Raw genomic sequence first — 230,686 nt, 5'->3', positions numbered from 1 at the left:
CGGGAGTAGTCAGAAGCGTTAACTACAATAGCCACGTCCTTATGATTTTTCGCGGCACTGCGAACCATCGTAGGGCCACCGATGTCAATATTTTCGACGGCATCAGCCAATGTGCAACCGTCTTTCGCAACGGTTTCTGCAAATGGGTACAGGTTAACGACAACCATATCAATAGGGTCGATACCGTGCAGTGCCATAACCGCATCATCTTGACCACGACGACCAAGTACACCGCCATGAACTTTAGGATGCAGAGTCTTCACACGACCATCCATCATCTCAGGAAAGCCTGTATAGTCAGAAACTTCAGTAACAGAGATGCCTTGTTCTGCAAGCAGGCGAGCAGTACCACCAGTAGATAAAATATCGATACCTCGGTCAGAAAGAGCCTGAGCGAACTCAACAATACCAGTTTTGTCTGATACGCTGATAAGAGCGCGACGGATTGGGCGGGCGTTATTCATTGCTTCCATTTTCCTTGAATTCACAGAAATAATTGTATAAGAGATACGTTTATTGCCAGACGCTACGTTTTAACAAGTAAGCGGGCGGGTATAAATTTGTTAAAAATGATGGCGCGTATTCTACCCAATTTGCACCTGAAATGCTCGCGCAATCGATTGGCTTCACATAAATAATTAAAATTAGCCTATTTTTTAGACAAAAAAGATAAGGAATAAATATGTACTTGATTGGAGAACTGGCAAAAAAAGGTGGCGTGACGACCGATACGCTTCGATTCTATGAAAAAAACGGCCTTATTCAACCCGTCGGGCGCAGTGATTCTGGCTATCGTATTTATTCTGAAAATAGCCTTGAGCAAGTCCAATTCATTTTAAATTCTAAGCGACTTGGATTAAGTCTCGATGAGATTAGAGAGTTGTTAGAGATTCGCCTTGAAGCCACACAACATAGCTGCGCGGAAGTAAAAGGCATTACGTCAACAAAACTACTCCTTATTGATGAGAAAATTCAGGAGTTGACTAAAATTCGAAATGCTCTGAAGAAAATTAACGATGCTTGTTGCGGACACAGTAATGACAACGCAAGCCATTGCTCTATTTTGGAGGCGCTGAAGTAATGGTGAAAGATAACCTGTTATGGAGAACCGGTACTCAGCCTAGAAGGCGCTATAGCCCAAGTGAGTAGAAGTGTTTGGGCTATATCAGCATTATTCTTTGCTACTATATTCGTGAACGGCAGACACTCTAATTAGCATGGCAACCATGCTGCTCCGCGAACACCACTGCTATCACCAAATTTTGCCTGAACAATGGGGGTGTCGCTGTCAGGGCTAAATACATATTGTTTCATCTGTTTCTGTACATCGGAATATAAAGAGGCAACATTAGACATTCCACCGCCGATGACTATCACATTTGGGTCAATAATATTGACGACATAGGCAAAACTTCGAGCAATTTGGTCGATCAGTTGATAGTAAGCCAGCTTCGCTTTTTGATCGCCACGTTGAAGTGCTTCAAATATTTCTGGTGCAGATTTGTATTCAGAAAAACGCTGTAAGTATTGCATCTCAAACCCCGTTCCGGAGATGAACCTTTCAATACAATTTTGTCGGCCGCAGTGACAAGCCTGATTTATGCCGTCTTTTTCGTGGCTAAAATAAGGCAATGGGTTGTGCCCCCATTCCCCACATATCGCATTTGCCCCAACAAGTAATTGTTGGTTTACAATAAAACCACCACCACAACCTGTCCCCAGAATTACGCCAAAAACAACGTGTTTTCCAGCGGCTGCGCCATCAATTGCTTCCGATAATGCAAAACAATTGGCGTCGTTTGCTATGTAGATCTTACGATTTAAAGCGAGGCGCAAATCTTCTTGTAAGTCATGCCCATTTAAAAATAAGCAATTGGCATTCTTAATTGTGTGTGTATTAGGACAAATGGCCCCAGGCAAACCAATACCTATACTTGCTGTTGCCGCGAGGTTTTTCTCTGCTTGAGTAATAAGGCTGACAACGGTGTTTACAAAGTCAGTGTAATTACTAGGTGTTTCCACCCGCATTTTCAGTAACTCATCATTATTGTGATCGTATGCTCGCAATTCAATTTTTGTACCGCCAATATCAAGGCCAAACTTTATCGTATTCATTGTTGTGACTTCTCGTGGGCAAAATAAGAATAGTGTGAATTAGAAATAGAGCAGCGAATTAAAGGCTTGCTACTCTACCTGTTGTTCGAAATGGAATCAGAGTTCGGTGCTACTTGAGTACAGTGCGTAAACGGACGATTTTTTCTTTCAATATAGAGGTTGGACAACCAAGATTTAAACGAATAAATCCTTTTCCTTGCTCGCCAAAACTATAACCCATCGTCGGAATGACTCCGGCGAGATGAAGTTGTTCTTCGAGTTCGTTATCGCTCAGTTCTAGTGCCCTGCAATCCAACCATGCAAGATAGGTAGATTCTTGTGGGAGGTAAGTTACCTTGGTCAGCTCCGTGTTAACGAAGTCAGCGAGCACTCGATTATTGTTTTCTAGATAACCAAGTGTTTCATCAAGCCATTTTCTACCATGGCGATACGCGGCTTGATTTGCCAATAAGCTCAACGAACTGTACACATCCATTCCATAGGCGAGCAATTTCGACTTCAGCGCTCTTGCTTCATGTTCATTTGGAATCATAGTATTAGTTAAGCGCATCGATGGTAAGCCAAATGACTTTGTGCCAGCGATGCATACGGCCATTTTGTTCAGATAATCCGGATTGACTCGTAAACAGCTAAAGAATGTATATCCGTTAAATACGATGTCGGCCCAAATTTCGTCTGAAATAATATATGTGTCGTATTGGTGGCAAAGTGCACAAACCTTAGTCACTTCATCTTCTGTCCAAACGCGTCCACCGGGATTGTGTGGGTTGCAAAACATGAGGATTTTTATGCCAGACTTTAATTGATTTTCTAGGTCATCAAAGTTAATGGTGTAGTAGCCGTTTTTATTTTCAAGTGGAGAAACAGCAAGCTCCCGATTTGTATTTTCAATCGTTCGATAGAACGCGTGGTAGACAGGGCTAAAAACAAGAACTCGTTCGCCAGGATTGCTCCAACGTTCGACCAGCATCGCGATAGCGGGTAGGCTTCCCGGAGTGGTATGGAACCACTCCTTCTTTAGATCAACCTTGTGATTCTCCGACCACCAATCGATGACGGAGTTAAAATACTCATCGCCACGCTCAGAATAGCCAAATATCCCATGTTCAATTCGTTCTTTAAGTGGTGTAGTAATGAAGTCGGGAGCTTTAAAATCCCAGTCAGATACCCAGCTTGGTAATGCCTTTCCTTTTGGAACACCGAGCCACTTTTCCATGTAGTCCCATTTTAGGCAGTCTGTATCGTAGCGATTGATAACGGTATCTAATTCGTGTTGCATAATGTCCTCGTCAAAAACAGGAAGCACTGAATCGTGCTTCCTGAAGGTTCGTCGTGTTTAAACTAAATGGTTGCAGTATTTGCCGCTTTATCTTGTGTTTGTACCTCGTCGGCATTTTTTTCTGTTTTGAGTTTAGCGATTCCGATGCCGCTATACGCCCAGATCATCGCAAAAATCACACCAGAATAGTTTTGAATTGCCCACGGTAGGTAATCAAGGGTTGAAACGCCTAGCGTAGCCGCCATAAATACGCCAGCATTGGTCCAAGGAATCAATGGCTCAATAACTGTCCCTGCATCTTCAATCGTACGAGATAAATTTTTCGCGTCGAGCTGCATACGCTTATACATATCACGGAATATTTCAGAAGGAATTAAAAGTGCAAGCTTCCCATCTGATGTTGTGCATACAACAATGAAAGTGGTAGCAATTGTTGCTCCAATCAAGCTTGCTGTTCCTTTGATTCCTTTTGTAAGCAATCCCACTAATACGTTTAGGCTACCAGTGAGTGCTAGTGTGCCAGCAAATGAGAACGCACAGAAAACAAGAAGGACAACACCCATCATAGAAGTCATGCCACCGCGATTTACTAACGTTAAAACGTCACTAAGAACGGCAACATCACCAAGTCCTGAGCTCGTAAACATGGACGCATTAAAACCACCCAACATTGAAGTAAGTGCTGTGTTTAAGTCGAAACCTTGGAAAATCATGGCATTCGCAATGGCTATAGCAATGGCGGCGACCATGAGTGGAATCGTTGGAAGTTTACGTATGGCACCCCATAAAATAAGAACTGGTGGTAATAACAAGAAAATATTCAGTGAGAATAATTCGTCAAGGTTTGCCAAAATGGCAATTATTTTTTCAGGTGTTTCCGCCGAAACGTCACTGTTTCCAGCAAAGAAAAATACAATTGAAGCCAACAAAAAGGCAGGAATTGTTGTCCACAACATATGCTGTATGTGGGAGTAAAGGTCCGTCCCTGCAACTACAGGAGCGAAGTTTGTGGAATCAGAAAGTGGCGAAATTTTGTCGCCAAAGTAAGCGCCAGAAACCACTGCACCAGCAACGGCAGCAAGATTCGCATCCATACCTGTGGCTACACCCATTAGCGCAACACCAACGGTTCCCGCAGAACCCCAAGAGGTACCGGTACACAAGGAAACAAAGCTAGTGACTAAGAATGCTGTAAAAATTAAATATTCAGGGCTAATGACTTTAAGGCCGTAATAGACAAGCATTGGAATGGTGCCGCCAATCATCCAACTGCCAATCAAACCGCCGACAAGCACCAATATAAATACAGCAGGCAAAGCTTTAGCAAGACGTTCAGTAATTGCGCTTTGGATATCGTCCCAGCCATAGCCTAATTTCCAGGCGACTCCAGAAGCGACAACGGCCGATCCTAATAATAAGCTTTCGATGGGTAAGCCAAATACGCCATAGCCCACAATCAAGAAGGTGAGCATTGTTAGTATCGGCAGTAACGCCAATCCAACAGTTGGGGTAGATATAGTTTTGCTTTTCATGTAAATTACATCCAAGTTATTATATGTATAAAGTACATATTTAGGTTTATAATCGTTTTAATCACAGTATTAGCATATATCTTCTCTTTTGCTGGATCTGTGATGAACGTCAATAATGTAATTATTGTCATTTTTAATGTAAATTACATTCGATTCAAGAGGAAGTTTAATAGTGGCTACAATTAACGATGTTGCACAGGCAGCAGGGGTATCGACTGCAACGGTATCTCGTGTCATTAATCAATCACCGAGTGTGTCACCAGAAACCGTACAACTGGTTGAAAGTGCCATGATTCAGGTTGGATACAAAATAAAAGGGAATCAACGCCTTACCATCAACCAGGGGGTGAATGCGATTGGATTGATCGTTAGCCGTTTTAACTCGCCATTTTATGGATTATTGAGTCAAGGTGTAGAGAAAATTGCGAAGCAATATGAAAAAAAAATGATTGTCGCCAGTGGTAATTATGACTCTGACTGTGAAGAAGATGCGATCAAATTCATGCTAAGTAAAGGGTGTAAAAATATTGTCATCCATAGCAAAACAATGAGTGATCAAACATTGATTCAATATGCGAAGCAAATCCCTGGGTTTGTTGTCATCAATCGACGTGTGCCAACAATCGAAGATCAGTGTGTATGGTTGGATAATAGTGAAGGTACTTATCAAGCAACCAGTTATCTCATTGAACAAGGTCATCGGCGCATAGCGTATTTGTCTTGTGAAATTGAAGTTGATGATAAGTTTCTTCGTTTTGACGGGTACCGTCGTGCACTCGATGATGCAGGCATTGAGTTTAACCCTGACTGGGTTGAAGAGGTTCCATTTGGAGAGCAAGGAGGCGCACTGGCGGCAACCAATTTTTTAAATAAAGGGTTACCCATGACGGCTTTAGTTGCGTTTAATGATTTTTATGCAGCCGCGGCTATTCAAGTATTCAAAGAGCATGGAATATTGGTGCCAGAACAGTTGTCTATCGTCGGGTTCGATGATGTATTACCACAGTGCTATTTCTCACCAAAATTAACCACTATCCGTAGTCCAATCGAAAGCATGGCAATCAATGCGGCACGTATTTCTTTAGAAGGTATAAGCAGTACTGTTTCACGCGCGTTCCATCCTTTATTAATTAAGCGTGAATCAGTCACGGCAATTAAAGCTGATCATCACTGAGTAAGCGTGATCTCTTTGATGCTGTGAATCGTCGTGCCAGAAGCTTTCATATTATTGATGCTAGATTACCCATAATGAATGGTGTTTTAATGTGATGCACGTCACACAAAAATAGTGAATAATTGCCTCATCGAGTGAGAAGGGCTGTAACCCCAACAAGTCGTCACTCATTTTTAATAGACACTTTAAGGGTAAATAAAATGAAAAAATTAACCGTTCTAGCCGCAACGATACTTATGAGCGCAACGGCATTTGCAGGTACTCAATCGGTTTATAGCGAAACAAATTTATCAACTGCTGGTTTCGCGTCTAAAGCGGCTGCGTACGAAGCGGGTTTTGACTATGTTGATGCATTGGAAACTGCGAGCAGTTCTGAACTACAATTCAAACTCGCTCCTATTGGTGAACACTCCGTTTCCAATATTCAGTTAGACAACACGATTGTGACGATAGAAGAGTTCTCTAAAGCCCGCGGTGAAATTTCTTATCGCGCTATCGTGAATGTTGATTATCATTTTGACGCTCGCGTAAACAGCAAAGACTAAATTCACGCTGTTTTAGAATTTAGAAAGCCAACAGATTTCGGTCTGTTGGCTTTTTCTATATTTGAGCTTTGGTTACTATTGTTTTTATTTGATATTAATTACTTATCAACTTTTTCATAGTTGGCTTTCATTTCATCTGGCGCAATACCGTATTCATAGTTCGCTAGGTATCCATCCTTATAGACCACCATTCCATTCGTATCCCAACTGACTTGTATCGTCGCTGTTTCGCCATCTTTACTTTCCAATAGACTCAATATTCTGTCATCTATCTTAATTGCTTTTATGGTTTTGATTCGTTTAAAGGGTTTAAATTCGCTAGATGTGGGTAATGGGCCGTAGGTATCTACCCATTTAGATTTAGGTATCAACCACTGATTATAAATGTTTTCAACAATAGGCTTGGGCATACTGGCAATAACGACATCGTCTGACATGATATTTTTGGTCTCTAGTGTTACTCCTCCCTTTCCATCTGAAACATAGGTAGCGAACTGAGTTCCAATCTCTGCGGCTATTGGTAGCCTTCCCAGTGTTACTGACTTCTTAACGAAGATCTCTGCGTTATCAAATTTCTGCATGATCTCAGGTATTTTTTGAAATTCAATAGGCGCGGAAAATGCGCTTGACGAGGCCATTGCAAGTAGGGTGCTTAACGCGATTTTCTTAAACAAGATCTTTCCTTATTCTGAAGGTGGTACCAGTACCTTAACAAAACAAACACAGTAAAAAATTGACGATCGTCATAAACATTAGTGAGCTAGAGTTCTATTGAACTTAAGCAAGAAATGCAGCAACGGGATTAGAAATTTTCAAATTGGCTATTTGAAATTAATGGCAGGTAATTGCGCCATGAATTGCCCTACACTAAAACGCCCCATAGGTTTATGAGGCGCTCACACTATAAAGGACGGTATTATTACTTCTTATATTTTGTGCGCGATTGCCTCTACCTCGACTAATACACCTAAAGGTAACGATTTAACTGCAAAACAGCTCCTTGCAGGGCTATTGGTACCAAACAGTTTTGCATAGATCGAATTAAATATTTGGAAATCTTCGATATTGGCAAGATAGCAAGTCGTCTTTAGTACTGTATCTGTAGAACCTCCCCCTTCTTCGATAACAGAGGTTAAATTTTTAAGTGATTGAATGCTTTGTTCCGAAATTCCGCCATCAACTACTTGGCCAGTATTTGCATCAATAGGTAATTGACCTGAAGTAAATATTAATTGGCCAAAAGTAGTCCCGTGAGAATACGGGCCAATAGCTTGAGGAGCGTTATTTGAGTTGATTATATGCTTCATTTTTTCTCCGTTATATACGATTATTAATGCAATTAAAATATCATTATAAAATAAACAAACTTACTATATACTTAATTTTTTTGTAAACAAAAGAGTTACTTATTTGCTTTTATGTCAAGTGTCTACCTTGAGGATTTTATTTATAATGTTACACATAGAACTAATGGTGCCTGATTAAAGTCTACTTAATATGTTAAATTTAAATACAATTTCTCATGACAATATTAATTACCCAATATGACTTAAATTAATGTGGTTTTAGTGAGTATTTAAAGCTGGTCTCGAACCAATTTCACCCAAAATTGAACACCCGTCATTAATAAATCATCATTAAAGTCGTACGTGGGAAGGTGTAACGCCACTCCGCCTTTCTCTCCCCTCGCACCGTTCCCAATCAGAATATAGCAACTTGGCACTTCTCTTTGCATAAAAGAAAAATCCTCAGAAGTACAGTATGGCTTACAAGTAATATCTACTTTCTCGTTTCCAACAATGCTTCCTGCTATTCGGGCTGCAATTTTAGCTTTTTCAGGATCATTAACCGTAGACAAAACACAATTAGAAAACTCAAAATTATATTTCAGTCCTGCGGAGGCACACTGACCTGAAATGACGCGTTCCATTTTAACCTTGATTTTCTCCTGTGTTTCATCAGAAAAACAGCGGGTGTCTCCAGATAGAGTCACAACGGTAGGGATAACATTAGCTCCACCGTTAGTCTCTATATTCGTAACCGACAATACGGCAGGTTCGTGTATAGAGTCTAAGTCTCGAGTAATTATCGTTTGTAACGCCGTACCTATATGACATGCTGTAATGAGAGGGTCATTGCCTAAATGTGGTAGTGCCGCATGGCCACCTTCACCCAGAACTTCAATTCTAAAATGATTCTCTGCTGCCATTATTGAATTTGGGCTGATTAGAAAGGTTTCTAATTCAACTCCCGGCATATTGTGCATTGCGTAGACTGAATTTATTGACCAACGTGTGAATAGCCCATCATCAATCATTGCTTTTGCACCGGTACCTTGTTCTTCTGCAGGTTGGAATATAAAGTAAACGGTGCCATCAAAATCACAATTCTGTGATAGTTGAAACGCTGCACCAAGAAGCATCGCTGTGTGCCCATCGTGACCACAACCATGCATCATATTGTCAGTCTTTGAACAGTGTTCAAACGCATTCGCTTCCTGTATTTTTAGCGCATCAAAATCCGCTCTCAACCCAATGGATTTTTTACTGTTTCCTTTCTTCAGTATTCCAACTAAGCCTGTTTTTCCAATATTTCTATGGACTTCAATGCCAAAACTCTCGAGTGTATTTGCAACAAAATCAGAAGTTAATGTTTCTTCAAATCCAAATTCTGGATTCTGATGAAAGAAATGTCGCCACTCAATAACTTTTTTTTCTAAATTCATAGGATAAGCCCAAGTAATGAGGTAAAGGAAAACAATGAACTACTTTTTCCTTTACCTGTGTAATGAATATTAAATATCGCTATTTAACAACTTGCCATAGCCCGGACAAACTGCTTTTTTCCCACAAAGTTGCATTGAATGCCAAAATAGTGCCGAATTACTAGAAATAACGGGTACACCATATTTTTCTTCAAGATACTGAATGTGTTCTACGGCACGAAGGCTTGTACAGGACATAAAAATCACCTCTGCCCCAGTATCTTTGATTAATACTTCAATACCTTCTTCAAAACTACTTAGTGGTGCTTTATGAATCATATTATCATCCATAATACCTAATGAAGTTATAGCAACCAATTCAAACCCAGATCCCTCTAATTGCTCCTTAAGTTGTATATTTACATCGGTTGGATAAGGAGAAAATACGGCAATTTTTTTTGCGTTAAGATGTTTAAATGCCGCTTTAGCAGCACTCCACGGATTTGTCGTTGGGATATCACCTCGGCCTTCTGTTAACAAGGCAGATACCTTTTCTTCACCAATAACAAATGATGCAGAAGTGCAGGCAAACGCCATCACATCCATAGGGAGGCCGTCAGCGACTAAAAGAGCAGATTGACCAATACTCGTAGCAACGTTATCCAATGCTTCCGGAGTCATTCCATTTTCTTTAAAGACGCGATTACTAAACAGTGCCGCCTGTTCACCAAGTAAATGAGACCAGTCGGTTTCGAGAGTATGATCATTTGCTAGTTGTACAAGTCCAATATGAACTTTATTTGGACGAGGAGCTGGTTCAAATTTAAGCTTAACTTCAAATTCATTAAATTGTTCAAAATTCATAGTAATATCCTTTTTATTTCTGTGATAACAATGTTCTTCTTATACGACATTGTTTTCCTTATACGGAAGAGGCTTATGCCAGATATAGAAATATTATCGCCATGTTCATTTTTAGTTTGGTATTATTTGTGTTAATAATCGGTAGGCGTTTAATTAGTGCCTACCGAAAATATTAACTACGAATTGGTAGCAGGTTCAAGAACCGGTTCTTCATTCGAATCAATTACGTTAATTTCCTTGTCCTTTTTAATTGCATAAGCAATACCGACAATAAAGGCTATTGCAGTCACAACGACAATGTATAATTTAATGGAAGTAATTGAGTTATATATAAGTATGCCCTGTACTACACCAGCAAGACCTACCAGTGTATAGAATCCCCATAAAGGAACATTTTTACCAAACTCTCGTGTTGCCCAAGCACTTGGGAATTTTTTAGGTAGCATCGCAATTGCTACCATCATAAAGATACCAATACAAATATCAGTAAGGATGTAAGTATTTGCAATGGTGCTTATGTTCCAACCAAGAAGAATGGGTAACATAGAAGCTAGCCAACAAAGCGTTAATATCTTCCATGGAGTGCCTCGTTTGTTGGTAACCGCAAAGCTTTTCGGGAACCACCCATCATGTGTCGCAGCCTGAATAGGTTGTACGTAAGAGGCGTACACACTATTAATGGTCGTTGATAGCGCCATAAATGGACCACAAATCATAAAGAACACAAATATTGGAGCGGAAAGCACTTCTCTAGCAACAAGTGTCAAAGGTTGATTAGCCACTTCATCAATCGGTAGTACACCAGAAGCAACGACTGAAACCCCAATATAAATAAAGACAATTGTAATGGTCGTGCCTATCATCCCAAATGGAATATCTTTCTTAGGGTTCTTGGCGTATTTACTGAAGTACATCAGATAGTATTGGCAGTATGTTGCAAACGAGAGCAAACAAGCCGCTTTGAAAATACCCATATTGCCTTGTGATGCAAAATCTGGATTAGTACTTGGTGTAAGAAGGGCAAAATCAACTTGGCCGAATCCAATCAAGATAAATGTTGCAATACCAACCATAAGCAACGTTGTCATCATATTTTGGAATCGAGACAAGGTATCTAGCCCGAACAAATTTATAACATAGAACACCGTTAAACCAGCTATCGCACCTGCAGAAGGAGTGACCGTTGGAAGCAAAGAGTTTATATAGAACCCTAGCGCCAAAGCATAAATGGCGACGGTAGGGAAATACAAGAAGAAGCTTACAACATACATACCTGCATATTTTTTCCCGAGTATCCTGCTGATTAGAGCGTAAGGACCACCATCCAAAACAAGTGAACCGCTGGCAAATAACATAGGTATGTTATAAAAAATCCCGAACACAATGGCGATACCAAAAGCTAACCACAAGGCATGTCCAGTAAGGCCTATACCTGCCCCAACGAGTGAAAATAGCCCAGCACCGACAGTGATACCGATGCCCATAGCCAATAATGTCCATTTTCCAAGAACACTATGACCCACATCTCCTGATTTTGACATTTTAGTTTGCTCCCTTATAAGTGCTTTGTGGATATCCCGCTAAACACGTAATTTTCTTATATTGTTGAAAATTCATATTACTATCCTCTGTATAGCCTTAATTTTGATAAACTAAGGCTTATCTCTCGGTGCGATTATTTGATGATGATCAGTTCAGGTTCTGCTCGTCTTGATAGCCATTCAGCACCATCTTCAGTAATGACAATATTCTCTTCATGTAGCATCATTTTATTTGGCGCATATGTCATACCTGGTTCTAGAGTCATGATCATGCCCGGTTTAAGAGGTGTATTATCGGTTGACGTGTTTGACGGTCTTTCTGTTAGTTCCATACCCAATCCATGGCCTACGCGGCCAATATCATTACCAAGAGCACCGTTTTCTTCTAATACTTGCCACATTGCATTGTAGATATCAGTCGTTGTTGCCCCAGCACGGCATGCTGCTTCAAAGCCCTTAGTGGTCGCATCATAAGTTGCGCGATAAGCCGATTTAATCTCTTCGCTAGCACTTCCAAACGCCCAGTTACGGTCAAAGTCAGAAAAGTATCCATCCCATACAGCACCAGTATCTATTAGCAAAACATCGCCTGGCTCTATAATGCGGTCGGTTGGACCCATCAGAATATCGTAGTAACCGTCAGGGCCAGATCCAGCAATAACAAAAGGAGTTTCATCTGCGCCTTCCATTCTGAGATCTAAACTAAACTGCTTACAGATATCTCGCTCACTCATGCCTGTTTGAGCATAGGAAGGCACTTTGTCGAAAGCTTCATTGGTAATACGACAGATCTCACGAGTTTTTGCTATCTCCGCCGGCGATTTAATTTGACGCAGTTCATGAACAGCCAGTGAAACGTCAACAAAATCACTCTTTACTAGTGTCGTTAACTGAAGGTAATTATTTACTGGCATACGAAGGTGGGATTCAATACCAAGAGTGGCTCCGATTCGTCCATGTTTACGAGGGAGCGTATTCAATGTATTGGCCAATAAGCTAATACCATCATCTTCTGGTCTTGGTGATGACCATGTGAAAATATCATCGATCCATGTTTCAGCCATTCCTTTGGCCCCGATTTCTGGAATAACCGCTATAGGCTTTCCTTCCGCAGGAACCACAACAAACCAAGGGCGAGTTGGGCTATGCCAAAACTGGGAAAAGAAACCTGTAAAATAACGGACATTAGGTTCGGTGGTAAAAATCATCGCATCAAGATTTTGTTCATGCATCACTTTTTGCGCTCTAGATGTTCTATCTTCAAACTCTTGTAGAGTAAAACCACGATTAGGTTTATTCATATATACCTCTTCTGTTTCAATTAAATCATTATTATTATTAGTGTTAATATTAGTGTTAATATTAGTGTTAATATTGGTGTTATTATTTGTTAGTAATTTTGGTTATTGCTTGTTGTAAATCTGAAATTAAATCGTCTGTACTTTCTAATCCGATATTTAATCGAACTAAACGACCTTCATAATCTTTATTGGGTCTTTCTATCGCTGGGTAAACTAATGCAAGGCTGGTTACTCCACCCCAACTCATTCCAATTTTAAATAGTTCTAAGGAATCGATAAATGCTTCAACTTGAGAAGCACTTAAGTCATCTTTAAATATGAATGAGAAAACGCTGCTAGAGCCGGTAAAGTCACGTTTCCAGAATTCGTGACCAGGGCAAGAAGGTAAAGCAGGGTGCAATACTTGTTCAACGTTGGGGTGTATTGCTAGCCAATTGGCAACTTCTAACGTTGATTTCTCAAGGTGGGCAAGTCGAACGGCAAGTGTTTGTAACCCGCGAAGCGCTAAGCTACAGTCGTCTGGAGAAACGGCTAAGCCCAATTGCTTATATCTAGAACCCACTTTCATTTTGAGTTCTTCAGAGTTGACAGAAACCGTGCCTAACAATAAGTCACTATGTCCACCAATGTATTTAGTTAGCGCCTGCATGCTGATATCAATACCATGAGCAAATGCATCAAAATGCACACCAGCAGCGTAAGTGTTATCTAATGCAACCATTACGCCTTTCTCGTGAGCAGCGGCACAAATTGCAGGAATGTCCTGTACTTCCATCGTTACTGAACCTGGGCTTTCTACCCAGATTAATGACGTATTTTCTTTTATAAGCCCGGCAATGTCAGCGCCTAACATTGGGTCATATGCTTCAACATCTATCCCTAAATCTTTAAGCATGCCCTGAGCCATTTCTTTATTTGGCCCGTAAGCGCTGTACGGCACTAATGCATGGCTTCCACTATGACATAAGGCAAAGTAAACCAATGCTATTGCTGCTTGGCCTCCTGGGACAGCAAAAGTGTGGTGAGCATTTTCTAGCTGAGCAATACGCTCTGTTAATTCAAGAGTGGTTGGTGTGCCGTATAAACCATAACTGTAGCCATTTTCTTTTTGCTGCCAACCATCAACCACTTTTGATTGTGTTTCAAATAATACTGTCGAACCTCTGTATGTAGGAGTCACTAAAGATTTGAAGCCCGAAGCAGCTAACGTTTGAGGTTGGGCTAACTTAGTTTGCCAATGCATTATTATTTCCTTAATTAATTATTTATTTATCTATCAACACTTGAAATAATATCTCTTTTGGAATAAGAATAGCGCTCTCAATAAACTACGATAATGAGAAAATTTCCCAATGAACGTGCCAAATACACTCGATAATTTCGATAGAGAGATACTAATCACACTACAACAGGATAATAAGACACCCCTTAGAATCCTTTCAGATAAAGTTTGCTTATCGCCAGCGTCAGTACAAAGACGAATTAAAAAGATGGAGGATGATGGTGTTATTTGCGCGAATACCGCTGTCATCGCACCAGAAAAGGTTGGGCAGCTTATTACGATTATTGTTGAGGTGCATATTGAAAGAGCGCATACGTCCGATATTGAGGCATTAAAAGCTAGTTTTTCTGGTCCAGCAATACAGCAGTGTTATTACGTGACGGGAGAGGCTGACTTTATATTGGTGCTTGGAGTACCAACCATGGCAGCGTATGAAAATGTTAGTAAAGAACTATTTTATAATAATAAAAACGTGAAATGGTTTAGAACAATTATTGCAATGGATCGTGTAAAAGCAACGCTACACCAGGCCATATAATAGTTTTCGGATATTAGATTAATTAGAACTCTATTTTTCAACCCGAATGAATTTGAGGTTCACCTGGAAAATAAAAACTTGAGGGCTTTAATGATAATACTCGTAGATATTTAAATTGGGCTCTAGAGAAATTTTCATTTCTTTTTGCGTGTATGTAGTGTGAAATGCAAAAAGAAAAAGCCAAGTAAATTTCTCTACTTGGCTTTTTAAATCAATAGTTTATAAACTAATCTCTAGTTCATGCCGTATTTTTTAAGTTTCTTACGAAGAGTACCACGGTTGATACCCATCATATTTGCTGCGCGTGTTTGGTTGCCACGAGTGTATTGCATGATGGTGTCTAGTAGTGGTTGTTCAACTTCAGCCAATACTAGTTCGTACAGGTCGTCAACGTCCTGGCCATTTAACTGAGCAAGATAATTTTTCAAAGATGCTTTTACAGAGTCACGTAGTGGTTTCTGAGTGATTTGATCTTGTGACGTTACAGTAGATACTGTTAGTGGTTCAGAAGTTAAATTTTGTTCGAACATATTATGTCTAGCTCTTCTAGTAATTTATGAAACAAATTGTACAAAGTAACCTTCGAGTGCATCCAGTTGCTGATTTGCAGCATCTATCGCGTTGAAGGTACGGCGAAACTCACTAGCTTGTTGATGTTCTTTCAGATACCAACCCACATGCTTACGAGCAATGCGGGGGCCAAGAAACTCACCATAAAAGAGATGAAGCTCTTGAACATGTCCAAGTAAAATCTCCTTTACTTCCTTCGTCGGAAGTTCAGGCATAGTGGTGCCGTTTTCCAAATAGTGTAAGATTTCCTGGAAAATCCACGGACGACCTTGGGCAGGCCGACCAATCATTAAAGCGTCGGCTCCAGTGTATTCCAAAACCTGTTTGGCTTTCTCTGCACTGTCGATATCACCATTGGCAATAACGGGTATAGAGATAGCCGCTTTGACGGCTTTAATGCTGTCATATTCTGCCTCGCCTTTGTACATGCAGGCCTTTGTTCTTCCATGAAGAGCAAAAGCTTGTATGCCGCAGCCTTCGGCCATTTTAGCGATTTCGATACAGTTTTTATTGTCTGTATCCCAACCTGTGCGGGTTTTCAGTGTTACTGGTACATCTACTGCATTAACCACTTCAGTTAAGATCTTTTCAATCATTTCTGGGTGCTTTAGCAGAGCTGACCCCGCCAGCTTTGAATTCACTTTTTTAGCTGGGCAACCCATATTGATATCGATGATTTGTGCACCGTTTTCAACACTATACTGAGCTGCTTCTGCCATTAACTTAGGATCAGAACCCGCAATCTGTACTGAGCGAATACCCGACTCGCCTTTATGTACCATGCGTTGCTTAGATTTAGCCGTTTTCCAGAGCTTAGGGTTAGACGACATCATTTCGCTGACGGCCATTCCTGCTCCATATCGAAGGCATAACTCTCGAAAGGGTCGATCGGTGACGCCAGCCATAGGCGCAACAATCAAATTGTTCTTAAGTTGATGATTTCCGATTCTCAAAAGGTCTTCACAGTTCTAATCTAGCAAGGGCGCGCATTTTACGCATTTTTTCGATGCGTGAAAAGACTATTTTTTGAGCATTTACAAATTGTTTTCCAAATTGCCTAAAATTCAATCAATTAGACGTATGCAACTACATTTTTTTTATTCCTGAAATACGACACCACTCTTCAGTTTCAGCAATTGGGTCGATATCAAGCTCATCTCTGTAGTAGTTCGCAACATCTTCTGCTTGTGTGTCTAATACACCCGACATCGCTAGCAGACCTTTCGATTTGATCAAACCTTTGATCACGGGTGACAGTTCGCGTAGCGGTGCTGCAAGAATATTGGCCACAACAACGTCTGCAATTAGACCTTCAGGTTGATCTTGCGGTAAGAATAATTCTAGTTGATCGGCAACCCCATTGCGCCTCGCGTTCTCTTTTGAGGCGGTGATAGCCTGTGGGTCTATATCAATTCCGATAACTTTGTTTGCACCAAGTTTAATTGCGGCAACCGCAAGGATTCCTGAGCCACAACCAAAATCGATGACAGTTTTGCCTTCAAGGTCGAGACCTTCTAACCATTCTAAACAAAGAGACGTGGTTGGATGGGTGCCAGTACCAAAGGCTAAGCCGGGATCTAACATGACATTAATGGCGCTAGGGTCGGGTACATCACGCCAACTCGGGCAGATCCATAGTCGCTCACCAAATTTCATTGGGTGGAAATTATCCATCCACTCCCGTTCCCAGTCCTTATCTTCCAGTTGTTCAACTTTGTATGCAAAGTCGTCAGGAAATAGACCAGAATGGGTAATTTGTTGGATCACCCATGTGGTGTCTATTTCTGCATCGTATAATGCAACGACATCCGTTTCTCCCCATAAACGAGTTTCTCCCGGCAGAGGTTCGAAAATTGGTGTGTCTTTCGCATCTAGAAAAGTGACGGAAAGTGCGCCTGTCTCTTCAGATAACATATCGCCAATTTGCAAAGCATCTTTTGCTGTCGCATTGAGTTTTATTTGAATCCAAGGCATGAAAACGACCTTTTTGATCAGTTTGAATTGTGGGGGAGTCTAGCAGAAAGTCATTGGAATTCGAATGGTTCATCTAGTGGCGTATAGCGTAATGAGGTTCTGTAGATGTACAATTAGTGGATATACTGATTAAATATCTAGAACAGCGAACCATTTCTAAATGGTTCGATTGAATTGAGAGTGCTGTATTGAAAACAAAACTGATCACCCGAGAAGGTTATAACAAGCTTAAGCAAGAGCATGATCACCTTTGGAATGAGAAACGCCCTGAGATTACCAAGATAGTCACTTGGGCAGCAGGGCTAGGTGATCGTTCAGAGAATGCTGATTACACGTTTAACAAGCGCATACTGCGCCAGATAGACCGGCGCGTTCGGTTCTTGAGGAAGTTTTTACCAGAAGTCACTATTGTGGATTATTCACCACAGCAGGAAGGCAAAGTTTTTTTTGGTGCTTGGATTGAAATTGAAAATGAAGCCGGTGAAACGAAGAAATTTCGCATTGTCGGCCCTGAAGAGATCTACGGCGATGCGAAAGGGTACATTTCTATCGACTCACCTATGGCGCGCTCCTTACTCAAAAAAGAAGTCGACGACGAATTTGCAGTGAAGACACCTGAAGGCGACAAAGAGTGGTTTATCAATTCAATTGAGTATGAGAAATAGTGGGCTATTTATGGCTTGCTTAGTTTTAAGATAAATAATCTTATTGTTGATTCTGACATGATTACTAACAATTTTTGACGTGCAATTTACTCTATGGATATGCGATTAGGTTATTATTATCTACGCTTAATACTAAGCCATACATTAATTGGAAGAAGTTGAATGCAAGAGAACCATAAAATCTTAGTCGTTGATGATGATGCCCGTCTGCGATCTTTGCTAGAGCGCTACTTATCTGAACAAGGCTTTCAGGTTCGCGGTGTCGCAAATGGGGAGCAGATGGACAGATTGCTTAAGCGTGAGACCTTTCATTTAGTGGTGTTGGATCTGATGCTTCCGGGTGAAGATGGCCTTTCGATTTGTCGTCGCCTAAGAACGGCAGAAAATATGATCCCAATATTAATGTTGACGGCGAAAGGTGACGAGATAGACAGAATTGTTGGGCTTGAAGTTGGAGCGGACGATTATCTACCTAAGCCTTTCAACCCCCGAGAGTTACTTGCGCGTATTAAAGCGGTATTGCGTCGACAAATTGTTGAAGCCCCCGGCGCACCAAGCTCGGAAGAAACGAATATTGAATTTGGTGAATTTCGCTTGAACCTTGGAACAAGAGAAATGTTCCGAGGTGATGAGTTTATGCCTTTAACCTCTGGTGAGTTTGCCGTGCTTAAAGCGCTGGTTAATAATGCCCGAGAACCTATGTCGAGAGACAAACTGATGAACATGGCAAGAGGTAGAGAATATTCTGCAATGGAACGCTCTATCGATGTACAGATCTCTCGGTTACGAAGAATGCTAGAAGAAGATCCAAGCCATCCACGATATATTCAGACGGTCTGGGGATTAGGTTATGTATTTGTCCCCGATGGTAAAAACGCTTAATTCTCTATTGAAAAGCCCTTAAGATGATCTCTTAAGGGCTTTATTGTTTCGAGGCATTTATGCTCATCCGTAGTTCACGTACTCAAACCGTTTTACTTTTTATTTTGGTGCTGCTTGCGAGTCAGGCTTATTCCTATTTTGCGATATTCAATTACGCACTGTTGCCAAGTTTACAGCAGTTTAATCGTATATTGGCTCACGAGGTAAGCTTAATGCTGGATGATTATGTCGAGGTTGAGAGCGGGGTATATTTAGAAGCGCCATCGAGAAGAAAACTGTTAGAGAAACTGGGGGTAACGGCCCACCATAAAGATGAACCGATAGGTGAAGAGTTCGACACGGCGACCAGTATTGATTTTTTGAGTGAGCATATGAGCCAAGAGCTTGGCAGCGACGCTGAAGTTAGATTAGCTCTGGATAGCGAAAGCTATATTTTGTGGATAAAGATAGATCAATTACCCGATGTTTTACTACGGATCCCGCTTTCGGAGTTGCAAGAAGAAGATTTCATACCGCTGTTTCGAAATAGCCTGTTAATGGCGGTTCTTATTATATTTGCGGGTTGGACTTTTGTAAGAATCCAAAATAGGCCATTGATGGCGTTAGAAGGTGCCGCGAGAATGGTGGGAAGAGGTGAATTTCCACCACCTTTAGCGGAAAGAGGCGCGAATGAAATAAAGGCCGTAACCCATGCCTTTAATCAGATGTCAAAGGACATCCAAGTTCTTGAAGAGGATAGAGCGTTTTTGATGGCAGGAATAAGCCATGATCTCCGTACTCCATTGACTCGAATACGATTAGCGACAGAAATGATGTCGCCAAAAGACAGTTATCTGGCCGAGGGTATTATTCAAGATACCGAAGAGTGCAATGAGATTATTGGCCAGTTTATGGATTACTTGAAACCGGTTAACAAAGAAGGCTTTGATCATGTTGACCTTAATAACCTAGCATTGGCGGTATCTGTCGCTATCAAGGATGAATCCATTGATATAGAAACCGATATTTCGCAGGAAGATTGCTTGCTGTTGGGTAGTGAGATTGAAGTAAAGCGATCGTTAACTAATTTAGTGGTGAATGCGGAAAGATACGGTAACGGTTGGGTGCGAATAGCAACAGGCACAACCGCAGACAAGCACACTATCTGGGTAAGTGTTGAAGACAATGGGCCTGGAATCGATATAGGGCAGTCAGATAAGCTTTTTGAACCTTTTACGCGAGGTGACTCAGCGAGAGGCAGTGAAGGAACGGGTTTAGGCTTAGCTATCGTGAAACGAATTGTCACTCAGCATAGTGGCGCTATTTCAGTGATTAACCGTTCTGAAGGTGGGTTACGAGTGCAGCTCAATTTCCCAGCGGCTTCTCGACAAAATAAGCTTAACAAACGGACAAAAAGAACCTAAATCTTAAATGAGTGCGCGGTCAACATGTTTAGGCGTTTGAGTAGATATTTCGTTCGCCTAACCAGCGCTCGATTATTGATTTTGCATTGCTTGGGTATTGATCATGTATGAATCTGGCCATTCGTTGAATCTCAGGGATAAGCCTCTGATCTCTGATTAAGTCAGCGATCTTCAAATCGGCAATGCCTGTTTGTTTTGTCCCCAAGAGTTCTCCCGGACCTCTAATTTCCAAGTCACGTTGGGCGATAACAAAGCCATCATTGCTTTCACGTAATACACTTAAACGTTTTTGTGCTGTTTTTGAAAGAGGAGAGTGATAAAGCAATACACAATGACTCGCAATCGTTCCACGCCCGACACGTCCGCGAAGCTGGTGAAGTTGAGCAAGCCCTAAACGTTCTGGGTTTTCGATAATCATCAGACTGGAATTGGGAACATCAACGCCGACCTCAATAACGGTTGTCGCAACCAATAAATGCAACTCATTGTTTTTGAACTGCAACATTACGGCTTGTTTTTCTGCTGATTTCATTCGGCCATGCACTAAACCTATTTTTAGGTCTGGTAGTTGCCTTTGTAGCTCTTCTGCCGTATCCGCAGCCGCTTGCGCTTCTAGTACCTCAGATTCATCGATAAGCGTGCAAACCCAATAGGCTTGCTTCCCTTCTTTTAGGCAAGCATTTTGAACCCTATCGATAATCATGCTTCGTTTTGTATCTGGGATCGCCACCGTTTGAATTGGTGTTCTCCCTGGTGGTAATTCGTCAATGATTGACGTTTCTAAATCGGCATAGGCTGTCATTGCCAAGGTTCGAGGAATGGGGGTCGCGGTCATGATGAGTTGATGAGGAAAAGAGCCTTGCGCTTCTCCTTTTTCTCGCAACTTTAACCGTTGATGAACACCAAATCGATGTTGCTCATCAATAATGACTAACGCCAGTTGGTTGAACTCTACGTGGTCTTGGAAGAGGGCGTGGGTTCCTACCACCATTTTAGCGTCGCCAGAGACAATTTTATTTAACTCTGTTTGTCTGGTTTTTCCTTTCAATTTTCCCGCTAACCAAGCAACTTGAATACCTAAAGGCTCTAACCAATTCGTGAAATTTATGGCGTGCTGCTCTGCTAACAATTCGGTTGGCGCCATGAGTGCCACTTGGTACCCATGTGATATTGCTCTTACTGCCGCCAGTGCAGCAACCAATGTTTTACCTGAACCTACATCACCCTGTACTAAACGCATCATTGGGTGAGGTTTAATTAAGTCGGCTTCTATCTCTTCAACCACTCTGTTTTGTGCATTAGTGGGGGAGAAAGGCAACTGAGCCAAAAGTTTTTCTTTAAGACCCCCCGTTTCAGGTAAAGGCAATGCAGTGTCTTGTTGGCCTTTGTTTCGAATCGCGAGCATGGATAAATTTTGGGCTATCAATTCTTCAATAATAAGACGTTGTTGAGCGGGTGTTTTTCCTTCATCAAAATCGTCTATATTAATATTTGGTGGTGGGCGATGGATAGTGTGCAGCGCTTGAGCTAATGTGAGTTGATTGTTATACAGACCATTAGGAAGAAGCTCTTCAACGGCTGATTTGTCTAATAATAATAGGGCTTGCTCACTGAGGTTTCTAAGGGTGTTTTGTCTCAGCCCTTCTGTTGTTGGGTAGACCGGTGTTAGATTTTGCTCGATATCCGGTGTGGTTGCTGGTGCAAAAAATTTATAGTCTGGATGTACAATTTCCAAGCCATAATTACCACGTTTTATTTCCCCATAAGCGTGAACCTGCTTGCCCTCTGAGAAGTTGTTTTTCATCCCAGCAGTGAAATTAAAAAAGCGTAGGGTTAATGTACCATTGCCGTCGCTTATTTTTACGCTGAGCATTTTTTTTCGGCCAAAGATAGTATCGACGCTCATTACTTTTCCCTGAACGGCAGCCCATAGACCGGAATGAACCTTCGCCATTGGGTAAATTCTAGTGCGGTCTTCGTAACGTAAAGGCAGGTGAAACAGAAGGTCTTGAACGGTATGTAAGCCCACTTTCATCAACTTCTCGGCAACCTTTGCTCCAACACCAACTAATGATGTGATTGGAATAGCGGATAAAAGCTGTGACATAAGTAAACTCACTTTTTAGTTCTTAGCCCTGACATTCAAGCATCTTACTGTCTATTTGTACAGGTCTTTAAGTTTGGCAATAGTATGGCGCAGTTAGAACTAAGCTCCAATAAAAAAGCACTCTAAAGAGAGTGCTTTCAAAGTATGGAAGTAATTCTAGCTCACTTACTGTAGACCAAGTTTTTTCTCAAGGTAATGAATGTTAGCACCGCCATGTTGGAAGTTTTCATCATTCATAATTTCTAGTTGCAAGGGTATGTTGGTTTTTATGCCTTCGATGATCATTTCACTTAATGCATTTTTCATACGTGCAATGGCCACATCACGGTTCTCTCCGTAGGTAATAAGTTTGCCTATCATCGAGTCGTAATGAGGTGGAACCGTATAACCAGTATAGATATGTGATTCCCAACGAACCCCCATACCACCTGGTGCGTGGAATCGGTTGATCGTACCCGGGCAAGGTAAGAAGCGCACAGGGTCTTCAGCGTTGATTCGACATTCGATTGAGTGTCCGCTTAGCTTTATATCGTCTTGAGTAAATGACAGTGGCTGACCTGCTGCAACACGAAGCTGTTCTTTAATTAGATCAACACCGGTCACCATTTCAGTGACTGGGTGCTCTACCTGAATACGAGTATTCATTTCGATAAAGTAGAATTCACCATTCTCATACAAGAACTCAAAAGTACCTGCACCACGATAGTTAATTTCAATACATGCACGGGTACAACGTTCGCCTATGAACTTACGCATTTCGGCAGTAATACCTGGAGCAGGGGCTTCTTCCACTACTTTCTGGTGGCGACGTTGCATTGAACAATCACGCTCACCAAGATGAATTGCACCACCTTGACCATCAGCAATAATTTGCACTTCAACGTGACGAGGGTTTTCAAGGTACTTCTCCATGTAAACCACTTCGTTGTTAAATGCCGCTTTTGCTTCTGCACGTGTCATTGCGATGGCTTCAACGAGATCGGCTTCACCACGAACAACACGCATGCCACGGCCACCACCGCCACCAGAGGCTTTGATAATTACCGGATAGCCAATACGCTTTGCGTGGGCTTTGTTAAGGCTTGCATCATCATCCAGAGGGCCGTCAGAACCAGGTACACATGGCACACCTGCTTTCTTCATTGCGCTAATCGCTGATACCTTGTCACCCATTATGCGGATAGTTTCTGCTTTAGGGCCGACAAAAATAAAGCCGCTACGTTCAACTTGCTCTGCAAAATCTGCGTTTTCAGACAAGAAGCCGTAACCCGGGTGAATAGCAACCGCACCGGTCACTTCCGCCGCTGAAATAATGCGAGGAATATTCAGGTAGCTATCAATACCACGAGCAGGACCGATGCAAATAGATTCATCGGCTAACAATACGTGTTTTAGGTCTCGGTCAGCGGTGGAGTGAACCGCCACTGTTTTGATACCTATTTCTTTACAAGCGCGAAGTATACGAAGTGCAATTTCACCTCGGTTCGCGATGACTAATTTATCCAGCATAGTGAATCGCCTCTATTATTCGATAACAACAAGTGGTTGATCGAATTCTACTGTTGCGCCGTCTTCGATTAGAATTGCGGTTACAACACCAGATTTATCAGATTCGATTTGGTTCATCATTTTCATTGCTTCTACGATACCAATCGTATCGCCAGCAGAAACAGATTGGCCCACTTCAACAAATGATTTTGCTTCAGGGCTTGGAGAGCGATAGAAAGTACCGACCATTGGCGAAAGAACTTTATGACCAGCAGGTTCTGCTTTAACGGGGGCTGCTTCTGCTAATACTGGAGCCGCGGCTGCAGGTGCAAGTGCGGTAGCCGGCGCGGCATATTGCATAGGCGCAAATTGTGCTGGGCTGTTACGGCTGATGCGTACTGATTCTTCACCTTCTGAGATCTCAAGTTCGCAAATACCAGATTCTTCTACTAGTTCGATAAGTTTCTTTATTTTACGTATATCCATCTTTTCGTTCTCTTTATCTGTTGGACGCCTTTACTCTATGACAGAGTGAAGCGAAATTAGTTCTTTACGATTTTGACGTCAGTTGTTCTATCGCTGCCGTCAAAGCAAATTGGTAACCTTGAGCACCGAGCCCACATATAACGCCTATCGCCTTATCGGATAGATAAGAGTGATGGCGAAAAGGTTCACGAGCATGAACATTGGACAAATGTACTTCGATAAACGGAATGGCCACACCTAACAGAGCATCACGCAGTGCAACACTGGTATGGGTAAATGCAGCCGGATTGATGATAATGAAATCAACATTATTATGAGCGGCATGAACGGCTTCTAGCAGTTCATATTCTCTGTTTGACTGTAGGTGCTGAAGTTCAACACCAGCACTATTGGCCTGAATTATTAAACTATCCACTATCTGATCTAGGGTCTGTGAACCGTAGTGACCAGGCTCTCTAACCCCTAATAGGTTAAGATTTGGACCGTTTAAAAGTAGAATGCGTAACTTTGCAGTCATCTTGTGCCTATCTTCCTTTAATTAGATCTGATTCAATATATCTATAATATTATAGACAGTTTTAATAATTTTTCAGTCAATTTTCAATCATTCATCATTTTAGACCCCGATTATAGCTAATTCACTGCAAATAGCAGCATTTTACTGGTCTAATCTCTTTGTTCTCAGCTTTGTAATTGTTACAGAGTTAACATTTTTGACAACTTGTCGAACAAAAATTATCCATAAAAGAAGGTGTTTTATCGAAGTTTAGATGCGCCGATTTAAACGGTGGCTGAGTTTAAGACAAAAAAAGCGCTACATAAAGTAGCGCAAATAGTTGAAGTTATCTTACTTATGATTCTTAAGACATATCTGCTTTTTCAGCGATAAGCTTGTCAACAACACTAGGGTCGGCGAGTGTTGATGTGTCGCCTAGGTTGCTTGTATCACCTGTTGCAATTTTTCGCAGTATACGACGCATGATCTTGCCTGAACGAGTTTTTGGTAGAGAATCAGTCCAGTGAAGTACATCTGGTGTTGCAATTGGGCCTATCTCTTTGCGAACCCAGTTTTTTACTTCTTTGTGCAGTTCTGCACTTGGGTATTCACCATCGTTCAATGTGATATATGCGTAAATTGCTTGGCCTTTAATATCATGAGGAACCCCCACAATGGCGGCTTCAGCAATCTTGCTAAAGGCCACAAGTGCAGATTCGATCTCTGCCGTACCCATACGGTGGCCAGATACATTCAATACATCATCAACACGCCCAGTGATCCAGTAGTACCCGTCCTCGTCTCGACGAGCGCCGTCACTGGTAAAATACATGCCTTTAAATGTAGAGAAATAAGTCTGTTCAAAACGGTCATGGTCGCCGTAAATGCTACGCATCTGCCCTGGCCAAGAATCGAGAATAACGAGGTTACCCTCTGCTGCACCCTCAACGATGTTACCCATGTTATCGACAAGCGCGGGTTGAACACCAAAGAATGGCCGTGTAGCGGAGCCCGGTTTTAATTCTGTCGCTCCCGGAAGAGGTGAGATGAGAATACCGCCCGTCTCGGTTTGCCACCATGTATCCACTATGGGTGATTTCTCATTACCAATCGTCTTGTAATACCATTCCCACGCTTCTGGGTTTATCGGCTCACCGACAGAACCCATAATGCGAAGGCTGCTACGGTTGGTACCTTTAATCGCCTCGTCGCCTTTCGCCATAAGGGCGCGGATAGCGGTTGGTGCCGTATATAAAATAGAGACTTGATGCTTGTCTACCACTTCGCTCATTCGGCTGGTATTGGGGTAATTTGGTACACCTTCAAACAAGATAGTTTTAGCGCCGTTTGAAAGAGGACCATAAACGAGGTACGTATGACCAGTTATCCAACCTACGTCTGCCGTACACCAGAAAGTATCGCCTTCATTGTAGTCAAACACATACTTAAAGGTCATGGTGGCATAAACGAGATAACCACCAGTGGTATGCAGCACGCCTTTCGGTTTACCTGTAGAGCCTGAAGTGTAAAGAATAAATAGTGGGTCTTCTGCTTTCATCTCTTCTGGTGGACAGTCATCTGAAGCTTTCGCTGTTGCTTCGTGCCACCATATATCACGATGTTCGTGCCAATCTATATCACCACCAGTACGCTTAAGTACCATCACTTTACTGATGTTTTTTACTTCTGGATTCGTTAATGCTTCATCAACGTTTTTCTTAAGTGGAACGGCTCGTCCTGCGCGAACGCCTTCATCCGCGGTGATCACAACTTTTGCATCAGAGTCAATAATGCGCCCTGAAAGTGCTTCGGGCGAGAAGCCACCAAATACAACAGTATGAACGGCTCCGATACGAGTACATGCCAACATGGCAATCGCGGCTTCTGGTACCATCGGCATGTAAAGACAGACCACATCACCTTTACGAACGCCGGCTTCTTTTAATGCATTAGAGAAACGGCATACTTCTTTATGTAGTTCATTGAAGGTAAGGCTCTTATCTACATTAGGATCGTCACCTTCCCAAATAATCGCGACCTCATCCCCTTTGTCTGCAAGATGGCGGTCAATACAGTTAGCAGAGACATTAAGTGTGCCGTCCTCAAACCAACGAATATCAACATGACCGGTATCAAATGAAGTGCTTTTGACATGGGTGAAAGGTTTTATCCAATCAACAATCTTGCCGTGTTCCCCCCAGAATCCTTCTGGATCGCTGACAGACTGTTGATACATGGATAAATAAGTATCGTTATCTGCATGGGTCAGGGCTTTAATACTATCTTTGACTGGATACACACTCATTGCTTCTCTCCTTGTGATTTAAGCAAACTTCCATTGAGTTCATTTTGATAAGCATTGTGCTAATGATTTTTATAACCCAATTAATAGCTATAACTGTCGGTTAATACGCGTTTTTTCTCAATTAGACTTTAGGATAAATTGAGACGTTGGGTCGTTCAATATTGGTTATTTTTTGAATTTTTTTATTAACTTGTGCTGCGGGTTATAAATATCAGCGGTATAACTAAAAAAGTTACCGCATATAAGCCGAGCTTAGTGTTGGCAAATCACCATAAGTTAATCGAACATAGACTAATGCGGCAGAAATGGCATCTTGCAGTGCGTCATGTTTATTGTCTTGAGGCGGTAGGTTCAGATGCTTGCATATCGCATCTAAACTTAAATCAAAATAGGCATTAGGAAGGTGTTTCTCTAACATTTCATGATAGATATGACTGACCTCTATGAGCTTGTTGGGTAATGGAAACCCAAGCTGTTTTTTACACGCGATATCTAATATCGTCTTATCATAACGGATGTGGTATCCGACTAATGGACGATTGCCTATAAATGTGATTAGTGCTTTTAGCGCTTCTTTTTCGCTTATACCGTCGATGAGATCTTGGTGGCGGATGCGGTGAATTCGTACGGAACCCGAATCTAAAGACTGCGGTGCTCGAAGGCGTACATGGAATGGTTCGCTGGTAATGATCCTATTACCAATGATCTTGGTTGCAGCAATAGTGACCAACTCAGCCCTTTTAGGATCTAAGCTGGTTGTTTCACAATCAAGAGAGACTAACTCTTGATTCATAGGTGCAGCGAAGAGGTCACGGTAAGGTGATTCTTTGAGTTTGTAGTGCCACCAGTTGCGCCTAAGCCAATTCATGCCTAATCCCTAATTTGATAATGATAACCGAGCCACTGCTTGAATTTCTTCACCACGTGTAGGCTGTGTCTAAGTAGGTCACGTTCGGTTCTGTCTAATAGTTTTAGTTCTATCTTGTTGTGGCTATGTTGTTGGGACAATTGTTGTGTCAGACGAAGTTTTAGGAAAAGTTTTAATGCTTCGCTGAGGTTCTCTGCGGTTTCTTTTTCCAACACGCTCTTCTCTTGAAGAGCAATAAGTCTGTCGAAGGTGTTATTCACATCAAGGGCATGCTCTAGGCTCAAAGCCCTAACCCCATGAACGATCGGAAATATACCTCCTCCTTTGATATCGACCCCTTCTTTGGATGATTTAACTTTTCCTAATAGGGTAAGTGGTATCGAAAAATTCAGGGCAGGGCGAGTAAATTCAGCGAGAATCAGTTCTTGATTTGCCATTCGTTTGATTAAGTAGTTTTTAATTGGCGTGAGTAGCGCCTTATTACCCGCAACTGCATGGGCATCTGCGACGATGGCAAGTTTCATTACCTGTTCGGGTCTTGCTGCTGATATCCAACTGCTGAGTGTTTTTTCCCAGTCAGCGCTATGCTTTACCCAATCTGGGTTATTTACCATTACTTTGCCCGGACAGAGTGGATATCCAAGCTGTTGTAGCGTGTGTGTTAAGTTACTCATAATAGAGGATAGGTTTGCTATCTCTATATCATTTTTGATGATTAGGGCGTTATCTTGATCGGTTTTTAGTATCTGCTCTCCACGACCCTCTGAGCCTAAAACAATCAGGCAGATATCATCATGGTTAGCGGGTGGAACGACGAGCTCAAACGCTTTTTCAATTATCTGCTCATTGACCGCAGAGATTAACTCCATGATAAATCGAGTACGAATACCGTTGGTGATTAAGCTCTCAACTAAGTTTCTTTGTTTGTTTGCAGCAAGCGCTAACTCATCAATACTGCTCGCTCGCGCAATGCTTAGCGTCAGAACATGAGAATGGGTAGAGAATGCACTTAATATTTGGGTCATATCTAACATGCCTACGGCGTCATTCCCTTCACATACCATCACCCTTTTCATTTTCTGTTTTGTCATGGTTATCATCGCATTAAACAGGAAATCGCCGTCATCAACATGGAATACAGGGAAGGTGGCTATATCACCAACCGCGGTGTCCATCGGTTGTTCTTCTAACATGACGGCGTGCAGCATATTGGTTCTGGTTACAATGGCATACGGATGTTCGTTGGCGTTTTCTAACACTCTTTTGTCGTTATCACTAAGTCTAACAAGTGCTGCATCTACGCCCTTTTCTTTTAGCATTTTTGTGACGTCTATTAAGGGAAGCTCAGGTTCAAGGACTAAAGGAGGGTGATAAATGGTGCTATCCACCTTGGTCAAAATGAATTCTGCAAGGTTTTGTTGCTGTTGAGCCGCCTCAATTAGCTCTTGGCGCTTTGCTAAGTTGGTGTCAAAGTAGGCGGCAAACTGACCATTTGCATTGTACAGATCGAGAAACTTTTGAGTAGGTAATAGATAGGACAATGTATCCTCTAGCGCGACATATTTATGTTTTGCGAAGTCATCAAATTGAGAGCGAACGTCAAAAATATCGTCGTTTGCGTAATGGGCAAATATCTCCAGATCGTCGGCTGAGCGTTCTTCTACCGCCCCTTTGATTAAAATATGCAAAAAATGATATTTTTCACCCGCCTTCAGTAGTACGTCTTTTTCTCTGTAATAGGCGACATCAAGAGAAGAACGTAAATCTAGCTGCTGTGTTTCAGATAGACGGTTAAAAGGGGGTGATTGCATATTAAATTTGTCAGGCATGGCAAGATTTACTCCTAGTAAAACCTTACTTACTAGTCTGGCAAGTTTCTCCTTAACCTCCAGACGACTTTGGTCTAATGGTGGAATAATAGGGAATGGAAAATTAACAATTGTTCCCTTTTTAAGTTAAGGGATCGTAGGCATAATGACGGCGATTTCTATAACACTCTAAATAGCTAGGTTAATTATGTTTTCCCCATCGCCTTATGGCTGGATTTCGCAGTACTTTATTGGTTTCTTTTTCGCTTACGGCGTATATATCCCATTTTGGGCACTCTGGTTTAAAGAGCAGGGCGTCTCGGCAAGTGATATAGGTTTGTTGATGGGGCTGGCATTCGCGACTCGATTTATTGCGAACCTTTTCATTACACCTAGGCTACATAAAGTAGAGCACCTACTTCCGGCTATACGTTGGCTTAGCTTCTTTTCCGTTATTTTTATCTGGTTTCACTTCTTCACTGGTGGAAACTTCTGGATGATGGCGGGTGCCACCATTCTGTTCAATCTTTGCTGTGGTCCTGCAATCCCTCTTTCTGATGCGATGACAAATTACTATGCGAAGCTTGGCAAACTCGATTACGGAAGAACGCGTTTGTGGGGTTCTATCGCCTTTATATTTGGCTCAACCGTCGTGGGTTACCTAATTTCGTTATATGGCACAGATATGATTGTTCATACTGCGTTAGCGGGTACCGCTGTTGGTCTTTTATTGTCTATGCGAACCCCTAACCCTCCGCCCATCAGTGTGACTGATGAGGATTCGGTTAGACCCAAATTGCTTGCTCTGGTAAAGAGACCGGATGTGTTTCGATTTTTAGTTTTACTCTCCCTTATCCATGGGAGTCATGCTGCGTATTACAGCTTTAGTACCATCTACTGGAAATCGATAGGTCACCCAGAGAATGTGATTGGTTACCTATGGAGTATTGGTGTTATTGCAGAGATTACAGTCTTTGCAACCAGCAGAAGGCTGTTTAGCGGTATGAGCTTGCGAACCATGTTCTTGATTGCGTCTGCGGGTATTGCACTGCGTTGGTCTTTAACCGCTACGGTTACTGATGTTTGGGCATTGGGTGTGATTCAATTATTGCATGGTGTGACGTTTGCAACTGCACATTTAGCGGCCATTCGATATATTCAGCGAGCAAAACAGAACGAAATGGTGCCTTTACAGGCGCTGTACAATGCCATTCCTATGGGCGCTTTTACTGCGGTAATGACGGCACTGAGTGGCGTAGGTTTCGAGTTGTGGAACGCGAACGTATTTTGGGTTATGGCTTCAATGGGTATTTTGGCGCTCTTTGTTAGGGTTGATCCAAAAAAAGGGCTACCTGAGCCACAGATTGAGAGCTAACCACCTGAGAATTAACAGTTGTTTTACTACACTAAAACCGGAATCGAGTATTCCGGTTTTTTTTGTGTCTAAAAACGGTTCAAGGAAGGTTTAATGCAAGGATGGATTGTTGTTCCTGTGACTTTAGCGTATCTCGGGATTCTATTTTTAATCGCATGGTACGGTGACAGGCAAACCAAGTGGTTGTCGCGTTGGCGTCCGTGGATTTATAGCCTATCTATTGCTGTGTACTGTACCTCATGGACATTCTATGGAACCGTTGGACAAGCCAGTAATAACCCATGGTCATTTCTTCCGATTTATATTGCTCCAATTTTAGTCTTTGTATTTGGCTGGCGAGTACTCGCGCGGCTTATATTAATTGCCAAACGAGAACACATTACCTCTATCGCTGACTTTATAGCGGCAAGGTACGGAAAATCACAAGGTTTAGCGGTTACCGTTACCTTGATAGCGGTGGTGGGAATATTGCCTTATATTGCACTGCAATTAAGGGGAATAACGATGGGGTTAGATATCATCGCCCCAGAACTCACCTCTAAGCTAGGTTATGAAGACGGCCATGTATCTTGGTTTGTTGTGGGGGCGTTGGCGGTATTTACCATCCTATTTGGAACGCGTCATATCGACAATACAGAACATCATCGCGGTATGATGATGGCCGTTGCTTTTGAATCCATCGTGAAACTTGCGGCTTTTTTGGTGGTGGGATTATTTATATTTTATCTCGCATTGAGTAGCCCTGAAATAGAATTAGTCGACATAGCGATAGAGACCTACAAACCACCTAACGTTCCAGCATTAGTCATACATACTTTATTGACGATGGCGGCGATAGTCTGCTTGCCAAGGCAGTTCCACACTATGGTTGTTGAAAATGAACGAGCACAGGATCTCCATGTTGCAAGGCGTGTATTTCCTGCTTATCTCGTGCTCATTGGGTTGTTTGTTTTGCCTATTTCGTGGGTAGGGCAAAGCCTTTTAGCGGGAAGTCCTGCTGATGCATATGTGATCAGTTTGCCGCTTTCTGTAGGAGCAAATGACATTGCACTATTGGCATTTTTAGGTGGAACATCGGCCGCGAGCGGTATGGTGATTGTCTCTACCATTGCCCTAGCCATTATGGTCTCTAATGATCTCGTTTTTCCACTGTTACTTCGTAGGATAAAACTTTCCCATCACGCTCATACTCACTTTTCAGGGCTATTGCTTAATGTTCGTCGGGTATTGATTCTGCTTATTTTATTCGGTGCTTGGGGTTTCTACATGGCGCTGGATAACATCCGGTCGTTATCGATTATTGGTTTGCTCTCTTTTGCGGCGATTGCCCAATTTTCTCCTGCACTTATTGGTGGTATGTATTGGCGATTGGGTAACAAAAAAGGTGTCTACGTTGGTTTGTTGGCTGGCTTCACAATCTGGCTCGTCACTCTCATGAGCCAAACCAGTATGTTGGCTGGTGATTCAGAAAGTAATTTTTTGTTGTGGATTATTCGACCCCCACAATTTTTAGTGGATTGGTCACTTACTTCATCGGATTGGGGGATGGCACTGAGTGTCATCGTCAATACTCTCTGTTATGTACTCATTTCACTGGTAACACGCTCTAGCCTAAGTGAGCGCTTACAATCTGCTGCCTTTGTTGGAACACCGTTGCCAGAAAGTGAAAATATAAGTTTGTACCAAAGTCGAGTTACGGTTTTGGAGCTTGAAATGTTGGCTGGCCGATTTGTCGGTCGAACTCGGGCGCGAACGGCCTTTAACCATTATTGGCGACAAGAAGAACATACCTTGCAACCTAATCAGCAGGCTTCATCTGGGTTGATTCGTCATACTGAAAGAGTATTAGCTGGCGTCTTCGGCGCGTCTTCCGCTAAGTTAGTGCTTACTTCTGCTCTTCAAGGCAAAAACATGCAATTGGAAGAGGTAGCGACCATAGTAGATGAGGCATCTGAACTGTATGATTTTAGTCGTGGGTTGTTGCAAGGTGCGATTGAACATATTAGCCAAGGGATTACTGTCGTCGACAAACAGCTTCGGATCGTGGCATGGAACCAGAGATATATAGAGTTGTTTGAGTTTCCGTCGGGGTTAATTCAGATCGGGAGGCCGATAGCAGAGGTCATTCGTCACAATGCTCAAATGGGGTTGTGTGGCCCTGGTGATCCAGAAGATCATGTTCGCAAGCGTGTCTATCACTTAGAGTGTGGCACGCAGCATACTTCCTCGCGTGTCTATCCAGATGGTACGGTTATTGAAGTGCAAGGTAATCCTATGCCCGGTGGTGGGTTTGTGATGAGTTTTTCTGATATCACCGTATTCCGGGAAGCCGAAAAGACGTTAAAAGAGGTGAATGAGAACCTAGAGTCGAGAGTACTAGAGCGAACGCAAGAGCTCGAAGGCCTTAATAAACGGTTAGTGTCCGCAACACGGAGTGCAAATACCGAATCACAATCTAAAACACGGTTCTTAGCGGCAGTAAGCCATGATTTAATGCAGCCACTTAATGCAGCACGGCTTTTTGCGTCGTCACTTTCAGAGGTGGCAAAAGAGAGTGAAACCAAGCAATTGTCTACCCACATAGAAAGTGCATTGGGTGCGGCGGAAGAGTTAATTGGTGACCTATTGGATATATCTAGGCTTGAATCAGGAAAATTGAAAACGGATATAAGAGGATTTAAACTCAACGAAGTCTTGAATAACCTTAATGCAGAGTTTAGTGCGTTAGCCAAGCAACAAGGTATTGATTTCAAAATGATTCCATCCAACCTCATTGTTCAATCCGATCCCAAGTTGTTACGTCGTGTGCTACAGAACTTTTTAACAAACGCCTTTCGGTATAATCCGAAAGGGAAGGTGTTATTGGGTACTCGTAGGATAAAAGGTCAGGTAAGAATAGAAGTTTGGGATAATGGCGTTGGAATTGCCCAAGAGAAACAATCGGAGATCTTTGATGAGTTTACCCGTGGTGATCCAAGCCATGTTTCCCAAGGACTTGGTATTGGTCTCGCTATTTCTCGAGGTATCGCTCGAGTATTAGAACATGATATTGGTCTGCGTTCATGGCCTAGTGAAGGTTCCGTTTTTTCAATTATGTTGGATCGAGGTGAAATCACTGAGGCTGATACCGTGACAGTTCCAACACAAAATAATACAGCATTATTAAATGTTAAGGTGCTTTGCGTGGATAACGAGCGAGATATACTTTCTGGGATGAGAAATTTAATAGAGCGATGGGGGTGTGATGTTCGAACGGCACAAGATCTAGTCGAAAGCCTACAGTTGATACACGATGATTGGATTCCTGATGTAATATTTTCTGATTATCGATTAGATAATGACAGGACAGGACTAGAGGTGCTACAGCAGTGTAGATTGCGTTTAGGTGATAGTTTTGAAGGCATCATCATCAGTGCGGATCGAACGGAAGATATGCTAAGTGCGATAAAATCGAACGGGTTCGGATTCATCGCTAAACCAGTTAAACCACTAAAACTTCGAGCCGTTCTTAACAGAGTTAATGGATAGGTACGTTACCCACCATAAGTGAATTTAAGTTATTGTCGCGATGAATTAGTCTACCTGCACGTCAATAATCGGTCGACTAAAAGCGCGATAACCCGCTTGAATATCATCTTCAAGTACTCGATCGTGTGAGAGGATAGGAAGCTTATCCAGAGCAAAAAATCCAATCTCTGAGATTTCAGTATTCTCAATAAAATCGCCTTTTACGGCTTCAGCAACAAAAAAGAGTTTGTAGATAGTGGTTGGAAATTTGGGTTCATATGCATGACTATCTCTATCGATAACAGCGTACAGGCGGCAATTTTTTATAATGTAACCAGACTCTTCTCTTACTTCACGAATTACGCCCTCCATGGGGGCTTCGTTCTGGTCAGCCCAACCTCCAGGTAGCGTCCATTTTCCGTCTGATTTCTCTTTCACTAATAACACGTTATTGTCTTTAATTACGCAGCAGCGCACATCCACTTTTGGTGTGGCATAACCTTTTTCGGGAAAAAAGAATTTTTCAATGGTCGCGATGTCTACGTCACTATACTTTGCGTAAAGCTCATGGCTTATCTGCTCTAGTCTTTCGTATCGTTCTTTATCAAAAGGGTCTTTAACATAGTGAAGGCCCGTTTGAGCAATCGCGTGGATTTCTTTTATTAGTGAGTGCATGAGTTATTCCAGCATCAAAAGAGATAACTATGATAGTTAATGTATATTATTAAGCCGGAATATGGTTCACAAAAAAAGAAAAGCCGATGCATGAGGCATCGGCTTTTGGTTTAATCAGAGTTTTGATTAATGGTCGTGAGCGGCACCAGAACCTTTAGGGTAACGGATAGACTCAACTAAATCTTGAACGTCTTGCGGTACTTCTGCCGTGAATTTGTTTACAACAATAGACACGATGAAGTTCACACACATACCTAATGTACCGATACCTTCTGGGCTAATACCAAACAACCAGTTATCAGACACGTTTGCTGCTGGGTTGATAAACTTGAAGTAGACGATATAAGCCGTTGTAAATACGATACCAGAAAGCATACCTGCGATAGCACCTTCTTTATTCATCTTCTTATAGAAGATACCCAAGATGATTGCTGGGAAGAAAGAGGATGCTGCTAAGCCGAAGGCAAAGGCCACAACCTGCGCTACAAAGCCTGGTGGATTAATACCTAGATAACCTGCACAGACAATCGCGAAGAAGGCGGCCATCCTAGCGGCAAACAACTCCTGTTTATCCGTCATATTTGGCCTAAACCCTTTCTTCAATAAATCATGGGATATCGAAGTTGAGATGACCAGTAATAAACCTGCTGCTGTAGATAGTGCTGCTGCCAAGCCACCAGCGGCCAGTAAGGCAACGACCCAGTTTGGAAGCTGAGCTAACTCAGGTGACGCCAGTACAATGATATCTCGGTTGATTTTCATCTCGTTGCGTTCATCGCCAGAGTAGAACATCTTACCGTCACCATTCTTATCGTCCCATGCGACTAGACCCGTATTTTCCCAGTTTTTGTACCAAGTTGGTGCATCAGTACCTTGGACTCCTTGCATATCTGGTCCATTGATTGTCTCTATCATGTTCACACGAGCAAACGCAGCCACTGCTGGCGCTGTTGTGTAAAGTATAGAGATGAATATTAATGCATAACCGGCAGAGATACGCGCATCAGATACTTTAGGAACCGTAAAGAAGCGAATAATTACGTGAGGTAATCCCGCGGTACCAACCATTAGAGCCGCACAGATAAAGAATACGTCAACCATACTCTTCGACCCATCGGTATAGGCTGTAAAACCAAGCTCTTGTGTTAGTCCATCAAGTTTGTCTAATAGGTAAACGTCACTGCCTGTCACGGTAGAACCGAACCCAAGTTGCGGAACTGGAGAGCCGGTCATCATAAGAGAGGTAAAGATTGCTGGAACCATGAAAGCAAAGATAAGTACGCAGTACTGAGCGACTTGAGTATAGGTAATACCTTTCATGCCACCTAAAACAGCATAGAAGAAAACCACACCCATTCCGATGATGATACCCATATTGATATCAACTTCTAAGAAGCGAGCAAATACTACCCCTACGCCACGCATCTGACCTGCGACATAAGTGAACGATACGAAGATTGCACAAAATACGGCCACCATTCGAGCGGTTCTTGAGTAATACCGGTCACCGATAAAATCGGGCACGGTAAATTTACCAAACTTACGTAGGTAAGGTGCAAGACAAAGCGCAAGTAGTACGTAACCACCTGTCCAGCCCATTAGGTATACACCACCATCGTAACCGATGAATGAAATGATACCTGCCATTGAAATAAACGATGCAGCTGACATCCAGTCTGCCGCCGTTGCCATACCATTTGCGATTGGGTGAACACCACCGCCCGCAATGTAGAACTCACTTGTTGAGCCAGCGCGAGCCCAAATTGCTATGCCGATATATAGTGCAAATGTAATACCGACAAGAATAAACGTCCAAGTTTGAATATCCATTTCTAAAGCCTCTTAATCTTCCTGTACGTTATATTTCTTATCGAGCGCATTCATGCGCGCAACGTAAACAAAAATCAACACTACGAATGTGTAGATTGAACCTTGTTGAGCGAACCAGAAACCTAATTTGAAGCCACCAATTTTGATAGTATCTAGAGCGTCTACAAATAAAATTCCAGCGCCAAATGACACTAGGAACCATATTGCGAGCAGTGAGCCCATGATTTTTAGGTTTTCCTTCCAGTAGGCTTGAGCGTGATCCGAGGATTCGAATGACATTGCCTTCTCCTTCCGTTTAGTTATTGGGTGTTAACAAACTGTTACGGAATATAGATTAGCAGTACTCTAAAAATATCTCAGTGCAACTTTAGTCGAGCGAGGAAATAAGAAAACGCCCGTATTTAGGGCGTTTATGATAGGTCGGTTATAAAAAACGTATGTTAACAATTTATTAACATAGCCTAAGGTCTAATACTCTACACCTAAGGTCTAACTCTCAAATTCAAGGTGTTGAAGAAGAATGACCGCTTGGGTTCTATTCTGTACACCTAATTTACGGAAGATGGCGGTCATATGGGCTTTGATCGTCGCCTCGGAGACACTTAATTCATATGCAATTTGCTTATTTAGCAGGCCATCCGACAGCATGCCAAGTACTCGATATTGTTGGGGGGTAAGTGACGCGAGTTTTTCTGCAAGATCAGTATTAACATTACTGTTTTTGAGAAGCTCTTCTGGGAAGAAAGGGTCACCGTTTAATACTTGATTTAGAGCGCTAATAAGAGCGCGCATATCGCTTGATTTTGGAATGAATCCAAAGGCACCATGGGTTTTCACCTGGGCGACAACATTTGGTTCCTCGTTTGCTGAAATGACCACAATAGGCAGATCTGGGTACTCAGCTCTTAACTGAATAAGGCCTGACATGCCATTAGTACCTGGCATTTTTAGATCGAGTAAAAGGAGGTCGGGTTCCGCCTCTTTGTTGAGCAAACTTAATAAAGCTTCAAGCGAGTCCGCTTCGAGTAAATTTGCACCACTGATCGCCATGTGCACAGACTGAAATAATGCATTTCGGAACAGTGGGTGGTCATCAGCTATGATGATGGTATAAGTCGATTCCATGACGTTAGGGGCTCTTTATAATTTAGTTTAATAATAGCTTCAAAATCAAGTATTGTATGCTTTGTGGCAATGAACAATATTTGTACGCTAAATTTCTGAACAGTATCGACTTTTAGGCGATAATTAGTGATGGCGATACATGAAATTACGGTTTTTTGCGATGTTGTTTTGCTAGATGAATCAGAAATATGACGAAGTTGAAATGATCGAGAAAGATTCGTAAGGCACATGAACGCAACAGAGGGTGTTGCGGTCATGTTTTTGTCGGCGTATTTACCACATCGTATTCGATGAGTTCTTGCAAGTTGTAGACAGAATTAGTTGCCGATGATTTGGTTTTCTAGATGCGTAAGAAACGGTTCTGCTTCGACAAAACCTGTTAATCTTGCGTTGGTGACATAGTTACCATTTGCGTCCCAAAAATCGACGGTTGGTAAGCCCATTACTTTTAGACGTTTAAACAGTTCGATATCGTCAGGACTATTCTTGGTTACGTCGGCTTGCAATAGTACAAAGTCTTTTAGTTTGTTTTCTACCTCTGGCGTGTGAAAGGTATATTTTTCAAATTCTTTGCAGGCCACACACCAATCGGCATAAAAGTCTAACATGACCGGTTTGTTGGCTTTATTTGCCAATACAAGTTGTTTATCTAGTTCATCGACAGAGCTGATACGAGTAAAGGTTACCTGTGGTTGGTAAGCATTCACAGACCCATCCCCAAACCATTGGTTATATACAGGCATTACCGAAGCTACCAGTCCTAAAACCGCAATAATACCGATAAAACTCTGCTTCCAACCTCCGAATTCCAAACTATTCTTAGCATGGTAAAGCCAACCAAAGGCCGCGACCCCTAGAATACCCCACAAGGTGATCGCCCACTGCTCAGGGATAATTCTTTCGATTAAGAATACGGGAGCAGCCAAAAGAATAAACCCAAATAAAATCTTAACTCTATCCATCCATGCACCAGCTCTAGGCAGTAACTTATTACCAAACACGGCCACAATAATGAGTGGAATACCCATACCCAAACCAAGCGCATAGAGCGCCACGGCACCTGTTATTAGGTCACCACTTTGTGCGACATAAAGTAAAGCGCCAGATAATGGTGCAGTGGTGCAGGGTGAGCAAACCAACCCAGAAATAGCGCCCATGGCGAATACACCAACTAGATTGCCACCTTGCTGCTTATTACTTTGTTGACTTAGCCACGTTTGAATACGGTTTGGTAACTGAATGGTGTACAAACCAAACATGGACATCGCGAGTAAGACAAACAGGATACTCAAACCGATCAGTACAAATGGATGCTGCAGCGCCGCTTGAAATTGAAGTCCTGCCGAGGCGACAACCAGACCAAGTAAGGTGTAGGTTAGTGCCATGCCTTGAACATAAACGAAGGAAAGACCAAATGTTCTTGCTGGGCTGAGTTTTCCGCTGCCCAATACAATGCTAGTAAGGATAGGGTACATAGGGAAGACACATGGTGTAAACGCCAAGCCAACACCGAGCGCTAAAAACATGAGAGGCGTCCACCAACTATCCGCTAGGCTTCCGGCAAGTTCAGATTCTTTACTTAATGATGATGTTTTCTTTGCGAAGCTAGCTTCTAAATTTGCGGTATTGCTCTTTATAGAGTTAGCAATTGCCGCCGGAGTATTTGTTTGTGAAATCGGTTTTAGATCAATTATTTTTGTTTCTGGTGGGTAACAAAAACCTGCTTTTGCACAACCCTGATATTGGACGATAAGTTTCGCCCCGTCATTAACAGAAAGCAAAGGAACCTTAACGCTTAAAGGTTCGGTATAGATATTGACCGACCCAAAGAATTCATCTTTATATGGCGTTCCATCGATGATATTTAATGCATCAATTTGGGCGTTTTCGACACTAATGGAGAGGCGTTGTTGATATAGGTAGTAACCTTCCAGCACATCCCATTCGAGATGAACCGTATCCCCTATTTGACTTGCATAAAAAGGAAAGGCTTGTTGGACCGTAACAAAATCAGAATTGTTATTACTAAAGCCGACACCTGAACTCGATGAGCTATTACTATCAAAAAGTGCGAGAGCTGAGCCAGAAAATGAGAGTAATCCAATAAGTACTAAGGTGAAAAAAACGCGCATATAAGTAACTACTAAGCCAAATAAGATAAAGATAAGACCGAGCAAGGTCTATAAAGGTTTCATCATACTAGAGAATAGTTGAAAAAATAGTGAATAAACTAACATGAACAAAAATAAAGGAGACCGAAGCCGCCTTTATTTTTGGGTTATGTCAGTAAGAATATAGCGTTAATCGTAGCGCTTCGCCTTGTACTGGGGTGTTATTAAGTTTTCTACAGAGAATATTTCGTCTAGCTGCTCGGCGGTTAGTAGGCCTCTTTCAAGTACAACTTCGCGGACATTCTTGCCTGTTTCGGCACAAATTCTCCCTACAATATCGCCCTCATGGTGGCCAATATACGGGTTTAGGTAAGTGACTATACCAATAGAATTGAATACAAAATTTTCACACACTTCTTTGTTGACGGTGATGCCATCAATGCACTTGTCACGTAGGTTAACGCAGGCATTTTTTAATAGGTCTAATGATTCGAACATGCTCTGAGCGATAACCGGTTCCATGACGTTAAGTTGGAGTTGCCCACCTTCTGCGGCAAATGCAATGGTGGTGTCATTACCCATCACTTTAAAGCAGACTTGGTTGACCACTTCAGGCACAACTGGATTGACTTTTGCTGGCATAATCGAAGAGCCCGCTTGGAGTTCAGGCAGGTTTAACTCGTTAAAGCCTGCACGCGGGCCCGATGAGAGCAATCGTAGGTCGTTACAGATCTTCGACAGTTTCACTGCGAGTCGTTTTAGCGCACTGTGCGCCATGACATAAGCACCGCAGTCTGACGTCGCTTCTATCAAGTCTTCAGCAGGGACACAACGGTATCCTGTCACGTCAGCGAGGTGCTTAACGGCGAGTACTTGATATCCGCTTGCGGCGTTCAAACCTGTACCGATGGCCGTTGCTCCAAGGTTCACCTCTAACAATAACTCAGCAATGTATTTTAGATTGCGGATCTCTTCGTTGATGGTTACAGACCAAGCGCGAAATTCCTGACCTACGGTCATCGGCACTGCGTCTTGAAGTTGAGTGCGTCCCATTTTGATAACCGAATTAAACTCTGCATTTTTTAGATCGAATGCACCTTTGAGGTACTCGACGGCTTCAATAAGGTGATAAATACTGGTGTAAACCGCAACGCGGAATCCTGTCGGGTAGGCGCAGTTAGTTGATTGGCTTTTGTTGACATGATCGTTTGGATTGATAAATTCGTATTGACCTTTTTCTTTGCCCATCAACTCCAAAGCAACATTGGCGATCACTTCGTTGGTATTCATATTAACGGAAGTGCCGGCACCACCTTGAAAAACATCGGATGGAAACTGATCCATACACTTGCCCGTTTGCAAAATAAGGTCACAGGCTTTAATGATATGGTTGGCAACATCACTAGGAAGAACACTAAGTTCTTTGTTTGCTAGAGCCGCTGCTTTTTTTGTCATTATCATTCCGCGTACAAATTCAGGCACGTCGGATATCGTATTGTTTGAGATATTAAAGTTTTCTATCGCACGGAGTGTATGAATTCCGTAATAAGCATCAATAGGGACGTGGCGTTCGCCGAGGAGGTCGTGTTCAATTCTTGTGGCGGGCTTTGCTTTTGGCGCTGTTTTATTTAGTTTGTTCATAGTTTACCCTCGGATGATTATTCCAAAAAATAATGAATGACTGGCCATTTCTGCTTTGTAAAATGTTTTTGATAGTCTTATTAGTATAAAACCCTTGTGATCTTTGAGGTAAATCATACTCAAATTGTATTACAAAAATAGCCGTTCGGTCATATTTCTGCTTTGTATTTTGTAAAATAGCCATCATTTGCATTAATACGGTAAAATATCGTAATTGCACTGTTGGCTTTATGGTTTTGCAAGTAAACTAAATAACCAAACTTATTGACCAAATTTATAGTTGGAGAGCGTGTGTTTCCTATTTTATTGTTGCTTTTTATCTGTGTCCCTATTATCGAAATAGGCCTATTTATTCAAGTTGGTGGGTTTCTTGGATTGTGGCCTACCATAGCGTTGGTGCTTGTTACTGCATTTGCTGGTGCATCGCTTGTGCGCAGTCAAGGTATTGCGACACTCATGTCAGTGCAGGGACGCTTGCAACAAGGTGAGATGCCGGCTCAGCAAATTATTGAGGGAGTTATGTTAGCGGTCGCAGGCGTGCTTTTATTGACACCTGGCTTTATGACTGACGCACTTGGAATGCTTGTTTTATTGCCTGCACCTCGAGCAAAAATGGCGAAAGAGCTGATGAAAAGAGTCAAGGTTAATACGATGGCAAGTGGTGGCGGTTTTCACGCACAAAGTGGATTTGGTCAAAGTCCGTTTGGACAAGATCCTTTCCAACCACCCCGTGATGATGGTAATACTTTCGAAGGAGAGTATGAAAAAAAAGATGATGACGAGAATGATGGATCAAATAATCGCCTGAAATAGATTCTTTGGCTTCTAGGTACGGCAACCTAGAAGCTTATTCTTTCTTTATTAAATCGCACCTTCAAATCCTAATTGACGCCATGCTTCAAAGGCAATAATGGCAACGGCATTAGACAGATTCAAGCTTCGGCTATCTGGCATCATAGGGATACGGATTCTCTGCTCTAACGGTAAGCTTTCAATTAGCTCTGCGGGTAACCCACGCGTTTCGGGGCCGAATAGTAACACATCATTCTTTTGGAATTTTGCGTCTACATGATGACCTGTAGTCTTGGTTGTACAAGCAAAAATCCTGAATGGCCCTTCACGTTCATTTTCTAAGTAATCCATAAACGCCGCCAGATCCTTATGCCTCTTTACTCTTGCAAGGTCGTGGTAATCCAAACCTGCTCTGCGCACTTTTTTCTCTTCCAGATCGAAGCCTAATGGTTCAATAAGGTGCAAGTTTGCTCCGCAGTTGGCGCTTAAGCGGATGATATTACCGGTATTTGGGGCGATTTCTGGTTCAAATAGTGCGATGTCTAGCATGATTATCAACGTAATTGGTTGCTGGAAGAGCGAGTATAACTAGGGTCAGTTCGGTTTCAAAGAAGAACTGATCCTATTTAATCTGAACTCGGTATAACAAATATGAATCGTGTTTAGGTTATGCCTCTGTTGGTAGGGTAATGGTGATTTTTAACCCCCCTAGAACGCTTTTTTCTGCGCGAATGGTGCCGTTATGTTGGCGTACTGCACTTTCAGTTATCGCGAGACCTAATCCTGCCCCGCCTGAATGTCTATCTCTCGCTGTGGACACTCGATAAAAAGGTCTAAAGATGTCAGTAAGCTCTGCTTCTGGTACGCCATCACCATCATCTTCAACACAGATAGAAAGTGTATTGTTGACTTGAGTGAAACCGACGCGAATAGAAGTATGGCCGTAATGAATAGCGTTGCGAACAATGTTTTCAATGGCACTCATCAATAGGTTTGGATTGCCAGTAATGGAGCAGTTAGGCATTTGGCTATAGATTAATGATTTCTCTTTTTGTTCCGCTTCAAATTGAGCGTCTGCAATAATTTCTTCCCAAAGGGTCGCTGCTGAATGGGTCTCTCTTACTTGATGACTATTCACTTGCATACGAGACAGTTCTAATAACTCGCTGATCATTTTTTCTAATCGCTCAGCTTCCGTATTGATGCGTGTTAACTCTGCTGATTCACCCTGTTTTCTCGTCGCTAAAGCGTTCGCCATTCTTAAGCGAGTGAGGGGAGAACGGAGCTCGTGAGAAATATCAGAAAGTAACCTTTGGTGACCTGATATCATTTGATTAATGGCCAATACCATCTGATTGAAAGCTGCACCAGCTTCACGAAACTCAGAACTTCCTTTTTCTAGGTTTGGGTCCTCAACAAACTCGCCATTAGCGACTCTTCTCGCCGCATTTTCAAGTAGGCGAGCGGGTTTGCTTAATGCATAAGCTAACCAAAGGAGTAAGGGAGTGCTGATAAACATGACGAGTAGCAGGAGGTGGATGGGTTGATCAAATAATTGAAGCAGAAATGGCGGGGGTTGATCCCACTCTCCAGCGATATATAGAAGCACGTGTTGATTTGCAATTGTCACGGGCATTGGGCCCACTACCATGAAACGACCATATAACCTTTGCTGAGGTTTATCTAGTGACTCTAAACTCGTTATAAAGTTTTGAATTGCACGTCGTTGCATTCGACCATTGATGCCAATAAGGTTACCACTAAGGTCAGAAAAATAGACCATCGCTTTTCCCTCTTTGTTCGGGCCTTTCATTTTTCTATTCACTCTAGACAGTACATCATCAATGGAATGATCATGTCGGTACTTATCTTCAAGGTGTTTGGCAAAGCTTGAAAGTCTTTCAATATTATTTTGTTGGATACGATGCGTTTGCCTTGGGTCTGAGTCCTGCACAAGCAGTACAGCGATTAAGACCAAGAGCATGGTGAACCAAAAAATGGCAAAGATCCGACCATAAAGGTTGGATATTTTTGGGAGTCTCATTACCCCTCCTCAACGAGAAGATAGCCACGTCCTCTTAGGGTTTTTATGCGCGGTTTTCCATCGCTACGCTCTGGTAATTTTTTGCGAAGGTTGGATACATGCATATCGATTGCTCGGTCAAATGGCGCCAAACGTTTACCCAGAACATCTAGGCTCAAAACCTCTTTTGTTAAGGATTCACCGGGGTGTTGGATAAAATGGGTAAGTAGTGCGAATTCGGTTGTCGTTAATTCCAAAAGTGTTTCGCCAACATAAGCTTCCTGTTTTCCGGGGTAAACTTTGATGTTTTGATATTCGATATAGTCAGTAGATTTTGAGGCCGCGTTTGTCTGTGTTCGTCTAAGAATGGCTTTAATTCGAGCGAGCAGTTCTCGGTCACTGAATGGCTTAGAGAGATAGTCATCTGCCCCCAGCTCTAGGCCGATGACCCTATCTATTTCTTCGCCTTTCGCTGTGAGCATAAGAACAGGAATCTGCCAAGATTCACGTAATTTTTTTAGCATATCCATGCCATTCATTCTAGGCATCATGACATCTAACAGTATGAGGTCAATCTTGTCATTTACGGCGGCAAGTCCAGCCTCACCATCGTTAGCTTCGGTAATATTGAAGCCCTCAAATGTAAGTACTTCCTTTAACAGACTTGTAAGTTCTGTGTCGTCATCAACTAATAAGATATTGGCCATTACTGCTACCCCTAATGCATTTGTTACGTTCAGTATGATTGATCTTACCTATAAACTTAACTACTTGTTTTGTCTTTACGCTTTTTTACGCTTTCTAGACGTTACTTTACTGTGCAGCCTCTATTCTATGCTTAACCGCTGTGAAGGCAGCAACCTAAAAAGAATAACGTGAGGAATAACCGATGAAAACAACGAAAAAACTAGTCATTGCGGCAGCTGCCCTTCCTATGCTTTTTGCAACAGCAAGTGCATTTGCATTTGGTGGTAAAGGTGGTTCAGATATGGACGGCCATCACGGCAAATTTAGAAGTTTTGATAAAGGCTTGATTCGCCAGTTAGATTTAACGGAAGAGCAGAAAGATCAATTTCGCGATTTACGCGAAGCGAAACGTGACGAAATGCAAGCTGACCGCGACACAAACAGAGAAGCACGCCAAGCTGAGATGCGAGCACAACACGCAGCAACGCAAGACCTCGTATTAGCTGCAGATTTTGATCAGGCAAAAGCGGAAGAACTTGCTGCGTCTATGGTTGAGAAGCAAACCGAGCGCCGTGTAAAGATGTTAGCTACTCAACATGAAATGATGAGTATTTTAACGGATGAGCAAAAAGAACAGTTAAAAGAATTGCAAGCAGAGCGTATGGATGAAATGTCTGAACGTATGGGAAAGGGTAAAGGCAGAAACAAATAATACTTTGTTCATTTAGTTATCCTACCGCCTAACAAAAAGCAGCATTGTGCTGCTTTTCTTCGTGTTACCTTCTGTAAAAATAAAATGATACCCAAGTCACAAAATCATGGCTATAATCCAAGTAAATCTTCCTAAATTGATCTGATATGAAAGAAGAATACGCTCGCTTGGTCTCAATGGCAGCATGGATGGCGACCGGAGTTGCGACATTACTTCTGATAGTTAAACTGGCCACCTGGTGGGTTACGGGCTCAGTTAGTCTATTAGCATCACTGATTGATTCGTTACTGGATTTAGCAGCATCTGGTGTGAATCTAGTTGTCATTCGATATGCCCTTCAACCCGCGGATGAGCAGCATACATTTGGTCATGGTAAAGCGGAGTCTTTAGCAGCATTGGCTCAAGCGATGTTTATCTCTGGATCCGCCTGTTTTCTTATCCTTAATGGTGTTGACCGATTCTTCCGTCCGCACGAATTGACCTCTCCAGAATACGGTGTCTATGTAAGTCTATTTGCTACCATTGTTACTGCAGGGTTAGTCATGTTTCAAAAGCATGTAGTGAGAAAAACAGGAAGCCAAGCAATATCAGCCGACTCGTTACATTATCAGACAGATATATACATGAATATTGCGATCATGGTTGCGCTCGGTTTGAGTTATTTTGGTGTGAATCAAGCGGATGCAACGTTTGCCGTTGGTATTGGGGTCTTTATATTGATTAGCGCCATTAAGATGGCATTAGAGGCAGTACAATCTTTATTGGATAGGCAGTTACCAGAAGACGAACTCAATACAATCCGTGAAGTGGCGATGTCCGTTGAAGGCGTTTTGGGTGTGCATCAGTTAAGAACACGGATGGCAGGACCGGTAAGATTTATTCAGCTACATTTAGAATTGGAAGACAATATGATATTGATTCGAGCTCATGAGATCTCTGATGAGGTTGAAGAACGACTGACTAATGCTTTTCCAAGGGCGGATGTATTGATTCATCAGGACCCTTATTCTGTTGTATATGGATCTGAAAAAGGGCAAAAAGAACTGGGTTGGTAAATTTCTTTCAGAAATTACATCAACAAGAATGACTATTTTGAGCTATCTTTTGTTTGAATGATGGAAACTGAAACTGATTCTGATGTGAATCAACTAAGTTATCGTACAAAATGTAATACTCTTTCATAATTGAAAAAAACACATCATTTACTGGCTCACTAAGACGCAAGAAAGCGCAATGAGCGGGTATAGAAAATGACTATTAAAAATTCTGCCGATATTGTTATTTAGTACATGAAGTAATGACAATTGGGTAATTAAAATTTGTAAATTTGATTTGAAAATCGAGGGTGAGCATGATTAAGAAGATTGGTGTTTTGACAAGTGGCGGAGACGCCCCTGGGATGAACGCAGCCATTCGTGGCGTAGTCCGTACCGCACTTACTGCGGGTGTCGAAGTCTATGGTATCTACGATGGCTATCAAGGCTTATACGAAGATCGCATTGAAAAGTTAGACCGTTCTAGTGTTTCTGACGTGATTAACCGTGGTGGTACGTTCTTGGGTTCTGCACGTTTTCCAGAATTCAGAGAAGTCGCTACGCGTGAAAAAGCGATTGAGAACTTGAAGAAACATGGCATTGAAGCTCTCGTTGTTATTGGTGGTGATGGTTCTTACATGGGAGCGAAGAAGCTGACTGAGATGGGCTACCCATGTATTGGTTTGCCAGGCACTATCGACAACGATATTGCGGGAACTGACTACACGATTGGCTATTTGACCGCGCTTAATACCGTTATTGATAGCATTGACCGTCTGCGTGATACATCATCGTCGCACCAGCGTATCTCTATTGTTGAGATTATGGGTCGTCACTGTGGTGATTTAACCTTGATGGCTTCGATCGCTGGTGGTTGTGAGTACATCATCACTCCAGAACAACCTTGGAGTAAAGAAGAGCTAATTGAGAGCTTACAGAACGGTATCGCCAAAGGTAAGAAGCACGCAATTATTACGCTTACAGAGCTAATGATGGATGCCAATGAGCTTGCAAGAGATATCGAAAAAGCGACGGGGCGTGAAACTCGAGCCACTGTTTTAGGCCATATTCAACGTGGTGGTCGTCCGACGGCGTTTGACCGTGTGTTAGCTTCTCGTATGGGTAACTATGCCGTTCATCTTCTATTGGAAGGCGAAGGTGGTCGTTGTGTTGGTATTCAGAAAGAGCAACTTATCCACCATGATATTATCGATGCTATCGAGAATATGAAACGTCCAGTTCGTACGGACTTATATAAAGTTGCAGATGAATTATTCTAAGATTTAATTAGAGAATACTTGAAACGGCCATTAGGAGACTAGTGGCCGTTTTTTTTCGTCCTAAGTACCTTCTAAGACATAGATGTAGGAAGGATTATCGACTGTCTGCTTTGCTGGCGGGCTTTGGTGACGTCAAAAAACAAAAAAGCCAGCCGAGGCTGACTTTAATTACCATTAGGCTAGAAAGCCCAGATGATATGCTTAATTAAGCTTTTGCTTTTGCTGCTGCTTTAGCGATTGCTGCAAAGCCTTTTGCATCAAGTGCTGCACCACCAACTAGCGCGCCATCGATGTCAGGCATGCCGAAGAGTTCTGCTGCATTGCTATCTTTAACAGAACCGCCGTATTGGATAACAAGATTTTTAGCGACTTCTTCACTTGACTGAGCGATGTGAGCTCGGATAGCAGCATGAATGTCTTGAGCTTGTTCAGCCGTTGCTGCTTTGCCAGTACCGATTGCCCAGATTGGTTCGTAAGCAACGATAGCGCCGTTTAGTGCTTCAACGCCTTGAGTTTTGATGACTGCGTCGAGTTGACGAGCACATACCGCTAATGTTTCACCAGCTTCGTTTTGTGCATCAGACTCACCAATACAAAGTACAGGTGTTAGGCCATTTTCTTTAAGGAATGCAAATTTCTTAGCAACAAACTCATCAGATTCGTTGTGGTATTCACGACGTTCTGAGTGACCGATAATGATGTGAGTAGCACCAAAGTCTTTAAGCATTTCTGGAGACATATCACCAGTGAATGCGCCACTGTTTTTTAGGTCAGTATTTTGAGCGCCAAGGATGATTTTGCTGCCACCCTCTTTGATTACGCGCTCTGCCAGGTCAACATAAAGTGCTGGTGGAGCCACTGCAACGTCAACACCAGTTACGCCTTCAAGCTCAGCGTTAAGTCCGTTTAGTAGCTCAGTTACCATTGCTTTGCTACCGTTAAGTTTCCAGTTACCCATAACTACAGGATGACGCATAAGAATATCTCCAAAAAGTAATTAATGTAAAAAATAAACAATATTTCGAAAGAATATAACAGATAAAGCCCGTCAGATCATGACACGAATCATTTCTTCATCGAATCTTTGATTTTTGAACGGGACGGTTGTTAATCAAATTTGATCCAGCATACAAAATAATAGCTAAACTTTAGGAATTTGCTTGGATTGCTGTATTTTGAATCAATCTGACTTAAGGATAAATAACTAATGCCAAATATAATATTGGAATACACTAATTCCGTCGAGGACAGAGTGAACATTCAAGGGTTATTGGAAGATCTCCATCAGGTAGCGTTGAGCTGTGGTCTGTTTCAAGCTGATGATGTGAAATCTCGCGCGTTGAGATGCCATCATTGGTTGATTGGCGAGCATGATGATAGCGAAGGTTTTATTCATATTACCTTTGAGATGTTAGCTGGGCGGTCAGATGAACAAAAAAAGAGTCTGTCTCATGAGCTTATTGATGTTCTTACTGCTCAGGCTGGAACGGTAAAAAGTTTATCGGTGAACATACGTGATATGGATAGAGGTACCTTCCAAAAGGTACTTAATTAAATGTAAGGTAAACATTGATGTCAATCTCTGAACTGCTGTTTTCATTTCGAGGAAGAGTAAGTCGTCGAACGTTTTGGTTGTGGAATGCGTTCTATTTTTTGATGATTATAACTGTCGCCACTTTGGTGAAAAAATTGTTTCCTGAATCGGATAGCATGGTGTTGCCTACGATTTTAGTTTTGTTGGTTATTCCCGATTTGGCGATAACGGCAAAGCGTTGGCACGATAGAAATAAGTCGTTGTATTGGTTAGGGTTGCATGTGCCTTTGGTCTTAACTCGATTCATGGTTCCTTTAGCTGGTGTCGAAAACGCATTTCAACCGACTATGTTTCAGTCGGCTATGTCTCTTTCTGCGATGGCATGTGGGGCGTGGATTTTTGCTGAATGTGGGCTGTTTGAAGGCGATAAGAAAGAGAACCAATACGGCTCTTGTCCAACAAGGTAAGCCTATAAACTCAATGGCGCGGAACGAAAGGAATGATTTCTGCGCTACGCTTAGTCGATTGATCGCCTTCTAAAACCTCATGCATTTTAAATACCTGCAAGCTTAGTTCGCGAGCTAATACTATATTGATGTGATAGGGGTTTTTGCAGTGGCTAATTACGCGATCTATATGACTCTGTTGTGCTCGCAATCTGGGTTCCATCTCTTCTGAAGCGCAAGTTATCGCTTGCTCGCAGGCTTTGCGTTTGAGTTGCTCGAACTCTTTCGGGTTGTTTTGAGCCAATTCGACCAGTTCATCAAAGGATGGGAGTGTTTGTTCATATTGAGCTTGATCCATAAGCTCCACCTTTATACTTAACTACAGATTACATTATATAAGTGTAGCCAATAAAATGAGATCTGATAAGTAAACGGTATCCGACTAAATAATCAGCGATCTAACCTTTTGCTTCTTGAATGTGATAAACACACCTTCTATCGTTTTTGATAATGTGTTCGGTACGGATGATCGTACAATTTTCGCCAAGCAATTGTTGAAACACATTGAGCTCAGATTGACATAAGCTAGGGCAGTTTTGTGCGGCTTTACAGATTGGACAATGGTTCTCGATTAAGACGAAGCCATTCTCGTTTTCTGTTAGTTCTGCCATATAGCCATCATCTTCACGCAGTTGTTTCAGTTGTTGTAACTTACTTTTAAGGCCATTACATTCTGATAGCGCTTGACCGTATTTCTCCAACGTCTGTTTTTCTCTTTCTAATGCGATTTTTTTTATGCCATCTTCACCAAAAAGTGTTCCGACAGCTTCGATGACTTGAACCGTTAGCTCACCGTGGCGATCAGAAAATCGCTCATGTCCTTTCGGAGTGAGCTGCCAATGACGGGTAGGGCGTCCTATTTTTACTTTTAGATCAAAATACTCAAGTAAACCGTTCTCTTCTAACGCTTGTAAGTGTTGTCGAGCACCCATGCTCGTCATATCCAGGTCTTCGGACAGTTTTTTTGCCGTCAAAGAACCTTCTCTTTTGAGTTTTTGTAATATTCTATCCGCTGTTTTCACCGAAAGTACCTAAGGTTATGCCCGTAACTTATAACTACAGCTTTCATTATGAATAAAGTAATTAATAAAGCAAATTCTTAACTAACCTATGTTTAGGTTAACTAACCGACAAATGAAAAAGCGCAGCTAAAATAGCTGCGCTTCGTGATGCGTGTGGTCAAATTAGAGAATGAAGTCTTTAATTTCAGGGTCTTTACGATCCAAATAGTGGATAGACTTGATGCGACGAATCGTTCTACAGCGACCTCTAATCACTAGGGTTTCCGTTGTGGCAATATTGCCTTTGCGAGTGATCCCTTCGAGTAAGTCGCCTTTCGTGATCCCCGTTGCTGAGAAAACAACATTGTCACTAGATGCCATGTCTTCCATTTTCAATACAACACGTGCCTCAACGCCCATCTCCTTGCATCTAGCCAGTTCTTGGTTACCATGGATACGATTGTCTTCGGTATCACCTTTTACTTCCTGACGTGGCAGCAGACGGCCTTGCATGTCACCATCAAGTGCGCGAATAACAGCAGCGGATATAACTCCTTCTGGAGCGCCACCAATACAGTACATAACATCGACTTCGCTATCGGGCATACAAGTAAGAATAGACGCCGCGACATCACCATCTGGAACAGCAAATACGCGGACACCCATCTCTTGCATCTCTTTAATTATTTTGTCGTGACGTGGTTTAGCTAAGGTTGTCACCACTAAGGTATTTAGAGGTTTTCCCATTGCTTTGGCGATATTCTCTAAATTTTCTGTTAGTGATTTATCTAAGTCGATAGCGCCTTTTGCTTGTGGGCCAACCACGAGCTTTTCCATGTACATGTCAGGTGCTTTAAGAAAACTGCCTTTTTCACCAGCGGCGAGGACAGTCAACGCGTTTGCTTGACCCATTGCGGTCATGCGAGTGCCTTCAATAGGATCGACTGCAATATCTACAGCATCGCCACCTAACCCAACATGTTCCCCGATGAACAGCATTGGTGCATCATCGATTTCACCTTCACCGATAACAATTTCGCCTTCTATCTCTGTTTTGTTGAGTAGCGTACGCATTACCTCAACAGCGGCCCCATCTGCGGCGTTTTTATCACCACGTCCAAGCCAATGATAACCAGCAAGCGCGGCACCTTCGGTTACACGAGAAAATGCCAATGCTAAATCGCGTTTCATGACTACTCCAAATCAGTAAAAAAGAGGTAAAAAATTTGCGGGGATTCTATCATACAAAATAGTAAACGTTTGCCTTTTTGGCCCTGTTTAATTGGTCACTTGGCTTGATTGCGTAGAAGTATATATTTAGGTAGGTTGAGAGCGATATGAGCATTGACGGAACACGTAAAAACTCAGGATAATGCCGCTTGGTGCTCTAAAAATGAGCATGTAACTCAAAAATCATGATATTAGACGTGTTTATATTGAAAAGCGTGAGTAGAATGAAGCTATTCGTGACTGAATTATCTTTTAGTCAACCAGAACAAAAGTAAAGGTAGAATGTATGTCTTTAGAAGTGCTAGAGCAGTTAGAAACAAAAATCCAAACAGCCGTTGATACCATCACTCTATTACAGATGGAATTAGAAGAAGTTAAGCAAAAAAACCAAGGTTTGGAGCAAGAAACAACGTCACTAAGAGATAACTGTTCAAACCTAGAGCAGCAAAACCAGCAGATGCTCGAAGAGCATGAAGCTTGGCAGCAAAGAATTCGCATTTTACTAGGTAAAATGGAAGACGTAGAGTAACGTTTTCTCGTCTGAACAATAGTAAAGAGATTATCAGAGCGGTGGCGCACTGGTACTCTCTTTTCGATGGTCTATCAGAGTATATAAAATAGCGGCAGTCTATTTTATATACATCAAGTAGTACTTCTAACATTATTTGATGCGGATGATTTGGTCCTTAAGCATTATGGCGTCTTCCTAATACAACAACTATTACTTCTTAATGAGTAAAAATAATAGTGTTGGAGAGGTGGCCCGTGAATAAAATCAATCGTAATTTATATTGGGTGTGTTGCAGTTTATTGCCAACGGTATGTTTGGCTGAAGGCGAACAAAGCCCATCAAACCAATCTCAACAAGAAGAGCCTCAAAAAAGAATCCAAACAGTGGCGGATGTATTTGAGCAGCCCGGCGTATTAACGCCACGGGGTACCTTCGTCTTAGACGCCTCATTTAATTATTCTCAGAACTCATCAAACAAAGTTTCTATCGTAGGATATACAATTTTGCCAACGTTAATCGTTGGGCGAATAGAGGTCAGTGACTCAGATCGGACTACTATCACCGTAGGACTAACGGGGAGATATGGTATTACCAATCGACTTGAAGCTGAAGTACGTATTCCGTGGGTTTATCGAAATGATCAAATTTCTACGCGGCCAATTCAAGACGGCGCCTCTGATGATACAGAAGTATTGACGTTAGATGGCTCTGCCATGGGAGATATAGAAGCGGCATTGCGTTATCAATTAAATATGGACAGCGCGCCATTTTGGGTTGCTGGGTTAAAGGTTAAATCGACAACGGGTAAATCCCCCTATGATTTGGAGCTTGATACAACAACCAATACGTTTACCGATGTCCCAACGGGATCGGGTTTTTGGAGTGTTGAACCAAGTTTGACAATGATTTATCCGACAGACCCTGCGGTTCTGTTTGTGAATCTTGGTTATATATACAATTTTGAGGATACGGTGGATTTTGGTGACAGTGAGGCAGAAATTGCTCTAGGTGATACGATCTCTTTAGGGGCTGGGATGGGTTTTGCTGTTAATCCTAATTTTTCTTTTTCTCTCGGTCTTGCTCACAAAACCATCCTTAAAAGTGAAGTCAATGGGGCTAGTGCTGATAGTGCTCAACTGTTGCAACTGGATACGATAAGCTTTGGTGCCAACTTGGCCATTAATCCGAAATTATCGGTAAACGTAAGTGCTGCAGCAGGACTGACAGAAGATACACCTGATTTTCAACTAACAATCAGGGTACCTTATAGTTTCTAGAGTGGAAGTGTTAACCATCCGGTAATCAAAACAAATCGTGTTGATCGCGGCATTTATGGCAGGCTTAACATGATCGCATCGTCTAACTTCATTCTTAATTGTGAACTCTGTAATATTATTGTTCCAGGTGCATTTATATCAACGACAGTTGATATTCCAAGTACACTATTGTTTACGGTATTTTGAATAATGTTGTTGATGGTGTCGGAACTGTTAATCACTGGTTTCGCAGATTGAGTCGTGTTTGCTAAATGTTGTTTAGTTATTTTATGCTGCTCGTCCTCAAGTTGAGAAATATCCTCAAATTGATTTCCAGAACCATTTTGAATAACATTAGTCATGCCTGTTTCACTCGTCGCTTTTTGAGTATCTAGCTCAACTTGTCCATTTTTAATCAAAAGGTTAGCAATGTGTGAATTGAAAAAAGTTCTACCATTTAAAGATGTAGTGATACTAATACCGATATTTATGAACCGATTAGACGGAAAGCTAAAACCCCCTCGATACTGACTTAATTCGGTGTTGGATAGTGGCACTCCTACATCTTTGATGGACATTGCAGATGCAGGTAAGGTACATAGCAACAGCGAAATGCTAAAGATTCTTAAACCTTGTTTTTTCATAACGCGTTCCTTTTTAGTTTTCACCCGATTCTCGGAGTGTCGTGCTAAAAATACCGAGTGAATCACGAGCTACCGCAGAATTAACAGGTGATGGTGTATAAATTGCAAAGCTGTCATCAAATATAAATGACGCTTTCCCTTTTTCAGCATGGTTCTTTATGAGAAGAATTATCCCTTGATAGTAGCGATTAAAATCTTCTACACGCATCTTTACTGTTCCTCTTGATGGGTCACCAATAATGACATGTTCTGAATTTATGCCCTTAACCAATACAAAGTGCATATAGCCATCAAAATTAACTAAGGTAATACCGGGAACGCCAACCTTCTTTATTTTGGTGGTGCTCAACTGAAATCCATCAGCATCAAAACCAATACCTTCTAAGTACTGTTTCATGTCTAAGAGTGAGAACCCTTCTTGCTTGATACGCTCTTGATCACCTTTATCAAACATTACCGTAAATATAGTTTCTTCGTTTGAAGGCGTTTGATAGTGATAAGAAAGTAATGAAGCTAAGGCAGCAGAACCACAGCTAAAGTCATATTTTTGGCGAAGTACATCGCCAAATAATTGTTCTTGATAACTTTTTACAACAACATTATAAACCCCTCTGTTTGGGAGGTAATCTAATGCAAGGGTTGAGGTGCTTAAAAGCACCGCAACCCAAGTTAATAAGAAATATTTCATATTCATCAATGCAACGTTAAGTTCACGACAGTTGAGTTTTGAATAACAACATTGTTACCCGTATTTTGAATGACATTCGAAATACCAGAACTGTTGCTTAGTGAACCATTAGTAATAACATTATTACCAGAGTAGGTTCCCAATGCATTGTTGCCAACACTAGAGCCATCGAGTTCAGATGTCGCTGAAACATAATCAATATCGACTAGATATTGACCACCTCGAGAGGTTTCCAATTCTTCTTCAGAGATAACTGCGTCATCAGGAAGCAATAATTGGTCTGCAAAAGATGGTGCCGAAAGCATAGTGCCTATTAGCAATAGCGCTGTACGCATGACTTTCTCCAAATCTCTTATGGCATAATTGTCGCGTTGGTAGATACCGATTGTTGAATTGAAGATGCATTACCGGCATTTTGAGCTGCTGTTGTAATACCCGCTGCAGCATTAAATGAACCATTAATGTTATTTTGTTGACTCACTGACATTGCGTTTCTATCTCTGTCACGTCCACCAACTTCGAGACCAAATAAAGCGAAGTCTGCGTCAGTATCGGTAACACCGTAAGAAACGGTGGCTCCAGATACACTCGAATCCATATCGGAATAGTTCACTACAGCAGTAAGATCAATATCGATAGTGCTAGTGGCTGTATTCGTCATAGAGTCGTTATCCCAAGATTGAGATTGGAGGGTATTATGACTTAATACATCGTTATAGCTGTCGTCTGTATTGCCAGAATCTTCCACATTACCAGAATCGTCCACATTACCTACATCATCGACGTTTCCGAAATCTTCGGCATTATAGTCATTATTGCTGTCGTATTGGTCATTGTCAGAGTTACCAACATTTTGAAGATCATTATCACTAAGAAGCTCAGTGTTATTGTCACTTAATAGACTGATATCATCATTATCGATACCAATATCATCAGCATTAATATCATCTATAGCGTAGACCGATCCAGAAGTGAATGTAAAAGCGAGAATAGACATAGCTAGAGTTGTTTTGTTAAATTTCATGATTGTGCTCCATATTTTATTGAGTTACTTCTTTGTATTGTTAACTTATAAAAGTATATTGCTATTTATTGTTGCGCTTACCTATCTGAGGTAGGTAATGTTGAGTATAGGGAAAAAGCAAAACATTAAAGTCTCATAAATGAGAACCTAATTTGCAATGAGGTTTTTTATTTAGGGGATGTAATTTATTTCATTTTAACTGTATGAAAAATATTGATAATTTTGTAATTTTTTATAAAAGTATTAGATGGTTGTGTTTATTGGTTGTTAGAAGTGCTGTTTTTTGAGTACTTGTTTTTTGTGATATAAACTTTTTTATTAGTAGTGTTGAATTGGAGTAAATTCTTATATTTACCCATATGTATCATTAAAATTAACCCACTGTAATTCAAGAGTTAATTTTAATGATATGTTTATTGAAAGATCTATTTTAATTGGACTGAATACTCTTAAGTATTTGTATTTATTGTTGTTATCATTATTCTTTAACGCTGATTGTTTTATGCGATTTCGGTTTTATGATATTAATTCAAATATTCGTGAAATAAATGCAACAAGTCTTGAGATGGAGGTTGATATGTTTCTATTAATGAAATTATATATTAATCATCATGTGATTTTGGATGTTAAGGTCAGCTTGGATTATACTTTGTATCAAATTTAATTAAAAAATAATTAGTGAAATTACATGTGAGTGTTATATGAATAGGTGGTGAGGATAATGTTATGCGTTATAAATTGGTTGTCGTTGGGGATGAAATATTTAAAATAAGTCTAATAAAAAAAGAACTATCAGAAATGCCAGATCTAGAAGTAGAGCATATGACTCTTAATGAACTTAAATTACATAGAGTTCAAGAAGATATTAATTTGGTTATGCTCGATTTTTCAGTACTTGAAGATGGACTTTGTAATGATTTTTTTGTAGACGGACTGGGCTACGATATACTTATATTCAGTGCTCCCAAAGGGAGTTTAGAAGAAAAAATAATGAAGTGGAAGAGCGTTAAAGGGGTGCTTCCGTACACTGCTCCTATAGAGCACCTTAGGAAAAGTGTTCACCACATTTTGAGTGGCGGTATGTGGATGCCTCGTAACTGTTTAGAAAAAATGGTGAGGTATTATAGGCACCCAAGTGTGTTTGCTAATACCTTACAGCTAGACTTTACAAAAAGAGAGAGACAAATCCTGTCTCATATTGCAAATGGCCAATCAAATCAGCAAATTGCTAACGATTTATTTTTAGCAGAAAGTACAGTTAAAACGCATATTTATAAACTCTACAAGAAAATGAACGTACATTGCCGTCATGATGCGTTAGAGCAACTTAAAGGGAATGATTGGGCCAGTTTATGAATGAGATTGTCGTTGTTATAAATTAAAAAAGCCGCCGAGTCGGCCGCTTTTTATATGGATACGATGTAATATCTGAAGAATAGTTTTGACGAATTACTTAGCGCTCAAAATCGTCATCGTCAGTTTCAACGTCAATTTCTTCAATAATCTCTAGATCTGCGTCTAATGGTTCTGGAGAGATAATAATACCGGTATTGTCAGCATAAAGATAATCTTCAGGTAAAAAGGTTACGCCCCCAAAGTTGACAGGAACGTCTATCTCACCAATTTGCTGACTTGCTGCGCCAACAGGGATTGATGCGAGAGCTTGAATGCCAATGCTCATATCTTCTAACTCATCGATTTCTCTAACACAGCCATAAACAACAATGCCTTCCCAGTCATTATCTTCTGCCAAAGTAGCAATTTCCGCGTCAATTAGAGCCCTACGTAATGAACCACCACCATCGATTAATAGAATGCGACCAGCGCCATCTTCTTCTAATATGGAACGTATAATACCGTTATCTTCAAAGCATTTTACGGTAGTAAGTTGACCTGCAAATGAGGCACTTCCACCAAAGTTACTGAACATTGGTTCTACTACATCGACTTGGTCTGAGTAAATATCACAAAGTGCAGAGGTGTTGTATTCCATATGCGTTGTCTTCTATTCGCTACTGAAAGGTTTTTAATTATATCGACTCATTGAGTCAATGCAATGACAAGGCTCAATTATCTAACTATTGTTTGAGCTACAACTACCAATGAAAACAAAATGTTAGTAATTGAAGCGCATTTAACGATGATGGGCATCATTGGCGCAATGGCGACGGGAGAGCTTGATTGGAGTACTTCTCTACCATGTTTTGCCAACGTAATAGCGGATAAAAAGAAAGGAACAATTATCCAAATAGTCGTGCTGTGGCTAAATAGATAGTAAACATAAGAGACAAAGGCTAATCCAATCAATACGATATGATAATACTTCGCTGGTTGTTCTCCCAGTCTTACTGCGATAGTTTTTTTGCCACATGCACGATCATTATCGATATCACGCATGTTATTAATATTAAGTACAGCGACAGCTAATAATCCACATCCTATCGCAGGGATGAAAATATCAAAATCAATAAACCCAGTGTGAAGAAAATAGGTTCCACCAACACCAAGTAATCCAAAAAATACAAATACAGATAAGTCGCCAAGTCCAACATAACCATAAGGTCTATTACCGACGGTATAAGCAACGGAACTTAATATAGCGAGTAGACCCAAGCCTAAAAATGCGAGGATATTGGTAAAGCTTTCTAGTGAATAGAAAATCAGTGCCAAACCGGAGAGAATCGTTAAGAAAATGTTCAGGAGAATAGCGTGTTTCATCTCTGCCTGAGTGACGACACCCGACTGCATTGCGCGGGTTGGCCCTAAGCGGTCATCGTTGTCAGTACCTTGTTGGGTATCACCATAATCGTTGGCTAGATTAGATAATATTTGTAGAAGAATCGCGGTAAGTAGAGCTAGGGCCATAACAGCAAAAGAAAAATTACCATTGGAGTAGGCCAAACTGCTGCCCGTCGTTATAGTGACGAGTGCGAGTGGTAGTGTTTTTGGCCTTGCTGCGTCTAACCAGATTACAAGTGACTGCTTCATTAAGATTGTTTACCTTACATTATTGAGAGCAGTATACCAATTGCACAAATAATAAAAAGCCCATCTAAAGAGGTAGATGGGCTTGATCAAGATTTATTAATTAAAGAATAAATCGACTGAGATCTTCATCTTCAATAAATTCAGCCAAACGTTCGTGTACATAGGCTGAGTTTATTACCATTTTAGAGCCGGGTTTTTCTGTTGCGTCAAAGGATATTTCATCCATCAACCTTTCCATGACAGTGTGCAGTCGACGGGCGCCGATATTTTCAGTGGTCTCATTTACGCGCCACGCAGCTTCAGCTATCTGATGGATACCATCTTCAGAGAACTCGATATCAACATCTTCTGTCTTTAATAAGGCGATATACTGTTCGGTTAGGGAAGCTTTTGGTTCTGTAAGTATGCGTTCAAAGTCATGGCTAGAAAGCGCTTCTAGTTCTACTCGAATAGGTAAACGCCCTTGAAGTTCAGGGATTAAATCGGAAGGCTTCGATACTTGGAATGCACCAGAGGTTATAAATAGAATATGGTCTGTTTTTACCATACCATGTTTGGTGGACACGGTGCTGCCTTCAATTAAAGGCAATAAATCGCGCTGCACACCTTCACGGGACACATCAGGACCTGAGCTTTCACCTCGCCTACAGATTTTATCAATCTCATCTATGAACACGATACCGTTATTTTCAGCATTGTAGATAGCTTGCTCTTTGAGCTCTTCAGGGTTGACGAGTTTGGCGGCCTCTTCTTCGATTAGCGCTTTAAAGGCGTCCTTGATTTTCATCTTACGGCTCTTTTGTGTGTTGCCCGCCAGATTTTGGAACATACCTTGAAGCTGATTGGTCATCTCTTCCATTCCAGGAGGTGCCATTATCTCTACACCCATTTGCGGAGCCGCAACGTCAATATCTATCTCTTTGTCGTCTAGTTTTCCTTCACGCAATTTTTTACGGAAAATCTGACGTGTGTTTGACGAGGTATCTTCTTGTTTCTCATTCTCGCCCCATGCATCGCGGGCCGGTGGGAGTAGTGCGTCTAGAATACGTTCTTCAGCTTGTTCTTCCGCTCTATATTTTACTTTTTCAGTCGCTTGCTGGTGGGTCATTTTAATCGAAACATCGGTAAGGTCTCGAATAATTGTTTCCACCTCTTTACCAACGTAACCGACTTCCGTGAATTTAGTGGCTTCGACCTTGATGAAGGGCGCATTCGCAAGTTTGGCTAAGCGGCGTGCTATTTCAGTTTTACCTACACCAGTGGGGCCAATCATCAGAATATTTTTTGGCGTCACTTCTACGCGTAGACTTTCATCGAGTTGCATTCGACGCCAGCGATTACGCAATGCTATAGCCACCGCGCGTTTTGCCTTTTCTTGACCAATAATGTGGCGGTTTAATTCGTGAACAATTTCACGAGGTGTCATTTCCGACATGTATTTATTCCTTAATTCTGAGCAGAGAATTATAGTTCTTCGATTGTGTGTTGATGGTTAGTAAATACGCAAATATCACCCGCTATGTTTAGTGATTTCTCTGCTATTTCACGTGCATCCAATTCGGTGTTTTCTAAGAGTGCGATAGCCGCAGCTTGAGCAAAGTTGCCGCCAGACCCAATAGCAATTAAATCGTTCTCTGGTTGAACCACATCACCATTACCCGTGATGATGAGTGAAGCTGTCTCGTCTGCGACCGCTAGGATCGCTTCTAGTTTACGAAGAGCACGATCACTGCGCCAGTCTTTGGCCAGTTCAACGGCGGCTTTTGTGAGGTGACCTTGATGCATTTGTAGCTTGCTTTCGAAACGTTCAAATAAAGTAAACGCGTCAGCGGTACCGCCTGCAAACCCTGCAATCACTTTGTCGTTATACAAACGACGAACTTTTTTAGCATTACCTTTCATTACGGTATTGCCTAGAGATACTTGTCCATCACCAGCAATAACAACTTTATTATTACGACGTACAGATACAATGGTAGTCACGAGAATAGCCTCTTTTCATTTTACTAGTGAGATAGCGAATATATGAGGATAATTTAGAAGGATTTCAAGGATGAAAAAAGCGAGATAGTTAACTATCTCGCTTTTGGGGGGATAATATTTTGTTTTTGCGTCGCTTATTGGGTTTCTTTCCAAATAGCACAAGGTTCAATCTTGGCTCTTTGTAATGCGTGCTTGTCTTTTTCAGCGTTTCGTTTGAGCTTATATGGCCCCAAAACCACCTTATACCAACTGCTGCCTTCTTTTTTGCGAATTTTGCTGCTGATGCCCTGAAAGGCAATATTAACTTTACGTTCTTCTGCCTGGCTCAGCGACTTAAAGGCACCGCATTGCATAATATATGGAATGGTTGATACGACTTGTTTTTTTGCTTCCACTTCAATCTCTTTGTTCGGTAGAGATTTCACATAATCCCATTCTTCTTTGGGCAATTCTGGCAAACTGGTTTTCTTTTTGGTTGTCGTCTTAGGTTTAGACGTTTGCTTCGCTTCAGGTGGAATAGGGGGCTCAGGATCATTACTCAGAATATATAGGCCATAACCAAACCCTCCTAATAAAAGGACGGCGAGTAAACCCGCTTTCCACGGTTTTCTTGTAGGTGCCTTTTTGCTTCTTGTGCTTTTACGAGTGCCTTGGCCCCGTTTTACGTAATCTCTATTTGCCATAACATGTCAGCCAAATTTAGGTATCAATATGGTAATCCAAAATGTATCTGGAAGACAATTGTAGTTTAAAAAGCGGGGCCTTAAAGCACCGCTCGAGAGTGAACTAGAGATCTCTAATTCAGATTGAATCACTAGGCTCTAGGGGGAGCCGCGCTATTTCTGATAACGAGTTTTGTCTCAAGTAATCTTGAACCCGCTCTTACATCTCTACCTTTAAGTAGCTCTAGCATCATTAACATTGCTTGACGCCCAATCTCGTAACGAGGTTGAGATACCGTGGTTAATGGAGGATCACAATATTGAGAAAATTGAATATCATCAAAACCAACCACTGACAGATCTTGAGGCACACGCAAGCCCAGTTTTTTCGCTTCCTGTATTGCACCAATCGCCATGGTATCGTTGTGGCAAAATATGGCTGTTGGCGCGTCTGGTAATGAAAGTAGTTTTCTAAGTGCTTTAGCGCCACCTTCAAAGGTGAAATTACTTTGAGTGGTGTAAGTTGAATTGAGTGCTATTCCGGCTCTACGTAAAGCTTGCTGATAACCTTGATGTCGGAATTTACATAACGCTGCCTTTTCTGGACCAGAAATTTGCGCAATTTTTTTGTGACCCATTTGGGTTAGATAATTAACCGCTTCAAATGCCGATGTTAAATTATCAATATGCACGGTTGGTAGTTCTAATTCCGGAGCGTATTCACAAGCCATTACCAGAGGAGGGAGATTTTTTTGTTCAGGTTTACTGACATCGAATGGTAAATCGGTGCCAAGCAGTAACATGCCGTCAGCTTGTTTAGTAAAAACCAGATTAACGAAAGAGCTTTCTCTTTTTTGCTGTTTGCCGCTATCACCAAGTAGAACTAGATAACCATGTTCCATCGCTGCGTCTTCAATACCACGAATGATCTCTGTAAAATATGGGTCACAAATATCCGGAACAATGGTGATAATTGTCTTTGATTCATTCCTACGGAGATTTCGAGCTAAAGAGTTTGGGGAATATCCAGCTTCTAGTACAGCGTCTTCTACACGTTTTCTAGTTGACGCAGAAACTTTTTCTGGGTTCATTAAAGCGCGAGAGACCGTAGCGGTTGAAACACCCGCAAGCTGGGCAACATCCTTCATTGTCGCCATAAATAATTAACCTCTGATATCCTAACGATGATAACTGTTATGTAACTATATGTTTATGCTCTAAGTGTATTGCTTTAGAGAAATGTAATTTACGGGTAGAGTAACAAATTTTGCATAAGTTGTGTGAGCTTTGTCGCATTGGCGAATATAAAAAGCACGATACATTCGACTGATGAATCATCAGCTTAAGTCTTGGGGTTCTATATCTATAGACCAGCGAACTTTCTTGGCTAAAGGTAACAACTGTATGGCTGCCTTTGCACTATGTAAAAGCTTTTGCATAGTGCTTCTGTGTGGCGTTTGCAGTAGGAGTTGCCATCGCGCTTTCCCTGCCCTTTTTGCTAGAGGTGCAGGTGTGGGTCCCATGATCATAGAATAGTTGTCAAATAATGGATTGGACTCAAGTGTATGTCTGACCTGTCTCAAAAAATCTTCTACCAAATCACTGTTATTTGCTTCCGCTCTAAATAGCGTTAGATAGGTGAAAGGTGGGAGCATCGCTCGCTTCCTTTCTAGCAACGCAGTTTGTGCGAAGTGGTGGTAATCTTTGTAGAGAAGTGCTTGTAATAAAGGGTGTTCTGGGTGGTGTGTTTGTAATAACACTTCACCTGGTTTACTTGCTCTACCCGCTCTACCTGCAACCTGAATAAAGAGTTGAGCTAATCGCTCTGAGGCTCGAAAATCGCTGCTGAATAAAGAACCATCCACATCAAGTAAACCGACTAAAGTGACATCAGGGAAGTGGTGGCCTTTGGCGAGCATCTGAGTGCCAATCAGTATTTGAACTTCATTGTTCCGAATGCTCTTTAATGCCGCTTCCAATGAGCCTTTTCGTCTTGTGCTATCGCGATCGATCCGTAATGTTTTAAATTCAGGAAATAGTGATTCGAGTTGTTGCTCCAATTGTTCAGTGCCCACGCCTACCGTGACGAGTTGCGTCGAACCACAGCCTTGGCATTGACTAACTACTGGGCGTTGAGAGCCGCAATGATGGCATCGCATTTCATTTTTATTTTGATGGTAGGTGTAGTATGCATCGCACCTTTTACAGTCCGCTATCCATCCGCACTCATGACACATTAATGCAGGAGAGAACCCTCTACGGTTTAGAAATAGCATTACTTGATTGCCCGACGCTAAGTGCTTTCTCATTTCAGCAATTAGAGGCGCCGATAATCCGCCCTCCAAATAGAGTCCTTTTATATCCAATACTTTATGTGTAGCTGGTAGGGCATTACCTGCTCGTTTACTTAATATAAGATGATGATATTTGCCTGATATGGCATTTTGCAAGGTTTCAAAGCAAGGTGTGGCCGAGCCTAAAACAATAGGGATATTTTCTTTATGAGCTCGCATTATGGCCACATCTCGAGCGTGATACCGAAGGCTATCTTGTTGTTTATAAGACGTGTCGTGCTCTTCATCGACAATAATAATGCCGAGATCTTTAAACGGAGTCAGTAATGCGGAGCGGGTACCGATAACAATGCCGGCTTGTTTTTCTCTTGCTGATAACCAAGCATTGAGCCTTTCTGTGTCATTTAATCCAGAATGAATAACGGCAACAGGAACATTGAACCTTCTTTTGAATCGATTGATGGTCTGAGGTGTGAGTCCTATCTCGGGGACCAGAACTAGGGCCTGCTTGCCAGCGTCTAAAATAGGTTTGATCAGATTCAGATAAACCTCTGTTTTTCCGGATCCTGTTACGCCTTCTAATAGATAACAACCAAAGTTGTTATTGCTGTTCACTGTGGCGATAGCGACCGCTTGTTCTTCGTTTAATTTTGGTTTTTCACCTGCATTTTCTAGTTCCTCTAGCCAACGATCCGTCTTGGGTTTTGTTTCTGTAGAAACAATCCAACCTTTTTCATCTAAGGTTTTTAACACTGAACTGGAGATCGCTTCATCAATCATTTGTTGATGTGTTATCGAACCATTTTCAAGTAAGTGCATTACCTTGGCTTGTTTCACGGCGCGACCAAGCCCACTCATTAATTGATTTCTGCCAGTTTCAGTGATCTGCCATTCTATAAGCGAGGCAAATTCAGCAGCTTTGCCCTTTCTTAGAGCCGTTGGTAGCGCATTACTAAGAGTTTCGCCCAAAGGGTATTGGTAGAACTGACTGCACCAATTAAGAAGTGTGTAAAGATTATCTGGCCAAATAGGTTCGACATCCAATACTTGCTTGATGCTTTTTAGCTGATTTATTGGGAAGTCGGACTGATGAACCATAGCAGTAACTATTCCAACAAGCGTTTGTCTACCAAATGAAACGGATACACGACCACCGATAACCGGAAATTGATGAGCTTGAATGAGATAATCAAACCTCTTGTCTAGCGGCACTGGTAGGGCAATTTGAGCAATGGTTGGACGCATTATTGATGAGTAGTCAGCTTAATGAAACGAGGGGATAGTGTAGTTGATGCGCAATGTAATTACGAGAGATGCTCATTGACTGGAACGAAAGTGTCATATCACTAGGGGGAGGTGGTAGACACAATATGTGCGCAGAGTGAGTCATTTAGGCGCGAAAAGAAGAATTTGTTGAAAAAAGATTCAAATGAGTTGATTCCAATGTCTTGTTTCATTAATATACTGCGCCTTGACGGTATATCAATTTATGCCAATTTGTGTAAATACGTGTGGTGTTCGGCTTAGAATCGAATGGCGACACGGCCTATAATGAGGTTTTCCCATGAAAACAGGTATCCACCCAGAATACAAAGCAGTTAGCGCAACTTGTTCTTGCGGTAATTCTTTTGAGTTTAACTCAACTCTTGCAAAAGAATCTATCCACCTAGACGTATGTGACAAATGTCACCCGTTCTACACTGGTAAGCAACGTAACGTTGATACTGGCGGACGTGTAGATCGCTTCAACAAACGTTTCGGTGCACTATCTAGCAAGTAATTGCTATGTTGTAATTCCGAATAAAAAAGGACGCTTATGCGTCCTTTTTTTGATCTCACAATAAAAATAAACTTTATGACTTAAACCTTTTTCTATGTAGGAAGTTTTGTCGTGATCATTTACTATCTATCTGAATACTAAAAACCTCCCCTGCCAATTACAACTGGAAATAAATCTGATGTCCGAAGACAACCAACAAGATGACTTTCGTCAACAAGCACTTAATTATCACGCTTACCCGACTCCAGGTAAGACGGCGGTAGCACTCACTAAACCTGCAGATTCTGCTGAAGATCTAGCGCTGGCGTATAGCCCCGGCGTTGCCGAGCCAGTGCGGGAGATCGCACAGAATGTTGATAACGTTTACAAGTACACGGCAAAGGGTAATACGGTTGCTGTCATATCTAATGGTACTGCTATCTTAGGTTTAGGTAACTTAGGTCCAATGGCGTCAAAACCAGTGATGGAAGGTAAGGCCCTGCTTTTCAAACGGTTTGCTAATTTAGATGCCATCGATATTGAAGTAAAACATCGGACTACTGAAGAGTTTGTAAATACAGTTGCAGCCATCGCGGATACCTTTGGTGGCATCAATTTGGAAGATATTAAAGCCCCTGATTGCTTTGAGATTGAACGTCAACTTATCGAGCGTTGTGATGTACCTGTGTTCCATGATGATCAACATGGCACAGCAATTGTTACAGCAGCAGGTATGCTTAATGCTATAGAGCTTCAAGGCAAAACGCTTGAGGAATCAACCATCGTCTGTCTTGGTGCTGGTGCGGCCGCTACAGCATGTATGGAACTTTTGATTAAATGTGGTGCTCAGCGTGAGAAAATCTACATGTTGGATCGCAAAGGCGTTATCCATACTCGTCGTGAAGATCTAAATGAATATAAAAAAATGTTCGCTAACAATACAGACAAACGTACGTTGGAGGATGTTATAGAAGGCGCTGATCTGTTCTTAGGTGTATCAGGGCCAGATTTGTTACCAGCTGAAGCATTGAAATTGATGGCTGATAAACCCGTTGTCTTTGCTTGTTCAAATCCAGATCCTGAAATTAAACCCGAGATTGCTCACCAAGTCAGAAATGACTTAATTATGGGTACCGGTCGTTCAGACTATCCAAACCAAGTAAACAATGTTATCTGCTTTCCATTTATTTTCCGTGGTGCGTTAGATGTGCGTGCAAGTGAAATAAACATAGAGATGAAATTGGCCGCCGTTGAAGCGATTCGTCAATTGACTAAAGAGCCGGTACCGGAAGGTGTATTGAAGGCTGCTGGGGTAAGTAAACTTGAGTTCAGTAAAGAGTATATTATACCAAAGCCAATGGACCCACGCTTGCTTCCACGTGTTGCCAAAGCCGTCGCGGTAGCAGCAGTAGAGTCTGGTGTTGCAAGAATTGAACTACCAGAGAACTACATGTGCTAAAAGAGATTCAAAATAGAACATATTGATCGTTTTTAACCCATAAACCCGTCATTCCTGTGATATCAGGAATGACGGGTTTATGGGTATTAAGTAAATAGAAAAATAATCACGCTTGTGTAAATAATTCAATTGGGTGAAGTATTTCCCCCCAACCGATTAATTATTCTTCGTCAAACGCTTCAAATTCAATTCCCATTTCTGTCATTAATTTTTTAACTTCAGTTGGAATATCATCAGGACGATCTTTTCTCAAATCTTCATCTGTTGGTAATGGTTGACCTGTATAAGCGTGCAAGAATGCTTCGCAAAGCAGTTCGCTATTCGTTGCGTGTCGTAGGTTATTAATCTGACGACGAGTTCGTTCATCAGTCAAAATTTTCAAAACTTTCAGAGGGATGGAAACGGTGATCTTCTTAACTTGCTCACTCTTTTTTCCATGTTCTGCGTATGGACTTATGTATTCGCCATTCCAATCAGCCATTGCTCACCTTTGTCAAAATAGTCATAAAACAATTATGGGATAGAATTCTAGCGGGATTTACTGCCATAAGCAAAGACATATAGACGTCTAGAGCTATTGACGTCTTAAAAAACTAACAGTAAAGTGTCTTGTTATTAATTCTAACGTTCAAGATTCAGTTATAGTTAGCGGATAAAGAAAAATGAAAACTGAATTGATCGCAAAGGAAAGCCAGCACATGAAACAAAAGAAACCCGCCACTATCGCCGTTCGAACGGGCATTGAATCTGACTCTCAGTTTCATGCCGTTGTGCCTCCAATTTACTTGTCGACCAATTATAGCTTTCCAAGTTTTGGTGATGTGCCTAAATATGATTATACCCGTTCAGGAAATCCAAATCGGGGCATGTTAGAGCAAACCCTTTCCGATCTAGAGTCGGGAAAGGGTGCGGTAGTCACTAATTGCGGAACGTCAGCGCTAAACCTTTGGGTTTCTACTTTTATTGGGCCTAATGACCTTATTATTGCACCGAATGATTGTTATGGCGGTACCTATCGACTTTTTAATACTCGGGCTCAAAAAGGGGACTTTAACGTTTTATTTATTGATCAGTCCGATCTAAGCGCACTGGATGAAGCATTAGCCAAAAAACCTAAGTTGGTGCTACTAGAAACACCATCTAATCCATTGGTTAGAGTGGTTGATATTCAAGAAACGTGCGAGAAAGCGCACACTGTTGGTGCGCTGGTCGCGGTTGATAATACCTTCATGACACCTATATACCAAAAGCCTATAGATCTGGGTGCGGATTTTGTGATTCACTCTACAACCAAATATATTAATGGTCATTCGGACGTGATTGGTGGGGTTATCGTTACCAAGACAGAAGAGCATGCCGAAGAGCTTGCCTGGTGGGGGAATTGTATTGGGGCGACGGGAACGCCGTTTGATAGTTACATGACGTTACGCGGCATAAGAACCTTAGGCGCTCGAATGAGGATCCATGAAGAGAGTTCTCGTGAGATCTTAGCTTTTCTCTCAAAACAAGATCTTGTTGGCACTATATATCACCCAAGTCTGCCAGATCACCCGGGCCACGAAATTGCGAAAAAGCAGCAATCTGGTTTTGGTTCTATGTTGAGTTTTGATTTTAATGGCCCGATGGATAAGCTTGAAGAGTTTGTTGGCGCTTTATCTCTCTTTTCATTAGCTGAGTCACTTGGTGGCGTAGAAAGCTTAATCTGTCATCCTGCCTCAATGACACATCGAGCAATGGGTGAAGAGGCCTTAAAAGAGGCAGGGATAGCACAAACACTGTTAAGGCTATCGGTTGGGCTAGAAGATAGTGAAGACCTTATCGAAGATCTTGATAATGCATTTAAAAAAGTTCAGGAGACAGCTTAAATGACCGCTACACGTCAACTTCATAAATTTGGTGGAAGCAGCTTAGCCAATCCAGAGTGTTATAAACGAGTAAGAAATATTCTTGCCGAGTACTCTCAAAGTGAAGATTTAATTGTTGTTTCTGCGGCTGGAGACACGACCAATCAACTCATCCATTGGTTGAGTGCTTTAAATAAAGATGGACGAACGGCACATGAAATACTAACGGAATTGCGTCGATTTCAGTCAGATTTGATACAACAGTTAATTGATGAACCCAATAAAATGTTGGACCATCTTCATACCGATTTTACTGCCCTAGCTGATTTACAAAGCCCATTAACAATAGAGCAAGAAGCTCAGGTTCTTGGGCTTGGGGAAGTTTGGTCTTCAAGGTTGCTTTCACAACTCTTGTGTCAAGCAAAAATGGCGGCAGTCGCTATCGATTCACGTGACTTTTTGAGAGCGGACATTGGCACGCAACCAGAGGTTGATCGTTCGAGCTCATGGCCATTATTGAAAGAAGTATTGGCACAGCATTCTCAACACCGATTAGTCATTACCGGTTTTATGGCCAAGAATCGTCAAGGGGATACGGTTTTGCTTGGCCGAAATGGTTCTGATTACTCTGCGACGGTTATTGGTGCATTAGCGGAAGTTCATCGAGTGACCATTTGGAGCGATGTCTGTGGTGTCTATAGTGCCGATCCTCGAAAGGTTAATGATGCTTGTTTATTGCCTCTTCTACGCTTAGATGAGGCCAGTGAGCTAGCTAGGTTGGCAGCACCTGTGTTACATAGTAGAACACTGCAACCCGTGGCTCAAAGTGCGATGGAATTAGAGCTTCGGTGCAGCTATCAACCAGAAGCCGGCTCAACCAGAATCGAAAGAGTGTTGGCTTCAGGTAGAGGGGCGAAGATAGTAACCTCTCTTGATGAAGTTTTGCTTATTGAGCTGATATTTAGCCACGCACATGAATTTGAAAGAGCCAAAGAAGAAGTGCTACAAAGACTCCAACGAGCTCAATTACAACCGTTGGCTTATGAAGTTCAAGCGGATCAAGGCGAGCTGCTTCTTGCCTACACAGCAGAAGTCGCATCCGGTGCCCTTAGTTATCTACATGACTCGGCAACGGAGGCAGATATTCGGCTTAAAGAAGGTTATTCAATGGTCGCCGCTGTTGGTGCTGGTGTAACGAAAAACCCAATTCATAGTCATGGCTTTTATCAGCAGCTAAAAAATGCACCAGTCGAATTTATGTGTGAAGCGGAATCAGGTTTGAGTTTAGCGGCCGTTTTACGTACATCTAATACCTCTGTTTTAGTACAGGGAATCCACACTCAACTCTTTCAGGCACAAAAGCGAGTTGGTTTGGTTTTATGTGGTAAAGGCAATATCGGTTCTAGTTGGCTAGAACTATTCGCTAAGCAGAAAGGCGAAATAGAAAAACGTCGAGGTATGAGTTTTGAATTAATAGGTGTAGTGGGTAGCCAGACATATTGGATGAATATGGCTGGTATTGAGGCCTCGAGTGTACTTAGTCGTTATGAAGATGAAGCAGTAGAAAGTGATGGTAATGAATGGCTAGAGCAACTCAGTCACCAACAAGAGTATGATGAGGTAATCGTACTCGACGTGACGGCGAGTGAGGTGGTATCAATGAAATACCCCACTATTGCTGAAAAAGGCTTACACCTAATTTCTGCCAATAAAGTTGCGGGTTCTGCTTCAAGTGAGTTTTACCATAAAGTACAGGATGCATTTGCAAAAACAGGGCGTCATTGGCTATATAATGCAACCGTGGGTGCAGGGTTACCGATCAATCATACGGTTCGTGATTTGCGCGAAAGTGGCGATGAAATCACAGCATTCTCTGGAATATTTTCAGGTACTTTATCGTGGCTTTTCCAACAATTTGATGGGTCTATTCCATTTAGCGAGTTGGTTGAATTGGCTTGGCAACAAGGGTTAACGGAACCTGATCCTCGTTGCGATTTAGACGGTTCAGATGTAATGCGGAAACTCATTATTTTGGCGCGTGAATCAGGGTTGACGATTGAACCAGAGAGCGTAAAAGTGGCGTCTCTTGTTCCGGACGAGTTGAAAGATTTGTCCATCGATCAGTTTTTCGATCAAGGTCAGTTGCTAAGTGAACAGCTAGCTGAACGTCTAGAAAAAGCACAGCGTGAAGATAGAGTACTGCGTTATGTGGCTCGTTTACAGAAAGGGGGTAAAGCAACCGTAGGCATTGAGGCGCTAAATAAAGAGCATGCTTTGGCTAACTTGCTTCCCTGTGACAATATCTTTGCGATAGAAAGTGCTTGGTATAAGGACAATCCGTTGGTGATTAGAGGACCAGGAGCGGGCAGAGAAGTAACCGCCGGCGCGATCCAATCGGATATTAATCGATTATCAAACCTGTTTTAAATGTAAACGCTAGCCACTGCTTTTAAAGGGGCAGTGGTAGTTTTACTTGTCGTTGCCATGGGTATATCGATCTATCTCCAGAGTCGAATTCATGTTAACTAACCTTAGTCCCTCCTACATTCCCCTTGAATATCTCTCACCAATATCATGAAAAAATTTCATGAACATCATGTTGACATTAATCCCATTTCATTACATTCTACAGACATATAGACGTCTAAACGTCAAAACGGAAATACAAATTCGATCAGCCCGAATGAGAGAGAACTATGAGTTATTCACACGCTAGTCATCTAGATGCCTTAAATCAGAATATCGCGGAGCTTGGTGATATTAATGTCTCTTTTGAATTTTTTCCGCCAAGTAGCGAAAAAATGGAAGAAACGTTGTGGAACTCTGTGCACCGTTTAAAAACACTTCAACCTAAATTTGTGTCGGTTACCTACGGGGCAAACTCTGGTGAACGTGACCGTACCCATTCTATTATCAAAGAAATTAAAGATCAGACAGGCTTGGTGGCTGCGCCACATTTAACCTGCATCGACGCAAGTCGTGATGAGCTTATAGATATTGCGGATGACTATTGGGCAAATGGTATACGCAATATCGTCGCGTTGCGTGGTGATATTCCGGCTGGTGGTGGTGTACCAAATATGTATGCATCGGACTTGGTTACTCTGCTCAAGTCACGACATGATTTTGATATCTCAGTGGCGGCGTTTCCAGAGGTTCACCCAGAAGCAAAAAGTGCCCAGTCCGACTTACTTAATTTAAAAAGAAAGGTGGATGCAGGTGCTAATCGTGCAATAACCCAATTTTTCTTTGATGTTGAAAGCTACCTAAGGTTCAGAGATCGTTGTGTGAGTGCGGGGATTGACGCTGAGATAATACCGGGAATACTGCCCGTTTCTAACTTTACGCAAGCCTCTCGTTTTGCCGCAATGAATAACGTGAAAGTACCGGGATGGATGGCACAGCAATTTAGCGGCTTAGAAGACGATCCAACAACTCGCCAACTGGTTGGTGCGAGTCAAGCTATTGATATGGTGAGAATTTTAAGCAGAGAAGGCGTGAAGGATTTTCATTTCTATACTCTAAATCGTGCTGAGATGACGTTTGCGTTGTGCCATACATTAGGTGTAAGACCAACAAGATAAGCCGTAATAAATAAAAAGGGTCAATGTGTTCACATCAGCCCTTTTTATTTAGAATCAAAGACTAGAACGAAGTCGTTTTAGTCCATGGATTTTAATTCAGCAACCACTTCTTCCGCCCAATCAATCCAAGCTTCACGTATTAAGAGGTTACGTCTTAAAGTAAGGCGTTCTAATTTAGCGTGCTTGTCTAGCTTGGTTGGGTCACCATAATAAGTCGCTTCAATCTCTTTGTAATGACTGACTAGCTGTTTAGACTCACCAATAAGTATAGATACTTGTTCTCTGAAAGGAGCAGTAGGTTGGATTGCGCAAGCCATTAACTTAGCGCTGAACTCATCTCTTATTGTTGCCTGTGCTGTTGGTTGTTCAAACCATTCACCGAGTGCACGGCGCCCAGTTTCGGCAATGGAGTAAATTTTTCTATCTGGCTTCCCATCCTGAGGATGCAAAACACAGGTGACGAGTTCATTTTGAGCCATTTTATTGAGCTCTCGATAAACTTGTTGATGACTCGCTTTCCAAAAATAGCCAATGCTATATGAAAATTCTTTGGTTATATCATATCCGGTAGCATCGCGAGTGCTTAAAACGGTAAGGATTACGTGTGGTAATGACATATCTTAAATCCAATAATTAGTAATACAAATAACTCACAACTTGAACTGCTTCCGTGCTTTTTGTGACACTAATTATTTTGCAGTTCAGAATAACGACAGATCTGCTTATTAGCAGTTCAGAATAACGACAAATCTATGTTTGTTCGTCATTCCCTATCTTCAGCCGAATTCCACCTAGATACTTGCGGAGTTTGATTCCATATTATTATGCCTGTTATGAGTATAGTCGATCTTTGAGGCACAACGGGGCGTAAGCATACCACTAAATTTTGTTGTTAAAATAAAAAAAAAGGGCAAATTGTCTCAAAAGGATGATAAACCTCTCGAATTGAATTGCAAACAGAACAGTGTGCTGAATAATTTAGCCACACTGTCCTGTTTGTGGTTTTTTGTTCTACCCTGTGTTGCGCATGCCAGCAGCAATACCTGCTATTGTCACCATCAATGCTTCTTCTAGTTCTACAGAGGGTTGATCTGATTGGCGAGTTCGGTATAGAAGCTCAGCCTGAAGAATATTCATAGGTAAAACATAGACGTTACGCAATCGGATAGACTCCAATCCCCACGGGTCGCTTTGCATCAAGTTTTCGTTGTTCTCAACATTGAGAACGGCCTTAATATCTTTTTGCAGCTGGTCCCGCAATTGATCGCCTATTCGCCAAAGTGACTTGTCTGCTAGTCTTTGATCGTAATATCGGGAAATTTCAATATTGGTCTTGGTGTACACCATCTCTAACATACCAAGGCGGGTAGAGAAGAAAGGCCATTCACGACACATCTCCTCTAATAGGTTCTGGTGCCCTTTGTCGATTGAGTACTGTATCGATTCACCAGCCCCCAACCAAGCGGGTAAAACCAATCTATTTTGACTCCATGAGAATATCCATGGAATAGCCCTTAGACTTTCCACTCCACCGTTAGGGTTTCTTTTTGATGGTCTCGATCCGAGAGGAAGCTTGCCCAACTCTCGTTCTGGGGTCGCCGCTCTAAAGTAAGGAACGAAATCTGGCTCCCCCTGAACGATGGAGCGGTATGCTTCACAGGATACTTGTGACAAGACTTCCATTAGGTCGCGCCACTCTTGCTTCGGGCTTGGAGGCGGTAAAAGATTGGCCTCAAGAATCGCACTGGCGTAGCGGTTAAAGCTGTTTACTGCGATATCCGGTAACCCAAGCTTAAAGCGGATCATTTCCCCTTGTTCCGTTACACGCAACCCCCCCTTTAAACTTTTCGGCGGTTGAGAAAGTAGCGCAGCATGCGCTGGTGCGCCACCTCGGCCAATGGTGCCGCCGCGGCCATGGAAGAGTGTGAGTTCGATGTTGGCTTCATCACAAACACGTACTAAAGCATCCATGGCACTATATTGGGCCCAACCCGCAGACATAACTCCCGCATCTTTAGCAGAGTCAGAATAGCCAATCATGACCATTTGGTGGTTTTGGATAAAGCCTCTATACCAATCAATTTCGAGCAACTGTTTGATGACGGCTTCTGAATTATTCAAGTCATCGAGTGTTTCAAATAGTGGGCATACGTCCATACGGAACTGACAGCCAGACTCTTGAAGCAGTAAATGAACGGCTAACACATCCGATGCGGTCCGTGCCATTGAAATAACATAAGAACCGAAAGCTTCGCGAGACTGACTCGCAATTATCCTACAGGTGTCTAAAACCTCTTGTACCTGCTCAGAGGGCTGCCAGTTACGAGGTAAAAGTGGACGTTTTGAACTTAATTCATTGACTAAAAAAGAAATTCTATCTTGTTCATTCCAATGGTCATAATCGCCTATACCTAAATAACGGGTAAGTTCAGATAGTACGTCTGAATGACGAGTACTCTCTTGGCGAATATCTAAGCGTACAAGATGGACGCCAAACGCTTTAACTCGACGAAGGGTATCTAACAATGCACCGTCAGCTATGACGCCCATTCCACATTGATGTAATGATTGGTAGCAGGCGTAGAGAGGATCCCATAATTGGCTTACATTCTCTAATATGGCTTTGTTAGGAACTTCCGTTCTATTTACTTTCGCATCCAGTACTTCGAGCGTGCCTGTGAGCAGTGTTCTTATCTGTTTAAGTACAGCACGGTAAGGTTCATGTGCGTCGCCAGCTAATTGCCTTAATTCATTTGTGCATTCGATCATTGAAAGCTCACTGACGAGCTCAATGATGTCCGCTAGATAGAGGTCGGCCGCCTTCCAGCGTGATAGATATAGAACCTCATGAGTAATCTCATGGGTAACGAATGGATTTCCATCTCTATCGCCACCCATCCAAGAAGAAAAATGAACCGGACGAGCATCAATAGGGAGCCCTTCGCCAAGGTAGTCAGTCACTCTGTCATTAAATTCACGCAGAAACTCGGGTACCGCCTGCCATAAGGAGTTTTCAACAACGGCGAAGCCCCACTTAGCTTCGTCAAGCGGTGTTGGGCGTTCTTTACGCATATCATCAGAATGCCAAGATTGAGCGATCAGCTGCTCTAATCGACGTTCTTGCTTAACACGTTCTCTTGGAGAGAGGTCACTAAGTTCGAGCTGTGAAAGGCACTTATTGATCTTCACCAATTTATTTATCATGGTGCGACGAGCTATCTCTGTCGGGTGTGCAGTAAGGACCAGTTCAATATTGAGATCTTTAATAGACTGAGCAGTGTCTAATTTGCTCACACTGTTTTGTGTTAGCTTTGAAAATAGTGTGTGAATGACGTCTGGTTCGCAGATATTCGCATCGCAATGGCGAGAAATCGTATGGTATTGCTCTGCTATATTCGTTAGGTTTAGAAATTGGTTAAATGCCCTTGCAACCGGATTTAACTGGTTATCCGGTAGGTTAGATATTACCTGAATGAGTTCTTCGCGAGCTTCTTGATCGTTTTCTCTTTCGGCAGATTTTGAAAGTTGGCGTATCAGTTCGACTTTTTCTAAAATCTCTTCGCCATGCGCATTCTTAATTGTGTTGCCAAGCAAGTGACCTAGTGTTCTCACGTTACTCTTTAAAGCAGCATATTTCTCGTTCATTTCCTTTCTGCCTCGTAATTTAATTACAGTGTATTTTCTTCCCAGTTATACAATCTAGCTAATATCTGTGCTTTGAGTCAAATAAAGACAAAGACGCAATGATTTTAATGATGTTAATTTGACCGGGATCACGTCTGAAACAGATGGCGTTATAGGGTTGTGAAATAAAATTCCACAACCCTATACATGACATCGAAAACATAAGTTCAACAATGAGATCTTATGATTAAAGATTAGAAGCAATACTGACGAATTGCCTTAGAAAGAATATTAATAGTTGGGTCGATAAATTCGAACGCTAAGAATTCATCGGGCTGATGGGCTTGATCTATCGAACCAGGACCTAAAACCAATGTTGGGCACAACTGCTGTAAAAATGGCGCTTCAGTGCAATAGTTTACGGTCTCTGATTCCATCCCACATATGGCTTCCATCCCTGCAATGAAACTATTTTTTTGAGGAGCGAGTACTTGTGACGCGTGTTCATGTGATGAATGTTGGTGAGAAGAGTGCTCGTTGGAGCATTCATACCCTGGTATAGGTTCGTGTAAAGGGCGGATCTCAATGCGGTTTGGCCATTTAGCTTCCACTTCTTTTAACGCGCCGCGCAACATGTTGTCTAGGCCATCAAGGCTTATTCCAGGTAGAGGTCGCACATCGTAATGGAGTTCGCAACAGCCACAAATTCGGTTTGCACTATCTCCGCCATGGATATGCCCTAAATTTAACGTTGGCGAAGGAATGGCAAATCCCGGATGGTGGTATTCTTTCACCAGTTGGTTTTTTAGCTGCATTAGGGCGTACATAACCTCATGCATTATTTCAATGGCGTTAACGCCCAATGCAGGGTCTGATGAATGGCCAGATTTGCCGGTGACTCTAATCGCATTGGCTACGTGTCCTTTGTGGCCGCGAATGGGTACCAAGCTGGTTGGCTCACCGATAATACAATAATCCGGTTTTATCGGTGCATCATCGGTAAAGTGACGCGCGCCGAGCATGGTCGTTTCTTCATCACATGTCGCGAGTATATACAGAGGCTTTGTTTGCGTTTTCCAATCTACTTTTTTTACCGCTTCAATAATGAAAGCGAAGAACCCTTTCATGTCTGCAGTACCCAGCCCATAAAAACGGTTGTTTGCTTCGGTCAGCGTATGTGGATCAAAACTCCACTGTCCTTGATCAAAAGGGACCGTATCAGTATGTCCTGCTAATAACAGTCCGCCTTCGCCTTGACCTCGTTTAGCAATTAAGTTGCATTTGCCTTTTTCAACCTCAACCACATCCACTTCAAAGTGCATCTGTTTTAACCAATCAGCCAATAATTCGATGACTTGGCTATTCCCTTCATCCCAACTTGGGTCTGTTGAACTGATAGAAGAGGTCGAAATGAGTCCCTTGTATACATCGATAAATTTAGGTAATTGCATATTATCTTCGCTTCTCCTATTGACAGATAACCATTAAGACGTTAAAAAGCATATTAAATCATTATTTATGAATAAAAAACCGAATAATGACGTTTTTTGAGTATGAATAGTCAAGTTTGACTGTCGTCAGTTACCCAAATATTTGGATAAGTTAAGATGTTAAAAACCACAATTATTGGTGCAAGCGGTTATACCGGAGCGGAACTCGCTCTCATGGTCACAAAACATCCAGAGCTAACGCTAACAGGATTGTATGTTTCCGCCAATAGTCTAGACGCGAATAAAAAGATTAGCGCAATACACGGTAAACTTTCTGGTGTTGTTGAAATGCTCGTTCAACCTCTGACCGACGTTCAAGCTGTCGCCGAGGCTTGCGATGTTGTTTTTCTCGCGACGGCTCACGAAGTTAGTCATGACTTGGCTCCAGAGTTTTTGGCTCAGGGTTGTCAGGTTTTTGATTTGTCTGGGGCGTATCGCGTTCAAGCCGATGGCTTTTATTCCCAATATTATGGTTTTGACCATCAGCATTCTGATCTACTTAAAGGCGCGGTATATGGCCTTGCTGAGTGGAATGAGAAAGAGATCAAAAATACAAACCTTATTGCTGTTGCGGGTTGTTACCCCACCGCTTCACAACTCGCGATAAAACCACTGGTTGAAATGAACATGTTAGACCTCAATCAATGGCCAGTTATTAACGCGACAAGTGGCGTAACGGGGGCTGGTCGCAAAGCGAGCATGACCAATAGCTTTTGTGAAGTGAGCCTACAGCCTTACGGGTTGTTCAGTCATCGACACAAACCTGAAATTGCGTCTCATCTCGGCTGCGATGTGATTTTTATTCCGCATTTAGGTAATTTTAAAAGAGGCATATTGGCCACGATTACAATGAAACTTGCTGTTGGTGTAACGGCTGAAGATGTGAGTAACGCTTTCGAGAAAGCTTATCAAAATAAACCTGCAGTTCGTTTAAAGCAGCAAGGCATTCCAAAGATACAAGATGTAGAGTTTACCCCTTTTTGCGATATCGGTTGGAAGGTGGAAGGTGAACACGTCATCGTTGTCTCGGCAATAGATAATCTTTTGAAGGGGGCATCTAGCCACGCGATGCAGTGCTTAAATATTCGTAACGGCTTTGAGCCGCTTACTTCGCTTCTGTGAGAATAAATATGAATCAAAATCTAAAACCATTAGTGATTAAGCTAGGCGGCGCAGCACTTTCAAGTACCGACACTCTAGGCAAGCTTTTTAACGCTATTGATAACTATAAACATCAGGCAAACAGGGAACTCGTTATCGTTCATGGTGGAGGTTACCTCGTTGACGAACTGATGGATAAGCTTCAACTTAAAACAGTAAAGAAAAATGGGCTACGGATTACACCTTATGATCAAATACCGGTTATTGCGGGTGCGTTGGCTGGGACAGCAAACAAATCACTTCAAGGTGAAGCCGTTAAAAACGGACTCAACGCTGTCGGTCTTTGCTTGGCAGACGGTGGTCTTTGCAAGGTGGAAGAGCTGGATCCTGAACTCGGCGCAGTAGGCAAAGCGAGCGCAGGTGACCCTGCGGTGGTAAAAGCGATATTAGCCACAGGTGCATTACCTATTATTAGCTCTATTGGCCTAACGGATAAAGGCCAGATGATGAACGTGAATGCTGATCAAGCTGCAGTGGCGGTGGCAAGCGCTTTAGACGCAGAGTTAGTGCTGCTTTCTGATGTCAGTGGTGTATTGGATGGAAAGGGGCATTTGCTGCCTAATCTAGACAAAAAACAAGCTCAAGCCCTGATTCAAAGCAAGGTTATTACAGACGGTATGATTGTCAAAGTAGAAGCGGCACTTGATGCTGCTAACGAGCTTGGCAGACCAATTGAAGTCGCAACGTGGCGTTATCCAGACAAATTAAGCGAATTATTCGCAGGTAAGAGCATAGGTACGCAGTTCTTGCCGCAGTAAAATTTAGATAAACATAATTTTCAAACACAACAGATTTTATACCCGATGTACTGACCGCCAGAGCAGTCCGGGAGATCAGGAGAAATACAATGAGCAAGATTGAAGTAAAGAAAGTAGTCGTAGCCTATTCCGGCGGTCTAGACACATCAGTGATCATTCCATGGTTGAAAGAGAATTATAACTGTGAAGTGGTCGCTTTTGTGGCAGATGTTGGACAGGGTGCTGAAGAGTTAGAAGGCGTTGAAGAAAAAGCGCTCGCTTCTGGTGCGTCTGAAGTTTATATAGGAGACCTTAAAGAAGAGATGGTTAAAGATTATATCTATCCTTCTTTAAAAACGGGTGCATTGTACGAGGGTAAATATCTTTTAGGTACTTCAATGGCTCGCCCGATAATCGCTAAGGCGCAGGTTGAGTGCGCTCGGAAGGTGGGTGCGGATGCACTTGCTCACGGTTGTACTGGTAAAGGGAATGATCAAGTTCGTTTTGAAGGTGCATTCGCTGCGTTGGCTCCGGATCTACACGTTATCGCCCCTTGGCGTGAATGGGATTTAGTGAGTCGTGAAGAGTGTTTAGATTACCTAGAGGTGCGCAATATCCCATGCTCTGCGTCTTTAACAAAGATTTACTCTCGTGATGCAAACGCATGGCATATTTCAACAGAAGGTGGTGTTCTTGAAAAAACGTGGAATGCACCAAATGATGACTGTTGGGCATGGACAAAAAGCCCTGAAGAGGCACCTAACGAAGCCGAATATGTAACAATTAAAGTGGAAAAATGCGAAGTTGTAGCTGTTGATGGTGTAGATATGAAGCCATACGACGCGCTAATGTACCTGAATGAGAAAGGTGTTGAGCACGGTATTGGTCGTATTGATATCGTTGAAAACCGTTTAGTAGGAATGAAGTCACGTGGTTGTTATGAAACGCCGGGTGGCACTATTATGATGGAAGCACTGCGTTCAGTTGAACAACTTGTACTGGATAAAAGCTCATTTGAGTTCCGTGAAGAATTAGGCGTAAAAGCTGCCCACCTAATCTATGATGGCCGTTGGTTCACTCCGTTATGCGAGTCTATCCTTGCTGCAACAGAGAGCCTTGCTCAAGACGTAAACGGTGAGGTGGTGATTAAACTTTATAAGGGTCAAGCTACGGCGACTCAGAAACGTTCTGAAAACAGTCTATATTGTGAAAAATTTGCGACATTTGGTGAAGATGAAGTCTATGACCAAAGCCATGCTGAAGGATTCATCCGTTTATATTCACTAGCAAGCCGTATTCGTACTATGAATATGCAGAAGTAAAGGTAATTCGCAAAAGTAATATAACAGAAGCTTGATTCTCGGTTGTATATCGCTAGTATCTACAGCCGGGTGTTTAGCACCCATTAGCACACTAACTAACTATAATAATTAGCTTCCGTTTAGATCAGGAGATACACAATGGCATTATGGGGTGGCAGATTTACCCAAGCAGCAGATACTCGGTTCAAAGAGTTCAACGATTCACTTCGCTTTGATTACCGATTAGCTGAGCAAGACATTGTCGGTTCAATAGCCTGGTCAAAAGCATTACGTTCTGTGGGCGTGATAAACGAGATAGAACAGCAAAAATTAGAGCTAGCTTTAAATGAATTGAAGTTAGAAGTAATGGAAGACCCTGAGCAGATTCTTAAATCTGATTCAGAAGATATCCATAGCTGGGTAGAGCAACAGCTCATTAGTAAAGTCGGTGATCTTGGCAAGAAGCTTCACACAGGTCGTTCTCGTAATGACCAAGTAGCAACCGATCTAAAACTATGGTGTCGCCAACAAGGTCAACATCTTCTTATTGTTCTAGACCGTCTGCAAAACCAACTCGTTGATGTCGCATCGCAACATCAAGGTACCGTTTTACCCGGTTATACACACCTACAAAGAGCACAACCAGTAACATTTGCCCATTGGTGCCTCGCTTACGTAGAGATGTTTGAGCGTGACTATTCCCGGTTGGGAGATGCTATAAACCGTCTTGATACATGCCCATTGGGTTCTGGTGCCCTTGCGGGAACGGCTTATCCAATGGATCGTCAAGATCTTGCTCATAATTTGGGTTTTCGTCGAGCCACTCGCAATAGTTTAGATTCAGTATCTGACCGTGATCATGTGATGGAGCTGATGTCTATTGCTTCTATTTCAATGCTGCACCTTTCTCGTCTTGCTGAAGATATGATCTTCTACAATTCAGGTGAGTCCAACTTCATAGAGTTAGCCGATACCGTTACATCTGGTTCATCTTTGATGCCGCAAAAGAAAAACCCGGATGCACTAGAACTTATCCGTGGTAAATGTGGTCGTGTATATGGTTCATTAGCGGCCATGATGATGACGGTTAAAGCACTTCCTCTTGCTTATAATAAAGACATGCAAGAAGACAAAGAAGGGCTATTTGATGCGTTAGATACGTGGAACGATTGCATGGAAATGGCGGCGCTTTGCTTCGATGGTCTGAAAGTGAACAGTGAACGTACATTAGAAGCGGCCAAGCAAGGCTATGCGAATGCGACAGAGTTAGCTGATTATTTAGTTGCGAAAGATATTCCATTCCGTGAAGCGCATCATATCGTCGGTGTTGCGGTAGTGGGAGCGATAGAAAAAGGGTGTGCTTTAGAAGAGCTTTCGATTGAGGAATTGAAGGTGTTCTCTGACGTTATTGAAGATGACGTATACGAGATACTGACGATAGAATCATGCCTAGAGAAACGTTCTGCACTTGGCGGGGTTTCTCCTCAGCAGGTCGCTTATGCCGTCGATCATGCACAGCAACGTTTAGAAAAAAGAAATGTCTCTGCAATTAAGGTACGGGTTGCAAGACTCACCGATATCGATGCACTAGAGGGGATGGTCGCTTATTGGTCTAATATGGGCGAAAACTTACCTCGTAATCGCAGTGAGCTTATTCGAGATATTGGTTCCTTTGCCGTGGTAGAGCATCAAGGTGAGGTTACCGGTTGTGCTTCGCTTTATGTATATGATTCCGGTCTAGCTGAAATACGATCGTTAGGGATTGAAGCTGGGTGGCACAGACAAGGCCAAGGCACGGCAATTGTGCAACATTTAGTGACGAAAGCTAAGCAGATGGCGATACAGAAAGTCTTTGTACTAACTCGTACTCCTGAGTTCTTTATGAAACAGAATTTCTTACCGACGTCGAAAAGCTTGCTTCCTGAAAAAGTACTGAAAGATTGTGAACAGTGTCCGAGAATCCATGCTTGTGATGAAGTTGCGTTAGAGATTGATCTTTGTGAGCAGACAATTATTCGTGTTAGCGTTGCCTAATCTATTGAAATAAAGTGTAAAAGAGACAGGCATTAGCATATTTAATAAATAAATGATCTTTTTTGGGAACATTTTAGGAAAAGCCCGGTCTTATTAAGTACCACTGCTTTTTCTTAGAAGAATCTAAGAAAGCCCCTATCCGGTTTGGATTAGGGGCTTTTTCTTTTTATGGGCAACTAGTGAGTAAAATTGGTAAAACTATGCACTAAATTACTTAGGTTGGCATAATATAACGTATTGTTTTTGTTATGTTATATCATTCTAATTTAACAAAACCTTCAAAAAACCTTCACTTGAGTGTTATCTCCTGTCACATATCGTTCGTTAGCCTATTTAGCTGTTATTCATGTATGCAATAAATCATTTAATTCTAAATCGGAGAAACCTTGTGAAAGGACGTCAATTAACACTCACTATCAGCGGTTTACTAGTAGGTCTAATGGGTTGTAGCAGCAATGCTTCAAGCATCTCAACAGCGGTTGAAGTTCCACAACAAAACGATGTGTGGTACACCGACGCACAAGCCGCTATCGCCAAAGCGAAAACTACGATGCCAATCGACAAGCCAGCAAAAAATGTCATCTTATTCATTGGTGATGGCATGAGCGTTGGTACTATTACGGCAGCCCGTATCTTTGAAGGTCAACGTCGCGGTTTTTTAGGGGAAGAATATAGCTTGGCGATGGAAAGTTTACCTCATGCGGCGTTGGTTAAAACATACAATACAGATATGCAGGTTCCTGATTCGGCAGGTACAGCGTCCGCGATGGTCGCAGGTGTTAAGACCAAAGCGGGTACCATTTCGGTCAATGACAGTGTACAGCGAGGCTTTTGTAGCACGGCGTTAGGTAATGAGACGACAACCGCTTGGGAACTGGCAGCTGAACGAGGTATGTCGGTTGGTGTTGTAAGTACAGCACGGCTTACTCACGCGACACCAGCGGTAACGTATGCGCATAGCGCCGATCGTAATTGGGAGCATGATGTCCCTAATATTGCTAAAAACCAAGGTTGTGTCGATATTGCCACTCAGTTTGTGAACTTTGATAAAGGTGATGGTATTCAGGTCGCTTTTGGTGGCGGTCGTCGTGAGTTTTTACCAGTGGGCGTGACGGATTCAGAAGGTAAGAACGGAAAGCGCAAAGATGGTCGCAACCTTGTAGAAGAATGGCAGGCCAAACATCCTGAAGGTCAATATGTCTATGATCAAACGGGTTTCGACAAGCTTGATGCAAATACAACTCGCGCATTTGGTTTGTTTGAAAGCAGTCACATGAAATATGAAGCGGATCGCCGTCATGATGAACCTTCTCTTGCAGAAATGACCTCTAAAGCGATTGATATACTGTCTAAGAACAAAGAAGGTTATGTATTGATGGTTGAAGCTGGACGTATAGATCATGCTCACCATGATGGTAATGCAAAACGTGCGCTAGAAGATACGATTGCTTATGATGAGGCAATCAAAGCCGCGTTGGAAAAAACGAACTTAGACGACACCTTAGTCATTGTTACTGCGGACCACGCGCATACACTTGTCATGAATGGATACTCTGCTCGGGGTAACAATATTTTGGGTCTATCTAAATCAAAGGGCAAGTTTAGCCAAGATGAGTTTGGTAAAAAGTACACCACACTCACCTATGGAAATGGTCCCGGAGCCGTTAAAGGAGAGCGTTCTGACTTAACAGAGTCGCAAGTAATGGCGTTAGATTATAAACAACAGTCACTCGTTCGTTTAAGTTCAGAAACACACTCAGGGGAAGATGTAGCTGTATTTGCTCGAGGTCCTCAGGCTTACTTGTTCCAAGGAGTGGTTGAGCAGAACTATCTTTATCATGTTATGAATGAAGCATTAACTCTTTCTAAATAGAAAGAGTATCAGCCGATTTTAAGCCGCCTACGGGCGGTTTTTTTTACCTTCGCGATGATTTCTTTTTTGCATTGGGAATATCACAAATTTAAACCAGAGGTGCAAAAAAAGAAGAATATTAAAGGCAAAACCAGAAAATATTAATGCAATGGATTCGACACTTTTAAAGTCATCTTTGTAACCAAACCACCAAACGACCCAACAAAGAACAGAAAGCACGGTTAGTTGGTCCATACATCGTTTGCAACGACCTATTTTTTTCCAAAACCAATTATCGTCACAATCTTTACAAGCCATGATTTTTGTACCAGTTAGACACTTAGTTCGATTCTGACCTAGTCTGAGGTGCAGTGCAATTAGTACGTCGAGTCATATAAAAACGGACTTTTGTCTAAAAAACTCGGTTTAGGCTAAAAAAAAATGACTTCTATCGTAAAAAAATTGGTTTTCCCCTTGGGATTTTGCCTCTTGTCCCCCACTTAACTTTCACGCGCTGATAATTCAGTACTAAATTACATTAATGGAAACAACAATCAGGAGAGACGACCCAATGAATATTCGTCCTTTACACGACCGTGTTATCGTTGAACGCAAAGAAGTTGAATCAAAATCTGCAGGTGGCATTGTTCTAACAGGTTCTGCTGCGGAGAAATCTACTCGCGGCACAGTTCTAGCGGTAGGCAATGGCCGTATTTTAGAAAACGGTACTGTTCAGCCTTTGGACGTTAAAGTTGGTGATACTATCATTTTCGCAGAAGGCTACGGCACTAAAACTGAGAAAATTGACGGTAAAGAAGTGTTGATCATGTCTGAAAATGACATCATGGCTATTGTTGAATAAGCAAGCGTTGAGTAATTCACTCTTAAACGACAAGCAATTAGAAATAGAATTTAGGAAAGGATATTAAAGATGGCTGCTAAAGACGTAAAATTTGGTAACGAAGCACGAATCAAGATGCTAGAAGGTGTTAACGTTCTGGCTGATGCGGTAAAAGTAACACTAGGACCAAAAGGTCGTAACGTGGTACTCGACAAATCTTTTGGTGCACCAACGATTACTAAAGATGGTGTATCTGTAGCGCGTGAGATTGAACTTGAAGACAAGTTCCAAAACATGGGCGCACAAATGGTTAAAGAAGTAGCATCTCAAGCAAATGATGCTGCTGGTGACGGTACAACAACGGCGACAGTACTTGCACAATCTATCATTACTGAAGGTCTTAAGGCCGTTGCTGCGGGTATGAACCCAATGGACCTTAAGCGCGGTATCGACAAAGCGGTTATCGCAGCGGTAGAAGAGTTGAAAGGGCTATCTGTTCCTTGTGCGGACTCTAAGGCTATCGCACAGGTTGCTACTATCTCTGCAAACGCAGATGATACTGTTGGTAACATCATTGCAGAAGCAATGGAAAAAGTTGGCCGTGACGGTGTTATTACCGTTGAAGAAGGTCAAGCGCTTCAAGATGAGCTAGATGTTGTAGAAGGCATGCAATTTGATCGCGGTTATCTATCGCCATATTTCATCACAAACCAAGAAGCGGGTTCGGTTGAACTAGAAAACCCATTCATTCTTCTTATCGACAAGAAAGTGTCTAATATTCGTGAACTACTTACAATATTAGAAGCCGTTGCAAAAGCATCTCGTCCACTGCTTATCATTGCAGAAGATGTAGAGGGTGAAGCATTAGCAACACTCGTTGTAAACAACATGCGTGGTATCGTGAAAGCAGCGGCCGTTAAAGCACCTGGTTTTGGTGATCGCCGTAAATCAATGCTTCAAGATATCGCAGTACTTACTTCTGGTACGGTTATCTCTGAAGAAATTGGTTTAGAACTTGAGAAAGCAACGCTAGAAGACCTTGGTCAAGCTAAGCGCGTTATTATCACTAAAGAGAACACAACGATCATTGACGGCCTTGGTCAAGAAGCAATGATTCAAGGGCGTGTATCTCAAATTCGTCAACAAATCGAAGAAGCAACGTCAGACTACGACAAAGAGAAGCTACAAGAACGTGTCGCGAAACTCGCGGGCGGTGTTGCAGTAATCAAAGTCGGTGCAGCAACTGAAGTTGAAATGAAAGAGAAAAAAGATCGCGTAGAAGATGCACTTCACGCTACTCGCGCAGCCGTTGAAGAAGGCGTTGTTGCTGGTGGTGGTGTTGCACTTATTCGTGCAGCATCGAAAGTCGTTGGCCTTGAAGGTGCTAACGAAGAGCAAAACGTAGGTATTCGCGTTGCACTTCGTGCTATGGAAGCGCCGTTGCGTCAAATCGTTGAAAATGCGGGCGACGAAGATTCTGTTGTTGCTAACAACGTTAAAGCTGGTGAAGGTAGCTACGGCTACAACGCGGCGACAGGCGAATACGGTGATATGATTGCAATGGGTATCCTAGACCCAACTAAAGTAACTCGTAGCGCGCTACAGTTTGCCGCATCGGTTGCTGGTCTTATGATCACAACAGAAGCGATGATTACCGATATGCCAGCTAAAGATTCAGGTGGAATGCCTGATATGGGCGGCATGGGTGGTATGGGTGGCATGCCAGGCATGATGTAAGAAGGATTTGGCTTCTCGTCACTGAATGTCTTGCTCTCAAGTCACACAGTTTAGAGAACCCTAAACCTTGTTATAGTAAAAACCGAAGTTTTATCGCTTCGGTTTTTTTGTGCGTGTAGAAAATGGTTTAATTACTGGTTAGGCTTAATATTAATTATAAATTAGAAGAGAAGTGACGAAGTGCAAAGTATTATCCGAATACGACCATATACCCCAGAGGACGCCTGTACGTTGAGAACGTTGTTTTTTGATACTGTGCGTAGTGTAAATAGAAAGGACTACTCTGAAAGGCAAATAGAAGCTTGGGCATCAGATGAAATTACGCTTGATAGTTGGCAGGCACTTCTGGATAAACTTGTGCCTTTTGTCGCCGAAATTGATAACAGGATAGTGGGTTATGCCGATCTCCAATCTGATGGATTGATTGGCCATTTTTATGTCGATCACAATCATCAAAGTATGGGGATTGCGGGTGCTTTAATGCAACAAATTTTCCAGCAAGGTAATAAAAGCAAAATTCGTCGACTTTATTCGCATGTCAGTATTACTGCGAAACCTTTTTTTGAACACTATGGTTTTAAGGTAGCAGAAGAGCGACAAGTGGATCTCAGAGGGCAAACACTCATTAATTATAGAATGGAACTGCAACTATAAACCAATGCGTATCTTTTCTTATGGCATAAAAAAAGCAGCGTAAACGCTGCTTTTTAATCAATGCTGTTTGTGACGGTATTAACGTGTACCGTAAACGACGATAGTTTTACCGTGAGCAGAAATTAAATTCTGTTCTTCAAGCATCTTAAGAATACGACCAACAGTTTCACGTGAACAACCTACAATCTGACCAATCTCTTGACGAGTGATCTTAATTTGCATGCCGTCTGGATGAGTCATCGCATCTGGTTGTTTTGCTAAGTTCAGAAGTGTTTGAGCAATACGTCCCGTCACATCTAAGAATGCTAAGTCACCAACTTTTTGACTAGTCGTTTGTAGACGGCTTGCCATTTGAGCTGAAAGACGCATTAAAATGTCAGGATTAACTTGAATAAGCTGGCGGAATTTCTTAAACGAAATTTCAGCTACTTCACATGGTGATTTAGCACGAACCCATGCAGTACGCTCTTGATCTTCTTCGAATAGACCTAGCTCACCGATGAAGTCTCCTTGGTTAAGGTAAGAAAGAATCATCTCTTTACCTTCTTCATCCTTGATAAGCACAGCTACAGAGCCTTTCACAATGTAATACAGAGTTTCCGCTTTTTCTCCAGCGTGGATAAGCGTACTTTTGGAAGGATATTTATGAATATGACAATGCGAAAGAAACCACTCTAACGTTGGATCGGTTTGAGGTTTACCAAGAACCATAATTATCTCACTATTATCTGTAGGGCCTGTGCCAGCAGCTTTCCTTTGCTGTGTCCCCGTATTATTGGTGACGTTAGCATAAGATTTTAAATTCATAGCTGCAAGCTACACATGTATATAGGTTAAGAATAGTATCCTTTTTTGCAGTCAATTTCTTGATTTTGATCGCCCTGATTTCCCGTTTCTCTAAGCAAAACTGTGCACATCATCACGGTATCAGAACTAAACTGCATTCAGGCTTAATTTTTAGCCGATTTTCCCAGTTTCTATTAATTGTTGTAGAACCGGTCTGATTATTAATTCCATAGCAAAACTCATTTTTCCTCCTGGAACCACCAGAGTGTTATGGCGAGAAACAAAAGAGCCATCAATCATGGCTAAAAGATAAGGAAAGTCTACATTCTTCATTCCACGTAATCGAATCACGACGAAGCTCTCGTCCAAACTGGGTATCGCTTTCGCATTCAGTGGGTTTGAAGTATCAACAGTCGGAACCCGTTGGAAGTTTATGTGCGTTCGAGAAAACTGAGGGGTAATGTAGTTAAGATAATCATCCATAGAACGAACGATGGAGTCGGTCACGGCTTCTCGTGAATGGCCTCTATCTCGCGTATCTCGTACAAATTTTTGGATCCACTCAAGGTTCACAATGGGGACCATGCCGATTAGCAAGTCAACATGTTGTGAAACATTTATATCACCATCGACAACAGCACCATGCAAGCCTTCATAAAAAAGAACATCGCTATCTTCTGCTAGGTCTTGCCAGGGAGTGAATGTGCCGGGCATCTGATTATAAGGCACGGCCTCATCAAAGGAATGTAAGTATCGTCTTACCTGACCTTGACCTTCATCGCCATACTTTCTAAAAAACTGTTCAAGGGCAGGGAAGTTATTGGCCTCTGCACCAAAGTAACTAATGTGTTTGCCTTGTTCTTTTGCTTTTCGAATTTCAATGTCCATTTCCGGGCGAGTAAATCGGTGAAAACTGTCACCTTCCACCCACGCGGCTTTCACGTCCATCATACTAAACATTTTTCTGAATGCTTCAGATGTCGTCGTTGTTCCTGCGCCAGATGAACCTGTAACTGCGATAATCGGATGTTTTGCTGACATGAGATTCCTTGTCGCTACATTGATGATAATGATGATAATGAAGATATGAAATTAGTGTATGAGATTCTATAAAAAGAATAAACGCTTTACTTTTTGTTATCAGAACTCGCGCTTGAGTTTTATATCGACGGTTTCGTGAAGCTCAGAAAAAACAATCACCGCTTCTCCTGTCTTAAGCTGGGTTCGTACCTGACTGACTTTATCGTCTAAGGTCGTTTCGCTTTGGCCGTAATCTGTCCCTTCTCTTAATACAAACTCTTTGATTAGATTTTCAAGCGTCTCGCTATCTATTTCTTGCCATGGAATGATCATAAAGCCTACTTTTATTCATGATGCGATGTGTTGGTAATATTTGGGTATTGCTTGTTCCAACCAAAAAACGGGTTTAGTCAAGGTTCCGGATAAAAAGCCCACATGACCACCTTGTTTAAAAAGGCGATAGTGTATATTTTTGTTTAATGGAAAGTTTGGTATTACCGCTTGAGTCATAAATGGGTCGTCTTCGGCATGAATGACCTGCAAAGGGATGTTGACCTTATTAATAACATGGATGCCAGAACATTGTTGATAATAATCGTTAGCATTTTTAAACCCATGTAACGGTGCCGTGATCATATCATCGAAGCCATAAAGCGTTTTTAAGGCCTTTAGATCCTGCGTTGAAACGCCAAGTTCCGACACTAGTTGATTCTGTTTCTGTAGCGCATTTTTCTTTAGAGAGGTTAAAAGATAGTTCCGATAAATCTTGGAAAACCCTTGTTCAATTCTTGATGAACATGCTGCTAAGTCAAGAGGTGCAGAGACGACGGTGGCCGCTTCTACTATAGGATCGTCATTGTATTTAGCCAAATAATTAACCAGCATGTTTCCGCCAAGCGATATACCAATGGCGACCTTCGGCTGATCTGGAAACCTGTTTTGTATATGCTCTAAAAAGAAACGAGGGTCCTCGATTTCACCTGAGTGATAGGCTCTCGCTAGCCGATTGGGTCTGCCGCTACAGCCTCGAAAATGCATCATGACAGATAGCCAACCCTGCTGAGAAAAAGCATGCATCAAGCCATTGGCGTATGGACTCTCGAAGCTGCCTTCTAAGCCATGGAAAAGGACAAAAATAGGCTTCTCTTTTGCCGTTGGACTGGTCCAATCTTCACTCCAAGCAAGATCAAGGAAGTCACCGTCTGGTGTTTCTAATGTCTGCCATTTAGCAGAAAAAAGCGGTTGTTTCCGAATCATTCTAGGAATAACAGTCTGTAGGTGAGGATTGGTTAACCCTCTTGCTGCGTTAAACTCGGTCATAAAGTAAAATCACTGATTGGGGTGCTCTCTAATAAGGCCTTCAATTTAATTAGCCCGACTTCTACCTGAGCTTGATCGATTGGTGAACTTAATGCAAGTCGTACGGCAGGAGGCACGTTGGCGGCTGGAGGCGTAAATAGTTCCGCTGACTTTACAATTACACCATTACATGCGGCTTCTTGGACAAAGTCGCTTAAGCGCCAATGGTCTGGCAATGTTAACCAAATGTGGAAGCAGTCGTGTGTGTATTGGAGTTGAAAATCAGATAAATAGATCAGCGCGAGTGTTAGCCTTCCTCTCATTTCAGTCCGGATATAATCTAAGGTATGTTCTAGCTTGTTGGAACGAAGCAGCTCACACGCTAATGCGGTAAGTAATGGGCTAATCATCCAGCTATGGTTTTGCAACGTAATACTAAGGTGTGGGTGCAGTTTAGTGGGGGGTTGAATGTAACCCACGCGTAACCCCGGGGCGAGACATTTGGAGAAAGCACCAATATGAATAACCTGCTCAGGTGCTAAGTTAACCATTGGTGGTGGGGCATCTGCGGGAAGAAGACCATTCACATCGTCTTCTATGACATATAGGTCATGTTGTTTACAGATGTCTAGTATAGCGATACGTCGCTCCAAGGACATGGTTGCTGTTGTAGGATTTTGTAATGTCGGGGTCAGATAGATAAATCGAGCTTGGAATTGCCGGCAAGCCGCCTCAAGCGCATGAGGAATAATTCCCTCTTCATCCATTTCAATACCTTTAACGGTTAGCTGCTTTTGTTTGGCTAAACTAATCAACCCTGGATAGGTAAGTTTTTCCGATAAAATAGTATCTCCCGCACGAGTGAATGCCTCAAATACCATCTGCATCCCATGCTGTGCACCAGAACAAAACAACAATCTGTCTGCGTCAAGTTTAACGCCATGTTCATTTAACCAATCAGCCACAATCTCTCTATGGGAGTCAATGCCCGTTGGTTTTTGATAGATCATAAACTGATTGAGTGCTTGGGGTGATTGAGCAACCTTCTCCATTGCATCTTTCAGCATATCGCTGCGGTCAAACATAGGGGGGATATTGAAGCCGAAATTGCATTCGTTTGAGTCATAGTTATCCCCTTGATCAAATGCCCAGTATGCCTTTTTTTTATCTACTACATAGGTCCCAGCACCGACTCGCGCTTCCACTAAGCCTTTTCGTTCAGCTTCGGAGTAAGCTCGTGTCACTGTACCAACGGTGACGCCTAATTTGTCGGCCAATAGACGATGGGTGGGTAGTTTATCGTTCGCCATTAAATGACCGGATTCAATCTGCTCAGCCAATCGCTCTGCGATTTGTTTGTATTTAGGCATTCTGTTTGTATCGGATAATTGAAAATCTATGATTGTCATGGTGACAATAAATCCTTTGATCTTTAGTTGATGCATTGTTATGGTCATTTTGTACGCAAAAAACGAGAAAATCAACCAATATTTGCAAATTGTACCGATACAATTTGCAAGGGATGAGGAACACTAAATGGAATGGCAATTTTTTATATCAATAGCGATGTTCGCGATTGTAATGACAGGAACTCCGGGACCAAATAACGTTATGTTAACGGCTTCAGGTGCCAACTTTGGATATCGACGATCTTTGCCACATGCCTTTGGTATTGGTGTCGGTTTAATGAGCATGATTCTTTTGTTGGCTTCAGGCCTTGGTCTCATTTTCCAGCAATATCCGGTTATACAAGATGCGATGAAATGGGTAGGTAGCAGTTATTTGTTTTACTTAGCTTGGAAAATAGCCAATGCAAAACCCGTTTCCGAACACGGAGACGAAAGCAGTAAGCCTATGACATTTGTAGAGGCTGCGTTATTTCAATACCTTAACCCGAAAGCATGGATGATGATGGTCACGGCAATAGGGTCGTTTTCTTTGCAGGGTAATGAGTATTGGTGGTCAATATTGGTTATTGCGGTGATTTTTTGGATTACTCAGATACAAACATCATCTATTTGGGTTGGTTTTGGAACATTAATTGGTCGCTGGTTATCAAGCACACTTGCTTGGAGACGATTTAACCTTTGTATGGGATCGTTGACTGCGATTTGTGTTGTGTTTATTTGGTAAAAGTTGGTCCGAAAATAACCTTTTGTTACGTGATTGTATGTGGTTTAGGTTCTCGACGTTCTTCATCCTTATGAGGATGAAGAACGGACAATAAAGAAATGTTTTTACTTTTAATAATCACTCCCCATTTTCTTCATGAGCAGTATTCATAGAATCGAACTAAAACTTCACTAGCATATTTGGTATCAGAAATGGCGGTGTGCTTTTGCTCAAACCCTCTAGTTACCTGTTCTTTCAAACCGGCAAGTGAAAGCCGCATAATGTCCGCTGTAAATTCTGGATGAAACTGAACACCCCAAGTACATTTTCCGATTCTAAAGGCATGGTGAGGCTCAAAATCATTACTAGCCAACAGTGTCGCTGTTTTTGGAAGCGTTATTACTGATTGGAAATGAACGGCATGAGCGGAAAAGTGTGCTGGTAAATGAGCAAAAATAGGATCGTTTTCTGCGGCACTTAGTGTATGTATATCGACAGTGCCTATCTCAAGACCTTTAGGATGGTAACCGACCTCTCCACCCATCGCTTGTGCGATAAGTTGATGACCGAAGCAGATGCCTAGCAAGGGAATCTGGTTGTGAACAAGTTGAGAAATTTCTGTTGAGAGGCGAAGCATCCAGTCTGTTTTTTCTGTCGCCATGGACAAAGAGCCCATAATAATCACACCAGCAATCGTGTCTAAACTGGGGAGTGGGTTCAATATACCGTCGTGAAAAATGATGTCGAGGGTCTGTTTATCTGAAGTAAGTTTTTTTTCTGTAATGGCATTTTTTGCCCAAACTTCAAAATCGCCAAATTTTTTAAATTGTACTTCGGGTGCTGAACCCACATTTACGATGATTATTTTTTTCATTTTTACCCTTTTGACCATCCATGATCTAAAAACTATTTAACCTATAATCAGGCCAATACTTATACAGTAAGTGGCGGTTTATATTGGCCTCATAACGAGTTTTTTTCCATAAGTAATGGATTAATTTATACGGAATTTTGGTGTTTAATGATTTATCCATCTCTTTTTAATGTAGATAAATCAATGAAACGGTTCAATGATTTTTTGACAACCTCTTAGCTAGAGGGCTTGGGGAAATTATTAAAGAGGTGTTCTGCATTGAGTGAGCGGCAGTAGCGTAATGTCAGCGGTTCGGTTTTATTTGTAGAGAACTCAATGGAGTTTATACAGTCGACTAAATCGGACTGTTGTTGCTTCTCTAGTAATAGCTCAAACTCTAAAGACTCTCTGTATAGCGTGGCTGGTAGATGCGATTTTGCTTTTTTTCGTAAAGTTCGAAAGTGTAAAAGTAGTTCTTCAGTGCGATGAAGGCAGTGTTGGATTTTCGTCCAATCGTGTTCATCAAAAATAAGCTCTTGTTCATCTAACCACTTCAATAAAAGCAACAAATTGACATTTCCGTGGTAATTATTTTGTAGAGAAAGACACGCTTCTTTAACACCTCGCACGTTGTAATACTGCAAACTGAATTGCCATAAACGTTCTAAGGTGAGTGAAAAAGAAGCGAGTTTTGTCATTTAAATTCTTGTTCCATCTCTTCTAGCGATTCCTGAATAGTCATCCACTCTAGTTCGATATCTTCTAGAGAAGATTTAGATGTTGCTTGAAGTGCTAATACTTGATTAAGTTTAGCTTTATTTTCAGCCTGGTACAGCGATGTGTCTAATAACTCTTGTTCGGTTTCCGTGAGCGTTACACTAAGCTTATCCATTTTCTTTTCAAGTTTTTCCAGCTCTTTTCTGAGCGGTGCGGTTTGTTTGCGAAATTCGGCTTCTTTGCGCTTTTGCTCTTTTTTCGATGTCGCATTATTAGAACCACTTTTAGCGGGAAGATCTTGTGCGGCCTCTTTTTTATCGGCTTTATTTTGCTCCGTCAACCATTTGTAGTAATCATTTAGGTCGCCATCAAAGGGGGAAACTTGGCGGTCGTGCACAAGATAAAGATCGTCCGTTGTCGCGCGCAGCAAATATCTATCGTGACTAACGATAACCATCGCGCCTTCAAAAGTTTGCAACGCAAACGTCAATGCTTGACGCATATCTAAGTCAAGGTGGTTGGTTGGTTCATCGAGTAGTAATAGGTTTGGCTTTTGCCAAACCACTAACGCTAGAACCAGGCGGGCTTTTTCTCCTCCCGAAAAAGGAGCGACTTTATCTAATGCTTTGTCACCATGGAATCCAAAACTACCTAAATAGTTTCTGAGTTCTTGTTCTGTCTGTTTCGGGGCTATTTGCATCATATGTTGCAATGCCGTTTCTTCAGGATGAAGGGTCTCTAGCTGGTGCTGGGCGAAGTAGCCGATGTTGACTCCCTGTGAATAAGTGAGATCGCCACCTTGTGGTGCAAGTTCGCCGGAAAGCAATTTAATTAGAGTGGATTTACCCGCCCCATTTCGTCCTAATAGGCCGATTCGGCTGCCGGGAACTAAGTTCAGCCGAATTTTTTCTAAGATAAGGTTGTCGTCATACCCTGCCGAGACCTCATCCATCATTAATATTGGGTTTGGTAGAGCAGAAGGAATACGAAACTCAAAGTTGAATGGGTTGTCCAGTTGAGCAGGAAGAACCTTTTCCATCTTTTCTAGCGCTTTGATTCTGCTTTGAGCTTGTTTTGCTTTAGAGGCTTTATAGCGAAAACGATCGATATAGCTCTGCATATGGTTAACTTGCTTCTGCTGCTTTTGGAACATGGCTTGTTGCAGGACCAGTTTTTCAGCACGCTGATTTTCAAACGATGAATAGTTACCTGTGTATTGATTAAGAAGCTGATTTTCTACGTGGATAATTCTATTTATGATTGGATCTAGGAAATCCCGATCGTGAGAGATCAAAATAAGCGTTCCTGGATAGTTTTGCAGCCATTTTTCTAGCCACATAACTGCATCGAGATCTAAGTGGTTGGTTGGCTCATCGAGCAGTAGCAGATCTGAACGGCATAACAAGGCTTGTGCCAAGTTTAATCGCATACGCCAACCTCCAGAGAACTGGGTCAAATTCCAGTTCATCTGCTCTTGACTAAAGCCTAAACCATTGAGTAGCTCGGCCGATCTGGCTCGAATAGTGTAACCACCTATGGTCTCTATTTTTCCATGTAGTTCGGCAACCAACGTGCCGTTATCGACCTCTTCCGCTCTGGCTAATTGGGCTTCTAGATTTCGATATTCTCTGTCACCATCAATAACATATTCCAGAGCAGGACGTTCTAATGCTGGGGTTTCTTGCGCGACCCAAGCGAGTTCCCAGTGTGCGGGTTGAGCAAAGGATCCGGCGTCAATGGAAAGTTCGCCTTTTAGTAGCGCAAATAGTGTGGATTTACCACAACCATTTTTACCCACTAACCCGACCTTATCTCCGGGATGAATGGTCGCAGTGGCTTGTTCTAGGAGAGCTTTACCGCCTCGCAGCAGTTGAATATCTGAAAACGTAATCATAGAAATCTTATTGATAGGAAATGGTTTAAACGCGGGAATAGTAGGCGTTCTGAGAATAAAAGTCGATCATTATGCAATTTGCGATATGATGTTTGATACTAAAAAATGAATAAATCTAGCATATCATTGGTTTGAGTAAACTATCGATGATAACTAAATGCAAAAGGAAGCTCTTCAAGGAATGATAGACGCGACTATGCCTCTACCACGTATTTTGGTGATTTTTGTCCATCCGGAACCGGGTACTTCTGTTGCCAATAATGTGATGTTAAAAAAGATACAAGATCTCGATCACGTGACGATTCATGATCTCTATGCCCAGTATCCAGACTTTTTCATTGATGTTCAAAAAGAACATCAACTCTTGCTGTCTCACGATATCGTCGTATTTCAACACCCTTTGTTTATGTATTCTTGCCCTGCGCTTTTGAAGGAGTGGATGGATAGGGTGTTGGGTAAAGGTTTTGCCTTTGGTGACAACTGCGCTTTAAAGGGAAAGCATTGGCGTAGTGTTATTACAACCGGAGGTGCACGAGAAGCTTTTGCCCCGTCAGGCTATAACAAATACCCAATGGAAGAGATACTACAGCCATTTGAGTTAACGGCGGGCTTGTGTCGAATGAACTGGATGGAGCCGATAGTTTTGCATTGGGCTAGGCATATCTCTGATGTGGAACGATTGCAGCATGCTGAAGCCTACCGTCATTGGTTAATGAATCCATGGGAATCGTACGAAATAGAAAAATCGGAGGACTTAGCTGATGGCAATGACGAATGATTTTTTGCAAAGTAGTGTGATTTTTTTGTCCGCAGCCGTTGTGGCCGTGCCACTTGCTCAACGAATGGGGTTAGGTTCAGTCTTAGGGTATCTACTCGCTGGTGTCGCAATTGGACCTTGGGGTTTTGGGTTAATCAGTGATGTAGACGCTATCCTTCATTTTGCCGAATTTGGTGTGGTGTTATTACTTTTTCTTATCGGCTTAGAACTTAATCCCAAAAAATTATGGCAAATGAGAAACCCTATTTTGGGTTTGGGTGGTGCACAAGTGGTGGTGACCTCTTGTGTACTTGCCAGCATCGCAAGCTTCTTTGGGCTGTCATGGCAAACCAGTTTGGTGGTAGGAATGGGGCTAGCCTTGTCTTCCACTGCGATAGCGCTCAGAGTTATTGAAGAGCAGGGTTTAGCTGGTTCAGAGACAGGTCAATCCGGCTTTGCTGTTCTTTTATTCCAAGATATTGCCGTGATACCAATGTTGGCCATACTACCTGTACTTGCAGGAGGGAATGGCGGAGGTGATTGGCTCGATACTATGACGACTTTTGGTTCTATTATTGTGTTGCTCGTTGGTGGCCATTTTTTATTGCGCCCATTGTTTCGATATGTGGTGACCAGTGGTGTACGAGAGTTGTTTACCGTGGCTGCACTTCTTGTGGTCATTGGTATTGCGTTAATCATGCAAAGCCTAGGTTTGTCTATGGCACTCGGTACTTTTCTTGCTGGTGTTCTGCTTGCCGAAAGTGAGTATCGACATGAACTGGAAGTGGCCATTGAACCGTTTAAAGGTTTGTTGCTTGGGTTGTTTTTTATCGCAGTTGGCATGGCAGTAAACTTAGGCCTCATTATTTTAGAGCCCTTTAAAATTTTGGTGGCGGTGGTTATTCTCGTTGCAATAAAAGGAGGGATTCTCTACATATTGGCTCGCCTTTTTGGCACTCAAGCGAAAGCTCGAAGTCGAATGGCGGCGATTTTGAGCCAAGGTGGTGAGTTTGCTTTTGTTCTGTTCACTGCGGCGCAAGCTGAGAACTTATTAGACCCTGAATTGGTTGCCTTTTTATTAGTTGTGGTGAGTTTGTCTATGGTGACCACACCGTTGTTACTGCTTGTACAGAAGAAATGGTTTTCTGCAACAATTAACAATGATGAAGGACTTGCACAAGAAGATGTGGTTAATCGAAATCCAAGAGTGATTATAGCCGGCTTCGGCCGTTTTGGTCAGGTTGTCGGTCGACTCATGTATGCCAATAAGATCCGTATTACCGTATTAGAAAGTGATGCTAGCCAGATACGATTGCTGAGAAAATATGGCTACAAAGTGTTTTATGGCGACGCGACTCAATTGGATCTGTTACGTGCCGCTGGTGCGGATAAAGCGGAAGCTTTAGTTGCCTGTACCGATAGCCCTGACGAGATCTTACATATTGTGGAAATCTGCCAACAGCATTTTCCTAATCTGAAAATATTTGCTCGTGCTCGAAGCCGTGTAGAGGCATATCAATTATTGAATCATGGCGTACCAAACTATTCCCGTGAAACGTTCTTAGGTGCACTGGATTTAGGTCGACAGTTACTCGTTGAACTAGGAATGCATCCGTATCAGGCAAAAAGATCAGAGGATCACTTTCGTAAGCTGGATAACGCGATGCTGAGAGAGTTGTTACCTAAGCATACCGATGATAAAGACCTTGCCCAGCGCTCAAAAGAGTCTCGAAAAGAGTTAGAAGAAATATTCGGTCAAGAGATGGAAACTGATAACCAATCGACCAACCACTGGAAATAGAATTCGAATAGGTTAAATTACGATGAAAATTAAAAAACGATTTATTGCGGGAGCAAGTTGCCCGAAGTGCTCTACACAAGATTCACTTCGCTGGTGGGTAGAGAATAGTATTGAAATGGTAGAGTGCGTTGAATGCGGCCATATAGATAAACGGTTACCTAAATCTGTTGAGTCATCAGAGCATGCGGATGACGATATGATCGGTTTTTTTAAGCCGTAGGGTTTGAGTTTCTTTTTTTTGCCCCCATAATAGCCCCTATTCGGAACATATATAAATCTTGTTGGTAGATAGTTTAACTACCCCTAATTCTCTTTGGAGCAGAAATGAATATTGAAAAGAACGTTGTTGTAAGCCTTGCATACCAAGTGAAGCTTGAAGAAGGTGTTGTAGTTGATGAAGCAACAGCGGAAAACCCTTTAGATTATTTACATGGTCACAACAACCTCGTTACAGGCCTTGAAGCCGAACTTGAAGGTAAAAAAGCAGGGGACAAATTTACTGCAACCATCACTCCAGAAGATGCGTACGGTGAACATAATGATGCGTTAGTACAGCGTGTTCCTGCGAATGTATTCCAAGGTGTAGAGCAGATTGAAGTCGGTATGCGTTTCTTAGCCGATACTGATCAGGGCCCAATCCCTGTTGAAGTAACAGAAGTGGATGGTGATGAAGTTGTCGTCGATGGTAACCACATGCTTGCTGGTCAAACATTGACATTTGATGTCGAAGTAATGGCAACTCGCGAAGCAACAGCAGAAGAATTGGAACACGGTCACATTCATGATGAAGGTGGTTGTGGTCACGACCACGATCATGGCCATGAAGGCGGTTGTTGTGGTGGCGAAGGGCACGATCACGGCGAAGGCAAAAAAGAAGGCTGTTGCGGTGGCGGTGGTAAAGAAAAAGGTGAAAACGGCGGCGGTTGTGGCTGTTCACACTAAGGTTGATTAACCTTAAACCAACAAACCTTTGTTGTTGGTTTAGATTTGATTAAAATAAAACCCTAAGCACTCTTTATGAGATATTTAGGGTTTTTTTGTTTATAGATTAAGGACGATTTATGTCGATATCTCCATTCGCATTAGCTATTCATGGTGGTGCCGGAACCATCCTAAAAAAAAATCTAACACCAGAATTAGATGGCGAGATAAGAAGGGCCCTTGAAAAATCTGTTCGAGCGGGATACGACATTTTGAGACAAGATGGAGATGCCTTAGACGCAACCGTTGCAGCGGTAAAGGTATTAGAAGATTGCCCTCATTTTAATGCTGGAAAAGGCTCGGTGTTGACCCATACAGAAATGGTTGAGATGGATGCGTCTGTGATGCATGGAAAACAGATGGAGGCGGGCGCAGTTGCCGGGGTTAAACATATTAAAAACCCAATAGAACTTGCTTGCGAAGTCATGAGGAAAAGTGAACATGTTTTTTTAATCGGTGATGGGGCTGAACAGTTTGCCTTTGAAAATGGTTTTGATTACACCGAGCAAGATTATTTCTTCACTGATCGCCGTTATGAGCAGCTGCTCTCAATGAAAGAGGCGGGTATATTCGGTCTTTCTGAATCCAAGTTTCCAGACGATAAGAAATTTGGAACCGTTGGGGCTGTTGCATTGGATCGGCAAGGCAATCTTGCCGCGGCGACAAGTACAGGTGGCTTAACCAATAAAAAATATGGTCGCGTTGGTGATTCTTCCATTATTGGTGCTGGTACCTTTGCTGAAAACCACAATGTTGCTATTTCTACTACGGGTATGGGTGAGTGTTTTATTCGAAAAATGGTGGCAGCCGATGTCGCAGCTCGAATGAGATATCTTAAAGAAGATGTGTATACCGCGAGTGAAATGGTTATACAAGGTGAGCTAAAATTGATGGGAGGTGAAGGTGGATTAATCGCCATTGATCATCAAGGAAACATCCATAATGCAATAAACAGTTCAGGCATGTATCGCGCCAGTATAGATACGTCTGGTGAATTGAAAGTGGCAATATTTGTTGATGAAGTGACAGGCTAGAGACTGAACGACTAGCCTTATCCTATTCAAAATTGACCCTGTTTTTACATCTGTGTAATTGTCTCTTAATCGTACTTTTCAAATCTAATAATGTGGTGGCGGTGTTTCTTCAGAAGCATCTGCCATATTCGAAGGATCTAGATTCTTTACTTTCCCTACGACATATTTCATCTGATCTAGCATCTTAGTGATCAGCAGTTGTTGTTGGCTAAGCGCTTCGTTTAGTTCATCAATCGTCTGCTCTTGGAAAGCCATTTTATATTCTAGATCTTCGATGCGTTGCTGTAATTCTTGAATCGTATTGTTAGTCATCTTCTATATTCCAAGCCTGTGCAATACCAGCAGAACTCGCCGATATTATTCTATTTTGACGGTCAAAGGCGGCATCATACACGACTGCACGTGGAGGGCGAGTATCTTTTAGTGGTTCCACATCCCATCCGTCTAAACGTTTCCCTGTTTGCGTATCCCAAAGCATTACGCGCCCGTTTGGAGAACCGGTGACTAAGTAACTCCCATCATCGGAGAAACGCGCACTAGAGAACACCAATTGCCTTGAAAGAGATTTGAGTGCTGAAATTTTCTTGCCCGTCTTAAGATCCCAGATAAAACTGTCACTTGCTCCATCTGACGTAAATGCGTACTTACCATCTCGCTGCAAAGCAACTCTGTTAATTCTTGCCTTATGTTCAAATTGAAATAACGGTTGGCCAGTGTCGGTACTCCAGAAATAAGCTTTGTAATCATTACCGCCGCTCAAAGCAAACTTACCGTTCGAGGAAATTGCGACGGTATTGACTTTTTCTCTGTGAGCAAGGAACTCTAATCGCCTTCCGGTGACTAAATTGACGTAAATGGCCTTTCTATTAGATAGACCTAATAATACCTGTTCGCCATTGCTTGATATATCTATATCCCGGATTAATCCGTCGGAGACAGACCAAAGCCCTTCAGCTTGGCTCCAGGAAAGATCCCAAACAGCGAAGTTGAGTTGTGTGGATGTAACGGCATAACGACTGTTATCAGAAATACGTATGTGGGAAACCGTGTTTCCATCGAGATCCTGTTTACCTAAAGAGGCTAATTCTTGGTTCTCTTGTAGGTCCCACAATAACAACTGATGCTCTTTTGAGTAAAGTAATGCAAAGCGGGCATCTCTACTAAGGGCAAAACTAGTGGTGCCTTTTGGCTCAATGGTCCACCTTTCTTCATCTTGAGATGAAAAAAAACAACCATTTAACAGAGTGATGACAATACCCAATAGCATATAATGAGAGATTATTCGCATTCTTATCAAGAATCCAGTTTGTGTCGAGAGGCATAACCCTAGTATATTGATACACAAATAATTTTGCACATTTCATTATATTTGATGAGAACTGTGTACTGACGTAAATGGCTATGCCATTAATTTGGAGAATTTAATGAAACCTTTGTTTAAAGTGTCCCTACTCGCTGCAACTGTAATGTTGGCTGTAGGTTGTCAAAAAGAAGAAACACCGAAAGTTGAAGCAGCTCCAGTGGTAGAGCAGGCACAAGCTGAGGCTGAAAAAGCAGTTCACTTTAAAACAGAAGAAGACAAAGCGGCGTACGCTTTCGGTCTTTATTTCGCCAAGAACATTGAATCGAGCATTGACGGCTCAACTGAAATTGGCATTGAGCTAAAGAAAGAACTTGTACTTCAAGGTATTGAAGATGTTTTTGCTGATACAGAAAAAATGACAGACGATGAGCTACGCTTAGCGCTTGAAAGTTTTGAAAAAACCGTTAGCGAAAAGATGCAGGCAAAAGCAGCAGCAGATGCTGAAGCAGCAATGAAGGCAAGCGAAGAATTCCGTGCTGAATTTGAAAAGCAAGAAGGCGTAATGAAAACTGAATCTGGTCTTCTTTACCAAGTAATGACACCAGCAGAGGGTGATAAGCCTGCTGAAACCGATACGGTTGAAGTGCATTATGTTGGGACATTAATCGACGGGACTAAGTTTGACAGTTCATATGATCGCGACGCTACTGCTACGTTCCCTCTTAATCGAGTGATCCCTGGTTGGACTGAAGGCGTGCAACTTATGTCTGTAGGGTCAAAATATAAGTTTGTTATCCCACCAGAGTTAGCATACGGACCACAAGATACGCCGACTATTCCTGGAAACTCAACTCTCGTTTTTGAAGTTGAATTGATCAGCATTGATAACGGTGAAGTTGAAGAAGCACCAGCAGAAACGCCTGCTGCGGAATAATTTCTTTAAAAAAACGAATAAAAAAGGCTCGGATATCCGGAGCCTTTTTTTTTTGACGACAAACCAAACTGATCAAAACGATGCGCAATTCAAATTTTCTGATAAACTTGCACTAATTTGTTGATTTTTAAATCGAGGCTGTAAATAGTGGCTACATCAGAAATCGTTCACGCAGAAGCGTTACTCGAAATGGATTCCGTATTTGTTGAACCATTTAGCGAGCATGATCTGACCATTTTAAAATCCTATGAAGCTGTAGTGGATGGTCTTGCTGGTTTAATCGGTCCATTCTGTGAAATTGTTCTTCATTCATTGGAGAGCTTAGATACATCAGCGATCAAGATCGCCAATGGTGAGAATACGGGTAGACATGTAGGATCGCCAATTACGGATATGGCGCTGAAAATGCTTAAGGATATTGAGGGTTCCGAGCGTAATTTCTCTAGACCTTACTTTACTCGAGCGAAGGGCGGGGTATTGATGAAATCTATCACAATCGCTATTCGCAACGGCAATAATCGTGTCATCGGTTTGCTTTGTATCAATATCAATCTAGATGCGCCATTCTCTCAAGTTCTGGAATCTTTCATGCCAACAGATGAGGCAAAAGAAGCGGCCTCCACAGTAAACTTTGCAAGCGATGTGGTTGAATTGGTTGATCAAACCGTGGAACAGAGTATCGAAGATATCAATGCGGATAAGTCGGTATCGAATAATACTAAAAACCGCCAGATTGTTATGGAGCTTTACGACAAAGGTATTTTTGATATAAAAGATGCGATTAACCGTGTTGCAGACCGCTTGAATATTTCCAAACATACCGTCTATCTTTATATTCGTCAGCGTAAAACTGAGGATGGAGAAAAGTGAGTTTAGGTTACACCCTTGTTGTTAACGGTAGTGTATATGGCTCTCAGTCGGCAAGAAATGCATATGCGTTTGCTAATGCGGTGCTTGAGAAAGGTCATATACTCGTCTCCGTATTTTTCTATCAAGAAGGGGTAACCAATGGTTCTAAACTGGTGGTGCCTGCCAACGATGAGTTTGACTTAACGGTAGCTTGGCAAAAACTGGCTATTAAACATAATGTCCGTTTGGAAACATGTGTCGCAGCTTCGCTGCGCCGTGGGGTATTGAGCCAAGAAGAAGCCACTCAACACAAACGCGAAACGTTTAATCTGACTAATGGTTTTGAACAAGCCGGTTTGGGCAGTTTAGCTGAAGCATTATTGACACAAGACAGAGTGGTGCAATTTTGAAGAAGATTGGATTTGTCTTCCGCTCTCATCCTCATTCTTCGGCAAAAGGGCGTGAAGGATTAGACGCATTATTAGCGGCCTCTGCTTACAGTGAAAATATCGCGGTGTTTTTTATTGGCGATGGCGTCACTCAATTAATGACAAATCAAAATACAGCTTCTATTTATTCTAGAGATTATGTGCCAGCGTTTAAACTTATGGACCTTTATGACATCGAAGAGATATACGTTTGTTCTGACTCTCTGAAAGCGAACGGTATGGCCGAAGCAATGTTGGCTTTAGCTGATGTCGTCCGATTAAACACAGATGACCTTGCGAAGCAGTTACACCGTTGCAATAAGCTGCTTACTTTCTAAGGAACAAATCAATATGTTGCATATTGTTAAGCATTATCGCTCGTTAGCCGAGGCCATCGCTAATACATTGAAAGATGATGACCTGCTTTTGGTTGAAGACGCAGTATATGCCGCGATAAAGGGGCACAAAGCCAATACCTATCTTGTCGCCGCCACTAGCGCGCCTTATTGCCTTATCGCTGACTTAGAAGCTAGAGGTGTAATACTCGATAGCACCCAAAAAACGGTCGATTTCGTTGGGTTTGTGGCGCTGACAGAGAAGCATTCCGCTTCTATTACATGGGAATGATGTCATATTGGTTATGTGGTAATTTTGATATAGTTGAGTACGTTATTTCTAATAAAGGCCATACTTAATAACTTTAGACTAAGAATTAAGCAATAAGACCACCGATTGTTCATTCCCTTACGATCAAAAAGATCCCTAAATACCTTGACAGACCTTCCTTCCGTGCATAAAATCTTGCGTCCCTCATAGTAGGGTTAGATTTTTCATGAAGCATAATTTCAGCAAACCAGGAGCTAGTTAATGGCAACTATTAACCAGTTGGTACGTAAGCCTCGTGCAAAGCAAGTTGTTAAAAGCAACGTGCCAGCACTAGAAGCGTGCCCACAAAAACGTGGTGTATGTACTCGTGTATATACTACTACACCTAAAAAACCTAACTCAGCGCTTCGTAAAGTTTGTCGTGTGCGTTTGACAAATGGTTTCGAAGTAACTTCGTACATCGGTGGTGAAGGTCACAACCTTCAGGAGCACTCAGTTGTTCTAATCCGTGGCGGTCGTGTTAAAGACCTTCCAGGTGTACGTTACCACACAGTACGTGGTGCACTTGACTGTGCAGGCGTAAATGACCGTAAGAAAGGTCGTTCTAAGTACGGTGTGAAACGACCTAAGTCTTAATGAAATCCGTTAAGTAAGGCCAAACACTAAATTATTTTGTATTTTGAAGAAACTGAAAAGTTTTGGATAACCTGAAGAAGACAACGGAGAAATTCCTATGCCACGTCGTCGCGTAATTAGTCAGCGTAAGATCCTTCCAGATCCTAAATTTAAATCTGAAATGCTGGCAAAATTCGTCAATATCCTTATGGTTGACGGAAAAAAATCTACTGCAGAAAAAATTGTTTATACTGCACTAGAAGTTATGGCTGAGAAATCTGGTAAAGATCACTTAGCTGTATTTGATGAAGCTCTTGAAAATGTTCGTCCAACGGTAGAAGTTAAATCTCGCCGTGTGGGTGGTTCAACTTACCAAGTCCCTGTAGAAGTTCGTCCGGTTCGCCGTAACGCACTTGCTATGCGTTGGTTGGTTGAAGCTGCGCGTAAGCGTGGTGAAAAATCTATGGCTTACCGTCTAGCTGCTGAAATGCTAGATGCGTCAGAGAACAAAGGTACTGCTGTTAAGAAACGTGAAGACGTTCACCGTATGGCAGATGCGAACAAAGCGTTCGCTCATTACCGCTGGTAATAAGACCTTTAAGCACTGCGAAGTCCTTCGCAGTGCTTTTCTTTTGGAAAAACCAAGCTTATATTATTGTTTCAAAATAGTTCTTTGTTTCTGTTTTTGCGTAGCGCATTGATTCTAAACAAATAGATATTTTCAAACATTAATAGTCCCTATAGTAAGAGGATAGAATCGTGGCTCGTAAAACTCCGATTGAGCGCTACCGCAATATTGGTATTGTTGCTCACGTTGATGCAGGCAAAACAACGACCAGTGAACGTATTCTGTTCTATACAGGCCTATCTCATAAAATCGGCGAAGTGCACGATGGTGCTGCAACCATGGATTGGATGGAGCAGGAGCAAGAACGAGGTATTACTATTACTTCGGCTGCTACTACGACATTCTGGCGTGGTATGGAAGCACAATTTGACGAACACCGCATTAATATCATCGACACCCCTGGGCACGTAGATTTTACTATCGAAGTAGAACGCTCTTTACGCGTACTTGATGGTGCCGTGGTTGTATTCTGTGGCGCGTCTGGTGTTGAACCACAATCCGAAACAGTTTGGCGTCAAGCTGATAAGTATCATGTGCCTCGCTTGGTATTTGTGAATAAGATGGACCGTACAGGTGCTGACTTCTTACGAGTGATTGATCAGATTAAAGATCGTCTTGGTGCAAACCCAGTTCCAATCCAATTAAACATTGGTGCAGAAGATGAGTTTAAAGGTGTCGTTGACCTTATCAAGATGAAAGCCATTAACTGGAATGAAGCCGATCAAGGCATGACCTTCACTTATGAAGACATTCCAGCTGACATGCAAGAAATGGCGGAAGAATACCGAACAGAACTCGTTGAAGCTGCGGCTGAAGCAAACGAAGAGTTGATGGATAAGTACCTTGAAGAAGGTGAGCTAACAGAAGCGGAAATCAAACAAGGTCTCCGTACTCGTACTCTTAACAATGAAATCGTGCTTGCTACTTGTGGTAGTGCTTTTAAAAACAAAGGTGTGCAAGCCGTTCTTGATGCTGTTGTTGATTTCCTTCCTTCTCCCGTTGATGTGCCTGCAATTAAAGGCATCGATGAAAACGAGAATGAAATAGAACGTCATGCTGATGACAGTGAACCGTTTTCAGCGTTAGCGTTTAAAATTGCAACGGACCCATTTGTGGGTACGTTAACTTTTATTCGTGTTTATTCTGGTGTTGTTGAAAGCGGTAAAATGGCCTATAACTCAGTTAAGCAGCAGCGTGAACGTTTAGGGCGCATTGTTCAAATGCACTCAAATAAGCGTGAAGAAGTAAAAGAAGTGCGAGCAGGTGATATTGCGGCTATTATTGGCTTAAAAGATGTCACTACGGGTGAAACACTGTGTGATCAGAACCATAAAATTGTTCTAGAACGCATGGAATTCCCAGAACCAGTTATTCAGATCGTTGTAGAGCCACGCTCTCAAGCTGATCAAGAAAAAATGACGAACGCGTTAGGAAAGCTAGCGGCAGAAGACCCATCGTTCCGTGTTGACATGGATGACGAAACTGGCCAGACACTGATTTCTGGTATGGGTGAACTACACTTAGATATCATCGTTGATCGTATGAAGCGTGAGTTTAACGTTAATTGCAACGTTGGTAATCCGCAAGTTGCTTACCGTGAAACTATTCGCGGTACAGCGAAAGCGGAAGGTAAATTTATCCGCGAGCATGGTGGTAAAGGGCAGTACGGTCACGTATGGCTGAAACTAGAGCCATCAGAAGTTGGCGAAGGTTTTGTCTTCGTTAACGAAATTGCTAATGATACGGTACCAAAAGAGTTTATTGGCTCTGTCGCGAAAGGCGTTGAAGAGCAGATGAATAATGGTGTACTTGCAGGATATCCAGTGCTGGATATCAAAGCTACATTGTTCAATGGTTCTTATCATGAAGTAGATTCAAGTGAGATGGCGTTTGTAATCGCTGCCTCCATGGCTTTTAGAGCAGGTGCATTAGAAGCGCAACCAGTTCTGCTTGAGCCTATGATGAAAGTTGAAGTAACGACTCCAGAAGACTGGATGGGTGATGTTGTTGGCGATATTAATCGTCGTCGCGGTATCATTGAAGGTATGGACGAGGGAACAGCTGGCCTGAAGATAATTCGTGCACAAGTTCCGTTGTCTGTCATGTTCGGTTACGCAACTGATTTACGTTCTGCGACACAAGGGCGTGCTTCTTACTCTATGGAGTTTAGTGAGTACGCTGAAGTGCCAAAAAATGTTGCAAATGCAATCATTGCAGAGCGTGGTTAAAAAACAGGACACATTTTTCTTCTTTTTTGGAAGATCAATGAGTTCAAATATTGCGCTAACGTGAGTTGACGCATAATATAGCAAATTCTGGCGCGCATCGGAGCTTATTCCGTTGCGAATCATAACTAGGAAGGAACACGATCGTGTCTAAAGAAAAATTTGAACGTACGAAACCGCACGTAAACGTTGGTACTATTGGCCACGTTGACCACGGTAAAACAACTCTAACTGCTGCAATCTGTACTACTCTTTCAAAAGTGTACGGCGGTGAAGCGAAAGACTTCGCATCAATCGATAACGCTCCAGAAGAGCGTGAGCGCGGTATCACTATTGCAACGTCTCACGTTGAGTACGATACACCAGCACGTCACTACGCACACGTAGATTGCCCAGGACACGCCGATTATGTTAAAAACATGATCACTGGTGCTGCGCAAATGGACGGCGGTATCCTAGTAGTAGCTGCGACAGATGGCCCTATGCCACAAACTCGTGAGCACATCCTACTTGGACGTCAGGTTGGTATCCCTTACATCATCGTATTCATGAACAAATGTGACATGGTTGATGATGAAGAACTACTAGAACTAGTAGAGATGGAAGTTCGTGAACTTCTTTCTGAATACGAATACCCAGGTGACGATCTTCCAGTAATCCAAGGTTCAGCTCTAGGCGCACTTAACGGTGAGAAAGAGTGGGAAGATAAGATCATTGAGCTAGCAGAAGCGCTAGACAACTATATCCCAATGCCAGAGCGTGCAGTGGATCTACCGTTCCTACTACCAATTGAAGATGTATTCTCAATTCAAGGTCGTGGTACAGTAGTAACGGGTCGTATCGAACGTGGTATCCTAAAAGTTGGTGACGAAGTTGTTATCGTTGGTATCAAAGAGACAACTACTACGACTTGTACTGGTGTTGAAATGTTCCGTAAACTGCTTGACGAAGGTCGTGCAGGCGAGAACGTTGGTGCTTTACTACGTGGTACAAAACGTGAAGACGTAGAGCGCGGTCAAGTATTGGCGGCTCCAAATTCAATCACTCCTCATACGAAGTTTGAATCAGAAGTTTACGTTCTTTCTAAAGATGAAGGTGGTCGTCATACTCCATTCTTCAAAGGTTACCGCCCACAGTTTTACTTCCGTACAACGGACGTAACAGGCGACATCACTTTGCCGGAAGGTGTAGAGATGGTAATGCCAGGTGACAACATCCAAATGACGGTTGAGCTAATTGCTCCAATCGCAATGGATGACGGTCTACGCTTCGCGATTCGTGAAGGTGGTCGTACTGTTGGTGCTGGTGTTGTTGCTAAAATCTTCGAATAATCTCGATTGATTTTGTAATAATACGTGTTCGAAGAACATGCATTAAAAAAGGGAAGCTTAGGCTTCCTTTTTTAATGCATGACGTTTGTCGTTGAAAAAATAAACCAATGTTGTTTGTGAGCGGATACCGAGCTAAATGAGTTCGTGGTTAAGGTGAATGAAACGGAGTCGCTAATTCGATCTCACACTTAATGTTACTGGTATTGATTTTATTTTATAACAAATAAGCCATACTGTGGTTATGATTTGTTTTAGAAATGAATAGTTTATTATGCGAAGAATCTTCTTTTTGTTGGTGCCGTTCCTAACCGTTGGTTGCGTGCAAAAACAGACGCAATATGCTTACGACCTCTCTAATATGTACGACTACCAACTCACTCGGTCTGGTGTTCCTATTTCCCTTCGCACTTTTGTAGATGACATAGCGACGGCGGATGTGGTTTTAGTTGGAGAGTGGCATTCTCATTCTGGTGTTCATCACTTTCAAGCGGATTTATTACAAGCACTTAATGCTGAAAATACTGCTTTTGTTTTGGCTATGGAACAGTTCTCACGAGATAAACAGTCAATAATTGATGATTACCTAAAAGGGAATATTGGTGAACAAGCTCTTATTAAACAGGGAGATGCTTGGTCTAATTACCCAAGTGATTATCGACCGCTTATAGAGTATGCAAAAAACAATGCAGTACCTGTTATTGCAGCTAATGCACCGAATGATATTGTTCGGTGTATAAATAAAGAAGGGTTAGGCTACCTAAATAAATTACCGGATGAAGAGAGATCATTTGTTGCGCAGGAAATTGAGACGGATGATAGCCCATATAAGAAGAAGTTTATCGCCACCATGCATCATGGAACAGAAGCACAAATAAACACTCTTTTTGCCGCTCAAATAACGCGTGATGAAACCATGGGGGAAAGCATAGTCACAATATTGAATAAATACCCAAACCATAAAGTGATTCTAACGGCGGGAAAATTTCACACCGAAGGCGGTTTAGGTGTTGGTGCATCGGTACATAAACTCGCTCCAGAACGAAAGATTGTGGTGGTTGACCCGGTATCTATAATCGCAACTGATAGTGTTGATAAATATCAACTTAATGTCCTTCCTAATCCGCCTTTATATGTCCCAGGCGAAAAGTACGACCCGAGTTTTCATTTCATAGGGAAGAAAAATGAGCAGTTGAATTGTGATTAAATAGGATATTTCTTGTGTAATTAGACTCTTACCGTTTTATGAAGTTTTTATGCTCAAAAAATGACTGCAAGATGTTGAGTTAGGTGCTAGAATCCATTTTTAAATAGCTATCAGAACTGGAAAGATGGGAAATAATGTAGTCGTTCTAGGCACCCAATGGGGTGACGAAGGTAAAGGAAAAATTGTAGACCTGTTAACAGAAGATGCAAAGTATACCGTTAGATATCAAGGCGGTCACAATGCGGGTCACACTTTAGTCATTGACGGTGAAAAAACCGTTCTCCACCTAATACCATCAGGCATTCTTCGCGATAACGTAAAGTGTGTTATCGGCAATGGTGTCGTATTATCTCCTGATGCACTACTTGAAGAAATGAAACCTCTTGAAGAGCGCGGCATTCCAGTACGTGAACGCCTATTCATTTCTGAAGCTTGTCCACTTATTTTGCCTTATCACATTGCTTTAGACCAAGCGCGCGAACTTGCTCGTGGCAAGAAAGCGATTGGTACTACTGGCCGTGGTATTGGTCCAGCTTATGAAGACAAAGTGGCTCGTCGCGGTCTTCGTGTTGGTGATTTATTCGATAAAGAAACTTTTGCTGAGAAACTAAGAGAAGTGATGGATTTCCATAACTTTCAACTGGTTCATTTTTACAAAGCAGAAGCTGTCAGTTATGAAGACGTACTAGAGCAAGTGATGGGTTATGCTGACTTGCTTACTTCGATGGTTATTGATGTAACGGATGAACTTGACGCCGCTCGTAAACGTGGTGATAAAATCATGTTTGAAGGCGCACAAGGCACGCTTCTAGATATCGATCATGGTACTTATCCTTATGTCACCTCTTCAAATACAACGGCTGGCGGTGTTGCTGCTGGTACTGGTTTTGGTCCTCGTCATATTGGCTACATTCTCGGTATCGCGAAAGCATATTGTACCCGTGTAGGCGCTGGTCCTTTCCCGACAGAACTTGATGATGATGTTGGTTACCACTTAGGGACTAAAGGCCATGAGTTTGGTGCAACGACTGGACGTAAACGTCGTTGTGGTTGGTTTGATGCCGTTGCAATGCGTCGTGCTATCCAAATCAACTCTATCTCTGGTTTCTGCCTGACTAAACTTGATGTTCTTGATGGATTAGAAGAACTTAAGATATGCATTGGCTACGAAATGAAAGATGGTAATGTGCTAAAAGTTTCTCCGATGGCCGCTGAAGCTTTCGAAGAAGCGACGCCTATCTATGAAACAATGCCAGGTTGGAGCGATAATACATTTGGTGCTACGTCATTAGATGAACTGCCTCAAGCTGCTCTTGATTATATTAAACGTATTGAAGAGCTTACAGGCGTTCCTATCGACATCGTTTCAACAGGTCCTGACCGTCACGAAACCATAATTCGAGTTCACCCATTTAGCGTTTAACTGCTAAGGGTAAAGAAGTCTCAGTAAAAGCCGATTACATTACGTAGTCGGCTTTTTTGTGTTAACAGCCAGCTCAAATAGTCGTTCTTGTTTGTTGCGTTATAATACAAAGCCGGGTCATTAACGGATCAGCGATATGGATATCATAGGGTAGGTATCAATGGACAGGGAAACTCGCGAATAAGGGTACAAGGATGTATTGGCCTTCTGAAGAATGGTATTTATATTAATCACCAACTTACTCAACTTGGTATAAGATCTGAACAAAGATCACTTTTAGGATCTATATTTGACTAAAGTGAGGCAGTAAACTGCCGATAAGTAATCACGGTATGATTAAAGAGTGCAGGTATGAAGCTAAAACTTATAGCTGCTTCCCTGTTATTAGTGCTGTCACCCCTCTCGAAGGCGAAAGCTGAGATTGCTAGCGTGGGTGAACCAGTGCCTATATATACAGAAGCTGAGCTAATAAAACTGATTAATAACAACAAACACCTAGAGCGAGTAAAAGCAGATAGATGTCAGTTGGTAGAAGATATCGTTGCCCGTGCAACGAGGATCAGCTTACCTGCTTATGAACTGCTTTATGGAGACATGCTGACTTGGGGTGTTTGTGTCGAAAAAGATGTAGAATTAGGCCTTTATTATATAGAAAACGCTGCTCATCAAGGTTTACCTGCAGCCTTAGAGCAGTTAGGTCGTTATTATTCTAGAGGCACTATCGTTCAACAAGATAAAGAACGGGCGATCCCCTACCTGCGGGAAGCTGCAGCCATGGGTAATTTAAATGCGAGGATTCATTTAGCCGAATTACTCCTCCGTGATTACGGCAGTCCACTGGATTATGAAGACGCTTATCGATGGTTATATAATTCGGTTACTGCAAATAAAAGACAACATAAAAGAATTACTGTTTTAAGAGATGGTTTAGCCTTACGCATGCCGCAAAATATTATTGCGAAAGCAAAAAGGCGAGAGGTTTTTTGGTAGCTTATATAAAACGCGCGAATCTTTAAGAACATACCGTATTAAGAACGCTCTATTTAAATGGGGCGTTTGTCTTTTTAGTTACTCATTTTTCCCACACTTCTATATACTTAAAATAACTCCTATCTTGCTAAAGCAGGTTGCCCATGTCAGACAATACACCCAAAGATGAATTCGCTGATCGCGAAGCAGAAAAATATGAAAATCCAGTGCCAAGTCGAGAATTTATCACTGAATTTTTGAAACAAGCGAATGTTCCAATGAACCGAAACGATCTGTTTGAGGCGTTGAGTTTATCGGGAGAAGAACAATATGAAGGGTTGCGTCGTAGATTGAGGGCAATGGAACGAGATGGGCAGCTCGTATTCACCCGTCGTCAATGCTACGCGTTGCCTGAAAAATTAGAGATGATCAAGGGTTACGTGATTGGGCATCGTGATGGATTTGGTTGGGTTCGCCCTGAAGGAAGTGTCGGAAAAGAGAACGACGTCTTATTACCACACCATCAAATGCGTACGATCATTCATGGAGACTATGTTCTTGTTCAACCAGCAGGAACAGATAAGCGTGGCCGTAAAGAAGGTCGACTCATTCGAGTGCTCGAAGAGCGAAAAACGCAGATCGTAGGGCGCTTTTTTTTAGAGCAAGGTTACTCCTATGTTGTCCCTGATGACTCGCGAATTCATCAAGATATTCTGATCCCTGAAAAAGAAAAAATGCAGGCACGAATGGGTAATGTCGTAGTCATTGAGATTACCGATCGTGGCAGTCGTTCACGAGGCATGGCTGGTCGAGTAATTGAAGTGCTTGGTGAAAATATGGCTCCGGGAATGGAGACGCAAATCGCTATACGCACGCATCAAATTCCTAATGTTTGGCCAGAAGCAGTCGACAAGCAAATTAAAGGCTTGGGTGAAGAGGTTCCTGAAGAAGCAAAAGTAGGAAGAGTTGATCTCACAGAACTTCCTCTAGTGACCATTGATGGAGAAGATGCGCGTGATTTTGATGACGCCGTTTTTTGTCAGAAGAAGCCAAGTGGTGGATGGCGGTTATGGGTCGCAATTGCTGACGTAAGTTATTACGTAAGACCAGGAACAGCATTAGATAAAGAGGCGATAAATCGAGGCAACTCAGTGTATTTCCCCTCTCAGGTGGTACCAATGTTACCTGAAGTTTTGTCAAATGGGCTCTGTTCGTTAAATCCGCAGGTAGACAGGCTTTGTATGGTTTGCGAGATGACCGTTTCTGAAACAGGTAAGTTATCAGGTTACAAGCATTATGAAGCGGTAATGAACTCACACGCTCGTCTTACCTATACCAAGGTCGGTGACATTCTCGCAGGGGATGAAGAACTTCGAGTAAGGTATGGGGAACTTGTCCCTCACCTTGAAGAGCTATACAACATGTACAAGGTGTTGAAAGGTGCGAGAGACCAACGCGGTGCGATAGAGTTTGAAACATTGGAAACCAAATTTGTCTTCAATGCAGAACGTAAGATAGATCGCATTGAACCAGTGGTTCGTAACGACGCGCACAAGCTTATCGAAGAGTGCATGATCTTAGCGAATATCGCATCGGCATCTTTGGTGGAGAAACTTAAAGAACCGGCACTTTATCGCGTCCATGAAACCCCAGGAGAACAAAGGCTAACGGGCTTTAGAGATTTTCTTGGTGAGTTAGGGCTAAACCTAAGCGGTGGACTAACACCTTCGCCAACGGATTACGCTCACCTTATGCAAACCATAGGGGAACGACCAGATAAAGAGCTGATTCAAACCATGCTACTGCGTTCGATGAAGCAGGCTATCTATAGTCCAGATAACGCAGGGCACTTTGGCTTGGCGTTAAAGCGCTATGCACACTTTACTTCGCCAATACGCCGTTACCCGGATCTCCTTTTGCATCGGGCTATAAAATATCTTACAGCCAAGCAAGCAGGTCGTAATACTGACCGTTGGACGCCTACGGGTGGATATCATTATTCCTTTGATGATATGGACGTATATGGTGAACAGTGCTCAATAACGGAACGTAGAGCAGATGATGCAACAAGAGAAGTGTCTGATTGGCTCAAATGTGAATATATGCAAGACCACGTAGGTCAGGAACTCGATGGCGTTATCGCTAACGTAACTGGCTTTGGCTTCTTTGTGCGTTTATCTGATTTACATATTGATGGTTTAGTACATATATCTTCGTTGGCTAACGATTACTACATTTTTGATGCAATAGGCCAACGCCTGAAGGGCGAAAGCTTTGGTAATATCTATCGCTTGGGTGATAGCGTTAAAGTTAAAGTGCGATCTGTTAACCTTGATGATAGGCAAATAGACTTTGAATTAGTTGAAACAAGTCGTCAACCGCGTGGCAAAGGTAAAACAGCTAAGAAACGAGCGACAGAAGCAGATAAAAAAGCCCCTTCAGTTAAAAAACCAGCGTCGAAATCAAAACGACGTGGTGGAAAAGCAAAAGCGATGGTTGAACCAACCAAGCGACCTGATGGAACAACTGAAGAGGTTGGCAAACCTAAGTCAGCTGACAAAAAAAGCAAGGCTCAAAAAGCTCGAAAGAAAAAGCCAAGGTCAAAAAAAGCTAAGGCTAAAAAAACCGAAAATAATCAGTCTGATAGTAAAAGCTAATTATCTAAATAAAGCATTTAAAAAGAGTAAAAAATGAGTAACGAATTTATCTACGGTATCCATGCAGTAAAAGCAGTGTTAGAGAAAGATCCTGCGCGTATTATTGAAGCCTTTGTATTAAAAGGTCGTCACGATGATCGTTTGATGCCGCTAATTAAGCAATTGCAACAGTTTGGTATTTCGGTTCAGCAAATGGGTCGAAAAGCGTTGGACGACAAAGCGCAAGGTGCAAACCACCAAGGTATTATTGGTCGCGTTAAATCGGCAAAAACGCTGAACGAAAATGACTTAGATGAAATCTTAGCGACACAAAAGCAACCCCTGTTTCTTATTCTAGATGGGGTAACCGATCCTCATAACCTGGGGGCCTGCTTACGTAATGCGGACGCTGCGGGTGTTGCCGCTGTGATTGTGCCAAAAGATAAGTCAGCACCATTGACTGCTGCAGTAAGCAAAGTTGCATGTGGCGCTGCAGAAACGATTCCTTTCATCCGTGTGACAAATTTGGCACGTACTATGCGTGCAATTCAAGAGCAGGGAGTGTGGATTGTAGGTACAGCCGGCGAAGCTACACACGACATATATCAAGCCAAATTAACGGGTCCGTTAGCAATCGTTATGGGAGCAGAAGGTGACGGAATGCGTCGTTTAACTCGAGAAACGTGTGATGATTTAATTAAGATCCCAATGGCGGGCAGCGTGTCGAGTTTAAATGTCTCCGTTGCGTCAGGCGTTTGTCTATTCGAAGCAATTAGGCAAAGAAGTTAGGTTCAGTTTTGACTCGTAGGTGTTCGTAAACACTCACTGTTTGAGCTCCCTCTATTCGTTATATAACGTGCTAAATCGTATAATATTTCTAATAGGGTGGAGCCTGTTCGATATTCTAGATTCAATAGCCAAAATACCCCTTGTCATTGACACCTTTTTTCTATAATATTTGCCGTCCTTAATTCTCGGTCATTTTATACTAGTTCCTTGCTTCCCTTGGACGACCGAGCCATTTGTGGAAGCTACTAATCCGTGAGGAGCAAACATGCGAAATTACGAAATCGTATTCATGGTGCACCCTGATCAAAGCGAGCAAGTTGCTGGCATGATCGAGCGTTACACTGGTTCTATCACTGAAGCTGGCGGTACTGTTCACCGTTTAGAAGACTGGGGTCGTCGTCAAATGGCATACCCAATCAACAAGCTTCATAAAGCTCATTACGTTCTTATGAACGTAGAAGCTGGTCAAGATGTGATTGACGAACTAGAAACTGCTTTCCGTTTTAACGATGCAGTTCTACGTAACATGATCATGCGTACTAAAGCTGCAGTTACTGAGCAGTCTATTATGCTTAAACAACGTGAAGAGCGTGCAGAACGTGCTCCACGTCGTGATGATGAACGTGCTCCACGTCGTGATGACCGTGAAGAGCGTACAGAAGCTAAGCCAGAAGCAGCTGAGTAATTATTATTGACCTTAGGTCGTTAATAATTCTCAACATACTTAATCAAAAATTTAAGATCAGGAGATAGCCCATGGCTCGTTTCTTCCGTCGTCGTAAATTCTGCCGTTTTACTGCAGAAGGCGTACAAGAGATTGATTACAAAGACGTAGCAACTCTTAAAAATTACATCACTGAAGCTGGTAAAATTGTACCTAGTCGTATTACTGGTACAAGCGCAAAATATCAGCGTCAATTAGCTCGCGCTATTAAGCGTGCGCGCTACCTAGCACTACTACCTTATACTGATAAGCATCAGTAATCGGTACGTTTTATTAAGAGAGAGGATTAAACAATGCAAGTTATTCTACTTGATAAAATCGGTAACCTAGGTAGCCTTGGCGATACAGTTAATGTTAAATCTGGTTATGCTCGTAACTTCCTTATTCCACAGAATAAAGCAGTTATGGCGACTAAGTCTAACATTGAAATGTTCGAAGCTCGTCGTGCTGAACTTGAAGCTAAAGTAGCTGAGCAGTTATCTGCTTCAGCAGCTCGCGCAGAGACAGTTAATGCTCTAGAAGCGGTTGTTATCGCATCTAAAGCTGGTGACGAAGGCAAACTATTCGGTTCTATCGGTACTCGTGACATCGCTGACGCAATTACTGCGGCAGGCGTTGAAGTCGCTAAAAGTGAAGTTCGTCTTCCTGAAGGCGCTCTTCGCAACATTGGTGAGTTTGACGTTAGCATCCAACTTCATTCAGAAGTATTTGCTACAGTTACTCTACAAGTTGTTGCTGCTGAGTAATCTCAGTACCCGTGACGACGAAAAAACATCAGCCATTGGCTGGTGTTTTTTTATGTCTGTTATTCAGTGTTTAGAAAATAAATAATAAGTTTACCGATAAACTGGACTCTGTGTCACTTAAACCATTAGGCACTTTGCTATGGGATTGCTTTTCATGAACGATTTTTAAAGCAATATCATCAGTAATATTGTTGATCGCACTCAACTCCGTATCCACTTTAGAGTTACTTTCGCCCGTTGTTAATGTCACCTTAGCAGAAAGGGAAAAGCTATCGATTATTTGCCAGTTGGAGCTGAATTGCCCTCTAAAAATAGGCTCTTGGACAATATTTGGGAAGATGATGTCATCATCGTCGAGCTCATCTAAATTCGGTTCCTGATATCGGTAACCCGGTCCGATCTCTATTTCAACCAATAGGTCTTTTGAGTTTGCGACCTGATAACCGAGGCCACCCGATAAGGTGTAATCTTTGTAATAGGCGCTGTGCCTAGAGTCAATGCCTTTGAACCCGCCATACAGATAAATTCCTGTGCCTAATTTGTAGTCACTTTGTGCTTCAAATGTCAGTTGAAATTTATCCTCTTCCCCATTTTTGTCTAGTTTATGCAGTTTAAACTCGCCGGAATGTCGGTGGCGGCCAGAGGTGTATTCTGCATCCACACGTGAATTCAATGCTTGGGAATCAGTATTCCCGGTATGGGACTGATAACCAAATTCAATCTCTGATTTTAATGGCGAGCTTTCGTGATTGTCATCAAGGCTATCTTCTGCCAACGTTGATGTGCTGAAAAACAGTCCGCTCATTATCAATCCGCTAGCAATCCGGATGCATGGTGGGAATAACCTAAAATACACGAAACACGCTCGCTGATAGAATGGGCACAATAGTATAAGTATGTAGCATATCTAATCGTCAAGGCGATGTTAATTCTCGTTTTTTCTATTTGGGGATTACAAATGATGGAATACCGCTATAATGTGGCGCTATAACTAGTTATTGAGTATCACCATGGTCGAAATCCGAAACAAAAATATTGCCGACACCCAAGTAGACGCAATTAAGGTTCCACCTCATTCTCTGGAAGCTGAGCAGTCAGTGATAGGGGGATTGCTTCTGGATAATGAACGTTGGGATACTGTCTCAGAAAGAGTGGTAGCAAAAGATTTTTATAGTCGACCGCATCGTCATATTTTTGAAGGTGTTAAAGCGATATTAGAAGATAGCAACCCATTAGATCTTATTACGCTATCTGAATTCCTAGAGCAAAGAGAACAGCTAGAAGAGGTTGGCGGTTTTGCTTACCTAGCGGATCTTGCCAAAAATACGCCAAGTGCAGCGAACATTAATGCTTATGCAGATATCGTTGCCGAGAGAGCATTAGTTCGTAACCTTATTGGTGTCGCGAATGAAATTGCGGATGCGGGCTATGATCCTCAAGGTAGAACATCTGAAGATTTGCTCGACCTTGCAGAAAGTAAAGTATTTGCTATTGCCGAAGAAAGAACGGGTGAAAATGAAGGCCCTCAAAGTGTGGATTCCATCTTGGAAAAAACGCTTGAACGAATTGAGATACTTTACAAGTCACCTCAAGATGGTGTTACTGGGCTAAATACGGGATTTGCTGACCTCAATAAAAAGACGGCTGGCTTACAAGGCTCCGACTTAATCATCGTCGCAGCTCGTCCATCTATGGGGAAAACCACGTTTGCAATGAACCTGTGTGAGAACGCAGCAATGTCTCAAGATAAACCAGTACTTATATTCTCATTAGAGATGCCCGCAGAACAGCTAATGATGCGTATGCTTGCTTCACTTTCTCGAGTTGATCAAACCAAGATTCGTACGGGTCAGTTAGATGATGAAGACTGGGCTCGTATCTCTTCTTCCATGGGCATTCTAATGGAGAAGAAAAATATGCTGATTGACGATAGTTCAGGTCTAACACCGACCGAACTTCGTTCGCGTGCAAGACGTGTGGCACGTGAACATGGAGGCCTAAGCATGATAATGATAGATTACCTTCAATTAATGCGTGTCCCTTCTATTAGCGAAAACCGTACGTTAGAAATTGCAGAAATTTCACGCTCGCTTAAAGCGTTGGCTAAAGAACTGAATGTCCCAGTTGTTGCGCTCTCGCAGTTAAACCGTTCCCTAGAGCAACGTGCCGATAAACGACCAGTAAACTCCGATTTACGTGAATCGGGTTCTATCGAGCAGGATGCCGACTTGATCATGTTTATCTATAGGGATGAGGTCTACCATCCAGATAGTACGATGAAAGGTATTGCTGAGATTATTCTTGGCAAGCAACGTAACGGCCCAATCGGTTCTGTTCGACTTACTTTTCAAGGTCAATATTCTCGATTTGATAACTATGCAGGCCCTGCATTTGACGACGAATAATAAGGTTATAGTTCATGAGCTATATGAAAGCAGCCACTGCCGTTATTGATTTACGATCACTTAGACACAACCTAGATATTATTCGTCAAAAATCGCCTAACAGTAAGTTATTGGCTGTAGTGAAGGCTAATGGCTATGGTCATGGCTTATTGAAAATTGCTCAAAACTCAGACAGCGCGGACGCGTTCGGTGTCGCCCGCATAGAAGAAGCTCTGCAATTAAGGGCGGGAGGGATAGTAAAACCTATCCTGCTTTTAGAGGGGTTCTACTCTTCACTCGATTTGCCTATTTTAACTACGAATAATATTCAGACCGCGGTTCATAGCATCGAACAACTTGAGGCCTTAGAGAATGCAACACTCGAAACGCCAGTCAAAGTATGGGTTAAGCTTGATAGCGGTATGCACCGACTTGGTGTTAGACCAGAGCATTTTTCTGACTTTGTTGACCGAATTAACCGTTGCGATAATATTGCCAAACCGATTCGTTTTATGAGCCATTTTGCCTGCGCTGATGAACGACAGAGTTCAATCACGTTAGAGCAAACTAAATTATTTCTAGAGCTAACCGAACCGTATGAAGGCGAACGTTCGATCGCGGCGTCCGCTGGTATTCTTGTGTGGCCCGAAAGTCGCTTAGAATGGAACCGCTCCGGGATTATTATGTATGGCGTGTCACCGTTCTCAGACGATGACGCGACAGATTACCACTGCAAGCCTGTTATGACCCTTAAATCATGTTTAATTGCTGTACGAGACGTCAAGGCGGGTGAAAGCGTGGGCTACGGCGCTATCTGGACCAGCAAACGTGATACTAAGATCGGGGTTGTCGCAATCGGTTATGGCGATGGTTACCCAAGAACGGCTCCGTATGGAACACCCGTTTGGGTTAACGGTAGAATAGCGCCTATTGCGGGACGAGTATCAATGGACATGCTTACTGTCGATCTTGGGCCAGAAGCAGTAGATTGCGTCGGCGATGAGGTTATTCTATGGGGAGCACCACTGCCGGTGGAAAACGTCGCGAAACATATTGGTACGATCGCCTATGAATTGGTTACTAAGCTAACCCCTCGAGTTGAGATGCAATATCTCACTGAGCGAAATGAATGAAAGTTTTAACCTTCCTTGTCAGTCTCATCTCATCTTTTATTTTATTGGTATGCAGTACACCCGCATACAGTAATGGCTGGCCAAATTGGGTACCAGATTCTGCTGTTGTTCCTTTCTTTTTCACCTCGGACTCCATGGGTAATACGGTTGGTGTTGCTGGTGTAGCGACGGGTATTTTACAGCCCCAGATGAGCCTATTGGTCATGGGGCTCTATTCTGACAAAGATACCTATGTCACTTACGGCGCACTTGCTAATTATCAGGCACCTGGAAACTGGTTATTAGGTATTGAATTGTATAATGGTAAATTTGTAGATTACGATTATTACCTTGGAGATCAAGGCAACAATAACTCCTCGTCATTGGATGTAACAGAGACAACAGGTATTGAAGAGAAGTATCGTTTTTCTTTTCGATATATTTTGCCGTGGGGAGAAGGTGAAAACCTTGGTGTAGCCGCCGGATATACACCTAATCGAGAGGTCAAAGGATCAAACCCATTTACTAGTGGTGTTAGCTCATTTGAAATTCAACCTTTTTTTGCCTCTAGAGAGTTAAGTACAAACGACCAAAGTGCCGAAGAAACGTGGGGAGTTAAATTAGAATTTGACTGGAATAATCAGAACGATAATAGGAACCCAACAGAGGGGTCTAGAACGCAAATCGAAGTAACCTATTCTCCAGAATACAAAGACGATAGTCAGTGGGCGATAGTGGCCTTACATAATAGTCAGTATTGGGATATCGGCCCCTTAAACGATTTTTTCAATAAGCAAGTTCTAGCATTTAGTGTTTATACAGCAGATACCCCAACATGGAATAATTGTTCAAACAATCAATGCCAACGGCCTCCTGAATATGAAAGTGTAAAGCTAGGTGGATTATTTCGATTGCGAAGTTTTACTGCCGGGCGTTTTCACGGCCGATCTGCTATCAGTTACACGGTTGAATATAGAGTGATGCCTGAATGGCAACCGTTGGGTTCATGGCCAGTATTTAGCTTATATAATGTGCCATGGTGGCAATGGGTCGCGTTTACAGATGTAGGACGAGTAGCAGATGAATATAACTTAAAGACCCTACATGAAGATATGAAATGGAGCGCAGGTGGTGCAATTCGTTTTCAAGTCGAGGGCGTCGTTGTTCGTACTGAGGTTGCATGGGGAAGTGAAGATAGCATTTTTCGTGTAATGGTGAATCAACCATTTTAATGTTATCGGAGGCATCAATAGAGCCTCCGGTACCAATAGGGTTTACGGTTATTCTCCAGAAATTGTGGCGATGATGGTTCTTGAACCACCATATTCTCTGTGCTCTCCTAAATAGATACCTTGCCAAGTACCCAGAGCCAAGTTTCCATTACTGATAGGAATGGTAATGCTGGCACCAAGTAGTGATGCTTTTATGTGTGCAGGCATATCATCATCTCCTTCATATGTGTGCTGATAATAACTCGCTCTTTCTGGCACAAACTTATTAAAGTGACTTTCCATATCGGATCGTACTGTTGGGTCTGCATTTTCATTAAGTGTCAAACTTGCTGAGGTATGTTGAATAAACAGATGAAGAAGACCTATTGAGATGGTCGAAATTTCTTGAACATTTTGCTGGATTTCATCTGAAATGAGATGAAAGCCCCTGCTTTTGGGCTGTAAGAGAATCGTCGCTTGGTGCCACATAGGAAAGTTACTCCACTTTGTAGAAAGTACTTTAAATTATAACGCCGAACAGGTAAAACTAATGATCAAATTGAGAACTGATGTAACTCAATACTAAATCTGTGCAGTTACGTCATAATTACACTCTAATTATAATAAAAGAGCCAATTGAGACTGTCGATCGTTGAAAATACGGCTTTCAAAGCGAGTTTTCATCGAAACAAACGCTCATTTTTCAATAACGAGAAAAATTTATTTTTAATTTGGCTATTCAGTTATCGTAGAAATTCGTCTACGTTTAATTGAATTTAACCTACTGTGGCATCGGGACAGAGACTATGTTGAAAAATATTAATCCAACGCAAACAAAAGCTTGGAAGGCTTTAACAACGCATTTTGAATCAGCACAAGATATGGAGCTTGATACGTTATTTGCATTAGACGAAGATCGTTTTGAAAACTTTTCTACTAAGTTTGGTGACGACATTCTGGTTGATTATTCGAAAAACTTAATCAATCAAGAGACAATGGACAAATTGTTTGCTCTTGCCGATGAGACAGAATTGAAGGCGGCAATCGACGCAATGTTCTCGGGTGAGAAAATCAACCAAACAGAAGGCCGCGCAGTATTACATTGTGCTCTTCGTAACCGCAGTAACAACCCCGTCATGCTAGAAGGCAAAGATATCATGCCTGATGTAAACGCGGTTTTGACAAAGATCGAAGGCTTTACCGATCGTGTTATTTCAGGTGACTGGAAAGGCTATACAGGCAAAGCGATTACTGATGTTGTAAACATTGGTATTGGCGGCTCGGACCTTGGTCCTTACATGGTAACGGAAGCGTTAACACCTTATAAAAACCATTTGAACATGCACTTCGTTTCGAATGTTGATGGCACTCATATTGTAGAAACATTAAAAAAAGTGAACCCTGAGACAACATTGTTCTTGGTTGCATCAAAAACATTTACTACTCAAGAAACGATGACAAACGCGCATTCAGCACGTACTTGGTTCCTTGAAACTGCGGGTGACGAAGCCCACGTAGCGAAACATTTCGCAGCGCTTTCTACAAATGGAAAAGCAGTAGCAGAGTTCGGAATTGATACTGAGAACATGTTCGAGTTTTGGGACTGGGTTGGTGGTCGTTACTCACTTTGGTCAGCCATTGGTATGTCCATTGCACTTTGTGTCGGTTATGATAATTATATTGAGCTGTTGGCAGGCGCTCACGATATGGATAATCATTTTTCTGAAACTGCATTTGAGAAAAACGTACCCGTTATTCTTGCTTTGATAGGCCTTTGGTACAACAATTTCCATGGTGCAGAATCAGAAGCAATCTTACCTTATGACCAATATATGCATCGCTTTGCTGCCTATTTTCAACAAGGTAACATGGAGTCGAATGGTAAATACACGGATCGCAATGGCGAAGCTGTTGATTATCAAACAGGCCCAATTATTTGGGGTGAACCTGGTACAAATGGACAACATGCGTTTTATCAGTTAATTCACCAAGGCACTAAATTGATTCCTTGTGATTTCATTGCGCCTGCAATCAGCCACAATCCAGCAGGTGATCACCATCAGAAACTGATGTCTAATTTCTTTGCTCAAACGGAAGCACTTGCTTTCGGTAAAAGCAAAGAACAAGTAGAAGCTGAATTTATCGCAGCAGGTAAAACAGCTGAAGAAGTCAAAGACCTTGTACCATTTAAAGTGTTCGAAGGTAATAGACCAACTAACTCTATCTTGGTTAAACAAATTACCCCCCGTACACTAGGCAACTTGCTTGCCATGTATGAGCACAAAATCTTTGTTCAAGGTGTTATTTGGAATATCTTCTCATTTGACCAATGGGGCGTGGAGCTTGGTAAGCAGTTAGCGAGCCAAATTCTTCCTGAATTAGCAGATGAATCACCAATCGATTCACATGACAGCTCAACAAATGGTCTAATTAACGCATTTAAAACGTACAAAGCTTAATAGATGAGATGTTAAATAGCTTGTTCCTGTTTATCGAGAGCAAGCTATTTAGGCATTAGGTTTTGGAAAACAAAAAAGAGGTTGATGTATCACATCAACCTCTTTTATTTTTGGCTTTAAAAATCAGTTTTATTCAAAACAGATCTCAATAAACGCGTTACCCCATTCGGAGGTGAAAGGCATTATAATTATTGCCCCGTCGCATTTATGGCGAATAGTATGCCCTTTACCGGATACAACGATAGGGGTCGCCATATCAAATTCAAAGCCACTATCAGATAAAATCCGTTTCGCTCCACCGGTAACCATATTTGTGATTTCACCCACCATATCAGTGACTTCTTCATTAATACCGTTTGGACGTTCACCCAGCATATTTTGCATGATCTCTAGTGCGAGACCTTCATCAAAAGTAATAGACATTGAGCCTTTACTTTTGTCACCTACCATACCAATCAGGCCAGATACATCACCACGAGCGATTTCATCTTTTTTGACTCTCGGTTTTAGCGGTTTCAGCTCTAGGGAGGCCATTGTTTTTAATACGTTCATCAAAGAAGCTAAAAACGGGTTTACAAATTCAGCGCGCATAACACTCTTTCTTATTGTTTCATGATTGAAAGACACGCTTTACAGGTGCCGTGTGTTTCAAGGACATGATTTGTTATTTTGAACCCGTGCTTTTCGGCATTGCCGGCAAGCAAGGTCATCAGATTATCATCTTGTAGTTCAGCAACATTACCACATTGGTCACAAATTAGAAGTTGGGAGTAATGCTCATTTTGACCACATGAGCAACAGGATATAAAGCTATTATTAGATTCAACTTTATGGATGAACCCTTGTTCTAGCAAAAAATCTAGCGCTCTATATATTGTTGGTGGCTTAGCTTGAGGTTCACTCTCTTTTAGTTGTTCCAGTAGATCGTAAGCACTTGATGCACTTTTATTGGTGCAAATCAGTTCAAATACTCTTTTTCTCTGGGGTGTAAATCTAACCCCACGAGCCTCACAAATACCTGATACATGCTCAAGTAACATAATGTCCAAATCAGCCACCTTTAAAACTGGACTTTTATAATAATACACTAATTTTCCAAACATAATACTTGGAAAGCAATTCCTACCCTAAGCGAAAGGTAATGAGGGATCAAGTTAATCGAAAATCATAATTAATATTTAAAGTAAAAATGCTAACTCTCTCTAGATCTCTTACTTTAAAGGGAAAACGAAATTACAGGTGAGAGGAATGATTTAGCGCACGCTTTCTTTTTAGAGTTTTGCCTTCTCTGTGTATAATGCGCGAATTCTTTTTAACGATTACCTTAAACCTTAAACCTTAAACCTTAAACCTTAAGTCGCCGCTCTGTCGACTACGTGTCTTGATGATGCAGTTCGTCATTGTCCTGCTTTCAAAAGGGAGGGCTTTAAGAGTGTCACAGAAAATAACTCAGGTAAATTGTAGGTAGATAGTAGCCTTATTACACAGCATATTTTGAGACTAAATTTTTATGAACATCGATAAACCCAGTAAATACGCTAGTTCCCGTTTCTCCATTGCCCCTATGCTCGACTGGACGGATAGACATTGTCGATACTTCCATCGTTTGTTGACTCAAGAGGCGTTGCTCTATACAGAAATGGTGACAACAGGCGCGATCATTCATGGTAAAGGTGACTTTTTAGCTTATAACGAAGAGGAGCATCCTCTTGCGTTACAGTTGGGTGGTTCTAATTCGGCTGATTTAGCTGCTTGTGCAAAGTTGGCACAGACACGTGGTTATGATGAGATTAATCTGAATGTAGGTTGCCCTTCTGATCGTGTTCAAAACGGACGTTTTGGTGCTTGTTTGATGGCAGAGCCCGATCTCGTTGTTGATTGTATTAAAGCAATGAAAGATGTGGTTGATATACCGGTTACCGTTAAAACTCGTATTGGTATTGACGAATTGGATTCCTATGAGTTCTTAACTACTTTTATTACTAAAGTGCATGAATTTGGTGGTTGTGATGATTTTACTATCCATGCACGTAAGGCGTGGTTAAGTGGCTTAAGCCCAAAAGAAAACAGAGAGATTCCACCTTTAGATTACGAAAGAGCCTATCAGTTGAAGTTAGACTTTCCACATTTGAATATTGGCTTAAATGGTGGAGTGAAAACATTAGAAGAATCCATTGCGCATCTAAAGCATGTTGATGGGGTTATGGTTGGTAGAGAAGCCTATCAGAGCCCTTATATTCTTGCTCAAGTTGATCAACAAATTTTCGGACGAGAAAAGCCAATTAAGAAACGTAGTGAAGTGGTCCATGAAATGTACCCTTATATCGAAAGCCAATTAGAAAACGGGGCTCAGTTGGGGCATATCACACGTCATATGTTGGGGCTTTTTCAAAGTATGCCTGGAGCACGTCAATGGCGTCGTTACATCAGTGAAAATGCGCATAAAAAAGGGGCAGGTATTGAAGTGGTAGAAGCGGCGTTAGCAAAAATACCTAAAGAACTTAATGTGTAAATTTCACCATGTTGGTGGTGAAATTTACCAGTAAAAAGATGATTAACCACCAGATCTTATTTTGATAGTTCTTTATTACTTGATATTTAAGAACTTCTATAAAAATAAAATGTGGCTTGAATCCTGCTTTGTTTTCTATCAACCCCATGTTTAATCGAATCAATCAGGTGTGGGAATCTACGGGAGAGTGTTATGTTCGAGTTACTATTTTTTATCATGTTTATCGGTATCCTATTTTTTACTGGGCTTAGTATGATGACGGTGTTTATTGCACTAGGCGTTTCAATATTTGTCATGTTTTTGATGGGTATGGTCGGTTTTATAATTAAATTGTTGCCTTGGATTATTGTGATCGCAATTGGTGTGTGGGTTTACAAAAATTACATTGTGTCTGCTCGTTAATGGATTGAACCTGTTGAATTTCTATATTATTAACTATGCTAGTATCAAAGAGTTACTGAAGGGTTAATGAAAGGGAGATTGAAATGGTACAAATGGGACAAAAGTTGTTGTTTGGCTGTGCAATGACACTGTTTGCTCAATCGGCAATGGCAGAAGATTTTTACCGTGGTGAGGTTGGTTTAGATTATTGGTGGGGAAGTACCAAGGTCAATGATGTACGTTATGATGAAGACAAAACGCCTTTCTTAACCCTCATATTAGAAACCGATCTCCCATACGTTCCGCATTTCAAGTTTAGATACAGTGAAATTGATTCTCAGCAAACGGCTTTTGATAAATATGATTTTACGTTTTATTACGACGTTATAGAGCACGATACTTTAGCTCTCGATCTTGGTATTAATGCATCAAATTACCAAAATAGTCGATATACCTATTTAGGTACGGATGAAAATTTCAATATGACAACATGGGGCTTATACGCGAATGGAGCAATAGGTATCCCCAAGACCGATATCGATATCATAGGGCAGTTCGATTTCTATAATAGTGGTAATAAAAAAACGGCCGACTTTATTGCAGGCTTCGAATACACCCTTGCTCTACAAACGGTGGATGTTGCTTTGAGAACAGGGTATCGAGTCATGGACTACACTTTCTATGAAGATAAGGAGAATGAGGCGACGGTATTCGTAGATGGTTGGTTTATTGGTGTCAGTGTTATTTTGTAGATAACAACATTGTTTGATTGTTAAAGCATCACGTTATTACGTGGTGTTTTTTTATACCTGTTAGTAATAAAAACTAAAAATTATTTAACATATGTAAGCTTATGAGCCATGCTTAATTTACGTGTTACAGATAATATTCACTCGAATGCGGCATTATTTGGCTAATGGGCGATAAGGAAAGTTGCTATGACGCTGACAGAATTAAGAACGTTATATAGGGAAAATCAGCTTATCGAAGCCATTATCGAACCTTCGGTGCAAGATGGAAGCTGGATAGTTGAATTTAGACATGCTCATGGTGGGCTTGTGTTATTGACCGACTCTGAAGGCGAAGGATGTCAATATCTTGATTTGGATTTGGCTTCTAAATCGGCAATGGCCGTTGGATTTAATCAGGTTAGGGTTGAACAAAAATAATGAAACACCGCTTTTTTAAGTCTCCTTATCTCAAAAAGTTATAAAACATGAACTTCTATTCTTTCTTGTTATTAGCGTGAGTGGTTAATCTATAGTCACGCAACTAATAGGAATGTCGTGACAATGTTATCGAAGGAACTCTCAGCACTAGCAAGTCCGCTAAATGACCAACAAACAGGTCAGTTACAACAAGCCACATCAGAACTGTCTCCCCAGCAGTTAGCTTGGGTTAGCGGTTATTTTTGGGGTCTAAGTCAGACTCAGTATTCTGAAGTAAATGCACCGAATATCCAAACGTTGGCTGCAAATGGCTCTGAGCCAACGGGCAAGCTATCTATTATTTTTGCATCCCAAACAGGTAATGCAAAAGGTGTTGCGGAGTCCATAAAATCGGCAGCAGAAGCTCAAGGTATCGCTGTAAAGTTATTTGATGCAAGTGATTATAAAGGTAAGAACCTAGCCAAAGAAACACATGTGATTTTTGTGGCCTCGACCAATGGTGAAGGTGAACCGCCAGATAATGCCATTGAATTGCATGAATTCTTGCAATCGAAAAAGGCACCAAAATTGGATGGTTTACAATATGGCGTTGTCGCTTTAGGTGATTCAAGCTACGAGTATTATTGTCAAACGGGCAAAGACTTTGATACGTATTTAGCCAAATTGGGAGCAACTGCATTTATCGAGCGACTTGATTGCGATGTTGATTATGATGAATCAGCGGAACAATGGAGTACTGATGCATTAAGTAAAGTTAAAGAAGCGTTATCTAGTTCCATTTCTTTTGGAGCCGTTCAGACGCTGAATTCTACCCAGACGGGTCTTAGTCTTTATACAAAACAGAACCCATACACAGCTTCTCTGCTGACCAATCAAAAAATCACAGGTCGTGATTCTGGTAAAGATGTCCGTCATATCGAAATCGATTTGGATGGTTCAGGTATCACTTATCAGCCAGGTGATGCCCTGGGTGTATGGTATGAAAACGGAACGGATCTTGTTGACGCGGTTCTTAATCAAGTTGGACTCTCAGGTGTTGAGAGTGTGAATGTATCAGGGGAAAGTGTATCACTTCGTGATGCACTTATTTCCAAATTTGAAATTACTGCGAGTAACCCGCAACTTGTCACTAAATATGCAAAGCTTTCAGGTAGCAAAAAGTTACAAAAACTTGTTGAAGATAAAGATAAGTTACGTCAATACGCATCGAATACTCAGGTGATTGATGTACTCGCTGAAAAGAAAACGAAGCTATCAGCTGAAGAATTGGTTGGGCTTTTCCGCAAAATAACACCACGTCTCTATTCTATCGCTTCAGCTCAAACCGAAGTTGAAGATGAAGTCCATTTAACCGTTGGGCTTGTCGAGTATAAAAAAGGTGAAGAACAACGTCATGGTGGAGCATCAGGTTTTCTTTCACAACGCCTTGAAGAAGGGAGCAAAGTGAAGGTATTCGTTGAGAACAATAATAACTTTAAATTACCAGCGAACGATAATGCACCGCTTATCATGATAGGGCCTGGTACTGGTATCGCACCATTCAGAAGTTTCGTGCAGGAACGTGATAATAGAGGTGCAGAGGGTAAGAATTGGTTATTTTTTGGCGATAGAACCTTAACGCAAGATTTTCTTTATCAGGTTGAATGGCAGAAACACCTTAAATCTGGTCTTTTGACAAAGCTAGATGTCGCTTTTAGTCGAGATCAAAAAGAAAAAGTTTATGTTCAAAATCGGCTACTAGAAAATGCAGAACAGGTTTGGCAATGGATTGAACAAGGTGCATATATCTACGTATGCGGAGACGCGACTCAAATGGCTAAAGACGTTAATGATGCACTAATTACTATTGCTAAAGAGCATGGTCAATTAAGCCAAGAAATCGCAGAAGAATTTATCAATAATTTACGCAAGCAGAAGCGTTATCAGAGGGATGTGTACTAATGAGTGAACAAGTAGTAATAGGTGAAGAATTAGGACCTCTTTCTGATAATGAGCGCCTTAAAAGAGAGAGTGACTTCCTTCGCGGAACAATTAAATTAGACTTGAAAAACCAAATTACTGGTGGGTTTACAAATGACAATTTTCAGCTAATTCGTTTCCATGGGATGTATCAACAAGATGATAGAGATATTCGTGCGGAACGTGCAAAGCAGAAGTTAGAGCCATTGCATAATGTCATGCTTAGAGCGCGTATGCCGGGTGGAATTATTTCTCCGCAACAATGGTTAGCCATAGATAAGTTTTCAGATGAGCATACCTCTTATGGAAGCATTCGACTCACAACAAGGCAGACATTCCAGTTTCATGGTGTCTTAAAGCCAAATATTAAGTTAATGCATCAAACACTTAATACCATTGGTATTGACTCTATTGCTACTGCTGGTGATGTCAATCGGAACGTATTGTGTACTAGCAACCCGATTGAATCGGAATTACATCAAGAAGCTTATGAGTGGGCGAAGAAAATAAGTGAGCACTTATTACCAAAATCCCGTGCCTATGCTGAGATTTGGTTAGACGGCGAAAAAGTTGAAACGACAGACGAAGAGCCGATCCTTGGAAGTAACTATCTGCCTCGTAAATTCAAAACTACAGTGGTTATTCCTCCAAACAACGATATTGATGTTCATGCGAATGACCTTAATTTTGTGGCCATAGCAGAAGATGGAAAGCTTATAGGGTTTAACGTACTTGTTGGGGGTGGACTTGCTATGACGCATGGCGATACTTCTACATACCCAAGAAAAGCGGATGACTTTGGTTTTATCTCTTTAGATAAAACGTTAGACGTTGCCGCGGCGGTCATTACGACCCAGCGTGACTGGGGGAATCGTTCTAACCGTAAAAATGCAAAAACTAAATATACCCTAGATAGAGTGGGTATTGACGTGTTTAAGGCGGAGGTAGAGAAAAGAGCTAATGTTCAATTTCTAAATAGTCGTCCGTATGAGTTTAAAACACGCGGAGATCGTATTGGTTGGCTAAAAGGAATTGATGGTAAGTATCACCTATCTCTATTCATCGAAAACGGCCGACTACTTGATTTCCCGAATAAGCCGCTAAAATCAGGTGTGGCACAAATAGCCAAGATTCATAAAGGTGATTTTCGAATGACCGCGAATCAGAACCTAATTGTTGCAGGAGTGACGGCTGACCAAAAAGACAAAATTGATGCCATCGCTCGCGCTCATGGATTAGTTGATGACACAGTTTCACTTCAAAGACAAAACTCAATGGCCTGCGTTGCTTTTCCCACTTGCCCATTAGCGATGGCGGAAGCGGAGCGAATCCTGCCTCAATTTGTTACCGATGTTGAAGGTATTTTGAAGAAGCATAGCCTTCCAGAGCAGGACAACATTATTCTAAGAGTGACGGGGTGTCCAAATGGCTGTGGCCGCGCAATGTTAGCGGAAGTTGGTTTAGTCGGTAAGGCACCAAGTAGATACAATCTACATATAGGCGGGAATAGAGCCGGGACTCGGGTGCCAAAGATGTATAAAGAGAACATCACGGATAAGCAGATTCTAGAAGAGTTAGATACCTTGATTGGTAGATGGGCAACAGAACGTGACGAAAATGAGAGTTTTGGTGACTTCACCATACGAGTCGGGATTATCGAGGAAGTGATTATCTCTAAGAGAGACTTTTATGCGTGATACTTTTAATGCAACGTTTAACTTACGTGAACTGTTAGCACTGAATAAGGTGGAACAAAGCCTGAAATTGGCTGAAATTAATGGTGAGTTAGAGTTGCTATCAGCTCAACAGCGTGTGAGGTGGGCAATAGAAAACCTATCTGGGAACCATGTAGTCTCATCGAGCTTCGGTGTTCAAGCCGCAGTGATGCTGCACCTATCGAATGAGATTAAGCCAGACATTCCCGTAATCTTAACCGATACAGGTTACTTGTTTCCTGAGACGTACCTTTTTATTGACGAGTTGGCAGAAAAGCTGAATCTAAACCTGAAGGTATTTCGTGCGATAGAAAGCTCCGTTTGGCAAGAAACAAGATACGGTAAATTATGGGAACAAGGCGTAAGCGGAATAGAGAAATATAATAAGATAAATAAAGTCGAGCCTATGAGAAGGGCACTCAATGAACTTTCGGCGAAGGTTTGGTTTTCTGGATTAAGAAGAGAGCAATCCAGTTCTCGGGCAAATCTCCCCATCTTGTCTATACAAAATGGTGTGTTCAAATTTTTGCCCATCGCAGACTGGACTAATAAAGACGTGCACTACTATATAGTAGAAAACGGCCTCTCATATCATCCGTTACGAGATCAAGGTTACTTGTCTGTCGGCGATACTCACACGACAAAAAAGTGGGAAGCGGGAATGACGGAAGAAGAAACACGATTTTTCGGACTGAAAAGAGAATGTGGACTTCATGAAGATGACGACTTCCAAGAAGCTGGTTCAGGCATATAAACGGTTATTTTGTAATCAGTTTATAATAAGTCTGTGGATAACTTGTTAGCCACCTATGAGTAAAGTGGTAAAAATGGCACGTAGAATAGGAATTAGATTCAAGTGTCATTTTTTCTTCAAAAAAGGCAAAAAAAGTATTGCCAAAGATAATTCGTTCTCTATAATGCGCCTCACTGACACGGTAGAGCCCACAAGGCTTTGCAGAGAAATCAGTAAGACGAGCAGCTTGAAAAAGCCCTTCGAAATTAAAATGAAAAAGTATTTGACTCTTCACTTTAAATCGCTAGAATGCACGTCCGCTTCAAGGAAAGCTTTACAGCAACCGAGAAGCAACGCTCTTTAACAATTTAAACCTATATCAATCTGTGTGGGCACTCGTTGATGACAATCGAAGATGATTCTCTGCTTTAGGGCACGAAATCAACAACGGTTTCAATGAACTGAGTGACCTAATTTGATGCTTATTTTGTTTTTACTTTTTTAAAAGTGAAAGCGAATTAACTTCGAACACAGTTATTTAAATATCACTCTGTTGGAGTGATAGAACTTTAAAGAACACTTTACTATTTAACCTTCGGTTATCTAAAGTAAAAGGCAATTTAAAGTCAGTATTCATTGAGCCAAAAAGAACTTAAATTGAAGAGTTTGATCATGGCTCAGATTGAACGCTGGCGGCAGGCTTAACACATGCAAGTCGAGCGGAAACGATGTTAACAATCCTTCGGGAGCGTTAATAGGCGTCGAGCGGCGGACGGGTGAGTAATGCTTAGGAATTTGCCCAGTTGAGGGGGATAACTATTGGAAACGATAGCTAATACCGCATACGCCCTACGGGGGAAAGGAGGGGACCTTCGGGCCTTCCGCGATTGGATAAGCCTAAGTGAGATTAGCTAGTTGGTGGGGTAATGGCTCACCAAGGCGACGATCTCTAGCTGGTCTGAGAGGATGATCAGCCACACTGGAACTGAGACACGGTCCAGACTCCTACGGGAGGCAGCAGTGGGGAATATTGCACAATGGGCGAAAGCCTGATGCAGCCATGCCGCGTGTATGAAGAAGGCCTTCGGGTTGTAAAGTACTTTCAGTAGTGAGGAAGGCAGTAAGTTTAATACGCTTATTGTTTGACGTTAGCTACAGAAGAAGCACCGGCTAACTCCGTGCCAGCAGCCGCGGTAATACGGAGGGTGCGAGCGTTAATCGGAATTACTGGGCGTAAAGCGCATGCAGGTGGTTTGTTAAGTCAGATGTGAAAGCCCGGGGCTCAACCCCGGAAGGTCATTTGAAACTGGCAAACTAGAGTACTGTAGAGGGGGGTAGAATTTCAGGTGTAGCGGTGAAATGCGTAGAGATCTGAAGGAATACCAGTGGCGAAGGCGGCCCCCTGGACAGATACTGACACTCAGATGCGAAAGCGTGGGGAGCAAACAGGATTAGATACCCTGGTAGTCCACGCCGTAAACGATGTCTACTTGAAGGTTGTGGCCTTGAGCCGTGGCTTTCGGAGCTAACGCGTTAAGTAGACCGCCTGGGGAGTACGGTCGCAAGATTAAAACTCAAATGAATTGACGGGGGCCCGCACAAGCGGTGGAGCATGTGGTTTAATTCGATGCAACGCGAAGAACCTTACCTACTCTTGACATCCAGAGAAGCCAGTGGAGACACAGGTGTGCCTTCGGGAGCTCTGAGACAGGTGCTGCATGGCTGTCGTCAGCTCGTGTTGTGAAATGTTGGGTTAAGTCCCGCAACGAGCGCAACCCTTATCCTTAATTGCCAGCGAGTTATGTCGGGAACTTTGGGGAGACTGCCGGTGATAAACCGGAGGAAGGTGGGGACGACGTCAAGTCATCATGGCCCTTACGAGTAGGGCTACACACGTGCTACAATGGCGCATACAGAGGGCAGCCAACTAGCAATAGTGAGCGAATCCCAAAAAGTGCGTCGTAGTCCGGATTGGAGTCTGCAACTCGACTCCATGAAGTCGGAATCGCTAGTAATCGTAGATCAGAATGCTACGGTGAATACGTTCCCGGGCCTTGTACACACCGCCCGTCACACCATGGGAGTGGGCTGCAAAAGAAGTAGGTAGTTTAACCTTCGGGGGGACGCTTACCACTTTGTGGTTCATGACTGGGGTGAAGTCGTAACAAGGTAGCCCTAGGGGAACCTGGGGCTGGATCACCTCCTTAAACGATGATTGCTCATGATGAGTGTCCACACAGATTGAAATAGGTTTAGAAAGCAAAGAGATTTTTTTTCACTTTTGTATTAAAAGTGAAGATGAAATTGTGCCTGCTTAATTGCAAGTGCAAATATAAAAGTGCCCAACACTTTTATATGCCTGTGTCCCGTTCGTCTAGAGGCCTAGGACACCGCCCTTTCACGGCGGTAACAGGGGTTCGACTCCCCTACGGGATACCATTGGGTCGTTAGCTCAGCTGGTAGAGCAGTTGACTTTTAATCAATTGGTCGCAGGTTCGAATCCTGCACGACCCACCATTCTTTTCCATGAAAGAATTAAAACTCAAGATGGGGTTATAGCTCAGCTGGGAGAGCGCCTGCCTTGCACGCAGGAGGTCTGCGGTTCGATCCCGCATAGCTCCACCATTCTTGAAAAGAAACACACAGTTTTGTTTTATATTATAAAACAGAAAGCTGTGGGCGATTAGCTCAGTTGGGAGAGCACCTCCCTTACAAGGAGGGGGTCACTGGTTCGAGCCCAGTATCGCCCACCATCTTTAAATATATTCTTTGAGTGTATTTAAAAATGGTTTTGGCTTATTTTTATAAGTATGAAATCTTTGCTCTTTAACAATTTGGAAAGCTGACTGATAAATAATTGATTATTATTTATCAAAATAAAAGTTCTCAAATCCTAAGTCTTTTAGATTTAGGTACTTGTTGTCACTTCGGTGATAACAAACCAACACACATTCAAGTGTTCTTGGAAACAGCTAACTTCGGTTAACTGTTTAATATTTGAGTCCGGCAAAATCGAAAATGTTGTCTCGCTCATTCAAATAATGAGGCAACGATAGAAACCTTGGTTACTAATACAATAACAATTCGTTGTTATTTCGCGTAAGCGAAACCCTTTGGGGTTGTATGGTTAAGTGACTAAGCGTACACGGTGGATGCCTTGGCAGTCAGAGGCGATGAAGGACGTATTAACTTGCGATAAGCGTAGATAAGGCAGTAAAAGCCACTTGAGTCTACGATTTCCGAATGGGGAAACCCACTAGCATAAGCTAGTATTATTAACTGAATACATAGGTTAATAAGGCAAACCCGGGGAACTGAAACATCTAAGTACCCGGAGGAGTAGAAATCAACCGAGATTCCGAAAGTAGCGGCGAGCGAAATTGGATTAGCCCTTAAGCTTTTAATGATGCAGGTGAAGATTCTGGAAAGTATCGCGATACAAGGTGATAGCCCTGTAACCGACACGTCATTTTAAGTGAAAACGAGTAAGGCGGGACACGTGATATCCTGTTTGAATATGGGGGGACCATCCTCCAAGGCTAAATACTACTGACTGACCGATAGTGAACCAGTACCGTGAGGGAAAGGCGAAAAGAACCCCTGTGAGGGGAGTGAAATAGAACCTGAAACCGTGTACGTACAAGCAGTAGGAGCAGGCATTGCGTCCTGTGACTGCGTACCTTTTGTATAATGGGTCAGCGACTTATATTTAGTAGCAAGGTTAACCGTATAGGGGAGCCGTAGGGAAACCGAGTCTTAACTGGGCGTCGAGTTGCTAGGTATAGACCCGAAACCAGGTGATCTAGCCATGGGCAGGTTGAAGGTTGAGTAACATCAACTGGAGGACCGAACCGACTAATGTTGAAAAATTAGCGGATGACTTGTGGCTAGGGGTGAAAGGCCAATCAAACCTGGAGATAGCTGGTTCTCCCCGAAAGCTATTTAGGTAGCGCCTCGGACGAATACTACTGGGGGTAGAGCACTGTTAAGGCTAGGGGGTCATCCCGACTTACCAACCCTTTGCAAACTCCGAATACCAGTAAGTAATATCCGGGAGACACACGGCGGGTGCTAACGTCCGTCGTGGAGAGGGAAACAACCCAGACCGCCAGCTAAGGTCCCAAAGTATAGCTAAGTGGGAAACGATGTGGGAAGGCTCAGACAGCCAGGATGTTGGCTTAGAAGCAGCCATCATTTAAAGAAAGCGTAATAGCTCACTGGTCGAGTCGGCCTGCGCGGAAGATGTAACGGGGCTAAGCTATACACCGAAGCTGCGGCAACATAATTTATTATGTTGGGTAGGGGAGCGTTCTGTAAGCCGTTGAAGGTGGACTGTAAGGTCTGCTGGAGGTATCAGAAGTGCGAATGCTGACATGAGTAACGATAATGGGAGTGAAAAACTCCCACGCCGGAAGACCAAGGGTTCCTGTCCAACGTTAATCGGGGCAGGGTAAGTCGACCCCTAAGGCGAGGCCGAAAGGCGTAGTCGATGGGAAACGGGTTAATATTCCCGTACTTCTTATAATTGCGATGGGGGGACGGAGAAGGCTAGGTGAGCCTGGCGATGGTAGTCCAGGTTCAAGGGTGTAGGCTAATTTCTTAGGTAAATCCGGGAAATTGTTAGGCTGAGACCCGATGTCGAGTCACTACGGTGATGAAGTCATTGATGCCATGCTTCCAGGAAAAGCCTCTAAGCTTCAGATTATAAGAAATCGTACCCCAAACCGACACAGGTGGTCGGGTAGAGAATACCAAGGCGCTTGAGAGAACTCGGGTGAAGGAACTAGGCAAAATGGTACCGTAACTTCGGGAGAAGGTACGCTCTTGACGGTGAAATCCCTTGCGGATGGAGCTATCGGGAGTCGCAGATACCAGGTGGCTGCAACTGTTTATTAAAAACACAGCACTGTGCAAAATCGTAAGATGACGTATACGGTGTGACGCCTGCCCGGTGCCGGAAGGTTAATTGATGGGGTTAGTCTTCGGACGAAGCTCTTGATCGAAGCCCCGGTAAACGGCGGCCGTAACTATAACGGTCCTAAGGTAGCGAAATTCCTTGTCGGGTAAGTTCCGACCTGCACGAATGGCGTAATGATGGCCACGCTGTCTCCACCCGAGACTCAGTGAAATTGAAATCGCTGTGAAGATGCAGTGTACCCGCGGCTAGACGGAAAGACCCCGTGAACCTTTACTACAGCTTGGCACTGAACATTGACCCTACATGTGTAGGATAGGTGGGAGACTTTGAAACTTCGTCGCTAGATGGAGTGGAGTCGACCTTGAAATACCACCCTTGTATGCTTGATGTTCTAACGTAGGCCCCTTATCGGGGTTGCGGACAGTGCCTGGTGGGTAGTTTGACTGGGGCGGTCTCCTCCCAAAGAGTAACGGAGGAGCACGAAGGTGGGCTAAACACGGTTGGACATCGTGTGGTTAGTGCAATGGCATAAGCCCGCTTGACTGCGAGAATGACAATTCGAGCAGGTGCGAAAGCAGGTCATAGTGATCCGGTGGTTCTGAATGGAAGGGCCATCGCTCAACGGATAAAAGGTACTCCGGGGATAACAGGCTGATACCGCCCAAGAGTTCATATCGACGGCGGTGTTTGGCACCTCGATGTCGGCTCATCACATCCTGGGGCTGAAGTCGGTCCCAAGGGTATGGCTGTTCGCCATTTAAAGTGGTACGCGAGCTGGGTTTAGAACGTCGTGAGACAGTTCGGTCCCTATCTGCCGTGGGCGTTGGAAGATTGAAAGGGGCTGCTCCTAGTACGAGAGGACCGGAGTGGACGAACCACTGGTGTTCGGGTTGTCATGCCAATGGCATTGCCCGGTAGCTAAGTTCGGAATCGATAAGCGCTGAAAGCATCTAAGCGCGAAGCGAGCCTTGAGATGAGTCTTCCCTGGCACTTTACGTGTCCTAAAGGGTTGTTCGAGACTAGAACGTTGATAGGCAGGGTGTGTAAGCGTTGTGAGGCGTTGAGCTAACCTGTACTAATTGCCCGTGAGGCTTAACCATACAACACCCAAGGGGTTTTGTGGACTCAATGTAAGAACATTGAATGTGTGTGAACTTTTATTTAGGTCAGTAATCCAGATTATTAAAGTTTTCTAAGTTATTAGGAAGCTTTACCAAATTTGCTTGGCGACCATAGCGTTGTGGACCCACCTGATTCCATGCCGAACTCAGAAGTGAAACGCAATAGCGCCGATGGTAGTGTGGGGTCTCCCCATGTGAGAGTAGGACATCGCCAGGCTTTAATATCGTTTTATCTTTTTTAGGAAAGATAAGGCAAGACTAGATAAAGCGCACAAGTAAGACTTTATGTAGGATGACTATGATTGCCCGTATTACATACGGGCATTTATTTCGCTCAAAGTTGAGTGAAGTCAAGATACCGTTTTTAATGAATAGATTGAAAATTGTATCTTGACTTTACAGTCAGGACGCGTAGAATACGCATCCCTAACTGATTGAAACTGATAAAGATTCAATGGTTAGAACGCTCTTTAACAATTTAAACCTATATCAATCTGTGTGGGCACTCGTTGATGACAATCGAAGATGATTCTCTGCCTTAGGGCACGAAATCAACAACGGTTTCAATGAACTGAGTGACCTAATTTGATGCTTTCGGGTATCGAACACAGTTATTTAAATATCACTCTGTTGGAGTGATAGAACTTTAAAGAACACTTTACTATTTAACCTTCGGTTATCTAAAGTAAAAGGCAATTTAAAGTCAGTATTCATTGAGCCAAAAAGAACTTAAATTGAAGAGTTTGATCATGGCTCAGATTGAACGCTGGCGGCAGGCTTAACACATGCAAGTCGAGCGGAAACGATGTTAACAATCCTTCGGGAGCGTTAATAGGCGTCGAGCGGCGGACGGGTGAGTAATGCTTAGGAATTTGCCCAGTTGAGGGGGATAACTATTGGAAACGATAGCTAATACCGCATACGCCCTACGGGGGAAAGGAGGGGACCTTCGGGCCTTCCGCGATTGGATAAGCCTAAGTGAGATTAGCTAGTTGGTGGGGTAATGGCTCACCAAGGCGACGATCTCTAGCTGGTCTGAGAGGATGATCAGCCACACTGGAACTGAGACACGGTCCAGACTCCTACGGGAGGCAGCAGTGGGGAATATTGCACAATGGGCGAAAGCCTGATGCAGCCATGCCGCGTGTATGAAGAAGGCCTTCGGGTTGTAAAGTACTTTCAGTAGTGAGGAAGGCAGTAAGTTTAATACGCTTATTGTTTGACGTTAGCTACAGAAGAAGCACCGGCTAACTCCGTGCCAGCAGCCGCGGTAATACGGAGGGTGCGAGCGTTAATCGGAATTACTGGGCGTAAAGCGCATGCAGGTGGTTTGTTAAGTCAGATGTGAAAGCCCGGGGCTCAACCCCGGAAGGTCATTTGAAACTGGCAAACTAGAGTACTGTAGAGGGGGGTAGAATTTCAGGTGTAGCGGTGAAATGCGTAGAGATCTGAAGGAATACCAGTGGCGAAGGCGGCCCCCTGGACAGATACTGACACTCAGATGCGAAAGCGTGGGGAGCAAACAGGATTAGATACCCTGGTAGTCCACGCCGTAAACGATGTCTACTTGAAGGTTGTGGCCTTGAGCCGTGGCTTTCGGAGCTAACGCGTTAAGTAGACCGCCTGGGGAGTACGGTCGCAAGATTAAAACTCAAATGAATTGACGGGGGCCCGCACAAGCGGTGGAGCATGTGGTTTAATTCGATGCAACGCGAAGAACCTTACCTACTCTTGACATCCAGAGAAGCCAGTGGAGACACAGGTGTGCCTTCGGGAGCTCTGAGACAGGTGCTGCATGGCTGTCGTCAGCTCGTGTTGTGAAATGTTGGGTTAAGTCCCGCAACGAGCGCAACCCTTATCCTTAATTGCCAGCGAGTTATGTCGGGAACTTTGGGGAGACTGCCGGTGATAAACCGGAGGAAGGTGGGGACGACGTCAAGTCATCATGGCCCTTACGAGTAGGGCTACACACGTGCTACAATGGCGCATACAGAGGGCAGCCAACTAGCAATAGTGAGCGAATCCCAAAAAGTGCGTCGTAGTCCGGATTGGAGTCTGCAACTCGACTCCATGAAGTCGGAATCGCTAGTAATCGTAGATCAGAATGCTACGGTGAATACGTTCCCGGGCCTTGTACACACCGCCCGTCACACCATGGGAGTGGGCTGCAAAAGAAGTAGGTAGTTTAACCTTCGGGGGGACGCTTACCACTTTGTGGTTCATGACTGGGGTGAAGTCGTAACAAGGTAGCCCTAGGGGAACCTGGGGCTGGATCACCTCCTTAAACGATGATTGCTCATGATGAGTGTCCACACAGATTGACATAGGTTTAGAAGTTAAAAGAGAAAGGAATTGTACTTCCTAGTAAATTGGGGCTATAGCTCAGCTGGGAGAGCGCTTCGCTGGCAGCGAAGAGGTCTGCGGTTCGATCCCGCATAGCTCCACCATTTTTAAGTGTTTTTGTCTCAACTGAGATAAGAGTGTTTAAAAATGGTTTTTTTCTTTAAGTAGAATGAAATCTCGCTCTTTAACAATTTGGAAAGCTGACTGATAAATAATTGATTATTATTTATCAAAATAAAAGTTCTCAAATCCTAAGTCTTTTAGATTTAGGTACTTGTTGTCACTTCGGTGATAACAAACCAACACACATTCAAGTGTTCTTGGAAACAGCTAACTTCGGTTAACTGTTTAATATTTGAGTCCGGCAAAATCGAAAATGTTGTCTCGCTCATTCAAATAATGAGGCAACGATAGAAACCTTGGTTACTAATACAATAACAATTCGTTGTTATTTCGCGTAAGCGAAACCCTTTGGGGTTGTATGGTTAAGTGACTAAGCGTACACGGTGGATGCCTTGGCAGTCAGAGGCGATGAAGGACGTATTAACTTGCGATAAGCGTAGATAAGGCAGTAAAAGCCACTTGAGTCTACGATTTCCGAATGGGGAAACCCACTAGCATAAGCTAGTATTATTAACTGAATACATAGGTTAATAAGGCAAACCCGGGGAACTGAAACATCTAAGTACCCGGAGGAGTAGAAATCAACCGAGATTCCGAAAGTAGCGGCGAGCGAAATTGGATTAGCCCTTAAGCTTTTAATGATGCAGGTGAAGATTCTGGAAAGTATCGCGATACAAGGTGATAGCCCTGTAACCGACACGTCATTTTAAGTGAAAACGAGTAAGGCGGGACACGTGATATCCTGTTTGAATATGGGGGGACCATCCTCCAAGGCTAAATACTACTGACTGACCGATAGTGAACCAGTACCGTGAGGGAAAGGCGAAAAGAACCCCTGTGAGGGGAGTGAAATAGAACCTGAAACCGTGTACGTACAAGCAGTAGGAGCAGGCATTGCGTCCTGTGACTGCGTACCTTTTGTATAATGGGTCAGCGACTTATATTTAGTAGCAAGGTTAACCGTATAGGGGAGCCGTAGGGAAACCGAGTCTTAACTGGGCGTCGAGTTGCTAGGTATAGACCCGAAACCAGGTGATCTAGCCATGGGCAGGTTGAAGGTTGAGTAACATCAACTGGAGGACCGAACCGACTAATGTTGAAAAATTAGCGGATGACTTGTGGCTAGGGGTGAAAGGCCAATCAAACCTGGAGATAGCTGGTTCTCCCCGAAAGCTATTTAGGTAGCGCCTCGGACGAATACTACTGGGGGTAGAGCACTGTTAAGGCTAGGGGGTCATCCCGACTTACCAACCCTTTGCAAACTCCGAATACCAGTAAGTAATATCCGGGAGACACACGGCGGGTGCTAACGTCCGTCGTGGAGAGGGAAACAACCCAGACCGCCAGCTAAGGTCCCAAAGTATAGCTAAGTGGGAAACGATGTGGGAAGGCTCAGACAGCCAGGATGTTGGCTTAGAAGCAGCCATCATTTAAAGAAAGCGTAATAGCTCACTGGTCGAGTCGGCCTGCGCGGAAGATGTAACGGGGCTAAGCTATACACCGAAGCTGCGGCAACATAATTTATTATGTTGGGTAGGGGAGCGTTCTGTAAGCCGTTGAAGGTGGACTGTAAGGTCTGCTGGAGGTATCAGAAGTGCGAATGCTGACATGAGTAACGATAATGGGAGTGAAAAACTCCCACGCCGGAAGACCAAGGGTTCCTGTCCAACGTTAATCGGGGCAGGGTAAGTCGACCCCTAAGGCGAGGCCGAAAGGCGTAGTCGATGGGAAACGGGTTAATATTCCCGTACTTCTTATAATTGCGATGGGGGGACGGAGAAGGCTAGGTGAGCCTGGCGATGGTAGTCCAGGTTCAAGGGTGTAGGCTAATTTCTTAGGTAAATCCGGGAAATTGTTAGGCTGAGACCCGATGTCGAGTCACTACGGTGATGAAGTCATTGATGCCATGCTTCCAGGAAAAGCCTCTAAGCTTCAGATTATAAGAAATCGTACCCCAAACCGACACAGGTGGTCGGGTAGAGAATACCAAGGCGCTTGAGAGAACTCGGGTGAAGGAACTAGGCAAAATGGTACCGTAACTTCGGGAGAAGGTACGCTCTTGACGGTGAAATCCCTTGCGGATGGAGCTATCGGGAGTCGCAGATACCAGGTGGCTGCAACTGTTTATTAAAAACACAGCACTGTGCAAAATCGTAAGATGACGTATACGGTGTGACGCCTGCCCGGTGCCGGAAGGTTAATTGATGGGGTTAGTCTTCGGACGAAGCTCTTGATCGAAGCCCCGGTAAACGGCGGCCGTAACTATAACGGTCCTAAGGTAGCGAAATTCCTTGTCGGGTAAGTTCCGACCTGCACGAATGGCGTAATGATGGCCACGCTGTCTCCACCCGAGACTCAGTGAAATTGAAATCGCTGTGAAGATGCAGTGTACCCGCGGCTAGACGGAAAGACCCCGTGAACCTTTACTACAGCTTGGCACTGAACATTGACCCTACATGTGTAGGATAGGTGGGAGACTTTGAAACTTCGTCGCTAGATGGAGTGGAGTCGACCTTGAAATACCACCCTTGTATGCTTGATGTTCTAACGTAGGCCCCTTATCGGGGTTGCGGACAGTGCCTGGTGGGTAGTTTGACTGGGGCGGTCTCCTCCCAAAGAGTAACGGAGGAGCACGAAGGTGGGCTAAACACGGTTGGACATCGTGTGGTTAGTGCAATGGCATAAGCCCGCTTGACTGCGAGAATGACAATTCGAGCAGGTGCGAAAGCAGGTCATAGTGATCCGGTGGTTCTGAATGGAAGGGCCATCGCTCAACGGATAAAAGGTACTCCGGGGATAACAGGCTGATACCGCCCAAGAGTTCATATCGACGGCGGTGTTTGGCACCTCGATGTCGGCTCATCACATCCTGGGGCTGAAGTCGGTCCCAAGGGTATGGCTGTTCGCCATTTAAAGTGGTACGCGAGCTGGGTTTAGAACGTCGTGAGACAGTTCGGTCCCTATCTGCCGTGGGCGTTGGAAGATTGAAAGGGGCTGCTCCTAGTACGAGAGGACCGGAGTGGACGAACCACTGGTGTTCGGGTTGTCATGCCAATGGCATTGCCCGGTAGCTAAGTTCGGAATCGATAAGCGCTGAAAGCATCTAAGCGCGAAGCGAGCCTTGAGATGAGTCTTCCCTGGCACTTTACGTGTCCTAAAGGGTTGTTCGAGACTAGAACGTTGATAGGCAGGGTGTGTAAGCGTTGTGAGGCGTTGAGCTAACCTGTACTAATTGCCCGTGAGGCTTAACCATACAACACCCAAGGGGTTTTGTGGACTCAATGTAAGAACATTGAATGTGTGTGAACTTTTATTTAGGTCAGTAATCCAGATTATTAAAGTTTTCTAAGTTATTAGGAAGCTTTACCAAATTTGCTTGGCGACCATAGCGTTGTGGACCCACCTGATTCCATGCCGAACTCAGAAGTGAAACGCAATAGCGCCGATGGTAGTGTGGGGTCTCCCCATGTGAGAGTAGGACATCGCCAGGCTTTAATATCGTTTTATCTTTTTTAGGAAAGATAAGGCAAAAACAATCAAAGCTAAGTTTTATAAGACTTCGATTGTCGTAAGAATACCATGTGGAGTGGTAGTTCAGTTGGTTAGAATACCGGCCTGTCACGCCGGGGGTCGCGGGTTCGAGTCCCGTCCACTCCGCCAGTTCTTACAAGAAAGTTCAGAAGCCTCAGCAGAAATGCTGAGGCTTTTTTGCGTTTATAGAAGAAAGGAATACCCTTTGGTGTGGCCGCTCAGTTGGTTGCTTTTTGTTAGGGGAAGCCGGCCTGTCACGCCAGGGGGCGCGTGGTTGTAAACGGAAAGGGAGTCCCGTCCACTCCGCCAGTTCTTACAAAAAAAGTTCAGAAGCCTCAGCAGAAATGCTGAGGCTTTTTTGCGTTTATAGAAGAAAGGAATACCCTGTGGTGTGGCCGCTCAGTTGGTTGCTTTTTGTTAGGGGAAGCCGGCCTGTCACGCCAGGGGGTGCGTGGTTGTAAACGGAAAGGGAGTCCCGTCCACTCCGCCAGTTCTTACACAAAAAGTTCAGAAGCCTCAGCAGAAATGCTGAGGCTTTTTTGCGCTTTAAGCTCAATAGGGATAAGGAAAGTTACCTGAACGACAATATGGTTGCCATGGAGCTGACATCAATGGCCAGAAAGGCCCATTGCTAAGCGTATAGCGATGTCTTGAGTGGTCGGTAGAATTGGTTACAAATTAGTAGTACGTCATTAGAGCAATTTGTGGATTGAACGCTCAGTTGAGTAACTTGTAGTATGACTGACAAAAATAATTCTTTCTCGACAAATTTTACATTTTGAATTAGGCTAGCTATATAGACGTCTAGATAGCTTAAGGAAAGAGCCTTGCCGATACGGATCCCAGATAAACTGCCAGCATCAGATGTATTAAAGAAAGAAAATATCTTCGTAATGCCAATGTCTCGCGCCTCAACGCAAGAGATCAGGCCGTTAAAAGTACTTATTCTTAATTTAATGCCAAAAAAAATAGAGACAGAAACACAATTTTTAAGGCTTCTTTCGAATAGCCCATTACAGATAGATGTTGAATTGCTGCGTATTGATGACCGGCCGAGTAAAAATACACCTACAGAACATCTGGATGATTTTTATCGCCAGTTCAATACTGTGAAAGAAAAGAACTATGATGGTCTGATCATAACGGGAGCTCCTCTGGGTCTAGTCCAGTTTGAAGATGTTATTTATTGGGATCATCTAGAAACGATCATGCAATGGGCGCGTAAGCACGTTACATCGACTCTTTTTGTTTGTTGGGCAGCCCAAGCAGGGTTGAAGTTACTTTATGAATTGCCTAAGAAAACGCGCAAGGAAAAACTTTCTGGTGTGTATTTTCATAAGATACAACAGAAGTATCACCCACTTTTAAGAGGCTTCGATGATAGCTTCCTGGCACCACATTCACGTTATGCAGATTTCTCCGCTGAGTACTTAGAGGAACATACTGATCTAGACATACTAGCTGTTTCGGACCTTGCAGGGGTTTACTTAGCGGCGACAAAAGATAAACGTAATGTTTTCGTAACGGGTCACCCAGAGTACGAGTCCCACACATTACATAATGAATATGTCCGTGATTTAGGTGAAGGAATGGAACCGACTGTCCCCCTTAATTACTATCCGAAAGATAATCCGGACAATGATCCTATAGCGAGTTGGCGTAGCCACGGGCACCTATTGTTTTCGAATTGGTTAAACTACTGTGTTTATCAGCAAACACCGTATGATTTGGAGCATTTCTCTGAGGAAAATTTCACGAAGGACGACGAGTAATAGTGGTCTTAATTCATAGTGACCATGTATGGTTATTGAATTTAATTATCCTCTAAGTATGGATATTTGACGTTAAACATATTCTCGTATTAAGGGGAATGATGAAAAATTATGGGTAGTGTTTTATAAGTAATAAACGCTACCCATTATCATCAAATCAATCGCAACAAGTTATTGTTTTTCTTCTGAAGACAACGATTCGGTTTCCGGTTCAACAGATTCTTTTTTTTCCCAAGCTTTTGCGCGATTAATGAGTGGCGTAATAGTAGAACCCTGGATTAAGATCGAAAATACAACTACCGAATACGTCATTACGAGTAATATTTCTCGAACATCAATGTTTTTCTCAGGAACAACCATTATCCCCGCAGGGATTGCCATGGCCATGGCAAGCGCAAGTCCGCCCCGCAATCCGCCCCATGTAAGAATCCTTACTGACCATGGGTTGTATGCTCTGAATCGATTAAATACTTGGTACGAAAAAAGGACACTGATATAGCGAGCTGCTAATACCAATGGTATTGAGATAAGCATGATAATCCAATCTTCGGAATGAAATTCAAAGGTAAGCATAGACAAGCCGATAAGTAGGAAAAGCAATCCATTGAGGAACTCGTCGATCAGTTCCCAAAAGTGGTCTAGGTGTTGCTCGCTCTCTTTTGAGAACCCTGTGTAACGAGTCCAGTTACCAATCATAATACCAGAAACTACCATCGCTAAAGGGCCAGAAACCTCGATTACTTGAGAGAATACATAACCAGCAGTCGGTATGCCCAAGGTTAAAAGAAGCTCCATCGAATGGTCATCTGTTGAGCTTATAAGATAATGGAATAGCAGTCCTAATGCCGCACCATACACGATTCCCCCAACCGCTTCATGTAAGAATAACAACGATACGGAACCGACAGTAGGTGTCTCGGTGCCAAAGGCGATAGTAAAAAGAGTAACAAAGATGACTAAACCGAAGCCATCATTAAATAGCGACTCGCCTTCGATTTGTGTTGATATACGTTTAGGCGCATCGAGCTTCTTCACGATGGCAAGCACGGCGATGGGGTCAGTAGGGGAGATTAAGGCGCCAAATAAAAGACAGTAGACCAAAGCAAACGGCATGCCTAAGGCCCAGTTTACTATCGCAAATAATACGGCACCGATTAAGAAGGTTGAGACGAGAGTCGCGCCTAAGGCAAGTAGGGTTATCTCCCATTTTTGATCTTTCATATTGGTTAGGTTTATACCTAACCCGCCAGCAAAAAGTAGAAACCCCAACACACCTTTTAAGAGGAAATCTTCAAAATTAATCGAGTCTATTGTATTTGCCGCGACTTCATTTAGTGAAAACCAACCATTTTGGCCTGCTATAATCATAATCATAGAAAGAACGAGAGCACCAGCAGTAATAGCTATGGTGGTTTGAAGCTTACCAACTTTGGAATTGACGAAGGCTATCGCCATTGCGGCGGCGGCCAAAAAACAGAGAGTGTTGTATACGTACATCGAATTTCCCAAAAGTTTTATTCTGTGACACCATTTTCGGTTGAAAAGCGAACTTTATCAATACGAATAATCAAAAATTACCGTACGCACATTGGGCGATAAAAATTCCAATTATAAACCGTCTAGACGTCTAGATTTCTCCCTATTGTGTGATAGGATGGATATAAAGTTAAAAAGGATTGAGGCTTAAAGTGTCTGGAAGTAATGTAAAAGAAATGATAGAGAATCAGCTAAAGAAGCGAATTTTGCTAATCGATGGTGGCATGGGCACCATGATTCAAGGATATAAACTTGAAGAAGAAGATTATCGTGGAGAGCGATTCGCTAGCTGGCACTCAGATCTAAAAGGAAATAACGACCTTCTAGTCTTGAGCCAGCCCGACTTGATTAAAGATATCCATTCCGCTTATTTAGAGGCGGGTGCTGATATTCTAGAAACGAACACGTTTAATGCGACTACTATCGCAATGGCTGACTATGACATGGAAGGCCTGAGTGAAGAGATTAATTATCAGGCCGCACAACTGGCTAGAGTGGTTGCGGATGAGTGGACAACGAAAACACCGAATAAGCCTCGCTTTGTTGCCGGAGTATTAGGGCCGACTAACCGTACGTGTTCAATTTCTCCTGATGTGAATGATCCAGGGTTTCGTAATGTCAGCTTCGATGAACTAGTAGAAGCATACTCAGAATCGACGAAAGCCCTTATACGAGGTGGTTCAGATCTAATACTAATCGAAACTATATTTGATACGCTTAATGCAAAAGCGTGTGCGTTTGCTGTCGATACGGTATTTGAAGAACTGGATATCACGTTACCGGTAATGATCTCCGGAACAATCACTGATGCGTCTGGTCGTACGCTTTCAGGTCAAACGACGGAGGCATTTTATAATGCGCTTCGTCATGTAAATCCGATCTCATTTGGCCTTAATTGTGCTCTAGGGCCCGACGAACTTAGGCAGTATGTCGTAGAGATGTCTAGAATTTCTGAAACCTATGTTTCAGTTCACCCTAATGCAGGATTACCTAATGCGTTTGGTGAATATGATCTTTCGCCAGAGGATATGGCGGAACATATTATTGAGTGGGCTGAAAGCGGCTATGTAAACATGGTTGGAGGCTGTTGTGGGACGACGCCTGAACACATTCGTCAGATGGCATTAGCGGTGGAAGGGGTTAAACCTCGACAATTGCCAGACATCCCCAAGGCCTGTCGTCTTTCTGGCTTAGAGCCAGTAACCATTGACAAAGGCACACTGTTTGTCAATGTGGGAGAACGAACCAATGTGACAGGTTCTGCTCGATTCAAGCGCCTTATCAAAGATGAGCTTTACGATGAAGCCTTAGACGTTGCGCGTCAACAAGTTGAAAGTGGTGCGCAGGTCATCGATATTAATATGGATGAGGGGATGCTTGATTCTGAAGCGTGTATGGTGCGTTTTCTTAATCTTTGCGCGACGGAACCAGAAATATCTAAAGTTCCTATCATGGTGGATTCGTCAAAATGGGAGGTAATAGAGGCCGGTCTGAAGTGTATTCAGGGTAAAGGTATTGTTAACTCAATTTCCCTGAAAGAAGGAAAAGAAAAATTTATCCATCAGGCTAAGCTTATCCGTCGTTACGGAGCGGCTGTTATTGTCATGGCTTTTGACGAAATAGGACAAGCTGATACACGTGAACGCAAGTTACAAATCTGTACTGAGGCATATCATGTTCTCGTTGATGAAGTCGGTTTTCCACCAGAAGACATTATTTTTGACCCAAATATTTTTGCAGTTGCGACAGGTATCGATGAACATAATAATTATGCATTAGACTTTATTAATGCAGTAGCGGATATCAAACGCGATCTTCCATACGCAATGATATCTGGTGGTGTTTCTAACGTATCCTTTTCCTTTAGAGGAAACAATTATGTGCGTGAAGCAATACACGCCGTGTTCCTGTACCACTGTTTTAAAAATGGTATGGATATGGGTATTGTTAATGCTGGGCAATTGGAAATATATGACAACGTACCGGAAAAGCTACGTAATGCAGTTGAAGATGTCATTCTAAATAGAACGGATAAGGGAACAGAAAATCTTCTCGACATTGCCAATGAGTATCGTGGTAATGCCGTGGGTAAAGAAGACGATTCGTCTACTCAAGAATGGCGAAGTTGGCCTGTAGAGAAAAGGTTAGAGCATTCTCTCGTTAAGGGTATTACAGAATTTATCGTCGAAGATACAGAACAGGCAAGAGTAAATGCTTCTAAGCCACTGCACGTCATTGAAGGCCCTTTAATGGATGGCATGAATGTAGTTGGTGATTTGTTTGGTGAAGGGAAAATGTTTTTGCCGCAAGTGGTTAAATCTGCGCGGGTAATGAAGCAAGCTGTCGCTCATTTAGAGCCCTTCATTAATGCCTCGAAAGAAGAGAGTCGCGCAAACGGAAAAATCCTGCTTGCGACAGTTAAAGGTGATGTACACGATATCGGTAAGAATATTGTGGGTGTTGTTTTACAGTGTAATAACTACGAGATAATTGACCTTGGTGTAATGGTTTCTTGCGAAAAAATTCTCAAGGTGGCTAAGGAAGAGAAGGTCGATATTATTGGTTTGTCTGGCTTGATTACTCCCTCGCTAGATGAAATGGTGCATGTAGCCAAAGAGATGGAACGACAGGGATTCGATCTTCCACTTCTAATCGGTGGCGCGACGACATCGAAAGCCCATACTGCTGTCAAGATTGAACAGAATTATAGCCATCCAGTTGTTTACGTAAATAATGCTTCGCGTGCTGTTGGTGTTTGCTCATCATTACTTTCGGATGAATTGCGTCCAGCGTTTGTCGAAAAAGTTGAACAAGACTATGTCAAAGTTCGAGATCAACATAATCGTAAAAAACCTCGTACAAAGCCTGTTTCATTGCAAAGAGCAAGAGACAATAAAGTTGTGATTGACTGGCAGAATTATACCCCTCCAGAACCTGAAAAAATAGGCGTGCACGTTTTTGAAAATTTTGATGTAGCCAGCTTGAGACGTTATATAGATTGGACTCCTTTCTTTATGACATGGACGCTTATGGGTAAGTACCCTAAGATTTTTGAACATGAAGAAGTCGGTGAAGAGGCGAAAAGGTTATTTGATGATGCGAATGAATGGTTGGACAAAATAGAACGCGAAGGCTTACTTAAAGCAAGTGGCATTTGTGCTTTACTTCCTGCCGCAAGTATTGGTGACGATATCGAAGTGTATACGGATGAATCACGTACTCAAGTTGCTAAAGTACTACACAATTTACGTCAGCAGACAGAAAAGCCTAAAGGCTTTAACTATTGTTTGAGTGACTATATTGCCCCCAAATCTAGTGGTAAAAAGGATTGGATTGGAGGGTTTGCGGTTACAGGTGGTATTGGTGAGCGCGAACTGGCCGATAAGTTTAAAGCGGATGGTGATGACTACAATGCAATCATGGTTCAGGCTGTGGCCGATCGATTAGCAGAAGCGTTTGCTGAATGTTTGCATGAAAAAGTGCGTAAAGAGGTTTGGGGTTACTCTCCCGAGGAGACATTATCCAACGAAGATCTTATTAGAGAGAAATACCAAGGTATTAGGCCTGCACCTGGTTACCCAGCTTGTCCTGAGCATACAGAAAAAGGTGCTCTATGGGAGCTTCTTAATGTTGAAGAAGCGATTGGTATGTCTTTGACGTCCAGTTATGCAATGTGGCCTGGAGCTTCAGTTTCTGGTTGGTATTTTTCACACCCTGATTCGCGATTTTTTGCTGTTGCTCAGATACAACAAGATCAGGTTGAAGATTATGCAGAGCGTAAAGGTTGGAATATTCTTGATGCTGAAAAGTGGTTAGGCCCTAACATCGGCTAGTAGTGAAAGCTATTGCTAGGCGAAAATAACCGTCTTTGACGGCATGAAAGAAGATAAATAACGGTGAATAAAAAGGCTTGGCTAAAGATACCAAGCCTTTTTTATTCGAAGTCCATTACTCGCGTAGTTCGAATAATTCTCTATGTAGATCCTGAACGGCTCGACGGGAATCGACTGAGCGTACTAAGAAACACAAATTGTGCGGACTAGCACCATAGCAAATCATACGCAGATTGAAGTCTTCTAGCGTACTGAATACTTTTTTTGCGTAACCTTTACATTCACTCATATTGTTGCCAATAAGTGCGACCAAACAGAGGTTTTGTTCAACTTCTACAGTACAAAGTTCTTCAAGTTCTTTTTGAGCGTCACTAGGTAGTTCTGGCGCGCCACCAGAGGTGTTCGTTTGGTCAAGGGTAAGCGATACACTTACTTCTGACGTAGTGATCAGATCAACGGAAATCTTATACTTCGCTAGAATTTTAAACACGTCGGCTAAAAATCCATACGCTTGAAACATATTCGGACTACGCAGCGTTACCATGGTTTGGTTTCCGCGTAATGCTAACGCTCTAAACAGCGGTGAACTTCTAACTTCTTGTCTGATCCACGTTCCTCCTTTTTCTGGTTCTTTAGACGAGCCTACGAACACGGGAATACCATGGCGTAAAGCGGGAACTAATGTTGATGGGTGTAGTATTTTGGCTCCGAAGTTTGCCATTTCGGAGGCTTCGCTGAAACTAATTTCAGGGATGGGTGCAGCCTTCGCTACTATGCGTGGGTCTGTCGTGTAAATACCAGGAACATCGGTCCATATCTCTAGGCCTGAGGCTTCAACAGATTCCGCGATTAATGCGGCACTATAGTCACTGCCACCACGACCAAATGTCGTCGTATTACCATCTATATCAGCGCCAATAAAGCCTTGTGTAACGACAACATAATCGCGACATAAAGGGATGAGTTTTTTTTGTGCTAAGCTGGCAACCGAATCTAATTCAGGTTCTGCTTTTCCGTAAACGCTGTTGGTTCTCATTATATCGCGAATGTTAAAACGTGCAGCATTTAGACCTCGCTCTCTTAGTATTTGAGTAAGCAAGTGGGTTGACATCCGTTCGCCATAAGCAACCATGTGGTCTGTGAGCTTATCGCTACTTTGGAATGATGCGGCTTCAGCAGCCGATGCCACGCTCTTTAATAAAGAGGCGACGGCTTGTTCTGTTTCTAAAGGGTCGGCGAGTTTGTCAATAATGGCATAATGGATATCTTCAAGTTGTTCAATGACAATACGACGACGTTGTTCGTCTTGAACACCATTTGCCAACTCAACCAACAAATTTGTCACACCAGAGCAAGCACTAATGACGATAAGTTTTGTGTTTGGATTATTCTCGATTATCTCAGCACAACGGCTCATGGCTTCAAAGCTGGCAACGCTTGTGCCACCAAATTTTGCTACATTGAATGCGCTCACGGCATTTCTCCCTGTATGTATTCAAATTAACAGTATTTCTATTTTTGTTATATTGAAGAGAGATTACTAGAGCAGAGGAAAAGCATTAGACATGGATGCGGACCTCAGAAGCTCTTCACCAAACAAGGTTGGTGACAATTGGTAGGATTCAGCCTACTCAACCGATGATCATTCACACTCAATGAAGTGTCATCTCGGCACTGCTCCCCCTGAATGCTTTGTCTCGGAGTTAAGGCTCCACAAAACACCTGCCTGGGCAATGCTCCTCTTCTGCTATAAAGCGAATTATCTAAATCAAGTTCAAAAAATCCAGACCTATTCATTGAACGATGTTGACGTCTAAATGTCAATTGTTAAAACGAATATTTGCCCAGTATTTATACAACTTACAAACGGTTCTTTATCAAGTGGTTTGACCTCTATACTAGAGTCGAATTGTTGGATGATGAATTATGAGTTAGTCTTTAATACCCTACACGTCTTATAAAAGGAATAATTATGACGATACAGAGCTTTATACCTCCTCATAGAACATTAATGGGGCCCGGTCCTTCAGATATTTCACCGCAAGTTTTGCAAGCGTTGAGCCGTCCAACGATAGGGCATCTTGACCCATTATTCATCAATATGATGGATGAACTAAAACAGCTTCTTAAATACGCTTTCCAAACAGAGAACACGTTTACTATTGCGGTATCTGCACCGGGCAGTGCTGGTATGGAAGCTTGTTTTGTCAACCTAGTAGAAGCTGGTGATAAAGTGGTTGTATGCCGAAATGGTGTGTTTGGTGAAAGGATGCGTGAGAATGTCATCCGCTGCGGTGGTGAAGCTGTCGTGGTTGATAATGAATGGGGCGAACCTGTTGATGTTAGAAAAGTAAGAGATGCCCTTGACGCTAACCCTGATGCAAAAATTTTAGCCTTCGTACATGCTGAAACCTCTACAGGCGCTCTCAGTGACGCACAAGCTTTGGCTTCTTTAGCGCAAGAGCGAGGGGTCTTGACCATTGTTGATGCGGTGACTTCGCTTGGAGGCGTGCCGTTGAAAGTAGACGAATGGGGATTAGATGCGGTGTATTCTGGTAGTCAAAAATGTCTGTCCTGTGTGCCTGGTCTATCTCCTTTGACTTTTTCTGCAGCGGCTATTCAGCGCATTCAAAATAGAAAGTCACCTGTGCAGAGTTGGTTTTTAGATCAAAGTTTAGTTTTGGGTTACTGGAGTGGTGAAGGTAAACGTAGTTATCATCACACCGCACCTGTAAATAGCCTTTATGCACTACATGAAGCCTTGTTGTTACTAAAAAATGAAGGATTAGAAAATGCATGGAAACGGCATCAGGCCATGCATGAAAAATTGAAGAATGGTTTAGAGTTAATGGGGATTCAATTTGTAGTAGATGAAGATTATCGACTGCCACAACTCAACGCCGTATATATACCTGAAGGGGTAGACGATGGCGCAGTTAGAGCAACGTTACTGAATGAGTATAACTTAGAAATAGGTGCCGGTTTGGGAGCATTAGCTGGAAAGACATGGCGTATCGGATTGATGGGATATGCCTCGAGAAATGAAAACGTGGCTCTATGTCTAAAAGCATTAGACGAGACTTTACACCAATAAACTCGTAAGTAGGGTGGTTTGTACCACTCTACTTTTTAGTCGTCCCCTCTTTTTTTTCGGTATCAAAGTCAACTGAAATGCTCTCCTCTTCAATCACATTCTTCTCAGTATTTTGGTTGAGTTCTTCACCTACAACAATAGGCTCTATGTCTATAGTCGAAAAATCATGATTTGGAAACAAGAAACTGGCTTCTGAACGTATTTGATTTGCTTTGCTTATTTCACCTAAACCTAAATAGGCCATGATCAGATTGCTGTAATATAGTTCTTGAGGTTTTTGTCTAATAGCTTGTAAAGCCCAGACTATGTATTGTTTGATGGCAAGCGCATCATCAGTTAATAATCCCTGCTTAAGAGAGGCACTGTATAGATTCCACTCGTAGCGCAATTGTTGCGATATGGGATAGGCGGTTTGTGTCAGAATTCTTGAGTCTTTTGGAAAAGAGTGTTCAAACCTAAACAATGTCATGTTTGTTTGTAATGCCATCAGCATATAAGCAGATGTGATCGTTGGAACAACAAAGCTAGTGCTTCTTATCAGAACCTTGGTAACCTTAGAAATAGAGTGGATTTTGTATTTTGAGGTTCTTTGATCGATCCAATATAAAAGTATGATGAAAACCAACCAGTGAATAGCGGAATGATAAAAAGGTGCGCCCATCTGGCTATGCAACACTATAGGTATAAATAGGCTAAATATGGCTAATCGAGTTCCTCTACGTGCAGAGTATATTTTGAACAGCACCATTATCATCGCAAGGAAAATACCCACAATTGGAATCAGCCCTCCTTCTATTCCCCAATAAAGAGTTTCATTTAATGGATGCTCGACAGATGAGTATCCTACCGGGTAATCGGCGTTTAATTGATGTTGTCTCGCAGAATACAAAATATATTCGGGCTCAAATCGTCCATACCCGTATCCAGTAAAAGGTTTTTCTATGAGCATATCTATCGCTTGTGGAAATAACGTAGATCTCTCTATTTGTTGTTTTTGAAAGGACTGCGCGTCAACGCTATTGGCGGAAATAAGTATCAAACCAAACCCTATTCCAGCCACTGATGATGATATCCAACCGCTGAATCTTTGTGGTGTTGAGAATCGATACAAATAGGTTGCAATAATAACAAAACCGAATGCCGTACCTATCCATTCTAATTCGCGTGCAAGAATGATAATTAGAGGCGCAGTGATCAGAGGTACCAAGTAAAGAAACAGTGTTCGGCTTACTTTTTGACCATACTTTCTTTGTTGTCTCGCAAGTAAATACCCAGAGATAACGAGACCAGTAGATATGAAACTAACCATGACACTGGGGTCTTGGAAAATACCGAAAGGCATTTGAGTGAACGTGTTAGAACCAAGCAGTTCCTTAGGTAATAAGTTAAAAAACTGAACATAACCAAGTATCACTTCGATTATGGCGGCGATGACAATAAACCAAAGTAAACGTTGTTTATGGAGATTACTGAGATTAAATTGCTGCAATACGACGAAAAATAGCCATCCCGACCAAAGACTGGCGAGCCGAGGTAGTGTAAGGACCCAGAGATTAGCTATTGGATAAAAAACAGGTAATGTCAGTATGAGACAACAGATCAATAGGACAATAGTTAACTTGGTGTAGCGAATCCGTTTTGTGCTAGCAATATGGTAAAAGCCAATGGCAATGATTAATCCAAGGCAAGCCCAAATAAGGATATTGAATGGGAGAGCTAACCCTATACCATCTGAATTTGGGATATAAATGTGCATGGCGATGATAAAGACAAAGCCAATTGTGAACATAAATGTGCGGTTAAGCGGCGCCTTAGCTTTCTGAGGAGCGAGTCTTGTCCCACTAAGGTGAATGATAGCCATTATTGGATCCCTAAATAAAAAGCGAGCTTCGCTCGCTTTTCTACTGTACCTTTTTTTTTTAAGACTACCTAGAGTCTATTGTTTTTAACGCGGGTGATGTTCAAAATCACATATTTGTTCTGGACTATTTTTTAGATTTTAGCATGGGTTTCAAAAACCGTGCTGTATGAGACCCTTTCACCTTAGCGACTTCTTCTGGTGTACCTTCAGCTATAATTTTACCACCACCATTGCCACCTTCAGGCCCAAGATCAATTACCCAATCAGCCGTTTTGACCACATCTAAATTATGCTCAATAACCACAACGGTATTACCATGATCTCTTAACCTATGCAGTACAGTTAATAGTTGTTGAATATCGTGGAAGTGTAGGCCTGTTGTAGGTTCATCCAAGATGTATAGTGTTTGGCCCGTGTCGCGTTTAGAGAGCTCTTTTGCAAGTTTTACACGTTGTGCTTCGCCACCAGAAAGCGTTGTAGCAGCTTGACCTAGTCGTATATAAGATAATCCCACATCCATCAGTGTTTGTAGTTTTCGTGCAATCACTGGCACTGGGGCAAAATATTCTCTGGCATTCTCTACCGTCATTTGCAGCACTTCATCGATAGATTTCCCCTTGTACCTTACTTCCAAGGTTTCACGGTTGTAGCGTTTGCCTTTGCAAACATCACATGGCACATATATATCAGGTAAGAAGTGCATTTCAACCTTAATAACACCATCACCTTGACAGGCTTCACATCGGCCTCCGCGTACGTTAAAACTGAATCGCCCTGGCTTATAACCTCGCGAACGAGATTCTTGTGTACCAGCGAATAGTTCTCGAATTGGAGTGAAAATCCCAGTGTAAGTGGCTGGGTTTGAGCGAGGTGTTCGGCCTATTGGGCTTTGATCAATATCGATGACTTTATCGAAGTGCTCTAGGCCTTTTATTTTCTTATAAGGGGCTGGCACCGCGGTTGTTGCACCGTTTAGCTGGGTCTGAGCAATTTTGTAGAAGGTGTCATTAATTAGAGTTGATTTTCCTGAACCCGATACACCGGTTATACAAGTAAATAACCCGACCGGTAGAGAAAAGGTTATATCTTTTAGGTTATTTCCCGTTGCACCAATTAACTCGACGGTTTTTTTTGCGTTTCTAGGCGTTCTTTTTTTCGGAATACTGATCTCTTTTACACCGCTTAAGTATTGACCAGTGAGGGATTCAGGGCTATCAAGAATTTGTTGCATTGTTCCTTCTGCGACGACTCTACCACCGTGAATTCCAGCCCCAGGACCGATGTCAATAACATGGTCGGCGGCGCGAATAGCTTCTTCATCATGCTCTACGACGAGTACTGTATTACCTAAATCCCGTAGATGGGTGAGTGTTTTTAGTAAGCGTTCATTATCACGCTGGTGTAAGCCAATTGACGGCTCATCAAGTACATACATGACACCTACTAATCCCGCACCAATTTGGCTTGCGAGCCTAATCCTTTGAGCTTCACCACCGGAAAGCGTTTCAGCGCTTCGTGATAGATTAAGGTAGTTGAGACCCACATTGACCAAAAATTGTAATCGGTCATTAATCTCTTTCATTACTTTTTCAGCTATCTGCGCTTTTTGCCCAGATAAAGAAAGACTTTCAAAAAACGTTATTGCATCACCGATGCTCATTTCAACGATATCGGGTAATGGTGTATCCTCAAGAAAAACATTTCTTGCTTCAGTTCTCAAACGAGTGCCATCACAACTAGTACAAGACTTTGTAGAGATATACTTGGTTAAATCTTCTCGAACGGTATTTGATTCGGTTTCTCGATAACGTCTTTCTAATGTATTAAGTATCCCTTCAAATGGGTGTCGCTTAACGCGGATATCTCCACGATCATTGATATATTTAAATTCGACTTCTGTTTTTCCTGACCCCTTTAAAATAGTATCTTGAATTTTTTTAGATAAAGATTTAAATGGAGAAAATAGGTCAAAGTTGTAATGATCGGCCAAGGATGTCAGCATTTGAAAATAATAATAATTCTTTTGATCCCAGCCTTTAATCGCACCTTCTGCAATGCTTAGATTATCATCTAGGATGACTCGACTTGGGTCAAAGTATTGTTGTACACCTAATCCATCACATGTTGCACAAGCACCCGCCGGATTATTGAACGAGAATAATCTCGGTTCCAGTTCCTGCATGCTGTACCCACAATGTGGGCAGGCAAAGTTTGCAGAAAAAATAATGTCGTTTTTCTTTTGGTCATCCATCCAACATACTGCGGCAATACCGCCAGACAGCTCTAATGAGGTTTCGAATGATTCTGCAAGTCTTTGATGGAGATCATCTCTTACTTTAAATCGATCGACAACAACCTCTATAGTGTGTTTTTTATGGAGTTCTAATGTTGGTGGATCGGTTAGATCACAAGTCTCCCCATCAATGCGCGCGCGAATGAAACCTTGAGCTGCTAGGTTTTCTAGCGTTTTGGTATGCTCACCCTTACGTTCTTTAATAATAGGTGAAAGTAGCATCATTTTAGAACCTTCGGGAAGCTCCAAGACTTTATCAACCATTTGACTAACCGTTTGAGCGGTCAGTGGTGCTTTGTGTATGGGGCAGCGAGGTTCTCCAACGCGTGCGTAGAGTAGTCGGAGGTAATCGTATACTTCAGTAATGGTTCCAACAGTAGAACGAGGGTTATGTGAGGTGGATTTTTGTTCTATAGATATTGCAGGGGAAAGTCCTTCAATATGGTCTACATCTGGCTTTTCCATTAAGGATAGAAATTGTCTGGCATAGGCGGATAATGATTCTACATATCGTCGCTGACCTTCTGCGTAGAGGGTGTCAAATGCTAGTGATGATTTACCCGACCCTGACAAACCCGTAATAACGGTCAGTTTATCGCGGGGAATGGTTAAATTAATATTCTTTAGATTGTGGGTTCTAGCGCCTCGAATTTCTATCGTATCCATTTTTCTGCTCACTTTACTTGCTATCGCTCAAGTATCGCACAGTCAAATTTATCTGCAAGAAATACTGTATAAAAAAACAGTTAATGTCTTACGCACAAAAAGTGCTGCGGAATAGCAGCGCTTTTGCAATAAGAAAAGAGTGTTTACATGTTTTTTTCAGTGGTTCGCTTATCCAACTCAACCTTTTGTTCATCTTTTTTGTAAAGGTTTTGATAGCAATAGTTAGTCGCTTCTATGTAGCCTTCAACGCTGCCACAGTCAAAGCGGCGACCTTTGAATTTATAGGCCAATACACAACCTGACTTAGCCTGTTGTAAAAGGGCATCGGTGATCTGAATCTCACCGCCTTTGCCGGGCTCTGTATTTTCAATGATGTCGAAGATGTCAGGGGTCAGAATATAGCGGCCAATAATAGCTAGGTTACTTGGTTCCGTTCCTGGTTCAGGTTTTTCGACCATATCATCAACACGATAAATATCGTCTTTAATCATTTCTCCAGAGATAACACCATATTTGTGAATATCTTCTTTTGGTACTTCTTGTACAGCAACAATGGAGCAACGAAACTGCTTATAAAGCGCAACCATTTGAGTGAGTACACCATTGCCTTCTTCGTTCACACATAAGTCATCGGCTAGTACAACCGCAAAAGGAGCATCGCCAATCAGCTCTTTACCAGTAAGAATAGCATGACCTAAGCCTTTCATTTCTCGCTGTCGTATATAGGTAAAATGAGCAGAATCCATAATTCTACGAATATCATCAAGCAACTCTTCTTTATTGGTACCGTTAATTTGATGTTCCAGCTCATAATTTTTATCGAAGTGATCGATAAGCGTATTCTTTCCACGACCAGTGACAACGCACATACCAGTGAGGCCAGCTTCAATCGCCTCATCGACACCGTATTCGATGAGTGGTTTGTTTACGACAGGCATCATCTCTTTAGGCATGGACTTCGTTGCTGGGAGAAAGCGGGTGCCATAGCCAGCAGCCGGAAATAGACATTTTTTGATCATAGATAAATCCTATACAGAACGATTCTTAATTATTATCGTTGGTAGAATATCACAGCGATATGAAAAATCTGTATATTTGGTTCAAACAACTAAAAACTTTAGATCACGGTAAATATTTGTGAGCCCATGCGATTGCTTGAGTCCTCTTGGATACGCTTATTTTTTTGAAAATTTTATACAGGTGAGACTTAACAGTATGCTCACTGACAAAAAGCTCGTCGGCTAGTTTACTATTTGATAACCCGAGGCGAAGGCGTTCTAATACTTGTACCTCTCTTTGGGTTAAATCAATGCTATAGGGTTCGCTAAAGCGAAGAATCAGCGATTGGTAATACTCGATCAATTGATAGGATATATTTTCGGGAAGTGAACTTTTGCCCTTAAGTAACCCATTTATGCTGTCGAAGACCTCATCGTCAGTAATGTTCACATAGAAATATCCTCTTAATCGACCCAGTTTGACCAGTTCTGAAGTTGCGATCTTCTTAGGGGCATCATAAATCACAGTAAAACAGTATTTGTTGTTTTCGGTCAATGTCTCTAATTGCTTATAAATGTCTATCGCGGTTTTGAAATCAATGAAATATAAAAAAATGCCATCTAGATAAATAGCGCCTTCGATTGCTGATGCTGATATTTCGTTATAGTCGCTGTAGTGGTTGTTTTTTAACAATTTGTTGAGTCGGGTTGAATAGTAAGAATCATTTTCAATGTGTACGACATTTATTTTATCCTTCATCGTACTTCCCTCTGCAATTGGAAATCTTCTTCTACCTTAGCTTGATGGAATTTAAATTGTCATTGAGTATCTCAATGAATTAAATAAATCTGCGTATCATATTGATTTTTAAAGATGAAAGTAACTTGTTTGTTTCATCAACTTGAGTGGGCGCTCGGAAAATAATCAGAAGTTTATATGTGTAGATAGTTCTTTAATTCATACTAAGTTCTGGCTTTGAGAGACAAGAAAGGTTGAGACTATCAAAGTTCATGGTATTCTTGTCGCCTTATATTTTTAATAAAACATGTATACGGAGCAGATCATGGCGAGCCGTGGAATTAATAAGGTTATTTTGGTTGGCAACTTAGGTGGCGATCCAGAAGTTCGATATATGCCAAGCGGCGGTGCAGTGGCGAATATTACTATTGCTACTTCAGAAAGCTGGCGTGACAAGGCGACTGGAGAGCAGCGCGAAAAAACGGAATGGCACAAAGTTGCTTTATTCGGAAAATTGGCAGAAGTTGCAGGCGAGTATCTACGTAAAGGCTCTCAGGTTTATATTGAAGGTCAATTGCAGACTCGTAAATGGCAAGACCAAAGCGGTCAAGATCGTTATACAACAGAAGTGGTAGTCCAAGGCTTCAATGGTGTAATGCAGATGCTTGGTGGTCGCCAAGGTCAAGGTGGTGCTCCAGCATCAGGAGGCCAAGGGCAACAATCTCAACAAGGAGGGTGGGGGCAACCTCAGCAACCTGTTCAGCAAGCACAAGCACCGCAACAACAAGCGGCACCTCAACGTGCGCCTCAGCAAGCACCTCAACAAGCGCCTCAGCAGGCACAACCGCAATATAATGAACCACCTATGGACTTTGATGACGATATTCCGTTCTAACGAATATCAAAATGGATGTTCCAATTTGAGCCCGTTTTAGCGGGCTTTTTAATGCTAAAATCAAAGCGCTATCCCTTTTGGACACCTTAAGTCTTAGGGAAATGGATAAAACTCGTTACTGACTTTTTTATGAATTGAGAGCTAGATTCGAATTATTACGTATTCATGCATTCACATATCGTACAGAAAGGTTCATATTTACAAGAAGTAAGTAGACTTAAAAGTGTAAACTGGATTCTGGGATAAAATAGTTAAAAGGATTTTGCTATTCATGCGTTACACCCCAACTCTTAAATTGAGTACAAGATTGACCGCTTTTGTCACCATTATCGTTATAGGTGCAATGTTTATTTTGTTTGTTGGTGGAACACTCACATTTCGAAGTATCGGCCAAGAATATCTCAATCAACAAGTCGATGGCATCGTATCCGTTATCGATAAATCACTCGTTGAAGATAAAAATATACAGAATATACAAGGTTGGATACCTCTACTTTCCCAAGCAAGTAATATCATAGAATTAGAGCTATTATCTTCTCAAGAACGGGTCTACCACTACGTCAACAATTCTACTCAAATTGATACATCTCGTCTGTACGAAAAAAGTTATTCTTTAGAAAGAAATGACGGATTCTCTATCAATATAAAAGTTCTGTCGCCCTATCTAGAACAGAGCCATTCTTTTAGTGCTTTGTCGTCGGTATCTTTGGCTATTGCTCTTGTTTTATTTTGCCTTTTTCAGGGTGTTAATTGGCTGAAAAAGCAGCTTAGAGGTTCTGAATTATTAGAAGAAAGAGGAAGAATGATCTTGGCTGGCAGGGTTACTCAGTCTGCGAAAGGTGATCAGAAAGAATGGCCGTATACAGCAAGTGAAGCTCTTGATGTGCTCATTGATGAGCTTCAGGATGCACGGCAAGAACGAAGTCGATTCGATACTTTCATCCGAACTCACACCTTTTTGGATCAATTGACGGGTGCCGCAAATAGAGTGTTGTTTGATTCTAAATTGGAATCTGCATTGCAAGAAAGTGGTGCGACAGGGGCGATCGTTCTTTTTAGGATTTACGACTGGGACAGCTTAACTGAAGGGGTGGATAAACAACGATGTGATGAGTTCATCGTTGAAGTTGGTAGCGTAATTTCAAATATTGTTCAGCGTTTTCCTGACGTCGTATTTGCACGATATTTTGAATCAGAGTTTGCCGTTTTAATTCCTCATCAAAATGGTAAAGACATTTCGGTTCTGGCTAACCAATGCGTGCGTCAATTAGAGAAAGTATCACTAATTGATTCGATGGATAGTGATAATTGGTGTCATATTGGGATCACCATGTATTCAGAAGGGGAGCGACGAGGCCATATCCTAAGTGAAGTAGAAACAGCATTGAAGAGCGCTGAACTACAAAGCAGTAACAATTGGAGTCGTTTTCATAAGAAGGAAGTTACTGGCGATTCGCGAGGAACAGTGAGATGGCGTACATTATTTGATAAGTCCTTTTCGAATGAACGAGTGCTTATCTTTGAACAACCTTGTTATTTAATAAACCGTTCTTCATATAAAATTAAGTTGTTGCACAATGAGTTGTTTGCAAGGATAGATGACGAAGGCGTTGGTATATTAAAAGCCTCGAGATTTATGTCCGCTATTGAGCAAGTGGGCTATGAATCTCATATGGATCAATTGGTTGTCAAAACGATTCTCACATTTATTAAAACAACCACTCTTGGGACATGTTATTCTATAAACTTGAACGTTCTACCATTTAAAGATCGAATGAATTTCAGATGGTTAAGGGACGAACTGCTACAATTAACGGCAGAAACAAGAAGTAAATTAAGCTTTGAATTTGTCGAAGGGCAGATAGTCAATAATTTGGATTATATGCGGCCTGTTGTTCGAATGATTTCAGGGTTAGGTTGTGAGGTTATAATAGGGCAGGCTGGGCGAACAATAACCAGTACGCATTACATTAAAGACCTAGATATCGACTATCTAAAACTGCATAGAAGTCTTGTTAAGAAAATAGAACAAAGACAAGAAAATCAACTATTTATTCGTAGCTTAATTGGCGCTTGTGAAGGAACGAAAACACAAGTCATCGCTGTTGGTGTCGAGCGTGGAAAAGAATGGAATTGTTTGGTTGAATTAGGCGTTGATGGTGGCCAAGGAAGGATGTTCCAAGCCGAAAATCAGATTATCCCTAGACCTGAAGCTCCCAAGGTACAGGTTGGCGGTAGAAATCGCTGGCGTAAGAAGTTTTAAGGAAAATGTGTAAACTATATGAATGTTCGTTCACTATTTAGTAAGTTAACTTCTTCATCTAATAATAAAGATCAACTTAGAATCGTCATTCAAGTTGATGCTATTTATATCAGGTCTTCTGATAAGGCGAGTGAAGAGACGTTACTGTTTCCAATTGAGTCTAGTTGGGATGCCGCACTGAAAGTTGCGCTTAGTTCTTTTACCAGTAATAAGTATTCGGCAACGGTCGTTTTTAGCTCTAATTATTATCAACTTTATCAAATAGATAAGCCAGAGCTTCCTAAAGACGAATGGTCGGTTGCATTGCCGTTTCTATTGAAAGATCTGGTAAATGAAAGAGTGACGGATATAGTAGCCGATGCCTATTTGTTGCCGGATGGTCGACGTGCACAGGCTTATGTTCTGAGTAAAAAATACCTAACACCACTTATTGGTATATTGGATAATGCGAATATTGCTTTATCTCGGATTGTTCCAGAAGATGAAGTTTGGGGGCATGTACAAAGTGATATAAATAATTTCATGCTGCTTTATCGCGGAATGAAAGACAGCTATAAAATAAGTGCTTTTGTAGAAACGAAAAATAGATTTCAAAGAGTCATTCGAGGTGTTGTACCACCACTGACTGGTGTGGCTTCAAGCGAATTACAACTCGATAGTATTGCTCTTGAATTGCAAAGATCAATCGATTATTTGTCATCTCAGTTGCGTGATGCGGCTTTCAATCATCTATTGGTACTTTGTGATGAAGACAATACTGAAGAGTTAGTTAGCGCTTTATCTGAACGGTTAAGTACTCAAGTTTCTGCGTTGAATATGACTGACCAATTGTCATGTGGTCAGGTATTATGCAATACACTTCCACTGATTCCTGATGATGGCATAAATCTATACCCTGCTCACCTTAAGCCCAAAAAAGAACGGTTTACTTTAAAGAGCGTTTTTTCGTCATGGCTTCTTCTCTCGTTAGTTATGGGAGGATATTACGGCTATATGAACTATGAAATCGCTGGGATAGATCAAGAGTTGACGGTAAAGACAAGGAACAAAGAACGATTAGCGGATGAGTTTGAAACGCTTAGCTATCAAGCCGCGAATCATAAACCTAACCCAGCGAAGCTTAAAGCGATTGATAGGTTAACCGTCGATATTGATGCGAAAAAAGCGACGCTTAAAGCGATTAATCAATTTGATGACTCTCTGAAAGAAGGGTATTCCGGTGTCATGGCGTCACTGTCTGAATTGGGCCGAGATGATATCTCGATATCTCATATCGAATTGAATGAGAAAATACTTAATCTTAAAGGAGTAGCAAGGACGCCAAGTAGTGTTCCTAAATGGGTTAAGCAATTTAAAACGGAACTTAACTTGGTAGGAAGAACCTTTGAAAGTCTGAATATCGGCCGAAACGAAGAGGACATCGTTACGTTTGAACTGGTGACTCAAGTTGAATCAAAAAATTCTCTTTCTGTAGGAGAAGAATAATGCAGAGATGGAATCAGCTGTCAGAAAAGTTTGCACTATTATCTCAGCGAGAAAAATGGTTAATTTCAGGTGGCGGTTTAGTCGCGCTATTTTTTATCCTACTCACTCTATTAATCGATCCTATTCAAAATCTAAGTACAGCAAAGAAAAAGCAAAGCAAGGCTGAATCAATACAGATTACTAAATTTGAAACAGAAATAGCTGGGCTTAAAGAGCAATTACTCACTGATCCTAATGTCGAATTGGATATACAATTAATACGGTTATCTGATGAAAGTCAGGATCTTTCATTTGAATTGGCTGAATTTGTAGGTGGATTGCTCTCACCGTCTGATATGGCTGAAGTACTCGAAACAGTGCTAGATAATAGTGTGACGCTAAAACTTATCTCGCTTCAGTCTCTTCCCGCAGAGGCGATTTTATCGGACGCCAACGAACATGCTGGCTATTTTATACATCCCGTTAGGTTAGAATTGACTGGAAAGTATTTTGATATTAAAGCCTATCTTGCAACATTAGAGTCGATGAAGGTGAGATATTTTTGGCGCAGTTTTGAGTATGAAGTTGATGCATACCCTAAAGCAAAATTGGTGCTGGTGGTATACACCTTAGGAACAAGACAGGAGTTCATTGGTGGTTAATTGTCGAATGATTTTGGTGGGATTGTGCCTGATTTTTGTTGCATTGAAAACGATGGCAGCTCAAGACCCAACAGCCCCTCTAAATTGGATCGCACCTAAGACGGCTGTTAGCAAAAAAGTAAAAAAAACATATCCGGTGCCTACCCTGCAAAGTATTGTGTGCAGAGAGGAATCGAATTGCTATGCGGTACTGGATGATAAGTTAGCCAATGTGGATGATCTCATTAGTGGTTACAAAGTAAAAAAGATCACACAGAAAGAAGTAACAGTAGTGCGAGGAAATGTTGTGCATCATTTGGCTCTGTTTAAATTAGATATAAAGAATTAAAACTAAGGTTTGATACTTATTATGCGTAAAGTTGTCGTTGGAATTTTAATTGCGTCATTGGTGGGATGTTCAATGGGGCACCGGGATCCTGTTGAAATAAAGCAAGAACTTAATGAAGCTGCAAATAATGCAAATAATCGAAGTCTTGATGAGTTGCCAGCTTCGGTTCAAGCAGATTTGATGCCGGAACTCGATAATAATACAGGCGTCGCTTTCACCTCTTTAAAACGATTCAGAGTTCAGGCTGATGGTGTTGAGGCCAAAACATTTTTTGCCAGCATCATTAATGGTACGGAATATAGCGCTGTGATTCATCCTAATGTTTCTGGTCGAATGACGGTTAATTTATCAGACGTAACCTTAGATGAGGTACTTAATGTTGCAAGAGATATGTACGGTTATGACATCATTAAAACAGGGAAAATCATACAGGTTTACCCTGCCGGGATGCGTACAGAAACCCTACCTGTTGATTATCTGCAACTAAAAAGGAATGGCCGCTCATTAACCAGTATTACGACCAGTACCGTCTCTACAGAAGATGATGACGATAATAGCGATAGTAATTCTAATTCGAACTCGTCAAATTCGAACAGCTCATCGAATTCCAATTCCAATTCCAATTCTAGCTCAAGCAGTAATACCGGCGGAACAACCATTGAAACCACAAGTGAAAGTGACTTTTGGTCTCAGCTTCAAAGCACCGTAGAGAGCCTAATTGGCTCTGAAGACGGAAGAAGTGTGACCGTAAACCCGCAAGCCGGCGTCTTAACAGTTAGAGCTCAACCTAGTGAAATTCGGGATATTAAGCAGTTTTTGAGTATCTCTCACGAGAGATTGCAACGACAAGTCATTTTAGAAGCCAAGATATTAGAAGTGACACTCAGCGATGGTTACCAACAAGGTATCAACTGGTCAAATATTGGTGCGTCTATAGGCAGCGGTTCAGTTGATATTGCCAGAACGGCTGTTTCCACCATATTACCGGGACAAGATACGATAGGCGAACTTCTAGGTGGCCAAACCAATGTCACTATTTCGGATGGAAATTTTGAGGCGGTGTTGAGTTTCATGTCAACGCAGGGCGATCTTAACGTGCTTTCGAGCCCGCGCGTAACAGCAGCTAACAACCAGAAGGCCGTAATCAAAGTTGGAGTAGACGAGTACTTTGTAACTGGGGTCACAATAGATTATATCGAAGTCGGAGATACAAGTACCCCAACAACGGAGTATGAGTTAACGCCATTTTTCTCAGGGATATCTCTAGATGTGACACCTCAGATCGACGGAAAAGGAAACGTTATGTTGCATGTTCATCCTGCCGTCATTGATGTAGAAGAGAAAACCTATGAATTTCTTAACGATGCCCCGATGGCACGCTCATCGATTAGAGAGTCCGACTCAATCATCAGAGCGCGCGACGGTGATGTTGTCGTGATAGGTGGTTTGATGAAATCGAATACCTTCGACAGGGTATCAAAAGTGCCGTTGTTAGGCGATATTCCTGGGTTAGGTCACTTGTTTAGAAATACATCTGAATATACCGAAAAAACAGAGCTAGTTATTTTACTGAAACCAACCGTTGTTGGTGTACATACATGGCAGCAGGAAGTAGAACGTTCTCGTGATCTTTTGCAGGAGTGGTTTCCCGACTCGGAGTAATCATGTACCAAACCTTTTTTGGCTTTGAAAAAACGCCATTTGGATTGACTCCAATGACCGAGCTATTTCAAGGGCTAGCGCCGCACTATGAAGCACTCCAGACCGTTATATCTGCGGTGAAAATGGGTGAAGGTGTGATAAAGGTTACAGGCGAGGTAGGGACTGGAAAAACCATGGTTTGCCGTATGTTAATAAATCAGCTCCCGAATAATGTTGGGCTGGTTTACCTACCCAACCCAGTACTTTCAGGAGATGGTCTACGCTCTGCGATTGCGAAAGAGTTAGGTATTAGTCATGTCGAACCGGGTCAGATGGTTGATGCGATTCAAGACAAGTTGTTGGAACTCTCTTTACATGGAAAGCAGGTAATCACTTTGATCGATGAAGCTCAGGCATTGAGTGATGAAGCTTTAGAGACGCTGCGTTTGTTTGGTAACTTAGAAACGGAAGATAAAAAGCTCTTACAGATCGTTTTGTTTGGTCAGCCAGAATTGGATGAGCGTTTGGAAGCGAATCATATGCGACAGTTCAGACAACGAATTACTTTTAGTGCCAAGTTACGTCCACTGACAATTTCTGAGGCATGTGCTTACATACAGTATCGAATAGAGATGAGTGGTGGAGATAAACTACTCTTCTCTTTAAATCAGAAAAAAGCGATATGGAAAGCAAGCAAAGGTATACCTAGACTGATCAATCAGATTTGCCATAAAAGTTTAATTTTAGCGTTTGGAAATCAAGAAAAAATAATAAAAAACCAATTTATATACGACGCAATTCAAGATACCTATGATGCGCTCAAACCAAAATACAAAACGCCGATATTATGGGGTTGGAGACAGACATGAGTGTGATTAATAACGCCCTAGCCGACATCGCAAACAAAGATGTCGACAAAGTATCAAAGCTAGTGAGAGCAGAAATTACGGCAGTGAAAGGTGCGAGTAATTTGGCTTGGGCGGTCGGTGGGTTTACTTTAAGCCTATGTATTGGTGGTTGGGCCGTTTCGCAACAGATGACAACAATTAGCACACCAATAGCAGAACCATTATCTATACCGACACAAGATGCTCAATTAATCCAGCCAACGATAGTGACCTCGGTGAACTCTTCGCCAACGTCAAAGGTAATAGAGAATGCAAACATCAGTGTCTATGTCGAGTCAACAGCGACAGAAGCAACCTATGTCGCCCCACCAGTCTTAATCGCGCAGGTATCGACGCCGGCAAAGCAAAAAGATACCTCGGTTAAGCAATCCGTGACACCGGTTGAAAAAGAGAGCGCTATGGGCGCAGGTACCATGGCGGTTGAACAAGTAGAACTGACCCCACTGCAGTTGGCTAATTATGCGATTGAAAGAGGAAAAAAAGAGCTTGATAGTAATAATTTAGATGGCGCTATCACCGAATTCGAAACCGCATTGAGGTATCAGTCATCGGATGAAGAGACACGTAAGCGGCTAGCTGCACTCTATTATGGAAAGAAAAATCTACGCAAGTCGGCCGAGTTATTACAACATGGAATTAGACTAAATGAAGACAGCCAGATACTTCGTATTGCTCTATCTAAGATCTTAGTAAAGGAAAACCAACCTGAAGCTGCACTGAGTCCATTAATCTATTTACCGTACAATGTGGATACCGATTACCTTGCAATGCGTGCAGCGCTTGCTCAGCAAATTAAAAATTCAGCTGTCGCATTTGAAACCTATCAAATGTTAGTAGAAAAAGAACCAGATAATGCGAGGTGGTGGTTAGGGTTAGCCATTCAGCAAGAAAGGAAAATGATGTACCCAGAGGCGAAAGAGTCGTATCTAGAAGCAACGGAAAGAGTGGGTGTCTCAAAACAGACTCAGTCATTTATACGAGATCGCCTCAATATTCTCAATAGTCTAGAGGACGCGTCTGGTGCAAATTAAACTCAGAAAAAGACTCGGTGACCTGTTGGTAGAAGAGGGCATTGTCACAGAGCAGGCGGTAGAACAGGCTCTACTTGCTCAAAAGAAGACGGGCAGGAAACTTGGCGATACGCTTATTCAACTGGGTTTCTTAACCGAAACACAGATGCTGGAATTTCTTTCTCAACAACTGCTGTTACCTGTTATCGATCTCAGCCGTGCTGATATCGATATAGATGCGGTTCAATTATTACCAGAGGTACATGCTCGTCGACTTCGTGCTCTCGTTATTGGAAAAAATGGAGATACATTACGAGTTGCAATGAGTGATCCGGCTGATTTGCCTGCGCAAGAGTCACTTTTAACAAGGCTTTCTCAGTATACGTTAGAGTTTGTTATTTCATTGGAACATCAACTCGTTGATGGCTTTGATCGCTATTATCGCCGAACCAAAGAGATCGCCTCATTTGCTGAACAGTTGCAGGCAGAGCATCAAACGACGGATTCGTTTGATTTTGGTCTGACCGAAGGTGCTGATAGTGATGAGGTAACGGTTGTTAAGCTGATCAACTCGCTGTTTGAAGACGCGGTACAGGTAGGAGCCTCTGATATTCATATCGAACCGGATTCGAATGTGTTGCGTTTGAGGCAGCGAATCGACGGTATCTTGCATGAAACGTTATTGAATGAAGTTAATATCGCCTCAGCATTGGTCCTTCGATTAAAACTGATGGCAAACTTAGATATATCGGAAAAAAGGCTGCCCCAAGATGGTCGATTTAATATTCGCTCTAAAGGCCATTCCATTGATATACGTATGTCTACTATGCCCGTTCAACATGGTGAGTCGGTTGTCATGCGTCTTTTGGATCAAACAACAGGGGTTAGGAAGTTAGAAGAATCAGGATTACCAAAAGACCTTCTCGAAAGGTTTAGGCATCAGCTTAAGCGTCCACACGGCATGATATTGGTCACTGGCCCAACAGGATCTGGGAAAACAACGACACTATATGGTGCACTGTCAGAATTAAACGACGCGTCTAAAAAGATAATCACGGCTGAAGACCCCGTTGAATATCGATTGCCAAGGGTGAATCAGGTTCAAGTTAATCCTAAAATCAATCTAGATTTTTCAACCGTTCTGCGGACATTTTTACGCCAAGATCCCGATATTATTCTTGTGGGTGAGATGCGAGATCAAGAGACGGTTGAAATCGGGTTACGTGCTGCATTAACCGGTCACCTAGTTTTGAGTACTTTGCATACGAATGACGCTGTGGATAGCGCTCTTAGGATGATAGATATGGGCGCGCCTGGTTATCTTGTCGCAAGTTCCGTAAGAGCGGTGCTCGCTCAACGATTAATTAGAAAGATCTGCCCTGATTGTAGTACGAAGGCAGAGCTAGATACCGCACAGAAAATCTGGATTGAAAGCCGTTTCCCTAACCAGTCACACGCTTCCTTCTCGAAAGGACGTGGATGTCAAAACTGTAATTTGACGGGCTACAAAGGTCGTATTGGTGTATTTGAGCTGTTAGAGTTTGGAGAAGATATGATGGATGCCCTCCGTGCGGATGACACCGTTGGATTTGCAAAAAAAGCAAGAAAAGCACCCGGGTATAAGCCTTTGCTTGCTTCTGCAATGGAGTTGGCTCTACAAGGTGTGGTGAGTGTGGATGAAGTATTAGGTCTTGGTGAAGGTGACGCTTCCGGCAATAAAGAACCTATCTATTTATAATCACGAAAGGTCAACAGAGCCTAATATGCGGAGTCAGAAATAACCCATGCCAAATTTTCGATATCAGGGACGAAGTACAGATGGCAAGCAAGTGGTTGGGGATGTAGAAGCCCCCACTGAAGAGCTGGCTGCCGACGCCTTGATGAATCGAGGTGTCATTCCTACCTCTATTACTATTGGTAGTTCGTCTGGTGGCGGAATCGCCAATTTTGATCTTGCTAAACTGTTCACACCATCGATTCCGTTAGAAGTGCTGGTTATATTTTGTCGTCAAATGTATAGCCTGACTAAAGCTGGCGTTCCATTGCTACGATCTATCAATGGATTGGCCTCTAATACAGACAATAAACAGCTTAAAAAGGCGTTAGAAGACGTAGTATCCGAACTGACTAACGGGCGAAATCTCTCGGCGTCAATGGGAATGCATAGCAACGTATTTAGCTCTCTGTTTGTTTCTATGATTAGCGTGGGCGAAAATACAGGGCGATTGGATGAGGTATTACTTCAGTTAAGTAATTACTATGAACAAGAATTGGAGACGAGAAAGCGAATAAAAAGTGCAATGCGGTATCCTACTTTCGTCATCGTCTTTGTTACGCTTGCGCTCGGTATCTTGAACTACTTCGTCATCCCTCAGTTTGCCAGTATGTTTAGTCGATTTGGTGTCGACCTGCCATTACCGACACGAATATTAATTGGCACGTCCAATTTTGTCGTCTCATATTGGGGAGCAATTATTGCTGGTATATTTGGCGCCTTATTTGCATTTAAAACATGGACATCAAGCCCTAGCGGCAGAGAGAAGTGGGATGGTTTTAGATTAAAAATGCCCATAGTAGGTAGCATTGTCACTCGAGCTCAAATGGCGAGGTTTTCACGAACATTTGCTCTCATGTTGAAATCAGGCGTGCCACTGAACCAATCTATTGCGCTATCAGCAGAAGCGATGGGAAATCGATTTCTTGAATTACGGCTATTGGCAATGAAAAGTTCGATAGAAGCAGGGGGTACGGTCTCAAATACCGCCATCAAAAGTGGTATTTTTACCCCATTAGTTATTCAAATGATTTCCGTAGGTGAAGAGACGGGACGTATTGATGAGCTATTATTAGAAGTGGCCGATTTTTATGATCGAGAAGTTGATTATGATCTCAAAACATTAACCGCGAGAATTGAACCTATATTGTTAGTGTTTGTCGCTGGTATTGTATTGATCTTAGCGTTGGGGATATTCCTACCAATGTGGGGGATGTTGGATGCGATACAGGGAAAAGGATAGCCATTGTGAATCCGTTGGTGTCACCTCGATTTGCAGTATGGTTATTATTGATATCCATATTGACGCTATCGGTTCTATCTATAGGAAATAAACTACAGGTTACAACGATGGAAACCGCCTATGCGGTCGCTGCAAAAAGAATGCTTAATAAAGCGAATTTCTACAAAGAGAACTGGTTGATTCAAAAACGGCCAGAAACGATGATAGTGGATAAAAAAGAAATTCAATTTAATTCAGAAGGTTGGCCTTTACCGATAAAAGAAGGCGTCATTGATTGTGGTTATTGGCTTTTGTTGTTAAATGAAGGTAAAAAGGTGTTTGGGCATCCTCTAGACAGCATAAAAAGTAATAATATTAAAAATGACTATATTTGTAGTTATAGTTATACAGGACACGATGTTATAATATTGAAAATTATAGATAAAAAATTATCTATTAATATTGATACATCAATTAAATGAATTAGTTGGCGCAAAATTAACCAAGTACATAAATCATGCAGATAGAATGCGCTCCAGAAAAAAAGGTAGAAGACAGTATGAAAAAACAGACTGGTTTTTCTTTAGTTGAATTAGTCATTGTCATTGTTGTGGTCGGATTATTAGCCGTAGCGGCATTGCCAAAGTTTTTGGACATCACTGACGAAGCAAAAAAAGCAAGTATTGAAGGGGTTGCAGGCGGATTTGCAACGGCGGTGCTTTCTGCTCGAGCCCAATGGGAAGCAGAATCTAGGCCGCAGGTTAATAGTGTTAATGTTGTCGATTACGACGGCGTCGACTTTATTCTTACCGACTCATCGAATAACAGTGGCTTTCGCGACGGTTATCCACTTGCTGTTTCAAGTACGGCGAACTCGGGTGCGACAGGTGCAACCAACGCGATTTGTTTAGAGTTGATGGAAAACCTGCTTCAAAACCCACCAACCGTGGTTGAAAATGATACCTCGGATGCGGATGCAAGGTACTCTGCTGCGGCAAGCAACAGTGGCACCTGCACTTATACACAGTTGGAAGGCTCGACTAATCATAATTTTGAGTACGACATCACGACAGGTCGTGTATTGGTGAACCTAACCAACTAACCGTTAACATGGCGATGTTTACTTTAAATGTCGCTATTGATAAGTATTGTTGCTTGGCTATTACCTATAGTGACAGCAATGTAGACATTCATTAGTAAATTCAAGTGTTCAGTTGTTCTGAGCTTGTACATTTCATTTAAAGAGAGTGAGTTATGAAGAGACAAGGTGGTTTTACCCTAATCGAATTGGTTGTGGTCATTGTTATTCTGGGTATTCTGGCTGTTACAGCGGCACCGAGATTTTTGAATTTGCAAGAAGATGCACGTGTTTCAGCTATTCAAGGTCTATCCGGTGCAATTAATGGCGCTGGTGGTATCGTATTTGGTAAGTCCGCGATTGATGGTATCGAGTCGCTAGCAAAAGGTGCTACGGGAGCTTCCATTACAGAGGGGTCAACTACAATTAACACTGTATTTGGTTATCCAACAGCTGCTGATTTACCTGACGCAGTCACTGGGTTGGACAACGAGACAGATTGGGATGGGTTTGTGAAAAAAAATGGCAAAGCTTATAGAGCGACATTTGCTTCTGACGCGATTAAAAAATATGCTGATATTACCAAGTGTTATGTTGAGTATATAGAGCCAACTGAAAGTGGCAATACGCCGACAGTAAATGTCAACGTGGACGACTGTAAGTAGTTTAATGATGTAATTTAGTTACCATTATAATAATAAGGTCAGTAAACGATGCTGGCCTTATTGTTAACAGCATATTTTATACTTAGCATTGACCTTCGAGTGTGGTATCTATGAAGTCGACCTCAGACAGTCACAATGGCTTTACCCTTGTCGAATTAGTCGTTGTTATTCTCCTTCTTAGCATACTTTCCGTTTATGCGGCTAGCCGCTATATCGGCGTCTCCAGTTTTTCTCCTTACGCCGCTCAAGAACAAGCCATATCGATCATACGCCAGATCCAGCTTGGCCGTATGCAATCCAATATTGATGCTTCCGACTCCCTTTCATCAGAATATCGTTTATCCATCACAAGTGATTGTTTAGGTTCCTTAGCCAGTTGCAGTTCGACCGATGATACTCGTAGCAATAATCTAGTATTACCTGAAGAGGTAACCTTTGATCCGGCTATGACGGTAGACTTTGACCTGTTAGGCGAACCGACACCAAGTAATGTAAGAATTAATATAAAAAGCCCTACGGAAGCGGTTGGTGTTTGTATTAGTAGCGTAGGGTATGTTTATGGCTGTTAATCGTTTCTCTAGAAAATCGGCTGGATTTACGTTGATAGAGAGCATTGTCGCTATCGTTATTATTGGTATTGCGATGGTGACGATGACTTCATTTCTATTCCCACAGATACAAGACTCTGCTCGCTCACATTACGAAGTCCGTGCCTCTGCGTTGGCCAACAGCTTAACAACAGAGATTTTGGCCCGAGGGTATGATCATAATAGTGACCCTGACGGTGGTTTTATTCGTTGCGGTGAAAATGATTCGAACGGAGCACTTGTTCTTTGTTCGACGACTTTAGGTCCAGATGCGGGTACGACTGAATTCGATGCCTCTGGCACGGTTCGTAAGCCAGAAAATTTTAACGATGTAGACGATTATATTGGATGTTGGTACACCAATGAGGCCAGTAAAGCGAATTGTACAGAGAGTGAAGTCGGCAGCTTAAGCGATGTTTTAGGTAATTCTATTCTTGCTGAGTACCCAAATTTCGCCGCTAATGTGACCGTTGATAAGGTGAGTGTTGGTGGCTCTAGCCAATTTAAGAAAGTGAGAGTAGAGATTGTGGCGGGCAGTTATGGTTCGTACGATTTTGTTGCTCATAGAGGGAACTATTAATGAGAGTTAACGGTTTTACTCTAATTGAAATGGTGATGACTATCATTATTATGGGCATCATCTTTATTGGTGCCGGTTCAGTAATAGAAATGGGGTCCAGAGGCTATGCGGATAGCATTGATAGGCAGAGAATTCAAAATCAGGCTCGATTTGTAATAGAAAAAATGACGAGGGAAATTCGTCATGCTGTACCCAATAGTTTTAATGTCGTGAACGATTCACAAGGTGATAAGTGTTTAACCTTTTATCCTATCAACAATGCCGGTTTTTATTCACGAAATGAGGTCGATCGAACGCTTCAGTTCGTTGTTGATAATCAAGGAAAACGCATAAGCGGAGCGAGTGGGGATCGGCTTACGATTAACCCGAGTCAACCCGATGATCTTAATGATAATAGTCGTTCACTCTCTTTAGTTGGGTGTCGTGATACCAATGTTACAAGCTGTATTGAGGTCGTCCTAAGCGCAGGGGTCTATGCGTATCAGGTAAATGACAATTTCGATAGCCACTCGATAGCCAATCGTTACTATACCTATTCTAATCAGGTGTCCTATTGTATTGCTAGCACTGGAGTTATTACAAAAAGCGTTGGTTCAGGCAGTAAAAATACGGTGGGTGATGGACTGCGTTTTTCAGATAGCCAGTTTCATTACACGGAGCCGACCCTTCAGAGGGGGGGCTTAGTACACATGGATCTATTATTTGATAACAATGGTGAAAAGAGTTCTTATAAACATGATGTGCAGGTGTTAAATGTTCCTTAAACAGAGGTTCGGTGCTAAGCCGAAAAGGCAGCATGGTAATATGATCATTATGGCGGTGTTTATTGTCGTCGTGATGAGCTTGCTCGCCTCCAATTTAATGCGCATAAAATGGTCGAATCAGGATACGTTAACAAGAGAAAGCCTGGGTACCCAAGCTTGGTTTTTAGCAAATTCGGCTAGTGAATGGGCGCTAACACGGCTATACCCAATTGGGGGGGATGGCAGCCTTTCAGAGCTTGTAACCAATTGTAGTTCCATTAGTGGTAACACGAGTGCAAGGGATGACTTAGCGAAAGGACTGCCTTGTTCCACGCCACAGGTAACCTGTACGGCACCAGAATTATCTCTGCCCGATGATCTTAAGTATTTTCGCGTAACGACCGTGGCTATTTGCAGTTCTGGCTCTATTTTTCAAGTACAGCGTGAGCAAGAAGTTTGGTTAAAGGCATTAGGGGAGTAATGATGAGATTGATATTGTCTTTAGCTAAAGCATTTCTATTCACATTGCTCTTAATCAGTAATGCGTATGCGGCTAAGCCCATTAAAAAAAATTCGCCGCCGCTTGATCAGCAGTGCAATGTGTCTAGCGGGAAAGATTTTTCCCTTGCTTTTACTATCGAAAATGCAAATTTAACGGAAACGGTATGGGTGACAAAAAAAGGAGGCGGAGCAGGATCCAAAATTTTTCTCCCTTTGTGGACAAATGATAGTGATGTTCATAACCATGATCCATTACCTGTAATCATCGATCAACTAACTGAAGTGAATGGTAATTATGATATCCAACTTTTCTATACGGCCGACCCTAATAATAATAAGAAAGGGTTAATAGATTACTACTTATATAGAACCGACCTTTCAGTAGATGGATGGTATTACATAAGTTCAGGAGAAGCCGATTTAACCGACTTTAAAAGTGCGCAAATTACGGTGGGTGGAAGTGACCTTATTGACTATAACTGTTACGAAGACGGCGATGTTCCTGATTTTCCGGCCCCCTCGTTTCCTGAGAGTTGTAATGTGTTTCCTGCTCAGTTGCAAACGTGGGTGGGGAACGCAGGTGCAAACTTATTTGATGCGAATAACTCGAGTAGTGTGAAATTTCCTGAGCCAAGTGGTGCGATCCCACAAGTTGGCTTTAAACAAGAATCTATTGGTTGGAATGCTTCTATTACGGGGTGTAATTCTCAAGGTTGTATTGGGAATGAACGTTACATAGTTCAAGCACTAAATTTGGGTGGTTTAGATGACTACCCCATCCCAACTAAGGCTGCCTATGAAGATCTTTCACTTTGGAATACTACGGCAACATATTCACAGAGAGAGGCATTTGGGAAAGTTGTTATCGGGCAAACTGACATGACGTTAACGACAGGAGAGTATTGGTTTGACAGCCTTGAACTGAATAATCAGAGTCAACTCATTGTTCCAACTGGCGAAAACGTCATATTACATACTAAAACATTAATTATGTCAGGGCTCTCAATAATTGGATCCAGCTCCGGTGGGCGATTGCTCATTTATGTACATGACTCAGAATTTAGCTACCCTAATCCTAGTCGTGATTTTGTTGATATTACGGGAAATGCTGCAGTATATGCCGATATTTATAGCGAGAAATATGTCGCGTTGAATAGGTCTGTTATCTATGGTTCGTTGACTGCAGTAAAGCTTGCAATGACTAGCGGAGCAACTATATATGGCGAATTGGCGGAAGGGTGTGGGATTGAACCACCGAACAACTATACTTTAGTAATGACACCAATAAGTGGCTATTCGCTAATTTGTGAAAACCAGGTTTTAGAATTTCAAGTAAAAGATCTAGCTGGTGATGTAAACGACTATTCAGGGCTAATTCACGTAAAAGCCGAGGCCGGGGTACTTTCTACTACTTCATCCGGTTCGGGTACGTCAGAAGGGACGTTTAATATTGAAAATGGAGAACTGTCCCTTTATTTGAGAAAAAATAGCCTAGGGACAGTTGAAGTTAATGCTTACTTAGTCGACTACCCTAACGATGCAACTGCAAAAGGGGATTTTGAATTCGTTCCATTTAAGTTTGCTGCTGATGACCAAAATGTGGTCGCAGGAAAGGTACAATCTTTAGATATTAGAGTGTTGGCCTGTTCTGGGGAAGGGGCTTCCACAGTCACTAGTTATAATGAAAAAGATGTACCTTATAGTTATTCACTCCTTTCTCCTATCTCCGGTACGTTAGGTAAACTAACACTAATTACACCTACTAACTTAACAAACCAGATAGACTTTGAAGATGGTATTGCTTCTATCGATATTACTTATGATGAATCGGGTATCGCCAAATTAAAATTAACGGATTCAAATTTTGATTGTACTGGTATTGTTGGGTGCCCAATCGAAGGAAGTGGAGTATTAAGCGGTTCATTTGAAATTCGCGCGAGACCTTGGACCTTTGCGATCTGTGATGAAAATAGCTCAGCTATGAATGGAACTTCCAGCAGCGGGATCCCTTACACGGCGGCTGGTGAACTTTTTGCTCTTAGAGTGATCCCTATCATTTATATGGATATACCGGGAACGCCCGATCCAGAATCTAAATGTAACACAGACATTACAACCAATTTTTTTGCCAGTGATGCAGAACCTGCTACTGTTTTTCTTAGAGCAGAAAAACAAACGCCTTCCAGTGGAGTGATAGGTACCGGTTCAGCGATAATCGTTAAAGATGATGCTGGGACCATTATCAGCTCTGGCGAACGTAAAGTTCATTCTGCAAATAGCGGGACTACAGAAAGTCCATTTTATCTCTTCAATAATCTTTATTGGAATGAGGTCGGTAGCTTAATGATGTCGGCCGATATTGATGACATAAGTAATAATAGTTCAAATCAGTATTTAGATATGACCATCGATACAGGAACTAGAGAAATTGGTCGTTTTTACCCTCACCACTTAACCATCATTGAAGACAGCGACACTCTGTGGGATTACGCCGATGAGCATAATGATTTTGCGTATATGGGGCAGAATATAGGACATAGTTTCATTGTCCAAGCTGAAAGCAGCCAAGATGACAGCGATGGGAATGCGTTAATTACCACTAACTACGGTCTATTTACTGACAATAATATTGTTACGGTGATTTATAAAGCCACAGCCAACATCCCAAATGATAATGGAAGTGATAATTGGGAGAACATTGAATCTACTCGTATATTACCAATAGATCTTAAATGGACACCTTCAAGTTGGGGGGATAATACGGGCCAAATAGAGGTTGGGATAAGTGATTTTAATATGGTCAAAAATGGTTCTACTTTGGATGGGCCATTCACTAGTGGTAATGCCAATTTTGGATTAGTTTCTGATCTGATTGATAGCGTAAACTTCGAAACGTTAGATTTTGATGCCTATATTACCAGTGCGCTATCGGGCAAGCGTTTTTCAGAGCAACCAGATTTTAGATATGGACGAATGCTGTTAAGTGATGTCGGTGGTAACCAAGGCACGACGATATCGATACCTTTAAAAGTAGAATATTGGGATGGTGATCAATTTGTCACCAACAGCGATGATAATGGAAGTGCTTTGAATAGCGATGAATATTGCAGTCTGGCTATTTGGTCTGAGATAGGAAGCAACAGCAATGTATCGTTAGAGCTAAACACAACGCCGTCAACAAATGAAAGCGCGGTCTCTGAGGGGCAATATGCTAAATTAATTGCAAAGCAGGGAACCAGTCGTCGTGAGCAGTTTAAAATATGGTTGCGTCAAGGTAGTAAGAAAACCTCGGACAGTGATGCGAGTTGCAGTAGCAACTATGTTGACCAACCTTGGTTACAATATTTCTGGAATGGTCCCGCCGAAGCGGAGGAAGATCCATCAACGATCGTCACATTTGGTATTTATCGAGGAAATGACCGAGTCATCTTCAGAGGCGAAAACCGATTTACAGGCCAATAAAGGGTAGAAAAATCGGGGTTTTGTCAGAAGGTTGTAAGAAAAAGCGATATTAACCCCATGTTTGTGTAGCAATGCCTTGCTGTAATGGCCGCGCATTGGTACATTTAGTGCAATTTTGTCTTCTAATATTATGCAAATGAGCGAAGAATATGTTTAAGAAACTTCGTGGTATGTTTTCAAATGACCTATCAATTGATCTAGGTACCGCAAACACTCTAATTTATGTTAAAGGACAAGGTATTGTTCTTGATGAACCATCAGTAGTTGCTATTAGCCAAAAACGTGCTGGAACAGCGAAAAGCGTTGCGGCAGTAGGACACGAAGCAAAGCAGATGCTTGGCCGTACTCCGGGCTCGATTTCTGCTATTCGTCCTATGAAAGATGGTGTAATTGCTGATTTTTATGTAACCGAGAAAATGTTACAGCACTTTATCAAGCAAGTGCATGATAATAGTTTCTTAAAGCCGAGCCCTCGAGTGCTGGTCTGTGTACCTTGTGGTTCAACGCAAGTCGAGCGTCGTGCTATTAAAGAGTCCGCACATGGTGCAGGTGCTCGTGAAGTGTATCTGATTGATGAACCAATGGCAGCCGCGATTGGTGCTGGGCTCCGGGTATCAGAACCAACAGGTTCTATGGTCATCGATATTGGTGGCGGAACAACGGAAGTTGCTGTTATCTCTTTGAATGATGTTGTTTACTCTTCATCTGTTCGTATTGGTGGTGACCGCTTTGATGAGTCGATCATCAATTACGTGCGTCGTAATTACGGCAGTTTGATTGGTGAAGCAACGGCAGAAAAGATTAAGCACGGTATCGGTTCAGCTTACCCTGGCGATGACGTAGCTGAAATTGAAGTCCGTGGCCGTAACCTCGCTGAAGGTGTACCTCGTAGCTTCACGCTTAATTCAAACGAGATTTTAGAAGCGTTGCAAGAGCCATTAACAGGGATTGTTTCTGCTGTTATGGTTGCTCTTGAGCAGTGTCCACCAGAGTTGGCCGCTGATATCTCTGAAAATGGCATGGTGTTAACAGGTGGTGGTGCGTTATTGAAAGATATCGACCGCCTCTTGATGGAAGAGACAGGCATACCCGTTGTTATTGCTGAAGACCCACTTACTTGTGTTGCTCGTGGTGGAGGTAAAGCATTAGAAATGATTGATATGCATGGAGGCGATCTCTTCAGTGAAGAGTAATTCCATTTATCCAGTACGAGTGGGTGAAATGGAATGAAACCAATTTTCGGCAGAGGACCTTCTCTGCAGTTGCGCCTATTTTTCGCAATATCACTATCAGCTAGCTTAATGCTGGCTGATAGTCGTCTTGACGCTTTTTCAAGTGTTCGTTATATCCTCAATAGTGTTGTTGCACCTATCCAATACGCCGCAAATTTACCTCGAACTATGTTCGATGGGTTATATGAGCGACTAAATTCTCGTCAAGAACTTATCGTAAGTAATTCTTCATTAAAAAGAGAAGTGTTGCTGCTGAAAAGTGATTTGAGTTTATTAAAACAGTACCAAGAAGAAAATAAACGTCTACGTGAGCTATTAGGCTCGCCATTTATTCGTGATGAAAAGAAGGTCGTTACAGAGGTAATGGCTGTTGATTCTTCACCTTATCGGCATCAAGTCGTGATCGATAAAGGTCATACAGATGGTGTATATGTTGGGCAACCAGTTATAAATGAAAATGGTATCGTCGGTCAGGTAACCTTTGTTGCCGCGCATAATTCTAGAGTACTTCTTCTTGTCGATTCAAATAATTCGATTCCTGTTCAAGTCGTTCGCAATGATCTGAGAGTCATCGCTGCTGGTAGTGGTGATATTGAGTCGATTCAACTAGAACATATTTCACTTAGTACCGATATTCAAGTTGGTGACCTATTAGTGACCTCTGGGCTTGGCGGATTATACCCAGAAGGGTACCCGGTTGGATATGTATCTAAGGTCGACAATGACAATAGCCGCCAGTTCGCTCAAATTGAGGCGAACCCGGTTGTAGAGTTTGACCGATTAAGATATTTGTTGCTCATTTGGCCGAATGAAAATAGGCAGCAACAAGCTATTTCGTCCGATGGTGAAATTGAGTCAGAAGAGAGCCAAGAGCCAAGTGGAGACTCGAATGGCGAATAGCATCTTTCGTGGAAGATTAGTCGTTTGGGCGACATTTTTGATCGCTCTAATATTACAAACCATTCCTTGGCCTGGTGGCCTAGATCTTTTCAGACCATCTTGGTTACTTCTCGTTACTTGTTATTGGGTGCTTGCTCTCCCGCATAGAGTCAATGTAGGTACTGGGTTTGTTCTAGGTTTAACTTGGGATCTGTTACTTGGTTCAACCTTAGGTATTCGTGGCATTGTGATGTCATTTACTGTATTTTTGGTCGCCGCAAATTTCTTGGTGATTCGAAATATGGCCCTTTGGCAACAAGCAATATTTATTGGCGCGATAAGTGTTTTAGCAAAGCTATGGGAGTTTGGAGGGGAATTTCTTATCCAAGATGTTGTTTTTAATCCTATGTCACTATGGGCGGGATTAATTAACTGTATCCTTTGGCCTTGGCTATTTATGTTACTAAGAAGAGTCCGTCGCCATTGGCATATTAGATAATGACGACGGATAGTTAAAACAATAAATATTGATAGGCAATTAAGATGGATCTCTATTTGGCATCGGGTTCTCCGCGAAGAAAAGAGCTTTTGCAACAAGCCGGCTATCGTTTTAGCATCGTTAAGCCGGACGTAGTTGAATGCAAGGGAGTAGACGAATCTCCCTCTGACTATGTGTTGAGACTTGCTTATGAGAAATCCGTAAAAGGGTTCGCGATGGCCAACTCAAATGCGACAGTATTGGGTTCGGATACGGTCGTGGTATTACAAGATAAAGTACTGGAAAAACCGGTTGATTTTCAAGACTCCAGAAGAATGTTACAAGCGTTATCTGGACAGCGACATCAAGTTCTAACAGCGATTAGCATAATCAATAAAGATAAATTTTTGTCTAAATTGGTGACAACAGACGTATGGTTTAAGCCTCTGAATGAAGACGAAATAAGCCAGTATTGGCAATCAGGCGAACCGTGCGATAAAGCTGGTAGTTATGGTATACAAGGTTTAGGTGGGCGATTTGTCTCACGTATTGAAGGAAGCTACTACGCAGTAGTAGGTTTGCCTCTATTTGAAACCGATCAGCTCTTGCAAGAATTTTTATAAGCTTAATGAGGTACTCTCATGAGTGCAGAGTTGTTGATAAACGTTACCCCAAGTGAAACAAGGGTAGCAATGATTGAAGGTGGTATCCTTCAAGAAGTCCATATCGAGCGAGAAGCACGCCGTGGAATCGTTGGAAATATCTATAAAGGTCGTGTATCTCGGGTTTTACCGGGAATGCAGGCTGCTTTTGTGGATATCGGTTTAGAAAAAGCCGCTTTTTTACATGCCTCCGATATTGTTCCTCATACGGAATGTGTCGCTGAAAATGAGAAGAAGCAGTTTCAAGTTCGAGATATTTCAGAGTTGGTTCGTCAAGGGCAAGATATTGTGGTTCAGGTTGTCAAGGACCCTCTAGGTACCAAAGGTGCTAGGCTTACGACTGACATTACCCTTCCTTCTCGATATCTTGTCTTTATGCCTGGCGCAAGCCATGTTGGGGTTTCTCAGCGAATTGATAGCGAAGAAGAAAGAGATCGTCTAAAAAGAACCGTTGCAGAATATTGCGATGAAGATGGCGGTTTTATCATTCGAACAGCCGCGGAAGGTGCCGACGAAAAAGAACTTGCTCAGGATGCTATTTTTCTAAAGCGACTTTGGAAGAAAGTGGGTGAAAGAAGAGCAAAATATAAAACTAGATCTACGTTATATGGTGAGTTAGGTTTGGCTCAGCGTATTTTACGTGATTTTGTAGGCACAGAATTAGCTAGAATCCAGGTCGACTCTAGATTGGTATTTGAAACGCTAAAAGAGTTCACTTCTGAGTTTGTTCCCGAACTTACGGTCAAGTTAGAACTTTATGAAGGTGACAAACCCATTTTCGATATGTTCGATGCAGAGAATGAGATTCAACGTTCTTTAGACCGTAAAGTGGAGTTAAAATCTGGTGGCTACCTGATCATTGATCAAACGGAAGCCATGACTACCGTCGACATTAATACCGGTGCATTTGTTGGTCGTAGAAACCTTGAAGAAACCATATTCAATACTAATATTGAAGCAACGCAAGCCATTGCCCGTCAATTAAGGTTAAGAAACTTAGGTGGTATTATCATTATCGATTTTATCGATATGATGGCTGAGGATCACCGAGCTAGAGTTGCGACGTCGCTAGAACAAGCGCTGGCCGTTGATAGAGTGAAAACAAATATTAATGGCTTCACCAGCTTGGGACTGGTTGAAATGACCAGAAAGCGAACCAGAGAAAGCATTGAACATGTCCTTTGTTCCAAATGTCCTACGTGTGAAGGCCGTGGCTCAGTAAAAACCGTAGAGACAGTATGTTATGAAGTATTACGTGAAATAACACGTGTTAACCGCGCATATGAAGCAGATAAGTTCGTGGTTTATGCATCACCGGCAGTGGCGGAAACGCTAGAAGGTGAAGAGTCACATGCTCTAGCTGAACTGGAAGTCTTTATTGGTAAACAGGTCAAAATTCAGGTTGAACATCTTTATATTCAGGAACAGTTCGACGTCGTTATGATGTAATGGAGTATTTGTGACTTCATTTGCTGCCCGAAGCGGGCGATTAGTAATGTGGATAATTGTAACAGTCATGGTTTCTTTGGCCATTGCTGTTACCGCGTTGCGCATTTCCTTACCAAGACTCGATAATTATAAAGCCGAGATTTCTCAATTAGTCAGTGACATTACCGGCATTCCTTTTACTATCGGAGAAGTAAAGGGATATTGGCGTAATACCCACCCCTCAATCTCTCTTAAAGAACTTGCCGTTGAAGGTATCTCTAAAGAAGGGATTACTTTTGATATCAATACAGTGGAGCTGGAGTTCGATCTAATCCAATCCATTATGACACTTGAGCCCCAAGTCGCCTCTTTGAATGTTAAAGATCTTCATCTTGATATCAGCAGTATTAATTTCTTTCAAACGGATGAAGAAAAGCCAGCAGTCAGTGAAATAGAGAGCCAAAGCCTAACGGTGGTGGAACAGATTGAAAGGTTGTTTTTTCGCCAACTGAAAGACTTCAATTTACTTGATTCTAAGATCGTCTACCAAACTTATGATGGTAACCAACGTGCTTTGGATATTGAGCAACTAAAGTGGCGAAATAGAGGCAGTAATCATAAACTTGAAGGTTCTATCAGTGTTGTTGGAAGTCAGATCAATAGCCTAGCCGTAAAAGCGGATTTTAAAGATAATGGCTCCGTAAGAGATCTTTCTGGCGATTTTTATCTTCAAGCTAACAATATTCGTGTGACACCTTGGTTGACCTCTGAATGGATAAAACAGACGGGAATCGAAAGCGGACGAATTAATTTTAATAGCTGGTTTAGTGTTGAAAGTAACCAACCAGTTAATGCCTATGTTGAACTTTTACCGTCAGAGTTAGTTTGGAAAAAGGAAAGTGAGCACCTGCTGCAAATAGAAGAGGGCATATTCAAACTGGTCCCTCTAATCGACAACGATGGGTGGCAAGTCAGTGGTCATTCACTTCGTGTGAGAAGCAATGAATATGACTGGCCTAGCATCGACCTCGCCTTTAAATGGACACCAGATATGTGGACGCTCAATGCTTCTCAAATTGAGATAGCGTCATTGAGGCCACTCGCACATTTAGCACCTGATTCTACTAACATTAGTCAATGGTTGGGCAGACTAGAGCCCCATGGACTGATAGAAGATATTCGTGTGTCTCAATCTAATAATGCGTCTATTTCCTACTCTGCAAAAATCTCTGGTGCAGGCATTAAACAATGGGAGCTATTACCAGAAGTTCATGATCTAAACGCCAAGGTATCGGGTGACGGTACAAAGCTATCAGCCAATGCCACTTTGGTTGATGATGTTCTTCCCTATGGGGATGTTTTTCAGGCTCCACTTCGAATTAAAAATGGTGAAATAGCGCTGGTCTGGGAGTTAGACGACGATGGTTGGCGATTGTGGGCAGACAAAATTACCGTTGCGACACCGGATCTGCAAGCTCAGGGCGCTTTCAGAATTGATTTTCCTAACGAACAACCTGCGTTTCTTTCTCTATACGCTGAAGCCGATGTGTATAACGCGGGTGAAACATGGCGTTATCTGCCAACAAGGGCTCTAGGGCAAGGTTTAACGGATTACCTTTCAACAGCGATACAAGGTGGTAATGCGGAAAACGCTAGGATCATCTGGTATGGCCCACTCAATACGTTTCCATATAAGCAAAACGATGGCGTGTTTCAAGCGGAGGTTGGCTTGAATGACACTAAATTTAGCTTTGATACACGCTGGCCAACTATTACCAATATGCAGCTGAATTTGCTGTTTGAAAATGAATCCATGTATTTGGATTCGCGCTCTGCAACATTAAATGATGTGAAAGCGGAGAGAGTGACTGGTCAGATAGCGTACCTAGGCCCGAATGGCGCAATTGAAATAAAAGCGAAAGCGTCTGGTAAGGGACCAGCGGTGCGTGATTACATGATGGCGACACCATTAGTTAATTCTGTCGGTGCGGCTTTAACTGCCATTCGAGTTAAGGGTGATATTACCTCTGAGTTTCAATTGAATATCCCATTTGATACCAAGCTTGAATCCCGAGCTTGGGGATATGCAGACTTGGTGGGTAATCACATTAATATAGAATCACCACCAATGGAGTTGGAACAGGCGAAAGGTCGTATCAATTTTGATAACGATATAATCCAAACGTCGGGACTATCGGCAAAGTTACTCAAGCAACCAATCTCATTGGATTTTAAAGGGGAGAGCTTAGAGTCGTCATATTCTGTTGGTATTGATATTTTAGGGGACTGGGAGATAGAACCATTAGCGCCTTACATTGGCAATGTTTGGACGGATAAAGTGCGAGGGCATGCACCATGGAATATGGATATAGATATTCAGCTTAATGACGTCGGTTTTACCTATCAAATCGGGACATCTGCCAATTTGGAATATATATCAAGTCAATACCCACTCCCATTAGCTAAAACCCTAGGAAAAAAAAGCAAGTTGCAGATGCAAGCTTCTGGAAATCAGGAAATGATTTCAGCTCGTTTGCAACTCCCCAATGTTAAATACCAGGCTGAAATTGACATCACGGGTTCTAAACCTGTACTAGAAGCAACAAACCTACTTGTCGGTAAAGGTGGGTTTAAAGTCAGCCCAGTTGTGGGTCATGATTTGGTGATAAGGACCTCAGATTTTAACTTAGATGATTGGTTGTCTCTGGCAAATGAACAAGAGACGACGACCCAACAATCGCGTTTAAGTAAGATGAACACCCCAGAAATCCCTATGCCTCTAAGGGTAAACATATCAACAGACAACCTTACGTTTGCGTCTCTTGATTGGCATAAGGTTAATTTTAGTGCGCGGAAAAAGAATCTGTCTTGGATTTTTAACGTGGACAGTTCTGAGGCGAAAGGACAAGCAAACTATTTAGAGCCTTATGATTTGACGGTCGCGCTTGAACGACTGCATATATACGCGCCCTTCTGGGATGATGAGTCCTCTATAAATCCCGTTTATCAGACGGACACTGAACATCCGTTAATCAGTGAGTTTGACCGAAGCTTTCATCGGTTAATGCCGAACCTAACGTTAAATATAAAAGATTTCTGGTTGCAAGGTTATAAAGTTGGAACGGTAAACGTTGATCTTCAGCGGCAGGGAGAGCGTTTAAATTGGAAGAATATTGATATCAACAGTGGGACTAACCACATTAAAGCGAACGGTTGGTGGGAACTGAATAAAACCAATAGCCAGTCCAGTATGGCTCTGGTTATGGAAGGTGAAAATAATACAGAGTTAATGGATAGATTTGGCATTAGCTCAGGCATACAAAAAGCGCCTTTCGAAATGTCATCTCAGCTGTCTTGGCAGGGAGCGCCATGGTCATTGCAAGTCGACACTCTTAATGGAGAGATGAATGCAAAGTTGGGTAAAGGGATCATATCCGATGTAAATGGAGCGGCAAAATTACTAGGAATGTTCAGTTTAGATTCTATTATTAGAAAGATGCAGCTCGATTTTACCGATGTATTCGATAATGGTTTAGCGTTCAATAGTATTACTGGTTCAGGTAGGATGGAAAAAGGAATATTTGTTACCAACAATATTGAAATGGACGCTACCGCAGGTGAAATGACGATACGTGGTATGGCTGACCTGAACGCAAACCGCGTTGATGCAGAAGTTGAATTTACGCCTGATTTGACCTCAGGTATTCCTGTATTGACCGCTTTTGCTGTTGCTCCTCAAACGGCCATTGTTGTATTTGCAATTTCGACGGTGATTTCTCCCGTTGTGGATGTATTTACCAAGATACGTTACCAAGTTGTCGGTTCTCTAGATTCTCCCGAAGTAAAAGAGCTGTCTCGAAGTAAAGGTGCATATACGCTACCGAATACAAAGAGTAAGGAAGGTAAATAGATGAATAGTGTTGGTGTAGTTCAGATGACATCTGGATCGGAACCATTGAAGAATTTAGCGTTTATCGATATCCAACTTAAGCAATTGGCGAAGGAGGGCGTTAAATTAGTTCTTACTCCTGAAAATTGTATTGTATTTGGGTCAAAAGAAGATTATCAACGCCATGCTGAGACACTAGGTTTTGGCGTTATTCAAGATCAGTTATCGGCAATGGCTAAGCGTTATAAATTGTGGATTGTGATTGGCAGTATGCCAATCATTCGAGGTGAAAATATAAGTACAACATGCTTAGTCATCAATAGTACGGGAGAACTTGTCGCTCATTACGATAAGCTGCATATGTTCGATGCCGACGTAGAGGATAAGCATGGGCGCTACCGAGAATCTGAGATCTTTCAGCCAGGCAACCAAGTGGTGGTGGTGGATACGCCCGTTGGAAGGCTTGGGCTTGCCATCTGTTATGATATACGGTTTCCGCATTTATTTTCTGAGCTTGTATTAAATGGAGCACAGATTATTTCTTTACCGGCGGCGTTTACCGCGACAACCGGTGATGCACATTGGGAAGTATTATTAAGAGCAAGGGCGATTGAAAGCCAGTGTTGGTTTATCGCTAGTGCTCAAACCGGTCGACATCCCTGTGGCAGAGAAACATGGGGACATTCCATGATAATTTCCCCTTGGGGTAAGATAACACAACAACTTAGTAGTGAAGTCGGTGCTTTACGCGAGGATATCGATCATCGTGTAACTCAATCAGTAATAGGCAATATGCCTTTACAGAAGCATGCTCGATTTCAATCACTGTTAACATCAGAATAAAGGCAGCAAATGACCATTAATCGTGTAGAAAATGATTTACTCACCTCCTCTGGCTTAACCGAACAAAATATCGCGGATACGCTAGCGAGTATTGCTACGCGTCAGATTGACTATGCCGACATTTACTTTCAATCAAGTTGGCATGAATCCTTAGTCTTGGAAGATCGTATTATTAAGGATGGATCCTTTAATATCGACCGCGGTGTTGGGGTTAGAGCCATCACCGGCGAAAAAACAGGCTTTGCTTATTCTGATCAGATTCAGTTAGATAGCCTGATGCAAAGTGCTGTGGCTGCAAAAGGCATTGCACAACAAGGTCAATCTGGGCAGGTTAAAACCTTTAGTCGTACTTCCAATAGCAATAGCTATTCAGATGTTAATCCGCTAGAAAGTTTAGAAAAGCAGCAAAAAATTGATTTGCTAAAAGAACTTGATGCCTACATTCGAACCAAAGAACCTTTGGTTCAAGAAGTTTCGGTTAGCCTGAGCGGTGTCTATGAGCAAATTCTCGTGGCCGCAACCGATGGTACCTATGCCGCTGACATTCGGCCTTTAGTGAGACTTTCTATTAGCGTACTGGCCATCAAGGGAGACCGCAGAGAGCGTGGTAGTTCCGGTGGTGGTGGTCGTTATGGGTACGACAATTTCATTTCAGATGAAAACGGTAGAAAGGCGGCTTATACCTTTGCAGATGAAGCGATAAGACAGGCTTTAGTCAATTTAGAAGCGGATGCAGCACCTGCTGGTGCGATGCCAGTTGTATTGGGTGGTGGTTGGCCCGGCGTACTACTACATGAAGCGGTAGGGCATGGATTAGAAGGTGATTTTAACCGCAAAGGTTCTTCGGTATTTTCTGGAAAAATCGGGGATAAAGTCACATCAGGGCTCTGTACTATTGTTGATGACGGAACCATGCTAGATCGACGTGGTTCACTAAATATTGATGATGAAGGTGTACAAGGGCAATACAATACACTTATAGAAAACGGTGTACTTAAAGGCTATATCCAAGACAAACACAATGCTCACCTTATGGGTGTAAAGCCTACGGGTAATGGGCGTAGAGAATCTTATGCACATTTACCAATGCCTCGAATGACAAATACGTATATGTTGCCAGGCGAATATACCCCAGAAGAGATTATCTCGACGGTGAAAAAAGGGATATATGCGCCAAACTTTGGTGGCGGTCAGGTAGATATAACCTCAGGGAAATTTGTTTTCTCAACGTCGGAAGCCTATTTGATTGAGAATGGTAAAATTACTCGGCCTGTAAAAGGCGCGACGCTTATTGGTTCGGGTATAGAGGCAATGCAACAAGTCTCTATGGTGGGCAATGATCTGTCCTTAGACAAAGGTGTCGGTGTGTGCGGTAAGGCGGGTCAAAGTGTACCGGTTGGCGTTGGGCAACCAACATTGAAATTAGATTCTATTACTGTTGGTGGAACGGAGTAGCGGTTACCTAGTGGTGTAGATGAAGACTTAATTGGTTAATTTGGACTAGCAGTGATGCTAGTCCAATTAGTGATTGTGAAATTATTCTGACTTTTCCTTCAATTCTTTGAGTATCTGAAAGATCTCTCTGTAGGCTTTTGGCGGCTTATTCGCTTTCTTTTCTCGGTTTGCTTGTAAGTAAAGTTGGCGCATACGCTGCCTATCAGCATTAGGATAAGTTTCCACTATCTCATTGAGGACAACATCACCTTGTTCTATTAGCTTGTCTCTGAGTTGCTCTAGCTTATGCAATTCAAAGGTTGCCTGAGAGTGTTTATTTAGATATTTATCCAAAGCAGCTTGTATCGGTTCAATCTCGATCGTTCGCATTAGCTTACCAATGTACTGTAACTGACGGCGTTTCGCTTCGTTCTTAAAACGTTGCGCGTCAATTATTGCTATTCGTAGCCCGTCTGGAAGTGGAAATTTTTCTAGCACAGAGGGCTTTAAGCCAACGAGTCCTACTCCTAGCTCTTGCAGCGCTTCCATATCATTTTTCATCTCGGTCTTACTTACCCAGATGATTTCCTCTTCTTCTTCCCATGGTGCTTTTTGGTTTTTTCTTGCCATTTTGTTAGATTCTCGCAGTTATCTAGAGAGATATGACACTATTTTAGCAAGAATTATGGGGAGAAAGTGAAAAGCTTGTTACTCTAAGCAAAGATAATCTACAAAGAACGAAAATTATGGATGTTAAACAACAGATTGCCCAGCAAAAAATAGAGCTCGAACTTGCTGTTGAGAAAGCACTTAAGCTTGCTATAGGTACGGCGGATGCCGCTGAAGTTGCTATTACCAAGACAACGGGTATTAGTGTATCGACTCGTATGTGTGAAGTTGAAAATGTTGAATTTAATAGTGATGGTGCATTAGGTATTACCGTTTATCGCGGTCAATGTAAAGGTAGTGCATCCACCTCAGATTTAAGTGAAAGAGCGATTCAACAAACGGTTGAAGCGGCACTTGATATTGCAAGGTATACATCCGAAGACCCATTTTCTGGTCCTGCACCGAAAGAGTTGATGGTCAAAGAAATCCCAGACTTAGATCTTTTTCACCCAGACGAACCTGATCCTGACAGAGCAGCTAAAATTGCGATCGCTGCGGAAACTGCCGCACTAGAGTACAGCGACAAGATCAAGCAAAGTGATGGGGCAAGTTATGACAGTCATTATGGTTTAAAGGTTTACGGTAATAGCCATGGTTTACTCGCCAGCTATGCCTCTAGCCGTCATAGCATCAGTTGTGTCATGATTGGTGAAGGAAAGAATGGTGTGATGGAGCGCGATTACGACTATAGCGTAGCGCGCGCCGTTGGTGACTTATGGACACCAGAAAGGGTGGGAATAAGCTCTTCAGAGAAAACACTGGCTCGCCTAGATGCGCGCAAAATCGGGACCGGTAAATATCCTATCCTATTTGCAGCCGATGCTGCTACAGGGTTAATTGGCCATTTGGTGATGGCGATTAGTGGAGGCAACTTATATCGCAAATCCTCATTCTTACTAGACGCCCTTGGAACGAAGATTCTTCCGGATTGGTTTAGTATCGAAGAGAAGCCACATGTCCTCAAAGGATTGGCCTCTAGCCCATTTGATAGTGAAGGCGTATTTACTCAAGATCGTTCTATTATCACTGATGGAATACTGGCGACCTATCTGTTGACGAGTTATTCTGCTCGCAAGTTAAATATGACGCCTACGGGTCACGCTGGTGGTATACATAACTGGTATGTGAAACCGACAGGGCAAGATTTTCAACAGATGTTACATGAACTCGGAACAGGGCTTCTTGTGACTGAGTTGATGGGGCAGGGTGTGAATGTTGTAACTGGCGATTATTCTCGTGGAGCCGCTGGGTTCTGGGTGGAAAATGGTGAGATTCAATATCCAGTATCTGAGATTACTATCGCGGGAAATCTAAAAGATATGTTTAAACAGATTGTTGCTGTCGGTTCCGACATTGAATTACGTTCCCAGATTCAAACAGGGTCAATCTTGATTGAATCGATGAAGGTAGCTGGAGAATAGGTAGAAGCAAGCGAGTACATAATGCCTAGGGTTCTCACTCTAGGCATTATGTAACCTGAATCAATATGTGACTCTAAATTAATATGTAGTCTTAACCTAAATAAATACAGTCGCTAAGCCCAAAAAGACAGATAAACCAATGACATCAGTGATGGTAGTCAGTGCCATCCCACCCGCTAATGCTGGGTCAATTTTCATTTTCTTAAGCAGTATCGGGATAGTCACACCAGCGATACCAGCAACAATTAAATTTGTCAGCATTGCAGCCGCTATGATCCCACCAAGCAACCAATCACCTTTCCAAACCACGACTATTCCGCCAATAATTAAGGCCCAAAGTAATCCGTTTAAAAAACCAATCGCCGCTTCTTTAAGCAGGAGTTCTTTTTTATTACTGTCACCGATATGACCGAGGGCTAAACCTCTGATAACCAGTGCAACGGTTTGGTTTCCCGCCACCCCGCCCATAGAAGGGACTATCGTCATTAATACCGCGATAGCCGCCATCTGTTCAAGCGTGGCTTCAAACATATTGGAAACCGACGCAGCAGCGAGTGCGGCAAGTACGTTAGCACCTAACCATACGCTTCGTCGTTTCGTCGATTTAAAAACAGGAGCAAAGGTGTCTTCGTCATCATCCATACCCGCTAAGCTCATCATTGAATGTTCAGCGTCTTCACGGATGATATCGACGACGTCATCGATGGTAATACGACCAACAAGGTGTTGATTTTCATCGACAACAGGGGCTGATACCCAGTCACGGCGTTCAAATAAGCTTGCGACATCGGAGTCACTTGTATCTACCGGAATGGCCTCATCAGCATCATCCATCACGTCACTGACTTGTACATCAGGTTGTGTGGTGATCAATGTGGTCAGAGAAAGGTGTCCAATAAGGCGGCTATCTTCATCGATGACATACAATGCATCAGTGACGTCAGGGAGTTCGCCCTTCATGCGCAAATAGCGTAATACTACGTCTAGTTCAACGTCTCCACGAATAGTGGTAACGTCGGTATTCATCATCCCACCAGCGGTATCTTCAGGATAGGCAAGAGCGGTTTCTACTCGAAACCTGTCAGAGATATCCATTTGGTCCAGAATCTCTTTGGACACATTGTCAGGCAGGCTTCGAAGTACATAGGCCAAGTCATCGGTATCCATGCCTTCTGTCGCTTCTGCAAGCTTCTCAGGCGCCATCTGGGACACAAGACCATCTTTCACATCCTCATTTAGCTCATCAAGGATTTCACCATAGTCTTCAGGATCGGTTAATTGCCAAAGTACATCTCGAGATTTTCGTGGAGAGGATTCTAGAAGATGGGCAATATCTTCTGGTTCCATGTCTTGGAGTTGACGACGGACATGGACAAAGCGGCCGCTATCTAGTGCATCGCTGACTTCTTGTAGGGTTTGGTGAGCTTGCTGGGCTTGATCGAGTTCTTGTTGCGGCTCCGCCATTTTCTTTCCCCCCCACATGAGTTAGTGATTACAATTTCTGAATAGTAACCTAATTTTACCCCTTATTTAATAAGATCTTATTACCAAGTAGGATTTTTTAAATAATTGCAATTGATTGAGTATGAAAAGTATAGACTACTCATCTTCTTCAAATTTAGATTCGATTAATTCACATACTGCGTCTAGAGCGATGGGGGCATCGGCACCTCGGGCGGAAACCGTGACGTATTGACCTTGTGAAGACTCCAACATGATTAAACCCATGACGCTGTCGGCCGACATTTCTTTATTTTCTTCATTACTAACTGAGATATCTGCGTCGTAACTTTGGGCAAGTTCAACTAGTTTGACCGCCGCTCTCGCATGTAGGCCTAAACGATTTTGAATCAGTACAGTTTTACTGCATTTTTGAGTCAATAATTTACCCTCTGAGCTTTTCTATACTGGTATGCCTAATCTGTACTTGCTTACCTTGGGCTTTGAAATATTCACCAAGTTGTTGTGTTATAAAGACAGATCGATGCTTCCCACCAGTACAACCTATTGCCACGGTAAGATAACTTCGGTTGTTCTTCTCTAACGATGGAAGCCATTTTTGTATGAACAGTTGTATGTCTTGCTTTAGCTCGGTAACAGAATGTTGAGCTTTAAGGAATTCGATTACAGGTTTATCTAAACCCGTGAACGATCTTAGCGCAGGCTCCCAATGTGGATTGGGCAAAAAACGAACATCGAATATATAGTCAGCATCATGTGGTAAGCCATACTTAAAGCCGAAAGACTCAAATACCATAACCAGTTCTTGCCTCTCGCGGCCTAATATTCTCATTCGAACCAATTCACTTAAATCGTGTAGAGATTGGTCACTGCTATCTATAACTAAATCAGCCTGCTCTTTTACGTACTCTAGCAATACGCTTTCTTTCTCAATGGCTTGATCAAGAGAGAGCTTGTCTTTGCCAAGTGAAAGAGGATGAATACGCCTTGTTTCGCTGTATCGTTTTAATAGAGAGGTAGGGCTTGCACCTAGAAAGAAGAGCGTCAATTCGGTCGACTCTCTCAATTCTGTTAATTTTTGGGTGAAAAAGTCTGGGTTGTTTGGCAGGTTTCTAATATCAATGCTGACAGCAACATTTTGCCTACTGTTTTTCGTCGAATTGATAAATTGGTCGAGTAAATCTATCGGTAGGTTATCGACAGTATAATAACCTAGATCCTCAAGCACTCTTAATGCGACGCTTTTCCCTGCGCCAGATTGACCACTAATAATAACTAAGTGGGCAGTATCATCCGGTTGAATTACACCATTCATGCGTTATTTATCATTACCTCGAAAAGCTCTTTATCGCTTTGCGCTGCTCTGAGCTGTTTTAGAACCTGTTTGTTGCTTAGGCGCTCAGCCATTGAGGAAAGCGTTTTTAGATGCTCTTTACATTGTGCGTCAGGAACAAGAAGGGCAAATAGCAGATCGACGGGTTTATTATCAATAGAGTCGAACTCAATCGGTTCACTGCATTGAACAAGAATAGCAACGGCTTCGTCTGCCGCCATCATTCTAGCGTGTGGAATGGCTATCCCGTTCCCAATTCCAGTACTACCCATTTTTTCTCGGTTGAGCATACATTCAAATAGTTCGTTTGAACTTTTTCCGGTATGTTCCGCTGCTATCTGGCTTATAAGTTCTAAAGCTCGTTTTTTGCTTGTACATTGGACGGCACTTTTAGTGCAGTCCAATGATAGTACTTGGTTAATTTGCATAGTTAATGATTATTTAGTTTTTCTTTATGTTTGTTTAACTGACGTACTAATTTATCGACTAAAGAGTCTATCGCAGCATACATGTTCTCTTCGTCTGCTGTCGCATGGATATCGCCTTGGCTGACATGTAGTGTTGCTTCTGCGATATGGTGCACTTTTTCTACGCGTAATACCACATGAACATTATTTATATGTTCGAAAAAACGCTCTAATTTTTGAAATTTAGAATTTACGTAGTCCTGCATTGAATCGGTAATCTCAACGTGATGTCCTTTAATATTGATTTGCATAGACTTTCCTTATTTTCGATGCCTAGAGTAGGCGTTTACGCTGACTCGATGGGGAAATACCCAAAGATTCTCGGTATTTTGCTATGGTTCGTCTTGCTACCTGTATCCCTTGGTCAGCTAACAGTGCGGCAATCTTGCTATCACTTAGTGGTTTGGCCGCGTTCTCTGCCGCGACTAGCTTCTTAATTAATGCTCGAATTGCCGTTGATGAACATTCTCCACCATTATCGGTACTTACATGGCTTGAGAAAAAATACTTGAGTTCAAAAATACCTCTTGGAGTATGCATAAATTTCTGGGTCGTCACCCTAGATATAGTCGACTCATGCATCTCGACAGCCAAGGCAATATCGTTAAGTACCATTGGCTTCATTGCTTCTTCTCCAAATTCGAAGAAGTCCTGCTGGTGTTCAACAATACAGCGAGAGACCTTTAATAAGGTCTCATTGCGACTCTCTAAACTTTTGATTAACCATTTTGCTTCTTGCAGATTACTGCGAATAAACTGGCTATCGACACTATTGCCTTTTCCCATCGCGGCATACTGTTGATTTACTTTCAGTCTTGGAACGCTGTCTGGATTTATCGTGACTGACCACTTGCCTTTATCTTTAAGTACAGAAACATCAGGAATGACATATTCTGTCTCATCTGGTGTGATCGAGCTGCCAGGACGAGGATCCAGTTGTTGAATTAATTGCATGACTTCGCGAAGTTGGTCTTCTTTTAGCTTACTTTCTTTTAAGATTAGCTTGTAATCGCGATTACCTAACTGGTCGATATGATTGGTTAAGATCAGTTTTGTTTCGGCTAACCAAGGCGTATCCTCTGGATACGTGACGAGCTGAAGCAGCAAACATTCTTGAAGGTTACGAGACGCGACGCCTAATGGATCAAACTGTTGGACTCGTTTTAATACCGCTTCAACTTCATCCAATTCGACTTCTTCATTACTGACGCTTTCTAGGATTTCTTCCACAGAAACGGTGAGGTAGCCATAGTTATCAACAGCGTCGATGATCGCGGTTGCAATCGTTTGGTCAGTTTCTGAAAATGGAGTTAAATCGAGTTGCCATAATAGGTAATCTTGAAGGCTTTGAGTGGTTTCACCTTGGTAAACAGGCATGTCATCATCGAGTGCTATACCTGTACTACCTGTGTTTGCACTATAAACGTCATCCCATGATGCATCCATTTCTAAGTCGTCAGAAATTTCTGATTTTTCAATAACTTCAGAGCTGTCTGGAACGTCAGGTTCGCTTGATACTTCGACCGCTACCTCTGTAGATGAGTCATCTTTGGCTTTTTCATTGTTATCAGGAATCGTCGCTTCTTCAGGACCTTCATCAACATCGAGTAAAGGGTTAGATTCTAAAGCTTCTTGGATCTCTTGCTGCAAGTCTAAAGTCGACAATTGCAACAAGCGAATGGCTTGCTGCAACTGGGGCGTCATAGCAAGTTGTTGGCCAAGCTTGAGTTGTAATGATGGTTTCATCCAGTATTTAGAGCCTTGTTCTTATTTTTGGCGCTTAAAATTAGACACCAAATAAATCCATTTTCTTTATTACTTTAATCATAGACGGAATTGCTCCCCGAGATAAACCTGTTTCACCTGTTCATTGTTGAGAACTTGATCTGGTGTCCCTTCTGCAATGAGATGGCCTTGACTTACTATGTAAGCTTTTTCACATACGTCGAGTGTCTCGCGAACATTGTGATCAGTGATAAGTACACCTAAGCCTCTGTCTCGTAAATGCTCTATGATTTTTTTAATGTCGATGACGGATATCGGGTCAACCCCTGCGAAGGGTTCATCTAATAAGATGAACTCTGGATTGGCGGCTAAGGCTCTGGCTATCTCAACTCGCCGACGTTCGCCTCCCGACAAAGCCATTCCCGCACTTTTTCTGATGTGTTGGATATTAAACTCATCCAACAGATCTTCCATTCTGTCTTGCCTGTCTTCACGGCTCAGCTCTTTTCGAGTTTCTAGAACGGCCATAATATTGTCTTCAACTGACAGTTTTCGAAATATGGATGCTTCTTGAGGAAGATACCCTATCCCCATACGTGATCGACTGTGCATAGGAAGAATACTAATGTCGTTATCGTCAATCATAATTCTTCCCTCATCGCGTGCGACAAGTCCAACAATCATATAAAAGGAGGTGGTTTTACCTGCCCCATTTGGGCCGAGTAGACCAACGATCTGTCCTGACTCTACGGTCAAGCTCACATCGGCAACGACTTTTCGATTCTTATAGCTCTTGGCTAAATGCTCTGCTTTTAATATTGCCATATTATTGCTTAGTCGTTTGTGTTGGTTGAAGGACGGTTTTTACTCGTTCACCTGCACCACTATCTGCGGTGAGTTTTTGCGAGCCAATTTTATAGGTGATTTTGTTTCCCTTTATAATACTTTCATCTTGAGACAATATGGCATCAGTAATCATTGTTAATTTGTCATCATTAACATTGTAGTAGAGCTCTTTAGATTGCCCGTTTAAGGTTTTTCCATCATCAGTCAACTGAGAAAATGTTGCAGGATTTCCATAACCTTCAATCTCTCTTAATGATCCATCCTCTGGATTACGGATGACGATAAGTTTGTCAGCGTTGATGTTTATGCTGCCTTGCTTAAGTTTTACGTCCCCTGTAAAAGTAACGGTATTACTTTTCATATCAAGGTTCTGAGTGTCTGAGTCTATATAAATAGGCTGATCCGAATCAGACTTAAGCGCATAAGCGTTACTTGTCGCAAGCAGACAAGCGATAAGGCTAAGGTGTGAGAGTTTCATATCTACCTTGTACATGGTTGAACAGAGTGGCGATGTTTTTTCCAAAATTACCTTTCATCGCTTGTCCTTTGTTTTCAAATGCTGGGCCGACTAATAACACCGGGTTGTCTGCCCAAAAATCTCTATTATCTAAGTGAATAGAAAGTCTGTCTGTTGCCATGGTATCAAAACCAGCATCAGGTAATAAATTTTTTGCTAGAACGTTATCGTATAAAGTGAGGACGTGGTCCTTATCTAAAATGCCACGGTCAGCGGTGACTTCCCATTCTTGGATTTCACCATCTTTATAAATATAAAGAACTGGGTACTCAAATCTGGTGTCGCCACTTACCGCATAATGGTCGAGATAATTAGAAGTAATTCGATAGCTTCTGGTACCAGAATCGTTGTAATTTGTATTATCGACATTTCGACCGCTAAGCGCTGGCACTTCAATATCAGGGATAACCTGAACTACTTCTACGTTTCTTGCACCAAATAAGTAGTAAGCTGAGTACGCCGCTACTATAAAAACCATGGTGTAAAGAACGCGAGAAATACTCATATACTCAACCCTTTATGCACATCTATCTCGCCTCTTGCTTCCAATATTAGATCGCATACCTCACGTACCGCTCCATGACCACCCTTGATATGAGTGACATAGTTGGCACGTCTTGCAAGTAATGGATGACCATCGGCAACACAAACCTTGAGCGCTACTTTTTCCATTACTGGCCAATCGATAAGGTCATCACCTATGTAGCCAGTAGATTCAGGTAAGACATTAATTTTAGAACAGATATCCTTATAAGCCTTAACTTTGTCGTCTTGTCCTTGATAGATGAGGTTTATACCCAAGGCTCTCATCCTATTTTCGACGATTTGTGATTTTCGACCAGTAATTATCGCGATTTCGATTCCGGCATTCATAAGTGATTTCACACCATACCCATCGTGAGTATGGAAGGTCTTCATCTCTTCTCCTTGATTGCCCATGTAAATCAAGCCGTCAGAAAATACGCCATCAACGTCACAGATGAGTAGCTTAATTCCTTTTGCGATGGCGATAATATCTTTTGGTACCGAGCCATAAATGGTGTTCACAAGATCGTTTTTTGACAAATTTGGCACTACATTACCCCTGCCTTTAATAAATCATGCATGTTAAGTGCCCCTACTAATTTTTCGTCTTCACATAACAACAAACTGGTAATTTGTTTTGCTTGCATCATATTGACACCTTCCACAGCAAGCATATTAGGCGTCGCCATTGTCGGATTTTTGGTCATAACATCGCCAATTTTGGTCGAGTAAACATCAACTTGCTCATCCAATAACCGTCTTAAATCACCATCTGTAAAGATACCCAAGACTTTGTCGGACTGGTCAACAATAGCGGTCATGCCTAATCCCTTTTGAGATATCTCAATCAGCGCATCTCTAATTAGGGCTGATTCGCTTACTTTCGGCATATTTTCGCCAGTACGCATAATATCCTTAAGCTTAAGAAGCAGTTTTCTTCCTAGCGCTCCGCCTGGGTGGGACAATGCAAAGTCTTCAGAGGTAAAGCCTCTCGCTTGAAGTAAGGATACTGCTAAGGCATCGCCCATAACAAGTGTAGCTGTTGTACTGCTTGTTGGCGCTTGACCCAGTGGACACGCTTCTTCTGGCACGGTGATCTGTAGATGAATATCCGACAGTTTTGCCATGGTTGACTGCGGTTTTCCAGTCATACTGATGAGTTTTATGTTCAGTCGTTTCAATACTGGAAAAAGAGACAGTAGTTCGGAAGATTCGCCGGAGTTAGATATGGCGATAACGATATCAGTTGGTTCTATCATTCCCAAGTCGCCATGCGCGGCTTCTCCTGGGTGAACGAAAAACGCAGAGGTGCCCGTACTCGCTAACGTTGCTGCTATTTTGTTTCCTATATGTCCAGATTTTCCCATCCCCATAACAACGACTTTGCCTTTATTGTTAAGGATTAAGTCACATGCTGAGCAGAAATCATCATTGAAGTATTGAACTAATTGTTGAAGGCCTGCAACTTCAGTATCTAGTACCTTTTTAGCGGCACTTTTATAGTCAAACGTGGACATGTATAAAAAAACTCCTGTTCAGTGAATAGCAACGTTTTAGTTATGCGTTCATATTTGTAAATAGATAAACCTGGTAACTAATAAAACAGATAAGCAGTATGCCGGCTTCTATACGGTTGATACTGCGTGACTTGCCTAGTGCAAAAAGTACCAATAAGAGTGAAACAGCTAGCATGACCCAAAAGTCTCTCGCCATAGCATGTTCACTCAATATAGATGGATTTAGGATTCCTGGAATACCCATCACTGCCAATATGTTAAAGACATTAGAACCGATGATATTGCCGACGGCCATATCATCTTCCCCTTTTAATACACCCGCAAGGGAAGCGGCTAATTCTGGTAGGCTAGTACCGATCGCAATGATAGTTAAACCAATAATCAAATCGCTCATGCCGAAAAATTTTGCAATAACGACTGCGTTGTCGACTAAGGTATCAGCAGCAATAGGGAGTATAACTAAGCCGACAACCACCCACATACCTGCTTTGATATTACTCACCCCATCGGGTATTTCGGATTCTTGATCTTCTATAAATGAATCGCCATTGCGCTTCTCTTTATGACTAATTCGGAGCATTGCAATTATAAACGCTCCGAAAAGCACGAATAACAGTACACCTTCGTAAAAACCTAAGTGACTATCCCAAAGAATAACACCGGCTAATAGAGTGACTATAATCATAAGAGGAAGTTCACGGCGAATAACGCCAGAACTGATAGAAAGTGGTTTAACTAATGCTGTAATACCAAGTATTAGAGCAATATTGGCGATATTAGATCCTAAAACATTACCGACAGCAGTGTCGGATTTTCCTGCAAGAGAAGCTGTGGCGGAGACCATCATTTCTGGAGCCGAAGAGCCCATCGCCAATATGGTCATACCGATAACAAGTGGAGATATCCCAATGTTTTTAGCTAATGCTGCCGCACCAAAAACGAGCTTATCGGCACTCCAGACTAAAAAGACTAAACCCACTACGAGAAAAATAACAGCTTCAAGCATGATGATTCCTACAAAATTGCACTATTAAACAAGTGGCCGCTAATTTTACTTTCAGCGATTTAAAAGGGAAGTTTAATTTTGAAGAATTTAATGTGGGAATGTTTTCCCGCTTTTCAGTTACAAAAGTCAAATCAGGGCATTCCTTAGCTCAATTCATGAATTATACGCCTAGAAAGAGTACTAATTCTAGTCGAAATAGGGTTAGAATCTGAATCTTATGTATCTTAACCAAGATTGTCGATATTATATCGTTTAAATTGATAGCTTTAACAGTATCAGCCAATTAGAAAAGTGAGACTATGTCAGTAAAAGATTTTGTGATAATAAAAAATCTTACCTTTAGCCGGGGAGACCGAACTATATTTGATAATGTTAATCTGACTGTGCCTGAGGGGAAGATTACAGCAATTATGGGTCCGTCCGGTATTGGTAAAACGACATTGTTACGACTTATTGGTGGTCAGATTTTACCCGAGTCAGGTGAAATTTGGTTTGATAACCAAAATATTCCTATTCTGAGAAGAAATCAGCTTTACCAAGCACGAAAAAAAATGAGCATGCTATTTCAATCTGGGGCTCTATTTACTGATCTTAACGTATTCGATAACGTCGCCTTCCCTTTACGCGAACACACACAATTGTCTGAAGAGTTAATCAACACGCTTGTTACTCTGAAACTTGAAGCGGTTGGGCTTCGCGGAGCGGAAGAATTAATGCCTAGTGAACTTTCTGGCGGCATGGCTCGTAGGGCTGCATTGGCCAGAGCGATTGCACTTGACCCTGAACTGATCATGTACGATGAACCATTTGTGGGGCAAGACCCAATAACTATGGGTGTATTGGTTCAGTTGATTAGAAGCTTAAATCAAGCGTTAGGATTAACCTCTATCGTGGTATCTCATGATGTACCAGAGGTGATGAGCATTGCTGACCAAGTTTATTTACTTGCCGATGGACGTATAATAGCATCCGGTTCACCGCAAGAACTAAGAGAGAATCCGGATCCTATGGTCCAACAGTTTTTAATGGGGCATGCGGATGGTCCGGTTCCATTTCGATTCCCAGCGAAGCCAATTGAAGAGGATTTAAATTAGAATGCTTAATCCTTTATTGAATTATTTAGAAAATTTGGGTGCCAATGCGATAAGCCGTTGTCAATCTTTTGGGCGAGCGACAATCATGTTGGCTGGTGCTATTTTTAATCGACCGCACCCAATTAAAAATTTGCCACTATTAATCAAACAACTCTACAGTATTGGTGTCCAATCTCTTGCTATTATTGTCGTTTCTGGTCTGTTTATAGGCATGGTACTAAGTCTTCAAGGTTTTGTTGTTTTAATTGATTATGGTGCAGAAGGTAGTTTAGGACAGATGGTGACGCTTTCGCTCTTGAGAGAATTAGGGCCGGTGGTTACAGCATTACTGTTTGCAGGTAGAGCTGGTTCAGCACTTACGGCTGAAATAGGTTTAATGAAGGCAACAGAGCAAATTTCTAGCCTTGAAATGATGGCAGTAGACCCATTAAAACGGGTCATTGCTCCAAGGTTCTGGGCTGGGTTGATCTCTATGCCACTGCTCGCTATGATTTTCATTACAGTCGGTATCTGGGGCGGACAAATTGTAGGTGTGGATTGGAAAGGTGTCGACCATGGTAGTTTTTGGTCAGCAATACAATCATCCGTTCAATTGGGACGAGATGTCGGCAACAGTTTTATAAAGTGTATGGTATTTGCAATTACCATCACTTGGATTGCTTTATTTAACGGCTATGATGCGATACCAACATCTGAGGGTATAAGTAAAGCGACAACACGCACGGTAGTGCACTCTTCTTTAGCCGTTTTAGGACTGGATTTTGTCTTAACAGCGTTGATGTTCGGGAATTGATAATGCAACAAACACGTAAATTGGAATTATGGGTCGGTGCTTTTGTATTGGCTGGTGTCATCGCAGTTTTAATCATGATATTTAAAGTGGCAAATGTCACCGGGTTAAGTTCAGGAAACGCCTATAATCTACAAGCTTATTTCGATAATATCGGCAGCCTTAAAGTACGTTCACCCGTAAAAATTGGTGGGGTCGTGGTGGGTAGAGTAAGTGCTATTGATTTAGACAAGGAGACGTTTACTCCTCTGGTTACTTTATCCATCGAAGATCAATATGGGCAGTTCCCTGAAACATCAAGTGCAGAAATTTTGACCTCTGGTTTGATTGGTGAGCAATATATTGGACTTATACCTGGCTTTGTCGATGATGGTATTGAAATGCTCGGTAATGGTGACTTTATAGAAGACACCAAATCGGCGTTGGTGTTGGAAGATCTCATTGGACAAGTTTTATACAGCGTTAATGGTTCTGACGAGGAGTAATGGGTATGAGTTGGATAAAACAGATTATTCAAGTGGTCATTGTGATGATGGTTATCTCGAGTAATGGTTACGCTCAAGATATCGACAAAACTCAGCCTTACGAGATGATAAAGGAAGTGTCTCAGAATTTATTTGACCGCTTAAAAGTGGAAAATGAAAGTATTAGAGAAAATCCTGAGATACTAAAGGTCGTCGTAGAAGAAGAACTTATGCCTTATATCGACTATCGATACTCAGCGTTAAAGGTATTGGGTAGCCATCTCAAAAAAGAGAAGAATAGAGATAATGTTAAAGAGTTCGTTGTCGCTTTTCGTGAATACCTCGTTACTTCGTATGCGCAGGTCTTAACGTTGTACTCTGATCAAATCGTTCAATTTGAACCAGAAAAAGCGGTCGACGCAAATAAGAGAATTACGAGTGTTAAGGTTGATGTTGTTGACGCTCCAAGACCTGATATACGGCTTGAATTTAAACTGAGAAAAAATAAGAAGACCGGAGAATGGTTAGCTTTCGATATTGTGGCAGAAGGTGTGAGCCTATTATCAAGCAAGCAGTCGGAATGGGGATCAAAAATAAGAAAAGAAGGTATTCCGTCTGTTTCTCAAGAGCTTATGGTTTTGTCCGCTAGGCCTATTCGATTTGAAGGAGAGGCAAAATGAGTGAGTGTCAATGGCAAGCAAGCGCCACTGGCTATGCTCTTTCGGGGGAACTGACTCGAGACACTGTCCCTAGCGTTTGGGTTAATATACAAGGCTGGACACCGACTCAATCTGAATGTGAAGTCTCTCTTGAACAGACTCACCGAATAGATTCAGCTGGAATGGCAATGTTAATTCATTTAATTCAGCATGCAAAAAATTCAAACTGTCATATAATGCTCAGCTTCGTGCCGGAGCAGTTACGAACATTATTCCAATTGAGCAACATAGAAACCATGTTGGTTAATCATATAAAAAAATAGATGGGATCTATCGTGGAAAGTATAGACGTAAAAAAAATTCTAGAAGAAGCTCTTGAAATTCAAGAGATTCATGTAAAAGGTAGCGGAAGTCAATTTGAAGTCATCGCGATTGACGCGTGTTTTGAGACTCTAAGTCGAGTCAAAAAACAACAATTAATTTACTCTCCTCTGATGGAATACATTCAGAGAAATGATATTCATGCAGTTACAATTAAAGCGTTTACTCCAGAAGAGTGGGAACGCGACAAGAAATTGATGTCGTTATAAGGTTTATATGGAAAAGTTTAGAGTTACAGGTTCCCATCAACCACTTAGTGGTGAAGTTGAAATCGGTGGAGCAAAAAACGCGGCCTTACCAATTTTATTTGCAGCAATCTTGGCCGAAGAACCGGTTGAAGTATCCAATGTGCCTAAATTAAAAGACATTGATACGACCATGGAACTGCTTAAGCGCCTTGGTGCAAAAGTCAGTCGCAATGGTTCGGTTCATGTAGATAGCAGCACGATAGATGAATATTGCGCACCATACGATTTAGTGAAAACGATGCGCGCCTCTATTTGGGCTTTAGGTCCTTTAGTTGCCCGTTTTGGCAAAGGACAAGTATCTCTTCCTGGTGGATGTGCAATAGGCGCTCGACCTGTCGATCTACATATCCATGGCCTAGAACAATTAGGTGCCACTATCACCCTTGATGAAGGTTATGTTAAGGCTGAGGTAGATGGACGTCTAAAAGGCGCACATATCGTCATGGACAAGGTGAGTGTTGGTGCAACCATCACTGTTATGTGTGCGGCGGCACTAGCCGAAGGAACGACGGTTCTAGATAATGCGGCACGAGAACCTGAAATCGAAGATACCGCCCAATTTCTTAACACGATCGGCGCGAAAATCTCTGGTGCTGGTGGTGATACAATCACTATTGAAGGCGTAGAGCGTTTAGGTGGTGGTAAGCACTCAGTACTACCTGATCGTATAGAAACAGGAACATTCCTTGTCGCTGCTGCTGTTTCTGGTGGCAAAATAGTGTGTAAAAAAACGCAATCGTCTCTGCTTGAAGCGGTATTAGCTAAGTTAGAAGAAGCAGGAGCAAAAATTGAAACGGGTGAAGATTGGATAAGCCTTGATATGACGGAACGTGAGCTTAAAGCCGTTTCGATCAGAACAGCACCTCATCCCGGTTTTCCAACCGATATGCAAGCCCAATTTACGTTATTGAATATGATGGCCAAAGGTGGTGGTGTTATCACTGAAACCATCTTTGAAAATCGTTTTATGCATGTACCTGAATTGCAACGTATGGGTGCAAAAGCAGAAGTTGAAGGCAATACGGTTATTTGTGGTGATGTTGAAGAACTCAGTGCCGCTCAAGTAATGGCAACAGACCTTCGAGCTTCTGCAAGTTTAGTTATCGCAGGGTGTATTGCGAAAGGCGAAACAATTGTCGACCGAATTTATCATATTGATCGTGGCTACGAAAAAATAGAGAACAAGCTGAACAAACTTGGTGCTCAAATAGAACGGTTTAGTGAATCTAGCTAATAAACTAGATTAATTGAAAGCCGAAATCTAGATGATTTCGGCTTTTTGATTTCTAACTCTTTTGTACAACTAACCATCGCGGAGAAGTTAAATGGTTGCATTATTACGTGTTATTGCAGTGATAATATTTGCAGTATTCATGTTTGTATTTGGTTGTGGGTATAGCTTGCTTACACCACGTAACCCCAAGTTGGTTTATATTATCGGTGGTAAGTTTTGTAAAATGGCCAGTATCTTCGGGTTTAAGTTGGAATTAAGATTTCCAGAAGATGCGTATGAAAGAGGCCAAAACTTGTACGTAGCAAATCATCAAAATAATTGGGATCTATTTACCGTGTCCGCAGCAGTAACACCGAAAGTGGTGACGGTCGGGAAAAAAAGTTTGGTTTGGATTCCGCTGTTCGGCCAACTTTATTGGATCACGGGAAACATTCTTATCGATCGCTTCAATCGTTCGAAAGCGAAAGGTACGATCGATCAAGTGGTGGATAGTATGAAATCGAGTGATGTATCGGTCTGGATGTTTCCAGAAGGTACACGTTCACGGGGGCGTGGGTTACTGCCGTTTAAAACAGGTGCATTTCATGCCGCTATAGGTGCTGGTGTCCCTATTATCCCGATTGTCTGTAGCTCGACTCAAGGTAAAATAAAGTTTAATCGTTGGAACAATGGCCACGTTATTGTAGAGATGTTGCCACCAATAAAAACAGAAGGTTACGCTAAAGAGAATACTCGAGAGCTAGCAAACTTAGTCCGTGAGCAGATGAAAGCAAAGTTGGAAGATCTGGACGCCGAAGTTGACCGTCTTAATACAAAAAAATAGTCATAAACAACAAATAATCAGCGCATATAAAACCTTTCAGATGCGCTGTTTAATTCTCAGCGAGCAACCGTTTTATCTTACTGCGATTGCTTCTATTTCAATCTTTACATCTTTTGGTAATCGAGCCACTTCAACGCAGGAACGTGCCGGGTAGTTTGCAACGTTGTGCTCATCAAAAAACTGACCATAAATTTCGTTCACTGTACCAAAGTCATTGAGATCTTTGACAAAAACGGTCATCTTAACAATATTAGAAACGCTTAACCCTGAAGACTCAACCACGGCTTTGACGTTGTCTAATGACTGACGAGCTTGTTTGGCTATATCATCTGAAACAATTTCCCCAGTCGATGGAATGACAGGAATCTGTCCTGAGGTCATCACCATATTCCCCAAATCTACGCCTTGAACATAGGGGCCAATAGCGGCTGGTGCTTGTTCAGTATGAAGTACTTTAGTCATTTTTAATCCTTAGTGTAGACATGTATTATTTCATTCAATGCAGTTGTCTAGGCGCCACACCCATAGCCATTCAGTTGTGAACGACTATAATCTAGCAGCAAAATATCTATTGATGAGACATTGTTTTATAGAGACATACCTAGGCGCTTACGTACTATTGCTTCGCATTCAGAAATACGCTTTATATCTTTTGGTGCGACCATCACTGTATCATTTCCACCGACCGTTCCCAATATCTCTTCGTGAGGCTGCATATCTATAATGCGCGCAACAAGTTGAGCGCTACCTGGGTGAGTCTTAACTACAACGACAAGCTGATTATGTGTAACGAACTCAACCTGAGACGAAATGGATGAATCGACTCTAATGCCCTCATTTTCCATGGAGAGGCAATAAACCTTCTTCCCATAAGCGTTGGGTATTTTCACCACGTTGAGTTTGGTCAAAATACGTGAAACGGTAGACTGACTTACGTCGTCATAACCAAGGTCGATAAGTTCATTCCTTAAACTTTCTTGTGTGCTAAAGCTTTGCTGTTGCAATAAACGCCTGCATATGTTGGTAATGCTATCTTCGTTTGCTGTTTTTAAATCGTTAGAATAAGTAAGATTGTTCACGAACTGCACCTTAATTATTGGAGAGTGTTTGAAAGCTGGTTCAATGATCCGTTTGTTACCCAGAGCCAATTAATAGGTTTTTCTTATCTATTTGTATTCATTATGATAATTTTCCCCACTGTGATGATTTTAACAGTGCAGAACCATGGTTTTCTTGAACTCGATCACCAAATAAAAACATTGTAAATGGGCCGATTTAAAGTGCAATTGAGTATTTATATTCATTTTTATAAGTCATTTATCCAGAGTAAAAGAGTCATAAAAAGATTAACTGAGCGCTAACAATGAGTTGAAGGAATTGGAAGGAAGAGAGAGATTACTAGTTATTCTTTTTTTTGTATGTCGATCACAAATAGCGCACAAAATTTGTGAGCTATTTGTCAAAATTGAGAATGTTAATTCCGCTCGGTTACAATTTCCCGAGAGAACACTTTTTCACAATATTTGCATTTTAGCTGAATATCATCGACTTTTTTGATGACGCTGAAACTGCTATCAACAGGCTCTCCATGCGAGATGCAATTTGTATTTGGACACGAGAATACCGCTTCAATTTTGTCAGGAAAGTCGAGCGCAAGTTTTTTGGTTACTTCATAATTTTCGATTTGGTTAACGGTCGCGTTGGGAGCATACAAGGCCAATTGATTGGCTTGATCCTCTGTAATGTAGACATTTTCAATTTTGATCAGATCTTTCGCGCCCAATGCTGATGAAGGTAGGTTAAGCCCCATGGTGATGCGTTGTTCACTCTTATGCATCCTAAACAACTTAAGTACCTTTATCCCTACGTGAGCAGGAATATGGTCAATGACAGAGCCGTTCTTAATTGCTTCTACTTGTAGATGTGCCTTGTTTACCATTTGTTATTCCTCACTTAAAGATCTTGATTAAGTACTAGTGCGAGTAGTGCTTCACGTGCGTAAACGCCATTTTCTGCTTGTTGAAAATAATAAGCATGTTTGGTTTTATCTACATCGTTGGCGATTTCATCTACTCGTGGTAGTGGATGGAGTACTTTCATGTTTTCTCGGGCGTCAGAAAGTTGCTCGGCTGAAAGGATAAATGCGGATTTGATATGGGCGTACTCTGATTCATCAAATCGCTCTTTTTGAACTCGAGTCATATAGAGAATATCTAACTCAGGTATCACATCATCCATTTCTGTATGTAGGCTGTAAGGGATACCTGCATTGTCCAGTTCCTCACATATATAATCAGGCATAGCGAGTACATCAGGTGCAATAAAGAAGAAACGGTTATTCTCAAACTTAGCTAAGGCTTGGGTTAATGAGTGAACAGTTCGACCATATTTTAAATCACCCACAAGAGCAACATTGAGGTTGTCCAGTCTGCCCTGAGTTTCATATATTGAGAATAGGTCAAGCAGAGTCTGGGTTGGGTGTTGGTTTGCCCCATCGCCACCGTTAATAACGGGTATGCCGTTTGAAAACTCAGAAGCGAGTCTCGCTGCTCCTTCTTGAGGATGACGCATTACAAAGGCATCCACATACGAGGAGATAACCTGTACAGAGTCTGCAAGTGTTTCCCCTTTTTTAGCCAGAGATGTATTACCACCATTATCAAAACCAATGACGGTTCCGCCTAGGCGCTGGATAGCGGTCTCGAACGAAAGGCGTGTACGAGTCGATGGCTCAAAAAAACAGCTTGCGATGACTTTATTTTTCAAGAGTTCTGGATTGGGTTCAGATTTTAGTTTACCAGCGGTTTCTACGATTAATTCAAGCTCATTGCGTTGAAATTCTGGGATGGAAATGATGTGCTTTTTAAACAGCGAGTTCGCCATGACGCTCTTCCCTTTTTAGTTGGTATAAATCATTTAGACAAAAAAAAGCCCCCTTAAACAAGGAGGCTTTATTTAAAAAAATAACAAAAACAAGAAATGAATAAAGTGCCGATACTGGTCGGCAGCACGCCTGATTTTTTATTACTACAGGGTTCATTTTCTATCTCTGTTTAGACAAATTGCCGGAGATTATACTCGCCTTTTTTGTGAACGCAAGCGATTACATCAACTTTTAATGAAATGGATTACATTACGATTACTGAATAAATGAAAGCATACATTTTAATCTTTAAAACAATCGGTTAAGTGATTTATGTGAAAAATTAATCGTTTTAATAGGTCAATTTTTTCAGTGAATAAAAAACCGAGAAAAACAGAGAATTTGATCTGTAAATCTCGGTTATCTTTATCTGTTATTGACCTAATGTTGCGACCATTATTGCTTTAATCGTGTGTAGTCTATTTTCCGCTTCATCAAATACGATTGAGTGTTCAGATTCAAATACATCCTCTGTCACCTCTAGTCCTGACATGCCATATTTTTCAGCGACTTCTTTGCCAACCGTCGTTTCATCATTATGGAATGCGGGTAGACAGTGCATGAATTTTACATGCGGGTTACCTGTTGCTTTGATCATATCCATGTTCACTTGATAAGGCGTCATCATTTTCACGCGCTCATCCCAAGCTTCTTTAGATTCACCCATAGATACCCAAACATCGGTGTACAAGAAGTCACAACCTTGAACGCCTTCTTGCACGTTTTCTGTCATGGTGATTTTTGCACCAGTCTTTTCTGCAATGTCTTTACATGTTGCAACCAAAGACGCCTCTGGCCAGAATTGTTTAGGGGCAACAAGTCTAATATCCATTCCCATTTTCGCAGCACCAACAAGCAAAGAATTACCCATGTTATTGCGAGCATCACCAAGGTAGGCGAAGGTTATTTCGTGTAGCTGCTTGCCTCGGCCGTGTTCTATCATGGTTAAGAAATCAGCTAGAATCTGAGTTGGGTGAAATTCGTCAGTTAAACCATTCCAAACAGGTACACCAGCGTGAGCACCAAGCTCTTCAACTATTTCCTGACCAAAACCACGATATTGAATACCATCATACATACGACCCAATACGCGAGCTGTATCTTTCATTGATTCTTTTTGGCCGATTTGAGAACCAGAAGGTCCTAAATAAGTAACTTTAGCACCCTGGTCAAAAGCCGCTACTTCGAAGGCACAGCGAGTACGAGTTGAAGCTTTTTCAAAAATAAGCGCAATATTTTTGCCTGTTAGGCGAGGTTGCTCGTAACCATTGTACTTTGCTTTCTTAAGCTCAGCAGACAGTTCTAACATGTGTTGGATTTCACGCGGAGTGAAGTCGAGTAATTTTAAAAAGTTACGATTGCGAATATTAAAAGCCATTGAGATTCCCCTTACAATTTTTTAATTGGAAACCGAGTATCAATGTTTGGTTGATATGAATACTCAGCTTCGATGGTTTATATGTAACTCATTATCGAGTTAAAGTGAATAAATATTCTATATTTTTGCAATAATATTTGTCCCGGCGTCACCTTTCAAGATACGCAGGCCATCTTTCAGAGAGCCTATTCCAACTAATTTGCCACCTTGTTTAATAAATTCACAAGAGGCTTCAACCTTAGGTCCCATGGAGCCAGCATCAAATTTATATTTAGCCAATATCTCAGGTGTTGTTTTAGACACGGCTTCTTGTGTTGGTTTGCCCCAATCTAAGTAAACTGCATCGGTATCCGTTAAAATAAGTAATGCGTCAGCATCCAGTTGTTTAGCTAGGAATGCGGCAGACATATCTTTGTCAATAACGGCTTCTACGCCAACAAGTTTATTGTTTTCGTATTTCACTGGAATACCACCGCCACCAGTACAAATGACTAGGTGCTGACATTCGATTAATGCTGAAATTGCGTTGGCCTCTACGATACCAGTTGGCAACGGGCTTGGTACGACACGACGGAAGTGTTCGCCATCAGGCTTGATAGTCCATTGGTATTTTTCTGCCATTGAACGAGCTTCCGCTTCTTGGTAGATAGGACCAATTGGTTTTGTCGGATCTAAAAATGCAGGGTCTTCTGGATCAACAGTCATTTGAGTAAGCATGCAAGTGACGTCTTTCTCTGGCAAGATGTTTTTCAGCTCTTGCATAAGCATATAACCGATCATGCCTTGAGTCTCTGAACCAAGTACATCGAGAGGATATGGGTTCACTTTTTTATACTCAAGACCTTGTAGCGCTAACAGTCCAACTTGAGGTCCATTACCATGCACAAGTACAACGTTATACTCGTTAGCGATTTCAGCAATGGTTTTTGCTGCTACGGCTATGTTTTGACGTTGAGTTTCCGCTTCTAATGGCTCACCACGACGAAGAAGAGCATTACCACCTAGAGCAACGATTACCGTTTGTTTAGTCATTTTGTATCTCCGTGCAGGCATGAAATGCCTGCAACTTAATGTAATTTAGATGTCATCACGTTCGATTGGGCAGCTCATGCAGCGAGCTCCACCTCGACCACGTCCAAGTTCGTCACCTGGAATTGGAAGGACAGTAATGCCAGCTTTATCATACTTTTCATTGGTATAAACGTTGCGCTCATAACCCACAACCACACCTGGTTTAACGGTTAATACGTTGTTTGCGTCATTCCACTGCTCTCGCTCTGCTTCGAAGCTATCACCACCAGTGGTGATTAAGTTGAGCTTATCTACTTTCAATGCTTTTTCGATAGCGGTAACAAAGTAGCCTTCTTCTTTGACATTGACGGTCCCAGATTCGTCGCCAGTCAAGCTCCAACATTTCACATCTTTCCTAATGACTTCAGGATAGATAGAGAATGTATCTTCTCTCATGTGTGTCATGACAGTATCTAAGTGCATGCAAGAGCGATGCTTCGGAAGCTCCATTGCAATAACTTGTTTTGCTTGGCCGTGCTTAAATAGACCTGAAGCCAGTTGTTCAACACCTTGTGCCGTAGTTCTTTCCGACATACCGATGAGAACCGCGCCTTTACCGATAACAAGTACATCACCACCTTCAATGGTGGAGTAGTCGTAATTTTTCTCTTCATCACCAAAGTATTTAATGAAATCTTGACCAGCGAAAGTTGGATGCCAACGATATATCGCTCTAAGATGGTTAGTTTCTCGTTGGCGAGCACGCTTCGCCATTGGGTTGATAGACACGCCACCATATACCCAGCATGAAGTGTCGCGAGTAAATAGATGGTTTGGTAATGGTTTTATAATGAAGTCATTAACGTCATGCATACCGCGCATCATAGATGTCGATGGTAGTGGCATTTCAGCGTAGCTTAATCCACCTAATAAGATAGAAGCCATTTCTTGGTTGGTTTGATCGCCAAGAAAAGATCTTACGTCATTGGCAAATCGAGCTCCGAATCGATAAGTAGAAACTTGGGTATCTAGTAACCACTCTTTAGCTTCTGGTACCGCTAAAGTCTCTGCTAATAAATCATGCAGCAATAATACTTCAACGCCTTGGTTGCGGAGTGTTTCTGAAAAGATATCGTGTTCTTTTCCTGCTTGCTCAACAGCTAATACGTCATCAAATAACAGGTCGTGACAGTTTGAAGGGGTAAGGTGGGTCAATGCTCGTTCTGGTCTATGCAACAAAACGCGACGTAGTTGACCTACTTCAGAACCAACGTAGAAATTACTCATAACACAATCTCTCTATTGTAATGAAGTAAATCTAATCCTGATTTATTTCATTAGGAATATTTTGAATTTAATATCGATTTCCATTTCTTGTTGGATTCGATAATACGTTTATTACCGTTATTAACTAAGACGGGAATCACATTATTAATGGTGCTTTGTTTTTGCGATGACGAGGTTTTTTATTCTATTTTTGAATAGGATTTGAATGATTTATTATTAGCCTTATTTGTTTATTGATTCGTGTAACTTGTTGTTTTTGTTGGGTTGAATAGTTATTCTTGGGTGTTTATTCACTTTATGATTTGGTGAGGTTTTTATGTCAGTTAAATATTATGCAAATAAATTGTTTGCTTATACCTAATTTGATGGTTAATTATTTTTTTGGTGGTGAATTATTGCGAAATGTTTGATGCGGTTCACACAATTTAAATTGAAATGTTTTGTTTTTAGTTGAGGCTCACTTATAGGTAAAATGAATTTTTTAGTGACTTAATAAGTGATTTAAATGCAGAAATATTCATTTTTAATTAAATTAATATTTATCATAAATAAAAAAGGCCGCTATATAAATAGCGGCCTCTATGTAATACGAATTAAGTTATAACATGGCACCAATACTTAAGGTGATGGTGATGAACACGGTAAGGATACCCAAGAGTGGTGCAACCCATTTTATCCATCTTGCGTAAGGGACGCGTGCAATAGCCAAACCACCCATTACAACTGCAGACGTCGGTGTAATTAGGTTTACAATACCCGATGCAGATTGATAAGCCGTTACAACAAGATCTCTGCTAATGCCAGCAAAGTCAGCTAATGGAGCCATTATTGGCATGGTTAGTACGGCTAATCCTGATGATGATGGAACTAAGAAAGACAACAGCACTTCTAACCAATACATGACGTTGATAAACATAATGGAAGAGAGACCGGTAACCATATGCTCAGCAGAGTTAAGCAATGTATCGGTAATCATACCGCGGTCCATTATCACTACGATACCACGAGCAATACCGATAATTAGCGCAACGCCAAGTAGGTCACGAGCACCATCTATAAAGCTTGAAGTTAATTCCTCTTCACTCATCCTTGCAACTAATCCAATGATTATGGTGGCTGCAAGGAACATAGCGGAAATTTCTGCCATCCACCAACCTGCAATCGCTACCCCATAGATCATGATACCGAAAGAAGCTGCGAATAGGCAAAGTATGACTTTACGAGTGGTTGTAAACTCAAGTACCTCACCTGACTTGTTTCCAAGGAAGTGCGTGATATTTTCTTCATACTTGTCGTAAACAATTGATTTAGTTTTGTCTGCGCGAACCATTTTCGCGTAGCGCATAACGTAACCAACACAGATTACCCAACCGATAAGCAAGATAGCAATACGCAAGAACATACCATCAGTAAATGGGATACCCGCTGCGTTTGCTGCAATTACAGTGGCAAATGGGTTGATTGTTGAACCTAAAGTACCGATACCTGCGCCTAGCAATACAGTAGCAGCTGCAACAACTGGGTCAAATCTAGCAGCAAGCATGACTGGAACTAATAAAGTGTAGAAAGGTAGCGATTCTTCAGCCATGCCGTAAATGGTACCGCCAGCAGCAAATAGAGCCATTAATATCGGGATCATTAACTCTTCCCGACCTTCTAACCTGTGCGTGACACGCTCTATACCAGCGTCGATGGCCCCCGTTTTGGTCACTAATCCTAAGAAACCACCAATGACTAAAATAAATAAAGAGACATCTATGGCAGCGGCAGAATAGGATTCGTGATCGTAGAAACCATCAATAGGGGCAAGAAATATATCAATAATACCTTGAGGATTACTTTCAACCGCTTGGTAGGTTCCTGCAATTGGGACTTCTCTACCCAGTTCTTCGTTCATCGTTCTTTCATATTGACCTGCGGGAACGATCCAAGTCATTAAAGCGACTATCGCGATCAGGGCGAAAAGAATAGTGTATGCAGATGGAAACTTAAAATTAGCAAAGAGTCCTTTTTTATCTTGTTGGTTTACTGCATGAGTTGTCATTATTATCTCCTTATTCATCTAGTTCTAGATGATCATTAGGATGAAAAATAGCGCACCAAATTTAATTATTTAGTGACAAATTTAATTTCAATATTCGATTTAAATGTCGTTAGTCTTTGACTGTAAATTAATACATCGTGTTGCCTTTTTACTGATTATTTAATATTGGATATTAATAGGTTTTGGTTATTTCTAATGATGATCTTAGAGATTTGCATCTGATCAATCTATGCTTGTAGTCACAATTTATCCCGAGAAAATATTTTGGTCTTCTTTGATGATAATGTCAGATGGGTTATTTAGTCGTTAATATAAATTAATATTCTATATTTTTTATGATGTGAATGAGAATAATATGCAAGGCAGAAGGGCGTTTTTGGCTATTAGACAGAGGATTAACAGGTATTACGAAATACAAACCGGCTAATTATGCAGTAATTTTAATGATTATTTCAATTTTGTTATTTTGACTTGGTTGAGTGAAGGAATATTATGCAGATTTTAAAATTTAAAATAGAGACGTTAAAGTTTTTATATATGAGAGCTAGATCGCCTTTTAAAAAAGCGACCTAATTGGCCGCTTAACTCGCTTAGACTTTAAATGTCGTCTCTCTCGATAGGACAACTCATACAGCGAGCTCCCCCGCGTCCTCTTCCTAGTTCATTGCCGGGAATACTCAGTACCTCAATACCGGCTTTATCATATTTTTCGTTGGTATAAACATTACGTTCGTAACCGATAACAACACCAGGTTTTACGGTAAGAACATTGTTGGCATCGTTCCACTGTTCTCGTTCTGCTTCATAGTTATCGCCACCGGTTGTAATGAGCTTAAGTTGGTCAACTTCTAATGCTGATTCGAGAGCAGAAATGTAATTCGGCATTTGCTTCGCGTTCATATCATTTTCACCTTTAGGTGTTAATGACCAAGTTTCTAAGCTTTGATTTATGATTTCAGGGTAGACAGAAAAGGTGTCTATATCTATATGGGTCATAACGGTATCGAGATGCATGCAGGAGCGGTGCTTAGGAAGCTTGAGAGCAATAACTTGCTTCGCCTGACCAGATTTGAATAGATTCGCTGCTAAGTTCTCTACACCTTGTGGCGTTGTTCTCTCTGACATCCCAATTAAGACAGAGCCTTTACCTATGACTAGTACGTCACCACCTTCAATGTTTGCGTTGTCATAATGGAGGTCCTGGTCACCGAAATAGTTGATAAAGTCACTACCAGCGAACGTTGGATGCCAACGATAGATAGCTCTTAGGTGGTTGGTTTCTCTTTGACGCGCCGCTTTCATCATTGGATTAAGTGAAACGCCTCCATAAACCCAACAAGAAGTATCTCGCGTAAATAAGTGGTTAGGTAAGGGCTCAATGACGAAATCGATAGGTTTATGCATTTTTGGAAGCATAGAGGAAGATTGGATTGGCAATTCAGAATAGGCGAGTCCACCAAGTAAAATAGTGGCTAAATGTTCATTGTCCATTTCTGCAAGGTAGTTTCTGAGATCTCTAGCGAAAGTAGGGCCATATCTAAAATCGGAAATCTGATTGACCAATAACCATTCTTTTGCTTCCTTAACTGCTAATGTTTCAACAAGCAGGTCATGCAACAATAGAACTTCAACATCTTGATTTTTTAAGGTTTGAGCAAATATGTCATGCTCTTCCCCTGCGGCTTCAACCGCTAGAACATCATCAAAAAGAAGCTCCTGACAGTTAGATGGTGTTAGGTGGGTTAATGCCCTTTCTGGACGATTTAATAATACCCGACGTAACTGGCCTACTTCCGATCCAACGTACAACTTGCTCATTCTGTATCCTTACAATATTGACTATCCCCCTTTATGACAAGCTTATGGTTAAGTTGCAAGTTACTTGATTGGAATATAATGTTAAATTTTAATTAAATAATTATCGAAAACTTCAATTTATATGTCTTATTCGCAAGTAATCAACATATTTCTCTTTTATCAATGACCGTGAAATTTGATTGATTATGCTAGTCAACAATGATGTACTCTCTGTTTATTAGTCTATTTTTCACTCTTACGCTTTGTTTTTAAAAGATAAGTTGCATTTTTTACTACAGAAAGCTAATTCATCAAGAATCATTTTTTAGTTGATATCCACTCATTATTTGTTCATGAGTATTGAATAGGCTAAACACGATTTTGTTCTGAATATGGTTTTATTTGTTAAGAAAATGTTTTGAACAACATAAGATCGTCTTGAACAATCGATTCTTAGTGGTATTTCGTTCCGATCCGTGCCATATTTCACGGCGACTCAATTACCTCATTTGCTACCTGGAGTACCAGCATGTCTCACGAAGATGAATACCTATCTGTTGAAGCGTTGATCAATATCCAAAAAGAAGAGACTAGACAGATCATCGACGCTCTTTTGGAAGATGGAAGTGATCCTGATGCTCTATACGATATTGAACACCATTTGTTTGCTGAAAATTTTGAAACATTAGAACAAGCGGTTGTTGAAGCGTTCAAAATGGGTTTTGAAGTATTAGAAGCAGAAGAGACGGAAGATGAAGATGGTAATCGTCTATTGTGTTGTGATGCTACCATGGAATCCGTACTCAGTGCTGAAGCCATTGATTTACAAGTTGAGAAGCTCATTAGTCTTGCTGAAAAATATGACATTATTTATGATGGCTGGGGCACTTTTTATGAAGGTGATGATGTCGATTATGAAGAAGATGGCATAGAAGAAGAGTAATAGAATTTAACTAATAGGCTGCATCTTTGAAATGCAGCCTTTCAATTTCTGCTTACCGCGCGACATAGCAACAACCTTCGATTTCATTTATCACTTTCAATTTCCCTCATATTTTAACGCTTTTTAAGTTAATTTCTATTTTGTCTAAACTATCAACTGTACGTGCCGATATAACTATACTAGTCAGTACTGACTAGCTAATTATTGATATCTATCGTGTAGAGGTTTGTAATGCATTTGTCATTGATACAGCGAATTACCTTGGGCTTTATAACGGTAACCCTTTTTGTCCTTGCGATAAGCACCTCTGCTTATCTTTCTCAAGTGAGTATGTCTAAACAGTTAAAACTTACAGCATCTACGTTGACTGGGTTGCTTGACCGATCGAATGTTCTTACTCAGCACCTTCAGGATGTAAACCGTTCCATGTTGGTTCACGCGAATAGCGAACAAGAAGCGCGTAGAACGGAATTGAGGTTAGCTCTAGGAAACGCGAAGCAATCCTATGGTGAAACCGTCGCACTTCTGGAAACTGAATTATCTGACTATCCACAACTTGTTACCAAACTGAATAATCTTGATGGTAACGCGACTGTATTTATCAATGGTGCAAATCAACATCTGGATATTCATGATCAGAGAACCTCTGCTCGTTCAGTTGCGACTAAAGAACTGAATACATTTGATGAAGAGTGGTTGTTTTTCGAACAAGATATCAATGATCTAATTTCCGATGCGAAAGCGGATGAAATGCAACAAGTCGCATGGGATCTTGAATTCTTACTTACCCAAGGGAAGGGGGCGGCTGGATATCTGCAGAAAGTCTTGTCTATAGTAAAAGAACAAGAAGTAAATGCGTTCAAGAGTGAATTGTCAGCCTATTTAGAGCGCTTTAGTGAAAAAGCCGATCGTATCATAAAGGCGATGCCTGAATCTGAAGACATCGTGGCGGTATATCGTGATTTGCTACAACACAATATTGTTAATTCAGAAGGGTTACTGCAACAGCATCTAATATTCATCGAGCTCAATGAACAAAGTACGATGCTGCTCGCACAGATTGCTCAAGAGGTGGATGCCTTGTTATCGGAATCAGTCGTGATTATTTCTGATATCCGTTCTCTATCTGAGTCAGCATTAAAAAATGCTGAAGAGGAGGCGTTCGACTCATTAATGATTAACCTGATTTTGACCGCTATTTCAACGCTACTGGCTGTCATCATTACCTTTACTGTCGTGCGCTCTATTAAGAAGCCTTTATTCTCTATCATGGAAGCGATTGACAAACTCGCCAGTGGTGATTTAACGCATAAAATAAGCGAAAGTTATCAGTCTGAACTAGGACTTATTGCGGACAATATTAATGGCCTAAGTGACAAATTAAGTGGGTTGATCTCGCAAATACAATCATCAGCCGAAACAGTCAGTGGTGTGGCTGATGAAAGTCATGCGATGAGTCAAAAGACAAATCATAAAGTAGAAGAACAGAGCAAGCAGACAGACTCTATCGCGACAGCGGTAACAGAAATGGAACATGCGGTAAAGGAGGTGGCATCACACGCATCAGAAACCAGTAGAGAAGTCGATGAAGTCACGCTGCAAGCGCAATCGAACATGGAGAACATGCAGAAGAACTTACGCTTTGTGAATCGCCTTCAAGATTCATTAGATGAAGCAACGCAGGTTATCAGCCAGCTCTCAATTCAAAGTCAGCAAATAGGTGAAATACTCACGGTTATTCAGTCCATTTCTGAACAGACCAACCTTTTGGCATTGAATGCTGCTATTGAAGCTGCTCGTGCAGGTGAACACGGACGAGGTTTCGCTGTTGTAGCCGACGAAGTTCGTTCTTTGGCAACAAGAACACAACAATCAGCCAATGAGATTGGTGAGATGATAGACAGCTTGCAAGGAAAAGCCGACCAAGCCGTAGGAATAGTAGAAAATAATCTTGTCCACGCTGAGCAATCGGTTAAGCAAACGAATGAAACGAGCGATTCACTGGAAAACATGCTTTCTAGCCTAACGCACATCAATGACATGAGCCGTTCAATTGCGACCGCTTCTGAAGAACAAACGGCTGTTGCCCAGGATGTGGCTAAGAATATTGTTCACATATCGGATATGACAATGAGTATTGCAGAGGATGCGAAAGAAGCGGCTCGTAATAGTGAGTCGTTGAATCAACTTTCTAGTGAGCAAAGCCAACTAATTGCTCAATTTAAGATCTAAATAAGCAAAAGGGCAGTTTGAATCAATTAGGTCAATTTTTGTCTAGCGACAAATGCTATGCCATTTATCAATATTTACGTATACTGGCAAAAATTGATCTAAATCAAAGATAATATGCAACTACCACTTGCTGGACGCTGGCAACTATCACCTTTAACCGACCTTTCTATCCCGCAAGGAGATATCATTTTTCCGGCACCTTTTAGTCAGATATTACCTAAGCAATTGATTGAGTCGCAGATACAAAATCAAGAATGGCATTTAATGCACGATATTGAAGTGGATGAGAAAATGCTTAGTTTTCCTGTGGTCGATTTTATTATCGGCGGTATCGATTTTTATGCCGAAGTTCGAATTAATGGTGAGGCTGTTTTTGATTGTGATGGCTCAGAGCTGACCTACCGAAAGGATATTCAACAACATTTACGTCTAGGTCGGAATCGAATTGAGATTTTGTTTTTAGAGCAAGAAGATGACTGGTTGTTAGATGAGGATAGTCTTTGCAGTTTGGGTGGGGCATTACCGCGTAAACGAGACTCTAGATTAGGGCTCTGGGAAACCCCTTATTTACATTTTATTCGACATGTACGACTCGATTACATTTCCACTGAGCAAATTTGGCATCATGGGGGTGGATGCGAGTTTAAAGTGGATCTCTTTTATCACGTCTATGCAACAGGGTTAGTTTCTGCATCGGTTAAGTTCGATGGTATGACTTATCAGATACCGCTTGATATTAGAACGAATCAAGCGACGGCGTTATTTCAAGTGGAGGCACCAAGGTTGAACAAAGATAACCACTGGTACTTATTGGAAGTAGAACTTGATGAGCAAAAGCAAACTCATCAAGTTGGCCTGAACCCTAACCTGAATGTTGAGCATTATCCAGTTTAAGGAATGAAGGCTGCTGTTTATAGCTTTTTAAGCATGCGCACTTCGCAATCGGTATGACCAGTATTGCCCATGGGTTTATCAACAAGTTCAAAGCCTAGCGATTTATAGAGCGCAATTGCTTCGACAAGGTTATCGGTCGTTTCTAGATACATCTGTGAAAAGCCGATTGCGCGGGCTTGTTTAAAGCATTTCACGGCCAATGCGCGCGCGAGTCCTTTCCCTCGAACCTCAGGTAAAAAGTACATTTTTTGTAATTCACAAACAGATTCGTCCCCTGTTAGTGGCGCAAATCCTGCGCCACCAAATATCTTCCCATTTTTCTCTATTACCCAATATTGGCTGTTTTTTGCATCGTAGACCTTAGATAGGGCGTCGAGAGTGGGATCGGCAACGCTAAATCCTTTGTCTTCAGTTAGACCATATTCAGCAGATACTTCTCTAATGACAGAGGCTAATTTTGAGTCATCAACGGGCTTTATGTCTCTGATAATGAAAGAGGATTGAACTCTAGATAGTGATAATGCTTTGATGTATTTTGCTAAACTTGATTCGATAAGTTCTAGTTCATCATCATCAAACTGGTCAATAACTGTCTGAACCTGTTTGTTTCTTGAGTTTTCAATTTGATTCAGAATCTGTTCGCCTTTTTGTGTTAAGCGATACAAGTGACAGCGTTTATCATCGGGATTAACGATTGATTCTATTAGTAGTTGTTTTGCAAGAGAAGTAAGCGTTCGGCTTGCGTTTGGCTTATCAATACGCAGTTTTAAAGCTATTTGGCTAATAGTCGAGAGCTCCTGCCCTAGCTCAACCAATGTATGAATTTGTACTGGGCTTAAACTAAAGTCGCCATAGTGTGTATCCAGAGCGCCCAGACTACGGACAAGATCTCTAGAAGCCTTTCTGAGTTGCAGTTTTTTCATTATTATTTTTTATTTTGTTATGATATGAAACCAATATGGTTTTATATCATAACAAAGTCAATAGAGAGAAGTATCAGGCTTGAGTAGTATTATCAGTTAAAGCTAATTTAATCCTACTTAAGCGAGTTTGGTCATTGTTGTCGTCGCAATATGATGTCGACGTAACCAAATTTTTTCGTGGAAATAATAGGCAACAGTATTAATGCTTGGTTCAATCAATGCCATGATTCCACCAATTAACGCATCGCCAGTAAGAAGGTAGGTCACAACAAAAGCAACATTAAAATGGATCAGAGCAAAGCTTGCTGTTTTGGTCTGTGTTTTGTTTTCATTGCGTTTTAGGAAAGCAACTTGGTTCCAGGCTTTTTCATGGAAATAGAAGGCAATGGTATTGACTGCTGGCTCTATCAGTGCAATTAAGCTACCTAATAAAATATCGCCAGTTAAGATGTAGGCAACGGTTAATGCAATGCTGAAGTGCAATCCCGCGAATGTCATGGTTTTAAGCATAATGGTGCTCTCTCATTTGAACGAATAACTGAATACACAAACAGTATTGATAATTACTCTCATTTGAGCAAGAGGAAAATAGTTATTTGTTTGATAGGTTATTTCGATGAGAAATTTTGAAGTAGGAACAAAAAAGGCTGGCTTTGAGGGCCAACCTTTTGACTTATATTAATCTGACTTAGAAGCGAACAATAATGTGGTTCTACTAGAGTGCTGCGATTGTTGCTTTTTGTTCTTCAAGTTTTATTAGTGTTTCTTGGTAAGCGTTGAGCTTTTCACGCTCTTTAGCCACTACGGCTTCCGGCGCTTTCGCAACAAAGCCTTGATTGCTAAGTTTGCCGCCTATGCGCTTGATCTCACCTTGAATTCTTTTTACTTCACCTTCTAAGCGAGCCAGTTCCGCATCTTTATCGATTAAACCTGCCATAGGTATCATCAATTCAGACTTCGCCACAAGTGCGGTCGCACATGCCGGTGTCGTTTCGTTCTCTGCGAGAACCTTAACGCTCTCAAGTTTTGCTAAAGATAGAATAACAGTCAAGTTATCGGCTAGACGTTTCACGTCCGTGTCGTCGGCCGCTTTTAGCATGACTTCTAGTGGTTTGCTTGGCGCAATGTCATATTCTGCCCGCAGGTTACGAATACTAGAAATAAAGGTTTTCACCCACTCGATATCTGCAATCGCTTCTTCATCGAACTTGTCTTCTTCGAATTGAGGCAATGCTTGATTCATAATAGTTTCACCTTCTACACCAGCAAGGGGTTTAACGCTCTGCCAGATAGACTCAGTGATATATGGGATGACAGGGTGCGCAAGGCGTAGTGTCTTTTCAAGAACCGTAATCAACGTATAGCGAGTTGCCATCTGCTGTGCTTCGGTACCTTTCCATAAAACGGGTTTCGTTAGCTCTAAGTACCAATCACAAAATTGGTTCCAGATAAACTCATAGAGGGCATTTGCAGCCATATCCAAACGGTAGTTTTCGATATGCGTATTGAATTCTTTTGCGGCAAGCTGGAATTGAGACTCTATCCATTTATCGGCAAGAGAAAACTCTAGGTTTGCAATGTCTTCTTGGGATAGTGTTGTCCCGCAATCTTGGTCTTCTGTATTCATCAATACATAACGACTTGCGTTCCATAATTTATTACAGAAATTACGGTAACCTTCCAGGCGTTTCATGTCCCAATTGATATCACGGCCAGTAGAAGCCATTGCCGCGAGAGTGAAACGCAGGGCATCTGTTCCGTATGGTTCAATACCACCTTCAAATGTTTTCCGCGTATCCTTTTCGATTTTCGCTGCCAATTTAGGTTGCATCATGTTGCCGGTTCGTTTCTCAACCAGCGACTCTAGATCGATGCCATCAATCATGTCGATAGGGTCAAGTACGTTGCCTTTAGACTTAGACATCTTATCGCCGTTTTCATCGCGAATAAGACCAGTCATATATACCGTCTTGAATGGTACCTGTGGCTTGCCGTTTTCATCTTTAATGAAATGCATCGTCATCATGATCATGCGAGCAACCCAGAAGAAGATAATATCGAAACCAGTGACCAACACTTCGGAAGGGTGGAATACTTTCATATCTTCTGTTTCAGCGGGCCAACCTTGAGTACCAAAAGTCCATAACGAAGAAGAGAACCAGGTATCTAATACGTCGTCATCTTGGCGAAGAACAATGACAGGGGCAAGGTTATTTTTACTGCGGACCTCTTCTTCTGTACGACCTACATACACGTTGCCATCATTGTCATACCATGCAGGGATACGATGGCCCCACCACAATTGACGCGAAATACACCAATCTTGGACGTCACGCATCCAGGCGAAGTACATGTTTTCATATTGCTTAGGTACAAACTGGATTTCACCATCTTCTACTGCTTTCGTTGCTGTCTCTGCTAATGGGGCGGCGCGTACATACCATTGGTCAGTCAGCATCGGCTCGATAACTACACCACCACGATCACCATAAGGTACCGTAAGCTGATGGTCTTTGATTTCATCAAGTAGACCGAGTTCTTCAAATTCAGCCACAATCGCTCTACGAGCAGCAAAACGTTCCATGCCTTGATATTTTTCAGGGATCGCATCGCTATATGCGTTGCTTTCTTCACCTTTTGTATCAAAAATCTCGGCGGCATTGCGAATATCGCCATTAAATGTGAGGATATTAATCATCGGCAGACTATGGCGTTTACCTACTTCATAGTCATTAAAGTCATGTGCTGGGGTGATCTTTACGCAGCCAGTGCCTTTTTCCATATCGGCATGCTCGTCACCTAAGATAGGAATACGGCGGCCAACGACAGGGAGAATGATTTCTTTGCCAATGAGATCTTTATAACGAGGATCTTCTGGATTTACGGCGACACCAGTATCGCCCAACATGGTTTCTGGACGAGTCGTTGCGACAATAATGAACGCTTTGCCATCGGCTGTTTTAGCACCATCAGCAAGTGGATATTTGAAATGCCACATGTGGCCATTTTTATCTTTATTTTCGACTTCAAGATCAGAAATTGCTGTGTGTAATTTAGGATCCCAGTTAACCAAACGCTTGCCGCGATAGATTAAGTCTTCTTCATAAAGACGTACAAATACTTCTTTAACCGCATCAGAAAGTCCATCATCCATGGTGAAGCGTTCGCGCTCCCAATCGACGGAGGCACCTAAGCGACGAAG

Annotated in this window: 201 protein-coding genes, 6 tRNA genes, 6 rRNA genes and 1 riboswitch (2 of these 214 running past the window's edge); of the genes, 118 read left to right on the top strand and 95 right to left on the bottom strand. The window is 42.1% G+C overall.

Annotated elements, in window-relative coordinates; translation table 11 throughout:
* Window positions 1-464: the 5' portion of a bifunctional phosphoribosylaminoimidazolecarboxamide formyltransferase/IMP cyclohydrolase gene (gene purH, locus IUZ65_RS15745; RefSeq protein ID WP_195704608.1), read on the bottom strand. 1,129 nt of this gene lie to the left of the window's left edge; only the first 464 of its 1,593 coding nucleotides appear in the window; it begins with the start codon at window positions 462-464; its stop codon lies off the left edge, out of view.
* A gap of 218 nt (window positions 465-682) precedes the next feature.
* Here purH and zntR point away from each other — a divergent pair, with 218 nt between their 5' ends.
* Entirely contained in the window at window positions 683-1,081 is a 399-nt protein-coding gene (zntR, locus tag IUZ65_RS15740; protein WP_195704607.1) for a Zn(2+)-responsive transcriptional regulator, read from the top strand.
* 131 nt (window positions 1,082-1,212) lie between these two features.
* Here zntR and IUZ65_RS15735 read toward each other — a convergent pair whose 3' ends face one another.
* From IUZ65_RS15735 to nhaC, 3 genes are all read right to left on the bottom strand, one after another.
* On the bottom strand, window positions 1,213-2,106 hold the full coding sequence (locus IUZ65_RS15735) for an ROK family protein (protein WP_195705143.1): 894 nt from the start codon (window positions 2,104-2,106) through the stop codon (window positions 1,213-1,215).
* Between the two features lie 118 nt (window positions 2,107-2,224).
* Entirely contained in the window at window positions 2,225-3,394 is a 1,170-nt protein-coding gene (locus IUZ65_RS15730; protein WP_195704606.1) for a MalY/PatB family protein, read from the bottom strand.
* A gap of 62 nt (window positions 3,395-3,456) precedes the next feature.
* Window positions 3,457-4,926, bottom strand: coding sequence for a Na+/H+ antiporter NhaC (gene nhaC / locus IUZ65_RS15725; RefSeq protein WP_195704605.1), 1,470 nt, complete (start codon window positions 4,924-4,926; stop codon window positions 3,457-3,459).
* Between the two features lie 172 nt (window positions 4,927-5,098).
* On the opposite strand from nhaC, the gene IUZ65_RS15720 reads away from it, so the two are divergent.
* Both IUZ65_RS15720 and IUZ65_RS15715 read left to right on the top strand, forming a co-directional pair.
* Window positions 5,099-6,100, top strand: coding sequence for a LacI family DNA-binding transcriptional regulator (locus tag IUZ65_RS15720; RefSeq protein ID WP_195704604.1), 1,002 nt, complete (start codon window positions 5,099-5,101; stop codon window positions 6,098-6,100).
* 200 nt (window positions 6,101-6,300) lie between these two features.
* Window positions 6,301-6,645: a DUF3316 domain-containing protein gene (locus IUZ65_RS15715; protein ID WP_195704603.1), complete on the top strand. Its 345-nt coding sequence runs from the start codon at window positions 6,301-6,303 to the stop codon at window positions 6,643-6,645.
* Window positions 6,646-6,743: 98 nt separating this feature from the next.
* Here IUZ65_RS15715 and IUZ65_RS15710 read toward each other — a convergent pair whose 3' ends face one another.
* The 7 genes from IUZ65_RS15710 to IUZ65_RS15680 form a co-directional block, all read right to left on the bottom strand.
* Window positions 6,744-7,283: a hypothetical protein gene (locus tag IUZ65_RS15710; protein WP_195705142.1), complete on the bottom strand. Its 540-nt coding sequence runs from the start codon at window positions 7,281-7,283 to the stop codon at window positions 6,744-6,746.
* Window positions 7,284-7,571: 288 nt separating this feature from the next.
* Window positions 7,572-7,952 carry a Rid family detoxifying hydrolase gene (locus tag IUZ65_RS15705; RefSeq protein WP_195704602.1) on the bottom strand — a complete coding sequence of 127 codons (381 nt, stop codon included), beginning with the start codon at window positions 7,950-7,952 and terminating at the stop codon, window positions 7,572-7,574.
* A gap of 269 nt (window positions 7,953-8,221) precedes the next feature.
* Complete coding sequence (locus tag IUZ65_RS15700; RefSeq protein WP_195704601.1) at window positions 8,222-9,370, bottom strand: M20 aminoacylase family protein; 1,149 nt, start codon at window positions 9,368-9,370, stop codon at window positions 8,222-8,224.
* Between the two features lie 69 nt (window positions 9,371-9,439).
* The gene (locus tag IUZ65_RS15695) at window positions 9,440-10,213 is read right to left on the bottom strand and encodes a maleate cis-trans isomerase family protein (RefSeq protein WP_195704600.1); all 774 of its coding nucleotides are present in this window, start codon (window positions 10,211-10,213) and stop codon (window positions 9,440-9,442) included.
* Between the two features lie 176 nt (window positions 10,214-10,389).
* Window positions 10,390-11,754, bottom strand: a complete 1,365-nt coding sequence (locus tag IUZ65_RS15690; RefSeq protein ID WP_195704599.1) for an APC family permease — start codon at window positions 11,752-11,754, stop codon at window positions 10,390-10,392.
* A gap of 134 nt (window positions 11,755-11,888) precedes the next feature.
* Complete coding sequence (locus tag IUZ65_RS15685; RefSeq protein ID WP_195704598.1) at window positions 11,889-13,055, bottom strand: M24 family metallopeptidase; 1,167 nt, start codon at window positions 13,053-13,055, stop codon at window positions 11,889-11,891.
* An 82-nt stretch (window positions 13,056-13,137) separates the two neighbouring features.
* Window positions 13,138-14,298, bottom strand: coding sequence for a cystathionine beta-lyase (locus IUZ65_RS15680; RefSeq protein ID WP_195704597.1), 1,161 nt, complete (start codon window positions 14,296-14,298; stop codon window positions 13,138-13,140).
* 109 nt (window positions 14,299-14,407) lie between these two features.
* Between IUZ65_RS15680 and IUZ65_RS15675 the strand changes: the two genes are divergently transcribed.
* The gene (locus IUZ65_RS15675) at window positions 14,408-14,875 is read left to right on the top strand and encodes an Lrp/AsnC family transcriptional regulator (RefSeq protein WP_195704596.1); all 468 of its coding nucleotides are present in this window, start codon (window positions 14,408-14,410) and stop codon (window positions 14,873-14,875) included.
* A 233-nt stretch (window positions 14,876-15,108) separates the two neighbouring features.
* Here the strand turns inward: IUZ65_RS15675 and fis are convergent, their stop codons facing one another.
* From fis to prmA, 3 genes are all read right to left on the bottom strand, one after another.
* The gene (fis, locus tag IUZ65_RS15670) at window positions 15,109-15,405 is read right to left on the bottom strand and encodes a DNA-binding transcriptional regulator Fis (RefSeq protein ID WP_195704595.1); all 297 of its coding nucleotides are present in this window, start codon (window positions 15,403-15,405) and stop codon (window positions 15,109-15,111) included.
* Window positions 15,406-15,429: 24 nt separating this feature from the next.
* Window positions 15,430-16,398, bottom strand: coding sequence for a tRNA dihydrouridine synthase DusB (gene dusB / locus IUZ65_RS15665; protein WP_195704594.1), 969 nt, complete (start codon window positions 16,396-16,398; stop codon window positions 15,430-15,432).
* Window positions 16,399-16,531: 133 nt separating this feature from the next.
* The gene (prmA, locus tag IUZ65_RS15660) at window positions 16,532-17,419 is read right to left on the bottom strand and encodes a 50S ribosomal protein L11 methyltransferase (protein WP_195704593.1); all 888 of its coding nucleotides are present in this window, start codon (window positions 17,417-17,419) and stop codon (window positions 16,532-16,534) included.
* A 188-nt stretch (window positions 17,420-17,607) separates the two neighbouring features.
* Here prmA and greB point away from each other — a divergent pair, with 188 nt between their 5' ends.
* The 3 genes from greB (at window position 17,608) to envZ (ending at window position 20,369) form a co-directional block, all read left to right on the top strand.
* On the top strand, window positions 17,608-18,084 hold the full coding sequence (gene greB, locus IUZ65_RS15655) for a transcription elongation factor GreB (RefSeq protein WP_195704592.1): 477 nt from the start codon (window positions 17,608-17,610) through the stop codon (window positions 18,082-18,084).
* A gap of 162 nt (window positions 18,085-18,246) precedes the next feature.
* Complete coding sequence (gene ompR, locus IUZ65_RS15650) at window positions 18,247-18,966, top strand: osmolarity response regulator transcription factor OmpR (protein WP_195704591.1); 720 nt, start codon at window positions 18,247-18,249, stop codon at window positions 18,964-18,966.
* A 59-nt stretch (window positions 18,967-19,025) separates the two neighbouring features.
* A complete protein-coding gene (gene envZ, locus IUZ65_RS15645; protein WP_195704590.1) occupies window positions 19,026-20,369 on the top strand; it encodes a two-component system sensor histidine kinase EnvZ in 1,344 nt (447 codons plus the stop codon).
* Between the two features lie 28 nt (window positions 20,370-20,397).
* Here envZ and recG read toward each other — a convergent pair whose 3' ends face one another.
* The 7 genes from recG to IUZ65_RS15610 form a co-directional block, all read right to left on the bottom strand.
* Window positions 20,398-22,476, bottom strand: a complete 2,079-nt coding sequence (recG, locus tag IUZ65_RS15640) for an ATP-dependent DNA helicase RecG (protein WP_195704589.1) — start codon at window positions 22,474-22,476, stop codon at window positions 20,398-20,400.
* 165 nt (window positions 22,477-22,641) lie between these two features.
* A complete protein-coding gene (gene accC / locus IUZ65_RS15635) occupies window positions 22,642-23,985 on the bottom strand; it encodes an acetyl-CoA carboxylase biotin carboxylase subunit (protein WP_195704588.1) in 1,344 nt (447 codons plus the stop codon).
* Window positions 23,986-24,000: 15 nt separating this feature from the next.
* Window positions 24,001-24,450, bottom strand: a complete 450-nt coding sequence (accB, locus tag IUZ65_RS15630) for an acetyl-CoA carboxylase biotin carboxyl carrier protein (RefSeq protein ID WP_195704587.1) — start codon at window positions 24,448-24,450, stop codon at window positions 24,001-24,003.
* Between the two features lie 64 nt (window positions 24,451-24,514).
* Window positions 24,515-24,967, bottom strand: a complete 453-nt coding sequence (aroQ, locus tag IUZ65_RS15625; protein WP_195704586.1) for a type II 3-dehydroquinate dehydratase — start codon at window positions 24,965-24,967, stop codon at window positions 24,515-24,517.
* 343 nt (window positions 24,968-25,310) lie between these two features.
* The gene (gene acs / locus IUZ65_RS15620; RefSeq protein ID WP_195704585.1) at window positions 25,311-27,251 is read right to left on the bottom strand and encodes an acetate--CoA ligase; all 1,941 of its coding nucleotides are present in this window, start codon (window positions 27,249-27,251) and stop codon (window positions 25,311-25,313) included.
* Window positions 27,252-27,483: 232 nt separating this feature from the next.
* Window positions 27,484-28,119, bottom strand: a complete 636-nt coding sequence (locus IUZ65_RS15615) for a 3'-5' exonuclease (RefSeq protein ID WP_195704584.1) — start codon at window positions 28,117-28,119, stop codon at window positions 27,484-27,486.
* 2 nt (window positions 28,120-28,121) lie between these two features.
* On the bottom strand, window positions 28,122-29,948 hold the full coding sequence (locus IUZ65_RS15610) for a DUF294 nucleotidyltransferase-like domain-containing protein (protein ID WP_195704583.1): 1,827 nt from the start codon (window positions 29,946-29,948) through the stop codon (window positions 28,122-28,124).
* Between the two features lie 187 nt (window positions 29,949-30,135).
* Here IUZ65_RS15610 and IUZ65_RS15605 point away from each other — a divergent pair, with 187 nt between their 5' ends.
* Together IUZ65_RS15605 and IUZ65_RS15600 are read left to right on the top strand one after the other, a co-directional pair.
* A complete protein-coding gene (locus IUZ65_RS15605) occupies window positions 30,136-31,302 on the top strand; it encodes a 3-phenylpropionate MFS transporter (protein ID WP_195704582.1) in 1,167 nt (388 codons plus the stop codon).
* Window positions 31,303-31,395: 93 nt separating this feature from the next.
* Window positions 31,396-34,830, top strand: a complete 3,435-nt coding sequence (locus IUZ65_RS15600) for a PAS domain-containing hybrid sensor histidine kinase/response regulator (protein ID WP_195704581.1) — start codon at window positions 31,396-31,398, stop codon at window positions 34,828-34,830.
* 45 nt (window positions 34,831-34,875) lie between these two features.
* On the opposite strand, the gene IUZ65_RS15595 is transcribed toward IUZ65_RS15600, so the two are convergent.
* From IUZ65_RS15595 to aspA, 6 genes are all read right to left on the bottom strand, one after another.
* Window positions 34,876-35,484, bottom strand: coding sequence for an NUDIX hydrolase (locus IUZ65_RS15595; protein WP_195704580.1), 609 nt, complete (start codon window positions 35,482-35,484; stop codon window positions 34,876-34,878).
* Between the two features lie 126 nt (window positions 35,485-35,610).
* Window positions 35,611-37,314 (bottom strand): sodium:solute symporter family protein, encoded by a 1,704-nt coding sequence (locus tag IUZ65_RS15590; protein ID WP_195704579.1) that lies wholly within the window; start codon window positions 37,312-37,314, stop codon window positions 35,611-35,613.
* A 12-nt stretch (window positions 37,315-37,326) separates the two neighbouring features.
* Window positions 37,327-37,593, bottom strand: a complete 267-nt coding sequence (locus tag IUZ65_RS15585; RefSeq protein ID WP_195704578.1) for a DUF4212 domain-containing protein — start codon at window positions 37,591-37,593, stop codon at window positions 37,327-37,329.
* A gap of 210 nt (window positions 37,594-37,803) precedes the next feature.
* Entirely contained in the window at window positions 37,804-38,439 is a 636-nt protein-coding gene (locus tag IUZ65_RS15580) for a response regulator (RefSeq protein WP_195704577.1), read from the bottom strand.
* A 317-nt stretch (window positions 38,440-38,756) separates the two neighbouring features.
* Entirely contained in the window at window positions 38,757-40,571 is a 1,815-nt protein-coding gene (locus IUZ65_RS15575; RefSeq protein ID WP_195704576.1) for a protein-disulfide reductase DsbD, read from the bottom strand.
* 168 nt (window positions 40,572-40,739) lie between these two features.
* The gene (aspA, locus tag IUZ65_RS15570) at window positions 40,740-42,191 is read right to left on the bottom strand and encodes an aspartate ammonia-lyase (RefSeq protein ID WP_195704575.1); all 1,452 of its coding nucleotides are present in this window, start codon (window positions 42,189-42,191) and stop codon (window positions 40,740-40,742) included.
* A gap of 291 nt (window positions 42,192-42,482) precedes the next feature.
* Between aspA and IUZ65_RS15565 the strand changes: the two genes are divergently transcribed.
* A complete protein-coding gene (locus IUZ65_RS15565; protein ID WP_195704574.1) occupies window positions 42,483-43,004 on the top strand; it encodes an FxsA family protein in 522 nt (173 codons plus the stop codon).
* Window positions 43,005-43,052: 48 nt separating this feature from the next.
* On the opposite strand, the gene IUZ65_RS15560 is transcribed toward IUZ65_RS15565, so the two are convergent.
* The 3 genes from IUZ65_RS15560 to IUZ65_RS15550 all read right to left on the bottom strand — a co-directional run bounded on the left by IUZ65_RS15560 (window position 43,053) and on the right by IUZ65_RS15550 (window position 45,713).
* A complete protein-coding gene (locus tag IUZ65_RS15560) occupies window positions 43,053-43,532 on the bottom strand; it encodes a tRNA (cytidine(34)-2'-O)-methyltransferase (RefSeq protein WP_195704573.1) in 480 nt (159 codons plus the stop codon).
* 118 nt (window positions 43,533-43,650) lie between these two features.
* Complete coding sequence (gene cpxA, locus IUZ65_RS15555; protein WP_195704572.1) at window positions 43,651-45,027, bottom strand: envelope stress sensor histidine kinase CpxA; 1,377 nt, start codon at window positions 45,025-45,027, stop codon at window positions 43,651-43,653.
* Window positions 45,027-45,713, bottom strand: a complete 687-nt coding sequence (locus IUZ65_RS15550; RefSeq protein ID WP_195704571.1) for a response regulator — start codon at window positions 45,711-45,713, stop codon at window positions 45,027-45,029. Before IUZ65_RS15550 ends, cpxA begins: the two co-directional genes overlap by 1 nt.
* A 182-nt stretch (window positions 45,714-45,895) precedes the next feature.
* Between IUZ65_RS15550 and IUZ65_RS15545 the strand changes: the two genes are divergently transcribed.
* From IUZ65_RS15545 to pfkA, 3 genes are all read left to right on the top strand, one after another.
* On the top strand, window positions 45,896-46,405 hold the full coding sequence (locus IUZ65_RS15545; RefSeq protein ID WP_195704570.1) for a CpxP family protein: 510 nt from the start codon (window positions 45,896-45,898) through the stop codon (window positions 46,403-46,405).
* Between the two features lie 146 nt (window positions 46,406-46,551).
* Entirely contained in the window at window positions 46,552-47,460 is a 909-nt protein-coding gene (gene fieF / locus IUZ65_RS15540) for a CDF family cation-efflux transporter FieF (protein ID WP_195704569.1), read from the top strand.
* Between the two features lie 296 nt (window positions 47,461-47,756).
* Window positions 47,757-48,719, top strand: a complete 963-nt coding sequence (gene pfkA / locus IUZ65_RS15535) for a 6-phosphofructokinase (RefSeq protein ID WP_195704568.1) — start codon at window positions 47,757-47,759, stop codon at window positions 48,717-48,719.
* Window positions 48,720-48,924: 205 nt separating this feature from the next.
* Here pfkA and tpiA read toward each other — a convergent pair whose 3' ends face one another.
* Complete coding sequence (gene tpiA, locus IUZ65_RS15530; protein WP_195704567.1) at window positions 48,925-49,695, bottom strand: triose-phosphate isomerase; 771 nt, start codon at window positions 49,693-49,695, stop codon at window positions 48,925-48,927.
* Between the two features lie 231 nt (window positions 49,696-49,926).
* Between tpiA and IUZ65_RS15525 the strand changes: the two genes are divergently transcribed.
* Together IUZ65_RS15525 and IUZ65_RS15520 are read left to right on the top strand one after the other, a co-directional pair.
* Window positions 49,927-50,274 (top strand): 5-carboxymethyl-2-hydroxymuconate Delta-isomerase, encoded by a 348-nt coding sequence (locus IUZ65_RS15525; RefSeq protein WP_195704566.1) that lies wholly within the window; start codon window positions 49,927-49,929, stop codon window positions 50,272-50,274.
* Between the two features lie 17 nt (window positions 50,275-50,291).
* Entirely contained in the window at window positions 50,292-50,720 is a 429-nt protein-coding gene (locus tag IUZ65_RS15520; RefSeq protein WP_195704565.1) for a DUF805 domain-containing protein, read from the top strand.
* 10 nt (window positions 50,721-50,730) lie between these two features.
* On the opposite strand, the gene IUZ65_RS15515 is transcribed toward IUZ65_RS15520, so the two are convergent.
* The 3 genes from IUZ65_RS15515 to glpX form a co-directional block, all read right to left on the bottom strand.
* The gene (locus tag IUZ65_RS15515) at window positions 50,731-51,057 is read right to left on the bottom strand and encodes a DUF3135 domain-containing protein (protein ID WP_195704564.1); all 327 of its coding nucleotides are present in this window, start codon (window positions 51,055-51,057) and stop codon (window positions 50,731-50,733) included.
* A gap of 100 nt (window positions 51,058-51,157) precedes the next feature.
* Window positions 51,158-51,781 carry a helix-turn-helix transcriptional regulator gene (locus IUZ65_RS15510; RefSeq protein WP_195704563.1) on the bottom strand — a complete coding sequence of 208 codons (624 nt, stop codon included), beginning with the start codon at window positions 51,779-51,781 and terminating at the stop codon, window positions 51,158-51,160.
* Between the two features lie 162 nt (window positions 51,782-51,943).
* On the bottom strand, window positions 51,944-52,951 hold the full coding sequence (gene glpX / locus IUZ65_RS15505; protein WP_195704562.1) for a class II fructose-bisphosphatase: 1,008 nt from the start codon (window positions 52,949-52,951) through the stop codon (window positions 51,944-51,946).
* 325 nt (window positions 52,952-53,276) lie between these two features.
* Between glpX and zapB the strand changes: the two genes are divergently transcribed.
* Together zapB and IUZ65_RS15495 are read left to right on the top strand one after the other, a co-directional pair.
* The gene (zapB, locus tag IUZ65_RS15500) at window positions 53,277-53,519 is read left to right on the top strand and encodes a cell division protein ZapB (protein WP_195704561.1); all 243 of its coding nucleotides are present in this window, start codon (window positions 53,277-53,279) and stop codon (window positions 53,517-53,519) included.
* Between the two features lie 236 nt (window positions 53,520-53,755).
* Entirely contained in the window at window positions 53,756-54,778 is a 1,023-nt protein-coding gene (locus IUZ65_RS15495; protein WP_231363594.1) for a transporter, read from the top strand.
* A 53-nt stretch (window positions 54,779-54,831) separates the two neighbouring features.
* Here IUZ65_RS15495 and IUZ65_RS15490 read toward each other — a convergent pair whose 3' ends face one another.
* Genes IUZ65_RS15490 through IUZ65_RS15475 form a run of 4 tightly spaced genes read right to left on the bottom strand, consistent with a single transcriptional unit; the run spans window position 54,832 to window position 57,113 of the window.
* Window positions 54,832-55,401, bottom strand: coding sequence for a hypothetical protein (locus tag IUZ65_RS15490; protein WP_195704560.1), 570 nt, complete (start codon window positions 55,399-55,401; stop codon window positions 54,832-54,834).
* Between the two features lie 13 nt (window positions 55,402-55,414).
* Complete coding sequence (locus IUZ65_RS15485; protein ID WP_195705140.1) at window positions 55,415-56,089, bottom strand: C39 family peptidase; 675 nt, start codon at window positions 56,087-56,089, stop codon at window positions 55,415-55,417.
* Between the two features lie 5 nt (window positions 56,090-56,094).
* Window positions 56,095-56,424 (bottom strand): carbon storage regulator, encoded by a 330-nt coding sequence (locus IUZ65_RS15480; RefSeq protein ID WP_195704559.1) that lies wholly within the window; start codon window positions 56,422-56,424, stop codon window positions 56,095-56,097.
* A gap of 17 nt (window positions 56,425-56,441) precedes the next feature.
* Window positions 56,442-57,113 (bottom strand): hypothetical protein, encoded by a 672-nt coding sequence (locus tag IUZ65_RS15475; protein ID WP_195704558.1) that lies wholly within the window; start codon window positions 57,111-57,113, stop codon window positions 56,442-56,444.
* A gap of 726 nt (window positions 57,114-57,839) precedes the next feature.
* On the opposite strand from IUZ65_RS15475, the gene IUZ65_RS15470 reads away from it, so the two are divergent.
* A complete protein-coding gene (locus IUZ65_RS15470; RefSeq protein WP_195704557.1) occupies window positions 57,840-58,469 on the top strand; it encodes a helix-turn-helix transcriptional regulator in 630 nt (209 codons plus the stop codon).
* A gap of 97 nt (window positions 58,470-58,566) precedes the next feature.
* Here the strand turns inward: IUZ65_RS15470 and rraA are convergent, their stop codons facing one another.
* From rraA to priA, 7 genes are all read right to left on the bottom strand, one after another.
* Window positions 58,567-59,106 (bottom strand): ribonuclease E activity regulator RraA, encoded by a 540-nt coding sequence (gene rraA, locus IUZ65_RS15465; RefSeq protein WP_195704556.1) that lies wholly within the window; start codon window positions 59,104-59,106, stop codon window positions 58,567-58,569.
* Window positions 59,107-59,183: 77 nt separating this feature from the next.
* Entirely contained in the window at window positions 59,184-60,101 is a 918-nt protein-coding gene (locus IUZ65_RS15460; protein ID WP_195704555.1) for a 1,4-dihydroxy-2-naphthoate polyprenyltransferase, read from the bottom strand.
* Between the two features lie 100 nt (window positions 60,102-60,201).
* Window positions 60,202-61,536, bottom strand: coding sequence for an HslU--HslV peptidase ATPase subunit (gene hslU, locus IUZ65_RS15455; RefSeq protein ID WP_195704554.1), 1,335 nt, complete (start codon window positions 61,534-61,536; stop codon window positions 60,202-60,204).
* 29 nt (window positions 61,537-61,565) lie between these two features.
* The gene (hslV, locus tag IUZ65_RS15450) at window positions 61,566-62,084 is read right to left on the bottom strand and encodes an ATP-dependent protease subunit HslV (protein WP_195704553.1); all 519 of its coding nucleotides are present in this window, start codon (window positions 62,082-62,084) and stop codon (window positions 61,566-61,568) included.
* A gap of 134 nt (window positions 62,085-62,218) precedes the next feature.
* Entirely contained in the window at window positions 62,219-62,767 is a 549-nt protein-coding gene (locus IUZ65_RS15445) for an SPOR domain-containing protein (protein WP_195704552.1), read from the bottom strand.
* Window positions 62,768-62,898: 131 nt separating this feature from the next.
* Window positions 62,899-63,903, bottom strand: coding sequence for a DNA-binding transcriptional regulator CytR (cytR, locus tag IUZ65_RS15440; RefSeq protein ID WP_195704551.1), 1,005 nt, complete (start codon window positions 63,901-63,903; stop codon window positions 62,899-62,901).
* Between the two features lie 180 nt (window positions 63,904-64,083).
* Window positions 64,084-66,285, bottom strand: coding sequence for a primosomal protein N' (gene priA / locus IUZ65_RS15435; protein WP_195704550.1), 2,202 nt, complete (start codon window positions 66,283-66,285; stop codon window positions 64,084-64,086).
* 319 nt (window positions 66,286-66,604) lie between these two features.
* Here priA and rpmE point away from each other — a divergent pair, with 319 nt between their 5' ends.
* Window positions 66,605-66,820: a 50S ribosomal protein L31 gene (gene rpmE / locus IUZ65_RS15430; protein ID WP_195704549.1), complete on the top strand. Its 216-nt coding sequence runs from the start codon at window positions 66,605-66,607 to the stop codon at window positions 66,818-66,820.
* A gap of 178 nt (window positions 66,821-66,998) precedes the next feature.
* Window positions 66,999-68,258 (top strand): malic enzyme-like NAD(P)-binding protein, encoded by a 1,260-nt coding sequence (locus IUZ65_RS15425; RefSeq protein WP_195704548.1) that lies wholly within the window; start codon window positions 66,999-67,001, stop codon window positions 68,256-68,258.
* A 160-nt stretch (window positions 68,259-68,418) separates the two neighbouring features.
* Here the strand turns inward: IUZ65_RS15425 and metJ are convergent, their stop codons facing one another.
* On the bottom strand, window positions 68,419-68,739 hold the full coding sequence (gene metJ, locus IUZ65_RS15420; RefSeq protein ID WP_195704547.1) for a met regulon transcriptional regulator MetJ: 321 nt from the start codon (window positions 68,737-68,739) through the stop codon (window positions 68,419-68,421).
* 217 nt (window positions 68,740-68,956) lie between these two features.
* Between metJ and IUZ65_RS15415 the strand changes: the two genes are divergently transcribed.
* The 3 genes from IUZ65_RS15415 (at window position 68,957) to metF (ending at window position 73,686) form a co-directional block, all read left to right on the top strand.
* On the top strand, window positions 68,957-70,123 hold the full coding sequence (locus IUZ65_RS15415) for an O-succinylhomoserine (thiol)-lyase (RefSeq protein WP_195704546.1): 1,167 nt from the start codon (window positions 68,957-68,959) through the stop codon (window positions 70,121-70,123).
* The gene (locus tag IUZ65_RS15410; protein WP_195704545.1) at window positions 70,124-72,529 is read left to right on the top strand and encodes a bifunctional aspartate kinase/homoserine dehydrogenase II; all 2,406 of its coding nucleotides are present in this window, start codon (window positions 70,124-70,126) and stop codon (window positions 72,527-72,529) included.
* A 269-nt stretch (window positions 72,530-72,798) separates the two neighbouring features.
* Entirely contained in the window at window positions 72,799-73,686 is an 888-nt protein-coding gene (gene metF, locus IUZ65_RS15405) for a methylenetetrahydrofolate reductase (RefSeq protein ID WP_195704544.1), read from the top strand.
* Window positions 73,687-73,763: 77 nt separating this feature from the next.
* On the opposite strand, the gene IUZ65_RS15400 is transcribed toward metF, so the two are convergent.
* The 3 genes from IUZ65_RS15400 to argE form a co-directional block, all read right to left on the bottom strand.
* Window positions 73,764-74,303, bottom strand: a complete 540-nt coding sequence (locus IUZ65_RS15400; RefSeq protein ID WP_195704543.1) for a PadR family transcriptional regulator — start codon at window positions 74,301-74,303, stop codon at window positions 73,764-73,766.
* Between the two features lie 394 nt (window positions 74,304-74,697).
* Window positions 74,698-77,331 carry a phosphoenolpyruvate carboxylase gene (gene ppc / locus IUZ65_RS15395; RefSeq protein ID WP_195704542.1) on the bottom strand — a complete coding sequence of 878 codons (2,634 nt, stop codon included), beginning with the start codon at window positions 77,329-77,331 and terminating at the stop codon, window positions 74,698-74,700.
* A gap of 233 nt (window positions 77,332-77,564) precedes the next feature.
* Window positions 77,565-78,761, bottom strand: coding sequence for an acetylornithine deacetylase (gene argE, locus IUZ65_RS15390; protein ID WP_195704541.1), 1,197 nt, complete (start codon window positions 78,759-78,761; stop codon window positions 77,565-77,567).
* Window positions 78,762-78,917: 156 nt separating this feature from the next.
* Between argE and argC the strand changes: the two genes are divergently transcribed.
* The 5 genes from argC (at window position 78,918) to IUZ65_RS15365 (ending at window position 85,906) form a co-directional block, all read left to right on the top strand.
* Window positions 78,918-79,922, top strand: a complete 1,005-nt coding sequence (argC, locus tag IUZ65_RS15385; protein WP_195704540.1) for an N-acetyl-gamma-glutamyl-phosphate reductase — start codon at window positions 78,918-78,920, stop codon at window positions 79,920-79,922.
* Window positions 79,923-79,930: 8 nt separating this feature from the next.
* The gene (argB, locus tag IUZ65_RS15380) at window positions 79,931-80,719 is read left to right on the top strand and encodes an acetylglutamate kinase (protein ID WP_195704539.1); all 789 of its coding nucleotides are present in this window, start codon (window positions 79,931-79,933) and stop codon (window positions 80,717-80,719) included.
* Between the two features lie 89 nt (window positions 80,720-80,808).
* Complete coding sequence (locus IUZ65_RS15375; RefSeq protein WP_195704538.1) at window positions 80,809-82,020, top strand: argininosuccinate synthase; 1,212 nt, start codon at window positions 80,809-80,811, stop codon at window positions 82,018-82,020.
* Window positions 82,021-82,158: 138 nt separating this feature from the next.
* Window positions 82,159-84,033 carry an argininosuccinate lyase gene (gene argH / locus IUZ65_RS15370; protein WP_195704537.1) on the top strand — a complete coding sequence of 625 codons (1,875 nt, stop codon included), beginning with the start codon at window positions 82,159-82,161 and terminating at the stop codon, window positions 84,031-84,033.
* 388 nt (window positions 84,034-84,421) lie between these two features.
* Window positions 84,422-85,906 carry an alkaline phosphatase gene (locus IUZ65_RS15365; protein WP_231363593.1) on the top strand — a complete coding sequence of 495 codons (1,485 nt, stop codon included), beginning with the start codon at window positions 84,422-84,424 and terminating at the stop codon, window positions 85,904-85,906.
* A gap of 27 nt (window positions 85,907-85,933) precedes the next feature.
* On the opposite strand, the gene IUZ65_RS15360 is transcribed toward IUZ65_RS15365, so the two are convergent.
* Window positions 85,934-86,203, bottom strand: a complete 270-nt coding sequence (locus tag IUZ65_RS15360; protein ID WP_195704536.1) for a DUF3624 domain-containing protein — start codon at window positions 86,201-86,203, stop codon at window positions 85,934-85,936.
* 253 nt (window positions 86,204-86,456) lie between these two features.
* On the opposite strand from IUZ65_RS15360, the gene IUZ65_RS15355 reads away from it, so the two are divergent.
* The 3 genes from IUZ65_RS15355 to IUZ65_RS15345 all read left to right on the top strand — a co-directional run bounded on the left by IUZ65_RS15355 (window position 86,457) and on the right by IUZ65_RS15345 (window position 89,117).
* Window positions 86,457-86,747 carry a co-chaperone GroES gene (locus tag IUZ65_RS15355; RefSeq protein ID WP_195704535.1) on the top strand — a complete coding sequence of 97 codons (291 nt, stop codon included), beginning with the start codon at window positions 86,457-86,459 and terminating at the stop codon, window positions 86,745-86,747.
* 69 nt (window positions 86,748-86,816) lie between these two features.
* Window positions 86,817-88,463, top strand: a complete 1,647-nt coding sequence (gene groL, locus IUZ65_RS15350; RefSeq protein ID WP_195704534.1) for a chaperonin GroEL — start codon at window positions 86,817-86,819, stop codon at window positions 88,461-88,463.
* Window positions 88,464-88,652: 189 nt separating this feature from the next.
* Complete coding sequence (locus IUZ65_RS15345) at window positions 88,653-89,117, top strand: GNAT family N-acetyltransferase (RefSeq protein ID WP_195705138.1); 465 nt, start codon at window positions 88,653-88,655, stop codon at window positions 89,115-89,117.
* A gap of 78 nt (window positions 89,118-89,195) precedes the next feature.
* On the opposite strand, the gene crp is transcribed toward IUZ65_RS15345, so the two are convergent.
* The 5 genes from crp to IUZ65_RS15320 all read right to left on the bottom strand — a co-directional run bounded on the left by crp (window position 89,196) and on the right by IUZ65_RS15320 (window position 93,631).
* Window positions 89,196-89,828 carry a cAMP-activated global transcriptional regulator CRP gene (crp, locus tag IUZ65_RS15340; RefSeq protein ID WP_102523323.1) on the bottom strand — a complete coding sequence of 211 codons (633 nt, stop codon included), beginning with the start codon at window positions 89,826-89,828 and terminating at the stop codon, window positions 89,196-89,198.
* 246 nt (window positions 89,829-90,074) lie between these two features.
* A complete protein-coding gene (locus IUZ65_RS15335) occupies window positions 90,075-90,944 on the bottom strand; it encodes a phosphoribulokinase (RefSeq protein WP_195704533.1) in 870 nt (289 codons plus the stop codon).
* A gap of 99 nt (window positions 90,945-91,043) precedes the next feature.
* Window positions 91,044-91,256, bottom strand: a complete 213-nt coding sequence (locus tag IUZ65_RS15330; RefSeq protein WP_195704532.1) for a YheU family protein — start codon at window positions 91,254-91,256, stop codon at window positions 91,044-91,046.
* Window positions 91,257-91,271: 15 nt separating this feature from the next.
* On the bottom strand, window positions 91,272-92,243 hold the full coding sequence (locus IUZ65_RS15325) for a hydrolase (RefSeq protein ID WP_195704531.1): 972 nt from the start codon (window positions 92,241-92,243) through the stop codon (window positions 91,272-91,274).
* Entirely contained in the window at window positions 92,240-93,631 is a 1,392-nt protein-coding gene (locus IUZ65_RS15320; RefSeq protein ID WP_195704530.1) for an aminotransferase-like domain-containing protein, read from the bottom strand. Before IUZ65_RS15320 ends, IUZ65_RS15325 begins: the two co-directional genes overlap by 4 nt.
* A gap of 127 nt (window positions 93,632-93,758) precedes the next feature.
* On the opposite strand from IUZ65_RS15320, the gene IUZ65_RS15315 reads away from it, so the two are divergent.
* On the top strand, window positions 93,759-94,355 hold the full coding sequence (locus IUZ65_RS15315; protein WP_195704529.1) for a LysE family translocator: 597 nt from the start codon (window positions 93,759-93,761) through the stop codon (window positions 94,353-94,355).
* 133 nt (window positions 94,356-94,488) lie between these two features.
* Here the strand turns inward: IUZ65_RS15315 and IUZ65_RS15310 are convergent, their stop codons facing one another.
* The 3 genes from IUZ65_RS15310 to IUZ65_RS15300 all read right to left on the bottom strand — a co-directional run bounded on the left by IUZ65_RS15310 (window position 94,489) and on the right by IUZ65_RS15300 (window position 97,798).
* Window positions 94,489-95,208: a glutamine amidotransferase gene (locus tag IUZ65_RS15310; RefSeq protein WP_195704528.1), complete on the bottom strand. Its 720-nt coding sequence runs from the start codon at window positions 95,206-95,208 to the stop codon at window positions 94,489-94,491.
* Window positions 95,209-95,423: 215 nt separating this feature from the next.
* The gene (locus IUZ65_RS15305; RefSeq protein WP_195704527.1) at window positions 95,424-95,885 is read right to left on the bottom strand and encodes a TIGR02444 family protein; all 462 of its coding nucleotides are present in this window, start codon (window positions 95,883-95,885) and stop codon (window positions 95,424-95,426) included.
* On the bottom strand, window positions 95,882-97,798 hold the full coding sequence (locus tag IUZ65_RS15300; RefSeq protein WP_195704526.1) for an ABC transporter ATP-binding protein: 1,917 nt from the start codon (window positions 97,796-97,798) through the stop codon (window positions 95,882-95,884). Before IUZ65_RS15300 ends, IUZ65_RS15305 begins: the two co-directional genes overlap by 4 nt.
* Before the next feature lie 181 nt (window positions 97,799-97,979).
* Here IUZ65_RS15300 and kefG point away from each other — a divergent pair, with 181 nt between their 5' ends.
* The 5 genes from kefG (at window position 97,980) to IUZ65_RS15275 (ending at window position 102,371) form a co-directional block, all read left to right on the top strand.
* A complete protein-coding gene (kefG, locus tag IUZ65_RS15295) occupies window positions 97,980-98,576 on the top strand; it encodes a glutathione-regulated potassium-efflux system ancillary protein KefG (RefSeq protein WP_195705137.1) in 597 nt (198 codons plus the stop codon).
* Window positions 98,560-100,356, top strand: a complete 1,797-nt coding sequence (gene kefB, locus IUZ65_RS15290) for a glutathione-regulated potassium-efflux system protein KefB (RefSeq protein ID WP_195704525.1) — start codon at window positions 98,560-98,562, stop codon at window positions 100,354-100,356. Before kefG ends, kefB begins: the two co-directional genes overlap by 17 nt.
* Window positions 100,357-100,378: 22 nt before the next feature.
* Window positions 100,379-100,576 carry a YheV family putative zinc ribbon protein gene (locus IUZ65_RS15285; RefSeq protein WP_195704524.1) on the top strand — a complete coding sequence of 66 codons (198 nt, stop codon included), beginning with the start codon at window positions 100,379-100,381 and terminating at the stop codon, window positions 100,574-100,576.
* A 104-nt stretch (window positions 100,577-100,680) separates the two neighbouring features.
* Window positions 100,681-101,298: a peptidylprolyl isomerase gene (slyD, locus tag IUZ65_RS15280; RefSeq protein WP_195704523.1), complete on the top strand. Its 618-nt coding sequence runs from the start codon at window positions 100,681-100,683 to the stop codon at window positions 101,296-101,298.
* Window positions 101,299-101,417: 119 nt separating this feature from the next.
* Window positions 101,418-102,371: an isoaspartyl peptidase/L-asparaginase family protein gene (locus IUZ65_RS15275; protein WP_195704522.1), complete on the top strand. Its 954-nt coding sequence runs from the start codon at window positions 101,418-101,420 to the stop codon at window positions 102,369-102,371.
* 84 nt (window positions 102,372-102,455) lie between these two features.
* Here the strand turns inward: IUZ65_RS15275 and IUZ65_RS15270 are convergent, their stop codons facing one another.
* Both IUZ65_RS15270 and IUZ65_RS15265 read right to left on the bottom strand, forming a co-directional pair.
* A complete protein-coding gene (locus IUZ65_RS15270) occupies window positions 102,456-102,683 on the bottom strand; it encodes a SlyX family protein (protein WP_195704521.1) in 228 nt (75 codons plus the stop codon).
* Window positions 102,676-103,659, bottom strand: a complete 984-nt coding sequence (locus tag IUZ65_RS15265) for a WD40 repeat domain-containing protein (RefSeq protein ID WP_195704520.1) — start codon at window positions 103,657-103,659, stop codon at window positions 102,676-102,678. The genes IUZ65_RS15270 and IUZ65_RS15265 overlap by 8 nt, the downstream gene beginning before the upstream one ends.
* A gap of 136 nt (window positions 103,660-103,795) precedes the next feature.
* Here IUZ65_RS15265 and fkpA point away from each other — a divergent pair, with 136 nt between their 5' ends.
* From fkpA to rplI, 17 genes are all read left to right on the top strand, one after another.
* Entirely contained in the window at window positions 103,796-104,608 is an 813-nt protein-coding gene (fkpA, locus tag IUZ65_RS15260; protein ID WP_195704519.1) for an FKBP-type peptidyl-prolyl cis-trans isomerase, read from the top strand.
* Between the two features lie 189 nt (window positions 104,609-104,797).
* Window positions 104,798-105,478 (top strand): helix-turn-helix transcriptional regulator, encoded by a 681-nt coding sequence (locus tag IUZ65_RS15255; RefSeq protein ID WP_229638194.1) that lies wholly within the window; start codon window positions 104,798-104,800, stop codon window positions 105,476-105,478.
* Entirely contained in the window at window positions 105,475-105,867 is a 393-nt protein-coding gene (gene tusD / locus IUZ65_RS15250; protein WP_195704517.1) for a sulfurtransferase complex subunit TusD, read from the top strand. The genes IUZ65_RS15255 and tusD overlap by 4 nt, the downstream gene beginning before the upstream one ends.
* Complete coding sequence (gene tusC, locus IUZ65_RS15245; RefSeq protein WP_195704516.1) at window positions 105,864-106,223, top strand: sulfurtransferase complex subunit TusC; 360 nt, start codon at window positions 105,864-105,866, stop codon at window positions 106,221-106,223. Before tusD ends, tusC begins: the two co-directional genes overlap by 4 nt.
* A gap of 13 nt (window positions 106,224-106,236) precedes the next feature.
* A complete protein-coding gene (tusB, locus tag IUZ65_RS15240) occupies window positions 106,237-106,512 on the top strand; it encodes a sulfurtransferase complex subunit TusB (protein ID WP_195704515.1) in 276 nt (91 codons plus the stop codon).
* Between the two features lie 240 nt (window positions 106,513-106,752).
* Entirely contained in the window at window positions 106,753-107,127 is a 375-nt protein-coding gene (gene rpsL / locus IUZ65_RS15235; protein WP_005417208.1) for a 30S ribosomal protein S12, read from the top strand.
* Between the two features lie 97 nt (window positions 107,128-107,224).
* Window positions 107,225-107,695 carry a 30S ribosomal protein S7 gene (gene rpsG / locus IUZ65_RS15230; RefSeq protein WP_195704514.1) on the top strand — a complete coding sequence of 157 codons (471 nt, stop codon included), beginning with the start codon at window positions 107,225-107,227 and terminating at the stop codon, window positions 107,693-107,695.
* A gap of 170 nt (window positions 107,696-107,865) precedes the next feature.
* A complete protein-coding gene (gene fusA / locus IUZ65_RS15225; protein ID WP_195704513.1) occupies window positions 107,866-109,962 on the top strand; it encodes an elongation factor G in 2,097 nt (698 codons plus the stop codon).
* Window positions 109,963-110,105: 143 nt separating this feature from the next.
* Entirely contained in the window at window positions 110,106-111,290 is a 1,185-nt protein-coding gene (gene tuf / locus IUZ65_RS15220) for an elongation factor Tu (RefSeq protein WP_195704512.1), read from the top strand.
* Window positions 111,291-111,561: 271 nt separating this feature from the next.
* On the top strand, window positions 111,562-112,494 hold the full coding sequence (locus IUZ65_RS15215) for a ChaN family lipoprotein (RefSeq protein WP_229638068.1): 933 nt from the start codon (window positions 111,562-111,564) through the stop codon (window positions 112,492-112,494).
* 124 nt (window positions 112,495-112,618) lie between these two features.
* Window positions 112,619-113,917: an adenylosuccinate synthase gene (locus tag IUZ65_RS15210; protein WP_195704511.1), complete on the top strand. Its 1,299-nt coding sequence runs from the start codon at window positions 112,619-112,621 to the stop codon at window positions 113,915-113,917.
* Between the two features lie 351 nt (window positions 113,918-114,268).
* Entirely contained in the window at window positions 114,269-114,907 is a 639-nt protein-coding gene (motX, locus tag IUZ65_RS15205; protein WP_195704510.1) for a flagellar protein MotX, read from the top strand.
* A gap of 143 nt (window positions 114,908-115,050) precedes the next feature.
* Window positions 115,051-117,543 (top strand): ribonuclease R, encoded by a 2,493-nt coding sequence (gene rnr, locus IUZ65_RS15200; protein ID WP_195704509.1) that lies wholly within the window; start codon window positions 115,051-115,053, stop codon window positions 117,541-117,543.
* A 33-nt stretch (window positions 117,544-117,576) separates the two neighbouring features.
* A complete protein-coding gene (gene rlmB / locus IUZ65_RS15195) occupies window positions 117,577-118,311 on the top strand; it encodes a 23S rRNA (guanosine(2251)-2'-O)-methyltransferase RlmB (protein ID WP_195704508.1) in 735 nt (244 codons plus the stop codon).
* A 265-nt stretch (window positions 118,312-118,576) separates the two neighbouring features.
* Complete coding sequence (gene rpsF, locus IUZ65_RS15190) at window positions 118,577-118,996, top strand: 30S ribosomal protein S6 (RefSeq protein ID WP_195704507.1); 420 nt, start codon at window positions 118,577-118,579, stop codon at window positions 118,994-118,996.
* Window positions 118,997-119,067: 71 nt separating this feature from the next.
* A complete protein-coding gene (gene rpsR, locus IUZ65_RS15185) occupies window positions 119,068-119,295 on the top strand; it encodes a 30S ribosomal protein S18 (RefSeq protein ID WP_000090471.1) in 228 nt (75 codons plus the stop codon).
* Between the two features lie 33 nt (window positions 119,296-119,328).
* Window positions 119,329-119,781 (top strand): 50S ribosomal protein L9, encoded by a 453-nt coding sequence (gene rplI / locus IUZ65_RS15180; protein WP_195704506.1) that lies wholly within the window; start codon window positions 119,329-119,331, stop codon window positions 119,779-119,781.
* A gap of 70 nt (window positions 119,782-119,851) precedes the next feature.
* On the opposite strand, the gene IUZ65_RS15175 is transcribed toward rplI, so the two are convergent.
* Entirely contained in the window at window positions 119,852-120,586 is a 735-nt protein-coding gene (locus tag IUZ65_RS15175; protein WP_195704505.1) for a DUF481 domain-containing protein, read from the bottom strand.
* Between the two features lie 205 nt (window positions 120,587-120,791).
* On the opposite strand from IUZ65_RS15175, the gene IUZ65_RS15170 reads away from it, so the two are divergent.
* From IUZ65_RS15170 to IUZ65_RS15160, 3 genes are read left to right on the top strand one after another with little or no spacing between them, the layout of a single operon-like run.
* The gene (locus IUZ65_RS15170) at window positions 120,792-122,186 is read left to right on the top strand and encodes a replicative DNA helicase (RefSeq protein ID WP_195704504.1); all 1,395 of its coding nucleotides are present in this window, start codon (window positions 120,792-120,794) and stop codon (window positions 122,184-122,186) included.
* A gap of 14 nt (window positions 122,187-122,200) precedes the next feature.
* Window positions 122,201-123,298: an alanine racemase gene (gene alr / locus IUZ65_RS15165; RefSeq protein WP_195704503.1), complete on the top strand. Its 1,098-nt coding sequence runs from the start codon at window positions 122,201-122,203 to the stop codon at window positions 123,296-123,298.
* A complete protein-coding gene (locus tag IUZ65_RS15160; protein ID WP_195704502.1) occupies window positions 123,295-124,509 on the top strand; it encodes a BamA/TamA family outer membrane protein in 1,215 nt (404 codons plus the stop codon). Before alr ends, IUZ65_RS15160 begins: the two co-directional genes overlap by 4 nt.
* Window positions 124,510-124,557: 48 nt before the next feature.
* Here IUZ65_RS15160 and IUZ65_RS15155 read toward each other — a convergent pair whose 3' ends face one another.
* Entirely contained in the window at window positions 124,558-124,977 is a 420-nt protein-coding gene (locus tag IUZ65_RS15155; RefSeq protein ID WP_195704501.1) for a secondary thiamine-phosphate synthase enzyme YjbQ, read from the bottom strand.
* A gap of 317 nt (window positions 124,978-125,294) precedes the next feature.
* Here IUZ65_RS15155 and pgi point away from each other — a divergent pair, with 317 nt between their 5' ends.
* Window positions 125,295-126,947 (top strand): glucose-6-phosphate isomerase, encoded by a 1,653-nt coding sequence (gene pgi / locus IUZ65_RS15150; protein WP_195704500.1) that lies wholly within the window; start codon window positions 125,295-125,297, stop codon window positions 126,945-126,947.
* A gap of 129 nt (window positions 126,948-127,076) precedes the next feature.
* On the opposite strand, the gene IUZ65_RS15145 is transcribed toward pgi, so the two are convergent.
* Window positions 127,077-127,538, bottom strand: a complete 462-nt coding sequence (locus tag IUZ65_RS15145; protein ID WP_195704499.1) for a chemotaxis protein CheX — start codon at window positions 127,536-127,538, stop codon at window positions 127,077-127,079.
* Window positions 127,539-127,549: 11 nt separating this feature from the next.
* Complete coding sequence (zur, locus tag IUZ65_RS15140) at window positions 127,550-127,987, bottom strand: zinc uptake transcriptional repressor Zur (RefSeq protein ID WP_443083748.1); 438 nt, start codon at window positions 127,985-127,987, stop codon at window positions 127,550-127,552.
* A 470-nt stretch (window positions 127,988-128,457) separates the two neighbouring features.
* Between zur and dusA the strand changes: the two genes are divergently transcribed.
* The 20 genes from dusA (at window position 128,458) to metA (ending at window position 149,224) form a co-directional block, all read left to right on the top strand.
* Window positions 128,458-129,459 (top strand): tRNA dihydrouridine(20/20a) synthase DusA, encoded by a 1,002-nt coding sequence (gene dusA, locus IUZ65_RS15135; RefSeq protein ID WP_195704497.1) that lies wholly within the window; start codon window positions 128,458-128,460, stop codon window positions 129,457-129,459.
* Between the two features lie 192 nt (window positions 129,460-129,651).
* A complete protein-coding gene (pspG, locus tag IUZ65_RS15130; RefSeq protein ID WP_195704496.1) occupies window positions 129,652-129,861 on the top strand; it encodes an envelope stress response protein PspG in 210 nt (69 codons plus the stop codon).
* An 83-nt stretch (window positions 129,862-129,944) separates the two neighbouring features.
* Window positions 129,945-130,592 (top strand): TIGR04219 family outer membrane beta-barrel protein, encoded by a 648-nt coding sequence (locus tag IUZ65_RS15125; RefSeq protein ID WP_195704495.1) that lies wholly within the window; start codon window positions 129,945-129,947, stop codon window positions 130,590-130,592.
* Between the two features lie 186 nt (window positions 130,593-130,778).
* On the top strand, window positions 130,779-131,009 hold the full coding sequence (locus tag IUZ65_RS15120) for a hypothetical protein (RefSeq protein ID WP_195704494.1): 231 nt from the start codon (window positions 130,779-130,781) through the stop codon (window positions 131,007-131,009).
* Between the two features lie 123 nt (window positions 131,010-131,132).
* On the top strand, window positions 131,133-132,950 hold the full coding sequence (locus tag IUZ65_RS15115; RefSeq protein ID WP_195704493.1) for an assimilatory sulfite reductase (NADPH) flavoprotein subunit: 1,818 nt from the start codon (window positions 131,133-131,135) through the stop codon (window positions 132,948-132,950).
* Window positions 132,950-134,665 carry an assimilatory sulfite reductase (NADPH) hemoprotein subunit gene (gene cysI, locus IUZ65_RS15110; protein WP_195704492.1) on the top strand — a complete coding sequence of 572 codons (1,716 nt, stop codon included), beginning with the start codon at window positions 132,950-132,952 and terminating at the stop codon, window positions 134,663-134,665. Before IUZ65_RS15115 ends, cysI begins: the two co-directional genes overlap by 1 nt.
* A complete protein-coding gene (locus tag IUZ65_RS15105) occupies window positions 134,658-135,437 on the top strand; it encodes a phosphoadenylyl-sulfate reductase (RefSeq protein WP_195704491.1) in 780 nt (259 codons plus the stop codon). Before cysI ends, IUZ65_RS15105 begins: the two co-directional genes overlap by 8 nt.
* Window positions 135,438-136,070: 633 nt before the next feature.
* A 16S ribosomal RNA gene (locus IUZ65_RS15100) occupies window positions 136,071-137,623 on the top strand.
* A gap of 156 nt (window positions 137,624-137,779) precedes the next feature.
* Window positions 137,780-137,855: transfer RNA gene (locus IUZ65_RS15095), tRNA-Glu, on the top strand.
* A 2-nt stretch (window positions 137,856-137,857) separates the two neighbouring features.
* Window positions 137,858-137,933 (top strand) — tRNA-Lys (locus tag IUZ65_RS15090).
* Between the two features lie 32 nt (window positions 137,934-137,965).
* Window positions 137,966-138,041 (top strand) — tRNA-Ala (locus tag IUZ65_RS15085).
* 52 nt (window positions 138,042-138,093) lie between these two features.
* Window positions 138,094-138,169: transfer RNA gene (locus tag IUZ65_RS15080), tRNA-Val, on the top strand.
* A 372-nt stretch (window positions 138,170-138,541) separates the two neighbouring features.
* Window positions 138,542-141,434 (top strand): 23S ribosomal RNA (locus IUZ65_RS15075).
* Between the two features lie 122 nt (window positions 141,435-141,556).
* Window positions 141,557-141,672: ribosomal RNA gene (gene rrf, locus IUZ65_RS15070) — 5S ribosomal RNA — on the top strand.
* A 514-nt stretch (window positions 141,673-142,186) separates the two neighbouring features.
* Window positions 142,187-143,739: ribosomal RNA gene (locus tag IUZ65_RS15065) — 16S ribosomal RNA — on the top strand.
* 87 nt (window positions 143,740-143,826) lie between these two features.
* Window positions 143,827-143,902, top strand: a tRNA-Ala gene (locus IUZ65_RS15060).
* 379 nt (window positions 143,903-144,281) lie between these two features.
* Window positions 144,282-147,174 (top strand): 23S ribosomal RNA (locus IUZ65_RS15055).
* A 122-nt stretch (window positions 147,175-147,296) separates the two neighbouring features.
* Window positions 147,297-147,412, top strand: a 5S ribosomal RNA gene (gene rrf / locus IUZ65_RS15050).
* The 16S, 23S and 5S rRNA genes sit together here with 6 tRNA genes alongside, the layout of an rRNA operon.
* A gap of 92 nt (window positions 147,413-147,504) precedes the next feature.
* Window positions 147,505-147,581 (top strand) — tRNA-Asp (locus IUZ65_RS15045).
* A 698-nt stretch (window positions 147,582-148,279) separates the two neighbouring features.
* Window positions 148,280-149,224 (top strand): homoserine O-acetyltransferase MetA, encoded by a 945-nt coding sequence (gene metA / locus IUZ65_RS15040; protein WP_195704490.1) that lies wholly within the window; start codon window positions 148,280-148,282, stop codon window positions 149,222-149,224.
* 171 nt (window positions 149,225-149,395) lie between these two features.
* On the opposite strand, the gene IUZ65_RS15035 is transcribed toward metA, so the two are convergent.
* Complete coding sequence (locus IUZ65_RS15035) at window positions 149,396-150,721, bottom strand: cation:proton antiporter (RefSeq protein WP_195704489.1); 1,326 nt, start codon at window positions 150,719-150,721, stop codon at window positions 149,396-149,398.
* Between the two features lie 215 nt (window positions 150,722-150,936).
* On the opposite strand from IUZ65_RS15035, the gene metH reads away from it, so the two are divergent.
* A complete protein-coding gene (gene metH / locus IUZ65_RS15030) occupies window positions 150,937-154,593 on the top strand; it encodes a methionine synthase (protein WP_195705135.1) in 3,657 nt (1,218 codons plus the stop codon).
* A gap of 115 nt (window positions 154,594-154,708) precedes the next feature.
* Here the strand turns inward: metH and lysC are convergent, their stop codons facing one another.
* The gene (gene lysC, locus IUZ65_RS15025; protein WP_195704488.1) at window positions 154,709-156,067 is read right to left on the bottom strand and encodes a lysine-sensitive aspartokinase 3; all 1,359 of its coding nucleotides are present in this window, start codon (window positions 156,065-156,067) and stop codon (window positions 154,709-154,711) included.
* Between the two features lie 100 nt (window positions 156,068-156,167).
* A riboswitch (Lysine riboswitch) is annotated at window positions 156,168-156,345 on the bottom strand.
* A gap of 220 nt (window positions 156,346-156,565) precedes the next feature.
* Here lysC and IUZ65_RS15020 point away from each other — a divergent pair.
* Window positions 156,566-157,687, top strand: a complete 1,122-nt coding sequence (locus IUZ65_RS15020; RefSeq protein ID WP_195704487.1) for a pyridoxal-phosphate-dependent aminotransferase family protein — start codon at window positions 156,566-156,568, stop codon at window positions 157,685-157,687.
* Between the two features lie 28 nt (window positions 157,688-157,715).
* Here the strand turns inward: IUZ65_RS15020 and IUZ65_RS15015 are convergent, their stop codons facing one another.
* The 4 genes from IUZ65_RS15015 to IUZ65_RS15000 form a co-directional block, all read right to left on the bottom strand.
* Window positions 157,716-159,548 (bottom strand): PglL family O-oligosaccharyltransferase, encoded by a 1,833-nt coding sequence (locus IUZ65_RS15015; protein ID WP_195704486.1) that lies wholly within the window; start codon window positions 159,546-159,548, stop codon window positions 157,716-157,718.
* A 124-nt stretch (window positions 159,549-159,672) separates the two neighbouring features.
* The gene (gene uvrA / locus IUZ65_RS15010) at window positions 159,673-162,507 is read right to left on the bottom strand and encodes an excinuclease ABC subunit UvrA (RefSeq protein ID WP_195704485.1); all 2,835 of its coding nucleotides are present in this window, start codon (window positions 162,505-162,507) and stop codon (window positions 159,673-159,675) included.
* Window positions 162,508-162,650: 143 nt separating this feature from the next.
* Complete coding sequence (gene galU, locus IUZ65_RS15005) at window positions 162,651-163,526, bottom strand: UTP--glucose-1-phosphate uridylyltransferase GalU (RefSeq protein WP_195704484.1); 876 nt, start codon at window positions 163,524-163,526, stop codon at window positions 162,651-162,653.
* Window positions 163,527-163,629: 103 nt separating this feature from the next.
* Window positions 163,630-164,265 (bottom strand): LuxR C-terminal-related transcriptional regulator, encoded by a 636-nt coding sequence (locus IUZ65_RS15000; protein WP_195704483.1) that lies wholly within the window; start codon window positions 164,263-164,265, stop codon window positions 163,630-163,632.
* Window positions 164,266-164,569: 304 nt separating this feature from the next.
* Here IUZ65_RS15000 and IUZ65_RS14995 point away from each other — a divergent pair, with 304 nt between their 5' ends.
* The 26 genes from IUZ65_RS14995 to tldD all read left to right on the top strand — a co-directional run bounded on the left by IUZ65_RS14995 (window position 164,570) and on the right by tldD (window position 194,893).
* Window positions 164,570-165,139 carry a single-stranded DNA-binding protein gene (locus IUZ65_RS14995; protein WP_195704482.1) on the top strand — a complete coding sequence of 190 codons (570 nt, stop codon included), beginning with the start codon at window positions 164,570-164,572 and terminating at the stop codon, window positions 165,137-165,139.
* A gap of 271 nt (window positions 165,140-165,410) precedes the next feature.
* Window positions 165,411-167,402: an RNase E specificity factor CsrD gene (gene csrD, locus IUZ65_RS14990; RefSeq protein ID WP_195704481.1), complete on the top strand. Its 1,992-nt coding sequence runs from the start codon at window positions 165,411-165,413 to the stop codon at window positions 167,400-167,402.
* A gap of 18 nt (window positions 167,403-167,420) precedes the next feature.
* Window positions 167,421-168,887, top strand: coding sequence for an MSHA biogenesis protein MshI (locus IUZ65_RS14985; RefSeq protein WP_195704480.1), 1,467 nt, complete (start codon window positions 167,421-167,423; stop codon window positions 168,885-168,887).
* A complete protein-coding gene (locus IUZ65_RS14980; RefSeq protein ID WP_195704479.1) occupies window positions 168,887-169,528 on the top strand; it encodes an MSHA biogenesis protein MshJ in 642 nt (213 codons plus the stop codon). Before IUZ65_RS14985 ends, IUZ65_RS14980 begins: the two co-directional genes overlap by 1 nt.
* A complete protein-coding gene (locus IUZ65_RS14975; protein WP_231363592.1) occupies window positions 169,521-169,856 on the top strand; it encodes an MSHA biogenesis protein MshK in 336 nt (111 codons plus the stop codon). The genes IUZ65_RS14980 and IUZ65_RS14975 overlap by 8 nt, the downstream gene beginning before the upstream one ends.
* A 21-nt stretch (window positions 169,857-169,877) precedes the next feature.
* A complete protein-coding gene (mshL, locus tag IUZ65_RS14970; RefSeq protein WP_195704478.1) occupies window positions 169,878-171,518 on the top strand; it encodes a pilus (MSHA type) biogenesis protein MshL in 1,641 nt (546 codons plus the stop codon).
* 2 nt (window positions 171,519-171,520) lie between these two features.
* Window positions 171,521-172,366, top strand: coding sequence for an ExeA family protein (locus IUZ65_RS14965; RefSeq protein ID WP_195704477.1), 846 nt, complete (start codon window positions 171,521-171,523; stop codon window positions 172,364-172,366).
* Entirely contained in the window at window positions 172,363-173,436 is a 1,074-nt protein-coding gene (locus tag IUZ65_RS14960) for a tetratricopeptide repeat protein (protein ID WP_195704476.1), read from the top strand. Before IUZ65_RS14965 ends, IUZ65_RS14960 begins: the two co-directional genes overlap by 4 nt.
* Window positions 173,426-175,153 carry a GspE/PulE family protein gene (locus IUZ65_RS14955; protein WP_195704475.1) on the top strand — a complete coding sequence of 576 codons (1,728 nt, stop codon included), beginning with the start codon at window positions 173,426-173,428 and terminating at the stop codon, window positions 175,151-175,153. Before IUZ65_RS14960 ends, IUZ65_RS14955 begins: the two co-directional genes overlap by 11 nt.
* A 46-nt stretch (window positions 175,154-175,199) precedes the next feature.
* Window positions 175,200-176,432: a type II secretion system F family protein gene (locus tag IUZ65_RS14950; protein ID WP_195704474.1), complete on the top strand. Its 1,233-nt coding sequence runs from the start codon at window positions 175,200-175,202 to the stop codon at window positions 176,430-176,432.
* Window positions 176,433-176,539: 107 nt separating this feature from the next.
* On the top strand, window positions 176,540-176,893 hold the full coding sequence (locus IUZ65_RS14945) for a hypothetical protein (RefSeq protein ID WP_195704473.1): 354 nt from the start codon (window positions 176,540-176,542) through the stop codon (window positions 176,891-176,893).
* Between the two features lie 35 nt (window positions 176,894-176,928).
* On the top strand, window positions 176,929-177,513 hold the full coding sequence (locus IUZ65_RS14940) for a prepilin-type N-terminal cleavage/methylation domain-containing protein (RefSeq protein ID WP_443083717.1): 585 nt from the start codon (window positions 176,929-176,931) through the stop codon (window positions 177,511-177,513).
* A 152-nt stretch (window positions 177,514-177,665) separates the two neighbouring features.
* On the top strand, window positions 177,666-178,154 hold the full coding sequence (locus IUZ65_RS14935; protein WP_195704472.1) for a prepilin-type N-terminal cleavage/methylation domain-containing protein: 489 nt from the start codon (window positions 177,666-177,668) through the stop codon (window positions 178,152-178,154).
* A gap of 110 nt (window positions 178,155-178,264) precedes the next feature.
* A complete protein-coding gene (locus IUZ65_RS14930; protein ID WP_195704471.1) occupies window positions 178,265-178,723 on the top strand; it encodes a prepilin-type N-terminal cleavage/methylation domain-containing protein in 459 nt (152 codons plus the stop codon).
* Window positions 178,713-179,321, top strand: a complete 609-nt coding sequence (locus IUZ65_RS14925) for a type IV pilus modification PilV family protein (RefSeq protein ID WP_195704470.1) — start codon at window positions 178,713-178,715, stop codon at window positions 179,319-179,321. The genes IUZ65_RS14930 and IUZ65_RS14925 overlap by 11 nt, the downstream gene beginning before the upstream one ends.
* Entirely contained in the window at window positions 179,321-180,085 is a 765-nt protein-coding gene (locus IUZ65_RS14920; RefSeq protein WP_195704469.1) for a PilW family protein, read from the top strand. Before IUZ65_RS14925 ends, IUZ65_RS14920 begins: the two co-directional genes overlap by 1 nt.
* The gene (locus IUZ65_RS14915; protein ID WP_195704468.1) at window positions 180,075-180,545 is read left to right on the top strand and encodes a hypothetical protein; all 471 of its coding nucleotides are present in this window, start codon (window positions 180,075-180,077) and stop codon (window positions 180,543-180,545) included. The genes IUZ65_RS14920 and IUZ65_RS14915 overlap by 11 nt, the downstream gene beginning before the upstream one ends.
* A complete protein-coding gene (locus tag IUZ65_RS14910) occupies window positions 180,545-184,027 on the top strand; it encodes a DUF6701 domain-containing protein (RefSeq protein ID WP_195704467.1) in 3,483 nt (1,160 codons plus the stop codon). The genes IUZ65_RS14915 and IUZ65_RS14910 overlap by 1 nt, the downstream gene beginning before the upstream one ends.
* A 149-nt stretch (window positions 184,028-184,176) precedes the next feature.
* Complete coding sequence (locus tag IUZ65_RS14905; protein WP_195704466.1) at window positions 184,177-185,220, top strand: rod shape-determining protein; 1,044 nt, start codon at window positions 184,177-184,179, stop codon at window positions 185,218-185,220.
* A gap of 33 nt (window positions 185,221-185,253) precedes the next feature.
* On the top strand, window positions 185,254-186,159 hold the full coding sequence (gene mreC, locus IUZ65_RS14900; protein WP_195704465.1) for a rod shape-determining protein MreC: 906 nt from the start codon (window positions 185,254-185,256) through the stop codon (window positions 186,157-186,159).
* Entirely contained in the window at window positions 186,149-186,637 is a 489-nt protein-coding gene (gene mreD, locus IUZ65_RS14895; protein ID WP_195704464.1) for a rod shape-determining protein MreD, read from the top strand. The genes mreC and mreD overlap by 11 nt, the downstream gene beginning before the upstream one ends.
* Before the next feature lie 44 nt (window positions 186,638-186,681).
* Complete coding sequence (locus IUZ65_RS14890) at window positions 186,682-187,239, top strand: Maf family protein (protein ID WP_195704463.1); 558 nt, start codon at window positions 186,682-186,684, stop codon at window positions 187,237-187,239.
* A gap of 18 nt (window positions 187,240-187,257) precedes the next feature.
* Window positions 187,258-188,727: a ribonuclease G gene (gene rng / locus IUZ65_RS14885; RefSeq protein ID WP_195704462.1), complete on the top strand. Its 1,470-nt coding sequence runs from the start codon at window positions 187,258-187,260 to the stop codon at window positions 188,725-188,727.
* A 10-nt stretch (window positions 188,728-188,737) separates the two neighbouring features.
* Window positions 188,738-192,616, top strand: coding sequence for a YhdP family protein (locus IUZ65_RS14880; protein ID WP_443083716.1), 3,879 nt, complete (start codon window positions 188,738-188,740; stop codon window positions 192,614-192,616).
* Window positions 192,617-193,438, top strand: coding sequence for a carbon-nitrogen hydrolase family protein (locus tag IUZ65_RS14875; protein ID WP_195704460.1), 822 nt, complete (start codon window positions 192,617-192,619; stop codon window positions 193,436-193,438).
* 9 nt (window positions 193,439-193,447) lie between these two features.
* A complete protein-coding gene (gene tldD / locus IUZ65_RS14870) occupies window positions 193,448-194,893 on the top strand; it encodes a metalloprotease TldD (RefSeq protein WP_195704459.1) in 1,446 nt (481 codons plus the stop codon).
* A gap of 81 nt (window positions 194,894-194,974) precedes the next feature.
* Here the strand turns inward: tldD and yjgA are convergent, their stop codons facing one another.
* A complete protein-coding gene (gene yjgA / locus IUZ65_RS14865; RefSeq protein ID WP_195704458.1) occupies window positions 194,975-195,502 on the bottom strand; it encodes a ribosome biogenesis factor YjgA in 528 nt (175 codons plus the stop codon).
* A 116-nt stretch (window positions 195,503-195,618) separates the two neighbouring features.
* On the opposite strand from yjgA, the gene pmbA reads away from it, so the two are divergent.
* On the top strand, window positions 195,619-196,962 hold the full coding sequence (pmbA, locus tag IUZ65_RS14860; RefSeq protein ID WP_195704457.1) for a metalloprotease PmbA: 1,344 nt from the start codon (window positions 195,619-195,621) through the stop codon (window positions 196,960-196,962).
* A 96-nt stretch (window positions 196,963-197,058) separates the two neighbouring features.
* Here pmbA and mgtE read toward each other — a convergent pair whose 3' ends face one another.
* The 12 genes from mgtE to IUZ65_RS14800 form a co-directional block, all read right to left on the bottom strand.
* The gene (gene mgtE / locus IUZ65_RS14855; protein WP_195704456.1) at window positions 197,059-198,426 is read right to left on the bottom strand and encodes a magnesium transporter; all 1,368 of its coding nucleotides are present in this window, start codon (window positions 198,424-198,426) and stop codon (window positions 197,059-197,061) included.
* A 135-nt stretch (window positions 198,427-198,561) separates the two neighbouring features.
* Complete coding sequence (locus IUZ65_RS14850; protein ID WP_195704455.1) at window positions 198,562-198,843, bottom strand: HPr family phosphocarrier protein; 282 nt, start codon at window positions 198,841-198,843, stop codon at window positions 198,562-198,564.
* Window positions 198,844-198,847: 4 nt separating this feature from the next.
* Window positions 198,848-199,738 (bottom strand): RNase adapter RapZ, encoded by an 891-nt coding sequence (gene rapZ, locus IUZ65_RS14845; protein WP_195704454.1) that lies wholly within the window; start codon window positions 199,736-199,738, stop codon window positions 198,848-198,850.
* Window positions 199,735-200,184, bottom strand: a complete 450-nt coding sequence (gene ptsN / locus IUZ65_RS14840) for a PTS IIA-like nitrogen regulatory protein PtsN (protein WP_195704453.1) — start codon at window positions 200,182-200,184, stop codon at window positions 199,735-199,737. The genes rapZ and ptsN overlap by 4 nt, the downstream gene beginning before the upstream one ends.
* Window positions 200,185-200,186: 2 nt before the next feature.
* The gene (gene hpf, locus IUZ65_RS14835; RefSeq protein ID WP_195704452.1) at window positions 200,187-200,474 is read right to left on the bottom strand and encodes a ribosome hibernation promoting factor; all 288 of its coding nucleotides are present in this window, start codon (window positions 200,472-200,474) and stop codon (window positions 200,187-200,189) included.
* Window positions 200,475-200,496: 22 nt separating this feature from the next.
* A complete protein-coding gene (locus tag IUZ65_RS14830; RefSeq protein WP_195704451.1) occupies window positions 200,497-201,969 on the bottom strand; it encodes an RNA polymerase factor sigma-54 in 1,473 nt (490 codons plus the stop codon).
* Between the two features lie 78 nt (window positions 201,970-202,047).
* Window positions 202,048-202,773: an LPS export ABC transporter ATP-binding protein gene (gene lptB, locus IUZ65_RS14825; RefSeq protein WP_195704450.1), complete on the bottom strand. Its 726-nt coding sequence runs from the start codon at window positions 202,771-202,773 to the stop codon at window positions 202,048-202,050.
* Between the two features lies 1 nt (window position 202,774).
* Window positions 202,775-203,272 (bottom strand): lipopolysaccharide transport periplasmic protein LptA, encoded by a 498-nt coding sequence (gene lptA, locus IUZ65_RS14820; protein WP_195704449.1) that lies wholly within the window; start codon window positions 203,270-203,272, stop codon window positions 202,775-202,777.
* Complete coding sequence (gene lptC, locus IUZ65_RS14815; RefSeq protein WP_195704448.1) at window positions 203,253-203,816, bottom strand: LPS export ABC transporter periplasmic protein LptC; 564 nt, start codon at window positions 203,814-203,816, stop codon at window positions 203,253-203,255. Before lptC ends, lptA begins: the two co-directional genes overlap by 20 nt.
* Window positions 203,813-204,376 carry a 3-deoxy-manno-octulosonate-8-phosphatase KdsC gene (kdsC, locus tag IUZ65_RS14810; RefSeq protein WP_195705132.1) on the bottom strand — a complete coding sequence of 188 codons (564 nt, stop codon included), beginning with the start codon at window positions 204,374-204,376 and terminating at the stop codon, window positions 203,813-203,815. The genes lptC and kdsC overlap by 4 nt, the downstream gene beginning before the upstream one ends.
* Window positions 204,377-204,384: 8 nt before the next feature.
* Entirely contained in the window at window positions 204,385-205,353 is a 969-nt protein-coding gene (gene kdsD / locus IUZ65_RS14805) for an arabinose-5-phosphate isomerase KdsD (protein ID WP_195704447.1), read from the bottom strand.
* 40 nt (window positions 205,354-205,393) lie between these two features.
* The gene (locus tag IUZ65_RS14800; RefSeq protein ID WP_195704446.1) at window positions 205,394-206,359 is read right to left on the bottom strand and encodes a calcium/sodium antiporter; all 966 of its coding nucleotides are present in this window, start codon (window positions 206,357-206,359) and stop codon (window positions 205,394-205,396) included.
* A gap of 299 nt (window positions 206,360-206,658) precedes the next feature.
* Here IUZ65_RS14800 and mlaF point away from each other — a divergent pair, with 299 nt between their 5' ends.
* The 8 genes from mlaF (at window position 206,659) to IUZ65_RS14760 (ending at window position 212,052) form a co-directional block, all read left to right on the top strand.
* Complete coding sequence (gene mlaF, locus IUZ65_RS14795; RefSeq protein ID WP_195704445.1) at window positions 206,659-207,453, top strand: phospholipid ABC transporter ATP-binding protein MlaF; 795 nt, start codon at window positions 206,659-206,661, stop codon at window positions 207,451-207,453.
* Between the two features lies 1 nt (window position 207,454).
* Window positions 207,455-208,246, top strand: a complete 792-nt coding sequence (gene mlaE, locus IUZ65_RS14790) for a lipid asymmetry maintenance ABC transporter permease subunit MlaE (protein ID WP_195704444.1) — start codon at window positions 207,455-207,457, stop codon at window positions 208,244-208,246.
* A gap of 2 nt (window positions 208,247-208,248) precedes the next feature.
* Window positions 208,249-208,728, top strand: coding sequence for an outer membrane lipid asymmetry maintenance protein MlaD (mlaD, locus tag IUZ65_RS14785; protein ID WP_195704443.1), 480 nt, complete (start codon window positions 208,249-208,251; stop codon window positions 208,726-208,728).
* A 44-nt stretch (window positions 208,729-208,772) separates the two neighbouring features.
* On the top strand, window positions 208,773-209,387 hold the full coding sequence (locus tag IUZ65_RS14780; RefSeq protein WP_229638191.1) for an ABC transporter substrate-binding protein: 615 nt from the start codon (window positions 208,773-208,775) through the stop codon (window positions 209,385-209,387).
* The gene (locus tag IUZ65_RS14775; protein ID WP_195704441.1) at window positions 209,384-209,689 is read left to right on the top strand and encodes an STAS domain-containing protein; all 306 of its coding nucleotides are present in this window, start codon (window positions 209,384-209,386) and stop codon (window positions 209,687-209,689) included. Before IUZ65_RS14780 ends, IUZ65_RS14775 begins: the two co-directional genes overlap by 4 nt.
* A gap of 12 nt (window positions 209,690-209,701) precedes the next feature.
* The gene (ibaG, locus tag IUZ65_RS14770; protein ID WP_195704440.1) at window positions 209,702-209,956 is read left to right on the top strand and encodes a BolA family iron metabolism protein IbaG; all 255 of its coding nucleotides are present in this window, start codon (window positions 209,702-209,704) and stop codon (window positions 209,954-209,956) included.
* A gap of 7 nt (window positions 209,957-209,963) precedes the next feature.
* On the top strand, window positions 209,964-211,229 hold the full coding sequence (gene murA / locus IUZ65_RS14765; RefSeq protein WP_195704439.1) for a UDP-N-acetylglucosamine 1-carboxyvinyltransferase: 1,266 nt from the start codon (window positions 209,964-209,966) through the stop codon (window positions 211,227-211,229).
* A 91-nt stretch (window positions 211,230-211,320) separates the two neighbouring features.
* On the top strand, window positions 211,321-212,052 hold the full coding sequence (locus IUZ65_RS14760) for a 1-acylglycerol-3-phosphate O-acyltransferase (RefSeq protein ID WP_195704438.1): 732 nt from the start codon (window positions 211,321-211,323) through the stop codon (window positions 212,050-212,052).
* A 72-nt stretch (window positions 212,053-212,124) separates the two neighbouring features.
* On the opposite strand, the gene IUZ65_RS14755 is transcribed toward IUZ65_RS14760, so the two are convergent.
* The 9 genes from IUZ65_RS14755 to arcA (IUZ65_RS14715) form a co-directional block, all read right to left on the bottom strand.
* Window positions 212,125-212,514 carry a RidA family protein gene (locus IUZ65_RS14755; RefSeq protein ID WP_195704437.1) on the bottom strand — a complete coding sequence of 130 codons (390 nt, stop codon included), beginning with the start codon at window positions 212,512-212,514 and terminating at the stop codon, window positions 212,125-212,127.
* 125 nt (window positions 212,515-212,639) lie between these two features.
* Window positions 212,640-213,131, bottom strand: a complete 492-nt coding sequence (locus IUZ65_RS14750) for an arginine repressor (RefSeq protein WP_231363591.1) — start codon at window positions 213,129-213,131, stop codon at window positions 212,640-212,642.
* 395 nt (window positions 213,132-213,526) lie between these two features.
* The gene (pyrI, locus tag IUZ65_RS14745) at window positions 213,527-213,991 is read right to left on the bottom strand and encodes an aspartate carbamoyltransferase regulatory subunit (RefSeq protein WP_195704436.1); all 465 of its coding nucleotides are present in this window, start codon (window positions 213,989-213,991) and stop codon (window positions 213,527-213,529) included.
* Window positions 213,992-214,005: 14 nt separating this feature from the next.
* On the bottom strand, window positions 214,006-214,935 hold the full coding sequence (gene pyrB / locus IUZ65_RS14740) for an aspartate carbamoyltransferase (protein ID WP_195704435.1): 930 nt from the start codon (window positions 214,933-214,935) through the stop codon (window positions 214,006-214,008).
* Window positions 214,936-215,348: 413 nt separating this feature from the next.
* Window positions 215,349-216,353 (bottom strand): ornithine carbamoyltransferase, encoded by a 1,005-nt coding sequence (gene argF, locus IUZ65_RS14735; protein ID WP_195704434.1) that lies wholly within the window; start codon window positions 216,351-216,353, stop codon window positions 215,349-215,351.
* Between the two features lie 117 nt (window positions 216,354-216,470).
* A complete protein-coding gene (gene arcC / locus IUZ65_RS14730; protein WP_195704433.1) occupies window positions 216,471-217,385 on the bottom strand; it encodes a carbamate kinase in 915 nt (304 codons plus the stop codon).
* Between the two features lie 45 nt (window positions 217,386-217,430).
* Window positions 217,431-218,651: an arginine deiminase gene (arcA, locus tag IUZ65_RS14725; protein ID WP_195704432.1), complete on the bottom strand. Its 1,221-nt coding sequence runs from the start codon at window positions 218,649-218,651 to the stop codon at window positions 217,431-217,433.
* A gap of 598 nt (window positions 218,652-219,249) precedes the next feature.
* Entirely contained in the window at window positions 219,250-220,695 is a 1,446-nt protein-coding gene (locus IUZ65_RS14720) for a YfcC family protein (RefSeq protein ID WP_195704431.1), read from the bottom strand.
* A 597-nt stretch (window positions 220,696-221,292) separates the two neighbouring features.
* Entirely contained in the window at window positions 221,293-222,513 is a 1,221-nt protein-coding gene (gene arcA, locus IUZ65_RS14715; RefSeq protein WP_195704430.1) for an arginine deiminase, read from the bottom strand.
* A gap of 508 nt (window positions 222,514-223,021) precedes the next feature.
* On the opposite strand from arcA (IUZ65_RS14715), the gene rraB reads away from it, so the two are divergent.
* The 3 genes from rraB (at window position 223,022) to IUZ65_RS14700 (ending at window position 226,561) form a co-directional block, all read left to right on the top strand.
* Window positions 223,022-223,435: a ribonuclease E inhibitor RraB gene (gene rraB / locus IUZ65_RS14710; RefSeq protein WP_195704429.1), complete on the top strand. Its 414-nt coding sequence runs from the start codon at window positions 223,022-223,024 to the stop codon at window positions 223,433-223,435.
* A gap of 231 nt (window positions 223,436-223,666) precedes the next feature.
* Window positions 223,667-225,667, top strand: a complete 2,001-nt coding sequence (locus IUZ65_RS14705) for a methyl-accepting chemotaxis protein (protein ID WP_195704428.1) — start codon at window positions 223,667-223,669, stop codon at window positions 225,665-225,667.
* A gap of 114 nt (window positions 225,668-225,781) precedes the next feature.
* Window positions 225,782-226,561, top strand: a complete 780-nt coding sequence (locus tag IUZ65_RS14700; RefSeq protein WP_195704427.1) for a glycosyl hydrolase 2 galactose-binding domain-containing protein — start codon at window positions 225,782-225,784, stop codon at window positions 226,559-226,561.
* A 17-nt stretch (window positions 226,562-226,578) separates the two neighbouring features.
* On the opposite strand, the gene IUZ65_RS14695 is transcribed toward IUZ65_RS14700, so the two are convergent.
* The 3 genes from IUZ65_RS14695 to IUZ65_RS14685 all read right to left on the bottom strand — a co-directional run.
* A complete protein-coding gene (locus IUZ65_RS14695; RefSeq protein ID WP_195704426.1) occupies window positions 226,579-227,484 on the bottom strand; it encodes a bifunctional helix-turn-helix transcriptional regulator/GNAT family N-acetyltransferase in 906 nt (301 codons plus the stop codon).
* Between the two features lie 117 nt (window positions 227,485-227,601).
* The gene (locus IUZ65_RS14690) at window positions 227,602-227,994 is read right to left on the bottom strand and encodes a DUF2061 domain-containing protein (protein WP_195704425.1); all 393 of its coding nucleotides are present in this window, start codon (window positions 227,992-227,994) and stop codon (window positions 227,602-227,604) included.
* 205 nt (window positions 227,995-228,199) lie between these two features.
* Window positions 228,200-230,686, bottom strand: partial view of a valine--tRNA ligase gene (locus IUZ65_RS14685; RefSeq protein ID WP_195704424.1) — the 3' portion only. It continues 384 nt past the right edge of the window; only the last 2,487 of its 2,871 coding nucleotides appear in the window; its start codon lies off the right edge, out of view; the stop codon is at window positions 228,200-228,202.

This window comes from Vibrio sp. VB16 (assembly GCF_015594925.2).
Lineage (GTDB): Bacteria > Pseudomonadota > Gammaproteobacteria > Enterobacterales > Vibrionaceae > Vibrio.
Note: the sequence above shows the minus strand (reverse complement) of the source record. Positions and strands in the feature narration are given on the sequence as shown.

Bases quoted from the DNA above. Each gene is read 5' to 3' on its own strand.
- mlaF (WP_195704445.1), top strand. From the start codon at position 206,659: ATGTCAGTAAAAGATTTTGTGATAATAAAAAATCTTACCTTTAGCCGG.
- cytR (WP_195704551.1), bottom strand. From the start codon at position 63,903: ATGGCGACAATGAAGGATGTTGCCCAGCTTGCGGGTGTTTCAACCGCT.
- kdsD (WP_195704447.1), bottom strand. From the start codon at position 205,353: ATGTCCACGTTTGACTATAAAAGTGCCGCTAAAAAGGTACTAGATACT.
- csrD (WP_195704481.1), top strand. From the start codon at position 165,411: ATGCGTTACACCCCAACTCTTAAATTGAGTACAAGATTGACCGCTTTT.
- IUZ65_RS15615 (WP_195704584.1), bottom strand. From the start codon at position 28,119: ATGAATTGGCTTAGGCGCAACTGGTGGCACTACAAACTCAAAGAATCA.
- IUZ65_RS15470 (WP_195704557.1), top strand. From the start codon at position 57,840: ATGCGTTATAAATTGGTTGTCGTTGGGGATGAAATATTTAAAATAAGT.
- IUZ65_RS15355 (WP_195704535.1), top strand. From the start codon at position 86,457: ATGAATATTCGTCCTTTACACGACCGTGTTATCGTTGAACGCAAAGAA.
- IUZ65_RS14760 (WP_195704438.1), top strand. From the start codon at position 211,321: ATGGTTGCATTATTACGTGTTATTGCAGTGATAATATTTGCAGTATTC.
- crp (WP_102523323.1), bottom strand. From the start codon at position 89,828: ATGGTTCTTGGTAAACCTCAAACCGATCCAACGTTAGAGTGGTTTCTT.
- IUZ65_RS15680 (WP_195704597.1), bottom strand. From the start codon at position 14,298: ATGCATTGGCAAACTAAGTTAGCCCAACCTCAAACGTTAGCTGCTTCG.
- argE (WP_195704541.1), bottom strand. From the start codon at position 78,761: ATGCAATTACCTAAATTTATCGATGTATACAAGGGACTCATTTCGACC.
- accC (WP_195704588.1), bottom strand. From the start codon at position 23,985: ATGCTGGATAAATTAGTCATCGCGAACCGAGGTGAAATTGCACTTCGT.
- IUZ65_RS14935 (WP_195704472.1), top strand. From the start codon at position 177,666: ATGAAGAGACAAGGTGGTTTTACCCTAATCGAATTGGTTGTGGTCATT.
- IUZ65_RS15155 (WP_195704501.1), bottom strand. From the start codon at position 124,977: ATGTGGCACCAAGCGACGATTCTCTTACAGCCCAAAAGCAGGGGCTTT.
- IUZ65_RS15320 (WP_195704530.1), bottom strand. From the start codon at position 93,631: ATGACAATCATAGATTTTCAATTATCCGATACAAACAGAATGCCTAAA.
- envZ (WP_195704590.1), top strand. From the start codon at position 19,026: ATGCTCATCCGTAGTTCACGTACTCAAACCGTTTTACTTTTTATTTTG.
- rng (WP_195704462.1), top strand. From the start codon at position 187,258: ATGAGTGCAGAGTTGTTGATAAACGTTACCCCAAGTGAAACAAGGGTA.
- IUZ65_RS15000 (WP_195704483.1), bottom strand. From the start codon at position 164,265: ATGAAGGATAAAATAAATGTCGTACACATTGAAAATGATTCTTACTAT.
- kefB (WP_195704525.1), top strand. From the start codon at position 98,560: ATGGCAATGACGAATGATTTTTTGCAAAGTAGTGTGATTTTTTTGTCC.
- argB (WP_195704539.1), top strand. From the start codon at position 79,931: ATGAATCAAAATCTAAAACCATTAGTGATTAAGCTAGGCGGCGCAGCA.
- rnr (WP_195704509.1), top strand. From the start codon at position 115,051: ATGTCAGACAATACACCCAAAGATGAATTCGCTGATCGCGAAGCAGAA.
- rpsG (WP_195704514.1), top strand. From the start codon at position 107,225: ATGCCACGTCGTCGCGTAATTAGTCAGCGTAAGATCCTTCCAGATCCT.
- IUZ65_RS14875 (WP_195704460.1), top strand. From the start codon at position 192,617: ATGAATAGTGTTGGTGTAGTTCAGATGACATCTGGATCGGAACCATTG.
- IUZ65_RS15145 (WP_195704499.1), bottom strand. From the start codon at position 127,538: ATGCGCGCTGAATTTGTAAACCCGTTTTTAGCTTCTTTGATGAACGTA.
- IUZ65_RS15695 (WP_195704600.1), bottom strand. From the start codon at position 10,213: ATGAATTTTGAACAATTTAATGAATTTGAAGTTAAGCTTAAATTTGAA.
- IUZ65_RS15585 (WP_195704578.1), bottom strand. From the start codon at position 37,593: ATGTCATTCGAATCCTCGGATCACGCTCAAGCCTACTGGAAGGAAAAC.
- pfkA (WP_195704568.1), top strand. From the start codon at position 47,757: ATGATTAAGAAGATTGGTGTTTTGACAAGTGGCGGAGACGCCCCTGGG.
- lptC (WP_195704448.1), bottom strand. From the start codon at position 203,816: ATGAGTATTTCTCGCGTTCTTTACACCATGGTTTTTATAGTAGCGGCG.
- IUZ65_RS14995 (WP_195704482.1), top strand. From the start codon at position 164,570: ATGGCGAGCCGTGGAATTAATAAGGTTATTTTGGTTGGCAACTTAGGT.
- fieF (WP_195704569.1), top strand. From the start codon at position 46,552: ATGAAAGAAGAATACGCTCGCTTGGTCTCAATGGCAGCATGGATGGCG.
- metH (WP_195705135.1), top strand. From the start codon at position 150,937: ATGATAGAGAATCAGCTAAAGAAGCGAATTTTGCTAATCGATGGTGGC.
- IUZ65_RS14945 (WP_195704473.1), top strand. From the start codon at position 176,540: ATGGAAACCGCCTATGCGGTCGCTGCAAAAAGAATGCTTAATAAAGCG.
- galU (WP_195704484.1), bottom strand. From the start codon at position 163,526: ATGATCAAAAAATGTCTATTTCCGGCTGCTGGCTATGGCACCCGCTTT.
- rraA (WP_195704556.1), bottom strand. From the start codon at position 59,106: ATGGAATACAACACCTCTGCACTTTGTGATATTTACTCAGACCAAGTC.
- arcA (WP_195704432.1), bottom strand. From the start codon at position 218,651: ATGAGTAATTTCTACGTTGGTTCTGAAGTAGGTCAACTACGTCGCGTT.
- mlaE (WP_195704444.1), top strand. From the start codon at position 207,455: ATGCTTAATCCTTTATTGAATTATTTAGAAAATTTGGGTGCCAATGCG.
- zntR (WP_195704607.1), top strand. From the start codon at position 683: ATGTACTTGATTGGAGAACTGGCAAAAAAAGGTGGCGTGACGACCGAT.
- IUZ65_RS14890 (WP_195704463.1), top strand. From the start codon at position 186,682: ATGGATCTCTATTTGGCATCGGGTTCTCCGCGAAGAAAAGAGCTTTTG.
- nhaC (WP_195704605.1), bottom strand. From the start codon at position 4,926: ATGAAAAGCAAAACTATATCTACCCCAACTGTTGGATTGGCGTTACTG.
- IUZ65_RS15515 (WP_195704564.1), bottom strand. From the start codon at position 51,057: ATGGATCAAGCTCAATATGAACAAACACTCCCATCCTTTGATGAACTG.
- IUZ65_RS15170 (WP_195704504.1), top strand. From the start codon at position 120,792: ATGGTCGAAATCCGAAACAAAAATATTGCCGACACCCAAGTAGACGCA.
- IUZ65_RS14705 (WP_195704428.1), top strand. From the start codon at position 223,667: ATGCATTTGTCATTGATACAGCGAATTACCTTGGGCTTTATAACGGTA.
- IUZ65_RS14695 (WP_195704426.1), bottom strand. From the start codon at position 227,484: ATGAAAAAACTGCAACTCAGAAAGGCTTCTAGAGATCTTGTCCGTAGT.
- IUZ65_RS15425 (WP_195704548.1), top strand. From the start codon at position 66,999: ATGTCCGAAGACAACCAACAAGATGACTTTCGTCAACAAGCACTTAAT.
- IUZ65_RS15525 (WP_195704566.1), top strand. From the start codon at position 49,927: ATGCCAAATATAATATTGGAATACACTAATTCCGTCGAGGACAGAGTG.
- groL (WP_195704534.1), top strand. From the start codon at position 86,817: ATGGCTGCTAAAGACGTAAAATTTGGTAACGAAGCACGAATCAAGATG.
- tldD (WP_195704459.1), top strand. From the start codon at position 193,448: ATGACCATTAATCGTGTAGAAAATGATTTACTCACCTCCTCTGGCTTA.
- aspA (WP_195704575.1), bottom strand. From the start codon at position 42,191: ATGAACAAACTAAATAAAACAGCGCCAAAAGCAAAGCCCGCCACAAGA.
- IUZ65_RS15115 (WP_195704493.1), top strand. From the start codon at position 131,133: ATGTTATCGAAGGAACTCTCAGCACTAGCAAGTCCGCTAAATGACCAA.
- fkpA (WP_195704519.1), top strand. From the start codon at position 103,796: ATGAAACCTTTGTTTAAAGTGTCCCTACTCGCTGCAACTGTAATGTTG.
- IUZ65_RS15285 (WP_195704524.1), top strand. From the start codon at position 100,379: ATGAAAATTAAAAAACGATTTATTGCGGGAGCAAGTTGCCCGAAGTGC.
- IUZ65_RS15300 (WP_195704526.1), bottom strand. From the start codon at position 97,798: ATGATTACGTTTTCAGATATTCAACTGCTGCGAGGCGGTAAAGCTCTC.
- accB (WP_195704587.1), bottom strand. From the start codon at position 24,450: ATGGATATACGTAAAATAAAGAAACTTATCGAACTAGTAGAAGAATCT.
- IUZ65_RS15310 (WP_195704528.1), bottom strand. From the start codon at position 95,208: ATGAAAAAAATAATCATCGTAAATGTGGGTTCAGCACCCGAAGTACAA.
- IUZ65_RS15020 (WP_195704487.1), top strand. From the start codon at position 156,566: ATGACGATACAGAGCTTTATACCTCCTCATAGAACATTAATGGGGCCC.
- IUZ65_RS14830 (WP_195704451.1), bottom strand. From the start codon at position 201,969: ATGAAACCATCATTACAACTCAAGCTTGGCCAACAACTTGCTATGACG.
- IUZ65_RS14720 (WP_195704431.1), bottom strand. From the start codon at position 220,695: ATGACAACTCATGCAGTAAACCAACAAGATAAAAAAGGACTCTTTGCT.
- IUZ65_RS15035 (WP_195704489.1), bottom strand. From the start codon at position 150,721: ATGTACGTATACAACACTCTCTGTTTTTTGGCCGCCGCCGCAATGGCG.
- IUZ65_RS14780 (WP_229638191.1), top strand. From the start codon at position 208,773: ATGATGGTTATCTCGAGTAATGGTTACGCTCAAGATATCGACAAAACT.
- IUZ65_RS15700 (WP_195704601.1), bottom strand. From the start codon at position 9,370: ATGAATTTAGAAAAAAAAGTTATTGAGTGGCGACATTTCTTTCATCAG.
- rlmB (WP_195704508.1), top strand. From the start codon at position 117,577: ATGAGTAACGAATTTATCTACGGTATCCATGCAGTAAAAGCAGTGTTA.
- IUZ65_RS15015 (WP_195704486.1), bottom strand. From the start codon at position 159,548: ATGGCTATCATTCACCTTAGTGGGACAAGACTCGCTCCTCAGAAAGCT.
- IUZ65_RS15105 (WP_195704491.1), top strand. From the start codon at position 134,658: ATGCGTGATACTTTTAATGCAACGTTTAACTTACGTGAACTGTTAGCA.
- IUZ65_RS15610 (WP_195704583.1), bottom strand. From the start codon at position 29,948: ATGCCTGACAAATTTAATATGCAATCACCCCCTTTTAACCGTCTATCT.
- IUZ65_RS14800 (WP_195704446.1), bottom strand. From the start codon at position 206,359: ATGCTTGAAGCTGTTATTTTTCTCGTAGTGGGTTTAGTCTTTTTAGTC.
- IUZ65_RS15210 (WP_195704511.1), top strand. From the start codon at position 112,619: ATGGGAAATAATGTAGTCGTTCTAGGCACCCAATGGGGTGACGAAGGT.
- yjgA (WP_195704458.1), bottom strand. From the start codon at position 195,502: ATGGCAAGAAAAAACCAAAAAGCACCATGGGAAGAAGAAGAGGAAATC.
- IUZ65_RS14755 (WP_195704437.1), bottom strand. From the start codon at position 212,514: ATGACTAAAGTACTTCATACTGAACAAGCACCAGCCGCTATTGGCCCC.
- IUZ65_RS14775 (WP_195704441.1), top strand. From the start codon at position 209,384: ATGAGTGAGTGTCAATGGCAAGCAAGCGCCACTGGCTATGCTCTTTCG.
- mshL (WP_195704478.1), top strand. From the start codon at position 169,878: ATGCGTAAAGTTGTCGTTGGAATTTTAATTGCGTCATTGGTGGGATGT.
- IUZ65_RS14905 (WP_195704466.1), top strand. From the start codon at position 184,177: ATGTTTAAGAAACTTCGTGGTATGTTTTCAAATGACCTATCAATTGAT.
- IUZ65_RS14920 (WP_195704469.1), top strand. From the start codon at position 179,321: ATGAGAGTTAACGGTTTTACTCTAATTGAAATGGTGATGACTATCATT.
- IUZ65_RS14950 (WP_195704474.1), top strand. From the start codon at position 175,200: ATGCCAAATTTTCGATATCAGGGACGAAGTACAGATGGCAAGCAAGTG.
- IUZ65_RS15600 (WP_195704581.1), top strand. From the start codon at position 31,396: ATGCAAGGATGGATTGTTGTTCCTGTGACTTTAGCGTATCTCGGGATT.
- IUZ65_RS14690 (WP_195704425.1), bottom strand. From the start codon at position 227,994: ATGCTTAAAACCATGACATTCGCGGGATTGCACTTCAGCATTGCATTA.
- IUZ65_RS15215 (WP_229638068.1), top strand. From the start codon at position 111,562: ATGCGAAGAATCTTCTTTTTGTTGGTGCCGTTCCTAACCGTTGGTTGC.
- IUZ65_RS14925 (WP_195704470.1), top strand. From the start codon at position 178,713: ATGGCTGTTAATCGTTTCTCTAGAAAATCGGCTGGATTTACGTTGATA.
- IUZ65_RS14980 (WP_195704479.1), top strand. From the start codon at position 168,887: ATGCAGAGATGGAATCAGCTGTCAGAAAAGTTTGCACTATTATCTCAG.
- tpiA (WP_195704567.1), bottom strand. From the start codon at position 49,695: ATGCGTCATCCTGTAGTTATGGGTAACTGGAAACTTAACGGTAGCAAA.
- IUZ65_RS15675 (WP_195704596.1), top strand. From the start codon at position 14,408: ATGAACGTGCCAAATACACTCGATAATTTCGATAGAGAGATACTAATC.
- IUZ65_RS15410 (WP_195704545.1), top strand. From the start codon at position 70,124: ATGACCGCTACACGTCAACTTCATAAATTTGGTGGAAGCAGCTTAGCC.
- argC (WP_195704540.1), top strand. From the start codon at position 78,918: ATGTTAAAAACCACAATTATTGGTGCAAGCGGTTATACCGGAGCGGAA.
- IUZ65_RS15270 (WP_195704521.1), bottom strand. From the start codon at position 102,683: ATGACTAACAATACGATTCAAGAATTACAGCAACGCATCGAAGATCTA.
- IUZ65_RS15415 (WP_195704546.1), top strand. From the start codon at position 68,957: ATGAAACAAAAGAAACCCGCCACTATCGCCGTTCGAACGGGCATTGAA.
- mlaD (WP_195704443.1), top strand. From the start codon at position 208,249: ATGCAACAAACACGTAAATTGGAATTATGGGTCGGTGCTTTTGTATTG.
- IUZ65_RS15715 (WP_195704603.1), top strand. From the start codon at position 6,301: ATGAAAAAATTAACCGTTCTAGCCGCAACGATACTTATGAGCGCAACG.
- IUZ65_RS15325 (WP_195704531.1), bottom strand. From the start codon at position 92,243: ATGACCGAGTTTAACGCAGCAAGAGGGTTAACCAATCCTCACCTACAG.
- IUZ65_RS15575 (WP_195704576.1), bottom strand. From the start codon at position 40,571: ATGCGCGTTTTTTTCACCTTAGTACTTATTGGATTACTCTCATTTTCT.
- pmbA (WP_195704457.1), top strand. From the start codon at position 195,619: ATGGATGTTAAACAACAGATTGCCCAGCAAAAAATAGAGCTCGAACTT.
- IUZ65_RS14700 (WP_195704427.1), top strand. From the start codon at position 225,782: ATGCAACTACCACTTGCTGGACGCTGGCAACTATCACCTTTAACCGAC.
- lptA (WP_195704449.1), bottom strand. From the start codon at position 203,272: ATGAAACTCTCACACCTTAGCCTTATCGCTTGTCTGCTTGCGACAAGT.
- IUZ65_RS15690 (WP_195704599.1), bottom strand. From the start codon at position 11,754: ATGTCAAAATCAGGAGATGTGGGTCATAGTGTTCTTGGAAAATGGACA.
- ompR (WP_195704591.1), top strand. From the start codon at position 18,247: ATGCAAGAGAACCATAAAATCTTAGTCGTTGATGATGATGCCCGTCTG.
- IUZ65_RS14910 (WP_195704467.1), top strand. From the start codon at position 180,545: ATGATGAGATTGATATTGTCTTTAGCTAAAGCATTTCTATTCACATTG.
- murA (WP_195704439.1), top strand. From the start codon at position 209,964: ATGGAAAAGTTTAGAGTTACAGGTTCCCATCAACCACTTAGTGGTGAA.
- alr (WP_195704503.1), top strand. From the start codon at position 122,201: ATGAGCTATATGAAAGCAGCCACTGCCGTTATTGATTTACGATCACTT.
- rpmE (WP_195704549.1), top strand. From the start codon at position 66,605: ATGAAAACAGGTATCCACCCAGAATACAAAGCAGTTAGCGCAACTTGT.
- rplI (WP_195704506.1), top strand. From the start codon at position 119,329: ATGCAAGTTATTCTACTTGATAAAATCGGTAACCTAGGTAGCCTTGGC.
- IUZ65_RS15595 (WP_195704580.1), bottom strand. From the start codon at position 35,484: ATGCACTCACTAATAAAAGAAATCCACGCGATTGCTCAAACGGGCCTT.
- IUZ65_RS15485 (WP_195705140.1), bottom strand. From the start codon at position 56,089: ATGAAATATTTCTTATTAACTTGGGTTGCGGTGCTTTTAAGCACCTCA.
- slyD (WP_195704523.1), top strand. From the start codon at position 100,681: ATGAATATTGAAAAGAACGTTGTTGTAAGCCTTGCATACCAAGTGAAG.
- IUZ65_RS14985 (WP_195704480.1), top strand. From the start codon at position 167,421: ATGAATGTTCGTTCACTATTTAGTAAGTTAACTTCTTCATCTAATAAT.
- pyrB (WP_195704435.1), bottom strand. From the start codon at position 214,935: ATGGCGAACTCGCTGTTTAAAAAGCACATCATTTCCATCCCAGAATTT.
- IUZ65_RS15710 (WP_195705142.1), bottom strand. From the start codon at position 7,283: ATGGCCTCGTCAAGCGCATTTTCCGCGCCTATTGAATTTCAAAAAATA.
- IUZ65_RS15460 (WP_195704555.1), bottom strand. From the start codon at position 60,101: ATGAAGCAGTCACTTGTAATCTGGTTAGACGCAGCAAGGCCAAAAACA.
- pyrI (WP_195704436.1), bottom strand. From the start codon at position 213,991: ATGGTAAACAAGGCACATCTACAAGTAGAAGCAATTAAGAACGGCTCT.
- IUZ65_RS15590 (WP_195704579.1), bottom strand. From the start codon at position 37,314: ATGGATATTCAAACTTGGACGTTTATTCTTGTCGGTATTACATTTGCA.
- hslU (WP_195704554.1), bottom strand. From the start codon at position 61,536: ATGTCGGAAATGACACCTCGTGAAATTGTTCACGAATTAAACCGCCAC.
- IUZ65_RS14930 (WP_195704471.1), top strand. From the start codon at position 178,265: ATGAAGTCGACCTCAGACAGTCACAATGGCTTTACCCTTGTCGAATTA.
- metF (WP_195704544.1), top strand. From the start codon at position 72,799: ATGAGTTATTCACACGCTAGTCATCTAGATGCCTTAAATCAGAATATC.
- cpxA (WP_195704572.1), bottom strand. From the start codon at position 45,027: ATGAGACTCCCAAAAATATCCAACCTTTATGGTCGGATCTTTGCCATT.
- arcC (WP_195704433.1), bottom strand. From the start codon at position 217,385: ATGACTAAACAAACGGTAATCGTTGCTCTAGGTGGTAATGCTCTTCTT.
- dusA (WP_195704497.1), top strand. From the start codon at position 128,458: ATGAACATCGATAAACCCAGTAAATACGCTAGTTCCCGTTTCTCCATT.
- IUZ65_RS15375 (WP_195704538.1), top strand. From the start codon at position 80,809: ATGAGCAAGATTGAAGTAAAGAAAGTAGTCGTAGCCTATTCCGGCGGT.
- IUZ65_RS15520 (WP_195704565.1), top strand. From the start codon at position 50,292: ATGTCAATCTCTGAACTGCTGTTTTCATTTCGAGGAAGAGTAAGTCGT.
- IUZ65_RS15480 (WP_195704559.1), bottom strand. From the start codon at position 56,424: ATGCGTACAGCGCTATTGCTAATAGGCACTATGCTTTCGGCACCATCT.
- fis (WP_195704595.1), bottom strand. From the start codon at position 15,405: ATGTTCGAACAAAATTTAACTTCTGAACCACTAACAGTATCTACTGTA.
- motX (WP_195704510.1), top strand. From the start codon at position 114,269: ATGAAGCTAAAACTTATAGCTGCTTCCCTGTTATTAGTGCTGTCACCC.
- arcA (WP_195704430.1), bottom strand. From the start codon at position 222,513: ATGAGCAAGTTGTACGTTGGATCGGAAGTAGGCCAGTTACGTCGGGTA.
- IUZ65_RS15550 (WP_195704571.1), bottom strand. From the start codon at position 45,713: ATGGCCAATATCTTATTAGTTGATGACGACACAGAACTTACAAGTCTG.
- IUZ65_RS15685 (WP_195704598.1), bottom strand. From the start codon at position 13,055: ATGAATAAACCTAATCGTGGTTTTACTCTACAAGAGTTTGAAGATAGA.
- glpX (WP_195704562.1), bottom strand. From the start codon at position 52,951: ATGAAACGCGATTTAGCATTGGCATTTTCTCGTGTAACCGAAGGTGCC.
- pspG (WP_195704496.1), top strand. From the start codon at position 129,652: ATGTTCGAGTTACTATTTTTTATCATGTTTATCGGTATCCTATTTTTT.
- IUZ65_RS15330 (WP_195704532.1), bottom strand. From the start codon at position 91,256: ATGATCATTCCATGGCAAGAAATAGATAGCGAGACGCTTGAAAATCTA.
- IUZ65_RS15360 (WP_195704536.1), bottom strand. From the start codon at position 86,203: ATGGCTTGTAAAGATTGTGACGATAATTGGTTTTGGAAAAAAATAGGT.
- aroQ (WP_195704586.1), bottom strand. From the start codon at position 24,967: ATGACTGCAAAGTTACGCATTCTACTTTTAAACGGTCCAAATCTTAAC.
- acs (WP_195704585.1), bottom strand. From the start codon at position 27,251: ATGAGTGTGTATCCAGTCAAAGATAGTATTAAAGCCCTGACCCATGCA.
- tusB (WP_195704515.1), top strand. From the start codon at position 106,237: ATGTTGCATATTGTTAAGCATTATCGCTCGTTAGCCGAGGCCATCGCT.
- ptsN (WP_195704453.1), bottom strand. From the start codon at position 200,184: ATGCAAATTAACCAAGTACTATCATTGGACTGCACTAAAAGTGCCGTC.
- IUZ65_RS14965 (WP_195704477.1), top strand. From the start codon at position 171,521: ATGTACCAAACCTTTTTTGGCTTTGAAAAAACGCCATTTGGATTGACT.
- IUZ65_RS15315 (WP_195704529.1), top strand. From the start codon at position 93,759: ATGGAATGGCAATTTTTTATATCAATAGCGATGTTCGCGATTGTAATG.
- IUZ65_RS15400 (WP_195704543.1), bottom strand. From the start codon at position 74,303: ATGTCATTACCACACGTAATCCTTACCGTTTTAAGCACTCGCGATGCT.
- priA (WP_195704550.1), bottom strand. From the start codon at position 66,285: ATGCGTCCAACCATTGCTCAAATTGCCCTACCAGTGCCGCTAGACAAG.
- mreD (WP_195704464.1), top strand. From the start codon at position 186,149: ATGGCGAATAGCATCTTTCGTGGAAGATTAGTCGTTTGGGCGACATTT.
- metJ (WP_195704547.1), bottom strand. From the start codon at position 68,739: ATGGCTGATTGGAATGGCGAATACATAAGTCCATACGCAGAACATGGA.
- pgi (WP_195704500.1), top strand. From the start codon at position 125,295: ATGTTGAAAAATATTAATCCAACGCAAACAAAAGCTTGGAAGGCTTTA.
- rraB (WP_195704429.1), top strand. From the start codon at position 223,022: ATGTCTCACGAAGATGAATACCTATCTGTTGAAGCGTTGATCAATATC.
- zur (WP_443083748.1), bottom strand. From the start codon at position 127,987: ATGTTACTTGAGCATGTATCAGGTATTTGTGAGGCTCGTGGGGTTAGA.
- rapZ (WP_195704454.1), bottom strand. From the start codon at position 199,738: ATGAATGGTGTAATTCAACCGGATGATACTGCCCACTTAGTTATTATT.
- mgtE (WP_195704456.1), bottom strand. From the start codon at position 198,426: ATGGCGGAGCCGCAACAAGAACTCGATCAAGCCCAGCAAGCTCACCAA.
- mreC (WP_195704465.1), top strand. From the start codon at position 185,254: ATGAAACCAATTTTCGGCAGAGGACCTTCTCTGCAGTTGCGCCTATTT.
- hpf (WP_195704452.1), bottom strand. From the start codon at position 200,474: ATGCAAATCAATATTAAAGGACATCACGTTGAGATTACCGATTCAATG.
- IUZ65_RS15560 (WP_195704573.1), bottom strand. From the start codon at position 43,532: ATGCTAGACATCGCACTATTTGAACCAGAAATCGCCCCAAATACCGGT.
- IUZ65_RS14915 (WP_195704468.1), top strand. From the start codon at position 180,075: ATGTTCCTTAAACAGAGGTTCGGTGCTAAGCCGAAAAGGCAGCATGGT.
- IUZ65_RS14960 (WP_195704476.1), top strand. From the start codon at position 172,363: ATGAGTGTGATTAATAACGCCCTAGCCGACATCGCAAACAAAGATGTC.
- prmA (WP_195704593.1), bottom strand. From the start codon at position 17,419: ATGCCTTGGATTCAAATAAAACTCAATGCGACAGCAAAAGATGCTTTG.
- IUZ65_RS15175 (WP_195704505.1), bottom strand. From the start codon at position 120,586: ATGAGCGGACTGTTTTTCAGCACATCAACGTTGGCAGAAGATAGCCTT.
- IUZ65_RS15490 (WP_195704560.1), bottom strand. From the start codon at position 55,401: ATGAAAAAACAAGGTTTAAGAATCTTTAGCATTTCGCTGTTGCTATGT.
- IUZ65_RS15265 (WP_195704520.1), bottom strand. From the start codon at position 103,659: ATGCGAATAATCTCTCATTATATGCTATTGGGTATTGTCATCACTCTG.
- rpsF (WP_195704507.1), top strand. From the start codon at position 118,577: ATGCGAAATTACGAAATCGTATTCATGGTGCACCCTGATCAAAGCGAG.
- IUZ65_RS15125 (WP_195704495.1), top strand. From the start codon at position 129,945: ATGGTACAAATGGGACAAAAGTTGTTGTTTGGCTGTGCAATGACACTG.
- recG (WP_195704589.1), bottom strand. From the start codon at position 22,476: ATGTCACAGCTTTTATCCGCTATTCCAATCACATCATTAGTTGGTGTT.
- argH (WP_195704537.1), top strand. From the start codon at position 82,159: ATGGCATTATGGGGTGGCAGATTTACCCAAGCAGCAGATACTCGGTTC.
- zapB (WP_195704561.1), top strand. From the start codon at position 53,277: ATGTCTTTAGAAGTGCTAGAGCAGTTAGAAACAAAAATCCAAACAGCC.
- IUZ65_RS15120 (WP_195704494.1), top strand. From the start codon at position 130,779: ATGACGCTGACAGAATTAAGAACGTTATATAGGGAAAATCAGCTTATC.
- IUZ65_RS15545 (WP_195704570.1), top strand. From the start codon at position 45,896: ATGAAAACAACGAAAAAACTAGTCATTGCGGCAGCTGCCCTTCCTATG.
- IUZ65_RS15705 (WP_195704602.1), bottom strand. From the start codon at position 7,952: ATGAAGCATATAATCAACTCAAATAACGCTCCTCAAGCTATTGGCCCG.
- IUZ65_RS14940 (WP_443083717.1), top strand. From the start codon at position 176,929: ATGCAGATAGAATGCGCTCCAGAAAAAAAGGTAGAAGACAGTATGAAA.
- cysI (WP_195704492.1), top strand. From the start codon at position 132,950: ATGAGTGAACAAGTAGTAATAGGTGAAGAATTAGGACCTCTTTCTGAT.
- rpsL (WP_005417208.1), top strand. From the start codon at position 106,753: ATGGCAACTATTAACCAGTTGGTACGTAAGCCTCGTGCAAAGCAAGTT.
- kefG (WP_195705137.1), top strand. From the start codon at position 97,980: ATGATAGACGCGACTATGCCTCTACCACGTATTTTGGTGATTTTTGTC.
- IUZ65_RS15730 (WP_195704606.1), bottom strand. From the start codon at position 3,394: ATGCAACACGAATTAGATACCGTTATCAATCGCTACGATACAGACTGC.
- argF (WP_195704434.1), bottom strand. From the start codon at position 216,353: ATGGCTTTTAATATTCGCAATCGTAACTTTTTAAAATTACTCGACTTC.
- IUZ65_RS15160 (WP_195704502.1), top strand. From the start codon at position 123,295: ATGAAAGTTTTAACCTTCCTTGTCAGTCTCATCTCATCTTTTATTTTA.
- IUZ65_RS15275 (WP_195704522.1), top strand. From the start codon at position 101,418: ATGTCGATATCTCCATTCGCATTAGCTATTCATGGTGGTGCCGGAACC.
- IUZ65_RS15335 (WP_195704533.1), bottom strand. From the start codon at position 90,944: ATGTCAGCAAAACATCCGATTATCGCAGTTACAGGTTCATCTGGCGCA.
- IUZ65_RS15580 (WP_195704577.1), bottom strand. From the start codon at position 38,439: ATGGAATCGACTTATACCATCATCATAGCTGATGACCACCCACTGTTC.
- IUZ65_RS15255 (WP_229638194.1), top strand. From the start codon at position 104,798: ATGGATTCCGTATTTGTTGAACCATTTAGCGAGCATGATCTGACCATT.
- IUZ65_RS15445 (WP_195704552.1), bottom strand. From the start codon at position 62,767: ATGGCAAATAGAGATTACGTAAAACGGGGCCAAGGCACTCGTAAAAGC.
- IUZ65_RS15605 (WP_195704582.1), top strand. From the start codon at position 30,136: ATGTTTTCCCCATCGCCTTATGGCTGGATTTCGCAGTACTTTATTGGT.
- IUZ65_RS15305 (WP_195704527.1), bottom strand. From the start codon at position 95,885: ATGACAAAACTCGCTTCTTTTTCACTCACCTTAGAACGTTTATGGCAA.
- ppc (WP_195704542.1), bottom strand. From the start codon at position 77,331: ATGAACGAGAAATATGCTGCTTTAAAGAGTAACGTGAGAACACTAGGT.
- lptB (WP_195704450.1), bottom strand. From the start codon at position 202,773: ATGGCAATATTAAAAGCAGAGCATTTAGCCAAGAGCTATAAGAATCGA.
- IUZ65_RS15475 (WP_195704558.1), bottom strand. From the start codon at position 57,113: ATGAAATTTAACAAAACAACTCTAGCTATGTCTATTCTCGCTTTTACA.
- rpsR (WP_000090471.1), top strand. From the start codon at position 119,068: ATGGCTCGTTTCTTCCGTCGTCGTAAATTCTGCCGTTTTACTGCAGAA.
- uvrA (WP_195704485.1), bottom strand. From the start codon at position 162,507: ATGGATACGATAGAAATTCGAGGCGCTAGAACCCACAATCTAAAGAAT.